Origin of the sequence: Ruminococcus sp. RTP21484sp1_RTP21277st1_D2_RTP21277_210401 (genome assembly GCF_040924225.1) — a bacterium.
Taxonomy (GTDB): Bacteria; Bacillota; Clostridia; order Lachnospirales; family Lachnospiraceae; genus Blautia_A; species Blautia_A faecis.
This window is the reverse complement of sequence record NZ_JBCOMJ010000005.1, coordinates 1-167314: the sequence shown is the minus strand read 5'-3', so window position 1 is coordinate 167314 and position 167314 is coordinate 1. Positions and strand designations below refer to the sequence as shown.

At 39.6% G+C, this 167314-nt stretch carries 168 protein-coding genes, 4 tRNA genes, 1 rRNA gene and 3 pseudogenes; 59 read left to right on the top strand and 117 right to left on the bottom strand.

The genetic code is table 11. The features are described 5' to 3' along the window. Positions 1 to 174 precede the first annotated feature (174 nt). A complete protein-coding gene (gene tnpA / locus AB5706_RS05865) occupies positions 175 to 630 on the top strand; it encodes an IS200/IS605 family transposase (RefSeq protein ID WP_117853754.1) in 456 nt (151 codons plus the stop codon). 415 nt (positions 631 to 1045) lie between these two features. Here tnpA and AB5706_RS05860 read toward each other — a convergent pair whose 3' ends face one another. From AB5706_RS05860 to AB5706_RS05750, 23 genes and pseudogenes are all read right to left on the bottom strand, one after another. Beyond that, positions 1046 to 3178, bottom strand: coding sequence for a glycoside hydrolase family 13 protein (locus AB5706_RS05860; protein ID WP_173770005.1), 2133 nt, complete (start codon positions 3176 to 3178; stop codon positions 1046 to 1048). A 342-nt stretch (positions 3179 to 3520) separates the two neighbouring features. Then, positions 3521 to 5371, bottom strand: coding sequence for an ATP-dependent zinc metalloprotease FtsH (gene ftsH / locus AB5706_RS05855; RefSeq protein ID WP_195590822.1), 1851 nt, complete (start codon positions 5369 to 5371; stop codon positions 3521 to 3523). Positions 5372 to 5387: 16 nt separating this feature from the next. Beyond that, the gene (hpt, locus tag AB5706_RS05850) at positions 5388 to 5915 is read right to left on the bottom strand and encodes a hypoxanthine phosphoribosyltransferase (protein ID WP_173770426.1); all 528 of its coding nucleotides are present in this window, start codon (positions 5913 to 5915) and stop codon (positions 5388 to 5390) included. After that, on the bottom strand, positions 5908 to 7443 hold the full coding sequence (tilS, locus tag AB5706_RS05845; protein WP_173770427.1) for a tRNA lysidine(34) synthetase TilS: 1536 nt from the start codon (positions 7441 to 7443) through the stop codon (positions 5908 to 5910). Before tilS ends, hpt begins: the two co-directional genes overlap by 8 nt. Before the next feature lie 122 nt (positions 7444 to 7565). Further along, positions 7566 to 9056, bottom strand: coding sequence for a SpoIIE family protein phosphatase (locus AB5706_RS05840; protein WP_173770428.1), 1491 nt, complete (start codon positions 9054 to 9056; stop codon positions 7566 to 7568). A gap of 15 nt (positions 9057 to 9071) precedes the next feature. Continuing rightward, positions 9072 to 9134 (bottom strand): annotated as a pseudogene (locus AB5706_RS05835) (DUF6783 domain-containing protein); the annotation flags it as partial. Between the two features lie 177 nt (positions 9135 to 9311). After that, entirely contained in the window at positions 9312 to 9626 is a 315-nt protein-coding gene (locus AB5706_RS05830) for an FtsB family cell division protein (RefSeq protein WP_226815895.1), read from the bottom strand. Next, on the bottom strand, positions 9580 to 10083 hold the full coding sequence (gene yabQ, locus AB5706_RS05825) for a spore cortex biosynthesis protein YabQ (protein WP_118581558.1): 504 nt from the start codon (positions 10081 to 10083) through the stop codon (positions 9580 to 9582). The genes AB5706_RS05830 and yabQ overlap by 47 nt, the downstream gene beginning before the upstream one ends. Before the next feature lie 3 nt (positions 10084 to 10086). Then, on the bottom strand, positions 10087 to 10368 hold the full coding sequence (gene yabP, locus AB5706_RS05820) for a sporulation protein YabP (RefSeq protein WP_118581555.1): 282 nt from the start codon (positions 10366 to 10368) through the stop codon (positions 10087 to 10089). A gap of 101 nt (positions 10369 to 10469) precedes the next feature. Beyond that, complete coding sequence (locus tag AB5706_RS05815) at positions 10470 to 10709, bottom strand: RNA-binding S4 domain-containing protein (protein WP_118581552.1); 240 nt, start codon at positions 10707 to 10709, stop codon at positions 10470 to 10472. Positions 10710 to 10781: 72 nt separating this feature from the next. Then, a complete protein-coding gene (locus AB5706_RS05810) occupies positions 10782 to 11057 on the bottom strand; it encodes an HU family DNA-binding protein (protein ID WP_117851504.1) in 276 nt (91 codons plus the stop codon). A 92-nt stretch (positions 11058 to 11149) separates the two neighbouring features. Further along, the gene (locus tag AB5706_RS05805; RefSeq protein WP_148463166.1) at positions 11150 to 12133 is read right to left on the bottom strand and encodes a CotS family spore coat protein; all 984 of its coding nucleotides are present in this window, start codon (positions 12131 to 12133) and stop codon (positions 11150 to 11152) included. Between the two features lie 78 nt (positions 12134 to 12211). Beyond that, the gene (locus AB5706_RS05800; protein ID WP_148463165.1) at positions 12212 to 13552 is read right to left on the bottom strand and encodes a CCA tRNA nucleotidyltransferase; all 1341 of its coding nucleotides are present in this window, start codon (positions 13550 to 13552) and stop codon (positions 12212 to 12214) included. Between the two features lie 134 nt (positions 13553 to 13686). Continuing rightward, positions 13687 to 15126, bottom strand: coding sequence for a proline--tRNA ligase (gene proS / locus AB5706_RS05795; RefSeq protein ID WP_148463164.1), 1440 nt, complete (start codon positions 15124 to 15126; stop codon positions 13687 to 13689). A gap of 506 nt (positions 15127 to 15632) precedes the next feature. After that, positions 15633 to 17675, bottom strand: coding sequence for an LTA synthase family protein (locus tag AB5706_RS05790; RefSeq protein WP_148463163.1), 2043 nt, complete (start codon positions 17673 to 17675; stop codon positions 15633 to 15635). A gap of 11 nt (positions 17676 to 17686) precedes the next feature. After that, positions 17687 to 19843 carry an LTA synthase family protein gene (locus tag AB5706_RS05785; RefSeq protein ID WP_148463162.1) on the bottom strand — a complete coding sequence of 719 codons (2157 nt, stop codon included), beginning with the start codon at positions 19841 to 19843 and terminating at the stop codon, positions 17687 to 17689. A gap of 16 nt (positions 19844 to 19859) precedes the next feature. Continuing rightward, entirely contained in the window at positions 19860 to 20345 is a 486-nt protein-coding gene (locus AB5706_RS05780) for a deoxycytidylate deaminase (protein ID WP_118581740.1), read from the bottom strand. Between the two features lie 82 nt (positions 20346 to 20427). Continuing rightward, a complete protein-coding gene (rpiB, locus tag AB5706_RS05775) occupies positions 20428 to 20862 on the bottom strand; it encodes a ribose 5-phosphate isomerase B (protein WP_118581537.1) in 435 nt (144 codons plus the stop codon). Further along, the gene (locus AB5706_RS05770) at positions 20859 to 21923 is read right to left on the bottom strand and encodes an L-threonylcarbamoyladenylate synthase (RefSeq protein WP_148463160.1); all 1065 of its coding nucleotides are present in this window, start codon (positions 21921 to 21923) and stop codon (positions 20859 to 20861) included. Before AB5706_RS05770 ends, rpiB begins: the two co-directional genes overlap by 4 nt. Before the next feature lie 63 nt (positions 21924 to 21986). After that, positions 21987 to 24260 carry a DUF2298 domain-containing protein gene (locus AB5706_RS05765; protein WP_148463159.1) on the bottom strand — a complete coding sequence of 758 codons (2274 nt, stop codon included), beginning with the start codon at positions 24258 to 24260 and terminating at the stop codon, positions 21987 to 21989. Further along, positions 24244 to 26226 carry a hypothetical protein gene (locus tag AB5706_RS05760; RefSeq protein WP_148463158.1) on the bottom strand — a complete coding sequence of 661 codons (1983 nt, stop codon included), beginning with the start codon at positions 26224 to 26226 and terminating at the stop codon, positions 24244 to 24246. Before AB5706_RS05760 ends, AB5706_RS05765 begins: the two co-directional genes overlap by 17 nt. A gap of 109 nt (positions 26227 to 26335) precedes the next feature. Next, entirely contained in the window at positions 26336 to 27022 is a 687-nt protein-coding gene (locus AB5706_RS05755) for an N-acetylmuramoyl-L-alanine amidase (RefSeq protein WP_226815392.1), read from the bottom strand. Positions 27023 to 27213: 191 nt separating this feature from the next. Further along, positions 27214 to 28872 carry a glycosyl hydrolase family 18 protein gene (locus tag AB5706_RS05750; RefSeq protein WP_173718844.1) on the bottom strand — a complete coding sequence of 553 codons (1659 nt, stop codon included), beginning with the start codon at positions 28870 to 28872 and terminating at the stop codon, positions 27214 to 27216. Positions 28873 to 30162: 1290 nt separating this feature from the next. Between AB5706_RS05750 and AB5706_RS05745 the strand changes: the two genes are divergently transcribed. Beyond that, positions 30163 to 30942, top strand: coding sequence for an adaptor protein MecA (locus AB5706_RS05745; protein ID WP_148463156.1), 780 nt, complete (start codon positions 30163 to 30165; stop codon positions 30940 to 30942). A 98-nt stretch (positions 30943 to 31040) separates the two neighbouring features. After that, positions 31041 to 31247: a DUF6783 domain-containing protein gene (locus AB5706_RS05735; RefSeq protein ID WP_368365937.1), complete on the top strand. Its 207-nt coding sequence runs from the start codon at positions 31041 to 31043 to the stop codon at positions 31245 to 31247. Here AB5706_RS05735 and AB5706_RS05730 read toward each other — a convergent pair. After that, positions 31209 to 31412, bottom strand: a complete 204-nt coding sequence (locus tag AB5706_RS05730; RefSeq protein ID WP_117851487.1) for a DUF1858 domain-containing protein — start codon at positions 31410 to 31412, stop codon at positions 31209 to 31211. The genes AB5706_RS05735 and AB5706_RS05730 overlap by 39 nt on opposite strands. Positions 31413 to 31709: 297 nt before the next feature. Here AB5706_RS05730 and AB5706_RS05725 point away from each other — a divergent pair, with 297 nt between their 5' ends. Then, complete coding sequence (locus tag AB5706_RS05725) at positions 31710 to 31880, top strand: DUF362 domain-containing protein (RefSeq protein WP_118583690.1); 171 nt, start codon at positions 31710 to 31712, stop codon at positions 31878 to 31880. 68 nt (positions 31881 to 31948) lie between these two features. On the opposite strand, the gene AB5706_RS05720 is transcribed toward AB5706_RS05725, so the two are convergent. The 14 genes and pseudogenes from AB5706_RS05720 to AB5706_RS05655 form a co-directional block, all read right to left on the bottom strand. Then, positions 31949 to 32503, bottom strand: coding sequence for a MerR family transcriptional regulator (locus tag AB5706_RS05720; RefSeq protein WP_368365936.1), 555 nt, complete (start codon positions 32501 to 32503; stop codon positions 31949 to 31951). Positions 32504 to 32691: 188 nt separating this feature from the next. Then, entirely contained in the window at positions 32692 to 34020 is a 1329-nt protein-coding gene (gene dnaB / locus AB5706_RS05715; protein WP_118583698.1) for a replicative DNA helicase, read from the bottom strand. A gap of 64 nt (positions 34021 to 34084) precedes the next feature. After that, the gene (rplI, locus tag AB5706_RS05710; RefSeq protein ID WP_118583688.1) at positions 34085 to 34534 is read right to left on the bottom strand and encodes a 50S ribosomal protein L9; all 450 of its coding nucleotides are present in this window, start codon (positions 34532 to 34534) and stop codon (positions 34085 to 34087) included. Then, positions 34531 to 36585, bottom strand: coding sequence for a DHH family phosphoesterase (locus AB5706_RS05705; protein ID WP_368365935.1), 2055 nt, complete (start codon positions 36583 to 36585; stop codon positions 34531 to 34533). The genes rplI and AB5706_RS05705 overlap by 4 nt, the downstream gene beginning before the upstream one ends. A gap of 156 nt (positions 36586 to 36741) precedes the next feature. Further along, positions 36742 to 37008: a 30S ribosomal protein S18 gene (gene rpsR, locus AB5706_RS05700; protein WP_118583682.1), complete on the bottom strand. Its 267-nt coding sequence runs from the start codon at positions 37006 to 37008 to the stop codon at positions 36742 to 36744. 42 nt (positions 37009 to 37050) lie between these two features. Further along, a complete protein-coding gene (locus AB5706_RS05695) occupies positions 37051 to 37503 on the bottom strand; it encodes a single-stranded DNA-binding protein (protein ID WP_118583680.1) in 453 nt (150 codons plus the stop codon). Between the two features lie 74 nt (positions 37504 to 37577). Beyond that, complete coding sequence (gene rpsF, locus AB5706_RS05690) at positions 37578 to 37865, bottom strand: 30S ribosomal protein S6 (protein ID WP_117851485.1); 288 nt, start codon at positions 37863 to 37865, stop codon at positions 37578 to 37580. Between the two features lie 109 nt (positions 37866 to 37974). Continuing rightward, the gene (locus AB5706_RS05685; RefSeq protein ID WP_173715669.1) at positions 37975 to 38169 is read right to left on the bottom strand and encodes a DUF951 domain-containing protein; all 195 of its coding nucleotides are present in this window, start codon (positions 38167 to 38169) and stop codon (positions 37975 to 37977) included. Positions 38170 to 38225: 56 nt separating this feature from the next. Then, on the bottom strand, positions 38226 to 38954 hold the full coding sequence (locus tag AB5706_RS05680; RefSeq protein ID WP_368365934.1) for an NAD-dependent protein deacylase: 729 nt from the start codon (positions 38952 to 38954) through the stop codon (positions 38226 to 38228). Positions 38955 to 39091: 137 nt separating this feature from the next. After that, a complete protein-coding gene (gene srtB / locus AB5706_RS05675; protein WP_368365933.1) occupies positions 39092 to 39958 on the bottom strand; it encodes a class B sortase in 867 nt (288 codons plus the stop codon). 207 nt (positions 39959 to 40165) lie between these two features. Then, the gene (locus tag AB5706_RS05670) at positions 40166 to 41686 is read right to left on the bottom strand and encodes an ATP-binding protein (protein ID WP_368365932.1); all 1521 of its coding nucleotides are present in this window, start codon (positions 41684 to 41686) and stop codon (positions 40166 to 40168) included. Then, positions 41683 to 42978, bottom strand: a complete 1296-nt coding sequence (locus AB5706_RS05665) for a VWA-like domain-containing protein (protein ID WP_368365931.1) — start codon at positions 42976 to 42978, stop codon at positions 41683 to 41685. Before AB5706_RS05665 ends, AB5706_RS05670 begins: the two co-directional genes overlap by 4 nt. A 100-nt stretch (positions 42979 to 43078) precedes the next feature. Beyond that, positions 43079 to 43522 carry a hypothetical protein gene (locus AB5706_RS05660; RefSeq protein ID WP_368365930.1) on the bottom strand — a complete coding sequence of 148 codons (444 nt, stop codon included), beginning with the start codon at positions 43520 to 43522 and terminating at the stop codon, positions 43079 to 43081. Continuing rightward, positions 43510 to 43617, bottom strand: a pseudogene (locus tag AB5706_RS05655) (DUF6783 domain-containing protein); the annotation flags it as partial. The gene AB5706_RS05660 and the pseudogene AB5706_RS05655, both read right to left, overlap by 13 nt. A gap of 47 nt (positions 43618 to 43664) precedes the next feature. Between AB5706_RS05655 and AB5706_RS05650 the strand changes: the two are divergent. Then, positions 43665 to 44894: a 6-phosphofructokinase gene (locus AB5706_RS05650; protein ID WP_368365929.1), complete on the top strand. Its 1230-nt coding sequence runs from the start codon at positions 43665 to 43667 to the stop codon at positions 44892 to 44894. A 281-nt stretch (positions 44895 to 45175) separates the two neighbouring features. Here AB5706_RS05650 and AB5706_RS05645 read toward each other — a convergent pair whose 3' ends face one another. The 4 genes from AB5706_RS05645 to AB5706_RS05630 form a co-directional block, all read right to left on the bottom strand. Continuing rightward, on the bottom strand, positions 45176 to 46564 hold the full coding sequence (locus AB5706_RS05645; protein ID WP_368365928.1) for a uracil-xanthine permease family protein: 1389 nt from the start codon (positions 46562 to 46564) through the stop codon (positions 45176 to 45178). Between the two features lie 145 nt (positions 46565 to 46709). Further along, positions 46710 to 47120, bottom strand: coding sequence for an ATP-binding protein (locus AB5706_RS05640; protein WP_368365927.1), 411 nt, complete (start codon positions 47118 to 47120; stop codon positions 46710 to 46712). Between the two features lie 195 nt (positions 47121 to 47315). Further along, on the bottom strand, positions 47316 to 47618 hold the full coding sequence (locus AB5706_RS05635) for an STAS domain-containing protein (RefSeq protein WP_368365926.1): 303 nt from the start codon (positions 47616 to 47618) through the stop codon (positions 47316 to 47318). 28 nt (positions 47619 to 47646) lie between these two features. Further along, entirely contained in the window at positions 47647 to 47826 is a 180-nt protein-coding gene (locus AB5706_RS05630; protein ID WP_334301196.1) for a DUF6783 domain-containing protein, read from the bottom strand. Here AB5706_RS05630 and AB5706_RS05625 point away from each other — a divergent pair. After that, positions 47743 to 47949 (top strand): annotated as a pseudogene (locus AB5706_RS05625) (DUF6783 domain-containing protein); the annotation flags it as partial. The gene AB5706_RS05630 and the pseudogene AB5706_RS05625 sit on opposite strands and share 84 nt — an antisense overlap. Here the strand turns inward: AB5706_RS05625 and AB5706_RS05620 are convergent. The 4 genes from AB5706_RS05620 to AB5706_RS05605 are packed head-to-tail and all read right to left on the bottom strand — an operon-like array spanning position 47938 to position 52109. Continuing rightward, positions 47938 to 49650, bottom strand: coding sequence for a S8 family peptidase (locus AB5706_RS05620; protein ID WP_368365925.1), 1713 nt, complete (start codon positions 49648 to 49650; stop codon positions 47938 to 47940). The pseudogene AB5706_RS05625 and the gene AB5706_RS05620 sit on opposite strands and share 12 nt — an antisense overlap. 50 nt (positions 49651 to 49700) lie before the next feature. Then, positions 49701 to 50459 (bottom strand): prolipoprotein diacylglyceryl transferase, encoded by a 759-nt coding sequence (locus AB5706_RS05615; RefSeq protein WP_368365924.1) that lies wholly within the window; start codon positions 50457 to 50459, stop codon positions 49701 to 49703. 16 nt (positions 50460 to 50475) lie between these two features. Next, positions 50476 to 51270 carry an arginase family protein gene (locus AB5706_RS05610; protein WP_368365923.1) on the bottom strand — a complete coding sequence of 265 codons (795 nt, stop codon included), beginning with the start codon at positions 51268 to 51270 and terminating at the stop codon, positions 50476 to 50478. Next, the gene (locus AB5706_RS05605; RefSeq protein ID WP_368365922.1) at positions 51258 to 52109 is read right to left on the bottom strand and encodes an HdeD family acid-resistance protein; all 852 of its coding nucleotides are present in this window, start codon (positions 52107 to 52109) and stop codon (positions 51258 to 51260) included. The genes AB5706_RS05610 and AB5706_RS05605 overlap by 13 nt, the downstream gene beginning before the upstream one ends. Before the next feature lie 231 nt (positions 52110 to 52340). Between AB5706_RS05605 and AB5706_RS05600 the strand changes: the two genes are divergently transcribed. The 10 genes from AB5706_RS05600 to AB5706_RS05555 all read left to right on the top strand — a co-directional run bounded on the left by AB5706_RS05600 (position 52341) and on the right by AB5706_RS05555 (position 62374). Next, positions 52341 to 53123, top strand: coding sequence for a GDSL-type esterase/lipase family protein (locus AB5706_RS05600; RefSeq protein ID WP_368365921.1), 783 nt, complete (start codon positions 52341 to 52343; stop codon positions 53121 to 53123). Beyond that, entirely contained in the window at positions 53120 to 53698 is a 579-nt protein-coding gene (locus AB5706_RS05595; protein WP_368365920.1) for a DUF4358 domain-containing protein, read from the top strand. Before AB5706_RS05600 ends, AB5706_RS05595 begins: the two co-directional genes overlap by 4 nt. A gap of 13 nt (positions 53699 to 53711) precedes the next feature. Beyond that, on the top strand, positions 53712 to 55100 hold the full coding sequence (locus AB5706_RS05590) for an MBOAT family protein (RefSeq protein WP_368365919.1): 1389 nt from the start codon (positions 53712 to 53714) through the stop codon (positions 55098 to 55100). 49 nt (positions 55101 to 55149) lie between these two features. Then, positions 55150 to 56394 carry a DHHW family protein gene (locus AB5706_RS05585; protein WP_368365918.1) on the top strand — a complete coding sequence of 415 codons (1245 nt, stop codon included), beginning with the start codon at positions 55150 to 55152 and terminating at the stop codon, positions 56392 to 56394. Positions 56395 to 56508: 114 nt separating this feature from the next. Next, positions 56509 to 57603 carry an ABC transporter ATP-binding protein gene (locus tag AB5706_RS05580; RefSeq protein ID WP_368365917.1) on the top strand — a complete coding sequence of 365 codons (1095 nt, stop codon included), beginning with the start codon at positions 56509 to 56511 and terminating at the stop codon, positions 57601 to 57603. A gap of 12 nt (positions 57604 to 57615) precedes the next feature. Continuing rightward, on the top strand, positions 57616 to 58509 hold the full coding sequence (locus tag AB5706_RS05575; RefSeq protein ID WP_368365916.1) for a carbohydrate ABC transporter permease: 894 nt from the start codon (positions 57616 to 57618) through the stop codon (positions 58507 to 58509). After that, a complete protein-coding gene (locus AB5706_RS05570; RefSeq protein ID WP_368357454.1) occupies positions 58493 to 58630 on the top strand; it encodes a DUF6783 domain-containing protein in 138 nt (45 codons plus the stop codon). Before AB5706_RS05575 ends, AB5706_RS05570 begins: the two co-directional genes overlap by 17 nt. 161 nt (positions 58631 to 58791) lie before the next feature. Then, the gene (locus AB5706_RS05565) at positions 58792 to 59670 is read left to right on the top strand and encodes a carbohydrate ABC transporter permease (protein WP_118583645.1); all 879 of its coding nucleotides are present in this window, start codon (positions 58792 to 58794) and stop codon (positions 59668 to 59670) included. Further along, positions 59667 to 61316 carry an ABC transporter substrate-binding protein gene (locus AB5706_RS05560; protein ID WP_148463139.1) on the top strand — a complete coding sequence of 550 codons (1650 nt, stop codon included), beginning with the start codon at positions 59667 to 59669 and terminating at the stop codon, positions 61314 to 61316. The genes AB5706_RS05565 and AB5706_RS05560 overlap by 4 nt, the downstream gene beginning before the upstream one ends. Positions 61317 to 61573: 257 nt before the next feature. Next, the gene (locus AB5706_RS05555; RefSeq protein ID WP_173717580.1) at positions 61574 to 62374 is read left to right on the top strand and encodes a hypothetical protein; all 801 of its coding nucleotides are present in this window, start codon (positions 61574 to 61576) and stop codon (positions 62372 to 62374) included. Between the two features lie 70 nt (positions 62375 to 62444). Here the strand turns inward: AB5706_RS05555 and AB5706_RS05550 are convergent, their stop codons facing one another. Beyond that, entirely contained in the window at positions 62445 to 63785 is a 1341-nt protein-coding gene (locus tag AB5706_RS05550) for an MATE family efflux transporter (protein WP_173735909.1), read from the bottom strand. 425 nt (positions 63786 to 64210) lie between these two features. Between AB5706_RS05550 and AB5706_RS05545 the strand changes: the two genes are divergently transcribed. From AB5706_RS05545 to AB5706_RS05535, 3 genes are all read left to right on the top strand, one after another. After that, positions 64211 to 65428 (top strand): MarR family transcriptional regulator, encoded by a 1218-nt coding sequence (locus tag AB5706_RS05545; RefSeq protein ID WP_092069511.1) that lies wholly within the window; start codon positions 64211 to 64213, stop codon positions 65426 to 65428. Continuing rightward, the gene (locus AB5706_RS05540; protein ID WP_015526878.1) at positions 65428 to 65961 is read left to right on the top strand and encodes a hypothetical protein; all 534 of its coding nucleotides are present in this window, start codon (positions 65428 to 65430) and stop codon (positions 65959 to 65961) included. Before AB5706_RS05545 ends, AB5706_RS05540 begins: the two co-directional genes overlap by 1 nt. A gap of 224 nt (positions 65962 to 66185) precedes the next feature. After that, the gene (locus AB5706_RS05535; RefSeq protein ID WP_139009993.1) at positions 66186 to 66695 is read left to right on the top strand and encodes a hypothetical protein; all 510 of its coding nucleotides are present in this window, start codon (positions 66186 to 66188) and stop codon (positions 66693 to 66695) included. A gap of 240 nt (positions 66696 to 66935) precedes the next feature. Here AB5706_RS05535 and AB5706_RS05530 read toward each other — a convergent pair whose 3' ends face one another. The 8 genes from AB5706_RS05530 to AB5706_RS05495 form a co-directional block, all read right to left on the bottom strand. After that, entirely contained in the window at positions 66936 to 68348 is a 1413-nt protein-coding gene (locus AB5706_RS05530; protein ID WP_110925732.1) for a B12-binding domain-containing radical SAM protein, read from the bottom strand. A gap of 3 nt (positions 68349 to 68351) precedes the next feature. Beyond that, positions 68352 to 68762 carry a DUF1648 domain-containing protein gene (locus tag AB5706_RS05525; protein ID WP_059085310.1) on the bottom strand — a complete coding sequence of 137 codons (411 nt, stop codon included), beginning with the start codon at positions 68760 to 68762 and terminating at the stop codon, positions 68352 to 68354. A 13-nt stretch (positions 68763 to 68775) separates the two neighbouring features. Beyond that, complete coding sequence (locus tag AB5706_RS05520; RefSeq protein WP_059085309.1) at positions 68776 to 69528, bottom strand: ABC transporter permease; 753 nt, start codon at positions 69526 to 69528, stop codon at positions 68776 to 68778. Positions 69529 to 69532: 4 nt separating this feature from the next. Further along, entirely contained in the window at positions 69533 to 70216 is a 684-nt protein-coding gene (locus AB5706_RS05515) for an ABC transporter ATP-binding protein (RefSeq protein ID WP_368182475.1), read from the bottom strand. Positions 70217 to 70300: 84 nt separating this feature from the next. Then, positions 70301 to 70471 (bottom strand): hypothetical protein, encoded by a 171-nt coding sequence (locus AB5706_RS05510; RefSeq protein WP_015526871.1) that lies wholly within the window; start codon positions 70469 to 70471, stop codon positions 70301 to 70303. Between the two features lie 72 nt (positions 70472 to 70543). Then, positions 70544 to 71575 carry a radical SAM/SPASM domain-containing protein gene (locus AB5706_RS05505; RefSeq protein WP_015526870.1) on the bottom strand — a complete coding sequence of 344 codons (1032 nt, stop codon included), beginning with the start codon at positions 71573 to 71575 and terminating at the stop codon, positions 70544 to 70546. A 19-nt stretch (positions 71576 to 71594) separates the two neighbouring features. After that, positions 71595 to 72464, bottom strand: coding sequence for a hypothetical protein (locus AB5706_RS05500; RefSeq protein ID WP_059085307.1), 870 nt, complete (start codon positions 72462 to 72464; stop codon positions 71595 to 71597). A gap of 43 nt (positions 72465 to 72507) precedes the next feature. After that, positions 72508 to 74127, bottom strand: coding sequence for an ATP-binding cassette domain-containing protein (locus AB5706_RS05495; RefSeq protein ID WP_059085306.1), 1620 nt, complete (start codon positions 74125 to 74127; stop codon positions 72508 to 72510). A gap of 389 nt (positions 74128 to 74516) precedes the next feature. On the opposite strand from AB5706_RS05495, the gene AB5706_RS05490 reads away from it, so the two are divergent. The 5 genes from AB5706_RS05490 (at position 74517) to AB5706_RS05470 (ending at position 79917) form a co-directional block, all read left to right on the top strand. Further along, positions 74517 to 75047 carry a DUF5697 family protein gene (locus AB5706_RS05490; RefSeq protein ID WP_015526863.1) on the top strand — a complete coding sequence of 177 codons (531 nt, stop codon included), beginning with the start codon at positions 74517 to 74519 and terminating at the stop codon, positions 75045 to 75047. A gap of 7 nt (positions 75048 to 75054) precedes the next feature. Then, the gene (locus AB5706_RS05485) at positions 75055 to 75720 is read left to right on the top strand and encodes a DUF6100 family protein (RefSeq protein WP_270515169.1); all 666 of its coding nucleotides are present in this window, start codon (positions 75055 to 75057) and stop codon (positions 75718 to 75720) included. Between the two features lie 139 nt (positions 75721 to 75859). After that, the gene (locus AB5706_RS05480; protein WP_243018817.1) at positions 75860 to 76966 is read left to right on the top strand and encodes a hypothetical protein; all 1107 of its coding nucleotides are present in this window, start codon (positions 75860 to 75862) and stop codon (positions 76964 to 76966) included. Beyond that, a complete protein-coding gene (locus tag AB5706_RS05475) occupies positions 76956 to 78962 on the top strand; it encodes a VirD4-like conjugal transfer protein, CD1115 family (protein ID WP_118309309.1) in 2007 nt (668 codons plus the stop codon). Before AB5706_RS05480 ends, AB5706_RS05475 begins: the two co-directional genes overlap by 11 nt. 25 nt (positions 78963 to 78987) lie before the next feature. Further along, positions 78988 to 79917 carry an RNA-binding protein gene (locus AB5706_RS05470; protein ID WP_118309308.1) on the top strand — a complete coding sequence of 310 codons (930 nt, stop codon included), beginning with the start codon at positions 78988 to 78990 and terminating at the stop codon, positions 79915 to 79917. Positions 79918 to 80015: 98 nt separating this feature from the next. Here AB5706_RS05470 and AB5706_RS05465 read toward each other — a convergent pair whose 3' ends face one another. The 5 genes from AB5706_RS05465 to AB5706_RS05445 form a co-directional block, all read right to left on the bottom strand. Beyond that, on the bottom strand, positions 80016 to 82376 hold the full coding sequence (locus tag AB5706_RS05465; RefSeq protein ID WP_173721417.1) for an ABC transporter permease: 2361 nt from the start codon (positions 82374 to 82376) through the stop codon (positions 80016 to 80018). 129 nt (positions 82377 to 82505) lie between these two features. Next, the gene (locus AB5706_RS05460; protein ID WP_161206391.1) at positions 82506 to 82655 is read right to left on the bottom strand and encodes a hypothetical protein; all 150 of its coding nucleotides are present in this window, start codon (positions 82653 to 82655) and stop codon (positions 82506 to 82508) included. 16 nt (positions 82656 to 82671) lie between these two features. Continuing rightward, a complete protein-coding gene (locus AB5706_RS05455) occupies positions 82672 to 82830 on the bottom strand; it encodes a hypothetical protein (protein WP_161206392.1) in 159 nt (52 codons plus the stop codon). 66 nt (positions 82831 to 82896) lie between these two features. After that, a complete protein-coding gene (locus tag AB5706_RS05450; protein WP_118309306.1) occupies positions 82897 to 83973 on the bottom strand; it encodes a radical SAM protein in 1077 nt (358 codons plus the stop codon). A gap of 28 nt (positions 83974 to 84001) precedes the next feature. Next, positions 84002 to 85150 carry a radical SAM/SPASM domain-containing protein gene (locus AB5706_RS05445; protein ID WP_161206378.1) on the bottom strand — a complete coding sequence of 383 codons (1149 nt, stop codon included), beginning with the start codon at positions 85148 to 85150 and terminating at the stop codon, positions 84002 to 84004. Between the two features lie 422 nt (positions 85151 to 85572). Between AB5706_RS05445 and AB5706_RS05440 the strand changes: the two genes are divergently transcribed. The 12 genes from AB5706_RS05440 (at position 85573) to AB5706_RS05385 (ending at position 100318) form a co-directional block, all read left to right on the top strand. Beyond that, complete coding sequence (locus tag AB5706_RS05440) at positions 85573 to 85953, top strand: hypothetical protein (RefSeq protein WP_005340361.1); 381 nt, start codon at positions 85573 to 85575, stop codon at positions 85951 to 85953. Between the two features lie 24 nt (positions 85954 to 85977). Next, a complete protein-coding gene (locus tag AB5706_RS05435; protein WP_004223652.1) occupies positions 85978 to 86688 on the top strand; it encodes a conjugal transfer protein TrbL family protein in 711 nt (236 codons plus the stop codon). A 13-nt stretch (positions 86689 to 86701) separates the two neighbouring features. Beyond that, positions 86702 to 87625, top strand: a complete 924-nt coding sequence (locus AB5706_RS05430; protein WP_015526852.1) for a hypothetical protein — start codon at positions 86702 to 86704, stop codon at positions 87623 to 87625. 2 nt (positions 87626 to 87627) lie between these two features. Further along, complete coding sequence (locus tag AB5706_RS05425; protein WP_055151491.1) at positions 87628 to 89451, top strand: lysozyme family protein; 1824 nt, start codon at positions 87628 to 87630, stop codon at positions 89449 to 89451. 11 nt (positions 89452 to 89462) lie between these two features. Continuing rightward, a complete protein-coding gene (locus tag AB5706_RS05420; protein ID WP_055151494.1) occupies positions 89463 to 90086 on the top strand; it encodes a DUF5038 domain-containing protein in 624 nt (207 codons plus the stop codon). Further along, positions 90083 to 93262 (top strand): TraG/VirB4 family ATPase, encoded by a 3180-nt coding sequence (locus AB5706_RS05415; protein WP_055151497.1) that lies wholly within the window; start codon positions 90083 to 90085, stop codon positions 93260 to 93262. Before AB5706_RS05420 ends, AB5706_RS05415 begins: the two co-directional genes overlap by 4 nt. 54 nt (positions 93263 to 93316) lie before the next feature. Then, positions 93317 to 97300 carry a VaFE repeat-containing surface-anchored protein gene (locus tag AB5706_RS05410; RefSeq protein WP_015526848.1) on the top strand — a complete coding sequence of 1328 codons (3984 nt, stop codon included), beginning with the start codon at positions 93317 to 93319 and terminating at the stop codon, positions 97298 to 97300. Positions 97301 to 97360: 60 nt separating this feature from the next. Next, on the top strand, positions 97361 to 97723 hold the full coding sequence (locus AB5706_RS05405; RefSeq protein WP_101871471.1) for a hypothetical protein: 363 nt from the start codon (positions 97361 to 97363) through the stop codon (positions 97721 to 97723). Positions 97724 to 98169: 446 nt separating this feature from the next. Next, the gene (locus AB5706_RS05400) at positions 98170 to 98580 is read left to right on the top strand and encodes a zinc-finger-containing protein (RefSeq protein ID WP_004223692.1); all 411 of its coding nucleotides are present in this window, start codon (positions 98170 to 98172) and stop codon (positions 98578 to 98580) included. A gap of 26 nt (positions 98581 to 98606) precedes the next feature. Beyond that, positions 98607 to 99164, top strand: coding sequence for a sigma-70 family RNA polymerase sigma factor (locus AB5706_RS05395; RefSeq protein WP_225084390.1), 558 nt, complete (start codon positions 98607 to 98609; stop codon positions 99162 to 99164). 13 nt (positions 99165 to 99177) lie between these two features. After that, positions 99178 to 99864 carry a hypothetical protein gene (locus AB5706_RS05390; RefSeq protein ID WP_004223695.1) on the top strand — a complete coding sequence of 229 codons (687 nt, stop codon included), beginning with the start codon at positions 99178 to 99180 and terminating at the stop codon, positions 99862 to 99864. Between the two features lie 13 nt (positions 99865 to 99877). Then, positions 99878 to 100318 (top strand): hypothetical protein, encoded by a 441-nt coding sequence (locus AB5706_RS05385; protein ID WP_025580278.1) that lies wholly within the window; start codon positions 99878 to 99880, stop codon positions 100316 to 100318. A 277-nt stretch (positions 100319 to 100595) separates the two neighbouring features. On the opposite strand, the gene AB5706_RS05380 is transcribed toward AB5706_RS05385, so the two are convergent. From AB5706_RS05380 to AB5706_RS05360, 5 genes are all read right to left on the bottom strand, one after another. Then, positions 100596 to 101477 (bottom strand): sensor histidine kinase, encoded by an 882-nt coding sequence (locus tag AB5706_RS05380; RefSeq protein ID WP_179966168.1) that lies wholly within the window; start codon positions 101475 to 101477, stop codon positions 100596 to 100598. A gap of 13 nt (positions 101478 to 101490) precedes the next feature. Next, positions 101491 to 103092, bottom strand: a complete 1602-nt coding sequence (locus AB5706_RS05375) for an ATP-binding cassette domain-containing protein (RefSeq protein ID WP_117457428.1) — start codon at positions 103090 to 103092, stop codon at positions 101491 to 101493. A gap of 19 nt (positions 103093 to 103111) precedes the next feature. Beyond that, entirely contained in the window at positions 103112 to 104362 is a 1251-nt protein-coding gene (locus tag AB5706_RS05370; RefSeq protein WP_025580532.1) for a radical SAM/SPASM domain-containing protein, read from the bottom strand. 280 nt (positions 104363 to 104642) lie between these two features. Further along, entirely contained in the window at positions 104643 to 105452 is an 810-nt protein-coding gene (locus AB5706_RS05365; protein WP_054337552.1) for an ABC transporter permease, read from the bottom strand. Next, a complete protein-coding gene (locus AB5706_RS05360) occupies positions 105439 to 106368 on the bottom strand; it encodes an ABC transporter ATP-binding protein (RefSeq protein WP_015526838.1) in 930 nt (309 codons plus the stop codon). Before AB5706_RS05360 ends, AB5706_RS05365 begins: the two co-directional genes overlap by 14 nt. Positions 106369 to 106589: 221 nt before the next feature. Here AB5706_RS05360 and AB5706_RS05355 point away from each other — a divergent pair, with 221 nt between their 5' ends. Further along, a complete protein-coding gene (locus tag AB5706_RS05355; RefSeq protein WP_225084395.1) occupies positions 106590 to 107264 on the top strand; it encodes a response regulator transcription factor in 675 nt (224 codons plus the stop codon). A 374-nt stretch (positions 107265 to 107638) separates the two neighbouring features. Here AB5706_RS05355 and AB5706_RS05350 read toward each other — a convergent pair whose 3' ends face one another. Continuing rightward, the gene (locus tag AB5706_RS05350) at positions 107639 to 107878 is read right to left on the bottom strand and encodes a hypothetical protein (RefSeq protein WP_025580526.1); all 240 of its coding nucleotides are present in this window, start codon (positions 107876 to 107878) and stop codon (positions 107639 to 107641) included. A gap of 390 nt (positions 107879 to 108268) precedes the next feature. Between AB5706_RS05350 and AB5706_RS05345 the strand changes: the two genes are divergently transcribed. The 10 genes from AB5706_RS05345 (at position 108269) to AB5706_RS05300 (ending at position 117292) form a co-directional block, all read left to right on the top strand. Beyond that, positions 108269 to 108907: a single-stranded DNA-binding protein gene (locus AB5706_RS05345; RefSeq protein ID WP_015526835.1), complete on the top strand. Its 639-nt coding sequence runs from the start codon at positions 108269 to 108271 to the stop codon at positions 108905 to 108907. 99 nt (positions 108908 to 109006) lie between these two features. After that, the gene (locus AB5706_RS05340) at positions 109007 to 109792 is read left to right on the top strand and encodes a hypothetical protein (RefSeq protein ID WP_117851423.1); all 786 of its coding nucleotides are present in this window, start codon (positions 109007 to 109009) and stop codon (positions 109790 to 109792) included. Between the two features lie 13 nt (positions 109793 to 109805). After that, on the top strand, positions 109806 to 111623 hold the full coding sequence (locus AB5706_RS05335; RefSeq protein WP_117942306.1) for an AAA family ATPase: 1818 nt from the start codon (positions 109806 to 109808) through the stop codon (positions 111621 to 111623). After that, on the top strand, positions 111511 to 111888 hold the full coding sequence (locus AB5706_RS05330; protein ID WP_227209930.1) for a helix-turn-helix domain-containing protein: 378 nt from the start codon (positions 111511 to 111513) through the stop codon (positions 111886 to 111888). The genes AB5706_RS05335 and AB5706_RS05330 overlap by 113 nt, the downstream gene beginning before the upstream one ends. A gap of 5 nt (positions 111889 to 111893) precedes the next feature. Next, positions 111894 to 114014 carry a vWA domain-containing protein gene (locus AB5706_RS05325; protein ID WP_179966208.1) on the top strand — a complete coding sequence of 707 codons (2121 nt, stop codon included), beginning with the start codon at positions 111894 to 111896 and terminating at the stop codon, positions 114012 to 114014. A 17-nt stretch (positions 114015 to 114031) separates the two neighbouring features. Further along, entirely contained in the window at positions 114032 to 114769 is a 738-nt protein-coding gene (locus tag AB5706_RS05320; RefSeq protein ID WP_025580519.1) for a hypothetical protein, read from the top strand. 62 nt (positions 114770 to 114831) lie between these two features. Further along, positions 114832 to 115380 carry an AbrB/MazE/SpoVT family DNA-binding domain-containing protein gene (locus AB5706_RS05315; RefSeq protein ID WP_059085279.1) on the top strand — a complete coding sequence of 183 codons (549 nt, stop codon included), beginning with the start codon at positions 114832 to 114834 and terminating at the stop codon, positions 115378 to 115380. A gap of 1 nt (position 115381) precedes the next feature. Next, complete coding sequence (locus AB5706_RS05310) at positions 115382 to 116437, top strand: TRM11 family methyltransferase (RefSeq protein WP_173702534.1); 1056 nt, start codon at positions 115382 to 115384, stop codon at positions 116435 to 116437. A 55-nt stretch (positions 116438 to 116492) separates the two neighbouring features. Then, positions 116493 to 116735 carry a hypothetical protein gene (locus AB5706_RS05305; protein ID WP_015526832.1) on the top strand — a complete coding sequence of 81 codons (243 nt, stop codon included), beginning with the start codon at positions 116493 to 116495 and terminating at the stop codon, positions 116733 to 116735. Further along, positions 116732 to 117292 (top strand): hypothetical protein, encoded by a 561-nt coding sequence (locus AB5706_RS05300; protein ID WP_025580515.1) that lies wholly within the window; start codon positions 116732 to 116734, stop codon positions 117290 to 117292. The genes AB5706_RS05305 and AB5706_RS05300 overlap by 4 nt, the downstream gene beginning before the upstream one ends. A gap of 50 nt (positions 117293 to 117342) precedes the next feature. On the opposite strand, the gene AB5706_RS05295 is transcribed toward AB5706_RS05300, so the two are convergent. After that, positions 117343 to 117831, bottom strand: coding sequence for an SOS response-associated peptidase (locus AB5706_RS05295; protein ID WP_226840011.1), 489 nt, complete (start codon positions 117829 to 117831; stop codon positions 117343 to 117345). Positions 117832 to 118339: 508 nt separating this feature from the next. Here AB5706_RS05295 and ligA point away from each other — a divergent pair. The 8 genes from ligA to AB5706_RS05255 all read left to right on the top strand — a co-directional run bounded on the left by ligA (position 118340) and on the right by AB5706_RS05255 (position 125528). Continuing rightward, positions 118340 to 120355: an NAD-dependent DNA ligase LigA gene (gene ligA / locus AB5706_RS05290; protein WP_368182498.1), complete on the top strand. Its 2016-nt coding sequence runs from the start codon at positions 118340 to 118342 to the stop codon at positions 120353 to 120355. A gap of 10 nt (positions 120356 to 120365) precedes the next feature. Continuing rightward, positions 120366 to 120782: a hypothetical protein gene (locus tag AB5706_RS05285; protein WP_004223763.1), complete on the top strand. Its 417-nt coding sequence runs from the start codon at positions 120366 to 120368 to the stop codon at positions 120780 to 120782. Positions 120783 to 120900: 118 nt separating this feature from the next. Then, positions 120901 to 121587, top strand: a complete 687-nt coding sequence (locus AB5706_RS05280; protein ID WP_015526830.1) for a DUF3990 domain-containing protein — start codon at positions 120901 to 120903, stop codon at positions 121585 to 121587. 3 nt (positions 121588 to 121590) lie between these two features. Beyond that, positions 121591 to 121836: a hypothetical protein gene (locus AB5706_RS05275; protein WP_004223767.1), complete on the top strand. Its 246-nt coding sequence runs from the start codon at positions 121591 to 121593 to the stop codon at positions 121834 to 121836. A gap of 76 nt (positions 121837 to 121912) precedes the next feature. Further along, entirely contained in the window at positions 121913 to 122374 is a 462-nt protein-coding gene (locus AB5706_RS05270; RefSeq protein WP_173702222.1) for an NADAR family protein, read from the top strand. Positions 122375 to 122460: 86 nt separating this feature from the next. Continuing rightward, positions 122461 to 123819: an ATP-binding protein gene (locus tag AB5706_RS05265; RefSeq protein WP_173702221.1), complete on the top strand. Its 1359-nt coding sequence runs from the start codon at positions 122461 to 122463 to the stop codon at positions 123817 to 123819. Positions 123820 to 124015: 196 nt separating this feature from the next. Further along, positions 124016 to 124762: an LPD11 domain-containing protein gene (locus tag AB5706_RS05260; RefSeq protein WP_015526828.1), complete on the top strand. Its 747-nt coding sequence runs from the start codon at positions 124016 to 124018 to the stop codon at positions 124760 to 124762. A 40-nt stretch (positions 124763 to 124802) separates the two neighbouring features. Next, complete coding sequence (locus AB5706_RS05255; RefSeq protein WP_015526827.1) at positions 124803 to 125528, top strand: YkgJ family cysteine cluster protein; 726 nt, start codon at positions 124803 to 124805, stop codon at positions 125526 to 125528. 50 nt (positions 125529 to 125578) lie between these two features. Here the strand turns inward: AB5706_RS05255 and AB5706_RS05250 are convergent, their stop codons facing one another. The 12 genes from AB5706_RS05250 to AB5706_RS05195 all read right to left on the bottom strand — a co-directional run bounded on the left by AB5706_RS05250 (position 125579) and on the right by AB5706_RS05195 (position 134413). Next, entirely contained in the window at positions 125579 to 126211 is a 633-nt protein-coding gene (locus tag AB5706_RS05250) for a metallophosphoesterase (protein ID WP_015526826.1), read from the bottom strand. Position 126212: 1 nt separating this feature from the next. Further along, entirely contained in the window at positions 126213 to 127370 is a 1158-nt protein-coding gene (locus tag AB5706_RS05245; RefSeq protein ID WP_147417360.1) for a nucleotidyl transferase AbiEii/AbiGii toxin family protein, read from the bottom strand. Positions 127371 to 127436: 66 nt separating this feature from the next. Further along, a complete protein-coding gene (locus AB5706_RS05240; RefSeq protein WP_117457421.1) occupies positions 127437 to 128207 on the bottom strand; it encodes a DUF6577 family protein in 771 nt (256 codons plus the stop codon). A gap of 244 nt (positions 128208 to 128451) precedes the next feature. Continuing rightward, positions 128452 to 129147, bottom strand: coding sequence for a hypothetical protein (locus AB5706_RS05235; protein WP_118309299.1), 696 nt, complete (start codon positions 129145 to 129147; stop codon positions 128452 to 128454). Further along, a complete protein-coding gene (locus AB5706_RS05230; RefSeq protein ID WP_004842192.1) occupies positions 129137 to 129430 on the bottom strand; it encodes a hypothetical protein in 294 nt (97 codons plus the stop codon). Before AB5706_RS05230 ends, AB5706_RS05235 begins: the two co-directional genes overlap by 11 nt. Before the next feature lie 17 nt (positions 129431 to 129447). After that, positions 129448 to 129669 carry a DUF5348 domain-containing protein gene (locus AB5706_RS05225; protein ID WP_004842190.1) on the bottom strand — a complete coding sequence of 74 codons (222 nt, stop codon included), beginning with the start codon at positions 129667 to 129669 and terminating at the stop codon, positions 129448 to 129450. Between the two features lie 48 nt (positions 129670 to 129717). Further along, positions 129718 to 130374 (bottom strand): recombinase family protein, encoded by a 657-nt coding sequence (locus AB5706_RS05220; RefSeq protein WP_004842188.1) that lies wholly within the window; start codon positions 130372 to 130374, stop codon positions 129718 to 129720. A gap of 222 nt (positions 130375 to 130596) precedes the next feature. Then, complete coding sequence (locus AB5706_RS05215) at positions 130597 to 130998, bottom strand: winged helix-turn-helix domain-containing protein (protein WP_025579072.1); 402 nt, start codon at positions 130996 to 130998, stop codon at positions 130597 to 130599. A 55-nt stretch (positions 130999 to 131053) separates the two neighbouring features. Further along, positions 131054 to 132073, bottom strand: coding sequence for an alpha/beta fold hydrolase (locus AB5706_RS05210; protein WP_015526822.1), 1020 nt, complete (start codon positions 132071 to 132073; stop codon positions 131054 to 131056). Positions 132074 to 132092: 19 nt separating this feature from the next. Beyond that, positions 132093 to 133283 carry a methionine adenosyltransferase gene (gene metK / locus AB5706_RS05205; protein ID WP_118309298.1) on the bottom strand — a complete coding sequence of 397 codons (1191 nt, stop codon included), beginning with the start codon at positions 133281 to 133283 and terminating at the stop codon, positions 132093 to 132095. A gap of 287 nt (positions 133284 to 133570) precedes the next feature. Next, the gene (locus tag AB5706_RS05200) at positions 133571 to 133984 is read right to left on the bottom strand and encodes a hypothetical protein (RefSeq protein ID WP_120092701.1); all 414 of its coding nucleotides are present in this window, start codon (positions 133982 to 133984) and stop codon (positions 133571 to 133573) included. A gap of 72 nt (positions 133985 to 134056) precedes the next feature. Continuing rightward, entirely contained in the window at positions 134057 to 134413 is a 357-nt protein-coding gene (locus tag AB5706_RS05195; RefSeq protein WP_118309296.1) for a helix-turn-helix domain-containing protein, read from the bottom strand. Positions 134414 to 134625: 212 nt separating this feature from the next. Between AB5706_RS05195 and AB5706_RS05190 the strand changes: the two genes are divergently transcribed. Then, complete coding sequence (locus AB5706_RS05190; protein ID WP_161215722.1) at positions 134626 to 135297, top strand: winged helix-turn-helix transcriptional regulator; 672 nt, start codon at positions 134626 to 134628, stop codon at positions 135295 to 135297. A 52-nt stretch (positions 135298 to 135349) separates the two neighbouring features. Here AB5706_RS05190 and AB5706_RS05185 read toward each other — a convergent pair whose 3' ends face one another. From AB5706_RS05185 to AB5706_RS05075, 23 genes are all read right to left on the bottom strand, one after another. Beyond that, the gene (locus tag AB5706_RS05185; protein WP_165852524.1) at positions 135350 to 135487 is read right to left on the bottom strand and encodes a hypothetical protein; all 138 of its coding nucleotides are present in this window, start codon (positions 135485 to 135487) and stop codon (positions 135350 to 135352) included. Positions 135488 to 135603: 116 nt separating this feature from the next. Continuing rightward, on the bottom strand, positions 135604 to 135744 hold the full coding sequence (locus AB5706_RS05180) for a hypothetical protein (RefSeq protein ID WP_161215723.1): 141 nt from the start codon (positions 135742 to 135744) through the stop codon (positions 135604 to 135606). A 39-nt stretch (positions 135745 to 135783) separates the two neighbouring features. Further along, positions 135784 to 135927, bottom strand: a complete 144-nt coding sequence (locus tag AB5706_RS05175; RefSeq protein ID WP_165852525.1) for a hypothetical protein — start codon at positions 135925 to 135927, stop codon at positions 135784 to 135786. Positions 135928 to 136038: 111 nt separating this feature from the next. Beyond that, positions 136039 to 138393, bottom strand: a complete 2355-nt coding sequence (locus AB5706_RS05170; RefSeq protein ID WP_118309294.1) for an ABC transporter permease — start codon at positions 138391 to 138393, stop codon at positions 136039 to 136041. After that, positions 138374 to 139072, bottom strand: a complete 699-nt coding sequence (locus AB5706_RS05165; protein WP_118309293.1) for an ABC transporter ATP-binding protein — start codon at positions 139070 to 139072, stop codon at positions 138374 to 138376. The genes AB5706_RS05170 and AB5706_RS05165 overlap by 20 nt, the downstream gene beginning before the upstream one ends. Positions 139073 to 139178: 106 nt before the next feature. After that, positions 139179 to 139328: a hypothetical protein gene (locus AB5706_RS05160; RefSeq protein WP_161206377.1), complete on the bottom strand. Its 150-nt coding sequence runs from the start codon at positions 139326 to 139328 to the stop codon at positions 139179 to 139181. 17 nt (positions 139329 to 139345) lie between these two features. Beyond that, positions 139346 to 139486 (bottom strand): hypothetical protein, encoded by a 141-nt coding sequence (locus AB5706_RS05155; RefSeq protein WP_165852526.1) that lies wholly within the window; start codon positions 139484 to 139486, stop codon positions 139346 to 139348. A gap of 23 nt (positions 139487 to 139509) precedes the next feature. Then, positions 139510 to 139653 carry a hypothetical protein gene (locus tag AB5706_RS05150; RefSeq protein ID WP_161206376.1) on the bottom strand — a complete coding sequence of 48 codons (144 nt, stop codon included), beginning with the start codon at positions 139651 to 139653 and terminating at the stop codon, positions 139510 to 139512. Positions 139654 to 139737: 84 nt separating this feature from the next. After that, positions 139738 to 141003 (bottom strand): radical SAM/SPASM domain-containing protein, encoded by a 1266-nt coding sequence (locus AB5706_RS05145; protein ID WP_368182514.1) that lies wholly within the window; start codon positions 141001 to 141003, stop codon positions 139738 to 139740. Continuing rightward, the gene (locus AB5706_RS05140; protein WP_117843956.1) at positions 140993 to 142099 is read right to left on the bottom strand and encodes a radical SAM/SPASM domain-containing protein; all 1107 of its coding nucleotides are present in this window, start codon (positions 142097 to 142099) and stop codon (positions 140993 to 140995) included. The genes AB5706_RS05145 and AB5706_RS05140 overlap by 11 nt, the downstream gene beginning before the upstream one ends. An 11-nt stretch (positions 142100 to 142110) precedes the next feature. Further along, on the bottom strand, positions 142111 to 143112 hold the full coding sequence (locus AB5706_RS05135) for a S8 family serine peptidase (protein WP_118309291.1): 1002 nt from the start codon (positions 143110 to 143112) through the stop codon (positions 142111 to 142113). After that, complete coding sequence (locus tag AB5706_RS05130; protein ID WP_117843954.1) at positions 143109 to 144791, bottom strand: ABC transporter ATP-binding protein; 1683 nt, start codon at positions 144789 to 144791, stop codon at positions 143109 to 143111. Before AB5706_RS05130 ends, AB5706_RS05135 begins: the two co-directional genes overlap by 4 nt. Beyond that, on the bottom strand, positions 144781 to 145944 hold the full coding sequence (locus AB5706_RS05125; protein ID WP_054350812.1) for a radical SAM/SPASM domain-containing protein: 1164 nt from the start codon (positions 145942 to 145944) through the stop codon (positions 144781 to 144783). The genes AB5706_RS05130 and AB5706_RS05125 overlap by 11 nt, the downstream gene beginning before the upstream one ends. A gap of 153 nt (positions 145945 to 146097) precedes the next feature. Continuing rightward, positions 146098 to 146940: a zinc dependent phospholipase C family protein gene (locus AB5706_RS05120; protein ID WP_226824568.1), complete on the bottom strand. Its 843-nt coding sequence runs from the start codon at positions 146938 to 146940 to the stop codon at positions 146098 to 146100. Between the two features lie 140 nt (positions 146941 to 147080). Continuing rightward, a complete protein-coding gene (locus AB5706_RS05115; protein WP_114002298.1) occupies positions 147081 to 148418 on the bottom strand; it encodes a sensor histidine kinase in 1338 nt (445 codons plus the stop codon). A gap of 1 nt (position 148419) precedes the next feature. Continuing rightward, positions 148420 to 149130: a LytR/AlgR family response regulator transcription factor gene (locus tag AB5706_RS05110; RefSeq protein WP_054337522.1), complete on the bottom strand. Its 711-nt coding sequence runs from the start codon at positions 149128 to 149130 to the stop codon at positions 148420 to 148422. Then, a complete protein-coding gene (locus AB5706_RS05105; protein WP_054337521.1) occupies positions 149108 to 149470 on the bottom strand; it encodes a helix-turn-helix domain-containing protein in 363 nt (120 codons plus the stop codon). Before AB5706_RS05105 ends, AB5706_RS05110 begins: the two co-directional genes overlap by 23 nt. A 113-nt stretch (positions 149471 to 149583) precedes the next feature. Beyond that, complete coding sequence (locus tag AB5706_RS05100; RefSeq protein WP_054337520.1) at positions 149584 to 150639, bottom strand: radical SAM protein; 1056 nt, start codon at positions 150637 to 150639, stop codon at positions 149584 to 149586. A gap of 65 nt (positions 150640 to 150704) precedes the next feature. After that, positions 150705 to 150860: a hypothetical protein gene (locus tag AB5706_RS05095; RefSeq protein WP_054337519.1), complete on the bottom strand. Its 156-nt coding sequence runs from the start codon at positions 150858 to 150860 to the stop codon at positions 150705 to 150707. Positions 150861 to 150959: 99 nt separating this feature from the next. Beyond that, positions 150960 to 151685, bottom strand: coding sequence for a LytR/AlgR family response regulator transcription factor (locus AB5706_RS05090; RefSeq protein WP_226824573.1), 726 nt, complete (start codon positions 151683 to 151685; stop codon positions 150960 to 150962). A 10-nt stretch (positions 151686 to 151695) separates the two neighbouring features. Then, positions 151696 to 151878 carry a hypothetical protein gene (locus AB5706_RS05085; protein WP_005342250.1) on the bottom strand — a complete coding sequence of 61 codons (183 nt, stop codon included), beginning with the start codon at positions 151876 to 151878 and terminating at the stop codon, positions 151696 to 151698. Between the two features lie 184 nt (positions 151879 to 152062). Continuing rightward, positions 152063 to 152251: a helix-turn-helix domain-containing protein gene (locus AB5706_RS05080; protein WP_054337518.1), complete on the bottom strand. Its 189-nt coding sequence runs from the start codon at positions 152249 to 152251 to the stop codon at positions 152063 to 152065. After that, a complete protein-coding gene (locus AB5706_RS05075; protein ID WP_117843953.1) occupies positions 152248 to 152694 on the bottom strand; it encodes a sigma-70 RNA polymerase sigma factor region 4 domain-containing protein in 447 nt (148 codons plus the stop codon). Before AB5706_RS05075 ends, AB5706_RS05080 begins: the two co-directional genes overlap by 4 nt. A 395-nt stretch (positions 152695 to 153089) precedes the next feature. Between AB5706_RS05075 and AB5706_RS05070 the strand changes: the two genes are divergently transcribed. Continuing rightward, entirely contained in the window at positions 153090 to 153440 is a 351-nt protein-coding gene (locus AB5706_RS05070) for a helix-turn-helix domain-containing protein (protein ID WP_004223831.1), read from the top strand. A 143-nt stretch (positions 153441 to 153583) separates the two neighbouring features. Here the strand turns inward: AB5706_RS05070 and AB5706_RS05065 are convergent, their stop codons facing one another. The 10 genes from AB5706_RS05065 to AB5706_RS05020 all read right to left on the bottom strand — a co-directional run bounded on the left by AB5706_RS05065 (position 153584) and on the right by AB5706_RS05020 (position 163424). Further along, the gene (locus AB5706_RS05065) at positions 153584 to 153949 is read right to left on the bottom strand and encodes a stage III sporulation protein AF (RefSeq protein ID WP_226840008.1); all 366 of its coding nucleotides are present in this window, start codon (positions 153947 to 153949) and stop codon (positions 153584 to 153586) included. 15 nt (positions 153950 to 153964) lie between these two features. Beyond that, positions 153965 to 154885 (bottom strand): ParM/StbA family protein, encoded by a 921-nt coding sequence (locus tag AB5706_RS05060; RefSeq protein ID WP_114002296.1) that lies wholly within the window; start codon positions 154883 to 154885, stop codon positions 153965 to 153967. Positions 154886 to 155075: 190 nt separating this feature from the next. Next, complete coding sequence (locus AB5706_RS05055) at positions 155076 to 155492, bottom strand: hypothetical protein (protein ID WP_368183990.1); 417 nt, start codon at positions 155490 to 155492, stop codon at positions 155076 to 155078. Between the two features lie 3 nt (positions 155493 to 155495). After that, the gene (gene srtB, locus AB5706_RS05050) at positions 155496 to 156284 is read right to left on the bottom strand and encodes a class B sortase (protein WP_227296281.1); all 789 of its coding nucleotides are present in this window, start codon (positions 156282 to 156284) and stop codon (positions 155496 to 155498) included. Positions 156285 to 156330: 46 nt separating this feature from the next. Continuing rightward, on the bottom strand, positions 156331 to 157512 hold the full coding sequence (locus AB5706_RS05045) for a CHC2 zinc finger domain-containing protein (protein WP_179960940.1): 1182 nt from the start codon (positions 157510 to 157512) through the stop codon (positions 156331 to 156333). 75 nt (positions 157513 to 157587) lie between these two features. Then, positions 157588 to 158520, bottom strand: a complete 933-nt coding sequence (locus tag AB5706_RS05040; RefSeq protein WP_173763162.1) for a hypothetical protein — start codon at positions 158518 to 158520, stop codon at positions 157588 to 157590. A gap of 89 nt (positions 158521 to 158609) precedes the next feature. After that, positions 158610 to 160853 carry an SF1B family DNA helicase RecD2 gene (gene recD2, locus AB5706_RS05035; protein WP_161209974.1) on the bottom strand — a complete coding sequence of 748 codons (2244 nt, stop codon included), beginning with the start codon at positions 160851 to 160853 and terminating at the stop codon, positions 158610 to 158612. Beyond that, on the bottom strand, positions 160831 to 161232 hold the full coding sequence (locus tag AB5706_RS05030; RefSeq protein ID WP_161209975.1) for a DUF7768 domain-containing protein: 402 nt from the start codon (positions 161230 to 161232) through the stop codon (positions 160831 to 160833). Before AB5706_RS05030 ends, recD2 begins: the two co-directional genes overlap by 23 nt. Further along, on the bottom strand, positions 161232 to 162269 hold the full coding sequence (locus AB5706_RS05025) for a YqaJ viral recombinase family protein (protein ID WP_368183995.1): 1038 nt from the start codon (positions 162267 to 162269) through the stop codon (positions 161232 to 161234). The genes AB5706_RS05030 and AB5706_RS05025 overlap by 1 nt, the downstream gene beginning before the upstream one ends. Positions 162270 to 162281: 12 nt before the next feature. After that, positions 162282 to 163424 (bottom strand): hypothetical protein, encoded by a 1143-nt coding sequence (locus AB5706_RS05020; RefSeq protein WP_059085259.1) that lies wholly within the window; start codon positions 163422 to 163424, stop codon positions 162282 to 162284. A 734-nt stretch (positions 163425 to 164158) separates the two neighbouring features. Between AB5706_RS05020 and AB5706_RS05015 the strand changes: the two genes are divergently transcribed. Further along, positions 164159 to 164359 (top strand): helix-turn-helix domain-containing protein, encoded by a 201-nt coding sequence (locus AB5706_RS05015; RefSeq protein ID WP_243148421.1) that lies wholly within the window; start codon positions 164159 to 164161, stop codon positions 164357 to 164359. A 98-nt stretch (positions 164360 to 164457) separates the two neighbouring features. Next, the gene (locus AB5706_RS05010; RefSeq protein ID WP_368183997.1) at positions 164458 to 165672 is read left to right on the top strand and encodes a tyrosine-type recombinase/integrase; all 1215 of its coding nucleotides are present in this window, start codon (positions 164458 to 164460) and stop codon (positions 165670 to 165672) included. A 344-nt stretch (positions 165673 to 166016) separates the two neighbouring features. Here the strand turns inward: AB5706_RS05010 and AB5706_RS05005 are convergent. From AB5706_RS05005 to AB5706_RS04985, 5 genes are all read right to left on the bottom strand, one after another. After that, positions 166017 to 166088: transfer RNA gene (locus AB5706_RS05005), tRNA-Cys, on the bottom strand. Positions 166089 to 166124: 36 nt separating this feature from the next. Beyond that, positions 166125 to 166197, bottom strand: a tRNA-Asn gene (locus AB5706_RS05000). Between the two features lie 98 nt (positions 166198 to 166295). Then, positions 166296 to 166367, bottom strand: a tRNA-Glu gene (locus AB5706_RS04995). A gap of 31 nt (positions 166368 to 166398) precedes the next feature. After that, a tRNA-Asn gene (locus AB5706_RS04990) sits at positions 166399 to 166471 on the bottom strand. An 87-nt stretch (positions 166472 to 166558) separates the two neighbouring features. Next, positions 166559 to 167314, bottom strand: a 23S ribosomal RNA gene (locus AB5706_RS04985); the annotation flags it as partial.

Here is a 167314-nt window from a genome sequence, read left to right as displayed (position 1 = left end):
CCTGCCTATATTTTAACACAATGAAAGGAACCTGCGAACAGATTCCTTTCCATTTTTTTCTTAAGTTTATGATGTTGTGCTTCGCGGGTGGTGACCATTGTTATACGCAAAAATCACCTTTCCGTACTATAATAGAGGTGTCCAGCCACTATTTACGAAAGGAAAGGTGATTTTATGGCAAAGAAAACGAATGATTTATCACACACAAAATGGATGTGTAAATATCACATTGTCTTCACTCCAAAGTATAGACGAAAAATAATTTACAATCAATACAAAGCTGATATTCGTGACATTATAAAACAGTTATGCTCTTATAAAGGAGTAGAAATAATCGAAGGGCATCTTATGCCCGACCATATTCATATGTTGGTCAGCATACCACCAAAATATAGCGTATCTAGTTTTATGGGATATTTAAAAGGAAAGTCAGCACTTATGATATTTGATAGACACGCAAATTTAAAGTACAAATTTGGAAACAGACATTTTTGGAGTGAAGGATTCTATGTTAGTACAGTAGGAGTAAATGACGCCACAGTACGCAAGTATATCCAAGAGCAGGAAAAATATGATATCATGCAGGATAAACTCAGCGTAAAAGAATATGAGGACCCTTTTAAGGGTTAAGGCGAAGTAGTACAAATGCCCTTTTAAGGGCGGCGACGAGTCAAGAGCAATGTGGCTGGAGCAAAGCGAAAGCCAGCGCCTTGAGACGCTGGCCTAGCATTAAAGGCTTATAGCCGTCCTACGAGCCACCCGTTTCACGGGTGGGGGCGACTCCCTCTTCTCTGTATCAGCAGCGAAGCGCCCTGATACCAAACTTTCTTTTTCCGCCTGGAATACTCAGCCGCGAGGAGGGGCCTATGGGCTGGCGGCCATTGCGAGGATTCCAGGGATTTTTCATATATGCGCAGGAGGTGGAGCACTGTCTGAGGCCACCCCGTGGCCGAGTTTGCTCCACCTCCTGCAAATAAGCGTATATGGAAAATCCCGGAACCGCAGCTCTGGCCGTCAGCCCATAGGTCCCTCCTCGCGGCGTCCCTTAATCTTCCACAAATATAGTCGGATTCTCACACTTATGATACAACACCATCGCCCCAAACGCTGGCATCGGCACCCTGATCACACCTACCTTAGCTGTATATTCATATTCCTCCGTGGTATATCCATCACGGTAAGACAGCATGATCCGCTTCAATACAGAATCCTTCAATCTGCTGATTCCCGTCTTCCAGACCTCAATCTCAACCTCCCGATCCTCATTCCGGTTATTCAGAATCACGATCATTCTTTCATCATGGGAAAATCTTCCGAAGCAAAGTCCCTGATAATCATTCCAGAGGAACACAAGGGAACCATTACTTAAGAAATCATATTCCTTATGGATCTTAATCATATCTCTGTGGAACGCAATCATCATCTGATCCTCATGTCCCCATGGATAAGTTCTTCTGTTATCCGGATCTGTAAAGCCACAGACACCTGCCTCATCACCATAATAAACAGTTGGTGCTCCCGGCCAGGTCATCTGCACCACAACACCTTCACGCATCACTGCAGGATTGATGTTCTGGGAAGCAGCTTCCGCACCGGCATAGGAAATCCTTCCCACACGGCGGTTTGTTCTGGTGAGAAATCTGGAATGATCATGATTGGACAGCTCATTCATGGACGTATAAAGTGCAGACATATGAAGTGCCCTCATATGAGTCTTCATAGCCCCAATAAAGGCATCACTGTTTCCATAAAGATCATCCCTGCACTCATCACTGTGCTTCTCCATGCCCGTCAGGAACCAGGTCAGAGGTTCCATAAAGGCATCGTAGTTCATAACCGTATCCCACTCATCCCCTTGCAGCCAGCTCTCCGGATTTCCGTAATGCTCTGCCAGAATGATCGCATTGGGATTTGCCTCCTTTACAGCTTTCCGGAAATCCTTCCAGAACTGATGGTTAAATTCGTTGCTGTGCCCAAGATCTGCCGCCACATCCAATCTCCATCCATCTACATTATAAGGCGCAGAAACCCACTTCTTACCAATCTCCAGAATCTTATCATACAGATCCCTGGAGGCTTCATAATTCAGCTTCGGCAAAGTATCATGAGTCCACCATCCATCATAGGTAGGATTGTACGGCCAGCGGTTCTCGTCATAGAAATTAAAGTAATACCTATATGGACTGTCTGCAGAAATATACGCTCCCTTTGGATATCCCTCCTGGTTCTCATAGATCCGCTCTCTGTCCATCCATTTGTTAAAAGATCCACAATGGTTAAACACTCCATCCAGGATTACTTTCATGCCTCTCTTATGGATTTCCTCCACAAGCTTTGCAAACAGTTCATTACTTGCCTCCAGATTCCGCTTATCGGTCACACGCTTAATAAATTTCCGGGCATGGGCATTCTCGCGGTCCCCCTCATTCAGAAGGCCATCATCCATATCCTCCACGATCTTGCCGTAATGGGGATCCACATACTCATAATCCTGAATATCGTACTTGTGATTACTTGGAGAAACAAAAATCGGGTTCAGATAAATAACATCCACTCCCAGATCCTGCAGATAATCCAGTTTATCCATAATTCCCTGCAGGTCACCGCCATAAAACTCCCGCACCCCCATTACTGCCGGAACTTTTCCCCAGTCTCTTACCCTGGAAGTCATATCGCCAATATAAAAATATTCACGATCCTCCACATCATTCGTCGGATCCCCATTGCAGAAGCGATCCACAAAAATCTGGTACATAACAGCACCCTTCGCCCACTGGGGTGTATCATAATCCGGATAAATCTCAAACTCCAGACGCTCCTCCGGGTTCATGGAAACACCCTGATAATTATAATAACAGGTCACCCATCCGTATGTGATCTCAAAATGGTAACGGACAATCTCCTCTCCCATAATAATAGAAGTCTCATAATAATCAAATCCATTGGATTTGGCCACACGCTCCATCTGTTGACGCTTGCCATCGTATACTAAATAAACCATATCTACGTTGTTCCGCTTGGTGCGGAAGCGGATACGGACCTTGTCTCCTGCTTTGGGATTTGACGGACAACGGTAATAATCAGAACCATCGCTGAACAATGCCTCTGTATTCAAAACCGGTCTCATATTCAATATATATTGCATTTTTTTCATTACATCTGCATTATTACGATCCATAACATCCCTCTTTCAAAAAAATTACACCCTATATTTTAACTGAAAACATTTCTTCCCACAACTGTTAAAATTCGGCTTATTCTCCAAATTTCCGCCCAGCTTACCGACGTTTTCACCAAAGAACTCCCACCACATTTCAAACACGCTCTAAAATACCTTATTCATTTAACGTAAAAAAGACAGCCGGTAAAAGCTGTCTTTTTTGGAGAAGGTATTTCTTCTTATGGGGTGTAGCAAAAACTATATAATGTATTGGGGGGTTTTTACGATGTATATAGTACCATGTGTCCACCAAAAAGTGTGCACAAACTTCACAAAAATCACTATTGTTTTTTGTGCATGTTATATACTTTCATTTGATTCACCCGATTTTTCCATTGTAAAAAGTGCTTCAAATTCATCCCGATGAACTTTTTCCTTCTCGAGAAGGAGCTTGGCACAGCCATGAAGAACCTCCATATGCTCAGAAATAATCTTCTTCGCATTGTCATGACACTCCTCAATGATACTGTGAATCTCACTGTCAATTGCCTTGGCAACATCCTCGCTGTAACCGCGGGTGTGCGCCAGATCTCGTCCAATAAATACCTCATCGTCATCATCTCCATAGGAGATCAGTCCAATCTTATCGGACATACCATACTTGGTCACCATAGCTCTTGCTTCGCTGGTAGCCCGCTTGATATCGTTGGATGCACCAGTTGTAATATCGCCGAAAATCAGCTCCTCTGCCACACGTCCTCCAAGAAGTGTGGTAATATCCTGGAGCATTTTACCCTTAGTATTAAATATTTCGTCATTCTCTGGAAGAGGCATGGTATAGCCGGCTGCTCCCATTCCGGTAGGGATAATGGAAATGGTGTAAACAGGCTCCATATCCGGCAGCACATGGAACAAGATTGCATGGCCTGCCTCATGATAAGCGGTGATCCTTTTCTCCTTCTCGGAGATCACCTTGCTCTTTTTCTCTGCACCGATGCCAACCTTGATAAAGGCATTCTTAATATCTTTCTGGCGAATAAATACATGACCTTTTCTGGCTGCAGCAATAGCCGCCTCATTCATCAGGTTCTCAAGATCTGCACCTGTAAATCCAGCTGTAGTCTGAGCGATCTGTTTCAGGTCTACATCCTCGCCAAGAGGTTTATCCTTGGCATGGACATGGAGGATCTCTTCCCTTCCTTTAATATCCGGACGACCTACGCCAACCTTGCGGTCAAAACGTCCCGGACGAAGAATTGCAGGATCCAGAATATCCACACGGTTGGTAGCGGCCATTACGATAATGCCTTCATTTACCCCGAATCCATCCATCTCTACAAGAAGCTGGTTCAGAGTCTGTTCCCTTTCATCATGACCGCCTCCCATGCCGGTTCCACGCTGTCTTGCAACAGCATCGATCTCATCAATAAAGATGATACAAGGTGCGTGACGCTTGCCCTCTTCGAAAAGATCTCTTACACGGGAAGCACCTACACCAACAAACATTTCCACAAAATCAGAACCGGAAATGGAGAAAAACGGAACTCCCGCTTCCCCGGCAACAGCCTTGGCCAGAAGCGTCTTACCAGTTCCTGGAGGTCCTACAAGGATAACTCCTTTCGGGATTCTGGCTCCCACCTTGGTATACTTCTGGGGATCCTTCAGGAAATCTACAACCTCCTTCAGCTCCTCCTTCTCTTCCTCCAGGCCCGCTACGTTCTGGAAAGTCACTTTCTTATCATCCGGCATGGACATTCTTGCCCTGCTTTTGCCGAAATTCATCATCTTGGCATTGGTTCCACCACCCCCACCTGACATCTGACGGTTCATCATCAGCATGAGGAAGATGATAAGACCACAGGTAAGAAGTACCGGGAAAACAGAGTTCATAAATACACTCTGCTTCGGCACATCCTCAACAGTAGGATCAAGCCCGCTCTCTCGAAGAAGCTGCTCTGCCTCATTTACATCTGCCACATAAATACGCTTCTGTCCCTCGCCGCTTACATTCACGATCACAGAACCTGTTGGAACCTCACTGTTCTGATGGATCGTGGCACTGGTCACCTTTCCGTCTGTCACTGCCTGCTCCAGCTGTCCATAAGTATAATCACTCTGGACAGCTACCTGATTGTTCAGATACAGGTAACCTGCGATCAAAGCTACGATCAGGACAAGATACAAGCCAATTCTGCCTGACTGCTTATTCACTTGTATAATTCTCCTTTCATTCGAACTCTACCACTCCGATGTATGGCAGATTTCTGTATTTCTGGGCATAGTCAAGACCATAGCCCACAACAAACTCATCTGGAATATTGAAGCAGCAATAATCCACATCAACCCCTTTTACCACTCTGCGGTCCGGTTTGTCCAACAAGGTGCAAAGTCTCACGCTGTTTGGATTACGTCTCTTCAGAACGTCCAGCAGATAGCTTAAGGTTCTTCCGGAATCAATAATATCCTCCACAACAAGAACTTCTTTATCTTCAAGAGGCTGATCCAGATCCTTGACGATCTTTACAACTCCGCTTGATTTGGTGTCATCTCCATAACTGGAAACAGACATGAAATCAAGAGTTACCGGCACTGTGATTCTCTTGGCAAGCTCACACATGAAAAATACTCCGCCCTTAAGGACGCAGATCATGTGGATTTCTTTTCCCTTGTACTCTTCGCTGATTCGGGCTGCTACTTCGCAGATACGCTTCTCCACAGTCTCCTCATCCAGTAAAACTCTGATTTTTTCACTCATGATTATCTTTTCCTCCTTGGTATTGTATTTCCAATATTCTCCTGGTTCTGGGAGCTATTTTATAATTCTCATTTATTCTGCCTCCCACCACCCACAAAACCTCAGAGCCGGTACATAGAAGCAAGATGCTGTCTCTTTCCTCTGATGGGATCTTCTCATCTATAAAATAACGGTTCAGCTTCTTGCTGCTCCCTTTGTCATCTACAATGAGAAAATCTCCCGGCTGTCTGGTCCGGATGGACAGTTCCTGTTTTATTTTATCATAATCCAGCCATTTCGTATACTTTTTTTCTTCAATCTTCTGGCCTTCATTAGAAAATATTTTCAGATAAAAAACATTATCTGTAAAAAGTACCTGTTCACAAGCAGTTTTCAGCTCCTTTTTACTCAACTGGACACTTTTTTGCAGTGCATTCCTCTCCTGATTTTTTTCAACTTTCACTGGATCGTACTCTTTTGAACTCAGATTTCTATCTGATATTCCCAGTAATTGTCTTTCTCCAAGCAAAATTCCTCCATAAGTTCGAAGCGCCGCCAGATCATAAGGCAGATTGATCCGTCGTCCCACCTGAAGCTTCAGAAGGCTCTCCACACTTTTTACATGAGCAGCTGTAAAATCCTTACGTTTCCCAGCCAGCTCTTCAAAAACCTGAAGCACTCCGTAAGAAGCTATGGCAGGCTCATCCCGCCAGAATGCTTCTGACAGGAAAATTCCCCGCTCCCTGTTTTCCCCATACTTTTTCACAAGGCGTTCTCCCTGACGGGACAAATACTCCTCTGCCTGACTAACAAGACTGGCCGTCTCCGCCATATGGCGGACAGCAGAAGCATTCACCTGTTCTTCCAGAATAGGCAATATCTGATGTCTGATCTTATTTCTTGTATAATCATCTGTAAGATTGGTACTGTCTGTTACATAGGGAATCTGTTCTTTTATTAAATAATTGACAATTTCCTGTTTATTTAAACACAAAATGGGCCGAATAATTTCATCCCGCACCGGCAAAATAGAAGCCAGACCTTTCAGCCCCGTTCCTCTGCAAAGATTGTGGAGCAAAGTTTCCGCCACATCATTTTCATTGTGGGCCAGAGCAATACGGATCCGTAATTTTCCTTCTCTGGCGGCAGAGACTCTTCCCCCACCCTGGAGGTCAGCCGTTTCTGATTTTCCAAAATAATCAGCTTCTGCCCTGGAAAACGCATCCTGTCTGACTTTTCTTCCTGTCTCTTCCAGTCCCATTTTCCATTTCTTTGCAAGCTCCGGTACCGGGTAATGATAGGATAAAAAAGGAATCGTCCATTTTTCGCAGGTCTCTCTTACTACTCTTTCATCCCGGTCAGCTTCCTCGCCGCGGATTCCATGATGCACATGTACCGCACACAGCGAAAAAGTTGCTTCAGCCTGATATCTTTTTAACATTTCCAGCATAGCCATGGAGTCTCCTCCTCCGGAAACTCCGGCAAGGACCACATCCCCATCCACTACCATGCCATGTTCTTTCATATATGCTTTCACTTTCTGATACATACTAGCTCTGCCTCTGATACGTTACTGATTCTTTCGTGAACCGTAACAATATTACTTCTTTCAAATATATTTCATATGCTCATATGATTCCATATCTGTTTTTTGCTCAAAAACTAATGCTTCTATTTCTTCCACATTCCAGCTACAAGAACCGTCATATCATCCCTGGCGCAGTAATCGCTGTATCCCAGCACCCGCTCCAGAATCCCCCGGCTCATCTCCTTGGGAGTCTCTTCATGGATATCCATAATGATTTCTTTCATGGTCTCCTCCTCCCGCATGGCAGGCAGCGCATCCAAGACGCCATCTGTCATCATGATCAGATAATCCCCGTGATACAGCTTCCTTGAAGATGTTTCAAAATCCACCTGCTGTATCAGCCCTGCCGCCAGACTCTCTGAAGAAATGGCCTCCACCCAGTGATCCCTTTTGATAAAAGTGGCGGAAGCCCCCGCTTTCAGGAAGTTACAGATTCCCGTATATAAATCCACTGCGCAGATGTCCACTGTTGAAAAAATCCCTTCCTGTCCCTTCATCACAAGAGCAGAGTTCACCATTTTCGCCGCCGTCTCCTGGGTAAAACCGGATTCCAGAAATTGTTCCAGAAGTTCTACCACTTCCTCGCTTTCCCGGCATGCCTCCACCCCGGAGCCCATTCCATCAGAAAGACACATTACAAAACGGCCTGCCTCTTCCTGTCTGCAAATATAATTGTCTCCGGAAACCTTCTCCATTTCCTTGGTCAGCTTTGCCACTCCGTAAAGTACCTGATAGCTTACATCCTCCATAAAATGAACCGTATGGTATTCTCCATTTACAATTCTTCTTCCCCCTCCTGCTGCCGCCATGGGAGTTCCGAACTCCTGGGACAAAAGCTGTGCCACCTCATTAACAGAAATGCACTGCCCGCTTCTGGCACGCATGGTAAGAAAAATCTCACGTCTTCCTTCCACCTTATCCATCACCCAGACCTGCTTCACCACAATGTGGCGCTTCCTGAGAATCTTCTGCAATTCCGTCATAAGCTGGGGATCCGCAATGGAAATGTCGTACAGGTCTTCTGCCACCATATCCATGATTCTGGACATCTCCTGGAGTTGCTGTGCCACGGCAAGGCGGCTTTCGATCATCCGGTTGTCCCATATCAGCTTCTGCCGCTCCCTCATATAAGAGTTACCAAGTGTCTCATAATACTGGGAAAAACGACTGCATACACTCATCCAGTCGCTTTTTGTCTCCTGTATTTTCTCCTGATTTCCCTCCTCCATGGAACGAATCATCCGCTCGCTTCCTCTGTACATTTCCTGCGACTGGGTGCCCCAGCAGATTTCCCGCTGATAACAGTGGCTGCATATCTCATCACAGGTCTCCCTTATGATTCCATCCACCTGGCCGTTGCTTAAATAGTCTTTTCGGTAGGGTAATCCATAAAAGCTGTCTGCAAGCTTCCGAAAAGAAGCAGCATACCGCTCCACCTTCTCCTTCTGGGGATTTTTCTCTTCGGCCGGCTGCTCTGCCTTAAGGAAACTTCTTCCCCTGAAAAAAACTTTTGCCATGTCCCGCAGCACCAGCAGCACACTGATCACGAGCATGGCAATTATCCATTCCTGCATATTCTCCCCTCCCCTTTACAGCCTTACAGTGCCAGAGCCTGTTTGAAAAAGCATTCCTGCAAGCTGCACGCCCCACTGTTCATGTAGTCTTTAACTGCTGCCCTTGTTTTTGCAAAGGAATGCTGCATTCACATCATCTTCGGCAGCACCTTATGCCTATTATAGGGGACAGGTATGAAAATATATGTCAAACAAAGACGACCATATTGAAAAATATATCGTCAGAAACTTCCAAACTTCGTTTTTCCCAGAACCTTACTTCTCCTCCTGAAAAATAATCTCATTCTCCTTCACAAGACCCAGCTTCTCTCTGGCGGCCTGCTCTGCGTACTCATCCGTGAGCATATACTGCTTCAGATCTTCAATCTCCTGAGTGCGCGCCTGCTCTTCCTCAATCTGCTGGCTTAATGCCTCTGCCCTGGTCTCATAGCCGGCAAGAGATTCCTTAAGGTCCCGGCTCTGTGCCATAAGCGTCAGAATCAGAATCAGAACGATCAGAGAAATACCGAACATCCCGAGATGATTATACCCTATTGTCTTTTTTCTTCGTTTTTTCCCTGATTTTCCCAAACTTCCTGCCTCTTCTCATCTGCAAACGATTTCTGGTACTATTTTTGTACTGATTTGCAGATTGCTTAACTAAAATTTTACAACGTTTACAAAAAAATAGCAACCAATTTATATATTTTTTTGAAGTTTTTTTTACGAATCTGACAGGAACCTCCAGGATTATATAACAAATTTTTTCAAATAAAGGTTTTATTGTCAGATATGTAAGAAATGCCCCTGATATAATTCCCAAAAACAGAAAACTACGCAGGATTCCCTGGTTGATCCGGTAAATTCCTGCAAATACCAGAAGTCCTGCGCACACCCAATAAAGAAGGTCCAAAATCCCTCCTGCTGCCGGACTGCAGAAAATGAGCCTTCTTATTTCCTGAAGCAGGCTGTAGCAAAGGATCAGCACCGCACCCCCTGCAAAAGCCCGGACGAAAAGCCAGATCTCATTGTAGATATATATGCTCATAGCTTAACGGAACAGCCTTGTAAATAATGGTTCTTCTTTTCGTGGGGAATCTTTAGACAAATAGACAAGAGAATCCACATGTCCGGCAAGAGCAGCTTCTCCTTTTTCCAGGTTTAGTCCTTTTACATGAAGCCCGCTGCCGCGAATCTGCAGCTTCCCGTCAGCAGTCTGAAGAAGGATTTCCTTTTCATCAAAAGAAATCACATCCTTCACACCTGTGACAGATGCTTCTTTCCTGTTATCCAGTATCAGCTTATGGGAAATGTTCACAACCTTTTCTTCCAAATCCCTCTCTCCCAAATATGTGGGTTCACAGATAATCTATGAAATTTTCTTTAAAATTAGAACCTGCTTAAGTAATACTGTTTCCTTCGTTCACAGAACTCTTAAACATACCTGTACAGATTCTCAACTTCTTCCTTCTTCACAGTCTCTTTCACATCCAGCACTTCCACCTTCACATTGCGGCTTCCAAACTGAATCTCAATAGTATCTCCTGTCTTCACCTGGGCAGAAGCCTTGGCCGGCTTATCATTTACAAGCACTCTTCCTGCATCACATGCCTCATTTGCCACAGTTCTTCTCTTAATAAGGCGGGATACTTTCAAAAATTTATCTAATCTCATAATACTCTCCTATATCAGAGCGTGTTTAAAAAAGGAGGAACTATAAAGTTCCTCCTGTAAAAGCTTACGCGATTATGCGTTTACCATATCTTTTAAAGCTTTACCAGCTTTAAATTTCGGAGCCTTGGAAGCTTCGATCTTCATGGTCTCACCAGTCTGAGGATTTCTTCCCTCTCTGGCAGCTCTCTCGCTGACTTCAAATGTACCAAAGCCAACTAACTGAACTTTCTCACCTTTTTTCAGTTCTTCTGATACAACGTCGATGAATGATTTTAAAACAGCTTCAACGTCCTTCTTGGACAGATTGGTTTCTTTCGCCATAGCTGCTACTAATTCAGTCTTATTCATGGTGTTTCCTCCTCTAAAGATTCTTCTATCTATATATATACCTTTTACCCTGTATTGTCAAGGTTTTTGCGCTAGAAAGGGGATTTTCTGCGCTAGAAAGGGGATTTTCCAAAGCAGTTTTCAGGGAAATCCCCCCATATTTTCTTCTGGGCAATTACCTTTTCCAGCTTTTCTGTATTCTTGCCGGAAATCCATGCTTTGTTGTGAGAAAAGTAGTAATTTGCCAGTTTCCAGTATTTTTCCGGATATGTGAAACGGATTTGCAGGTTTTCCCATTCTTCCGAAGAAATAGGACGTATTTTGTCATATTGCTCCAGCATCCGTCTGGCCAGAAATACATCCCAGTTATATTTTTCCAGGATTTTTCGCATAAAACAATACAAGTCGCTGATCTGCACATCAAAGCTGAAGTGACCAAAATTTGTCACAGCAGCCTGATTTTTACAAAGAAGAACATTGTGCTGGTTATATTCGCCATGACATAGAAGCCCCTCTTCGCCCGCCTTGTCCCTTAGTTTTTCATAGTCCGACTTTACAAGCATTTCCAGTGCTTTTTCCCCTTTTTCCAGAAACCACTGTACACTGCCCAGAAATTCCTTTTCAAATCTGGCACTGGCACCTTTCTGGCGGATAAATTTACGGATCTTGCGGATTTCCTGATTATGCCTTGCATACTCATCTGCAAGGGAACGCGCCATGTAGGCTTTTTCCACAGGCATATTCATAAATTTATGTACCCTTGCCAGAATCTGCACACTTCTTATAATATCTTCCCTGGACTTGGTGTCACACTCTCTGCCTTCATACCAGTTCTGAAGGGTATAGGGAATATTATCCTTATCTCTGGTAACCAAAGAGCCTTCCTGATTTTCAATAAAAGTATCAACCAGACAGCCTTCCTGGGAAAGTTTTTTTAACACTTCCTGCTGAAAAAGCAGTTTTTTTTCGGAGCCGTGAAACTCTCTGAGGAGCAGAATTCCCTGTTCTGTACGACATACCAATGCTCCCCGGGTCCTGGACGAAGATTTCACTTCAATTCCATACTGGGTCAGGGTGCTAAGACCATAATCATACAATAAAAATCCCCCCGTCACTCACATATGCCAAATGTCTTCAGATACCTTCTATCTTATGAGTGGGAGGGATATGTTATTCTAAAGAAGTTTTTTATCGGCTGCAAAAGCAAGGGAAAGAAGTGCTTCTTTCTTGTTCAGTTCCGGATTCTCCAGAACAGCATCCAAAAGCTCATGAAGCACACTTCCCATTTCTTTTCCAGGCTTCATTCCGGCTGCGATCAGGTCACTGCCAGTAATTGCAAGACCTTTCATGGAAACACATTCGCCTTTTTCCATAATTTCTTCCCAGGTCATTCGAACTCCGGCCTGACGGGCAGCTTTTTCTTCCCCACGGTAATCACTTTTCGCTTTGTTATCCGCATACTGGACTTCCATCCACATGGGAAAAAGGTCTTCCCCAACTACATTGATGGCTTTCCGCACCTCAGCCGGTGCCGGAGTCGGGCGCAGATCATGCCAGCGGATCAGACGGCTCACTCTGGAAATGGTGTCATTGTCAAACTTCAGACGGCGCAAAATTTCCTTGGACATTTTTTCTCCCACAGAAGCATGTGTTTTGAAATGATCCCTGCCATTTTCGTCTGTTTTTCGTACAACAGGTTTGGCAATGTCGTGAAGGAGCATGGTCAGCCTTAGCACCTTATCCTCCCTCACATACAAAAGGCTGTGGAGAATATGTTCTCCCACATTATAGCAGTGGTGTGGAGTGTTCTGAGGTGTCTCCATACAGCGGTCAAATTCCGGCAGAAATTCCCTGGTAACTCCCGCTTCATAGGCAATCCGCAGATAATCTGGATGAGGGGACACCAGAAGTTTTACAAGTTCCACCTGGATCCGCTCTGCGCTTACATGTTTTAAATTTGGTGCAAGCACAGAAAGAGCTTTTCGGGTCTCTTCTTCCAGGGAAAAGCCAAGCTGCGCAGAAAAACGTACAGCACGCATAATGCGAAGAGCGTCTTCTGTAAAACGTTCCAGAGGATCACCAACACAGCGGATCACCTTGTTTTCCAGGTCTTTCTGCCCTTCAAAAAGGTCCACCAGCCCTTTCCTTGGATTGTAGGCCATGGCGTTGATGGTAAAGTCCCGACGCTTCAAATCTTCCTCCAGGCAGGCCGTAAAGGTTACTTCTTTCGGGTGACGGCCATCTTCATACTCGCCATCCACCCGGTAGGTGGTAACCTCGAATCCCTCTTTTTCAAGCAGCACTGTTACGGTTCCGTGAGCGATTCCTGTATCTACGGTTCTGTGAAACAGGGCTTTGACCTGCTCCGGCTTGGCTGAGGTTGTGATATCCCAGTCATTTGGAGTTCTTCCCAGAAGGGCATCGCGGACACAGCCGCCTACTGCATAGGCCTCATAACCAGCTTTTTCCAGAATATTTATAATTATTTCAACTTTTTGTGGAATTTCAAATACCATCTTTATCACCTGCCTCTGATTTAAAACAAAACTTCTCCTCATACACTTCTCTGCCTTGAAAAACAAAGCGGGGCAAAATAATTTTGCCCCTTTTTGACTACTGATTGCAAAATAAACAGCAATCCCTTTTGTTATTAATAAGCACGTCCCCAGTATACCATTTTCTTGGCAGGTTTTCCACAGCATACACAGACATCGCTTAAATGTTCCTGCTCAAACGGCATACATCTGGATGTTGCCTGAACGTCTTCTTTGATCTTATCTTCGCACTCACGGTTGCCGCACCACATAGCTTTTACAAAACCAGGTTTTGTGTTGATGGTCTCCTTGAATTCTTCGTAATTTGTTGCTACATAGGTGTGAGCATCTCTGTGGGCTCTTGCACGCTCCAGCATTTCCTTCTGCATGGTGTCCAGAACTTCCTGAACCTTAGCAGCAAGTTCTTCGAACTTCACAATATATTTCTCTCTGGTATCTCTTCGGCAGATAACAGCCTGTCCGCTCTCGATATCCTTCGGACCGCACTCAATTCTTACCGGAATACCACGCATTTCCTGCTCTGCGAATTTGAATCCCGGGCTCTTGTCTGTAACGTCTGCTTTTACACGGATTCCAGCTGCTTTCAGAATCTGTGTCAGCTCCTCTGTTTTCTCCAGAACGCCCTCTTTTCTCTGCTGGATCGGGATTACAACAGCCTGGACCGGAGCAATTCTTGGTGGAAGAACAAGTCCGCTGTTGTCTCCATGAACCATGATCAGAGCACCGATCATACGAGTTGTCATTCCCCAGGATGTCTGGTGTACATACTGAAGCTGGTTGTTTTTATCTGTGTACTGGATGCCGAATGCTCTTGCAAATCCATCACCAAAGTTATGGCTGGTTCCAGACTGAAGTGCTTTTCCATCATGCATCAGAGACTCGATTGTGTAAGTAGCCTCTGCACCCGCAAATTTCTCTTTCTCTGTCTTCTGACCTTTAATAACCGGGATTGCAAGTACTTCCTCGCAGAAGTCTGCATACAGGTTCAGCATCTGGATGGTACGTTCTTTTGCTTCCTCAGCTGTAGCGTGGGCAGTATGTCCTTCCTGCCATAAGAACTCACGGGAACGAAGGAACGGACGGGTTGTTTTCTCCCAGCGAACTACTGAGCACCACTGATTATATACTTTCGGAAGATCTCTGTGGGACTGAATCTCTTTCTGATAGAAATCACAGAACAGAGTCTCGGATGTAGGACGTACGCAAAGGCGCTCCTGAAGAGGATCAAGTCCGCCGTGTGTTACCCATGCAACTTCCGGTGCAAATCCCTCTACGTGATCCTTCTCTTTGTCCAGAAGGGATTCCGGAATGAACATTGGCATGTATACATTCTCTACGCCTGTCTCTTTGAATCTGCGGTCAAGCTCTTTCTGGATATTCTCCCAGATTGCATATCCTGCTGGTTTGATTGCCATACATCCCTTTACACTTGTATAGCCGCAAAGTTCCGCTTTTTTTACAACATCGGTATACCACTGTGCAAAATCCACATCCATGGATGTGATAGCTTCTACCATTTTCTTTTCTTTTGCCATGATTTTTCTCCTTTTTGATTTTCTAATATTTAAACGCCAGGGAAATCTGGTAAATTCCATGTATTATTTGAAAAACACATAAAAAAAGACCTTCCATCCCTGCAAAAGGGACCGAAAGGCTTCGGCGGTACCACCCTGATTAACACTGGAAATGACTGCTCCACTGCTCACTCAATTATCCTGATAACGTAGGACAGACGCCGCACTTCAATTGTGCGGAGCTCTGAGGCCGGTTCCATGACTTGCGCACAAAATCCTCACACCATTGCCTGTCGGCCTGGATTTCTCTCTGAGATTGCTCCTCATGTACTATTCTCTTCATTGCCACTTCATTTATTTAATTTGCTCGTTAAGTCTTGTTTATTTTATGCGAAATTTTCCCATATGTCAAGTAGCGAAACAGAAAATACCCAGACAAAAAACAGCCAGAGGTTACTGTTCACTCCGTTCACAGTAACAGCCAGAGTTACCATCCACCGCATCTGTTTTGTCCGGGTACTTTTTTATTACTTCAATGTAAACAAGCTCTCTATTACATCTTTTTTCTCAAACTGGTTGTTATATTCCAGGATATTGTAATCGCTCAAAAACTGTCTGTAATTGTCCGGAAGATCCTCAGAAGCATACCAGTTACCCTCCTGATCACACACTGCACCAACACCAATGACCGGCAGCTGTTTCTTCAGTTTCATAAGGAACTGATTATAAAACGGAAGGGAAATTCCTGCCTTAAACAGCACATAACTTCCCAGATAATTGGCACTGATATCCTCTTCTGCAGTCTCGGAAGAATAATTTGTCCAGATTACATATGGAGTTGTATACGTCACCTGGCTTTCAAAAAGGTCCAGCTTCTCCCTGTCTTTTCCGAGAACTTCTGCTAAAAAGCCTTCTTCCAGCTTAGGCCAGTGATCTCCAAACATGACGATCATGGTCGGCTCGTCTACCTTTTCAAAATATTCTACAAGATTCTGAAACGCTTTATCCGACTCTCTGGCAAGTGACAGATACGTCTGTGCCTCCGGATATTCTGTTTCATAATTCAGTTTTACATCTGGTTCGTATCCCTTCAGAGTGCTCTGGGAATATCCGCCATGGTTCTGCATGGTTACGCAGAAAGTAAACAACTTTTGATTTGTTTCTTTTTCTTTATACAGGCTGATGATCTTGTCAAAAACAGACTGGTCACTTACAAAGCCTCTCAGTTTATCCTGATATTCTCCGCCCCAGTTATCCTGATTCAAAAACTCATCAAAGCCCATCTGCGGATATACCTGGTCGCGGTTCCAGTTATGTCCGTTATTGGGATGCATGGCAATTGTATAATATCCCTGAGATTTCAGAATATCTGCCATTCCATACTCCGGAGTCCGGACATACAGTTCATAAGGAACACAGCCAGAAGGAAGAAACGTAATACTGTTTCCGGTAAGTACCTCATACTCAGATCTTGCTGTTCCGCCACCGTAAGTGGGCATATGCAGACTTCCATGTGTTACATTTTTATCAATACTGTGAATATACGGCAATATTTCCACATCTGATCTGACACTCCCAATGCTCTCGAAATCCGCAAGACTTTCATTCATGATCATAATAATATTCTCAGGGATTACATCTGGCTCCTGCTGCCTTTCAGCCGGATCACCTTCAGTTTTTTCTGCAATTTTCTTTACCGCATCCACGGAATATCCCTCCGGTTCTTCTACAAAAACAAACCGGAATTCTCTTGCAAAAGTATATACCAGTCCTTTATTCTGATATTCCTTGTTTACATTCCACAATGAAACATTTTCCTGCTTCATGATCAAAGGCCGAAATCCCACTGCCATTGCCACAACAAACACAGCTAAAAAGGCTAACCGCACAATCAAATTTTTTCTGCTTTTTTTTCCTAACTCCAGTCTCTGAAATTTCAGGATAAACTGGGCAAATACCATAGAATACGTTAACGGAATGCCAAGCATAAGAGGTATTTTAAACTCATATTCTCCTGCAACATCTGCAGCAGTTCCAATTCCTGTGATATCCAACAGAAAAAAAGCTTCTCCTCTGAATTCCATTACAAAGAAATTGATCAATGCCAGCAAAATCAGAAGCCAGCAAAATACAGCTGAAGCTGTCTTTATTTTTCGAAAAAGCAGGATCAATATACCAAGAATAACATAACAGACGATCAGATTCCCTATAAGATTCATAAAAGATAGGGAAGTAACCTTTTTCAGAAGACTTCCCAGATAATTCACTGATTTATTTCTTTTTCCGGAAAGCCAGGTAATCATCTGCACTGCCCCTATCATAACAGGAGCGGACAGAATCAGTAAAATTCCATCCGCTGCTTTTGATATTCTGCAGGTATGCCAGGCATCACTTAGTCTGTCTCCCCACAAAACCAATAAAATCCATATCAGATCACCAATGGCAATCAGCAATATTTTCTTGGTATCTCCTTGAAAAGGATGGGCTGTTCCAAGCTCTGTATAGATCAGCAGCCCATCAATTACTGCCATTAACAAAAGGTTGCAAAACATTTGTGACAGTTTTTTCATAAACGCACCTCTTAATTGCCAATAGTAAACAAGCTCTCTATTACATCCTTTTTCTCAAACTGATTGTTATATTCCAGAATATTGTAATCCGTCATCAGTTTTTTGTAATCGTCCGGAAGCGCATCATTGGCATACCAGTTTCCATCTTTGTCGCAAACAGCACCAACTCCGATGATTGGAAGCTGCTCTTTCAGATTCATAAGGAACTGGTTGTAGCCTGGCATTTCAAGACCAGCCAGCTGAAGCATATAGCTTCCCAGATAATTAGCACTGAAATCTTCCTCTACTGTCTCAGATGGATAATTTGTCCAGATCACATAGGGAGTTGTATAGGACTGCTGGCTTTCAACAAGTCCCAGGCTCTGCCTGTTGCCGCCTAAAAGTTTCGCCATAAATTCTTCTTCAATCTTAGGCCAGTGATCCCCAAACATAACAATCATGGTAGGCTCATCTACTTTTTCAAAGTACTCCAGCAATTCCTTAAATGCTGAATCAGACTCTCTTGCCAACGATAAATACGTTTCAGCCAGAGGATACTCTGTATCATATCCAAGCTTTACAGTAGGTTCAAATCCAGCTCTGTCTTCTACTGTATAACCGCCATGATTCTGCATGGTTACACAGAATGTAAATAATTTTTCATCCGCATCCTTCTCTTCATAAAGGCTGATGATCTTTTCAAATGTTGCTTTGTCACTTACATAATTTCGAAGAAGCTCTCTGTGTTCCTCTCCCCAGTTCTCCAGGCTGATAAATTCATCAAATCCCATGCATGGATAAACAGAGGCCCGGTTCCAGTTATGAGCCTTGTTGGGATGCATGGCAATTGTGTAATATCCCTGGGATTTCAGGATATCTGCCAGACCATACTCCGGATCCCGCACATAAAGCTGATAAGGAACACTTCCGGATGGCAAAAAGCTCATACTGTTTCCTGTAAGAGCCTCATATTCAGAGCGTGCAGTTCCGGCTCCGAATGTAGGTACATGAAGCTGTCCATGTTTTACATTTTTGTTAAGGCTTCTTATGTATGGCAAAATTTCTACATTTGACTTTATTTCACCTACATTTTCAAAATCTGTAAGACTTTCATTCATGATCAGGATAATATTTTTCGGTGTTACTGTTTCAGAAGTATCTGCAGCTGTATTATCAACACTTTCTTCAGACTCACTCTTGTCTGTCTCTGAAACAATATTTTCCCCATCTTCAATTTCCTGTGCCAGTTCTACGGTTTTTCCAACAGAATAGCCTTCTGGCTGCTCGATATAAAAATACCTGATTTCCTTAACAAGAGAGGAAATGTAGCCCTGTTCTTTATAAATACGGTTAATCTGCCATAAAGTAACAGCGTCAAGCTTCTGGAGGATAGGTCTTATGGTAAAACATAATGTAATCACGATCACAGCCAGTACACCAAACCGGGCAGCTGTATTCTTTCTGCTCTTTTTTCCAAGCTCCAGTTTCTGGAATTTCAGTACAAACTCACCAAATACCAGGGCATAGATCAGTGGAATTCCAAGCATCAGTTTGATTTTGAAGCTATATTCTCCAACAACTTCTGCTGCCGTTCCCATTCCTACAATGTCAAGAAGCTGGAATGGTTCTCCACGAAATTCCATTACATAATAGTTTACCATTGCAAGGATTATAAAAAGGTAACACAACGCAGAAGAAGCAATATTGATTTTCCTGAATAAAATAATAAGTATTATAAAAAATATTGCATAAATAATAAGATTCAGTCTCAAATAAGGCTGCTCCATCAGTAGCGACATCTTGACCAGGCCTTTAAATGTTGACACTGCTTTATTCTTATATCCTGACACCCAGGTGACCATCTGGACAAGCATAAATACAATTCCAGGAGTTACCAGCAGCAATATGACATCTGCTATTCTCAAAAAAGTGGTATTTTTTATTGCACTGCAGATTTTCTCTCCCCAGAACAGAAGAACAAGAAACAAGATATTTCCTGTAACAATTAGTAATATTTTAATGATTGTTCCTTTATATATACGATTTTCTTCGTTAATAAAAGTATATACCAACAATCCATCTATAAGCAGAAGCAAAGCAATGTTCAGAATGATTCCCAGTATCTTTTTCCATCTGTCATTCTTCGCTCTGCCCATATTCAAATCTGTATTTTCTTTCGTATTTTTCACAACAAACCTCTTTAACTTACACCGTCAGCGAAATCTCGCGTCCGGTTCTCTTGTATTGATAATAGCGTACACCGGCGGAGTCCAGCATTCTCTTGGAAGCAAGGACTGACGGAGTGCTTGCATATTTGTCACAATCATAGACCAGAGTCTTGATTCCTGCCTGGATGATTGCCTTGGCACACTCATTGCATGGAAAAAGAGTTACATACATTTTCGCTCCCTCAAGGCTTCCTCCACGGTAATTCAAAATCGCATTGAGCTCGCTATGGGTCACATACAGATATTTGGTATCCAGAGGCTCTCCCTCTCTTGCCCAAGGAAATTCATCATCTGAACAGCCTTTTGGGAAACCATTATATCCCATGGAAAGAATTTTATTATCATCGCTGACAATACACGCTCCTACCTGTGAATTGGGATCCTTGGAGCGCATGCCGGAAAGCATGGCAACTCCCATGAAATATTCGTCCCAGGTAAGGTAACCTTCTCTTTTGTGGTTCAGATCTGATGCAGCACTTACAGGCGCGATCTGTATATTCCCGGTGTTTTTCTGATTTGTGTTCTCCATAGAAGAGCTCTCCTTCCTATTCCGTCTCGATCTGAGCAATTCGGCGGATATGTCTCTCATCTCCTGAAAATGGTGTATTCAGGAAAGTATCCACAATCTTAACTGCAAGTCCAGGTCCAACTACACGGCCTCCAAGCGCAAGGATGTTTGCGTCATTGTGAAGTCTGGTTGCTTCAGCAGTAAAGCAGTCTGTACATACTGCTGCACGAATTCCCTTAATTTTGTTTGCAGTGATAGAAATACCAATACCTGTTCCGCATACAAGGATTCCAAGCTCACACTCTCCGTCCAGAATCCCATGTGCAACTTTCTTTGCATAGATCGGATAGTCTGTGGACTCTGTGCTGTAGCAGCCGTAATCCTTATACTCAATATTCTTTTCTTCCAGATATTTGATAATCTCCTGTTTCAGTTCAAATCCGCCATGATCACTACCTAATGCTACTCTCATTGTTCTTCTCTCCTTATATTGATTATTTTGTGACCGGCTGCTTTTAGAAGCCGGTTCATAATTGCCTGTCCCATTTTTGGGGTATAAAAAGCTTCGGAATAAATTTTGCTTACCTGGCACTGATCGAATTCACGCAGCACCTCATAAAGGTTATGAGCAATGGTTTCCTCTGCCTCTCTGCTTCCAATACACTTCACAGTTCCACAGGGATATCTGGAAATAGTCTCTTCTGTGGCAATAATCCCCGCCTGAAGTCCATTTGCCTGATCTTCCTTTACAAACTGATTAATGGCATTTATTACTTCTTCTGTGGGGCCCTCCACAATTGCAAGATCTGCTTTCGGTGCATAATGCCGATATTTCATTCCCGGCGCCTTGGGATGAACTTTACTATCAGGCTTTATAAGACCTTTGTCCATTCTCACATCACCAAGAACCTCCTGGAGCATTTCCAGTGAAATATAACCGGGTCTTAAAACCACCGGCACGTCCTCGGTAAAATCTACAATCGTTGACTCCAGGCCAATTCCCACAGGACCTCCATCAATGATCATCTCAATGGCATCCCCTAAGTCCTCCTCAACATGCTGTGCTGTAGTCGGGCTTGGCCGTCCGGAAGTATTTGCACTTGGCGCTGCCACGTATCCCCCTGCCTGCAAAATAAGCTCCGCTGCAATGGGATCACTTGGAAAACGCACAGCTACACTGTTGAGACCACCAGTTGTCTCCAATGGAACCAAGTCTGATTTCTCAAAAATCATAGTCAGGGGACCAGGCCAGAATTTCTCTGCCAGTATCTTCGCCTTCTCCGGTACTTCCTTTACAATTGGAACCAGCGCATTTAAATCTGCAATATGAACGATCAACGGGTTATCCGAAGGACGTCCCTTGGCTGCATATATCTTCTTCGAAGCCATAGGATCCAGTGCATTTCCTCCAAGACCGTAAACAGTTTCTGTAGGGAATGCCACCAGTCCTCCCTGTTTCAATATCTCTCCGCCTCTGGCAAGTGCCGCATGGTCGATAGCATCTGCCGTCATAGCTACAATTTCTGCTTTCATTTTAGTCCAGCTTTCTATTAATTTTTCAGTATTCTTTAATATAACACCAGTTTAAAAACCTTGTCAATCCACCTTAACAATATAAGTGCCGGAATCTTCATCCATAAATACAATTTCTCCAAGTGACTGAAGAAGTGCATTATTCAGGCTGTCCTCATATTTCTCTCTTTCTTTAGAGCCCACAAAGATATAGGAAACACCATATTCCGTAAGAAGAGCTCTTACCTGGGTCTCATCCTGTGAAGTATAAATACTCATAATATCTGCCTGTTTCCGGTTCAGATCATCTGTATCATTCCTCCAGAGCCATTCGTGTACATACCAGCCAAGAATTGTTGGAAGACCTGTAGCTGCAGAAACACGCTCATAACCGCTGTAGCTGTCACCGTTTGCCTCCAGCACTACCGGAGCCCCTTTAATATTCTCCTTTAGCCATTGGATTGCAGACACATCCTCTGAAAAATCCGTATCCAGATAGCCCAGAGCATAAAGCCCCTGATAGCCTGACGGATTCAAAACCTTTCCAAACCAGGAATCCACACTTTTTCCAAAATATCCTACCGTCCAGATCAGGAAAAACAGACAGATTCCGGAAATGATCTTAAATACTTTCTGTCTGCTAACAGCCAGAAGTCTGTAAATTCCATATCCCATAGTCAGTGCAAACATAATATATGCCTGATAAGTAAGCTTGAACATAGTGTTTGCCCTGGCATTTCCATTTTCATAAATATCACGCACGTAAACAAATTCCGGGATTACCACCAGACCAATAGCGCAAAGTCCCATAATAATGGCAAAAAGATCTGCCGTGCGGATAGCTTTCATAAGACGGTACAGGCTCTTGTGCTCCATCCCCCGCAGCTTTTCCCAGAGAATAGAAATTACAAATGTAATGGTAAGAACTGCCGGAAGTCCCCAGAGAACCAGCAGCTGGTAGAAATAGGAATGGTACTTGGCAATTCCTATTCCATCCACCATAGTGTCAAACTGTAAGGTAAATGGCAGGATCACAAGATAGGCAAGCAGATAGATTTCTGCCATTTGTGCAAAAGTTACAACCATGATTTTCTTTATTTTTCCCTGGAAACGGATAATATTGGCAAAAAGCACCGTTCCAAGAGTTACTACATAATAAATTACAAAATCCCAGAAATTTGTCCACTGAAACATTCCGAGAAGCGCACTGATTACCAGAAGATGAGTCATAAGAAGCTGCTCTTTCCAGAATTTTCCATCTTTCATGGAAGTCTCAACCGGTACTGTTTTCTTGCGCACACCCCTTAGCCATACATAAAGAAATGCTATTACAAGAAGTACAAACATAATATTTACCACATGAGCATGAAGATCTCCCAGTACAAAAGAATAGCAGGGAAATTCATGTATCGTCCGGTCTTCCTCACGATATGGATTATATCCTATATAGCGGGTAGCATCCGGAAACCAGTAACTGCTCACTTCCTTACCTGTCAGCTTCTCAATCAGGGGAATGATCTGCGCATAAATTACGTAATGCATATTTCCTGCAATGGAAACAGCTGTACCAGCTGTAAATCCAGCTGCAAAAGGAAGTCCTTTTATTACTTTTTCGCTTTTTTGCTGTCCCTTCATACGGTCTGACATCATCTGGTAAACAAGGGAAAATGGCATTGCAAAAGCCAGTCCGGCTACAAAAGTACGCATAAGATTGTAAGTCAGTTCCACCTTTGTATGGGAAAGCTTGGTAAGAAAAACAGCAAAATACTGACCGCCATAATAATAATTAATATGTCCTTCTGAATACCACAGATCTCTTGCCGGAAGTGTGGTGCTTCTCATCATAGCTTCCATAAAACCATAATCCATGAACTTCTCGGTTCCATATGCAGCAGGGCGGAATCCTGCCAGATATGTCCACATAAGAAATGCAAGGAAAAACAATAATTCTTCCCAGTAAATCAGAGAAATCCTGTCAACTGGAAAACATTCTGTCTTTTCTTTTGATTCCTTTCGAAGAAGGAAAAAACAGATAACTGCGCATAGGATTGTTACAGCAGCACAAGTCAGGGCATTAAAAGGGATTAGTCTGATAGCTGTCAGAAACCAGGTAAGAAAACCTGTTGCAGCAATCGCCAGTACCTTAGAAAAAATCCATCCTTTGTCCTCAAAACGCCAGAACAGTCTTCCTGTAACAGGCATTGCAGCAAATCCCATCACTCCCGCCAGAAGCCACCAAGTCCAGAAAGTCCACACATCACCTTTCAGTAAAAATGCAGATAGGCCAAGCAGCACCACCGCCAGCAGAAGTTTAATTATTGTTTGTGTACTGATTTTTTTCTTATTCTTTTGTTCCATAAATTCTTATTCTCCCGTCATCTGACTGATACACCAGAGGATATGTATCCGCAATCACATCTTCGCGGCATTCTTTCTCCTCAAATTTCATACCTTCCTCAAAAAGGATATATGTAATTTGTTCTTCCTCAACTGTTTTCTTTAGTACCTGTGCGCTGGCTGTTGTATAGATTTCTACTGCCCTGGCAGCCCTGTAATAAGTGTCATAGCCTGCGGACCATGCATAATAAGGCCATCCCAGATACATCATAACCCCTGACATAGTGACTTCATTTATACTGTATTCCGGTGTCAAAATCAGATCGTCTTTTTTCAGATTTTCTGCAAGCCAGCTGGTCAGTCCACTGTTCAGGTTCACAGAAACCCGATGTCCCGAATCATTATCTTTTAGGATTACTGCAAAATCATAAATTCCTGTTATGGTCAGACTAAGTGCCAGAATCAAACTCAAAATTTTCCCAACAGCACCTTTCCAATGGAACAATCTGCTTACAGCTCCACCCCAGAAAACAGCAAGGAATGCATAAGATATTATAATATATTTATGATTCACGTTTATATCTGGTGTAAGAGACGCCACAAATGCAAAGATTGTTGGGAAAAGTATACTCACTGCAACTGCTCTTTCCATTTTTTTCAGAAAAAACAGCAGTACTAAAACGCCAAGGAAAACAATGCCGCTTATTTCAAATAAATATACAGCTATGCCTGGAAGTGATTTCTTTTCTGCCAGAAATCCAAAATATACAGAAGGTGATACAACACTTCCCCATACAAACATTTTAGATTGAATTTCCGAGAACACAACTGTCACGATTGCCAGAATCAGATAGTCAAGTTTTCCATCAGAAAAAAAGGCAAATCCCATAAGAATCAGAAGACATGCAATTACAGCAGCTCCATTCCAAAATGAACACAGACCCAATAGCATTCCGGCAAAAAGAGCTGTATCAGGTTTCTTAAACATCCATGCTTTTTTTGTAAGAAATCTGTTCTTCAGCCACAATATTCCCTTATCTTTCTCTGCACAGCTTTCTTCCACCCAGTCCAGGAAAATCCATAATACCAGCGCAGCCATCAAAAGACCAAATCCCAAGTGCCGCTGATTCAAATATACATTAAAATTCCAAAGTCCCCAGTTCTCATTGGGGGTATATCCAATAAAAGCAGTATTCCCGGCCAGAGTCTCCCACAAATCACCAGCCTGTAAATGTTCATATGCAAATCTGAAAAAAGCAGTTCCACTTCGAAATACAACAAACAAAACAGAAAGCACTCCGGCACTCATACTGCCAAAGAACCTTTTCGCCATAGAATACAGCATGATAAAGAAGCACCAGAGTGACAGACTGCTTACGGCATTGTACGCTATATCAATTCTCATTCCAAGATATTCCAGGTTTCCTGTCAGAAACTGAAACATAAAATGGTATTTTACATCTTCACCACCAAAATGAGGATACTGCGTGGGGAAATTATTTCCCAGCGAAAATGATCTCATCATCGCTGTATGAGGGGCATAATCTCCAAATACAGTAAATCCGGAATACAAATATCCGTCACTAACATGAAATACAAATACCATGATCCAGGTAATTCCCGCCAGTAAAATCAATAAGAACACGATTTCTTTCGCTGGAGGAACCTCGCCGGAAAGTCTTTTAATAAATTTCCCAAAAGAACCTTTTCTTCTATAACAGCACAAGAGCAAAAATATCCCCACAGCTGCCATCACCATCAGATTTGCTCCAAAGAGGGGGTTCTCCGCTTCAGAGTACACGCTTAGCAGCCATGCTGCTATATAGACAGCCCAGGTCATAAGCAGCACACCACTTCCAAATGACGCTGCAAAAGTCACCCACAAGGGCGTGATTCCTTTTTCTCTCATTCTTTGTTCCGGCAAAAAATTATGGGTAATTTCCCTACCCAATAATGCTGCCAGAATCAGATAAACACATCCTAACATGGTATTTTCCCTCGCTTATTTTTTCCAGTCCAGTATAGCAGAATCCACAGCTTCTGAAAAGTGTATAGTTTTTGATAAACTGAAATGTTTTTTCATTAACAGAGGATTCTCATTGTTCATTATTTTTTATGTATTCTTCCACACCGTCAGCCACTGCTGCCGCTACTTTTTCCTGATAATCATCCTGTAACAGTTTTCCGGCTTCTTCCGGGTTCGTAAGGAATCCACACTCCACAATATTCAATATCCCCGGGCTTCGTTTCAAAAGATAATAAGTAGTATTTCCTTTCGCCTGCCTTGGCCGCTCCACCTCAAGATAATCATTCAGTTTCTCCTGAATTATTTCCGCCAGTTCTTCTCCCTTAACAGAGTCCCGATAATAGAAAACCTGAGGACCCTTCACCCCAGAATCTTCGTAACTGTTCTGATGGATACTTACTGCAAGTACAGGCTTTACTTCCTGAATAAGAAAAATCCTTTTTTGCATATCCTGTACTTTCTTATTATTAGAGTCTTCATCGTATAATCCCACGTCTGTTTCCCTGGTCATAACCACCTGAAAATCTTTCTTTTCCAATGCACTTTTCACTTTCAGGCCAATGGCAAGATTTACATCCTTCTCCTTCAGACCGTCTATCCCGATCATACCTGGATCCATTCCTCCATGACCACAATCCACCACAATTACCTGCTTCTGATTCATCTCTACCGATACTGCTGCCGCCTCGCGGGAAAGATAATAAAAGCATATCAGCAAAAGACATCCCATAATCAGCTCCACTATATGCTTTTTCAATATAAAACACCCCCTGGCATATAATATATAATGTTATCGTTAAACTTTCGTCTTTTGTCGCTGTTCACGACCTTCACATTATTTATATGTCTCAGAGAGTGTTTTTATCATTCGTGTATTAGAGCATGTTTGAAAAAGGCGTAACTGTTCAGTACCCTCACAGCAATATGCTTCGCAAAATAGTACCTGTTTTAATTAGACGCAGACAGATTATCTGTGATCACCTGCCAGATACTGCTATTCTCAAATCCCAATTTCCATGCTGCCACACCGGCAAGATTATATTTCTGTACCAGCTGTACCTTCGCTGCAATAGACTGAGAATCCTCAATCCAGATCTGGTAAGTGCATCCATCCTTCTCAAAGCTTCCATAATTCTGACTTACATCGCTGTCCCAGTATACCTGGGCATTATTTGTATTTACTACTTCCTGGGCAGTATCCATGCCAATTGCCTCACTGGATAAGCTGCCAGCTTCTGTTTTCCATAATCTTGTGTAAAATGGAACTGCATTGATCACACGCTGCGCCGGAACTTCAGCGATAGTATCCTGAATTCCCTTCTCTACCCATGGAAGAGACGCTACTGAGCCCGCTTCCTCGGATCCAACGTAGTGCTCGTCATATCCCATAATAATGACATAATCTACTACCTTGCCCTGTTCAGCCCTGTCATAATGACTGGTGAAATCCTCTGGAACCGGATTGTCTACGGAAAGAACAAGATTGTTCTTATGGCATTCTATAGAAAGCTCCCGGAGGAACTCCAGGAAATGAACGCCCACGTCCTCACTAAGCTGCTCGAAATCCACATTAATTCCATCAATTCCAGCTCCAACAGCTGCATTCACCAACTGTGAAACCAGATTCTGTCTGGAACTTGTTCTGGACAATACCTCATAAGTACTGATGTCCTGCGTAAAATTGTCCACAAGTCCCCATACCTTCAGCCCTTTTTCATGGGCAAGAGATACATAATCAGCTGTAGCATTGTTGATAATATTACCATTGTTGTCAGTTACATAGAACCAGGTTGGTGAAATTACATTCACTCCGGTCATATTCTGAATAGCCTCTGAAAGTCCTGCATTGGCATCTGTGGACATTACCTGATGCCATACCAGATTCACTGGCTGGTCCATGGTAAGATAAGTATAAGATTCCCCAACTGCTTCTCTGTCCATATTCAGATTCTGAACATCACTTACACTGCTCTTCTCTATATATCCGATATAACCGTCCCATGTGGCTACCTGATCCCAGTTCTCCAGTTCTTCCATAAGGATCAGATTATCTCCTTTGTTTACCCTGGACAGTACTTCTGATTTGATTCCTCCACGGTAGCGCACATATGTATCCTTAGTTGCTGTGACAACTGATACGCCTGAAAAATCCTTCTGAATCGCTATACGGTTTGGCTGCTGGTACACATAAGTATCCAGATCTGTATATCTCTTTATAAAATCAAGGCTCAGATAAGCGGTTCCGTCCTTCAGCCATACATCACCGCCCGCCTCAGCGGAAGCAGGTGTATAAATCAGCTCCGACGGAGTAGCGTACAGAATCTGCTGACCTTCTTCATCCCAGTAATATCTCTGGTTCAGATAACTATCCACCACATCTACAGGAAGATATGGCTGTTCGCCAGACATAACTGCCTTCTGCTCCAGAATCTGGGTACCTACTATAATTACGGCTTCTGAATCGTCTGTCTGTCCATAATATTCAGTCAAATCCATCTGTTTCCTGGTAGGAATGCGGCGCATGATCAGGGTTGTAACAATTCCGATCAGGGTAACTGCTGCGATCAGCATGCATACCACTACTACAGGATTAATTCTTCTCTTCATAAAATATTTATCCTCTCAGTGAACGTCTAATTGATATCTGCTGCGGACTTTTCCACAATTGATTATCATTATAACATATTTTTTTTCAGGATTGTATTACATAATTCGACTTTTTACAATTTGTTTACATTATTGAATGTTGGTATCTAGTACATCGAAAATTAAGTATCTGCTATATTGACGTAGGATGATTTTCTCATATGCAAGGCGGAGGAAGGAGGCGTAGCGGTGGCTACGGCGACTGACGACAACGCAGCAGATGAAAAATCAGACAAGTCAATATGGCAATTACTTAATATTCGATGTACTAGAATCATTCCTGCAATCAGCAGCACCGGAAATTTCTTCCTGCCAAAGCATGAGTAGGGGGAAACTGCTGGTCTTGAAGAAATTCCGGTATGTACTGAATATTCATGGCTTACAACTGCTGATCATCGATTACAAAATCGAAATCCACACGGGCTATATGCCCATTCTCGTCCTCTGTATAATCCCGCATATATCCTCCGCCATCTGCAATCTGACAGGCTTTTGCAATGGCTCTGGCATCACTGGGCAGCCCTTCCAGATAAAGAGCAATTCCCAGTTCTTCATACTGATTCAGCTCACCCTCCAGCGATCTGCAGGATTCTTCCTTTCCTGATCGTGATATACGCTTCGTGTCCTAACCTCCTTTCCTCCTTTATGGATTCAGAAAACACCTGAATCATTTTGCAGAAAAAAGAGACGGAATGTGAGCTCATTTCATCTTCAGGGAATGCAAACACCGCCCCAGCTGATACGCTGCATGATAAATCGACGCTGTTTTTAGAAAAAATAGATGTTAATGTTAATATTTAATACGAATCTGTGTTATCTCTGTTCTCAATTGCTTGTGAGTCACAGATCCATTTCTTTTTTCTTGTTCCCCATTATACGGATTCATTTTCCATTATGCAATAGATTTTGACCAGTTTATTCTTTTTTTCCATTCTGTTTCGAAAAATTTAATAAGTTGCAACTGAAATTTGCAAACTGAAATTACCTGTTTTTTTCCTATTGCACTTTTGAAACATATATTATACAATGAGGAATCAAGATAGCTGATTGTTACTGTTCACTGGTAGTGTTCCGCAAGGTATTTTTGTGAATATAGTTCACAGAAAACCTGGGGAACCCGGCGCGAAATCATGCGAATGTATGATTTCTGTGCATCGCGAAGTGTGTTGTTATTCGCGAAGTGAGCATTAACAACTGATTATGGTAATCTTTTAATAATAAACACTATTTCCAAGAACAGGATGTGATCATATGAAAATAGAAAAAATCAGTGACAATCAAATCCGCTGTACTCTTACAAAGGAAGATCTGGACAGCCACCAGATCCGTATCAGCGAGCTTGCCTACGGCACAGATAAAGCCAAGAAGCTTTTCCGTGAAATGATGCAGCAGGCTCAGATTGAATTTGGCTTTGAAGCTGATAACATCCCGCTGATGATCGAGGCAATTCCCGTAAACGGTGAAAGTGTCATTCTGATTGTCACCAAGGTAGAGGATCCCGAAGAACTTGACACTCGTTTCTCCAAATTTTCACCATATAAAAAAACCAAGCAAGATACCCTTCATTTCGATGGTGCTGATAATATCATCGATATCTTCCAGAAATTATATGAGGAGACACAGAAAGCAGCCTCTCAGGGAGCTTCTTCCAGTAACAAGGAGGTCAAAGAATCTGGAGCTTCCAGGACTTCCAGAAGTACGGAAGCTTCTGAATCTGTTTCCAATACCCGGAAAGTTTCGGTAAACCTGATACGGCTCTATACTTTCCATACTCTGGATGATGTCATTGCTGCCGCACATGGACTGGATGGCTTCTATAAAGGCATCAATACCCTTTACAAGGATGAGAATTCCCTTTACCAGCTGATTGTACATCAATCCTCCTGCACAGCAGAAGAATTCAATAAAGTATGCAATATTCTTTCTGAATACGGCAGCGGACGCGCTTTTACTGCTGCCGGAGAGGCTCATTTAAAGGAACATGGTGAGCTTATTTCCCGCAAAGCCTTGCAGCAGCTTGCAAAAATCTGAAATAAAAAGAATCCTGCCTCCAGGATTCTCCGCCTGACAATTCCAAAATGCCTGCACGCTGCGCAGACATTTTGAACATGCTAGAGCGTGTTTGAAAAATCATTCCCGCAAATTGTGACGCACATCTTGCAGAAAGCCTTTTTCAAACACGCTCTAAAACCTTATTAAAAAGGACTGGCAAATCGCCAGTCCTTTTTATTATAAGTTCGTATATACTCTGTCGGGGTTACCTTCTCAACCGGAACAGCCCGTCAAGAAACTATATACTAACGGCCTGCAAGATAATCGTTCAGCTGCTGGATTAAAACATCAGCATCAATTCCGTGTACCATAGCAGCCTCCTCCAGAGATTCCATCTGTGCGGATGGGCATCCTACACATCCCATACCGGATGCCATAAGAATACCAGCCATATTAGGATCTAACTGAAGAAGCTGACCAATCAGCATATCTTTTGTCACCTGTGCCATGATCTGTTTCCTCCTTTTTTATATCGAGTTACTGTTCATACCTGACCAGCAACTGCTTCTCTCGTAAAAAATTCCCTGCCATTACATCAAAACCGGCAGTAACTCTCCACGTTCCACTATTATAATACCAAATACACATTTGCGCAACCGTCACAATTCTAAAATTTTGTTTATAATTTTGTACTTGATATCCTTTGACATATATATTAGAATAGACTCATATCCCAGAAAGGGTTTCTGTTCACTCTGTGAACAGTAATCATAAGGGAACTAAAGAGATTAAAGGAGGATATAACAATGGCATATGTAATTTCTGACGAGTGCGTAAGCTGTGGAACATGCGAGAGCGAGTGCCCAGCAGGTGCTATTTCTCAGGGAGATGATCATTACGTAATCGATGCAGATTCCTGCATGGACTGCGGAACTTGTGCTGATGCCTGTCCTACAGGCGCTATCAGCGAGGGTTGATTTTCCCACATAAGTGATGATAGCATGAAGGGGAGCTTCCTATGGAGCTCCCCTTTTTCAAACACATTCTACACTCCGTTTTTCTTTTTTCCCTTCTTCTCCGAAGATGCAGCTGCTTCTCTTCTTGCCATCTGCTGTCTCCTGATGGCTGCATCCAGAGTGCGCCACCTGTCTTCTCCTTCTTTTTGGGCATGAAGCTCCTGAGTAATCAGACGTTCTAATATCTCCTGAAACTCCAGAATCTTTTTATCTGGCTCCGCTTTAAAATTCTGAACATTCTCCAGCAGTTCTTCCCGAAGTGTATCTCTTGTTTCATTCTCGTCTTTTTCTATACTCTCAGATTCCAGTAAATGTATTTTATCCTTTTCTTCCGGCACGATTACTTCCATTCCTTCTTTTTTGGTAAGCTTTGGAAGAAGATCATGTATCGCCCGAAGCTGCAAGCCTCTGTTCTTTAGTTCTTTAATGTTCAAAAACAGTTGAATATCATCCTGGGTGTAGCAGCGATGCCCCAGCTCATTTCTGCGAATAGGAAGGGAAAGTTCATCCTCCCAATAACGAAGGACATATGATTTCACCCCTGTCAGCTTCACAGTCTCAGCCACGGTATAGCATTTTTCCATACTACCCCTCCTCATGAAATTGTTGCTGTCCACAAAACGAATCAGTCTGGCTGCCAGACAGCATCTGCATGAACAATAGCATAATTCACTGTTTTTATTATAACAAAAGGACTTTCAAATGCAAGAAAAAAAGGTCGACATAACATGCCGGCCTTTTCGAAGAAATACCATAATCAATCAGCATTTCCTTATTTTTTCATATTTACAAACTGTGTATACTGAGGCAGCCATACCAGCTCAACGGTACCAATAGGACCGTTTCTCTGTTTCGCTATAATGATCTCAGCAATTCCCTTTTTCTCCGTATCCTTATGATAATAATCATCACGGTAGATAAACATTACCATATCAGCATCCTGCTCAATAGCTCCCGACTCTCGCAGGTCAGAAAGCATAGGTCTGTGATCCGGGCGCTGCTCTACAGCTCGACTGAGCTGTGAAAGTGCAATGACCGGAACGCTGATCTCACGGGCAAGTGCTTTCAGTGAACGTGAAATATCGGAAATTTCCTGCTGTCTGGAATCAGAATGTCCGCTTCCACTCATCAGCTGAAGATAATCAATCATAATAATTCCAAGATTGTGCTCTAATTTGTATTTTCGGCACTTGGAACGCAGCTCGGAAATGGAAATACCGGGGGTATCATCAATAATAAGATTAGAGCGTCCGATAATATCTGCACCCTCCACCAGCTTGGTCCAATCCTCGTCTTTCAGATTACCAGTTCTCATATTCTGGGAATCCACATGAGATTCCATGGCAAGGAGACGGTTTACAAGCTGCTCCTTGGACATCTCCAGACTGAATATCGCTACCGTAACGTCCTTACGAAATGCCATATACTGGGCAATATTAAGAACGAAAGCAGTTTTTCCCATAGACGGACGGGCTGCGATCAGCACCAGGTCTGAAGCATGCATTCCGGAGGTCTTGTAATCCAGATCCACGAAACCGGTAGGAATACCAGTTACCGTTCCCTTCATCTTGGAAGCTTTCTCAATATTGTTCACCGCATTCAAAACCACCTGCTGGATAGGCACAAACTCATCACTGGAGCGTCTCTGAAGAACATTAAACAATTTCTTCTCCGCTTCCTCCAGGATCATTTGTGTGCCTTCTTTCTCCATATAGCAGGCATTTTCCACTTCCTCATTCACTTTGATCAGTCTTCGAAGGACAGCCTTTTCGCTGACAATATTGGCATAATACTTTACGTTGGCAGAAGTGGGAACTGCAGAAATCAGATCTCTTACATATTCCATACTGCTGATATCTGGTGGAAGTTCCTTCTCTTTCAGACGGTTCTGAAGAGTGATCAGATCCACCGGCTTTCCTTCATTACATAACTCCACCATGGCATCAAAAATAATACCATACTGGCTCTGGTAAAAGTCATCACTTGTAAGAATCTCTGATGCTACCAGAATGGCATCACGGTCCAGGATCATGGAACCAATAACGGACTGTTCCGCTTCAATGCTGTGAGGAAGTATCCTCTTGATCAATGCTTCTTCCATTTCGTAAAAAACATCCTCTCCTGCAGCTTTATGCATTACTGTTTACACTTCTTCACAGTAGCCCTTATGCCTCTTCCTTTACCCATACTTTCAGGCTTCCGGTTACCTTAGGATGAAGCTTAACCGGTACATTTGTTACGCCAAGATTGCGGATCGGGTTTGGAAGTACCAGTTTCTTTTTCTCTATATCGAGATTCAGCTGTTTCTTGGCAGCTTCTGAAATTTCTTTTGTGGAAACAGAGCCAAATGTTCTTCCGCCCTCTCCCACTTTAAGAGTAAGAATAACCTCTTTATCTTCAAGATTCTTGGCAAAAGCTCTGGCAGCTTCTAAATTCTCCTGGGCAACTTTCTCTTCATTTGCCTTCTGAAGCTTCAGATCATTTAAGTTCTTTGGAGTTGCCTCAAGTCCAAGCTTCTTCGGCAGGATCATGTTTCTTGCATATCCGTCACTGACGTTTACAATCTCTCCCTTTTTTCCAAGGGCTTTTACATCTTCCAGTAAAATTACTTTCATTCTTTGAATTCTCCTTCCTGGTATAACTGATCTATAATATCTTTGATCATTTTCTCTGTCTCATCTTCCGTAGCCTTCACCTGGGCTCCGGCAATGTTCAGATGACCTCCGCCGCCCATTCTCTCCATCATAACCTGCACATTGACCTCATCAATGGCACGGGCACTTACATACACCTCATTATTATATGGAGTAAGAACAAAAGAAGCCTTCACACCTGCAATATTCAGAAGCTCATTTGCGGCCTGGGCTCCTACTACTGTAGGACTTTCCAACCCCTCGCTGGGGCATCTTCCTATTGCAAAACAATTTCTGTAAATCTGGGCAGTGCGGACAACTTCCGCTCTTGCTTTATATGCATCAATGTTATCCCGAAGCATTTTGCGGACTCTTGTAATATCTGCGCCATTTCTCCGAAGATAAGCAGCTGCTTCGAAAGTACGCACGCCGGAGCGTGTAGTAAAATTATTGGTATCAATTACCATACCTGCATACAGACAATCCGCCTCCAGGCTGCGAAGACGCAGATCCTCGTCAAAATACTGAAGGATCTCGGCAACCATCTCACATGTGGAGGATGCATATGGCTCCACATAGGAAAGTACTGCGTTCTGTATCACTTCACTGCCTCTTCTGTGATGATCCAGCACCACGATCGTCCTGGTCAGATAAAGAAGATCCTGACACTCTGTATAACTTGGTTTGTTTGTGTCCACCACAACCACAACTGTATTATTATCCACAAGATCCTTTGCCTGGGCACAATCTACAAACATGGAAGGCTCATAATCCGGATTATTGATATACCCCGCCATCAACGGACGGATGGATGTGGTCGGATCATTTACTACAATATAGACTGGCTTGCCAAGGGTCTTTCCTGCGCGATAAATACCGATTGCAGCCCCAAGGGCATCTACGTCTGTGATCTTATGTCCCATAACCACAACACGATCCTTGGTGCTCATAAACTCTTTCAGAGCCTGTGCCTTCACTCGGGCCTTTACGCGGGTATTTTTCTCCACCTGCTGGGATTTTCCGCCAAAATAGGCGATAGAATCTCCATTCTTAATTACTACCTGGTCACCGCCGCGTCCAAGAGCCATCTCAATGGCAATACGGCAATATTCATAATTCTGCAGATAGTTTGCGCCGTTCAGACCAATACCGATACTTAGGGTGACTGCCATTTCATTACCAATATTGACCGTCTTAACTTCATCCAGAATATGAAAACGCTGTTCTTTCAATGCTTCCAGGGAACTCTGACGCATGATCAGGAAGTATTTATCCCGCTCCAGCTTGCGTACAAGTCCGTCAAAATTGGAAAAATACTTGGTGATTTTCCTGTCGATCAGTGCGATCAGAAGGGATCTTCTGACTTCTTCCACACCTTCCAGAGCTTCTTCATAATTGTCCAGATATGCCAGAGCAACTACCAGCTTATCATCCTCATTCTTCTGAATATATTCCTGAAGCTCTGTCTCATCATAGAAAAACATTGCCACAAGATTAATGTCTGCATCCACATTTTCCAGAATACGGGCTTCATTTACCACATCTTTCATAGTAACCAGCTGCATGGAAACACGATAGATCCTGTCACCAAAGTTGGTGCTCATCTCTGTGATCTCCTGTTTCTCAGGTACAGGAAGTTTATCCGGTGTGATCTCCGGAAAAATAGTGGTAATGTGCTTGTTATACAGCTGTTCTTTCCCGGTAAGCTCTGCAAACACCTTGTTAGACCAGATCATTCTTCCATTGGTGTCCATAATGGCATAGGGAAGAGCCAGATCATCCAGAAGACGCTTCTCAAGAGATTCATACTGATTGGCAAACGCGATCAGATCATTGAGAATCAGCGGCCTATAAAAGCGGGTAAGCAGAAGTGCTGCCACAATATATACCACAATTCCAAGTGTAGCAAGAATTCCTGCTTTCACACTTATCATAAAAATAAGAATATCCAGCCATATAAGAAGAATGGTCAGATACAGTGGCCACCTCATGAACTGCTTCATGGATCCCTTGAATTTCAGTTTTTTATTCATAAGTTTATCCTCACTTACAAATCTTCAGGTACCTTTTACATAGTGACAGGCAAAATACGCCTTTGCCAGATAGTATAACAGATTTCTAAGGATTTTTCCATAGAAGATTAGACAGAAAAACCGCCATCCTTCCGGATGGCGGTAAACACTTCCAAATTAGTCCTGGATGTATGGCATCATAGCAAGATGACGTGCTCTCTTAACAGCAACAGTCAGAGCTCTCTGATGTTTCGCGCAGTTTCCTGTGATTCTTCTAGGAAGGATTTTTCCTCTCTCGGAAACATATTTTCTTAATTTTGCTACATCCTTGTAATCGATCTCGTTATTCTCTTTACCACAGAATACGCAAACTTTTTTTCTTCTGCGGCCGCCTCTTCTCTTCATTGGAGAATCTGGTCTTTCGCTTCTATTATTGTAAGCCATGTTGGTTTTCCTCCTGTTTTATTCAGTTCTAAGAGCTAAGCTCTAGTTAAATGGCAATTCCTCGTCAATGCCATCCGGAATGTTCATAAAGCCCTCTGCAGCGGTTCCCGGGTTCGGCATAGATGCCTCCGGTGCACTTGTGCGCGGATGGGAAGCAGCATAACTGTCGCTGGAAGCCTTGCTCTCAGCAAACTCCTGATCTTCCACAACAACCTCTGTAGTGTAAACCTTCTGTCCATCACGGTTGGTATAGCTTCCGGTCTGAATACGACCTGTAACGGCAATCTTCAGTCCCTGACGGAAATACTTCTCAGCAAACTCTGCCGTACGTCCAAAAGAAACACACTGAATGAAATCAGCACTTGCTTCTCCGTCGCGACGGAATCTTCTGTCTACCGCTAATGTGTATCTGGCAATTGCCAGTGCATTCTCTCCTGCGGAATATCTTACCTCAGGATCTCTTGTTAAGCGTCCCATTAAAATTACTTTGTTCATTCTTCTTACCTCTCTTAATATACTAAGTGAACGGGCTCTTAATGGTGCTTTCTAAATCCGATTATGCAAAAAGATTATGCGTCTTTTCTGACAACTAAGTATCTTAATACGTTGTCCATGATACGTACATGTCTTTCTACTTCTGCCGGACACTGTGCGTCTGCCTCAAACTGAATAAAGTAGTAGAAGCCTTCATGCATTTTCTGAATCTCGTAAGCTAATTTCTTCTTACCCCATTCTTCAACGTCTGTGATAACGCCATTGTAACGAGTGATGTATCCTTTAGCTTTCTCAACTACTGCATCACGTACTTCGTCTTCAACTTTTGCGCTAACAACTAATGCTAACTCGTACTTGTTCATGCTTGTCTTACCTCCTTATGGTCTGTTGGCCCTTTGCCTGTCAAAGAGCAAGGATATTTTATATATCACGATTTTTGATTCTAACATACTTTTTTCAGGCTGTAAAGCATTATTTTTCCTTTTTTTGAAGATTTTTTGTGTTTTTCTCCACCATCTTCCGCGGTACCATGATCTGGTGTCCACAGCCCATACATTTCAGGCGAAAATCTGCACCTACTCTTAAGATTTCCCATTCCTTGCTGCCGCATGGATGGCCCTTCTTCAATGTAACAATATCTCCAACTTCATAAACAACTGCTGCCATATATAAACTCCTTATTTACCTGCTTCATTTCTGCTTTAGAACCTTTTTCAAGCACACTATTTTTTAACTTTTATCTGGGAAAACACCTGTCCGATAGGCTCCTTGATCAAAAGATCTGCATACCGGTCTCTTGGCGTCGGGGACTTGTTGATCACTACCAGATGTTCTCCGGAAAAGTAATCGATCAATCCTGCCGCGGGATAAACTGCCAGGGACGTCCCTCCTATAATAAGAACCTGCGCCTGGGAAATAGCACGCACAGACTCATTGATGGTGCGGTCATTCAGTCCTTCTTCATAAAGAACCACATCCGGCTTGATAATTCCACCGCAGGAACATCTTGGAACACCTTCCGCAGCTTTCATATATTTGAAGTCATAGGATTTTCCGCATTTCATACAGTAATTCCGATATACACTTCCGTGAAGCTCCAGTACATGTTTACTGCCTGCCATCTGATGCAGATTATCAATATTCTGGGTGATAACTGCTTGCAGCTTTCCGGCTTCTTCCAGCTCCGCCAGCTTCAGATGAGCAGCATTCGGCTTCGCTGTATCGCATAGCATCTTGTCCTGATAAAAACGATAAAATTCCTCCGGATGACCCATGAAAAAGGTATGGCTTAAAATAGTTTCCGGCGGATAATCATACTTCTGATTATAAAGTCCGTCCTGGCTTCGAAAATCCGGGATCCCGCTCTCCGTAGAAACTCCTGCTCCTCCGAAAAATACAATATTATCGTACTGGTCGATCAGCTCCTGAAGTCTTTCCACTTCCTTACTCATGTCCATTCCTCCAATCATTATACGGTACACATTTTACAGTAATATGCTTTCCGATACCTCTCTCAAAGTTTCTCTAACACCCTGCTGAAATCCCCCGACCTTTATGGGTCTGCATGCTTTTTCAAAAAGATCTGGTTCTAATTATCACCTGTCTGCTTCGTGCTGTCTGATTTCTTCACAACATCCAAAGTATCCACTCTTTTTCCCTGAACCACATAACGGGTAGACTCATTACCGGTACATGTGGAAAGAGTAACGATCTTGTCGTCTACGCCCAGCTCACCTGGTGTAGTCTTAACATCAGAATAGGAGACTATTTTATTCATATAATCCACAAACTCCTGTCCAGGTCCCTTAAACAGTGTATATGTATCACTGTTTACCGCTGTGGTATACGCAGAAATAATCTCATACCGGTAAGTCTTCTCCGGGGTAAAGATCCAGAAATATTTGCTCTTATTGTAAGCAGAATCATCCTTGCTGAAATTCTTCAGCTGTCCAAACATAGTTCCATTCTTCATATTGTGACCATATACCAGCGTATTGCAGTCACTGAAATCTGCCTTATTCTCATAATCAATGAAAATAGTTCCGGCAAAATTATAATTCTTCTCATAGGTCAGATGAAGATACTGGTCATTGTCAGTTCCCTTTACCACCGGATAGCTGACACCATCAAGAGCCTCCACATAGATCCAGCCGATCACATCTGTATTAATGCTTCGAAGAGAATCAAAATCAATATCCAGCGGGGCCTTCAGAGTCGGTCCGTCTGGTCCTGCTGCTTCCTCACTTTCACTGGTACTGTCCTGATCCGGATCACGCTCTGTCACCGCCATCTGAGCAATCGCATTATACTCATCTGAGCCTTTCTTATACTCTGTATAAATGTGATAAAGATTATATGCCGCATAACAGAATACACAGATTGCAGCGATCAGTACAATTGTGAGAAATATATCACCTGCTTTTTTCTTTTTTTTGGGTTTCTTATCTTCGCTCATAGCAACCTCCTTCTACCAATATTATTTACATAATCTGAAGTTTCGCATATATAAAACTTTTAAAATCTCTCTATATTATATAGGCTATAAAATTTTCCTGCAACCTCTGTCTTAGGATTGCGGCGCGAGATCATGCAAAGCATGATTTCGTGCTCAGAGTATTATACACGTCATACCTTCAGCATCAGTAATTCCTACATTCTTCACTTATTCTTCCAGCAAATCCCTACACTCTTTCCGCATCTCATTTTCTTTTTTGCTGTAAAGCAAAAGTTCACAATGTTTAAAATAAGAAGGACAGCCATACTGAGAGATGAAAATACTGCATCTGTCCTCTCCTGTCAGACCGGTTTCAAACAACAGCAATTCCTGCCCTTCCCCAAAGCATTCTTCCAGAAAAGAAAAGGCTTGTTCCAGCATCTTCTTCGTTTCCTCAAGTTTCTCGTTTCGTAATCTGCAAACATTGCCAAACCTTTCGCCGATTTGTTCTATTCCTTCTGCCACGTCAGAAATATGCAGCTCTTTCAACTGGAAAAAATACTCTTCCAGAATTCTGATCTGTTCCTCTTCCCTGGCAGCTTCTTCTGCTGTCAGAAGCTCTGAACAGATTTTCGCATCCAATGCATTTCTTCTGGAAACAATAAACTGTTCCATAGCTTCTACGCTGTTCTTTTCCTGCAAAAAAACCTTAAGCAATTTAAGATTTCCGTATAATTTTTCTGTCTTTTCGTCTGTTTTCTGAAAGGATGAAATTCTTTCTGTCACAGCTTCAAGAAGCATTTCAGTTACAGTAAAGCGTTCTTCAAAAGATGCCTTTTTCCCCATATCGCAACAAGTCTTCAGCTGCCTGGAAGTTACATTTCCATCAAGAATTTCCTGTATCTGATAATCAGATTTATACTTCTCATACAGTCTGTAATAACCGGCAAAATCTCTTGCAATTTCCTCTTTTTGAAGAAATTCTCCAATCAATTCCTCTCCAATTTCAACCTGCAGTTCCTCATAACTTTTCAGGATTTCAGAAAGATCCTCCCAACCTCTGGCGGTCACAAAAAACTTGCCATCTACTGTATTTTCTACCATATAAAAATTCTCTTTTTTAAGGGAAAGATAGGACAAAATTGCGCCATGTATGCCCTTTTCTCCCGCATATTCCAGCCATATATCTGTATCTGCCTGTATGGAAATCTTTCTTACACGATCCAGCGTAACAATGTCAAATTCCCGGACAGATTTGTTGTATGCAGGTGGATTGCCAGCTGCTACAATAATCCATCCCTGCGGTACCTTATGGGTTCCAAAGGTCTTGTTCTGCAAAAACTGCAGCATAGCCGGAGCCAGCGTCTCTGACACGCAATTGATCTCATCTATAAAAAGGATTCCCTCCTTTTTTCCCGTTTGTTCCATGTACTCATACACAGAAGCAATAATTTCACTCATGGTGTATTCTGTTATATCAATTTCCGTACCACCGTAATTCCTGGTGACAATTTTGGGAAGTCCCACTGCACTCTGACGAGTATGATGCGTGATGGTGTAAGCCACCAAGCCCACCTTACATTCGGCTGCAACCTGCTCCATAACAGCAGTTTTTCCGATTCCCGGCGGACCGATCAGAAGGATTGGACGCTGCCGTACCAGAGGATAAGTATAAACTCCATTCCCGTCCTTTTTTAAATAAGCAGCAAGGGTATGGATAATCTCATTTTTTGCGTCTTTGATATTCATATTTTTGTCCTTTCGCCAATAACCAGTTTATAAGCCCAGTCCGGCACAAGTCTCATATTTTCCGTCTTTTTCACAAATACAAAGGCCGTTTCATAATCCGGTTTCTGTCTCGGATAAATCCCATCTCCGTCAGTAAAATAGATCAAAGCCTTCAGATTCCGCAATTCCCGCTTCTCCTGTTCCTTTCTGATCAGTTCAAAAACAGGCCTGAAATCGGTTCCGCCTCGTCCTTGTATGGTTATCTTCTGCATATATTCTTTCCACTCTTCCTCTGAATGGATCACCTGGTACCACTGAATACAACAGTCACATTGGACAATATATACTTTCATTTTCTTAAAAAAATTCTCCCTGGTACTGAGGATCTGGTAAGTCTCTCCAAGAAATCTCCGGACCAGCTCCTTTGAACAGGAACCAGAAGTATCAATGGCGATCACCAATTCCTCCAGACGATTCACTTCTTTGTATTCCAACGGCTCGATCAGCGGCAGATTTCCATATTGCTCCATTCCAAAATTATAAAAAATATAATCAAAGCTATCCTCATCCAATTGGATTTCTTCCCTGGGAAAAGCAAATTTTCGGAGAAATTTCCGATAATCATATCGGCTTTTGTACAGTTCTTCCAATTCCTCTTCTTTACTTCCAGGACTTGCTCCGATCCGATGCTTCTGCCGCTCCCTTCCAAGGGTGGTATATGTAAGAATCTTTTCCCACCTGCTCCGTTTTTGTTCCCTTTTCCATGGATTTACACTCCACAGGGAATGATCATCAAAGGAAAAAAGAGATTCCAGCTCTTCAATATTAAAAGGGAGTTTTTCCTGTTTCAGAAGCTGATAAAGTACCTGTGCAGAGCAATTTCTGCCCTCTATAAATTCAAAAATCTGTCTTCTTTTTTGCAGTTCTTCTGACGGATACTGCCATAAATTTTCCGGAATATTCTGCCAGATCAGAAGCTCCACAACCAGATCACAAGCCACATTCCACAATCTTTCTTCCATCTTTTTGTCAGAAAAAGGATGCTGGTAAAGGCAGTGAAACAACATGTGCAGACAGCCTCTTTTCAGCCTTTCTGGATTCTCTGCCCACGTATAGATCAGAAATACAGGGTCTGCTATTATCCTCTCACCGTCAGTTCCAATTCCATGGTTCCAGGACTGCAAATAGCTCTCATTTCCCATGCTGCGCGGAAACATGTTTGTCTCCACGACCGCCGAAAGGGCTGCTGATGCATAAGAAAAAAATGGAAATCTTGCACAGATTTCACTCCTGCAGATATGCAGGATTTTCATTCCCATTTCCTGGTATTGCCTTTTTTTCTTTATGAAACTGCCTGTATTTTCAGACATTTTTCTTTCTTTATTATCCTGCATAGTTCCGCTTTCTTTCCTGCTAAAGGTCAAATTTTTTCTCTTTATATCCGTATTTCTGATCCTTTAACCTCATCAGCCACACCAGGCTCTCCAGCTTTCGCTCTCTTCTGGCAGTATAGATAAAATTCTCCAGTTCTTCTGCTCCAAACCAGCCAAAACTCTTCAAGAGCTCCATTTTCCCCACATTCTCTTCCCGGATCAAAGCTTCCATAGCAGGGCGGATTCTTCGCTTCAGATACTGGCCATAGGCAGTTTTTTTCTCTTCTTCGCACTCATTTGTTAAAAAAAATCCTTCCAATGCGCAGGCAAGCCGAATCCGCTCCTGTCCTGTTGTCTGGAATTTTTCATACCGCATATCACGCTCTTTTTCCATATATAATCCCAGCTTTCTTGCAGTTTCCCTGCTTCTTATTATAATCCATCCTGCCTTTTCCCACAATCGTATTTTTCTCATTTGCCACATACGCTCTCTCCTGTTATAATAAAAATACCAAAGCGTTTTTTTTGAAAAATCATTCCAGCAAGATATGCGTCACAATTTGCGGTATATTTTGCAGAAAACCTTTTTCAAACAGGCGCTAAGAACAACAGGAGGTTTCATTAAAATGGAAAAAAAGAACTTGATCGTCGGACAGTCCGGCGGACCTACTGCAGTTATCAACAGCAGCCTTTATGGTGTAGTTTCTGAGGGCATAAAACAGGAAGAAATCGAACATGTTTATGGCATGATAAACGGTATTGAAGGATTTCTGAAGGGCACCATCCTTGACTTTGAAGAAGCACTTCCCGGGGAAAAGCTGAAATATCTTACCTACACCCCAGGCGCTTACCTGGGCTCCTGCCGCTATAAGCTTCCTGAATCTCTGGAAGATCCGGTATACCCAGAGCTTTTCCGCAAATTTGAGGAGATGAATATCGGCTGGTTTTTCTACATCGGAGGCAACGATTCCATGGATACTGTGAGCAAGCTTTCCCGCTACGCAGCCATGATTGGCAGTGACATCCGCATTATCGGAGAGCCGAAGACCATTGACAATGATCTTGTGCATACTGACCACACTCCTGGCTTCGGCAGTGCTGCCAGATATGTGGCTTCCACAGTTCGTGAAATCACCCTGGATGCCAATGTTTATGAGAAAAAATCCGTGACCATCGTAGAGATCATGGGACGTCATGCCGGATGGCTTACAGCAGCCAGTGCCCTCGCCCGCAAATATACCGGCGATAACCCGCTTCTTATTTATCTTCCGGAAACAGCCTTCGATACAGAAGAATTTTTGAAAAAAACTGAAGCCTGCTTCGAAAAAAACTGCAATGTTGTTGTCTGCGTTTCCGAAGGCATTCATGATAATAAGGGAACTTTTATCTGCGAATATGACAATTCCGTAGGCACTGATACTTTTGGTCATAAAATGCTGGCCGGCTGCGGCAAATATCTGGAAAACCTGGTGCGAAGCCGACTCGGCGTGAAAGCCCGCTCCATTGAACTGAATGTAAGCCAGCGCTGCAGTGCCTCCATGCTCTCTGACACGGACCGCCAGGAGGCCATTACAGCCGGTATTTTCGGCGTTCAAGCTGCGCTGAAAGGCGAAACTGGAAAAATGGTATCTTTCATCCGTCAGGAGACCTCTGAGGGCGTTTACCAGATGAGATGTGGACTTGAGGATGTCAATGAAATCTGTAATGAGGAGAAAACCGTTCCCCTTTCCTGGATCAGCCAGGACGGTTCTGACGTGACAGAGGATTTCATCCATTATGCACGTCCACTGATTCAGGGAAATGTAGAACTGCCTATGGGCGAAGACGGACTTCCTGTCTGCGTATACAGAAAATAACGTTATTGTTCACTCCGTCCACAGTAACAAAATACCCCCGCCGTTCTGAGTTCAGATCCTGCTGAGAATCTCCCTATACGGTATCATGATTTAAACAGGGCGAAACATATTCTACATGTTTTTCTTGTGGCTCACGAAAAAAAGAAGAACTCCTTTCTCTATAAGATCAGTTAGAGCGTGTTTGAAAAAGGCTCTAGATACCTGATCTTACAGAACAAAGGAGTTCTTACTTTTTTCTTTATTTTTCACACAATCAGCAAAAATCCATGATTCCTTCTGCCTTATTTCTGATCATTTTCAAATATCTTATGATCTTCTTCCAGTTTCTCCTGAACCTGGCTGTCATAAATTTTCTCTTCTTTCTCCTCATCCCTTGACTTAGGCAGGATCAGGTTCAGACAGACTGCTATGATCGTTGCCAACACAACCGGAGATTTTCCGAAAATGGTAGTCACCCATGCAGGAAGTGTGGCAAGTGCTGCATTGGCCTGGGAAACACCCACACCAAGCGCTGCAGCCAGACCTACGATGGAAGAATTACGGTAATCCATCTCTGCAGAAGCTACCAGCTTCATACCGGTCATAGCAATAGATGCAAATACGGAAACTGTGGCACCACCCAATACGCACTGGGGAATCGTGGTCAGAAGTGCTGAAAATTTCGGCACAAATCCGGCAATTCCAAGGAAAGCAGCTGCCAGTCCCAGAACCCAGCGGTTGATAACCTTGGTCGTGGTAACAATACCAACGTTCTGGCTGTATGTTGCAGTTGGAAGTCCTCCAAACAGGGCTCCAAGAATATTGGTAATACCATAAGCTACAATACCACCCTGAAGCTCTGAATCCTTTGGCGTCCGGTTCATAGCACCGATAGTAGTTGCAGAGTAGTCACCAATTGCCTGAATTGAGTTAATTGCAAAAAGCAGTCCGATGGCTACACATGCAGAAATCTCAAAATGCACTCCGAAGTGCAACGGCTGTGGTACCTGGAACACACTTGCCTTACCCACGCTTGAAAGATCCACCATTCCGAATGGAATGGATACCACATATCCGGCCAGCATACCAATCAGAATAGAAGAAAGCTTCCAGATTCCTTTTCCAAAGTGGTTCAGGACTGTTACCACTGCAAGGGTAAAGAAAGCCACCAGCCAGTTCTGCCAGGAGCCATAATCCGGATTAGAGGTTCCACCAGCCATGTAGTTAATTGCAGTGGGATACAGGGAAAGTCCGATGGTAAATACCACTGTTCCTGTGATCAGAGGCGGAAAAAATACCCTGATCTTTTTTACCATAATTCCCATGATAACGGCAACAACACCGCCTACAATCTGGGCTCCCAAAATGGTGTCGATTCCATACCCGTCCGCAATGGCCTGCATACTTGGTACATATGCGAAGCTGACACCCATAATGATGGGAAGTCCTGAACCAATCCTGTACTTCTTCCCAATGGGAAAAAGCTGGAGTAAAGTAGACAGCGCAGCAACTACCAGAGCTGCCTGAATAAGAATGACCTGATCCTTATTCTCAAGCCCTGCTGCGCCTGCCACAATAATGGCAGGGGTGACACATCCCACGATCATTGCAACAACATGCTGCAAAGCAAGAGGAAGGGCTTCCTGTATCCGCGGGATACCATCCGTTTCAAAAATACTGCCTCTCTTCATAATATTTTCCTGCTTTCTTTTGTTTTATACAGTATACCAAATAAGGCGTACAAAAACAATTAGGTTGGCTCAAAATGTTTGGATGTAATATTCACAAAAAAGCCAGCCTTTTTTTGTAAACATTTATCTGTTTCGTTTTTTAATCTTATGCCAGTTCTTTTTTCATGGTTAAAATATTCTGTCCGTCAACGTATTCATAAGAAAGCTCATCCATGGTTTTCTTCACCAGGAAAATTCCAAGTCCGCCAATTTCTCTGTCTTCAATGTCCAGTGTAATGTCCGGATCTTTGCTTTCCAGTGGATTATAAGGGATTCCCTGGTCTATGAAGGTCAATGTGATTTTCGGCGGATTATCTTCCATTTCAATTTGTATCGTGGCATTTCCGCTGCCCTTCCCATAAGCATAATAAGCAATATTTCCAAATATCTCATCTATGGCAACATCCAGCTGCATCTGAACCTTCAACGGACAATCCTTTTCTTCCAGCACTTCATTTACAAATTCCGTGACTTTATCCACATTCTCTATCTTTGCTTCCACTGTAATACTTTTCAAATTTCACAGCTCCTTTCCCATACGCTACCAAGGCTTCTGTTTCCATCCTGCCAGACGACCATACCTTTTTTCCTGAACTATGTAAAAAAGAATCCTGCACTAAACACAGAATTCCTTTATTTACATGCGCGCTGAACCGGTTCCTCACATGGTAAGTTCTCTGCCCCCTAAAACCAGCCAGACCTGCAGCGCGTGTTACTCTATTGTTAAAACATCCGTAAACCCTGTAATCTCAAAGACTTCCTTTACCACTTCTCCCACATGGATCAGTTTCATACTTCCTTTTTTATTCATAACCTTCTGCAATTTCAAAAGCACACGCAGACCAGCAGATGAAATGTACTCCAGATCTGCAAAATCAAGCACCAGTTCCTGTGTATCTGCCAGTTCCTTCTCTGCAAAAACATCCAATTCAGGAGCTGTGGTTGTGTCCAGTCTTCCTGACAGCATTACAGTATCTTTTGTTCCTTCATTTTTCTTTTCAATCTTCAGGCTCATATTCTTCTCCTTTTAAATCAGATTATTTTCACAGCTTTTCTCTTATGTCCGTCCTAGAGCGTGTTTGAAAAAGGCTTTCTGCAAGATGTGCGTCACAATTTGTGGGAGATTTCGCTCGGATGAGGGCGCCGTAGCGGGCTACGGCAACCGAATTCGGGTGAAATATACCGCAAAGTGGGGCGTGCAGATTGCGGGAATGATTTTTCAAACACGTTCTAATCACTCTGATAAAACATTCTTCGTATATATTTCTCCATATTTTATGGATTTATTATACAAAGAATCAATATTTTGTGTCAAGTTTTATCAAGTTTTTTTATCACGCCAATAACTCAAATGTATGATAAAGATCCATTCTCCCAAATCCCCAGTCCCGATTTGGATACTGCATCCGTTCTTCACGCTCTGCCCCTCGTGTAATATAATTTTTCACACTCGAGCCGGTAAAATAGGGTTGATTCCCACGTATCACCGCCCATTCGAACAGAAGTGCAGCTGCACCGGCAGTCTGAGCGGCAGAAAGGCTGGTGCCGGAGGCATTTCCGTAAAGACCGTTTAACTGGGGTACCCGGATCTGGACGCCTGGGGCTGCTACCTGGGGAACTACATTTCCATCCGGCATAAAGCCTCTGCTTGCCTGGACATACAGGCTGTTGTCACGATACTGATAAGCAGTTACGGTAATACTCTCCAGCGAATCTCCAGGTGCCGTCACTGTATTATAAGGCGATGGTTCCAGAAAATAGGTCTCCTCCGAAATCAGCCCCTGAACCGGCAGCCACATGTGAAATCCTACATTCTGCCCATCCCTTCCTCTGACAAAAATACGCCAGATTCCAGGTGCCGGCTGGATAAATTGAAAATATACCAGCGTGTATCCGGTCTGCCGCTCAATAGAAACATAATTTACCTTCACCCTTGTTTCCACAAAGACAAAAGATAATTCCTGCGTCACCTCCCCCAGTGAAGCGCTGATATCCAGAATTTCCCCTGTAGGAGACTGCAAAGAAAGATTATAAATTTCCGGCGGTTCGCCCCAGAATTCCATGGTAAAACCAGGCTCCTTGTTTCCTACGCGAAGCTCCGCTAACGCCTGGTTTTCTCTGTCTGTAAGACGGCCTGCGTAATGATGTCTTGCCGCTCCCTCATTTCCAGCTGCAATGGAAACTGAGATCAGCGAATACTGGGAAATATAATCCACATAAAGACTCAGTGGATTTTTCCCGATATGTGCTCCCTGGCTGCTGCCAATTCCAAGGCACAGAGAAAGAGGCATTCTTCTGTCATTCGCAATGCGCACTGCAAAATCCATTCCCGTCATAATGTCATTTTCCTGGAAAAGCTCCGCTTCTGCAGGGAAAAGATAAAACTCCCGGAGATATTTTTTCGCAGGCTTCACTTTCACAATGATCAGCATAGCTTCTGGTGCGGCTCCAGAAAAATTCTCCTCAGGAAAATAATTTCCAGCCGCAATAGCAGCCATTCTGGTTCCATGGCCATCCGTATCCACAGAAGGCACAATTTCCAGAGGATTCCCGGAAGCCAGTGCCTGATCAATATCCTTTTTCCAGAAGACACGACCATAAGGCACTTCCTTCCCATCTCCCTCTAAGGTCTGATCCCAGATACAAAGGATTCTGCTGCCCATTTCGTTCTGAAAAACCGGATTCCGATAGTCAATTCCAGAATCCACAACCGCAACAGCTGTTCCGCTTCCTTTCAGCTGAAGGTAGGGCTGTTCCTGAAGCCGGGTAATTCCGGAAGCACTAAGGCTTCCAAGATCCATATGCGTATAACATTTTGGAATAAAACTGTAGGAATACGTATTGATATTCAACGTTCCAATTTCTGTCAAGGGTGCATAGACTACCCCGTAAATCCCGTTTATTTTCTGAAAACTAAAACCTGGGACATCGCCCAGGTCTTCCTGAAAATAGCCCATATATTTTACAATAAAATCCGCATACATCTCGTCCTGTGCCGGTGAAACTGACTCCTGCATACCCCAATTGCCCGCGTCTTTATTTTCCATAACTGCCCCTTAAAGCTTTTTTCATTTAAGAGTATGCTTTATTTTTCATTTCAATGACTTGAAGCGTGTTTTCTCTGTACCAACATCACAATTCCTGCCAAAAATGTAAAGACCGAAATAAACTGCGACGTAGAAAGCACTCCCACACTTCCTCTTGCCAGATCCCCGCGGAAAAACTCCAGCACAAATCTTCCTGCACTATAAAAAATCAGATATGCCGCCGCTGTCTCTCCATCTTTTTTCTGACTTCTCAAAATCAGGAGCAGCAAACCATAATGAAGAAAGTCAAGAATACTGGAATAAATCTGCGTAGGAACCAGCGCCACCCCATTTGGTGCAAAAGCAGACGTATGAAACGTAATGGAAAAAGCGTCGGACGTTTCTTTTCCGTAACAGCATCCTGCCAGCAGGCACCCAATTCTTCCAAATCCCTGTGCAAGCGCTACAGAAGGCATTAACGTATCAAAAAACTTCAGAAAATCCAGTTTTTTCACCCTGCAATATACATACGCCGTGAAAATTCCACCAACAATTCCACCAAATACCACAAAGCCATCGGTCAGAGTAGCACTCAGGAACCCCGGATTTTCCAGGATACTTTTCCATTCTGTAATCCAATACAGGATCTTGGCGCCCAGGAATCCTCCCACTACACACCATACCACCAGATAAAAAACGTGTTCATAGGGCAGTTTCCGCTTTTTTGCCCTGTATTCTCCGGTAAAATAAGCTGCCAGAATTCCAATGGCGATCATCAGTCCGTACCCATAGATCGTAAATGGACCAATCCGCAGAAGTTCATTTTTCATAAATTATTCTCTCCACTCAAAACCATTTTTTCCAGTACCTTAAAAGTTCCTTGTTTGCATGATCATTTTTAGGACTTTCCATACTCTTATCCGAATCACATTCCCCGCAGATATCCACCTGCAGGATTTTTCCATTCTCTTTTTCAAAATGAGAGCACAATGCCAGAAGTACTTTCAGCATCTCTTCTAAAGTCATATCCCCCTGGCTCCAGGTAGTGGCAGCTTCCTCCGGGCAGAGCACATCCTTATCAATAGAGACATACAGCGGTATATTTGCAGGAATTTCCAAGCTTCTGATCAATTCTTCCTCAGAACCTTTTTTCTCAGCCATATGCGACCTTGCCTCAGCCAGCCTCTCCCTAGACAAAAAATGTACCCTGCCCTTAAAGGGTTCTTCCACCTGCCCGTACGCTTCCTCATCCGGCCCGATCAGCCAGACCTCCTGAAGCTTTTCCACCTCTTCCAGTGCACTTGCGATCCACCCCCCGCAGGACAAAAGCCCTCCGAAAGCAGGAAGCTGCATGTCTGTATGATTGTCAAAAACCAGCAGGTTAAAGGGCTCTTTCACCCGCCCAGCCCCGATTCTGCTCATATAATGATAATTTCCGGAATCCATAAAATAAATTCCGGAAACCGGATATTTTTCCATTCGTTCCAGAATCTGCGCCTGGGCATCTCCATCGCAGTAACAGTTGGTTCCTGAAATATCACTCAGGTCTATCCAGGAAATCTGCTCTCCCTCATAGAACTGCTCTTCCTGGTAAATTCCAGAAAAATCCATGATCACAATGTTCCGCTTCAATCCTTCCATTCCTCCAGAATTTCCTCTTCTTCCGGCTTCTGACTTGCCTGTTCTTCCTGATCCGCCTGCTCTTCCTGATCTGTCTGCTCTTCCTGATCTGTCTGCTCTTCCTGATCCGCCTGCTCTTCCTGATCTGTCTGCTCTTCCTGAGCACCTGTATTTTCAGCACCAGATTCGGCTGTCTCAGTGTCAACCTTCTTCGCAGGTTCAAAACCTAAGTCCGGTGTTTCAGCATCTTTCACAGCCACATCAACATCTGTCACTTTGTCCTCTTTCTTTCCATCACCAGCTGATCCATCCTGAATCTCTTTTTTCAGCCCGTGTTTCAGAATCAGATAAAAAATAATATCCAGCACTCCGTTCGCTACAAAAATACATCCTGAAATCTGCACGGTCATCTTGATTTCAGAAAATGGATTTACAAGGATCAGCACTCCAAGTCCTATAAAAATCAGACTTTCAACCAGAAATGCCTTCCAAACGCCCTGCCCGCGCTTCTTCAGTTTCATACTGCCGCGCATCATCCAGATGCTGTCCACCAGAATAAAAGCTCCCAGCATAAGAGTCAGCAGTTTCACAACCACAGTTGGATTCATAAACAAAAAGATGCCGATCACCAACACGATCACACCGGAAAAAAGATCCAATATAGTAGAATTATCCTTTTCCAGAACAAAGATCAGAATGTGATAAACACCGGCTCCGATCAGAACCAGCCCAAATACCACCTTGCACAGAACGTTCACCGTTTCTACAGGCATCAATGCCAGACACAGTCCAAAAAGAATATAAAATACAGATGTTGGAATCTGTCCTCTTAAAATTTTGCTTTTCTTCTCTTCCATCATTTAACCTCCTGTTATCCTCCGGTTCTTTTTGGACAGTATAAACTATTTCGTGAAATTCGTCCACAAAAAGCCGGAAAAAGAGTATAATTTCCTATATAAAAAATCCATTTTTATACTTGAAGTTTTTCCCTGTGGTATTATAATGAATGTCGAAGGAAAATGAATTATGTCGTAACTGTTCAAACAGGGAACAGTTCCATTATATCTAATTTTTTATCGGAGAATTAAATTTTGAAAAATATTAAAAACAACAAAACCATTCTTGCCGTTATCCCAGCTGTCGTGGTGCTGGCTGCAGGGGTAGCTTTTTTTTGCTCTCGTTCAGGCAATACTGACAAACAATGTCAGGAAACAGTTGAACGTCTTCAGAAGCTTGAAACAGCTGATATCTCCAGCATAGAGGATGCGATCCGTGCACTTTCCGAGAAAGAAAAGCCCACCGGATCGGACTCAGAGGAGGGTGTTCTTGGCGATATTCTCACAGATGTACAAATTAAACAGGCATTTCAGGAAACTGTTATTGTAGGGGACTCTATTACAGAATCCATTGCAGAATATGGTTTTCTTGACACCAGTATTGTAGTTGCCAAGCTGGGACTTCGCATTGACGATGCAGATGACCAGATCAATACCGCCATCAGTCTGAATCCAAGCGTATTTTTCCTGTCCTTTGGAGCAAATGACCTGGAAATTTACAATGGTGATTCCTCTGCTTTTATTGACGCCTACCGTGTGAAAGTGAAACAGATCCAGAACGCTCTTCCGGATACTGCCATTTACATCAACAGCATTCTTCCCATCCAGCAAAGCGCCATCGACCAAAGTCCTGCTCTTGCTTATTATGACAGCTTTAATCAGGCACTCAGGGACTTTTGTGACGAAATGGGATGCACTTTTATAGACGATACATTCCTTGTAGACGAAAGCATGTATGAGCCGGATGGTGAACATATGGTTTACAACTACTACCCCAAATGGCTTACTTATATGGCAGAAAGGGCAGGTCTCGTATGAAGCTGAATACCAAACGAAATATCCTCTCAGATTTTTCCGGCAAACTGAGCGGCAATCTGAAGAAAAATAAAAATCAGGGAACCAGCATCCTTTCTGATTTCAAGCTTACCGGTTCCCTTATCATAAAATCCGTCATGGTAATTTTCCTGGTTGTCTATCTGGGACGCCTCTATGTGTCCGACTACGCAGCAGACGTGTCCATGGACAAAATATCTGCTGCCCTTGAACAGGTTTCCGGTGTTACGGACCTTAGTGAGCCAGGGGTTTCCGGTCTTCGCCGTTTTTATCAGATTGATGAGAATGACATAGACAGCTACTTTTTCCGTAAAGCAGCCTCCCCCATGTCTGTAGACGAAGTTCTGGTAGTTAAGGCTAATTCTTCTTCTGAGGCAAGCGCCTATTTAGAAGCAGCTCAGGCTCATCTTGAAAGTCAGAAGAACATTTTCGAAGGCTATGGAACTGATCAGATGGCACTTCTCGGAGAAGCTTCTGTAGAAAAGCGCGGTGCCTATGTCTGGTATTTCTGCGGTGAAAACGCCCAGGAACTTCGCCAGGCTTTATTATCCATGATATAGGAGAATTGACGTTATGGTATTTAACAGTGTAATTTTTATATTTTGTTTTCTTCCCATATTTCTGCTGATCTACTATTTCGTGCCGGCCAGGGCCCGTAATCCGGTACTATTCGCAGGAAGCCTTTTCTTTTATGCATGGGGAGATCCTACTTATCTGGTTCTTATGCTGTTTTCCAGCTTTTTCAATTATTACATGGGCAAAGAGCTTGGGAAAATAACCGATGAAGATCCATCCCGCAAGCGAAACCTTATTTTCGCAATAGTGATCAACCTTCTGATCCTAGGATTTTTCAAATACTGGGGATTTCTTCTTGATACCATCAGCGGTGTCACAGGACTGAAGCTTACCTATCCGCAGCTTGCATTGCCCATCGGACTTTCTTTCTATACCTTTAAGAATCTGTCCTACATCCTGGACATCTATATGGGAAAAACAGAACCCTGCAAAGGATTTTTCCCATATGCCGTATACAGCACTATGTTTCCGCACATGACTGCCGGACCCATTGTCCGCTACACTGACATTTCGGAATCCATCAGCCGCCGCAGTATAAACACAACACGCCTTGGTGCAGGTGCAGAGCTTTTTATCAAGGGGCTTTCCAAGAAAGTTCTCCTTGCAGACAATCTTTCCGCTCTGTACACCACCCTTCAGGCTTCCGGTACCACCTCTTTTGTGGGAACCTGGCTTGCCATTGGCGCATATACACTGGAGCTGTATTTCGATTTCAGCGGATATTCCGATATGGCCATCGGTCTTGGACAAATGCTGGGATTCAATTTCAACAAGAACTTTGATTATCCTTACATTTCCACCAGCGTCTCTGAATTCTGGCGCCGCTGGCATATTTCTCTTGGAAGCTGGTTCCGCGATTACATCTACATCCCACTGGGAGGCAACCGTGTTTCCACAGGCCGGCACATCCGCAACATCCTTGTGGTATGGGCGCTCACCGGTCTCTGGCATGGCGCCAGCTGGAACTTTGTGTTCTGGGGTGTTTACTACGGTCTTCTTCTTCTGGCAGAGAAATTCCTTCTTGGACGTTTTCTTGAGAAAGCACCTGTCTGGCTTCGCAATTTATATACCATGTTTGCCGTGATCATCGGCTGGGTATTTTTCAGCCAGACCACACCTGCAGCCATAGGAAAAATGCTGGGATCCATGTTTGGATTTGGAGCTTCCTGCTTCGCAGACCGTGCCTCCCTGTATGCACTGAAATCCGGACTGATCCTGATGATCATTTCCGTGATCAGCTGCCGTCCGGGACTTTATCAGTATTTCAAGCGCCTTGCAAGACGCAATACTTACCTTGCTGCAGTGATAAACGCAATCCTGTTTTTCCTCTGTATTGCGTATATGATCTACAGTTCCTACACACCATTTATGTATCAGCAGTTCTAGAGTAAATTTGAAAAAGCCCTGAACTGGTACCATATTAATTGGAGGACCCATGAAAAAGAAACCAAACGGATACCGCTATTTTTATCACCTGACCGGATGCCTTTTCGGAATCTTCATCCTGGCAGTACTGATAATCAATTTTTTAGTTCCGGACCGGGGCTTTTCCCAGAAGGAAAACCGTGTGCTGGCCTCCCGTCCGGCCATCAGCGTTTCACAGCTCACATCCGGCAAATTTGCTGACGGTTATGAAACCTATGTAAATGACCAGTTTTTCCTTCGTGACTGGTGGATCACACTGCGCGCCACAGCCCAACGTATCCTTGGAAATACGGAGGAAAACGGCGTTTTTCTTGGCAAAAACGGCTACCTGATGGAGGATTTTACAGCACCCTCCCAGGAGCGTCTGAACCGTACCGTAAACGCTATGACAGATTTTGCAGCAAGGCATTCTGATCTTCCCCAGTATGCGCTGATCGCGCCAAATGCCGTGAATATCCTTTCAGATAAGCTTCCTGCCCTGGCTGCTGCCACTGACCAGAATCCTTATCTGGACGCAACTGCCACTGCTCTTGAAAAGGCAGATGTCACTTTCGTGGATGTGCGTGACACCCTTTCCCAGCACAAGGATGACGGAATTTATTACCACACAGACCACCACTGGACTACTCAGGGAGCTTACTTTGCTTATATGCAGCTTGCAAAGGTACTTGGAATCGATTCTTCTTCCATCTCCTACGACAAACTCCCAGTTTCCATGAGCTTCCAGGGAACCCTTTCCGCCAAAAGCGGTTTCCGCGCTTCTGAGAAAGAGGAAATGGATGTCTTTCTTCCAAGAGATAACTCGGTTCCTTCCTCTGTTGTAAATTACGTAGACGAACAGAAAAAAACAGCCAGCTTTTACGATACCAGCAAGCTGGAAACCAGAGACAAATACGCCATGTTCTTTAACGGAAACCATGGCAAGGTTGTGATCACCACCCCTACAGAGGAAAACCGTACCTTACTTGTGATCAAAGACTCCTACGCAAACAGCCTGATACCTTTCCTGGCGCCTTACTACCGCAAGATTGTTATGGTAGACCCTCGTTATTTCTATGACGATCTGGAAGAACTGATGCAGGTAGAGGAAATTCAGGAAGTACTTTATCTGTATAATGCAAATACATTCTATGCAGATACTTCCCTGGAGCTTGCACTTATGTCTCAGGGCAGTACAGATTCCACTCCTGACAGCGTTGAGACGGATAACACAGATGCTGCTTCTGCTTCTTCTGCTGACAATCACGAATCTTAATCTTAGCCTTATTTCCTTCTGCCAGACAGGCAGGAGGATTTTTTTTCCAAATTTCATTGTACAACTCATGCAAATTCGCTATAATTACTTTATTAAGCATTTAGGAGCGAAATTATGAAAATAGTATTAGAACACCTCACAAAGCAGTTTCCGCCCCGTGGAAAAAAGGCTCAGGAGCCAGTCACAGCTGTAAGCGATTTCAATTTCGAAATTCCTGACGGTCAGCTGATCGGACTGCTCGGTCCCTCCGGCTGCGGGAAAAGTACTACCCTGAATATGATCTGCGGCCTGGAGAAACCAACCAGCGGCAGAATTCTTTTCGGCGATGATGATGTGACTTCATTTCCCCCAGAGCGTCGCGGAGTTGGTATGGTATTTCAGAATTATGCACTTTATCCCCACCTCACAGTGAGGCAGAACATCCTCTTTCCTCTTCAGAATCTGAAAGGAAAGGACAAGCTTTCCAGATCCCAGATGGATGAGCGGGCTCAGAATGCAGCCCGTCTGGTGCAGATCACAGAGCTTATGGACCGACGTCCTTCCGAGCTCTCCGGCGGTCAGCAGCAGCGCGTAGCCATTGCCCGTGCACTTGTAAAAATGCCCCGCGTACTGCTTCTCGACGAACCACTCTCCAACCTGGATGCCAGACTCCGCCTCCAGACCCGGGAAGAGATCCGCAAGATCCAGCGGGCTACAAAGATCACAACTGTCTTTGTCACCCATGACCAGGAGGAGGCCATGAGCATTTCCGACATGATCGTAGTCATGAAGGATGGTGTGGTACAACAGATCGGGAAGCCCCAGAACGTTTACGACAGCCCTGTAAATCTGTTTGTTGCCAAATTCCTTGGTACCCCTCCCATCAATGTATTTGAGGGGCAGATCCGTGGCGGAAGCCTTTACATTGGTGAAAATGCAGTTCTTCTCACACCTGGGATCTCCGACCAGCCGGTTTCTGTGGGAATCCGTCCGGAGGGATTTATCCCCGATGAGAAGGGAGCGCTCTGCTGCCAGCTTGGAGGCATGGAAGTAATGGGCCGTGACATCTCCGTTGTCTCCACCCATGCATCCTCCGTAAATCCTGTGATCCGCTCCATCATCAGCTCTGACACCCAGATCCGGCTTGATGCAAAAACCATCCGTTTTTCTATCAAGCCAAACAAGATCTTCCTGTTCCGGCATGATACCGGTGAACGCATCAACCTTTAAAGGGAGGCTCCTATGAATAAACGAAACTTCAAAAGCTGGCTGTACCTTCTGCCGGCTATGCTTTTTCTGGGAATTTTCATGGTCTACCCTCTTATTGATGTTTTTATCTATTCCTTTGAAGAGGGCTATAATTCCGCTTCCCAGACTTACTATGGGACAGGTATGTACAACTATTCCTACGTCCTTCATGACCCATATTTTCTCCAGGCGATCCGGAATACCTTTATCCTGGTTGTGATCACAGTGCCCCTTTCCACTTTGCTGGCACTTCTGATTTCCGTTTCCTTAAGCTCTGTGAAGGCTCTGAAAAAACTTTTCCAGACCATTTACTTCCTGCCATATGTAACCAACACACTGGCCGTTGGACTGGTATTCATGATCCTTTTCAAAAAAACCGCTTATTCCGACGGACTGATAAACCTGGTGCTGAATCTGTTCGGACAGGGACCTGTAGATTTTATTGACGGACCATACTGGGCGAAGATGCTGGTATTATGTATTTATACCATCTGGATCGTTATGCCATTTAAGGTACTGATCCTTACCAGTGCCCTGGCTTCTGTAAACCAGAATTATTACAATGCAGCCCGAGTAGACGGTACCTCCAGATTCCGTATTTTTATCCGGATCACCCTGCCGATGATCTCTCCCACTGTTTTCTATCTGATCATCACTGGTTTTATCGGTGCATTCAAGGCTTACAGCGATGCAGTTGCCCTTTTTGGCACAGACTTAAACGCAGCCGGCATGAACACCATCGTAGGCTATGTTTACGACATGCTTTACGGAAATGGCGGCGGCTACCCGTCCTATGCCTCAGCAGCAGCGATCCTGCTGTTTGTTATTGTTTTGACAATCACCTGCATAAACCTGCTTGTAAGCAAAAAACATGTATACTACTCGTAACGGTGAAGGTTCACCCTCTTTATCTGAAAGGTATTTTCGGGCAAAATCTCTCACAAATTGTGACGTACATTTTACAGAAAGCCTTTTTCAAACACGCTCTAGTACATCGTTTCGTAAATAACTACACCAATCGCGTAGGATGTGGATTCGAGTGTGCAGGCATAAAAACGCAGGCGTAGCGGGCTACGCCGAGACTTTTATGCCTGTGCAATCGGATTCACAGACAAGTGAGTGGTATAGTTATTTCGAAAACGATGTACTAGTCTTCATAAAGGAGAAAACATGGAAAAAGATACCACTCAGTTTACAAAATCGGAGCATACTGCCGCCAGACGGCATTCCCTGGGAAACATCCTTGTCTACCTGCTGCTTACCATCTGGGCTCTGGTCGTACTGTTTCCTTTTTACTGGATGCTTCTTACCTCTGTAAAAAGCTACAGTTCCTACAACGCAGAGCACATTCCCACCTTCTTTACACTGACGCCCACCCTGCAGAATTATGCAGATGCCTTTACAGCAGTGCCCCTGGGAAAATATCTGCTGAACACACTGATTTTCACAGTTGCCACCACTGCTATTATGATGGTTGTGATCACACTGTCCGCCTTTGCTTTCGCAAGACTTGAATTCAGAGGGAAAAACCTGGCTTTCACTTTATTCCTTTCCCTGATGATGATTCCAAACGAACTTGTGATCATTACCAATTTTGTGACCATCACCAACCTGGATATGCGGAACACCTTCCTTGGGCTGATCCTGCCATCTGTCACCTCTGTATTTTATATTTATCTTCTGAAAGAGAATTTCGAACAGGTACCGGATGAGCTTTACCGTGCAGCCAAAGTGGACGGAACCTCAGATCTGAAATACCTTTGCAAGGTGATGATTCCCATCTGCAAGCCTACCATGGTCACCATTGCTATCCTGAAGGTGATCGAATGCTGGAATTCCTACATATGGCCAAGACTGATCACCGATGACCAGAACTACTATCTGGTTTCCAACGGAATCCAGGAGATTCGCGAAAACGGTTTCGGTCGTGAAAATGTCCCTGCCATGATGGCGGCGGTAGTTGTGATTTCCCTGCCCCTGATCATTTTGTTCCTGCTTTTCAGAAACAAGATTATGTCAGGAGTTTCAAGAGGAGGTACAAAAGGATGAGACTATTCAGACAAAAACATCCTGGAGCGTTCCACAAAAAGCCTTTCCTGCTTTTTTCCCTGGCTGCCCTTTCTTCTGTGACTCTGCTTACAGGCTGTCATGGCGCGAAGGACCAAAGTGCCTTTACCATTCCCGGGGAATTTGACACCTCCAGAGATTACGAGATCACTTTCTGGGCCAAAAACGACACAAACAAAACCCAGACCGAAATCTATAAAAAGGCAATATCCGATTTTGAAGCCCTGTACCCCAATATCACCGTAGATCTTCGGCTTTACACGGACTACGGCAAAATCTACAACGATGTAATCACCAACATCGCCACAGGCACCACTCCGAACGTATGTATCACCTACCCGGACCATATTGCCACCTACCTTACGGGAAACGATACCGTTGTCCCTCTGGACGATCTGATGGCAGATTCCAGCTACGGACTTGGCGGTGATAAGCTTGAATTCGCCTCAGTGAAAAAAGATGAGATCATTCCCCGTTTTTTACAGGAGTGTTCTTTTTCCGGTCACTATTATGCACTGCCTTTCATGCGCTCCACAGAAGCCTGCTATGTAAATAAAACCTATGTGGAAAAGCTTGGATACACCCTTCCGGAAACCCTCACATGGGATTTTGTGTGGGAAGTAAGTGAAGCCGCCATGGCGCAAAATGCAGATGGAACCTACAAGGTCAACGATCAGAATGTGCTGATTCCATTTATAGACAAATCCACAGACAATATGATGATTGAAATGCTAAAGCAGAAAAATGCAGGATATTCCACTGACAGCGGAGAAATCCAGCTTTTTAACGACACCACGGCAAGTCTGCTGGATACCATCGCGGAGCATGTAAAAACCGGTGCTTTTTCCACTTTTAAAATTTCCAGTTATCCGGCTAACTTCCTGAATGCAGGGCAGTGTATCTTTGCCATAGATTCCACAGCAGGCTCCACCTGGATGGGTACAAACGCCCCTCTTGTGGACATCAGTTCTGATGCTCTGGTGGATTTTGAAACAGAGGTTATGACCATTCCACAGTTTGATCCGGATAATCCGCAGATGATTTCACAGGGACCTTCTGTATGTATCTTCAATAAGAAAGACCCTCAGGAAGTGCTGGCCTCCTGGCTCTTTACACAGTATCTGCTCACAAATGACGTACAGACCGCTTATTCTGAAACGGAAGGTTATGTGCCGGTTACCAGCAAAGCCCAGGAATCCGACCAGTATCAGGATTATCTTTCCAGGGAAGGGGAAGACAATTCCACTTACTACGATGTAAAAATAAAAGCTTCCAGGCTGCTCCTTGACAATGTAGAGCACACTTTTGTTACCCCTGTATTTAACGGCTCCGCTTCTTTACGTGATGCTGCAGGACAGCTGATTGAAAGCGTGACCAAATCTGTCCGAAGAAAACAGGAGATTGATGATGCCTATATTGATAAACTTTACAGCGATGTTACCTCCCTGTATCACCTGGATCAGATTTCTTCTGAGCAGTCCTCCGGGAAAAAAGAGCTTGGACCTCTTCCCGCAGAATCCAGAATTCTTCTTGGAAGTCTGGCAGTAGTCTGGGGTCTGATTCTTCTTTATCTTTTACTTGAACGATTAAAGAAGAAAAAAGGTTACTGTTCACTTCGTTCACAGTAACGCGCTTCGCGATGCACAGAAATCATGCATTCGCATGATTTCGCGCCGCAATTCTCGGGTTTTCTGTGAACTTTGTTCACAAAAAACGCCTCGCGGAACGTTACCAGTGAACAGTAACGAAAAAAGCGTAATATTTAAGCTTGATTTCCCCATAATTTTGTTTATAATAAAAGTGATTGTGTACAATCGTTTTTGACAGATGACTTTACACTCACCTTGTCAGACATCTGAATTTACGTACCCAGAAAGGAGATACTATGAAAAAAAGACTTGTATTACTGATGGCGCTCTCTCTTACATTTGCATTCCCGGCAGCTGTTATGGCTGAGGATACCACTGCTGCAGAGGAAACTGCTGATGACACAGAAGCAGCTGACAGCACTGCAGAAGATGCAGATGTGAAATCCGAAGGTGTTATGACCCATGACGAATACCTTGCAGCAGCTGTTGATGACGAAGTTACCATCGAGACCTATGTACAGGCAAAGCAGTCCTGGTGGGAAGATAAAGCTACCTTCTATACCCAGGACAAAGATGGTGCATACTTCATTTATAATATGCCATGCTCCGAAGAAGACTATGAGAAGCTGGTTCCGGGAACCAAGATCAAAGTAACCGGATATAAGGCAGAATGGTCTGGCGAGATTGAGGTTGCAGATGTTTCCTCTTTCGAGATTGAGGACGGCGAATACATCGCAGAGCCGCTTGATGTAACAGATCTTCTTGGTAAGGACGAGCTGATCGATCATCAGAACGAGCTGGTATCTTTCAAGGGAATGACCGTAGAAGCTGCCGGACAGGATGCTGACGGAAACGATGTAGCTTACCTTTACAATTACGATGGATCCGGTTCTGAGGGAGATGACCTTTACTTCAACGTTTCCCTTAACGGCGAAACCTATACTTTCACAGTAGAGTCTTATCTCTGCGACAAAGACAGCGATGTTTACAAAGCCGTAGAAGCTCTGAACATTGGCGATAAGATCGATATGGAAGGCTTCCTGTACTGGTATGAGGGCGTAAACCCGCACATTACCTCTGTTACAGCAGCTGAATAATTTCACATAATTCCAGACAAAAAACACCCGGGCACCGCTTCCTTTATGAAGCACATATGCCCGGGATTTTTTATCCAATTTTTGTATTCCTGTATACATGTACCCAATATATAATTTCCACCACTGCCGTAATTCCCCATGAGAAAATGTACAGCAGATATAAAGACGGAATCGTCTTAAAGTAGGCAAACACCGTATTTACCCATACCATTCGGAAAATACAGGATCCTATAATTACAATAACCGTAGGAATAACACTCTTTCCAAGAGCACGGGAAGCTGCAATGGCACTGTCCATAAATGCAGAAAATCCATAACTGAATCCCATAATCGTAAGTCGTTTCATTCCGGCATCCACAACCGCAGGATCATTGGTAAAAAGTCCCAGGAACTGTCTGCCGAATATAACCAGTGCAATACCACCTATGGTTCCAATTCCAAAGGAATAAGCCAGGCTGACCAGATAACTGTTTCGCACTCTTTTTCTTTTCCCTGCACCGTAATTCTGCCCCATAAAGCTTCCGCAGGCTGTATAAAAAGCAGCCATGGAGTCATACAAAAGAGCATCTGCATTTGCCGCAGCGGAATTACCTGCCACCATTATAGCATCAAAGGTATTGACGCCTGCCTGGATAAACAGATTTGCCACCTGAAAAATACCATTTTGCAATCCTGCCGGAAGACCGATCTGAATGAGGTATCCTGCCATTCTCTTGTCAAACCTCAGTTTGGAAAGACGAAGTGCATAATCCCCGCCCACTTTTACCAGAGCCCGGAGGATCAGAAACGCAGATAAATACTGGGAAATAATACTCGCAGCTGCAACACCTGCCACATCCATTTTACAGACAATTACAAAAAACAGATTCAATACTATATTTACAATGCCAGCTGCACCCAGATAATACAAAGGCTTCTTCGTATCTCCAAAAGCACTGCACACCGCATTACCAAAATTATAAAGAGCCATTGCCGGCATTCCCAGAAAATAGATCCTTATATACAGTACTGCACCATCCAGAAGTTCTTCCTTGGTATTCAACAGCTCCAGAATTCCTTTTGAAAAGAGCAGTCCAAAGATCAGTACGATCATCCCCGCAGCCATACTTACCAAAAGAGCCGTATGTATCGTCTTGATCGTACTCTCTTTATCCTTCGCTCCGAAAAATCTTGCCACCAGAACATTGGTACCGCCGCCCATACCGATCAGAAAGCCCGTAAAAAGAGTTACAAGCGTAGTAGTGGATCCCACTGCCCCCAATGATAAAGAGCCCGCAAACTGACCAATAACCGCGATATCCGCCATATTAAACAACACCTGCAAAAAGTTGGTCAGCACCAGAGGGATACTAAAAAACAGCATTTTCCCCCAGATAGAGCCTGTGGTCAGGTCCTGTCTGTCCTCTTTCATTTCAATTCTTCTCCTTCGTCAAATCCAAAATTTCTTCCGGCACTGCACCTCGAAACTGTTAAGAACTTTCAATGCAGCTCGCCCCCCCTTCAGATCAAGCCAAACCTATTTTGCACCGGAATTTTGTGCGCAAATAAAGCTCTTGAATAAATCAAGAGCTTTAAGAGGTGCCACCCAGATTTGAACTGGGGATAGAGGTGTTGCAGACCCCGGAAAAAAACCTCGGAACCCTCTAAAACTCTAAGGTTTTCCAAACTGTCCACCTTATATCCACCCTAATTTTCATGTTGCTTTCATGCCATATCAGGTATTTTACTGTGCCAAATCTATGCCACTTAGCACCCCTATGGGCATATTATAAACATTTTAGTATCTTTCGTCTACAATTATTTTACTACAACTACAATATTATATGGAGGTTTATCGTGAATTATCAATTAGAATTAAAACAAATTGTGGATTTTCCACGCTGCCGGATTTACCGGGAATTTATACAAACCCTTATGAAAGACAGAAGCATCCGTACCAACGGAGGTTCCTGTCTTTTTTATTTTCTCATTTTATGTTCTTATGCAAATTACAGTTCCTCTTATCGGAACATCGAACACCTTACTTACAAAGTTGTTCCTGGAGAATGGATCTGTTCTCTTAAAGAACTACAGATTCACTTCCGCCAAAAATTCCAGCACCAGGTCATATCCATACTGGATACCCTGGTAGAGCAAAACCTTCTAACCTACTCACTACACGAAAAAAATAAGATTATCCAATACAAGATCAAAGACTGGCCAAAAGATAATACTGCCCTTTCCTATAATTACCCATGCAAAAAAGACATCGGGTTTTTCTTTTTTCCAATCGCAGATGTTCATAAACTAATCGGACTAGGAAAATGTTCGGAAATGGATGCTCTTTTGGATCTTTGGATTCATGCAGTCTATAATGATCCATCTGTGCAAGGCTCTGATGCCGGTCCGGTAGTATATTTTCGCAATCAGACTGGAAATCCCTTGTTCAGTTATCAGGAACTTGCCAGACGTTGGAAACAGTCGAAATCTTCTGTGTCCCGTCTGCTTAAAAAACTTGAAGATACCGACATGATCACACTGATTTCCTATTCCGGGAAACATGGCAGCATGGTATATCTACGTAATTATCTGTCCGTTATGTTTAATATCAGTGATGTCATGATTGATAAGGAGGAAGTTGCCATGAAAATGCAACTGCCAATACATATACCCGAAGACACCTTGCCTGTTAAAAACAATTCTGAATGCGTTTCAGAATCTATTACTGACGAACAAATCATCGTTTCACAGGAAGGCTCCTGCGTTCCAGAATCACACATCAAAGCCATTGTTCGCAAAGTCGCTGAAATACTGGAAATACAAGGCATTTCTTGTTGTAGATGCCCCAAAACAAAGTATATATTATCTCCTTTATCAGCCTGCAAGGATAGTATATATCTATATTCACTACGTATTATCTGCCCCTGGGGGAAAGCCGCCTATCAGTTTGAGTTAAAACTAAAACCGGAAAATCCCGCCGTCACCAACGTCCCAGGGCATACTCCGCCTCTGCAGCATACCTTACCTGCCTTCACTGAAATCCCAGAAGTTCTGTTGAAAGGAGGGGTTGTATAATGGCAAAGAAAAATCACCACCCTGTTTCTGCTGAAGTAGAAAATAATCCGCTGTACCATGATACCTATAAACTGCTCCGTTGTTACCGGGATTCTACTTATAGCCTTATGGTTGCTGTCCGGCAGGTGGAAATTCAATTCCAACTGGAATACAACACCAGTGTAGACGAATTTCTAGATTCCATCTATGCTGCAGGAGCAGATCTGGGAGACAGCCAGATTGAAGAATGGGCAAAAAGCATTGCCCGCAGTAACAAAATGATAAAGCTGCTTCTCTCTTCTGTGGATCTGCTCCGGAAAAATCATAAACATGGGGAAGAATATTACTGGATATTATATTACGCCTTTCTGTCTCCCCATGAACTGAAAAACACAGAGGAAATCCTGGAAGAGTTGGAAAAGCACGTTCCCAGTATCTCCTACCGGACGTACTACCGAAGGAGGCAGGCTGCTATTAACGCTCTTAGCAGCATACTATGGGGATTTTCTGCAAAGGGGACACTGGAAACTTTAAATAAGTTTTTCCCAAAATAAAATCGACATTTTCCATATAGGCACTCATTCTCTATATTAAAATGAGTGCCTATAAAAATTGATTTTCCCAATTGTACCTTTTACAGTAGTTATAAGTTTCCAAATACCACATCTTGTTCTATTTATATTTATTTGCTATAATATGATAGTTGAAAACCAATAATTTCTTTACAAAATAGGGGAGATTTCTCTAATTTTACCTATTATTTCAAATGACTAACGGAGTGAAAGAATTAGATATGCCTAAGGAATTTAAAAGTGTGGCAGAACAATTAAAAGCAATGTACAATGCATTGAAAAAATGGCCATTCATGATGGGGATAACCATTCTTATGTTTGTACTTCTGATTTCGTCAGAATACTTGACAGATAATGAGTTTATACTTTTTTTACAAATAATAGGGTTTGCTATAAGTTTTGCATTCATAGTAATGATTTTAATACTTGATAAACACGGAAAACAATATTTGAAGAAAATGAGTTTTTTTGCCAGCTTATGGTTTGCATCCTGTCTGGCTCTTGCAGATTTCAATCAACCCACTCTTAAATTAATCATCCAATTATATACTGCCTTTCTTTTCATTTTTGATGCTTGTATTATTCCCGATTTTCTCTCAAGCATTGATCCTCAGAAAAACAAGAATGAGTGTGTTTCTAATGAGCTAAAAGAAAAAATTGAGAAATTAGAAAAAGAAATTGAAGAACTCAAAAAGTTCGAGAAAAAGACAGACTAATAACTTCTTGAGTGAGTTCTACTAAATAATTACAAAACTATAACATCGAGAATACTTGGAAACTTATTTCTCTCTAAATGTGCTTTAAGATGATTAACTCTTCATCTTATCATTTTTAGTAATTAAACATGTTAAAACGTTTCCCCCTCCATTGCAAGAACATAGAGTTCCTTGAATATTTCTATTCTTAAGAATTCTATGTTCTTGAATAAATAAAAGCTTAATATAAAAAATTTCACCTTATTCGCTGCATGCTGATGGTTCTATATAATCTTCCTCATTTCCTATCCTTCTTCTATATGCTACAGTTCCTCCTTGTCTTTGCATTGCCCCTATTCGCTTCTCAACCTGTATAATATCCTCCATGCTAATTAGCGGATGTGTTGTAAAGAAATAATCACTGTTGGCATACCATAATAAATTATCAAACATATCTTCTTCAATATGTATATTAAAATCTTCCTTTTCCCACCATAAATCTGAAGGCAACAATAATAACCAATTCAAATTACACACTATTTTATATTTTGTACATATTAATTCAATCGTATCTAGTGTTTTATTGATCATTTCCATTGTTTCCCATGGAAATCCTATAATAAAGGAAAGAAAACAATGCTTATCAAATTGATACTGTTTTAAAATTTCTAAAGCACTAAAAAGTTGCTCTACCGTTAACCCCTTTCTTATTTTTTTCAATCCTTCATTATACCCACATTCTACACCTATTTGCATAGATGAAACCATTTGCAGTGGTATATTCTGTAATATTTGATTCTTTAATATATCAGTAACTCTTGCTTCGATAAATACCTTTTCGGTATAACCATACAAACGATGCAACTTTTTAAAAACATTAATAGCTCTTTCTCCATTTGCCGTAAAACAATCATCTACGAATAGTAATCTAGTCCCTCTATTTATGTTATCTTTAAACTGCAGTGCATGCTTAACACGTTTAATTACATGCTCAACAGATAAACCTCTCCAGTTTCTCCTATGGGGTATGGAACAAAAAGCGCAACTAAAACGACACCCTCTAGAAGTTTCTACCGGCAACTGTGTATATGGATTGGATGAAGGTAATAATTCATATGCTGGATACGGTGTATTTTCCATTTCTTCGACTGTTAGTTCTATTTCATCTTCATTTCGTAACACATTACCATTCAGTTTATAAGTAATACCTTTAACACCCTCTAATGTCATATTATACTCAAGAGCATTGCATAAATTCACAATAATCTTTTCACCCTCACCACGCATAACTATATGGGCATCTGATGATTCTAAAACATGTTTATCAAATATTGATGGGTGCAACCCACCCAATGCTATTTTAACGTCTGGAAAATTATCCGCTATTCGTTGGATAATAACCTTTGTATTAGACCAATTAAAAGAATTGACTGAAAACGCAATCAACTGTATATCTTTACTAGAAATTTTTTTCATTATATACTGAGCGCATAATTCCTCTATATCCCCCTTGTGTTCATACTGGATAAATTCGCAAGGATCAATTATGCTTACTTCATGTTTATTTTTCATTAATATAGAAGCCAAAAGATAAATTGCCATCGGTGCTAATTCCAAAGGTTCAAATTGATTTTTACTTATCTTTTGTGGTAACGCAACTATTAAAACTTTCATAAATTATCTCCTTTTTAATATCTTTATTCCTACAGCAGCCCCAATAACTATTTCTGCAAGTATTATCGAACTAATAGTTAAACGGACTCCATAAACATACGCAATAACATACAATTCACATGTCAAAAAAACTATATTAAAATACATGTTCAAATACGAAATAAATTTCTCATTTTCTCTTTGGAAATATTTATATACAACAAACCTAAATATTTTTTTTCCTATGCTGAGGGTAAGCACAGAGATGATTGGCATAATAAAAATATATGTCTTACTAACTATATTACTGGGTTCTGCTGCACTCCACTGAATTGATATTTTATTAGGAACCAAAAAGAAAAATATTATACTAACAAGTATACAAACTATCGTTACAATAATAGATACTACTGTAAACTTATCCTTCCTTTTCATATAATTACCCCTTTCACTTCAAATCACGTCTTTTAAATATTATATACGATAAACTCAATGTAGAAATACTCCACACTACTACAATTATCAATATTTTAGCAATAAAGTTAATATCAATATCTTGTTTTACCCAAACATCTAAATAACCTATAGGTGTAACTTCTAAAATTCTCTTAATAAGATTTATTTTTTCTCCTAATGATTGTAATATAGGAAAACCAATCCCTATTACCAATACATTAAATAACAGTCCAGCTTTGGATCCCTCCATTATAAATTCCACTCCAAAACACATAAGAAATATAGTAATTTCCAATAGAATAGTAACCAATAGTTTTAAAAATATCATTCCAAATGAAAAAGTATCATTCGTCCATCCATAAAGCATGGTTGTTACACATGTTAATACCATTGGATATAAAAAAGATAAAATAACACTATAAAAAATATTAACTATCCCTTTACTGACAAAAATTATTTTTCTATTATTGCCAAAAGATGCACTTAATTGTAATGTTCTGTTTTGAAACTCGCTACCTAAATTAACATCCAAAAATATAGAACACAAGATTATTGCAACACTAATATTACTCATACCACTTTTTAGTGCATTTTCCCCTGACAACTCCTTTATCTTTCCCGCCATATACATAGAATGATTCATATAAACTGTAATTACTCCTAATACTAATGCTCCCACACAGAGTATAGTAAAAATTTTTGTGTGGCGTGTTTTATATTGCTCGCTTCTGATAGCATCTAACATATACTCATTCCTCCAATATATCTAAATATATTTCTTCTGGCATCTTATCCGGATATTTATGAACAATTTCCTCATACGTAAACTTCTTCTTAATAGTCCCTTGGGATATAAAAATATAATCTGTGGCTACCCTAAATAATTCATCTAATATGTGGCTTGAAATTAAAATTGTAATACCTTTTTCTCTTAAATCACTTAAAAGTTTTCGTATCTGAATAGTACTTTTAGGATCTAACCCATTTAATGGCTCATCTAATACCAATAATTGTGGTTTCCCAATTAAAGCAAGGATAATACCTAATTTTTGCTTCATGCCTAGTGAATAATTTTTTACTTTTTTATGATTTTCCCAAATTCCAAATTTCATTGCAAGCTCCACAATTTCTTTTTCTATCAAAGTGCTTCTCATCAAACTTATAATTTTTATATTTTCTTTTGCCGTAAGCCCCGGATAAAACGCTGGTTTTTCTATCAAAGCACCTATATTTTTGCTTTTTAACTCCATTTTTCCATTATCAGATCCAATAAGTCCCGATATAATTCTCATGAGAGTTGTTTTTCCAGCACCATTCTCTCCAATCAGTGCATAAATATGGCCTGTATATATTGATAAATTTATATTATCTAAAGCTTTTGTTTTACTATACTTTTTTTCGATTCTTTCACATTTTAAAATAATATCTTCCACTATTAGAATGCTCCTTTAAATAATTTAAGAGAGGATTTTAGTATTTAAAAATACTAAAATCCTCAATGCTACCATAGTTTAGGCTTAAATATTAATTGTAATGATAACCGTATCTCCAGCTACAGCTCCGTTAACATAGGTAACATAATATGTTTCCCATACCCATTCTGTACCATAAGTTGAAACTCCACTACTGTCATCACCATCCAAACCTTCCACTACCGGTGGCTGATATCCATTCATATCCTCGCCCATACGGTTTCCTCCTTTCATAAATATTTGTTTTATCAAAATACTCACGTATGATAAAACACTCTATCATATATCTCAATTATTGGGTAAAAGACTCAAATCATCCAAATCCTTTTCTAACATATCAATGTAAATATCATCCATGAACGTAGCAGGAAATTTTTCTGTGATTCTCCCCATGTCTCCAACTGATTTAATAAATGCTGCCATATAACAAGGAATCTTTTTCTTCCATAATTCATATAAACCACCATTCCAGTACTCTTCAATACTATGATTTCTGATGTTTCCAACAACTAATGGCAGGTAAGGGCTTGTAACAATATCTCCATTTGCACGAATACTTATATAATACATCGGTAGTTCTGTATGTTCCGGAAAACGTATTAAATGATCAACAGGATCTCCCCATACAATTTTAATACTTGGGTTACGTGCATTAATCGTATTAATTGTGTTTACCAATTTTCTATATTGAATATCTGTAGGACAAATATTCTCTAAATTTTTATTCCCACGTCCTAATGGCATAAGTGGCTGTACACGTAACTCAATTTTATTATTAAAAGACATTGACTCTAATTTTGTATGTAATTCTTCCAACTCCTCTATGTTAAATGATGTTGGTGTAAATGCAATCGACATTTCCATATCATACTTTCTAACAATATCTATGGCTCTAAACACGCTGTCATAAACGCCTGTCTTATTTCTTAATTTATCATGGCTCTCCGCTTTAGCACCATCTACGCTAAACTGTATGCTATTCAATCCCGAATGATATAAATCTCGTATAACACTTTCTGATGCCAAAATGCCATTGGTTACTATTGCTGTCCTGACTCCGCAATTACTTAACATTTTTATACATTTGCAGATAAGTTCTTTTCTCAATAATGTTTCTCCGCCACAAAAACAAAAATTCAACAATTTCATAGGCAAAATATCTTTAACAAATTTAATCACCTCATCATCAGATAATTCATGTTCCATTACTCTGTTTTCACCACTTGCATTGTAACAATGCAAACATCTTAAATTACATTTGTTTGTTATATCTAAAGCTAACTGATATGGTCCTACTGTAAAGTCTATATTTCTATTCATATATATACCTCTCTAATGCTCATACTGTCCAATCATAAATAATTAAGTCATTTCCTTTTCCATACTCATCCATTAACTGTGAAACCTTTTTAAACCCACAATTAAACAACTGCTTTTCCAACATTTCTAAATCTGAACCTATCGTTTTAATTCTCAACTTAGAAATATTAAATGGATACAAACTCTTCAATAGTTGTTCACACCCTATAAGTACTTGTTCCAATATTTCTTCTGGAACTAATAATGTTGTAATTTCTAATATATCCGTTTCTGGGTGATTATTGGATATAGATGTTATTCCCATTACATTTCCTTCTCTATCTTTTAACACAAAAAAATCCTCTTTATAATAAAACATCTTGCTCCTTAGTACAGTTTCTTTTTGGTAATCACTCAATCCTTTATTCCTATTTGCTGGGCAATTATGATATGTATATTCTGTATTATCTGCATACATTTTATATGCAGCAAATATTTCCCTAATGTCATCTTCAGTTGCCCAAATCAAATCATATTTTTCATTTAATTTTATAGTTCCGTTTACCATAAATGGTGATCCTCCCTTTCCCCATGACAAAGCCCATAATTTATCAAATGCAAACAATGTAACCACAACATCTTTAAGAAAATCAGCCGTAGGATTCATATATGAATATCTTGTTGCAAAATCTTCTTTGATTTGTTCTACTATCCTTTCTCCATTGCATAGCTTAAGTATTTCCCATGCTTCTCCATTCATAACCATTTCTTGAGTCTTTCCGTTTACAATAGCAAAACTTTTTTTATTACCTTTTTCATGTCGGAAATAAAATATTCTTTCTTCCTCAAATTTAGGAATACTCTTTAATAGTTTTTCCTTATTAGTTAAACTTATATTATCGTAAAACATATACTTACCTCCTTTGATATTAACTACTGAGTTCTCCTTTCTTTTATTTTAGATAAATAGTTTTTATATCAGAAAATCTTTCAAAAAGATTTCTTTCATGAGTTACTATAAAAATTATCCTTTCCCTTCCTAACTCCCAAAGAATCTCTGATAATATTTCCTTTGTTTTCATATCTAAATCAGATGTTGGTTCATCCAAAATCATAATATCTGTATTTTTTAATAATACTGGTAACAGTTGAATTCTTTGCATTTCCCCACCCGATAATTCATGAAATGCTCTATCTAAATAATGCAAAATATTAAATTGATTCGTCAAATATATATTTTCTAAATGATACTGTTTTATCAATATTTCAAGAGCACCTATATCAAAACGTTCTGCTAACATCTCTTTTACCGTTATATCCATTTCATTTTGATTTTGTATATATATAGATATTTTATTTTTTCTCAAGGATTCAATTTCTACTTCTGAAATAGGAATATTATTAAACTCAATGTTTCCCTTCTTTTTAGTGTGTAATAAACCACACAAAAGATATAAAAGGGTTGATTTTCCGCTACCATTCGCTCCCATGATCAGATTAATTCCTTCCATAAATTCTTCATTATAATTTGTTAAAATTTTTTTATTATCATAACTGAATTCTAATCTACTAATTTTAACTCTATTAATCTTTTGATTAACTATTTTTGTTCCGTACTGCTCCTTCTCCAAATTTTTTATTTTTGTAATCCAATCAAAAGAATTTTTTGCATCTTGGTATACTTGCCCAAAGGAAAAGAAAAATTTAATACTCTGTATCAGCATTCCAAAATATGATGAAATTATCAAAAACTCTCCTAATGTTAAGTTTCCAGAAATCATCTCAATACCACCAACTATTAATGCTGTTGATTTAAAAACAAGCGTAATGATACTCTCTAAAGAATTGTAAAAATATGAAAGCTTAGTATACTTCATGAATTCTTCTAAATATTTCCCAAACTCTCTTCTTCTTTTGTTTTCCTTATTTTTATAATCAGCCCATAACTTTATTTTTTTTATAAATTCAAATTGTTCATTAATATGCTTGTAATATGCAGACTGTTCTTCTTTATATCTAGTACTTTGCTCATACAACGGTTTTTTTAAATAATAATAACTAAGTATGTAAGCTGGAACTATGAACATTATAAGTAAAAATATTTTTTTATTTATTTTTCCAATTGCTATTATTACCCCAATTATAGTTAAACTCTGAAATACACTACTTATAATATTATCAAAAACAAAAGACCATATTTTATTTGCATCAATATTGATCTTTTGATGTAAATAAGATGGATTAAATTTACTACTTTCGCTATAGTCGGAATATTGTACACACCTTATAATTTCATTCATTGTTTTAAATACAAGTTGGGACTGAACTTTAGTTTTATAAATATTAAAACAATATGTCAACATCGTAGTTATCACCCCTAGCCCCACTATTAAACAACCAAATTTAATTATTTTTTCTTTACTTGGTGTATATATCACTATATTAAAGTAAAAACCGTTCAAATACGGAACAACTAATGCTAATACAAAAGTCAGGAAATTCCCCATAATTATAAAAATTAAAAGCCTTTTATTTTCACAAAAATTTTTATACACAAACCGTAATAGTTCCATAAATACCTCTTTATCAAAATTTCATATATCATTTCATTATAAATTTTTGTTTTTCCCACATTACCATAGTTCCTATATACTTCCCATATTTTTTGTTTAAAATGCACTTTTTTTTTTCTATTTGGCACATTTACTTCTTATATTTTACTTCAACTTGGCACACTTCTGCGATTGAAGGGTTATCTTACCCATGTTACAATTGATATTGCTTATAGTATTCCTATTTTTTACCGGCACCTTAATTGGTGCTTTTTTTGTACCCGTAAACCTTTCGCTGACAGTAGCCAATACTTACACAGTACGTACAGCGTACTTCCCCTAAAATAAAACGTATTCTGTGCGTACAGTGTAAGTAAAACTTCCTATTTATATAATGAAGGGAGATTACCATGAAAACAAGAAATGAAATCTATCAAGGGGAAGGTGCCCAACTGCTCCGGTTCATTACAACTTACCATTCGCTGCAATATGAACAGGTCTTACGGCTCTTTTCCAAAAACAGAGAGTCTATCAAATCTCTGATCACAAGTCTGGTAAAACAAAAACGCATTATCTATGATAAGGAGAACGGGCTTCTCTGCGACAGCCAGGAATCTGCAAACAATCCTGATTATGGCATGATTGCATCCTTTTGGGTGCTTTTGGACTTCAAAACAGCCATTATGTACCATACTGACGGTGAATTTCCTGTAAAACTGAACTTTTTCTCTAAAGATGAGTGGTATGAAGTCCTCTATGTCCCCCAGGAACAAGAATATCTTATCAATCATGTCATGGAAAGCCAGACAAAAAGCGATGCTAAACGGCTGGTAGTATTAGAAACGGAAGAACAGGCTGCAAAAATTCATATCACAGGCGTGATTGCCTTTTGCCTTGTAGACTCCTCTACCGGATCTGTCAGCTATTATGCAAAGAAATGAGGTATGTATGAACACCAAAACTGTTTTTGACCGTTTACAGAGCATTGATGATGAAGTCCAAAAACTTCACAACACTATTTTTGCATTGAAAACAACAGATATTCAAGCGTATGCCGACAAATACGAAGAGCTGAGTATCAGTGCTGCCCTACGTTCTGAAAGGATTGCCTGCCAGCTCAGAAATCTGGTATATACCACAACTGATACTGGAAAGAAAGACTATCTGAAACAGGCTGCGGATGTGCAGAGAATCAAAATCTCTTTTTCAAATAGTGTTCTATCCATTACCATGCCAGGGCTACTGCCCAAACGTAAATTGCGAACCAACACCGCTTTTCTACATGAGCCATTAAACCTTGCCTTGCAGACTTATGTGACAGAACATTCTATTCCGTTATATAAAAGATGTGTGGTCTGTTTCAGTCAAATTTATGACCAGAGCCTTTCTTTACAACGAATACGTGATTACGATAATTTGGAGTTCAAACAGATTTTAGATACTATCGCTTCCTATGTTCTGGTTGATGATACGGGACTCTTTTGCGACTCCTATCACACTACAGAACTGGGGAATTACGATCACACCGTTATCTTTGTAATGAAACCGGAAATCTTTCCTGGCTGGCTGAAAAATAGAAAATCGTCTATCAAAACCATATCGGAAATTTCCTGATATTTTTCTTTCTTTTTCCGATATAGGTAATTTTTCTGCAAAGAAGCCATATTCTCTGCATTTTTTATGCTTAATACCGCCCTTACTTTACCCAAGTATAGGCTGTCATAGGTAAAAATCGAACTGAGGTGATGCTTATTTGATAAAAACCGATTCTATAAAATATCAGCTTTTAGAAATGGTTGGACTATGTGGGGAATTCCCTTCCGGACAGCTTAACAGATTGATTGAGAGTGATTCCTATGCAGAGAAGGTGGTTACAGATTTAAAGCAGAGTAAGCTTATAAGAACACACTATAAAGATGGCCTACGAGGTTATCGCCTTACCAAACGGGCAAAAGAACTGCTGCTTTCGCAAAATCCCTGTCGTTTTCAAAACTATTTAACCGGAAATGCAGAAACCAACCTCATACGTAGCGAATTACCAAGACGGCTGCGACTTCATCAAAAAGCAGAAACCTATTTGACGCTTTCTCATGCCGGAATCCCATTCTTTCCAGATGAAAAGCCGCTGCTTTTTTCTGAATCCGGCGAAGCGGCTACGTTTCCTGTGCGAAGCCTTCCTCTGTTTTACTCTTCCAGGGAAATAAAAAATCTTGGAGCAGCCACTACAAAAATCAAAAATTCCCGTTGTATAGGAATCCTGATGGCTCCTCACTGTGTCTATGCTGTTTATAATACCGGAAATACACTTCTAAAATGGGAATACAAAACGGAAGTCCGACTCAATGCTTTTTTGCAGCACTATCTTCAAGGACTTCCTTACCATGGCCCACCTACCGTTTATGCCATCATGACTGGCAGTGATATGGATATGGCTTTCCGACTCCTTACCAGTACCGGGGGATACAAAAAAACACTGTTCATGCTGGATACTGCGTATGAACACTTCTATTTCCTCCCCAATAACAGCTACGGAGAATACCTGCTCCGTTTATTGGTACAACCCCAGCGTATGATGCAGCTCAATCAACTACTACTGTCCGACTGTTTTCCCCAGCGTGAGGATCTGCCAATTGAACATGATGGAATAGACAGCCAGGAAAAGCCTATTTTGCTTGCGTATGATTTTGACATGCAGCGTATCAACCGCTTCAATACTGGATTAAATATATATGGGCTATCCGGGAACCTGATTTGCTTTGACTTTCAGCTTCCCTGCCTGAAAAAATACCTGACTGCAGATATACACTTCTCCAGCATTGATTTTCAAAAGTTTAAAAGGAGGTTTTTCAATGAACCGTAAATGGTGGAAGTTCCTGTTTTTGCTTCCCATAAGCGTCTGCACTCTGTATGCCGGAGGATACGCAGCACAATTTATTAAAAACTATCAGGAATGGACTTCTGCCGGAAACTTTGCCGGCAACGGAACCTATCCGCAAGCAGCTTCTTTACACCCATTGGTCTGCTTTCATACTGCCCTTATCGATTTCCCATACAATTTGTATGGGATTTTTCTTTGCCTGGTTCTCTTGGGGCTTCTTACTTTTTTACTTATGCGTATGGGATATGACAGAAACGGGGAGATTAGTGACCATGACCGGAACTTAAATTACTCTACAAAAGGAACCTACGGTACATCCGGATTCATGACTCCAGATGAAATGATGAAAGTTTTGGAACTGACCGGAGATGTAAAGAAAAATAAAGGAACCATTTTAGGCAAATTAAATGGCAAAGCTGTATGTCTTCCATATAAGACACGAATGAATAAAAATATTGCCGTTTATGGTGCCAGTGGTTCCATGAAATCCAGGGCATTTGCCAGGAATATGATTTTCCAGTGTGTCGCCAGAGGACAGGAAGGCAACAACGCTTCCGGGGAAAGTTTAATCATTACCGATCCCAAAAGCGAACTCTATGAAAGCATGTCTGCTTATCTGGAAAACGAGGGCTATGTAGTAAAAGCATTTAATCTGGTCAATCCGGAAAACTCCGATAGTTGGAATTGTCTGGGTGAAATCAATGGACAGGAAACGATGGCTCAAGTATTTGCAGATGTCATTATCCAGAATACAGGTTCCGGAAAAGGAGATCATTTCTGGGATAATGCGGAGATGAACCTGCTAAAAGCCCTGGTTCTCTATGTGGATCAGGGCTTTCCGCCGGAAGCCAGAAATATTGGACAGGTTTATAAGCTGCTGACTATGAGTTCCGAAAAGGAGCTGAACAGTCTTTTTGATCTGCTCCCAGTGTCCCATCCAGCAAAAGTTCCTTACTGCATCTACAAACAAGCCAGTGATACCGTGCGAAGCGGAGTTATTATCGGATTGGGTGCCAGACTTCAGGTATTTCAGAATAAACTCATTCGGCAGATTACCTCTTATGATGAGATTGATCTGACACTTCCAGGGAAACAGAAATGTGCTTACTTTTGCATTACCTCAGACCAGGACAGCACCTTCGATTTTTTATCTTCCCTGTTTATGACCTTCATCTTCATCAAACTGGTCCGTTATGCAGATAAATATGGAGAAGAAGGAAAACTTCCTGTTGCTGTACATATACTGGCTGATGAGCTTGCTAACACCGGAGCTATCCTGGAATTGAATAAGAAGATCAGTGTAATCCGAAGCCGGAATCTCAGCATTTCCTGCATCTTTCAGAATTTACCCCAGATGCAGAACCGCTATCCTTATAACCAATGGCAGGAAATTATCGGCAACTGTGACACCCAGCTCTTTTTGGGCTGCACAGATGAAGTTACTGCTACCTTTATCAGTAACCGCAGCGGCGATGTAACCGTAGGGGTAAGCAGCGAAGCTAAGCAGCTCAATAGCTGGCGGGTATCTGACTATACACCGGAATACCGGCAGACAAAATCTATCGGCAAACGGAAACTCTTAACCCCAGATGAAATCTTGCGGCTCCCGCTTGATACTGCTTTGGTTATCCTACGTGGACAAAAAGTCCTAAAAGTAGAAAAGTACGATTATACCCTGCATCCAGATGCCCAAAAGCTGACACCAAGAAAAGCATCGGAACACATACCTGAATGGCGCAAAAATGGTTCCTCGGAAGAAACAGATTATCGACCACAGTCCTCATCCGGATCATCCAAAAGGAAACGCCGTCCATCTTCTGCATCAATAGCAAAACAGAAACCACATTTTACATCCGAACCCGTTTATCAGGAACCTACTCCCGATGATTTTATGGAGGATTTCCTTCAGGAAAATTTTATAGAAGATTCCCCCGACTCTGGCATGGTTCCTTTAGATAAAGATTCCATCATGTCATAACACATTTTGAAAGGAGATAACATTTATGGCAAACGAAACAATGAACCTGAACACCCCTATTTTAACCCTTGACTCCGATACTGTATTAGAAACTGCTCAATCAAAAGCGGATTTAATCTGGCATGACATCCAAAATGCCTATCGTACCCGGAAAATTCTCACTGGCATTCTAGGAGGTATTGAAAAGACCGAAGCTGGCAGCTTAATAGCAATTATTTACTATAAGGATTATCGGGCAATCATCCCTATCTCGGAAATGATGATCAATCTAATCCAGGATGAAACTCATGATTACGGAGATCTCTCTCTTAGACAGAACAAAGTCCTTAATAATATGCTTGGTTGTGAAATCGACTTTGTAATCAAAGGACTGGATACCAAATCCAGAAGCATCGTTGCCAGCCGGAAAGATGCTATGCTGAAGAAACGTCAGATTTTCTATTTTGATCAGGACTCTTCCGGGCAGACAAAAATTTATGAAGACCGTATTGTGCAGGCCAGAGTCATTGCCGTTGCTGAAAAAGTAGTCCGGGCAGAAATCTTTGGTGTAGAAACTTCCATCCTTGCAAGAGATCTGTCTTTTGACTGGCTGGGTGATGCCAGGGAACGATTCCAGGTAGGGGAACATATTCTGGTCCGGATCTTAACTATCCAGGGAGATTCCCCGGAAACGCTCTCCATCCATGCAGATGTAAAAAGCGTGGAAGGAAACACCAGCAAAGAAAATCTGAAAAATTGTCGGGTACAGGGAAAATATGCCGGAACGGTGGAAGATATCCACAAAGGAACAGTTTTCGTCCGGTTAGAACTGGGTGTCAACGCCATTGCTCACAGTTGCTACGACAGCCGCACCGTTGGAAAGAAAGATAAGGTGTCCTTTGTTGTGACACATATTGACGAAGATCGGAATGTTGCAGTGGGGATCATTACAAGGATTATTAAACAGAATATTTAAAGAGATTTCTTCATTTCCAAAGGTGAGTAGTGTTGAACTGCTCACCTTAAGTATATATATCAATTTTGGATAATTATATATTATACAAACTCATATTTTCAATCTATTTTTATTCTTTCAACCAATGACACTTTCCTTTGAAGTTTCAAAATAGCATTAACCATACATATAGTTACACATAATACTAGTAATATATATATTATAATATGTGGACATGGTAATTGATAAACAAAATATGAAAGTCCATTCTTACTTAATGCCTCCACAAGAACATATCCCAATCCATTTCCTAATATTAATGTTACTGCGATACTAAGTATTATCAAAAGAATATTTTCATACATAATCATTTTTTTTAACTGTTTCTTAGTCATTCCGATAGCTTCTAACATGGCAAACTCTCTGCGTCTGGTAGCAATAGAAGACATAGATATACAAATTAAATTTAACCAACTAAATATAATTATGAAAAATGACACCCCTAAAATTTGCATACGTGTTTTCTCTATAATATCTGCATTTTCCTTTAGTGTTTCTTTAAGTGTTTGCATTACCAAATCTGGATGATTCAATAAAATCTTTTCTAATTTTTGAGTAACAGCATCACCATTCATTTTATAATCAGAAACACTGAGAATTATTGAAGCTGTAATATCCATATCTCCCCAAAATTTTTTTATTGTTTCTGGTGTTAAATAAAATCCTTCATTAAAACTTTTTTCAGATGTTCCAGCAATTATTATATTATCCGAATGTTCCTGTCCATCAAACCATCTAAAAGTTAAATTTTCTCCTTTAATAGGACAATTATGATACACATCCTTTTGGACATCGGTTCCTAATATTATCATACCATTTTTTTCTACCAACTCTTCATATGTCCATTGATCGTCAAGACTATCCAACACTTCCGCTTTATTTTCTTCTGTTATGGGAATTATTGGTATTTCCATATCTTCTCCTGCATATTCTATTATACCCGCCGTTCTTTTTTCAATTAATATATTTTTTACATTAGGTATATCAGCTATATTTTTAATCAGCTCATCAGAAAAAGGAGTTTTTATCTGATATTCTGAAATTCCATACGGCTTTCCATTAATTAAAGTATTATGATTAATCCCTATATAAAATTCTCCTTGTTCTAAATTTCCTTGACGTGCAAATTCTTCTTCACTCCATGAATTAAGAAATGTCACTCCGACAACAAAAAGCACTCCACTAATAACTAGCGAAACTAATATCAAAAATTTCTTTTTACGTTCTCTATATATATTTTTTTTGGCAAGTGTAAATGCTGTAAGATGACTATATGATTTTGAACTAAAGCTCTTACCATCTTGAAAAGACAAAAATTTCACATTTTCTATCGGTGTTATACTACTAGCAATTCTTGAAGGAGTTAATATAGATATTCGAACAACTAAATACCCTATTATCATTATAATTGTGCATACGATACTTATATTTACAATATTCACGCCGTTAGGTTCTATAAATATGGCAAAACAAAGTCCAACTACTACACCAATAGAAATTCCTAATAGACTACATATATCCCCTTCCATACGTATAAGCGATTTCACCTGTTTCTTAGTCATTCCAATCAGTCTCAAATTTCCTATTTGAACAACTCTATTTGAAACCGATAAATAAAAAATACTATAAATAACAATTATACTAACACCAAATATAAAAAAACTATATATAAATGTCATCCCAAAACTAGACTCGTCTCCCAAAGAACCCAAAAATTTACTATTAAAATAAATCTCTTTTCTATCAATATCATACTTATCCGCCATATCATATATAGTATTTTCAAATTCAACTATATTCATTATTTCCGCATTATTAATTCTAATGAGTGCCATGTATGGAATTTCTGTAAATAGTTTTCCTTCCTCTGCATATCTTTGCGAAACATAAAAAAAGCTTCCTGTGCTACTTACATTTTCACAAATTCCAGTAATTATAAATTTTTCAAAAATACCATCATTATTTGAAACTTCTAATTCATCGCCAATCTCTTTATTCAGAAGTTGTAGGAGATTTTCATTTATTACTACTTCATTTTTATCTATTGGTGCATTACCTTTTAAAATTCTATACGTGTGTATTACCTCTGTATTATTGGGCATATAAACAGCCTGAATCTTTTTATTATCTATTAAAATTTCAAAACCACTTTTGTAAGGGACTAATTCCTCAATCAATTTATTTTTTTGTAATTCTTCTATTTTTGAGGTAGTTAAATTTGCAATAGATACTTGCTGCATTTGCGACAAAACTTTTTGTTCTGCAGTCCTATTTCCAATTTGAATCAAAAAAAGTCCTGTAATCAAACTAATTGCTATAATAATAGTTAGTACTATGGCACCAAAAGTTAATTTATTATCAAAGGTATTTTTCCTCGCAATTATTCTAAGCATTGATTTCTCTATCTTCTTATTTTTCACATTCAAATGACTTACCTCCTCTATGCTAATACAAAACCATTTAAATAATCGAGAAAATATGAATACTAAATCCATACCTTCTCGATTTTCTAGTATTTTATCACTTGATTATAATATGTGCATCATTTCTTACTTATCATGAGAAATCCATGCATTTTGTGTAATGCAATCATGATGGCAATGAATTTTCAACTGTGTGTCACATGAACAAAAAATGTTCACCTCTTCTTCTGTTAATTCTGGTAATTCCTTTGATTCTTCAATAATTTCTTTTTTCATAGTTTCGATTTCCTTTCTAAAATATTGTTGTCCAAAACGCTGAACCATCGTGGCAATCTACTGCACATGCTGTTTTTGCATGTGTATCGCACAGACCATAGACATTAATTTCATCTTCTGTAAATTCCCTTGTTTCTGTGCTTTCCTCAGATAATTTTTCAATCTCTTTATTCATGCCTTATTCCTCCTTTCTTAATTTACTCTATGTAATAAGCCTTTTATTTAGCCTATTAACCTATTTTTAAGAAGATATCCTTAAAATATCAAATTGTTTTTCAGAAAAATTCTTTCGCAATATTTCATATAACATTTTTGTTATTTCACACTCAATTAACGGAACTTTATAAAAATCTCTATGCAAATCATAATTTACCATAATACATTTACAGGCCGTACACTGCTTATATTCCCTGCATTCTAAGCAATCTTGATTTTCACTATCTTTTATTTCTAATAGTTTCCTGGCTTTTTTGATATCGATTCCTTGTTGAAAATCCCCTATCTTTACATTTTCATCTACTTCTGTACAAGGAAAAAATTCCCCATATTCATTTACAAAAAGAGAATTTATACCTGCTCTACAACGGTAAAAACAACTACTATTTGCATAAGCTCTAATACGAGCTTCTATAAAATTCCAGTAAAATTTACTTCCACTACCTTTAATATCCTTATACCAATAAAATGCTTCTTTTATTTGATTCTTTAATTGTTCAATCGACTTTTCACTCCAATCTTCATATACATTTATTGAAGTTTCAAGTACACTGAATCCCATATTTTTAATAAATCTTACTGAATCGAATAATTGGTTACATGTGTTTGGACATACTACTTGTGCTATACTGACAGATACACCAGTTTCGTATTCATACTTTTTCAACTTATTTATATTTTTATAAACTGCTTCATAGCTCCCTTTACCATTTTCATAACACCTATTTCGATTATGTACTTCTTCCATCCCATCCAAGCTTATTTTTAATGCGAATTTATTTGCGATAAAATAATCCAATATATCTTCATTAAATAATATACCATTGCTTGTAATGCTAAATTTAACTTTAACTCCACACTTTTCAGCCTTCTCTTTTGCATATTCACAATATTTTTTTATACTGTCATATTTTAGCAATGGTTCACCTCCAATAAAATATATCAATAATGTTTTATCATTGGTTTTTTTAGCTTGCCTTAGTGATATATCTATAGACTTGTATCCTACATCCAATTGCATCATATCTTCATTTTTTTGCACATAACAATATCTACACTTCAAATTGCATCTTTTTGTAATCTCTAACGTTAATGTATACATTTCACATTACTCCTAGTATTCTCCATACCTATAATAAATTCTTTATTTTTAAACCTAGTTCACCAAGTTTCTCATCCCTTTCAATAAGTTCTACTTGTTTTCCTAAAATCTTTTGTCTAATAAGTATATTCTTTTTACCTAGCTCATATAATACATCTTTCAAAATAGGATATATCAGCTTCTCTTGTCTACAAATTATTTCTGCTGGGACATTAATAAATCCACTTTTTATATAATTCATATATCCACATTTCATCGAATGACACATATTTTTTACCGTACATTCCAAGCAATCTCTAAATTCTTTCCGAAATAATTCTCTAGGAAGATTTTGTGCCAATTCTATATCAATCCCGTTTTTGATATTTCCAATTTTAAATGCTTCATCGTTGGTCACATAAGCACATGGATATATATTTCCATCCGGCATTATACAAAATGATGTCAAACCAGCTCCACACATAGTAAACCCCTTATCTGATTCTGTTAATAGGCCAAACATCTTCCCATTAATCAAATCAATTGAAAGATTAGGATTATCATCAACCGTATTCAAATAATAACTCGCAATCTTTTTCATTTGTTTTCTAAATATATCCTCTTCAGTTTTTCCGAATTGCATATTAATATCTAAAACTATACTCAACTTGTCAAATCCAAGTGTCTGAAAATATATCACATTATCGTATATTTGATCTAATGTATTGTTTGCCACAGTCATTCGTATTGTATACTTCAAACCACTTTTTTTTATAAATTTTAAGTTTTGCATAATAGTAGCATAAGCACTATTACCGTCTTTTTGTAATCTATTTTTTTTATGTGTTTCCTTATTTCCATCAATACTTATCCGCACAAAAAAGTCATTTTCTTTCATCCAAGAAATCATTTCTTCGTTAAGTAATGATCCATTAGTGGTTATATAATATAGGACCTTCTTTTTACACTTTTCTTTGATATAATTTACTGCTTGGTAAATCAATTCCTTCTTTAATAAAGGTTCTCCTCCCATAAAATTCACTGCAAAAGCATCACTATCTTTATTTGATTCAAGATCAATAATAAAATCAAGAATATCTTTTAACATTTCTTTATCAAGAATAAGACATTTTGTATATTCTTCATAACAATAGGTACATTGAAAATTACATTCTGTTGTTAAATAAATAGTATACACCTTTCCCACTCACCCCTAACTAGCATTGCCTTCTTTTAATTTTATAATTTCACATTTTCCTATAACTTTCCATATATATTGTTTCAATTGCACTTTTTTTCGTCTAATTGGAATTTCACTGTCTTAACTCTTTCATACAGATGTCCCAACTTGGCACACTTCTGCGATTTACAGGAAAATCTACCCATGTTAAAATGATACTGTCAAAATTATATGTAGCGAAACGCAGCTTTCCAGGGAATGCCTCTTCTCTGGTGCAAGCTGCGTTTTTTAGTGCATGGAAAGGAGTATCACAACTAAATATGGAATAAGCGTTCCTCCGTATTGACCGGACTGAAGCTTTTATGAGGCAGGAAAACTATAAGCCAGGGCAAAGTGAAAGATCTCACTTTGCCCTCTTTTTATGAAGGAGGTTCATTTACTTGAAAAACCATGTACACAAAGAAGCCCCACCGGGCATGAAACATCATCGGAACTATGGAAAATATCTCTATACTGCCTTCCTTGTCTTCACTCTGATTGCCTGTAATGTACAACCAGTTATGGCTGCTACCATCTGGGACAAAGCTTCAGAAATCATGAAAGACGTATATAACCAGATTATCCTGATTTCCACCATTGCGGCTGTTGTAACTGCATCGGTTGCTTTGCTTTTGATGAATTTTTCCAAATCCGGAAAAACCGTGGATGAATCCAGGGCATGGCTCAAACGAATCATCATTACATGGGCTATTCTCAATGGTCTTGGATTTATCATGGCTTACATCACTCCGTTCTTTGCCGGCGGGCAGTGGAATGGATAATGCAGATAAGGAGGTGGCTCTGTCATGGGAATACTTGACGGAATTGTAGAATGGATTGCCGAACAGGTCATGAACATTCTGGATTTGATTACTACTTCTGTTCTGGGTGCACTGGGATGTTCCATGGATACTTTTCTCCGGTATTTTCCAGCAGCGGAAACAATGTACCAGATTTTTCTGGCACTTGCTATCGGACTCATCCTATTAAACTGGGTTTGGCAGCTTTTTAAGAATTATTTTATGGGAACAGGGATTGACGCTGAAGATCCAATCAAATTATCACTGCGGACATTTATGTTCCTTTTCCTGACATTCTATGCCAAGGACATCGTGGATCTTCTATTGAATATTGCAGGAACACCGTATAGCTGGATTCTGACTGAAGATCTTCCACCACTGGAATTTGCCAAATTCAACTCTGTGATCACAGTAATCCTGGGGGTATGTGCCAACGGTGCTGTTGCCATTGTTGCCCTCATACTGGTACTGATCCTTGCCTGGAATTACATCAAGCTGCTTTTTGAAGCTGCGGAACGTTACATACTGCTTGGAGTTCTGGTCTACACCGCACCTGTTGCGTTTTCCACGGGTGCTTCCCAGGCTACCGGAAATGTTTTTAAGAGCTGGTGCCGTATGCTCGGCGGACAGTTCTTTTTGCTTTTAATGAACGCCTGGTGTTTGCGACTGTTTACTTCCATGGTCGGAACATTCCTTGCAAACCCTTTATCACTCTAGGAAGGAGGAGATTATGAAACATAAGAAAACACTGCTCTGCAGCCTGCTATTGATTTCTTGTCTGATTCTTGTAACTTCCATGCCGGTCTTTGCCGCTGAACTTACAGAAGCAGAGGTACAGCAAGCTGTAGATGCACAGGGAAAAGAAACGGTCACCGGTAATGTCTTTATCTGGTTTCTGTGTGCCATTGCTTTTTTGAAGGTTTCTCAAAAGATTGACAGCTTTATGGCAAGTCTGGGAGTCAATGTTGGAAATACTGGTGGAAATATGATGGCTGAACTTTTAATCGCCGGAAGAGGTCTTGCAAGTTCCTTTCGAGGGCATGGAGGTGGAAGCCATAGTAGTTCCCATTCTTCCTCTCCCGGAAGCGCTGCAGTACAAAGTTCTTTCCTTTCCGGAGGATTAGCCGGAGCCGTTGGAAGGCAGACAGAGCGTTCTGCGGTAAATGCAGCCACCGGATATACCGAAGGACCAAGTATCGGAAATGCACTCTATCAGTCTTCCCTTGAAAAGGGCGGAGATTTTGCCAATAACGTTATCAGCAATATTGCTCAAGGAAACTATGGTCAAGTTGGCTCGATCAAAGGTGATGGAGCTGTTTCTGCATTTCAATCTTACATGGGAATTCAAAATGAAGATAAAACAGATCATTCCTATACCAATGTTGAAATCGGCGGCGGCAGGATAACAGGAGTTGAGTCCGGTTCCAATGGAGACAGCCGGGAATTTGCTATGTACCATGCCGATCAATATACGGCTCCTACCCAGGGAACCTATGAAACTGTTCAATCTGTAGACGGAGCTACCTGGTACAAACAGTATGCTGAAAATACGGTATCCAAAATTCCTTATGATGCTGGCGATGGAAAGATAGCCTACAACGAATCCATTGTCCAAAAGCTTCCTCCTACTCCTCCAAGAAAGGATCGGATTTAGTGATGGATACAGAACGCTCTGGACTTGACGAAGCAATGGATGTAGGCTCCAGTACCATTTCTCACCTAAAGTCCTTAAAAACAGCAGCCACTTTCTCCAAAGCAGGATATGGTGCAGCCCTTGGCGGGCCTTTTTCAGCAGCGATTGGAGCAGTCATCGCCAACCGGAATCAGTTCGCTAAAATTCTCCTTGTTATTCTCGCCATACTGCTGCTTCCGGTTTTATTTATTGTGATGCTCCCTGGTCTGATCTTTGGAAGTCTGACCGAACAAAGCGATGTGCTAAACAGCAACTCTATGATCAGTGAAAACATCCGTGCTTCCCGTGATGCCATCGTTGAAGTGTTAGAAGAAAGCCATGAAGACATTCTGGCAGAAATCCATGCAGCAATTTCCCGTCTTCCACAAGGTGATACTGCATCCATCAATGATCCCTATACATACAGCATCGCCGTCAATGCCAATCTGCTGATTTCACAATTTTGTGCCAGCCAGGATGACTATAAAAACATCAACCTAAACCAATTAAAGAAACTCATCCGTGAAAACAAAGAAGGACTTTTTTCTTATGATGTAGCAACCGAAACAGTTACCATGGAAGTTACCGTTGATGGCGGTGCAGAAGGAGAAGCCGGCACAGAACAGGGACAGGCACAAACACAGACGGTTACTTTTACCAAACACACCTATACCGTTGTTTATGCTGGGGATTCCTATTTTGCAGACCATGTATTCCATCTTACAGACAAGCAGAAAGAACTTGCCAAAAACTATGCCGAAAACCTGACTGCTTTCTTTGGTACTGCTTCTTCCGGCATAGTAGCTGCTATCAATCTTAGCGATGAGGTATTGTCCTACCGCCCTGCTGTAGAAAGAGCCGCTGCGAAATATGGTATGAGTGATTATGTGGATTTAATTCTGGCAGTCATGATGCAGGAATCTGGCGGACGAGGGCTGGATGTTATGCAAGCAGCGGAAGGTGGATTTAATACCCGCTATCCCCATGTGCCAAATGGGATTACAGATCCAGAATACTCCATTGAATGCGGAGTACAGGAATTAAAATATGCCCTCGACAAAGCCGGCTGTACCGGACCTACGGACTTAGACCGGATTAAACTGGCTCTTCAGGGTTACAACTACGGTTCTGCATACATTGACTGGGCAATGGAGCGTGACGGTGGTTATACCAAAGAAAATGCGATTGCCTACTCTGATATGATGTGTGCAAGACCAAGCTGGCCTTATGACCGGTATGGTGATAAAGAATATGTGGATCATGTCCTTCGGTATTACCAAATTACTGCCAGTGGCGGCAGCTATCCCGCAAACGGCATGCAGATTCCACACTATCTCCAGACAGACTATGGAAATATCCCCTATGGCGGTGGTTCGATTGCATCCAGCGGTTGTGGACCTACCAGTTTTGCCATGATCGCCAGTTATCTTACAGGCACTACCATTACACCTATTGATGCAATATCCTGGTGCGGAAATTCCTATTACAAACCAGGAGTCGGCACTTACTGGTCTTATTTCCAGGCAGCGTCCGATCATTTTGGGTGTGGGGCTGTCACACAGACCAGTGATCCCAACCAGGTACTTCAGGCTTTATCTGAAGGTCATCCGGTCATCAGTTCCCAAAGAGCTGGGCTTTTTACCAGTGGCGGACATTTTATTGTCCTTCGTGGTGTAACGGCTGGAGGTAAAGTATTAGTCAATGATCCCAATGACAGTTCCTCCAAAAACTACATCAACCGTGAATTCGATATGATGACGGAAGTGCATGCAACCGCAAATGCCTATTGGATCTTCGCTAAAAAATAAAGGAGACACTTATGAACAGAAAAAAAGCAATTCTGGCTATCTTTATGATGGCCTTTTTAATTATCATCGGATTTGTCTTTCCCTCCATCTGGAAATCCCAAAAAGGAAGCAAAAAATCCGAGACAGAAAATACTCAACACGATAATAATGAAAATACCGAGACAGAACAAGCAGAAAATAACGAATCCATAAGCTTTCAGGATTTTGAAGCTTTGGAAGACTTTTTCTCCAAGGAACAGGTGAAACTTTTTCAGGAAGAACTGACCTCCTATCTTAAAAACGTAAAACAGATGTCTCTAACTTCCATCCGTTTCCTTGCTGATGATACTACCTATCCCAATGCTTCTGATATTAATTTTTTATTCCAGCTTCCGGATAAGTCCGTTCTTCCTGTGTACTACACTTCCTCTACTGGAAGATTCTTTTTCGGTGAGGAACGTACCCCTGATTCTGGAAAAGAAATCATCTATGAACGTCCGACAGATGACAAACTTCCTTCCATCACAACAGAGGAAGTGGAACAGTTGCAAGAAGGTGGGTATGACGATACCTCAGTGAATTTGGAAAAAGCTGCCCCTGTCACAGAAGTTCCGGAAACTCCTTCCATGGAAGAACCAAAGGAGGTGCAGCCATGAACAATACTGAAGAACAACATCCTGTCTTCATCCCTCGCAATTTTATAGAAAAAGGGACCTTTATGGGCGGAATGTTTAAAATCCGTAATGCCATCGAAGGCGGTATCCTGGCAATCCTGATCACCATTCCTGTTGTCAATCTGCCTCTGACACTCACTGTCAGGATTATTATTCTCTGTATGACTGCTCTGCCTGCAGCTATGATTTCTCTAATTGGAATCGGTGGGGAAAGCATTACTGCGTTTTTAATGAACGCTCTGCGTTTTCTGAAAAACCGCCGGGTTATTTACCGTATGGATGTACATCCGGAGCCGAAAAAAAAGTACCGGATAAAAAAGCCCCGCAACAAAGAACCAAAAACCAGAAAACGAAAACGTCATCCAAAGCAACCTGCAGAATCTTCTTCTGAAGAGAACTGCTCACAGATGTCTTCCGAAGAGGAAACAAAAGAAACCTCTGCTATTAAAAAAAAAGAACGCCGGCAGTTTGACACTTCTACAAAACGTGGAATACGCAAACAGGCTCGTGAAGACATCCGGATTCTTAAATATGAGTCCCGACAATTAAAAAAAGAACAAACCGCTGCACGTAAAAGTGCGAAAAGGCAGGCAAAACTTGAAAAACAACAGATAAAGCAGCAACTTTCGGAGGAACGAAAAAAAGAAAGAACTGCGAATAAAGCTTCCAACCAGCCTCCTGCTTCCGGGAAAAGCAAAAAGAAAAAGCGAAAAGAAATCACCTTGGAAGATTATCTTCCTATTGATAAGATTGCCAATGGTGTTATCTACACGACAGACCATCGTTATGTAAAAATCCTGGAGATTGAACCGATCAATTTCCTCTTACGCAGTGCCAGGGAACAACAGGGGATCATCTTCAGTTTCATCTCCTACCTAAAAATCAGTCCTGTGAAACTGCAGATTAAGATGATCTCCAAAAAAGCGGATATCAACAAACATCTGGAACAGTCCCGTTTGGAAATGGAACGGGAATCAGATCCTAACTGCCGGCAGTTACAAAAAGACTATATCCAATTTGTCCGGCAGTTAAGTTCCAGAGAAGCGGTTTCCAGACGTTTTTTCCTAATCTTTGAATACGAACCTTTCAATGTGAATCGGAAGGTGGAGGAAAAGGAAATCCTGGCAGCTTTGGAAACTGCTGCACAGACCGCAAAAACCTTTCTATATCAATGCGGCAACGATGTGCTGGTTCATGACAATGAAGATGAGTTTACAACCGATGTACTCTACACTTTACTGAACCGTACCAAATGTACCGAAACACCTTTGCCAAAACGGATTAACCAGGTACTTACCCGCTATATGGAATCTGGCCGTGAGCAGGAAGTGGATAACATCCATATCAATGAATTCATTGCACCAGAGTCTTTGGACTTTAAGCACAGCAACTATGTGCTGGTAAATGGCATCTACCATTCTTACCTGCTGGTGCCGTGCGATGGTTACAAAGCAAAAGTAATGCCAGGTTGGCTGTCCCTGCTTATCAATGCTGGCGAAGGAATTGACATTGACTTTTTTCTGCATAAACAGCCCAAAGATAAGATCCAGCAACGTCTTGGACAGCAAATCCGGATCAACCGTTCAAAGATCAAAGATGCCTCTGATACCAATGCGGATTTTGATGATCTGGATTCTGCCATCCGTTCCGGCTATTTCCTCAAACAGGGACTTGCTAATAATGAAGATTTCTATTACATGAATCTTTTGATTACAATTACGGCAGGTGATCTGGAAGAACTGCAATGGCGGATTCAGGAGATGAAAAAACTTCTCATCTCACAGGATATGGATCTGCGGTCTTGTTACTTCCTGCAAGAACAGGGATTTTTATCTTCCCTTCCTCTTGTAAACCTGGATAAGAAGCTCTATGAACTCTCAAAACGAAATGTCTTAACCACCGGAGCTGCCAGTTGCTATCCTTTCGTCAGCTACAGCATTTGCGATGACAACGGCATCCTATTTGGAGTAAATAAGCATAACAACTCTTTAGTGATTGCTGATATTTTTGACTCCAAACAATATAAAAACTCCAATATTGCGATTCTTGGCACTTCTGGATCCGGAAAAACCTTTACCATGCAGACTATGGCACTTCGTATGCGGCGTAAAGGAATCCAGGTATTTATCATCGCACCGTTAAAAGGTCATGAGTTTTATCGGGCTGCCAGAAATGTAGGAGGAACCTTTATCCAGATTTCTCCTGCCAGCCAAAACTGCATCAATGTCATGGAGATCCGAAAAGTAGATAACTCTGTCAATGAGCTGCTGGACGGTCCAACTTTAGACGCATCTGCCTTAGCCAGTAAGATTCAGCGTCTGCACGTTTTCTTTTCTCTGCTCATTCCAGATATGAGCCATGAGGAAAAACAGCTTTTGGACGAAGCACTGATTAAAACCTATGCAAGAAAGGGAATCACCCATAAGAATGAATCCCTCATTGATCCCAAACACCCGGAGCATTATAAAGCGATGCCAATTCTTGGAGATGTATATGATGTTTTGATGGAAACCGAAGATACCAAACGGCTGGCTCACATCCTGAACCGTCTTGTCCATGGCTCTGCTTCCTCTTTTAACCAGCAGACCAATGTAGACCTGACCAATAAATATACTGTTTTGGACATCTCAGAGCTGACCGGCTCCAGCGATCTCTTAACGGTGGGGATGTTTGTTGCTCTGGACTATGTATGGGATAAAGCCAAAGAAAACCGTACCGAAGAAAAAGCTATTTTCGTAGATGAAGTATGGCAGCTCATCGGTGCTTCCAGTAACCGCCTGGCCGCTGAATTTGTTTTGGAGATTGCCAAGATTATCCGGGCATACTCTGGTGCCGGTATTTTTGCAACCCAGGATCTTAATGACTTTTTTGCTCTGGATGACGGAAAATATGGAAAAGGCATTATCAATAACTGTAAAACCAAAATTATTCTTAACATGGAAGATGAAGAGGCACAACGTGTAAAAACCATTCTTCGTCTTTCCGAAACCGAAGTTATGAATATCACCCATTTCCAACGTGGAAACGGACTGATTTCAACAAACAACAATAATATCACTGTGGAATTTAAAGCTTCCAACCTGGAAAAAGAATTAATTACCACAGACCGACAGGAACTCCTGGAAATCTTGAAACGCCAGGATAAAAAAGTCGGTTAATGTTACCTGCAGCCCGAATGTGGCTGCTTTTCTTTTTAACAAAGGAGGAGATTTATGTTAAAACCAGCAAAACAACCTCATATCCGGCTAACCGCCCTTTTTCTTTGTGTCACGATGTTTCTTAGCACACTCTTTTTCAATGCCCATACCGCTTATGCTGCAGATGGAACCATTGATTATAAGGCAGGAGCCAAAATTCCATACGGGGACTATTATACTTCCCGCATGAGCTTTGATGGCAATAACACGGCTTATTGCGTTGAACCATTAAAGAAAACACCGGCTTCCGGAAAGTATCCTTATAACCTTTTGGGAAAAAATTCCCCACTCAGAAAAGCTCTTTACTACTTAAACGGTGGATATGGTTATGAAAAGGTAATAAAAGATCAATATTTCCAAGGATGGTCCGATGACAATTCTTATGTCATTGGTCATCTGGTCGTTTCCTATATCCATGCAGGAAATAATGGGGACACCGGTGCTTTTCATGGTGCACCTCAAAATTATATTGACAAAGCATTGGAAGTTGCCAACGCCATTGAAGGGCTTCCTGCCCCACCAGAATCCTTCCGTGCTTTTATCGTTCCTGGCAATGCTTCCCAAACTTTTGCAGGAAGCTGGTATCAGGTTCCAAACGGCTTTATCGAACTGCAGAAATCCTCTGCCAATACCGATATTTCCGATAAAAATGGCAATTACTCTTTAGAAGGAGCCAAATACGGAATCTACAAAGGGGAAGAACTGGTAGAAACTCTTGTTACCGATAAAAAAGGATATGCAAAATCCAAAGAACTGGCAGAAGGAAGTTACACCGTTAAAGAAATCAGTGCCCCAGAAGGATTTGCTATAGATCCTTCCGCCCATAATGTTACGGTAAAAGCAGAAGGAACATCTACCGTAAAAGTAAAGGATATTCCTCAAAATAATCCCGTAAAACTGCTCCTTAAAAAGCTGGATGCTGACACACAGCAAAATTCTGCACAGGGAACCGGCTCTCTCGCCAATGCCGAATTTACAATAAAATTCTATACAGAGCAGTCAGCTACCGATCCCGGAGCAAATGGTAAGAAACCGGTTCGCACCTGGATATTGAAAACAGATGCCTCTGGAGAAATCCATTTTACAAAAGATTATTTGGTATCCGGGGATGAATTTTTCTATGCCAGTGATGGAAAGACCGTCTGCTTCCCACTGGGTACAGTAACCGTACAGGAAACCAAAGCACCTGCCGGCTATCTTCCAAACGAATCTGTTTTCGTGCAGCAAATCACCAGTACCGGTACGGAAGAAACTATCTCTATTTATAACGCTTCTTCTGTCGAAGAACAGGTCTTCCGAGGCGGCGTCAAAATTCAGAAGCGGGATCTGGAAACTCAGGGAACACAAGCACAAGGAACCGCATCGCTTGCAGATGCCGAATTTACCATTACCACTTTGAACAAACAGCCGGTATGGGTAGGTGGAAAGCTCTATGAAAATGGTCAGGCAGTACTTACAATTAAATCGGATGCACATGGTATTGCTGCAAGTGCCGCTGATGCCCTGCCCCTTGGACATTACCGGATTGAAGAAACCAAAGCGCCTTCCGGATACCTAACCGATGGTGCAAAGGCTCTTGAATTTGACATCACCCAAAATGGAGAAATCGTAGATTTAACAACAGAAGAGACTTCTGTTTCTAACCAGATTATCCGTGGCGGTGTCAAAATCCAAAAACGGGATCTGGAAACGGGAGAAGCCAAACCACAGGGAAATGCTTCTTTAAAGGATGCAGAATTTACAATCACCAATCTTGGTCCAAATCCTGTTCTTGTGGATGGAACCCTTTACGAAAAAGATCAAGTAGTTCTCACTTTGAAGACAGATGAAAAAGGGCTTGCTTCCACAAAAAAAGATACTCTCCCTTATGGACATTACCGGGGTGATGAGACAAAAGCACCGGAAGGTTATTTGAACGAGGGAAAACTCTCTCAGGAGTTTCATATCACAGAAAATGGGAAAATTTTGGATTTAACTGCAAAAGAAACAGCGATTTCCAATCAGGTAATCCGTGGCGATTTAGAATTCGTAAAGGTATCTGACGGAGATTTAAACCGGCTGGCAAATGTCCCATTTTCCATTACCTCCAAAACTACAGGAGAAAGTCATACCATTGTAACAGACAAAAATGGCTATGCCAGTACCTCCTCAGAATGGAATAAGCACACTACAAATACCAATCGTGGGGAAACTTCTGAAGACGGAATCTGGTTTGGCTCTTCTAAACCTGATGATACCAAAGGAGCCCTGATTTATGATACCTATATTTTGGAAGAACAACGCTGCGATTCCAATGAAGGTATGAACCTCTTAAAAATTGAGGTCTCTGTATATAAAAATCACGTAGTCGTGGATATGGGAACTTTAACGGATGATCAGATTACCATTGGAACTACTGCCCTTGACAAAGACAGCAACTCCCACTTTGCCAAACCAGAAGAAAAAATCACTCTGGTTGATACCGTAGAATACGAAGGCTTAAAGAAGGGACAGTCTTATAAGCTCATCGGCACACTGATGGATCAGGAATCCGGAAAGCCAATTGAAATAGATGGAAAACCTGTCACAGCAGAAACCACCTTCAAACCAAAAAAATCTTCTGGTTCTGCAAAAGTGACCTTTACGTTCAATGCCTCTTCTCTGAAGGGCAAAACAATCGTAGTATTTGAAGAACTGTACCAGGAGGATTTAAAACTGGCTGTTCATGCGGACATTACAGATCAGGATCAGACTATCTATTTCCCAGAAATCGGGACCACTGCAAAAGATAAGGAAACAGATATGAATCTTTCCCAGGCAGATAAAGAAGTTACCCTTGTAGATACGGTAGCTTACAAAAATCTTCTGCCCGGCGAAGAATATGTTATGACTGGAACCCTTATGGATAAAGAAACCGGAAAACCTGTCGAAATAGATAAGAAAGAGGTTACTGCCGAAACCACATTTACTCCTAAAGAATCCTCTGGAACGGTAGATGTGATTTTTTCTTTTGATGGGACTTCCCTTGCCGGAAAAACCGTAGTTGTTTTTGAATCTGCTACTTATGACGGCAAAGAATTTGCAACACACGCTGATCTTGAAGATAATGGGCAGACCATCTACTTCCCGGAAATTGCTACCACTGCAAAAGACAAAGCAGACGGAGATCATTTTGCCAAAACCGATAAAGAGATTACTATTGTTGATACGGTTAAATATAGTAACCTAATTCCAGGAAAAGAGTATGCACTTACCGGTACCTTGATGGACAAAGAGACAAAAGAACCTCTTCAGGCAGATGGTAAACCGATTACTGCCACTACGACCTTTACTCCTGAAGATGCCTCTGGCAGTATTGAACTTACCTTTACATTTGATGGCAGCATCCTGTCCGGCAAAACAATTGTTGTCTTTGAGTCTTTAACGTATCAGGAAAAAGAGATTGCTGTTCACGCCGATATAGAAGACCATGAACAGTCTATCTACTTCCCGGGAATTGGAACTACTGCGAAGGACAAAGCGGATGGGGATCAGGAAGCCGTTGCTACGAAAGAAGTAACCATCATTGACACCGTATCCTACCAAAATCTGATTCCGGATACTCCATACAAACTGGTCGGCACACTGATGGACAAAACAACCCAAAAGGAAGTTATGATTGATGGAAAACCTGTCACGGCAGAAACAGAATTTACACCAAAGGATTCCAATGGTTCTGTCGAAGTCATCTTCACTTTTGATGGAAGCACATTGGCTGGACATGATGTAGTCGTTTTTGAAAAACTTTTTTCCCTTGAAGGAGAAACAGCACTTGAAATTGCTTCCCATGAGGATCTGGACGATAAAGGACAAACGATAAAACTTACGGAAGCTCCAAAAGACACACCTGAACCTTCCAAACCAGTCAAGACCGGAGATGAAACAACCGTTCTTCCTTATCTTTTACTGGCAGGTGCCGCACTCCTCTTTGCTGCAGGATTTGGTATCTTATATATCCGTAAGCGGAAAAAAGATAAGTAACTATCAATAGATATGCTCACAGGCAGCTTATTACGGCTGCCTGCTATAAAGGTGATGAATATGGAACAATCTCGTTGTAATGCCGATGCCAAACACATCCGGCATTTTTTAGATATTTGTGATGGAAATTGGCATTCCTGTATTTATGTTCGCTGTGTTTCCTGTAAAACCCCAGGTTATTGTAATGGCCCACACTTCTTATATCATCCAGATGAAAACGGCAGTCCATGTGTCCTGCCCATGGCAGATGCCCGTATGCTCTTCTCCCGCATACCGGAACCAACGGAATGTCTATCCGCCATAACACTGGAACAATTTCAGTCTTTATATGGACTCTACTTTGCAAAAGAAGCATTGACCGATAAGCCATGTCCTTGTTTTGCTTTACTGCGGCACCAGGAAGCATCTCATTATCACTGGTAAAAGGTTGCACTTTTGGCACTTTCTGCGTACAGGATAAGAAAGGAGGCGATTTTATGTTGAATTTCACTGCTATGATTCAAGGAATCGATACAATATTTACGAACTTTATTTTTATTCCTGCACTTTTAATCCTGTACCTGAAGTTTCGTCCGAGAAAGCCCTGGAACAAACGCACCAGAAATCTGTATCGGCTATGTATAGCTCTGATTTCTGTTTATGTCATCCGGATTTTCTGTGCAGGGTTCATCTTTACACCAGTAAATTACTCACGTTTTGCAGACAGCGGTTTCTTTCCGCTTATCAAGGCACTGTTCTATTCTTAGATTTTCTGCCATTTTGTGCCATTTAGTCCGAATCTGGGAGTAGTTTCTATGCCCATCCTATGGGAATTCATCACCTGCTTTCTTACAATATACGTATAAAACACGTAAGCGAGGTGAATCTTTATGAAACAGAAACAAATCCGCTGCCCATACTGCGGCAGCATCGCAATTTTAAGGGATGCGTCCTATGTATATGGAAATAAAGCGAAAGATGGAAAACTCTATGTGTGCAGTCACTTCCCACAGTGTAATTCTTATGTAGGAGTTCATCCTGGCACTACCAATGCCAAAGGAAAACTGGCAAACAAAGAGCTTCGGCAAAAAAGGATCCAAGCACACCGGGTATTTGACCAGATATGGCTAAACCACATCTTTACGAAATCGGAGGCTTACCGCTGGATTGCTGATAAATTCTGTCTGACTGCCAAGGAAGCACACATCGGAGAATTTAGCACTTATATGTGTGATCAACTAATTCTGGAATCCATGAAGATTCTGGAGAATAACCATATCCCTCTCAGGGCCATTGGTTGAAAGGGGGGATATGTATGATCATCCCGATGACAGATGATGAACGCCGATTGACAGAGGAGTACTTATATTTGGTACCTGAAATGGTAAAAAAATTGACTTCCCGTTGTGCTTATGTCTCATACGATGAGCAGCAAGACCTTCTGCAAGCCGGAAACTTAGCTTTATGCAAAGCCGCCATGAACTATGACAACACCCGTCCCTTTGCAGTTTACGCCAAAGTTGCCATACGAAATGCCATTTACAGTTATTGGAGAAAACTGCAAAAAGAACGAAAATACACCTGTTCCATGTATGCATCTTCCGAATTTGACATGGAACCCCTGCTTGTAGACCAAAAAACCGAACTATGGCAGGAACAATGTATGAACCAGGAACCCATTTATAAGCACCTGCAGTCCTTAGAAGCGAGAAGCTGCAATACACTAAGAAAAGGAATACATGCCCTGCTCCTGCAGCAAAAAGGATATACCAACCAAGAAATTTCCAAACATTATGGTGTCCCAATGAATCATGTCCGGGCATGGCAAAGCAAAGCCCGGAAATACTTACAGCAGGATACCAAATTATATACTCTTTTATCTTGAAGGGAGAACGATTATGCTGACACTTTATACTGCAGTCGGAATCCTACGATTCCAGGATTCCATAAAGGAACATAAAACACCGACTGTTATCAATAACCGGCAGGAATACGGACTGACAGAAGAAGAATTCTTTCTGTGGAGCAGCCTCGCATTTCAAATCCGACAGATCCATGAATTGCAGTCTGCTTTTTCCGAACGCTTGAAAAAACATCACCGTTCGGAAAATATCCCCATTGAACCTTACCTGAATCGGCTGCTGCTTCGAGGACTGGTTGTAAAAGGGGATGGTTTAACTGGTGTGGATGCCCTGTACCGCCTCTTAGGAGAACTTTATATCAGCCCATTGCAGGACAGTTTTTCAGTACGGCTTTTTACCTGCATCTATCTCTGCATGAAGAAAAAACTGCACACAAAGGAACTGATCCATTATCTAAAAAAGCCGGCACGGACTGCTATAGAGGACACGGTACTCCAAATAGCAAAAAAAGTACAGATTTCTACGGCAGAGCTTGTAACCTGTGTAGAACAGGGCATCCATCCACAAAATACAGAGCAACTTTTGACGCAGCTCTATGAAACCTCGGATGCAACATTCCGTACCCTGGCACAGGATATCCAATTCACCCATGCCGGTTATCCTGTACTGGAAGCCATCAGTAATTTGTACCTCAATAAACAGATTGCATTTGAAAAATTATAGGAAGGAGCAAATTATGCCAAAACCATTTCTTAATAAGCTGATTGTCCATGGGGCAATCGGCTTTTTCTGTGTCCTATTTGGATGTATTTACGGATTTATAACAGACGACCAGATATTTCTCCTTATGAGTCTTTGCATCGGTGTTGGAACTGCCATACGAATTGTGAGTCTGCTACATACCATCAAGATGCATGACTATACCGAATTAACTGGAACCTGTACAAAACGTGAAGTCAGCCCACTTACCAAGAAACAGAAAATTATTTTCCGTTCCACTGACCAGAAAGAATATCACTTTACATTCGATAAAAATATCCGCCTTTTATCTGGACATTATTATCGCCTATATTTCCGGAATGTAGCAAACCTTTCGGGTGAAGAAAAGGTTACTCCGGATTTACTTGCGTATGAGGAATTATCCCTAAATGAAGATGTTTCCCCGAAGAACTCTTAGATTTCTTCTCTAAATACAATAGAAGTGGATATGCCACTTTCACATACCCACTTCTATTATGCTTTATAAGTTTTCCTTCTGCCGTCCCAGTGAAATGACAAAAACCACTCCGAACTACCACGTATTCTGTCTCAAGGATGACAGCATAACAGCAATCGCAGGGAATAATAATCTATTGTATTCCAGAAGACTCTTCAAAAAATGGACAGTGCTTTCACTTTCAGGGTTTCAAAATGCAGTAACAATATCTTTTATTTTTCTACTGTGACCAATTTTTTCATATTAAGGGCAACTTTATACTGACAGTGAAAATTCCCGCTTCATAATTCACTTGAATATCACCACTTATTTGTATTACTAGCTTTCTAGTAGCATACAATCCGATACCACTGCTTTTTATCCTTGCTTCATCTTTTGTGTAAAACAAATCAAATATAGATTTTAATTCTTCATCACTAATATAATCAGAAGGATTGCTTATTTGTATATGACAATACTCGGATTCTCCCCACATGTAAAACATTATATCACCAGTACTATACTTTAAAGCATTATCTATTAAATTACATAAAATTCTAATTAATATTTTCTCTTGAGCAAGTATCCAAATGTTTCCATGTGGCAGTCTAATATCTAATTGTTCTGAGGCACGTTTTGAATTTTGAATATATTCCTTTAACAAAGAAGTGACTACCTCTGTAATATTGACTGATTTCATATCAACTTCGCTCTCTATTGCTTCACTCCAAAACAATAAATATAAATCGTCTACTAATTTTTTTAAATAATCCGCCTTTTTTTCAATATGTTCTATATAGCTATTAACAGGTTCATTCACATTTTTTTCTAATCTAATTAACTGCAAGTAACCAATAATAACAGTTAATGGAGTACGTAAATCGTGTGATAAATTTGCTACCATCTTTTTAAAATTTTTATCCTGTTTTTTTAGCTGATGTTCTTTTCGTTCATCTTCTTTAATTCGCTTGTTGATACTAAGTGCAAGGTTCTCAATATCTTTATCCAATACATTGACCGAGTAGATATGCTCATTATGTTCTATCCATTCTATAATTCTTCTAATTTCCCTCTTCAGATGAAAAATGTATAATATGCCTAATAATATAAACACTCCTGTTATTAAAAAGACAACTAGCAAACTTCATATCTCCTTATAATATTAGAATCTCATCACATGTATTCAAGATTGCATTATCATGTGAAACAATAATAATTATTTTATGATTTTTAATTTGATCGATCAACTGTAAAAATTGTTTTTTTCCACTCTCATCCATAGCTGAGGTAGGCTCATCAAAAATCATTACCTGACCGTCTTGCACTACTTGGCGAATAATTGCAATTTTTTGCTTTTCTCCACCGGAAATATTACTTGACTTTTCATTAATTTGCAAATCCCAATTATCTCTTTTCAAAATACTATCACCAAAGCAATCAACGGCTCTCTGTATACATTTTACATCAAGCTTTCGATATAAAGCAATATTATTATATATTGTATCTGCTATTAAAGTCGGCTCCTGTTCTGTTACACTGATTACATGTTCTCTTATATAATCCATATCTAAATTTCTCATTTCTGTATCGTTCCATATTATATTCCCTTGATATTCATCTACATACATACCCATTAAAATTTTAATAAGTGTACTTTTCCCACATCCGTTTTCTCCTTTCAATCCATAAACTTTCCCCTTTTTTAAGTTTGTAGAAAAACTTTTTATGGTTTCTTTCTGGTCATATGCAAAATTCAAATCCTGAATTCTAATTTGTTTGATTTCATTAAGTCTTATACACCCCTTAGACTGCTCCTTAATTTCTAAAATAGATTTTATACGTTCAAAGGATACATAAGCCTCTTGGTATTCTTGACCGTATGCCACTATTTCTTTTCCATATTCCAAAATCATATTAAAATATACTGAAATCATATAGAAATATCCTATTTGCATATCTCCAGTAAGTATCTTTTTTCCTCCAATCCAAAGTAAAATGCATACAGATATTGCCCCTACAATCCCTTCAAGATTTGCAAATGCCTGGATAGTCGCTTGTTGTTTAAATATAGATCGATATAATTTTTGATATGATGCTACTAACCTATTTGAAAAAAATGAATCCATACTATGTATTTTTATAAACTCTATTTTTTCTAATTGTTCCTGCAGTCTGGAGAAGAAATTGGATTTCTCCTCTTTCATTCCATAACTGCAATTATAAATACGCTTTTTGAAGCCAATATATATAAAAAAATAAAGTGCTAATAAAAACATTGTAACTATAAAAGCAATCGAATCCATTTTCCAAATCATAAATAAGATTATACCCGCTGAAAAAACTGAAAATATCAATTCAGTCAAGGAGCTGATGAAAAAAATAAGTACATCATTCGCATCATTGTTTATCCTTTGAGATAAGTACGATAAATCAGTTCTGCCAATTACGAGTGGCGAAACTTTTTTTAAATGATTTACAATTTCGAAATTTAATGAAAATGCTGCATTAGTCTGTATCCTTATATAAAGTATTTTATTGACATAGCAGACAATTTCCTTACCAACATACAATAACAGTAATAAAAATATGAATTTTAACATTGCTGAATATGTTGTTTCCACATTAAACATATTAATAAATTGTCCCATAGCAGCCGGTATAAATGTATTTAACCCGCACAGTATAATACCCAACAAAAAATATATCCCATATTCTATTTTATATTGAAAAACATATTTACTGCAAAATTTTATCATTCCAATTCTCCCTGCTATTTCATTGAGCCATTTCTTTCATCAGCTCCAACATCTCTTCTGCATTCCATTTTACTGAAGAACAAATCTTATTTTTATAAGCAGCACACCCACCATAACATACTGGAAAAAATGAACAATCTTTACATTCTTGATCCTTTACAACATCATAGGAAAGCCATTCTACAAATTTATTTGTAAGTTTGATTCCTTTTTCCAAATTACCGATACTTCGTTCACTATATCCAATATCATTCCAACATTTATACAACGCTCCATCTGGACCTATCACAAATGAATTTAAGCTAATTGCTCCACATACACCATAATTGCTCGGCTTAACACCTTGGTACATAAAGCCTCTCTTAATCCCTTCTTTATAAAACGCAATCTCTTCTTTTGCGTACTGTGGTCGTTCCATACATATATGATTATTACATACTCCATTAATATCATCTACTGGTGCTAAATAATAACCAACTCTACCTTTTAAACCATATCTTTCTAGCCAATCAAATATTTCTGTTGCTTCGTTTATATTTGTCTTGTCAACATTAATTCTTATCGAAATATTCAAAATATCCGCACATTCTCTTATATTGTCCAATATATGTTCGAAGGTAGGCTGATGATTATGGAGAATCCTTCTACTATCATGGGCTTGTTTTGAACCATCTAAAGTAACTTGAATATAGTGGATGTCCATGTCTTTTAATTTTTCAGCTACTCTTCTAGTCAATTTATAACCATTTGTGACCATATCCGCATTATATTTGCAACCAAGTGGCAAAACAGACTTTATCTTTTTGGTTAATTTTTCAATAGTTTCAATTGCCAATAATGGCTCCCCTCCATACCAAGATACCGTTAATTCATGTATATGCTGATATTTTTCTTTGAGCTGCGATGTTAATTGATCCTGAACAGTCTCAGACATAGTAATATATTCTCTCCCTTTTTCATAGCAATAGGGACAACAAAAATTACATGCCATAGTTGGGGCAATAGTTAATGTAAGATTTGAATCCGCAAACCTTTCTATTTTATTTCTTATAAGCAATTCTGCAAATTCATCTTTATCATCTTCAACTAGCATACCACCCTCTAATAATGCTGACTCTAAATCAGGCTTTGAACATTTTTTCCCTTCTTTCATTTCATAATATGATTTTTCATAATCAGTATCTAATTCCAGTATTGCAGATGTGACCGTATTGTAAATCAAACAACTTTTATCTTCTTTTTTCTCTATATTGTATCTTGATAATTTCATTATTATATCCTCTTTTCTTAATCTCTTGTTTTCACAGTGTTCTTTGCAATAATGAAAATGTGCCCAGCATATTGCTGAGCACATTTTCCTTTACTGACTACAAATATCTTTAGTAACGAATTACACATGTAGCCTTTTTAGATCCACAACCTTTATCATTGTAAACCCAGCAGATTCTTGTACTTTTGTCCTCTGATGCTTTGTTAATCCACTTCATTGCAATATCCTCCTGTAAAATATTTATTTATTTCAAAGTAGTAAGAGCTACTTGAAACACAAATTAAAGTTCTTGACGTTTCAATGCAAAATGCATTAAAACTATCCCCACCAGGCACGCACCCATACCATACATAATAGTTCCAACAACAATCCCATTTGTCATCCGATATCCACAAATATTATACATATAAGTGGTCGGGTTCATAACACAAAATGCTTTAAGAAGCACTGATTGATTTTGAAAATTCTCATATACCATAGGATAAGTAATCGCACCTGCAAAGAAATATACACATGATAAAGCTGCCACAATTCCTGTATTCTTTACTAAAACCGTAATCAAAACCGCCACAGCTTCCATTCCAATCATAGCTATCATATTTAAGGTAACCATTCCGATAAAAATCAAAAATTCCTCACCTTTATAATGAAAACCATACTTCCATGCTAATCCTAAGCCTAATGCAGTTTCCACAATATAATAGAGAATAAAAAAGTGAACATTTATCACCAGTAATTTACTTAAAAATAATTTGGTTCGATTTATCCCATATACGACAGAAGCTCTTATTGTTCCTTGATGAAATTCTGCAGATACCATTGTCGTAATATAGACAATTAATCCAATCCAAGAAAAAAAATTAATTGATAATGCAAATCTTGCGATTTCTGCAGCTTTTACATTATTCATGTCGTCTATGTAGCAAATCCAACCAATGCTATCTATATTTCTATAATCACCAAAAGTCATAAACAATGTATCATTTCCCACAACGAACGGTATAAAAAAAATAAATGCCATAAATACTAAAACCCACTTCGAGGCTCGCGAATATTTCATTTTATAGTACTCTGCTTTAAGCTGTCTCATTCGATTTCACCTCCGATAATAGATTTGTGTAATACTCTTCTAAGTCTTCTCCTTCATATCCTATTTTTTCTACACCAACTCCTCCATATACTAATTCTTTTGTTATATCAGAAATATTTTTATTATAACCAAATACCTTAATCACATTTCTTAAATAAACTTTTATTTGACTTTCTGGATACCTCTCATCTAAAATACAACTAGCCTTTTCCACATTGTCTACTTCGATATGAACATGACGACGACATTTCTCATCTAATTCTTTATCTGTAATCTGTTGTAACATTTTTCCATGATGTATAAATCCATATACAGTTGCAAGTTGATGTAACTCTGGCAAAATATGACTGGATATAAGTATCGTTGTACCATCTTCTTCATTCATATTCTTTAAGACTTCTCGCACATATTTAATTTTGGTTGGATCTAAGCCATTTATTGGTTCATCTAAAATTAGCAACTGTGGGCGACCAAGCAATGCAATTGCAATTCCTAATCGCTGTTTCATCCCTAAAGAAAAAGCCTTCACTCTTTTATTTCCAGCGTCCTTTAAATCCATTATTTCCAGAACTTCATCAATACTACTTTTTCCTGGAATTCCTCGTTGAGTACGCTGGATTTCCAAATTTTGGCGTGCTGTCATGTCCATATACAAAGCTGGATTTTCAATTAAACATCCTATCTTATTTCTTTCATCTTCAAGATTTTTTTTACCAAATAAACTTATCTCACCTGAAGTCGGCTTTGTTAGTCCTGTAATAACTTTCATCAGGCTACTTTTTCCTGCACCATTTTCTCCAACCAGTCCATATATCTCGCCCGCTTTTATCGTAAGATTTACCTGATTAAGTACCATATTTTTTCCGTATGCTTTACAAATATCTTTTGCTTCCAATATTTTTTCGGGTTCTTTCATTCTAATCACTTCCCTCGTTTCTTAAATCCTATAATGATAATGATAATGTCTAATTCTAACATTTCTCTTAAATCAGTTCTTAAATTTCCATAAAATTATAAATTTATCTTTATATTTTCCCACTCGCCTATGAAACCTTCAAATTATTTAAAACAGTAACTTGTATGAAATTACAAATCATGTTAGTATTTTTACCATACCTATTACCAAAGGAGTTTATTATGATTGATATATTATTAGTAGAAGATGATAAAGAAATTTGCTTTATTTTTACAGAATTATTAAAAAGAAACCATTACAATGTTTCAGCATATCACAATGGGATAGAAGCAATTGAAGCTCTTTCCTCTAAAAAATATGATTTAATGTTATTAGATTTGATGCTTCCCGATTTGCCTGGTGAAAAAATACTATTTCACCTAAAAAAACACAACAATTCTATTCCAGTTATTGTTATATCTGCCAAAAATCAGCCTGAGATTCGTATAAACCTTCTCCGATCCGGTGCAGATGATTATATAACTAAACCTTTTTATCATGAAGAAGTTCTCGCACGAATAGAAAGTGTTTTGCGCCGTTGCAGCGAAAGTCCCCAAACGGAATATTCCTTTAAAGATATTCGCATAAATGTGGATGATCACAAAGTACTTGTAAATAACACAGAGCTTACTCTGACTACTACCGAATATAACCTCTTACAGCTACTAATCAAACATCCAAAACAGACTTTTACAAAGGAATCTTTATATCAACTTATTTGGGGAAAAGATTATATTTCAGATGATAATACTCTCAATGTCCATATAAGCAAACTAAGAAAAAAACTAGAGCATATAGGAAACCAAGCCCCTTATATCGATACTGTATGGGGAATAGGTTATAAATTACACCGTTAGAATAAATTCACGCAAAAAATACCATTACAAAGATTAATCTGTAACGGTATTTTTTACCCTATTCACTTTTTTCATACTTTCAAACAACTAGGTATACCCTCAACAATTTTTTCAGGCACAAACACTTCATTAACTATCACATACGTCCAAGCACCATCTGAGTTATCCGTAGTTTTAGACACTACAATGGCTTAACTTCCACGCAGTATATATTAAATCTACGAATTACAAATGCAAAGACACAACTTCGAACCACTACATATTCCTTTCCAAGGTAACGGTGATTGTGGTCTATGAAAATCATTTGTATTTCAGCTGACCATAAAAAACACCGTTGCAGATTCACTCCCCCACAACGGCATCTTTCATTTTTTTTATTCGATTTTATCTTCTCCTGTTGCCTTTATAAATCTCATAACCTCATCAATGGTTTTCCCAGATGCTACCAAAGCCTTAAACAGCTCATCTTTCTGCTTCTCTTCTATCTCTTTTTGAATCTCTTTTGCTTTATGACGCAGTTCCTTTAAATCGGACTCTTTTGTACGAATCTCCTGTTCCACATACTCCAGTTGCTCTTCCAAAGATGTGTTTTCCAGTTTTTTTCGTCTTGCCATAATGCATCCTCCTAATAATTTTTCCTCATTCTACCACATTTTATCTACTCTGAAAAGGTAGTAGTGTTTTATGAAAATTTTATATCTATTTGGGATTATCCTCATAAAATACTACACTTCCAAGCATTTTGACACAAAAATTATTATTTCGAATCGCAAAATACTATATATGGCATTTTATCATTGACCTTCGCTATATCTTGTGTTACTATGATATTGTATTTAAGTTTTGTGTTATCCCTTTATAGGGTGTCTGGATACTATCTCCAGTACACATGCAGTTTAAGTTGGAAAATCGTGTCATTATAATGCCGTTTTATACGGTGCTATAATGGCACTTTTTTTATTTATCACTATTTTATCGCCCAAAGGGCAGAAAGGAGAATTTTTATGTCATCTATTATCATTGTAACAGGAAGGGTAACTGCCGATCCGGTTATGCAACAAGCAAAGAATTCCGGAACTGAATACATCAGTCTGGGGCTTGCTACCAACCAGAGAGGTCAAAGCGGAAAGGAAGAACCCATCTTCTATCAGTGTTACTGCAACAAGTTTCTTGCAGATCGACTGATAAAAGCCGGTGTCAAAAAATCAACGTGTCTCATGGTCTACGGAGATTTAGAACTCCATCCGTATATTCACCAGAAAGGCAATAATGCAGGTCAAGCAGCTATCACGCCGCAAATTATGGTAAAGGACTGGCAGTTCTTACCTGCGAATCGTAATGATACCAATGCAGCAACACCTGTACCGGGGAATCCAATGGTCGGAAATCCAAATGTTCCACCAGTACCAGCAAACGGTGCTACTTATAATGGAAACCCGGGAATGAATCCTTCCGGTACCGTGCCTACTGGCGCAATGCCAGTCAATAACAATATGATGCCACAGGCCGCACAACAGATGTCTTATGCTCCGGCAGGGGGATCGGCTTATGCACCACAGGGATTTACGGCTGGCAATGTATCTGGTGATGGATTTACCAATATTCCGGAAAATACACCACCACAGCAGCTTCCATTCCCGTAAATTATCAAAGATCCCTAAAATGAAGGAATTGCGACTTTCCAGTATCTACTGGTCTGCTGCAATTCCTTTTTCTATTGAAACAAACATGGAGGAAATGAAGTGAATACACAAAAGAAATTTCTTAAAGTTCTAAGTATGCTCACAATAATTTTGTTAATTGCAACTATATTCATACCAGGAAATGGAAATCGTAATGCAGTCGCAAGTATCGGAATCCTTGGCATCCTGCTGCTATTTCTTTCCACACTTCTTCCCAAAATCCATAAACTGACTCTAAACCTACTCAAGAACCAGGGCAAAACAAGCCCTTGGTCTTCTTTGAAATCATCTGAACCAGTTTCCGAAACAGAAGAATTGCTTTGGAGACAAATCAGCTATCAGATTACCGACAAACTACAGGCTGCATTTCCAAATGCAACATGGGAATTCCAGAAGCCGCCATCCATGAAGCAGCTCCTTTGCGGAAATCCCATACGTCTGAGAACCTTTCATACGGAGGACTACAACTTTGCGGAAGCACGTATGAACCAATACGGATATCTGGAACTTCAAATGCTGACCATTGCCAGCCTCAAAAAGACTGTCACAGTTACCGATGAGGACGATGTTCCTTTTGCTGATCCGGAATCCTGGTATTCCTTAATTGGCAAGAAAAAACTGGAGAACCTTATCGGACAGCTCCATGCGAAAGGACACCATAAACTCTATATTAATGAAAACGGGCAAATTTACATCCAAAATGGTGATACAGCGGAAATCAAGGATTGTTTTGATTATTTCCCGCCACGAAACTATTGGGATATTCTCATTTCCATCTTCCAAAAAGATGAATTGACCGCAAAAGAAAAGGACCAGGCACTAGAATTATCCTGGATAAAAGAATAAAGGAGGAAATACTATGCCAAATACAAACTTTGTCCCTAACTGGACTTTTGAAAGAACGCTACCATCTCCATTTGACAGCTATTCCGGGAAAAGTGCAGTGATGAAAGACATCGCTTCCAAATACTGTAATCAGCCTAAAAAACGGGCTACTCTCCATTCTGCTACTTTGCAGGCAGTTTTTTCTTATATGGATTTGGAAAATCCACCTGCTGGAAAAGCAGAGGAAGAACTCGGAGCCATTGGAAGCCAAGCAAACAATTTTACAATCGCAGAATATCCAAGCCGTACCGGGTTGCTGCATGTAGTGGTCTACAACCGTATGACTGGGAAATTTATAGCCGGAAAGTATGAAAAACCTTTGGATCTGGCCAGTAAACCAGAGCCATATCAGTTTAAAAAAGATGAAGATTCCGGAAGTGCTCTTTATTTTGCTTTAATGCCTACGTTTCTTTCTGATGACGAATTCAATGAAAAATATCAGGAATTAAAGCAACACCGTGATGACGGTTTCCCTGACCTGCCCAAAGCTGCAGAAACGGCTGCGGTTCTTTGTGATAACGTGTACCGCAGGATCCGTTATGGTGATTCCCTTCCTATCGGGAACATCAAAGTTGACACTCCTGCAAATGGCGTGCTCCAAAGACTTACACCACTGAATATCCAAAAAGGTGTTTATGCACCAACGGAAATTATCCAGGGTACCTTTCAGGTATTAAAAGGTGGACATCACTATACTGCTTCCGCCGTTTCAATTCCCAAAGAAGATTTTGTCGATAAATACATCCTGTCCAATTCTCGGACATTAACTTCCCAAGAAGAATCAACCGTTCCTATTCTCGAAGATTGGTATGTAATCCCAAAAGAAATCCAAAGAATATGCGAACATGCCAAATTAACAACTGACAGCAAGCAGCCTATGCGGAATTTTATGCTCCGTGGGCCTGCTGGAACGGGAAAGACCGAAGGTGCCAAAGCCATTGCTGCAGGACTTCACCTGCCTTACCGATGCATCACCTGCTCGGCAAATACAGAAATTTTTGACCTTCTTGGACAGATTTTACCTGATGTAGATGAAAAACAGCTTTCTTTGGTAGGGGAACTGCCCTCTTTTCAAGACATTACCCTAGATCCGGCTACTGCCTATGAAAAATTAACGGGTACTTATGATGAAAAAGTATCAGAAAATACAGTTTATGAAGAATTGATCCATCATATATCTGAGGAAATGAAACAGAAACAAGCTGCTACCTCCAACAGCCAACAGTTCCGCTATGTGGATACACCACTGGTTGAAGCCATCCGAAACGGCTATCTGGTAGAAATACAGGAGCCTACGGTGATTGCCAATCCTGGTGTACTGGTAGGGCTTAATTCCCTGTTGGACCGTTGTAACAGTGTATTTCTGCCAAACGGGGAAGTCATCCATCGGCATCCGGATACTACCATTGTAGTCACAACTAATCATGACTATGCCGGCTGTCGTCCCATGAACCAGTCTGTCATTTCAAGGATGAATATGGTCATAGATATGGATGAACCGGATGAAGAGACCATGGTAGAGCGTGTTCTTGCTATTACCGGATGTTCCGATAAAAAATCAGTACGTACCATGACACAGATTGTACGTTCCATCGCACAGTATTGTCAGGATAACCTGATAACAGATGGCTGCTGTGGAGTCCGGGAATTAATTGCCTGGGTTCAGTCTTTTATGGTATGTGGCGATATACAGGAAGCTGCTCATTATACCATTTTATCTTCCGTCACTGCCGATTCTGAAAGCCGTATCGAAATTGAAGGTTCTTGCTTGGATACAGTTCTTGCATCATAACACACTATTGAAGAACACCTTTTATACCGAAGCCGAACTACGCAAAACTCTGGCAGAAAATCTCGTTTATTTAAGAAAATCCAAGCAGACGAAACTCTCTCAGAAAGCCGTAGCAAGACTTCTGCATCTACCGGAAAAAACAATTATGAACTATGAAAATGGGCATACGCTTCCATCTGCTTACGCCGTCTTTCGGTTAGCCCAGTATTACGGCTGTACAATGGAAGATCTCCTAACCCAAAATATGAAAAAGAAAGAAAGGTGAAAAAATTGAATAACACTCAAAAAGCTTTAAAAAGAATGATTCGGGATACGGAGTCAAAAATCACTGATGAAGAACTCTTTCTTTCATCGGCTTTCCAAAAATACCAAACATCTCTGGCGAAAACGGCTACTGGCCGTTCTCGCTATGGACTTCAGGTGCTTATGGAATGGGACAGTTCTGAAAATGCAGACATCGCTTATACAGATAATTATAGAATTCACTGTAACGCCGCAAACTCGATAACCCAAAGCTTTCCTTCCCGATTTCTGCGGTCACAAAGCCTGACTGGTCTAACTGGACATGAAATCGGACATCTGCGTTACTCTGATTTTGCATCACTACAGCTTTATCTGACCAATATGGAAAATGGTTCCTTCTATCCAGAAGCACCAGACAATCTGCCTTCTGGATACAAGGCAAATCTGCAGGACATCTTAGATGCCATGGAAGAAAAAGATAACGCAACGTGTCTGACGCTATCCCGCTGTGCTGCACAGTTTAATAATATACTGGAGGACATCTACATTGAAGCCCGGATGTGTGAAGAATATCCCGGAACTTTTAAGCAGGGAATACAGATCAATAATCTGCGGATGTCTGAATTGATTCCTTCTATACAGGAACAAATTGACTGTGGCTATCAGCCGTTTTCCATTATGAGCAATTTAATTTTGTCTTATTGCCGGACTGGTAATATAAATAACCGCACGAATTATTCTGGAGAATACACAGACACCCTTTCAGACTGCATGGATTATATTGACGATGCTTTAATTGCCACACAGGGGAAAGAACGCTTACGTGCTTCCAACTATCTTTTAGTACTTTGCTGGAACTATATTCAGCCTATGGTAGAGTTAACCAGAGAGTCTTTAAAAAAGCAGGATAGTACCCAAGTTTGCGATGCTCTGGAGGATCTGCTGCGGAAAGAATCAGGTAGCGGATCTCCTCTTCCAACTGGTAAAAACGGAGGAATCCCTAAAAACATTCCAGGTCCTACAGTAAAATCAAAAACTCCTATAACCTGTGACTTATCTGGTCTTGATCCAAATTACAGACAAGATGCAATCAACCAGGCAGAAAAAGTACTGCAGGAAGAAGGAGGAAGAATTGAACTTGCTAAAACTACAGCAGTATTAGATGGAAATAATCCAGGAATCACATACGCATCACAGTATGCCGGTTCCGGTTATGAAAATGCAGCGAATGATCTTGCACGCATCCTAAATGATGTTGCTACGGAAAAAGCCCAAAATGATTATGAACAGGAATTAACAGAAGACTTGCAAAAATCGGCGGATGAAATACATTACGGAAATGCCCATGCAGGCATCCATGTAACAATCCACCGCATCAATCCCGTTTCCGACTTTTTTATCAAATCTTATCAAACAGTTGCTTCCCCTCTTTTGCGGACCTCCAAAAGGCTGCAAAGTTCCATTCTTCCTTTATTAAAAGAAGAGGCAGAAGGCGGGAAACAAAAAAACCTGTTATTTGGTAAAAGGCTGGATATGCGGGCTTTACACCGAAAGGACGGCGGTATCTTTACCAGAACCAGGCTTCCGGATGAAGAACAAAAACTTTCCGTGGGACTTTTGGTTGATGAAAGTGGTTCTATGGGCTGGGGAGATCGTATTACCCATGCCCGGAAAACTGCAATCGTGCTGTATGATTTCTGTATGAGCCTGGGAATTCCTATTACCATTTATGGGCATTCTACAGATTCTAAGGGTGTTGCTTTGTATTCCTATGCTGAATTTGATTCTCTGGATGCCTCTGACCGTTACCGGCTGATAGATATGTCTGCCCGTAATGGCAACCGGGATGGAGCTGCACTTCGTTATGTTGCGGAACACCTGGCAAAGCGTCCGGAATCACAAAAACTCCTCATCATAATCTCTGACGGACAGCCCGCAGATTGTGGGTACAGTGGTACGGAAGCAGAAGCAGATCTTCGTGGTATCAAGAATGAATATCGTAAACGTGGCATTGTGATCTTTGCTGCAGCAATTGGTGATGACAAAGAAAACATCCGCAGAATCTATCAGGATGGTTTTTTAGATATTACCAAATTAGAAGATTTGCCCAAAAATATGACACAGCTTGTAAAACAATATTTGAAATAGAAAGAAGGAAAACATACATGAGTGAAAATTATCAAAACTCAATTACAGATCAGATATGCAAAGTACAGACCAGTAAAAAATTAATTGCACTGTATGACCGCCTCCGCTACACAAGTTATAACAGCTATGCACAGCTTCATGCAAAAGGAGAATTTGAAGAAAATGGTCATAAAGTTCACTCCCTTATTGGAATCTCCATACAGGATTACTCTAGTGGTACCGGTGATAAAAATATTATCACCCGTTTTCATCTGGCACCCGAACAAATTCAATTTCTGCTGTCCAGAGTTGCCGCTGGCTTTCCTGAATTTGAATGGTCACAAAGTAAAATATTTGGTGTGCCGGATGGCAATGGCTATTCTACTGCACAACAGTTTTTTATTTCCCGCCACGTATATAACAACCAGCAGGAAATACTGACCAGCCCGTGGAGAATTCAAATTAATAACGGAAAAGGTATCAAGAAAAAGAATCATAACGGCGGCACTTATATGCAGGCTCAAAGTTTTATCTCTGAAAAAAGTGCTTTTATCCAATTGACAGATATGGATTTTTATATGCTGTTAAAACGTGCTGATTCTTATATCGTAAATTGGGAAAACTACGTTGCATCCTTCCTGATTCAAAACGGCAAACAACAATTTAAAAAGCAACAGGAAGCACGAATGGCACAAAACATACAGCCACATGAAATGTCTTCCTATATGCAGGAACAACCACAAGAGCAATATCTGAATGGTATGTATGTCGCTTAAAGAATTTCAACAAAGAAGCAGCCGAAAAGACTGCTTCTTTTTATAAAGGAAAGGAGATTTCTATGGATTATGCCACAACACTAAATATTGACCAACAAGGGCGGATCATTATTCCTGCCAAAGTAAGAAAAGCCCTACAACTTCATACAGGCGATGTATTGATGCTGGAAGCTGACACACGCAACATCTGTCTTCGTAAATGCGACTCCCATATCCCTATGGATATCCGGTTAGACAGTTTTCTGGATATTTTACATAGTAATGTCCCTTGCCGGATCCTGTTATGTAATCATTCCAAAATCATTGCTTCCAAGAATTATCATACAGCACTTAATATGCCTGTAACAGAAAGTATTCAAAGGCTTCTGCAACAGGGAAAGATGAAATTATTCTCTGAAAAGGAACGCATATACCCTACTATGACAGGAAAATATCCCATATCAGCCTTTTTCCCTATTTCTAAAAAAAACGAATTGGGTGAAACGTTGGGACTTTTACTGTGTACAAAAAATCAACAGCCTTTCAGCGAAATGGATTTAGGCTGTGCCAAAATGACTGCGGCGGCGATTTCCCGCTACATTCAACAAAATTATGAAAGGACGGTGATATAAAATGAATGACTTAATGCTGCATCGGGCAGCACAATTATTAGAAGCTGAATTTGGTCCCCAATGGCGTACTGTCGCTGACATGCTTGGAACGGAAGGATTGCGAAAACGTGTGGGAAAGGAACTGACTTCTTTCATGGCATACCCAGAACGGGGCGAAGGCGGTAACAGCCAGTGGCGTGGTAACTGCTCTCCCGAAGTGATTGCAGCACTTCTACGCTATTGCCTGGACGATAAGCGATATTACGGAAAAGATATCAGCACCTTTACCCTCTTAGATCCTATGAGTGGCTCTGGGACTTCAAAGGCGGCGGCTGACCGTTATCAGGTACGTTCCCTGCTCTATGATCTAAATCCGGCACCTGCTTATGGAAAAGGTAACTGGAATGCCCTAAAAGATGAAGTGGAGGATTCCGCTGATCTCATCTTTTTCCATCCACCTTACCATAATATGATCCAGTATTCCGGAAATATCTGGGGAAACCCTCACCCGGACGACCTATCCCGCTGTGAAAACTATTCGGATTTTTTAGAAAAACTAAATCACTGTATCCGGAAATTTTTCCTGGCACTTCGGAAAGGTGGCAGGCTTGCCATACTGGTAGGCGACATGCGGCTCCATGGTAAGTTCTATAGTATGCAGCATGATTTAATGCGGATGGGTGATTTTGAATCTTTTCTGGTAAAGGGCCAGTTTAATTGTGTTTCCGACAATCGGACGTACAAAAAGCCTTTCATTCCCATTGTGACAGAATATGCTCTGTTGCTGAAAAAAACGGATTCTTTCATTATCCCCTTCAGCATCCGGCAAGAAGGTGTGTTTTCTGTACAAAATACAGATATTCTTGCACTGACTTGGCATCATCTAATCCGGATGACAATGGAGAGTATTGGAGGAAGAGGGGCTTTAAAAGACCTGTACGCTTTATTAAAAGAACACCCAAAAGCGAAAAAGAATCCGCATTATCAGGAACGTATCCGTGCCACCTTATATGAACACCCAGACGAATATATACCTGTATCGAAAGGATATTTTCGTTTGAGTTACTCGGTTACATAAAAACGAGCCATGAAAAACAGATTTTCTATGACGCTACAAAAGGAGTGTGAACACTATGACAAATCGAAAGCACCATGTGAAAGATAAACAAATAACGACACTCTCAGGATGGTTTCATTCTCCGCTACGGGTTGGGGAACGTGCTATTATTTCTGGGGTCAATGGTTTCTCTATTCTGACATCTCCTATCCTAACGATTTTGGAAGTATCAAATGACAGTATCGTTTTCGAAACAGAAAATACCATTTACCATTTGGTTCATACACCAGAGACCGTATCGGAAGTGATGTGTGCTTGAATAACATATATGAATTGGGAAGCAAGCTTTGTGAATTACTTTCAACTTTAAAGAAAAACCGGGAATACGTTCCACTTGAAATTTTACAGACACAGTATCGGGTTCCTTATGAAACCCTAAAAAAGCAAATTGGTGATACAGCGACAGCTTTTGTAAAAGAAATTACATTATCAAAGCTTATGATAAATCCAGATGTGTCTCTGGAAGAGCAGATTTCTGTTATCCAACAAACCATTACAACATCCGGGATACTCAAAGAAATGGGCTATACCTTATCAAAACTGTATGATGTGGAACTACTGCACAGGCAGGCATTAAAATTAAGGACATATATTGAGGATGCTCTATATCCATATATTGCCCTTCAGGATTGCCTTGTAGTTGATATGGAACGTATAGAGGATACGCCAATTATCTACAATACAATTACCCAAAAGGTTTATGAGAATGGGCAATGGAGTAAACAGGATTTGGATCTGCATGGGAAACTATTAATCTATGTAAAATCCAGTCCTCCTATGCCTGCAGCAACAGAACAAATAAACAATGGATTCTAAATTCAAGAATTTTTTATGTCAAGAAGGGAAACTTTTATGGGTTTCCCTTCTTATGAAAATAATTTCAGTTGTTCATATTCTGCTGTCCGATTCAACAGTATGGGCTTCTTAGCAAGAATAAATTCTACCGCTGCATCCTCCATAATCCAATCTTCCAGTTCTTGTCGTTCCAAAAGCAATGGCATCCGTTCATGCACCGGTGCTACAGAAGCATTTGCCTGCGTAGTCAGAATTACAAAACGATTTTGACCATTATAGATTTGATAACACCCTGCCATAAATAATGTGGCATCCTGCTTTGGACTTTGAAAAGTATATTTTTCTTTGTTTTTACACCATTCGTAAAAGTGATGGGCAGGAATCACACATCTTCGATGCAGCACACTGTCCCGAAAGGTCTTCTTGTCCAGTATAGCCTCTACCCTTGCATTGATAAGCAATCCCTTTCCCTGGAACCTCGGAAATCCCCACTGCATCTGCCTTGCAGCCACTTCCCTACACTCCTTTGTAAGTACAATTGCAGATTCAGACGGATGGATGTCCTGCCCATGCTCTATGATGCAGCCGATATACCGCTTCCCAGGACAAGAAGGCAGAATTTACATCTATATGAAAAATCACTTTTTCCAAACTCACGTTCTCCTCCTTTATATCCCATTATATAGAACATATGTTCTGAAATCAAGAGATAATATTTTCCATATCCATGCTTTCTCTATATATAGTAATTTTCTTCTCAGATTAAACAATATATAGTGCTTTTATATTGACACATACTATATACAGTGTTACACTTACTATGTAATTATTATTTGTGTCATCCGGAAAGGATATACGCACGCAGTTTAGGTTTGTAAAAGTGTCAGAAGTATACCACGCTACCAGCAGGGACTTCTGGCTTTTTTTATTTTGCAGGAAACTGCACGCATTAAAGAATGAACATCCATGTCATTCTCTTTTTTTATGCCTGAACGCAAAGAAAGGAGGAATGAAAGCCGGAACAAATAAGAATTACAACTATACCATAGAAAAGGAGACAAGAATAAAATGAACCACTCTAATGAATTATCAAACGTGGAAAAAATCAAACAACTGGTGGACTATCTGAATTTACAGCGTAACGCTTATTATAATGAGAACAGTCCGAATATCAGTGATGCGGAATATGACCGAATCTTCGATGAATTAGTGGAATTAGAAAAGCAGACAGGCTTTGTCTTATCCAATTCACCGACACAAACCGTAGGCTATACTCCCATCAGTGAACTTCCCAAAGTAAAGCATCCGGTCCCTTTGCTCTCTTTAGATAAGACAAAGCAGGTACAGGACTTGATAAGTTTTGCCGGTAAGCAGCCAGTTCTGTTTATGCTGAAGTTGGACGGATTAACGACTAAATTGGTCTACGAAAATGGAACACTTGTAGAGGCTTCCACGCGTGGCGACGGAGAAATTGGGGAACTTATCACCCATAACATCCCTGCATACGTTGATGTCCCTCTCTCAATTCCATATAAAGGCCGGCTGGTGATTGTTGGAGAATCCTTCATCCCAACCAATGACTTTGAGCGTTTAAAAGAAACCCTCCGAGATGGAAAAGGAGAACCTTACAAAAATGGGCGAAATCTGGCTTCTGGCTCTGTGCGAAGTCTTGATCCGGCAAATTGTGCAGGGCGCTGTCTGCACTTTATGCCTTTTAATGTTCTGGAAGGTCTGGACTCTCCATTTCTCTTTCCAGACAGCAGAGCTATGAAAATTTCCAGCCTGCTTGACTATGGTTTTCAGCCTTGTCCTTATATTGCTGCAAACCAGCCTTTAACCTCGGAACTTGTAAACCAGTATATTGAAAAACTGACTGATCTGGCAGGCAAAAAGCATCTGCCTATTGACGGAATCGTAATGATTTTCGACAGTCTGGACTATTCCCAAAAATGCGGGCGTACCGGACATCATTATAAAGATGGACTGGCTTTTAAGTTTGAAGATGAAACTTACGAAACCACTCTTCGCAATATAGAATGGACACCCACCCGTTTCGGAGAAATTGCACCAGTGGGAATTTTTGACCCTGTGGAAATTGACGGATGCTTTGTTTCCAGAGCAACCCTGCACAATCTGACCTTTATCAAAGAATTAGAATTGGTGCCAGGTTGTAGAATTTCTGTATCAAAACGCAATATGATCATTCCTCATATTGAGGAAAACCTGGAACGTGGTCATTATGTAAATGCAGTTCCTCCTGCATGTCCATGCTGTGGTTCTCAGACTCGTATCTATCAAAGAAAAGGAAATGATGGGCGTCTCATTGAAACAGTGCATTGTGACAATCCCAACTGTGATAGCCAGATCCGAAAACGCTTTACACATTTCGTTGGAAAAAAAGCAATGAACATCGAGGGACTCTCCGAAACTACCTTGGAAAAATTCCTGACTTTGGGTTATCTCCAGACATTTCCGGATATTTACCATCTAAATGAACATCAGGAAGAAATCTTACAGTTGGAAGGTTTCGGTAAAAAATCCTTTGAAAGATTATGGAATTCCATTACTTCCAGCCGGAATACTACCTTTGTCCGATTCCTGGTTTCCATGGATATTCCTATGGTCGGACGAACCAAAAGTAGGATTTTGGATACAGTATTCCACGGCAGTCTGCAGGAATTTTTTGACGCTGCCTCTGGTGACTATGATTTCACCCAGTTAGATGACTTTGGTGATACTCTGAATCAGAATATCCATGACTGGTTCTCTGATGAAAACAATCTAATTCTCTGGCACGAACTCCAAAAAGAACTTATATTTGAAGAAAGAAAGGAAATGAACACTATGATGAAAGAAAATGTATTTACAGGATGTACTATCGTTGCAACAGGAAAACTTGCTCATTTTACAAGGGATGAAATCAACTCCAAGATCATTGAGCTTGGAGCAAAAGCCGGCAGTTCTGTCACAAAAAAGACAGATTATCTAATTTGTGGGGAAAAAGCCGGCAGTAAATTAGCAAAAGCCCAGTCTCTCGGCATTAAGATTTTATCTGAAGATGAGTTTCTTGAAATGATTGCGTAAGGAGAAATCTATGAGTATCATTACATCCGTTTTTCATATCTATGGATTTCTTATTACAGAAGAGGCTGCTAATCTTATCCTTCGATATACAGAGGAAGTTTTTCCTGATTTATACAAAGAGTTCTCTGATCCAGAATCACTCTTAGCCTTTCAGGAATATCTTTGTGAGAAACTTGATGGCTGTCGTTATGGCACTGCTGAGTCTATGACGGTATGGAGGATCAAAGATCAGGAAGAACTGGACTTAAATCCAGGAGAAGAATTTTATATCATTGAACTTAAAAATTCTTCCCACTTATTTTCACAGGCGTATTCTTCTTATACGGAAGTTATCCAAGAAATTCAAGAAACGTTTGGTGAATTACTTCCTCCCGATTTTCCATTAGATGATTTTCTTGTGGAAATCATGGGCGAAGTTTGGGGATAGTGAAATGGGGTGACGCCCCATTTCAAACATCTTTTGCAACTTTACATTTATAGTTATTTTACCGTTGGAAAGCACCTTCTTTTTTGATATAATGAAAGCAAATGGAGGGATAACGTATATGAGTATTCAATCAGATATAGAGATGCTATCAATTGAAGCACTGGAATATTATGCTAAAAAGCACCAAATATCAGAAGACGATGCCTTTAATATTTTCTACAAACATCAAGTATTTGAAAAAATACTGGTACAACACGAAACGTTGCACCAATTAGATATTCATGATACTTTTCAATACGTAGAAGATATTATAGAAGAAGATACGCCCACGCTTGTTCTTTTCCATGGCTCCAATATTGCATTTGATAAAATCGATTTGAACAAATCACATAACCGTCGTGATTTTGGTCGTGGATTTTATTGCACAGTTCTCGAACAGCAGGCAAATGAATGGGCGAACCGCCTGTACTTGCGTACTCATACTGGCGGCAAATATGTGTATCGGTATATCTTCCAGCAATCCGAGGAACTAAAAATCAAACATTTTGCCACCTTGGACAAGGAATGGTTGGAGTTTGTCAAACTCAACCGTACTGTCGGCGATATCCAGCATCACTATGATGTTGTAATTGGGCCTGTTGCGGATGATAATACCATGGAAACTGTACAACTTTATTTGTCCGGTATCTTGAGCGTGGATGAAGCGGTTACAAGGCTTCGGTATAATAAGGTTAATAATCAGGTTTCCTTTCACACCCCACTTGCTCTTGAACATCTGGTATTGGAATCTCGAAAGGATGTGTAAAACATGGAAGGTAAATATTTTTTTAACGGAAAAGATATTTCAATGAATCTGTATATTCAGATCCGGGATGTTATCGATATTATTATGGAAAAGAGTAATCTTTCCTTTCCGGATGCCATGGGCAAATTTTATCATTCAAAAACTTACAAGGCCCTACAAAATACAGAAAATACTCTTTGGGCGGAATCTGCCGGCTATATTGCAGACCGCTATTACGAAGAACAAGAAGAAGCACAAATAAACAAATAACAAACAAAAAAATATGTTTAAGAAGGAACTGCTTACCATAAGCGGTTCCTTTTTTGTATAAGAAAGAAGGGATTACATGTATATTAATACCTATTCGAATCATTACCAGCAAACAATTGACCACTTTCATGGAGCATACGCTTTTCTTAGTAACTTCTATCCTTCCCGGATATATTACCGGGGCTACTGGTATGCAAATAATGAGGCTGCTTTCCAGGCACAAAAGACACTTTCCCCTAAAGAACAGCTTCAATTTACCAAATTAAGGAATCCAAAAGATGCAAAAAAACTGGGAAGAGAAGTGCAGCTCCGTTCAGACTGGGAAAGAGTAAAGCTTATGTACATGTATGAAATTTGTATGTGCAAATTCATGCAGAATCCTACCCTATGTAAAGCATTACTTGCTACTGGGAATTGTCACCTTGTTGAAGGAAACAACTGGGGAGATTACTTTTGGGGTTCTGTAAATGGTCATGGCGAAAATCATCTGGGCAAAATTCTTATGGATATACGTGCAAAGCTTCAATTTGAATGTTAAAACATAATTTATCCAATTTTGCACTGTATGAACTGCAAATATTTTGCTATAATGAAAGATAGATTTTAAAGAAAGGATTTGTGCTTATGTATCTGAAGCGTTTTGTCTATGACCGTCTTCTGGATTGGAAAAATGAAGGAGGTCATAGTACCCTGGAAGTCGGTGGAGCTCGTCAGGTTGGAAAAACCTACCTGATACAGAAATTCGCTGACGAAAACTACAAACACAAAATTTATATTAACCTGTTTGAATTAAGCGGCAAACAGTTTATGGAATGTTATAAACAGGCAACCGACTGGACACCTAGAACAAAACGGCGGGAGCATCCTCTCCATGATGCCTTCCAGTTATATGAGCCGGACTTTATTGATTCCGATGATACCGTCATCATTATTGATGAAATTCAGGAATCATCGGAAATTTATAACCGCATCCGGGAGTTCACCCGACAGTTTAAAGCCCATTTCATCGTTACAGGTAGTTATCTTGGAAGAATTTATGATCCGGAGTTTCGCTATTCCAGCGGCGATGTCACCAAACTCACCATCTATACGCTTTCTTTTGAGGAGTTTTTGATGGCCTATGATCAGAATCTGTATGGCGATTACAAAAAAATATCTCTTGTTTCCTCTGAAGCAGAAGTCTATAATCGCTTAAAGGAAACCTATGAGCTGTACTGCCAGATTGGTGGCTATCCCAAAGTGGTCGAAAACTATCTGGAAAACCGGAACATCGTAAAAGCTCAAGGCGAACTCGTAAAAATCATTGATACCTTTACCAATGAATCCATTCGCTATTTTACGGATATTTTGTATACCAAAGTGTTTACCCATATTTTCTTTTCCATCTGCCGTATTTTAAATCGTGAAAAGAAAGGATTTTCAGAAGACAGCATCAGTGAAGAATTGCAAAAACTGGTAACCAACGACTACTCCAGCAATATTTCAAAGGCTACCTGCAACCGTGCCATTAGCTGGCTGTACTTTTCTGGAATCATTGGATTCTGTGCAAAAATAACAGAAATGGACATTCTGGATTTTAAGTCTGCAAGCCGCTGCTACTTCATGGATATGGGGCTGGCAAATTATTATCTGACACGTACCGGTACCGATTCCCGTGTACTTGCAGGCACATTAAATGAAAATTATGTCTATATCAACCTGAAGAAACGCCAGGATTTTCCACCGGAAATTTCCTTTGAAACCCCAGCTTTTGCTACTTACCGAGGCGGAGAAATTGATTTTTTGGCACAAAGCCTATCTTCTTCCACCCGATATTTAATAGAAGTAAAAGCCGGAAAAGGGACTGCTTCCACTGCCCAGAAAGCTCTGGCTCAGGGAAAAGCAGATAAGCTTCTTTATTTAAAAGGGGCAACCAAAGGAGGAATAGACGGAAAAACAGAAACACTGCCTATTTATTTATTGGAACAATACAAGTTTAATTAAATTTATGTTTACGAAGAGACTACTTGCGAGTGGTCTCTTTTTATTTAGAAGGATCACGAAAAACACAGCACTGAATTAGTGAAAATTTATGAATTTATGAGAATTGGCATAGATGTGATGTTACGGAAAAGGGGTATGGATTTATTCTATTCCCTCTTTTGTCAATGCCAATTCCCATCAAGAAAGGAAGAATTACATGAACAATACAACAACTGAATTACAATGGGGAGATGTCATCTTCAAACCTGGACAACGTGTGCGGACAACCGATGCCAGCGATTATGCAGGATTGGATGGTGTTATTTTGGAAATTCATACCGGCGAAGATAAAGAAACCGACAATCTGACTCCTGATATTCACTGTTGCTTTGATTTTCCTGAGTCTGAAGCAGACATTCGGAAACTAGAGGAACGCTTTTCTTCTCTTTACAATATGCCAAAAAAACTGGATGATCTTGCTTTGGATGAAGTGATTATGTCCCCGGATGAACTGATTTCTATTCCAGAAGAACCCTCTCGTCTTCTTCATTATATTGGTACAGACGAATGGGCTCGCCCGGTATACCAGGATCAATATGGGAAGTTGTGGAAAGATGTAGAACTTGGTGACTTTGAAATTCCTCATCTGCACTCTGCAGTCGGAAATGAATTTGATGGAGAACCGGATATGCCTATCCGGAAACCATTTAGAATTTTAACAGATAAACCGAAAAATCCTTATGAATTTCAGTACATGATGCTTAGTCGTTTACAAAGCGACTGTGAGTATTACTTGAATTACGGAAACCGTTGTACTGGACATCTGTACTATCACAATGAAAGCAAACAAATTGCCGCCATGAAAAAACTCTGGAATGAATTTCCGGATGATGGGAAACCAGAATGGTTGACATGGAAACAAATCCTAGAATACGAAAAAGCAATGTGTTCAGACACAAAATAATAGAACCGCCATAAAAATATTTTTTTTAAGGAGAATGATTATGAATTCAATAAAAGAACTAAAAGAACAATTAGGATATGAAGAAATCGGTCTCGATGATACATTTACATTTCACTGTACCCAATGCGGAAAGTGCTGCATTCACCGGGAGGATATTCTCTTATCCCCGAAAGATCTGTTTAACATAGCAAAAAAATTTCAAATTACACCAGCGGAAGCCTTGGAACAATATTGTGAAACTTATATTGGATGTAACTCCCGTTTCCCGATAGTCCGCCTGAGACCACAAGGAAGTGTCAAACGCTGCCCTTTATTAAAGGATCAGAAATGTTTGGTTCATGATGTAAAACCGACTGTCTGTGCCATGTTTCCGATTGGTCGGTATCTTACCCTTTCTGCGGATGATAGTTTTCCGAAAAATCCAGAAGAACTGTCTGTTGGATATATCTTTAATAATCCTGAGTGCGGAGACGGAATCGAAACACATACCGTCCGGGAATGGTTTCGTAGTTTTAACATTCCACTAAAAGATGACTATTTCTTTACATGGACAAGAACACAGGCAACACTCTGCAAACATCTACAATTTCTGGAAGAACACATATCAGAAAAGACCATGATTTCAATATGGAATGCTACTTTGATAACTCTGTATCTGAACTATGATATTACAGAAGATTTTCAAACGCAATTTCAGCAAAATTCAGATGCAATCCTATCCTTAATTGAAACACTAGGAACTGTTGACATTCCTAAGAAATCATAAACAACTATAAATACTTTGAGCCGACCAGTTTTGGACGGCTCTTTTTCATATCACTTTACATTCTGGCAGCTCTTTTGTTTCCTGTTCTTATCACACGCAATCCATTCATCCAAAGTAAGCGGCTGATAATTTGAATACATACAAAAACAGTTAATCATATTACATGGAATATGCTGTGTTTCCCCCTGTGTATTCAGAAATGTTGTTTCAGATGTGATTCCTTGAAATCTTTCCAGCAATCTCTGATCCTGCGTATCGTGTACATGTCCATACAACATATAGGTTTTTGGGTTTCCTTCTGCATTCAATTTATACTGTCCGTTATAACACATAATAGGATAATGACAAAGTATCACTTTTCTCTTATTATCGCTAAGTTCCTCATACATTTTAATCCACTCAAAGCGTGAACTGTCGAAGTTTGGATCCTTGACATAGTGGTCATGGTTTCCCTGTATCAGATATAGACGTCCGTTCAATTTCTGAAGCAACTGGTTTGTTTCTTCAGATTTCCCCCATGATAAATCCCCTAAGATAACAACTTCATCCCTATTACGCACTTTACTATTCCACTGTTTCAGCATATAATCATTCATTGCATTTACATTTGCAAATCCACGTTTATCCATTTTTGTATTCAAATTTTCATGAAAGAAATGTAAATCTGCAATATAATATCTCATTTTATATCATTCCCTCAATCTTGTTTAAATTATCAATATTTACAACTGCCCAGAACACTCTTTTTAAATCTTTCCCTTTCAAAGTTGATGCCGGGATTACCGAATCTTTACCAAATTCCTGAATAAACTGATTTCTGAGTTTACGAATTTTTTGTCCTTTTTCTGGTCCCGATAAATGCTCCATACCTAATTTTTTTTCAATCTCTAATGCCTGTTTTACCTTATCCCAACCCATGCCTGAAATCATCAGTTCATACATCAAGCGAACCAGGGATGCTCCGCAGGCAACCGTTTTGGGATCATACTGCACTTTCCTGTTTAAATATAACGAATGAAAATCATTAATAAACTTTTTCAATTCTGCATCTTCACCGCTATCGGCTTGTTGATAACGCAAAAGCTGTTTCTCAACATCTTTTACGATATATTTAGGTTCATAATCTCTTCCCTCCAGCGTGCTCCCCAGTGTAATCTTCCTTGTATTCCATTCTTGTTCTGCCCGTTTTAAATACTTTTCTTTCACAACAGAGCATTGCATCTCGGATATACAGTTTCTGGACAACATCATAATATCATAGAACTGCTTCACCTGTTCATCCAGCCTTTCATTTTGTACGCCAATCGTATTACAACCTAATGTGGTGAGCTTATCCGCAAATAAATAATTCAATGGAAGGATCTGATAGTTCCATGAACTGTTTACCGCAAATATGTTTTCTCCCGTTCTTCTTTCATATTCCCATTTTTCTGGCTGGAGAATAAATTCTATTTTTAATTCCTGATAGGGAATACTCTCTCTCTCCATATTACGTTCTGCATTGGATAGTACAGAAGGAACTTTCGTGTAATATGTATGTAATGGAAGATTTGTTTTCGGATTCTTAGGGCTATGTTTATGAAAGTAAAACAATTCGTCTTCTGTCCCCAAATATTCTTCGATTTTCCTCAATGTTTTCTTTATTTCCTCTTCTGTTCCAAAAAATAACATATCAATGTCTACACTTGTTCTTTGAGCATCCCTTGGCAGATAAAACTGCGTGGCTGCACCACCTTTCAATATTATTTTATCTCCTAGTATTTTCTGAATATGCAAGAATAATTCAAGATCCCATAAAAACAGTTCCATTCTCGCCATATTTTTAAACCCAAATTCTTCCATTCTCTTCTGAAAGGTTTCTCTCTGAAATGCTTCCTCTTTATGAAATAACTTTTTGTAATCCAAATTTTATTCTTCCCTTCTAAGTATTTTTCCAAACTCTATTGCCGAATCTGTAATAAACCGATTTTCAACGATAAAGCGAATATCATATTGTATATTCCTTCTTGATGCTACTGTTATCAGCTTCTTTTTATCTATATTTCCCAATCTGCTGAGATTCTGATAAATTCTTACCAATTCTTGCAATGATAGTGGATATCCGTTTCTCGTTATTGCAAAATAAAGATCTGCAAAAGCCTTCTCTATACTTGCCAGACCTTCACTACTGTACTGAAAATCCTCCGTTGTGTATAAAATCACCTGCATATTATGGCTACCTGAAAACATAGCATCTTCATACATTTTTTTCGTGTATTGTGGTTCTATCACCTCAAATCCTTCTGCTAATAAATTGTTATATATTTCCTCTTTTGCTGCTTTTTCAATAAATGCAATGACAGGATATTGTTCTGGTATGTGTAACATATATTTTGCCAAAATATCCAAACCGGATATATAATAATAAAATCCCAGCTCATCCATGTAATTTTTCAATTTTTGGGCTGTTTCACATAAAATAATTCCCTGTCTGCCTTTCAAATCATTGAAGGAAAATACACCGTTTCGCACTCTCTTAATGTAACCCGCCTCTACTAATTTAGAAAGATTCCAATATAAAGTAGACTTTTTTAACTCCGGGAAAAGGGGAATTACTTCATCTGTATAAAAGGTAGTTTGATTCCCAAGATTTTGTTTGATTATCTCGTATTTTTTTTCTAATGCTGTTTTGCTATTCATACTACACCTACTTTCTTTTCGTAGTATATCACATAGCACCTATAAAAACAATAAAATAAACGCAAAGTTTATATTTGCGTTTATTTTATTGTTTTTATTTATAATTCAATCTATTTGCAAATATATTTGTAATTTCAATAAAAAATACGCAAATACTATATTTGCGTATTTTTATTGAAACTCACTAGAACTGCAACAGCAGCTCATATAGCATCCTATAACGTTTTCCAATCCAGCCTATTCTTTATAATGGAATGATCCTTGGAACTTGTACTCCTGCTGTAATTCCCATTTCTATCTTTCTCCTATAATCCCGAAAACTATGGATACGAAACCCAGGCATTCCCCAAGCACAAGAAATTTTGCGAACATAGTACTCGTTTGATTTTGTGAATATTTTCCCTTGCTTCCTGTGCAATAACTTCATAATCCGTAACGACTGAGTTGAAATCTTAGGAAACGTTCCATTAACTTTTTTATACAAATCTCCTCTTTTGGTTTCTTCCAAAATAATAGTTTTTCCATGCATACAGGACCATTCTATACATGGAATATCTGCACTTCTTATCCCTGTTTCCATTGCAATTCTCAAAAATAAGGAAGTTTCAAAATCCTTTTTATATAGGAATTGATCTGCTATCATCTTGTAATGATCAACAAAAAAAATTTCTCCTATCTTTCTTTGTAGTTCTGCCAAAGATATGCTATTCAGCCATTCCAGTTTTCCTCTGTATTTTTCAACAAATATCATCCACTGCTCAGCTTCAAAAGATTGCCTCAAATCACGGATAGCCTCTGGCCAACATTTTCTTTGTCCAGGTAACAATAAACATACCATTTTCTGTAAAAATTTTTCTTCACTATTCGGATTCCACTGTATTAAACGCTTTAGTTCTTCATAGGCTTGATTTACTTTATATTCCATTGTACTATTTCTCATCTTCAGATTCTCCCTCGTATGGCTCTAAAATCTTTGAAGCCCTCTCCACAAACATCCTGTCTGCCCCTGAAATCTCATATTCTTTCCAAAGTGTCTTATGTATCTGTTCCTCTGTTAAATCCCTACACTTTTCTTGCAGCATACGGACAAATGGATATATCATAGTCGCATGAATATTTTTCCCGGACCGTACCATATCTCCTTCCATTTGATATGCTTCCTGTAAGCATTCCAGTATAATGCGAACATCCGTAACACTTTCTCTCATTGCGCTTCCCCTCATCAGGCTTATCCTCCTATTTACATACGTACTCTCAGTCCATCTAATCTCGACACGTTCAGTCCAACCAGATACCAGTCATCTCCCATTTCAATTCGGACCGGAACCCAAACATCTTTCACCTTTACATCGAAACATTCCCCGCAATGTAGTCCTCCATAAAAAGATTCCAAATCAAAACGTATATCATACCTCCCTGTTTCAGTATCATAAAACAATGTTCCTTCTCTGTGTTCACTCATAACATCTGCCTCCTTAAATTTTTCTTTTACTTAGTAATTACCTCATACCTATACAGATTGAAGAAATTCCGGAAAATTTTCATAAAAGTTTTTCCGATACCGATAATAGGTAGAAGAAGTTAACCCCAACTCCCGCTGCAGTTGTGTCGGTGTTACCTTCTTTTGTACCACCCTCATAAATTCCTGGTTAAACTTTTCCTGTTCTATAGCCCGTGGTCTTCCTACTTCATCCCATTCACCCCGAAGCCTTTTTGCCTCCATACCTTCCTTTTGTCGCTTCTCCTTTTTCTCCATCTCTGCCTGTGCCATGGATGCATAGAGTTCAATCATCATATTATTGATTGTTTCTATCATCATCTTTGCCAGATTATTTTCCATCTGAGACAGGTCAAACAACGTGGTAGGAAGTTCCAATACCATTACCCGAACCCCTTTTTCTTCTAAAAAACGTAGCTGCTTTAAAATCTCCTGCTTGTTCCTGCCAAGTCTGTCCAGCTCTGTAATAATCAGGGTATCCCCTACCCGTAAAACATCTTCCACAAGAACGGTATAACGTGGTCTGTCAAAATTTTTACCGGTTATCTTATCTGTAAAAATACTTTCCAGTTTAATTTTCTGATTTTCACAGAACCTCTTTATTTCTATAATACCTCGGTCCAAGTGTTGTTCCTTAGTACTGATTCTGTGATACCCATAATATGCCATACGTATCCCCCTTTATACATTCCCAAAAAGTCTTAAAATATTTTGGCATATCTCAAAACTTTCTTATATACTTTTTGGAAATAAAAAAATAGCCTATTACATCTCCCATCAAAAAGCATACTTTTTGGGAGGTGACTTTCACTACTTCTGTACGCAAGATGGCATAAAAAAGCAACAAAAAAAGACAGAGGTTTTTAAAAATTTCCTCTGTCTTCAGATCAACTATTCTGGAAAGATGTCCATCTTTTTTCCTTCAAACTTATATCCTACACCTCTCACTGTTTTAATATAGCGGCACTGCTTTAGCTCCGGTTCAATTTTCTTTCTCATACTGGATACCAGACAGTACACAATATTATCAATGCTTTCCGGCAATTCCTCGTTATAAAGAATCTCAAAAATTTTTTCTTTGGTAAATATCACACCTGGTCTCCCTGACAAAAGCATAAACAATTCATACTCTGCTTTCGTTAAGACGATCTCCGTCTGTCCTCTATAAATCTTATGATAATCCGGATAAATCCTAAAATCGGAATTTTCTTCATCCTCTCCCCGGATGTTTTTTATATTTTCCACTACATATTCTTTGTATCCCAATACAGTTGAAATAGTTACTTTCCCCAAGCTACACTTCCCTTCTGTTTTCTCTTATTTAGAAATCTCATCACACAGATTCCTTTTAAAAATGATTCTCTATTCTCCATTCATCGATAAGCTGGACAACCTGCGTTAAATTGGTATACCAGATATAATGTCCTCCATTTACAATATATAACTGGTGATTACCAGATTCTAAATCCAATTGATTTCTATGAGCAGTCTCCCATGCCGGAACATTTTGTACATTCTCTGAAGAAATCATGGTTAATACAGGAAGTGCCGATGGGAATTTTTTATTCTTTATAGAGAGTAATGATTGATCCATCCCGTTCACTTCATTTCTAATCGTATCGTTGCTGCTTAAAGAATATGCCTGAATGTATTCCTCCCTATCACTCTCCGTATAAGTGTACCCGGAAACCTGTGGTAATGCTGCCCCATATTTATCTGGATCTGTTTTCAGTGCCATCTGGAATTCTTCCAAAGAAGAAAAAGAATTCTTGATTTTCTGAAATTCATCAATTCCCTGCAGCATATATTTCTTTTCCATTTCCATAGCCTCTGCCAGTTCTTCATCATATACCGTATTATCAACAGCAATGAAACCTTTTACTTTTTCGGGATAATTCTGTACAAAGTTGAGTCCATATACTCCAGAAATCGAATGTACCAGCAATACACACTGCTTAATTCCCATGGTGTCCAGTGCAGCATTCAATTCACTATTGATATTATCTACAGTTCGATCCGTTGCTGCAACATCACTAAGCCCATATCCAAACGGCTCTACAATCACTATGTTAAAACTCTCATCTAAAGATTGTGCCAGAGGTTTGAAGTAGATATGCGGTGATGGAACTCCCAGAGCCGGCATCATCACCAATGTGGTTTTTCCTTCATCTGCAAATGTTTCTCCACTTGCATCCAATTTTCCATACAAAGCAAGATGCATATTATTCCCTTTCACCGTGATATATTTACTCGCATATCCAACTTGTGTTGCTCCCATAGCATATACCATATTAGAATTCCCTACCAAAAATGCAAACAGCATCGCAACCGTCACAATTCTTGAGATTTGCTTTTTGTATCTTCTCATACGCTCCCTCCTAAGTAAATTATTTCAAATATTTTTTCAGTTCTTCTACCTTGTCTAATCTTTCCCATGGAAGGTTGAGATCATTTCTTCCAAAATGTCCATAGGCTGCCGTCTGTTTATAGATTGGACGGCGGAGATTCAACGTCTGAATGATTCCTGCTGGTCGCAGATCAAATTCTTTTCTTATCATATCTACCAGACTCTCATCTGAAATTTTCCCGGTTCCAAAGGTGTCTACCATAATAGAGGTCGGATGAGCCACCCCAATTGCGTAAGACAACTGAATTTCACATTTTTTTGCTAGACCTGCAGCCACAATATTCTTCGCAACATAACGAGCAGCATAAGATGCAGAACGATCTACTTTCGTACAGTCTTTTCCAGAAAAAGCTCCGCCGCCATGCCGTGCCATACCACCATAGGTATCTACAATAATCTTGCGTCCTGTTACACCACTATCTCCGTGAGGACCACCGATGACAAAACGCCCTGTTGGATTGATGAAAAATTTTGTATTCTCATCTACCAGTTCTGTTGGAATAATCGGTTCCAATACATATTTTTTTATATCATCGTGAATCTGCTCCTGTGTCACATCTGGATCATGCTGTGTTGACAGAACCACTGCATCCAGCCGGTGCGGAATACCTGCTTCGTCATATTCTACAGTAACCTGACTCTTACCGTCCGGTCTTAAATAATTCAACAAACCATCTTTACGAACCTGAGTAAGCTGCCGAGTCAATTTGTGTGCCAGTGAAATTGGATATGGCATAAATTCATTCGTTTCGTCACATGCGTAACCAAACATCATACCCTGATCCCCAGCACCAATTGCATCAAGCTCTTCTTCTGACATTTTGTGTTCTTTTGCTTCCAATGCCTTATTCACACCCAAAGCAATATCTGCTGACTGCTCATCAATTGCCGTTAAGACGGCACAGGTATGTGCATCAAATCCATAATCTCCGTTGTCATAACCAATTTCTTTAATCGTTTCTCTTACCACCTGCTGCATATCTATATACGCATTGGTCGTGATTTCTCCCATCACTAATACCATACCCGTTGTAATTGCAGTCTCACAGGCCACTCTGCTCATCGGATCCTTCTCCATAAGAGCATCCAATATGGCGTCTGATATGGCATCACAAATTTTGTCCGGATGTCCTTCTGTTACCGATTCTGAGGTAAATAATCTTTTCTCCATAGTAAATTCTCCTTTGTATCAATATTTCATATTTGTCAATAACATAAAATATCTTTACTATGATTACTATATTTTTTGTCTACATTGTACTTTTTTCTGTCCGGTTGGTTTTATCTTTAAACCAAATGACTTTGCTATTCTTCTATGAAATAACATATCCATCTAATTAAATCAAAATATTAGCAAGACTGGTTATTTAATCGCTTACACCTTCATGGCAGTATTGATACTACTATCATTCTCCACATAAAAAAAACAGTGTAAATCCACTGCTTTTTCTCCATCACTTAATCTGTAATTTCCACAAATGAGTATCTTTCTTCATTCTTTTGTACTATTGCAGAACCCGTTTGTTCCTTTATTGTTTTTAATAACTCTTCCACATATATTTGAGCTTCATACACTTCAATGTTCGTAGCGTATGCAATTTCTTTAATCGAAAAACTCAACTCTGAATCACTCATCAAAAGTTCTAAAATATCCCATTGCAGATCAGTAATTATAATTTCCGTTCCATCATAAATCATCCTTTTCTTTTTAAATTCAATATCCCATTTTCCGAAATGAACTCTTTCTTCTTCTATTGTATTTTGCATATCTAATCGCATGACTACAAAGGACGCTTCCGGCCAATATTTCTTTAACAATTCCTCTGCTTTTTTTCTTTCCTCACAATTCTTAAAGTATAATAATTCTCCCATTCTCTGCCTCCTCATATCATTTATCGTTATACTTTAAGTATACAGCCGAATTATTGCAGAAATCTTATTAAATTATTCCTTTAGCCTTTTTTCTATGATACTATCTTCATTGTATTTGTGTAACTGACCGCCCAATAAACGCTTTCCTATAATAATCCAGGTATCTCTATTGTACTGGTCCATATCTCTATACAACTCCATAATTTCTCTTTTATTATCCTGTTCTCTCTGCTGTTCTTCTTCATCTTTTCTCAATATATAATCAACTGGGACTTTAAAGAATTTGGATAATGCAAGCAACATATCACCAGAAATATTCTCGTCTACCTTTTCATACTTACTAATTGTCTGCTGACTGACTCCTATTTCTTCCCCTAACCTTGTCTGAGTCAGGCCTAATTTTTTTCTTAATTCAGATATTCGATTCACAAGCGTACACCTCCCGATACACTCATTTTACACTTAAATACACCTGTATTTTACTTCATTTAAGAGTATTACTACTATGTATCGTGGTATATCGTAGTATTACTATCATCATTTCTATACATCTATACCGAAAAAAAGTCAATCTATACAAACAATATTACAACTTCTTTTCTTTTAAATATACTAGTGCTTATAGGGGAGGAGAAATGCTTATGAAAAAACTATTATTGATTGGCAACCCGTCCGTCTTGGGGAAAAATCTGGAGAATATCTTAAAGCAAAATTATCATACCGATTTTATTTCCGCTGTACCAAAGCAAATTAGTAGCATATCCTTTAACTCTTATAATGCTTTAATCCTGGATTTCACACTGTTACATAAATACAGCCTTACCATAAGTAAAGCTGCAAAAAAATGCTCCCCAAACATCATTGTTCTGTTTTTATGTCCTACTAATATTCCAGAACAAATAATTTTGGATTTCTACGAAGCCGGTGCTAATGATCATTTATATTCGACTCTCTCATCACCAGCACTTTTAATGAAAAAATTGGATATCTTATTTACCAACTATCATCTAACCACACAGTACGAAGACAGCCATATAACTTTAAATTTTGACTCCTTAACCGCAGTGATTGACGGGATTTCTACTTCCTTTACTCCACTGGAATTTAAGCTGCTCAAACTACTCTCTCTAAATCCAAACACTGTTTTAACCAGACAACATCTTTTATATTCACTATGGGATCGAAATGGGAATCATGTAGAAGAAACCTCTCTGAATAGTATGATCTGCCGTATACGCCAAAGAATTGATACTGAAAATCATCATTATATTAAGACAATATATGGGATTGGATATATATGGATTACATATTAAATGAGCAGCATAATCCATTACAGATAACGCTGCTCATTTAATATCGCACCATCTATTCTGCACAAGTAATTAAACAAGTCGTCATAAAACAATCCGTTATACACGCTTTTCTTGTTACTCCACAGTCTGAAGTGTATATATTGACCTCTTCTTCCTGTAATTCAACATTCTCTAATTTTACATCGTTCATAAAAATCCTCCTTGTTTCATTCCGTACTTTTGATTATGCACATATCTAAACGCTACCACCAATATTGGTATTTTGTTAATCCACAATCGTCTCTATAAAAGCTCTCTTACTTTATGTTAGTTCATAGGGGTTATAAGAGCACCTCCACCGATACAATCTGTTACACAATCTTTTCTTGTTGTGCCACAATCATCTGTATATACATTCACTTCTTCTATCTCTATTTCATTATTTTTTACTTTTCTCTCGTTTTCCATGTCTTATTTTCCTTTCTGTATAAACTTATTCAATTGTTATTAGTATTCAATATTGAGCCAAGCGCCTCCACCCAAGCAATCATTTAAACAATGAAATTGAATCTCTCCACAATCATCCGTATAAATGCTTACTTCTGCATTAAAGAGTTCTCTTGGCTCTTGCTCATCTCTTTGCTCCCTCATCCGCCTTCCCTCCTTCCCATTAATATTTTTTGATAACATCAGTATACTATTTTAAAATTTCATTTCCATATTTTATGTGCAGATTGCATTTTTTTCTTTCTGTTTGGATAACTATTCCATTCTTAGCTGATCAATGATGGATTTTTTCTTCTGTTCTCTTATTTGGTAAATAGATAATATAACCTGTATTAACAGAAGTACCAATACGTATATACCCATATAAAAAAACGGAAATGAATATTCTACCACTTTCCCATAACAGCTTATACTCATTTGACGACAAATTAACATTGCAATAGGAGTTCCAATTAGCAAAGTCATACAAATGCTTAAGATAGAATAGCACATACCTTCACCGATAATAACTTTATAAAGCTGCTTTTCTGTCAATCCTATAGACCGTAAAACACTATATTCACGTCTTCTGAATAATTGATTGGACAGTGTCGTGTTGATCAAATTTATCACACCAAAAAGGAAAATTAGGCTGGAAATCATCTGCAAAATGAGATATATTGTATTATTTTTCTCATATCTATTCACTCTTTCGCTAAAGCTTTCGATTGCAATATCTTCGTTTTGTGAAATCGTATTACGAAGATTTTCATCAACACTGCTCTCCTCCCTCGGATCAATGTTTATTACCCATGTAAAATCAAAATTATTTATTCCAGGCAATAATTCTTTAAAAGCGTCTTCCGTCATACACATCATCGCAGCATTAAATCCTAACTGCCCACTTCCTTTTGTAGATGCAACTTTAGTTGATTGGAAAATTCCTGATACTGTTACTGGTATTTTTTCTCTTCCTAACGAAATCTCAAACTGCATTCCTACTTTTACTTCTTCCCCAAAATCTTCATAACCAGACTTTACTAATATTTCACGGGAATTTTCAGGCATTCGCCCTGCAATTAATGCATCTTCGATTTCTTTCTTATTTTGCTTGGTAATCATATCACACATTCCTCTTCCTCCATATCCCTGATATTCAAAGGTAAAGGTTGCTGATTTTCTTAATGTTTGTATCTCTTTGATACCTGGAATGCTACCGATTTCTTCTTTCAGCTTATCATTAAGAGGATTCCCGGAATATAATTGTTCTGTCGGCTCTTTATCTGAATTTATATATATTTTATAATCAGCATCACCAAAATAATGTTGTGCCATCCTTTCGGGTGATTGTAAAAGTAAAGCTGAAGATACCGTTAGCAGAATGATTCCTCCAAGGCTTAATGATATAACAATGCTCCATACTTTTTTGGGTTCTCTCTTAAAATTCATTATTCCCAAAGATATTGGCGTAAGCTTTCTATTTTTTTCTTGTTTCGATATTTTTATATTACTAATTGCTGTCATCCTCACAGATTCCATCGGAGATGCCTTCATTGCTATTTTAATTGGTTTATTTATAGATATACTGACAATAATGCCGCAGATAGCTACGGTTATCATTGCACATACAATATAATTCCCAATATTAATTCCTTTTGCTAGTATTATTGCTGAACAAAGTATTGCTAATGAAATACCTGTCAGTATTCCTCTAACACCTAAATATCTTCCTTCCTTTTTTACAATCTTTTTTATCTGCTTTTGTGTCGTTCCTATCGTTCTAAGTTGTCCGTAATTTTGTATTTTATTAATTATGGAAATTTGGAAAATGCTTTTTATAACAGTATAGCTTCCTATCAAAACAAGTCCAATTAATATTCCTAAGATACCTAATTGATCTGCAGAAATCACTTGATTAACGTACCTGAAATATGGATTATTAAATGCCACAGGTAAATTATTTTTTTCACCAATTTCTCTGCAATATTTCTTTATATCTTCAACATTCTTTTCCTTCACATGCACATAAACCATATTGGAATCTTCATTGTAGTTTTCATAATTTTCCAGTTTTTCCCAAGATATTAAAAACGGAAATGTTTCTCCACTAGTCGTCATATCAAGAATCCCTGAAATCGTATATTCTCCTGATAGTTGATCCGTGTTTAAATTGATCTTATCTCCTACCTTTTTATCTTTTCCATACTTTTCCAACCATTTTTTACATACAGCAATCTGTTTTTCTTCCTCTGGAACTTTTCCACTGGATAAACTCATTTGATTTCTCATCATATAGAGCATTGGCTGATCCATGTAAAAAAAAGTTGCTGTATATTTTTTGTCAGACGGTATATCCCCAACAATATAGTATTGTCCTACTCTTTCAAATCCCGTTTCTTCTCTTAGCTTTAACAGTTTTTCTTCTGAAACATTCATATATACTGCTTCGTATGTATCCTGAATCTGTTTTTTCTTCACTTCCAGCAGTGAAGTCGCAATAAGTCCTGAAAAACATATCAAAAATGATGCTAGTGCTATAGAAATCATTAACATAACATTTCTTCGCTTTTCAGACTGAAGATTTCTCTGTACAATATTTTTTATTGCTTTTTTATTCCCTGATTTTCTCATTTTCACCAACTCCAGTTTTCAAAAATTTTCCATCTTCAATCCTCACTATTCGTTGTGCTAAATCTGCAATGTGCTCATTATGAGTAATCATCACAACACTTTGCTCAAATTTTCTACTCGTACTTTGAATCAATTCCAGTACATCCCGACTCGTCTTGCTGTCAAGATTTCCTGTAGGTTCATCCGCAAGTATAATTGCCGGCTTCGTAATCAAGGCTCTTGCAATCGCAACACGCTGCTGCTGTCCGCCAGATAACATATTCGGCATACTTTTCAGTTTCTCCTTTAAACCGAGCATATTAATAATTTCGTTCAAAAATATCTGATCAACTTCCTGCCCATCTAATTCAATTGGCAAAACTATATTCTCATAAACATTTAACATGGGGAGTAAGTTATAGTTTTGAAAAATAAAGCCTATATTCCTTCTTCGAAAGATTGTGAGCTGCTCATCATTTAAGTCTGACAATTTTTTTCCTTGGATTTTAATTTCCCCATAGGTAGGTACATCCAATCCTCCCAACATATTTAATAAGGTAGATTTACCACTTCCTGATGTACCAACAATAGCTACAAATTCTCCCTTTTCAACACTAAAATCTACTCCATCCAATGCCTTTGTTATATTAGGTTCCTTTCCATAATATTTTTTTATATTTCTTGCTTCCAATACTTTCATAATTATTTCTCCTTTTAAATCTTTCTTTAATTCATATCTATCTATATATCAATGAAAGGCTACTCGATTTTGTTTTCTCGAATAGCCTTCCATATTTTTGTATGTATTACTTAGTTGTATTTAAAAAAGCGCCGCCACCGATACAATCATTTTCACATTTCTTACGAACGATATCGCAGTCTGGCCATTCATAAATGTCAACTTCTTCTTTTAATAACTCTTCATTTTCAGTTACTTCGATTCTCTTTTCTTCCATGACAACCATCCTCCTATTTAATAATCCGGATTCAGAAAAGATCCGCCACCAAAGCAGTCATTTTTACAATGATTCTGGATTTCTCCACAGCCTGCTGCATAAACATTGATTTCTTCTTTTGATAATTCCTGAGCTTCTTTTTCTTTTAATTCGTTCATAGTCTACTGTCTCCTTTCCGAAATTACTCCTCTTCTGTAATTAAAGCTAATACCCCAAAACAATCTGTTACGCAATTATACCTTGTCACACCACAGTCATTCGTATAAATACTTACTTCCTCTTTGCTAAGTTCTGAGGATTTTCTTTCTGCATTGAATTCTTCCATAGAACTCACCTCCTTATGCCTATATTTATACGCTTGCACACACCTTTTATCTATATTTCTTGTTTAAATTGCTCTTTTTTCTTCCTAGTTGGCTTCTCCCTCCCATTTTCTCTTTACCTTCTCCATATACTCAATATAGATTTCTAAATTTTTCTTTCTGTTTTCTTTAGCATCATAGTAAAACAGCACATAATTTAATACTGCTTTTAAGAAAATGCACCGGTAATCATAAGGTTCTTCTGATGCCATACAACGTCCACCACATATATAGCGGTAATCACATTCTTTACATATTTCTTTATTTTCAGCACAGAACAATCTCTTAATTTCATCTTTTTCCAATAAATTTTCTAATTTCTGTAAAATTTTCTGTGGCTCATCGGCCAGTATATTTCCCATTCGAACCTGGTTCTGCTCCATACACTGACACATATAAATATCGCCTTCTGGGAAAATTGCCATAACTTTTCCATAACCCCCACAAGAATTTCTTACCTGAATTCTTTGATAAAAGGCTCCCCCTATTTTTTTATTCTCGTATCCCTGTTTCAATATATATTTTGCTATCTTCAGGTTCATATCAAGATGTTCCATATCTGTTAAAATTTCAGAGTTTTCTTTCGCCCTACCCACAGATGAAACAATATTAAAAAGAACATCAATGTCATATTTAGCAGCTATATCAATCAATCGATATAAATCCACTTCATTGGTTTTCTCATAAATAAAACTAAGGACCACCTTTATTCCAGCTTGCTGACACATCTCGATATGATTAATTAGCTGCTGCTCCTTTTCAGGCGTTCCAAACATGTGCATGGTACTGAAATCAATTTCGTCTATATATCCTTTGAGTTGTTCTGTTAATTCTTTGGTGATCACAAGACCATTGCTCTGCAGTGTTATGGGGCAAGTCAAACCATTTCTTAATGCTTTTGCAATTTCCACAATTTGATCTTTAATCAGTGGCTCTCCACCTGTAAGAATCATTTTATGTGGCTTATTTTTCTGAAAGAACGGGATCACCTTATTCTGTATATCCTCCAGCTTAAATTCTTTTTCTGGACGAAGTTTGTCGTTTGCACCGATCGCACAAAAATCACAATTCATATTACATTTCCTGGTTACCATCAAATATACCGTATTGATTTTCTCATGATTCTTCTCTATTTCTTTTACAAATTCAGTTTGCTGCTCCCATACAGGGAATAACTTTTCCTGAAACTCTGGTTTATCTAAATTGTCTGCAAATCTTTTACTTACCCCCAGGCAGACTTTTCCTACCGGATCAATTAAAGCCACTTTTTCTCCCTCAGTTATCTTAATAAACTCATTCATCTTACTTTCCATGACGTAAATATCTCCTTTCATATTCTTGTTTCAGCTTTTCAAGCTGTTTTTCAGTTAAGTTTGTTTGAATCAGATGGTACATCCACTTCGTCACTTCACAATTCACTTTTATAGGTTGATATACATTTTGGTGAATTTCATAATTTGCCACCTGACAGCCTCTTGTTTTACAATGTCTAATGTATTGACATTTTTTACACATTGTATCCTCTTGATCCTCTAGGTAAATAATCTCTCGAATCCTCGGAACATCCAACCCGGCTTCTACAGAACCGATTTTAAATTCTGGAAGTTCCGCACAAGTATAAATCCCACCATCCGTTGTTACATAGCAAGTTGTCAAACCTGCCTTACATGCGTAAAATGGACATGGAATCAGGAAAGATTTCAGATATTGTTCCCAAAGATTCCAAAAGATTACTTCTTGATTTTTTTGTATATGTGCTTTATATAAACCAAATACCTTCTCTATCTGTTCTCGTAATCCCTGTATCTGCTCATCACTCCAGGAGCAATAATAATCAATTCCCGACTCTAATTTTTTAATTCCTAAATCAAGCAAAAACTGGAAACTTTCTGCATAATATTGATAGTTATTACTTGTCACAACACTGGCTACCGAAATCTGATTTCCTGTTTCCTGCTCATATTTTCTCAATAACGGAAGGTTCTTCATAATTTTTTCAAAGCTTCCGGTTCCTGCATAATCTCTCCTGTTCAAATTCTGAACATACTCAGGACCATCTAAACTCACCTTCACCTCAAATGTATTTTCCACAAAAAAATCAATTACTTCATCTGTAACTAACGTTCCATTTATCGTAGTACTGAACTTGCATATTAAGTTTGTTTCCTGGCATTTTTTCTTCGCATAATCTACCACATCTTTCATCAGATTAAATGCCATAAGGGGTTCCCCTCCAATAAAGTAAACCATAAGTGTCCGATCATGCTGTTTATTTGCTTCATGCACAGCAATATCGATTGCCTTTTGAGCCGTTTCTAAACTCATGTATGTATTTTTCTTCTCGCCCAGATAGCAGTAAGTACAATTCAAATTGCACTTATTTATGATCTCTAATGACAATGTATACATTTTCCTGCCTCCTAAACTGTAAATTGGTTCAAATTTCTATTTGTTTTCTTCTGGAAATCCAATCTTTCCACCATATTAAATAAGGGATATCGCAAAATAATTTCTGTCTTCGGATTTTCCATGGCATATACCCTGATTCTCTCTTTATACTCACATATTTCCTGATAATTGTTGTGATCAATAAATAGCACCGGATACTGTTCTGCTGTTTTTATATTTCTCAATTTTTCCATTCCACTTTCAAAAGTATCACATCTCTCTGTTCTCGTTACTTCCCGTATGAAACGCTGCTCTAAAGGTTCTTCTATACGGTTCGTTAGAAAATAACACTGTTTCTGCTTCAATGTTTGATATGGATAATAGTGATTCAAAGTGTTGAGAGTAAACTGTAAAATTGCCTGTTCATATTCATCCTCATAATTGCTTAAATACCCTGTTATTACAGCACACCCAAAGCTATTGCCCTGATAAAACTTAGGAATGCCTAAATGATAAAGAGAAAAAAATTTAGAGGAAAAAATCACATCCTTTCCTATCCCATCATATTGGAAAACCTGTAAAGGATTCTCTATGTCCAGGCATCTTATTCCCATTACAAAAGGGAAGGAAGCCGGATAGGTTGCTTCTACTTGCTGATTAGAGTATGCTGCCACAATCAAAATCCCCTTTTCTGTAGCTGCTCTACATACCTCCTCTATTTCTTTGTGATATTTGTACTCATCTCCCATACTCATATTAATTATGTCTACCTGTTCCTCTATCAGTAATTCAATACCTTCTATCATATCCAGAACCGTACTCTTTTTGTTCTTCCTCACAATGGGTACCAGAACAATTTCAGCTTCTGGGTTTTCCTTTAAAATAAAAGAACAGACATATTCCGCATGGGTAAATCCAAAGGCATCTTTACTGTATTCCTGACCTTTCCACTTGCAGTCTATTTTTACAATTTTCTTATCCTGAAAAAAAGGATTATCAAAAGATCCATTGGAATCCAACACACCTATCCTCACTTTTCACTCACCTGCCTTATATGTAGCTTCTCCAAATCCACAATAATATCTGCTTCTCGCAATTCTTCCAGATTGTGCGTAGAAAAAATAATAATTTTCTCCCTTGATAACGCATGCAATAATTGATAAAAACGCCCTCTTCGTTTTTCATCAATATTTGCTGTCGCTTCATCAAAAATCAGAATTTGTGAATTTTTCAAAATATTCCTCATAATATCTAAACGCCGCATTTGTCCTTCTGAGAAATTGCATGGATCTATCTTTATCTCGGTATCCCATACCATTTCTAAAGTATGGATTTCATCATACAAATCCAAGCACTTTGCCACTGTATCCATTTCTTCTTCCGAAACAATATGTAGTAATCCCATATTCCGTCTTACCGTATCATTGAAGAACTGTGTACGCTGCATAACATATCCTGTATTTTCCCAATAGCTGTTAATATCTAATTCCTGCAAATCTGTGTTATTCACAACTACTTTTCCTTCTGTCGGTTGATACACACCTGTTATAATTTTGAACAGAGTGCTTTTGCCTTGTCCACTTTTTCCATGAACTCCGTAAAGAGTGCCTTTTTCGAACTTCAAATTGAGCCGGTCAAATACCTTCTTATTCGACTCTGTATAAGAAAAGCTCATCTCTTCTAAGGAAATGTTGTTAACTGTTGTTACTTTCTCTCCATCTCCTTGTTTCTGATCCGGATACTGAAGCAAACCATTGATATCCTTTAAGGAAACTACGGCTGTATGATACTCGTTAGCAAACTGTGCGATTCCAATAATAGGATTCATAATAATTGTCTGGTAATTCATCAAGGCCATAATGGTACCTATGGTCATATTTCCTTTAAATACTTCTTGTGCACCGACTACCCAAATTATGACTGTTCCTATAAACTGAATCACGAGTATCGTAGATGTATTCAATATGTACAACAAATTCTGGCGATTCGTCTCTTTTTTGTATTTCTGATTTTTCTCAAAGTACATATCATGCACATATTGCCCACATTGAAAGAGTCTTGTAATAAACCAATTATCATAGGTGTTTGTCAGAACATTGGTTATGCTGTTATATCCTTCCAAAACTTGACCACTGGTTTCCTGTATCAATTTCCCCAGGATTCTACTAATAAAAGGAACACTGACAAGTAAGATAATATTGGATACGGCAATCCCCTTATGGATAGAAAACATATATGGAGGAACAACCACCAGGATAACAATATTGGAAACCAATGTGATAATACTTGTGATTCCACATTGTTTCACTGCTGAAACATCTTTATCTACTTTCAGCAAAATGTCACTTAGCTTTATCTTCTCAAAAAAATTCACGCTTACTGTTGATAATTTATCTTCTACCTTTTGTCGCATATCTGCTGCTATCTCTTCCGAAATAACAGCCACGATATAACGCTGTACATAATTCATAAGGTAGTTCAGCAGTAACATGCCCAGGAACACCACCAGAAGGAGCATAAACGCAGATAAACTGGTACTATGTGGATTCCCCAAATCATCTATCACTTTTCCCTGCAGCTCCGGACGCACCAAAGAAACTCCCGCCGTTAACACAATCGTTGCTATTGTTAAAATATAGGAAGGTAGTAACTTTTTCTTAAAAGCATACTCTTTTAAAAATCCAAGATATGGACGGCTTTCTTTACTTTTCATCGCTTAACCTCTTGGCAATCTTCTCTCCGAACTCACTGAATTTTAAATCTTCCTCCTGGATATAGTCTATATACACTCCTAATTTTTCTCTAACTATTTCAATCGGCTGCTGTAAATAATATTCAAGAATCTGCACCATTGCCTTATAAAAGATATGTTCAAAAATACACTCTGCATCCGATGGTACATTAATCTTCCCTGTATTGATAAAATTCATATATCCGCATTTCATACCATGACAAAAATCTCGGATTGTGCATCCCTTGCACTTCGGATCGGTTTTATCAAAGTTCGACATTGCTATTAATTTTGCCTTTCTTATATCAACGCCTTCCTTGATATTACCTATACAATATTTTTCATTACTTGTAAGAAATCCACATGGATATATCTGACCATTCGGAAAGATCTTGAAATTTCCAATTCCGGCATCGCACATGCCAAAGCAGTTCCCAAAATCACACAACATATTAAACATTTTTCCATCAAATTGATCTATAGTAAAAACTCTGCCCGCTGCTGCCTCAGCCAAATAGTACCGCAAAATTTGTCCCACCTGCTTTTCAAATTCTGCCTTCAGCTCATCACATATTTTTAAATATACATCCATAATCATACAGATGTTATCCAATCCATGCTCATGCAGGTAACAGATATTTTCGAACATATACGGAATGGTATTTTCTGTGACCGTCATTCTTACAGAAAAATTCAATCCACTATCCTTTACCTTCATGATATTCTCAAAAATTTTTTCATAGCAAGAAACTCCATCTTTCGCAACTCTGTTCAAATCATGGGTTTCCTTATTCCCATCAAAACTAAGGCGTACTGTAAAATGATTTTCTTTCATAAATGCAATGAACCGATCATCCATCATGGAACAGTTGGTAGTAATATAATACTTTACTTCCCTTTCCGGATAATTATCTTTGATATAGGCTACTGCCTTGTAAATTAAATCTTTCTTCAGCAAAGGCTCACCGCCCAAAAAATCAATCAAGACTTTCCCTCTATCCCCATAATTCATCATAAACTCCAAAGAGTCCACAAGTGTTTTTTCATTCAACTGATAATGGTTATGGTAGTCTTCATAACAATACTGACATTTAAAATTACAATCTGTTGTCATATATAATGTGAAATTATACATATCTGTCTACTCCTTTCTTGAATATACTAAAAACAATTTTAATCAAATTCTCCTATCTCGCCATATATTTTGATTATTTTGCGTATTTTAGTGTCTAAATGGCATAAAAAACAGGCCTCGATATTCTTAATACCAAGACCTGAAAAACTCTTATTAATAGATTCCAACTTCTTTTCCAAATTTATACATATATTGAGTTACCGTCTGTATAGCATGCTGCACAGATTGTCTGCCTGCACTATCATAGGAACTTTCCTTTTGAGCATCCGCCGCAAGCCCTTTCGCATGTTTTGCTGCGGAATACATCAAATCTCCTGTTGATGTATTTAATGCGGTTGTATATACGGATGAGCCAAACGAATTTCCTGCTATTGTGTAAGATTTACGGTTTTTATCAACATATTTTTCAAAAGCGGAATGATTGCTGTTTACTGCTGTCAAGTTCGATGCATGATGCGGTTCATTTAAGTCTGATACATAATGGGTGCCTTTTCCTAAGTTTGACATAGCCAATTGTACATCTCCTGCACGATACGCATTTACTGCTGCCTGAAAATATGACTCTGCTCTTGTCCTAGCTGTCGGAGATTTTTGACCAAGCCAGTTTTTTCCAGTATCAGGATCATAAAAGTGTCCTGCAAAAGTTCCTGCATCTGTTTCATTTCCAAGTTTATCCGGCCAGTCGGTTGCCTCCATAAGAATAGATGAGTTCAGCTCACCATTGAATGCACTATTTCCTTTATCATTGCTCAGAATTTTAAGTGCGTTTGCAACAATATACTGATGTGTATGATCTACCCCACCAGACGAAAATCTTTCATCTGGATTTGTGCCATGCTCAATCGGAACTCCTTCCCCGTAAAGTTCATCAGAACCATTCGCAATATCCTGCACTTTCGTTGGAAGTTCTGGTTGTTCCGCTGCCATAACTGGCATCGTTCCCAATAAAGCCCCCACTGATACCATGGCAATAAATAGTTTCATTTTTTTTCGCATACCCATGCCTCCTCTTCTTTTTTCTTTATTTTACATCCTGCTTCAAGAAAAAACATATAATTTGTTTAGTTTGCATTTTTTATGCCCTGCCTGGACCAATAAAAATGGCACTTATTTTCCATAAGCACCATCTTGTCACACTATATTTCTATCGGAATAATCACAGAAACAGAAAACATATCATCTAAAACACTAAATGATACTTCTCCTCCATAATCTTTCACCACACTTTTAATATTTTTGACACCAAACCCATGATTTTTCTTATCTTCCTTTGATGTTTCCAGTGTTGCATTTTCTCGCAGATAACGTACTTGTGAATCTCTTAGGCTATTTTCACATAAAATTGACAAGAACCCCTTTACTTTTTTAGCCTTTAACTGTACTAAACACTCTACCATAGGATTTTCTTCTTTCATTAACCGGCATTCTCTTAATGCGTTATCTATTGTATTCGAAATTATGACACATAAATCCTCATTTCTTATCTGTCGAAACTCTGTAAAATCGGCAAACACCTTAAATTCAATTCCCTTTTCGATAGCCTCCAATCGTTTCGTATGAAGCAAATTATCAATAAAAGTATTCCCTGATTTATAGTAACTTTGATACTTATTTAATTTACGTTCAATACCATTAATATACTCTATTTTTTGTTCTGGCTCTATATTTTCTTTCAATGCCTCCAAATGATTTTTTATATCATGGGAAAGCCTGCGGATATTTTCCATATCTTTCGATTGTTTCATATAATAATCATACTGCAAGCTCATCTCACTTATTTGAAGCTTTTTTTCATTTTCGATTTTTTTTACATTTAAGTAGTTCTCCAAAATCACTATGTTACAGACAGTTCCTAAAAACATAACAATAGGAACTATTGATATTGTAATAACTGACCATATGTTTCCAATAATTACCTTTTTATCATTATATAGGTTATCGGTACATACTGCCATAACTATAATATTAAGCAATAACGGGATGAAAATTGTCATCACATTAATGCTTGATAAATGCGGTGGAATTCTTTCTATAATTTTCTTTAATGTCAAACATCCGGCAATAATAACACTTTCTGCAATTACCATCATCACCACTTGGTATATTCCTGGTAATTCAGCTAATACTCTATTTCCACTATATGGATATAGGAAAATACTGCTTAGTAATTGCCCTAATAACGAAATAGATAAGAAAATACTGCCTATCAAAATACAATATTTCATATTCCGTTGAAATAAAAAATGTCCTATAAACATGACAATAATCACAATCGTAATATAATTATAAACGATATGTATGGATACCCCATTCTCCATTACCCGCACCAGAAAAATACTTCCAATGCACAAAACATAGGAATACCAATTTTTCTTTCGATACTCTTGATTGTTTTTTCTATCAATCAACAAATATGTAATCAGAAAAATATTAATTATTGAAAAAAGATTCTTTATAATACTCTGTGCATACACACTATACACTTCCTCCCCGTTCTGCCATTTTTTTCATTAGGTTTTGTTTTCTAGACCGTGTAATATAAATTTTAGCTCCGGAATAAAGTGTAGTGGTAAGATCATGTAATGATTCAATACAATCGACATTTACAATAATACCATTATGACAACGTACAAAATAGTATTTTTCCAAGCGTTCTTCTAAATCTCTCATTTTAAAATATCCATCTTCCTGATTTCCATTTCGTAGATGAAATAAAACCTTTCGTTTCACGGTTTCAATGTATTCTATATCGGAAAGAAATAGTTTAAAGTATCCTTTCTCATTCTTTACTGCTATGTATTTTTGCTCATATGACTCTAGTTTTCTTAATGCTCTATTCATTTCACAATTAATCTGTACTTGTGTAATTGGTTTTGTAATAAAATTTTGGACATCATACTTATATCCAACCCCTAAAAATTCATTATGAGATGATACATAAAGAATAATTGATTTTTCATCATGTCTGCGGATAATATCCACCAACTCCATGCCATCCATCGCAGGCATCTCTATATCCAAAAAGAAAATTTGGAATTCTTCTTTTAAAGATTCCATTAACTGCAACGGCTTTGTATATTTTTTTATACAAAAGTCCTTACCATTTTTCTCTGCATAAATTTTTAGCATTTTTTCAACTGTATCTACAAAATATTTTTCATCATCACATATCGCTATTTTTATCACTCATATCACCTATCTGCTTCTTCAGCATATTTTCCATCTGTGCTTCATTTAGCCTTCTTCCCATCAACAATAACGTAGCTTTATTTATCTCATCTAACTTTTGAAAAACATCCCATAATTCTTCAATTTGACTTTTACACAAATCACTATTATCTCCATATACCAAAACATCTATTGGTATGTCAAATATATTTGCCAGTTTCACCAATAAGCTACAGGGAATATTTTCAATATCTGCCTTTTCAATCCTGCTGATTGTCTGTTGACTCGTACCTAACTTTTCGCTTAATTCTTTTTGAGAAATCCCCAATTCCTTTCTCTTTCGCCTAATTATATTCATTTTCACCACCACATCAATATAATAAAACACTTACTACCAGTCACTTCATAAGTTGGTATTTATAATAAAAATAGCGTATTTTTACCCATATTTCAAGTTTTATTTTCAAAAAATTATAATTGAGGAGCATATATCTCCCATAGATTCCTCTTTTTCCTTTCAAAATAACACATATCAGGATTATGTTCACCTACTGTTCCACTATATGCCAAACTGTTCATGATGCAATTTTTGCTTTGGCACTTCACAGCAAAGCTGCATTTTGAACACATATTACCTTCTTTTCCTATTTTCCTCAATCTTTTGATACATTCCTTAGACAATCCATTTTCAACATCTCCAATGCACCCACTATCTTCTAAATTTGCCGCACAACCAAAGATTCTCCCATCCACCTTTATATATATTTGAATAAGACCTACACCACAAAATCCTGATTCTCCATTATTTTCTCCGTATTTCTTCAAATCTAAAATTGGTCCCCAAAGAAATGCTTTTCCTGCTTTTTTCCTTTTTAAATAGTAACGTAATACTTTTTCCCATTCATCAGCCAAACCATCCAACTGATCGGTTGTCCATCTATTCATAACATCAATAGAAGAATCCACTATGCTAAAATTTAGATTTTCAACTAAATGGCAAACAGATTCAAATGTTTCCCCATAATTATTCTGTGTAACAACATGTGCTGCCTGAATATATTGCTTGGTTCTCTTCTCGTATTCTTTGAAATACATACAGTTTTCAATAATATTAGAATAACTTCCAACACCATCAATCCTCTTTCTGTTTTTATTATGGGTTTCCTCATCTCCATCAATACTTACTTTTAAATGAATTCTATATTTAATCAGCCATGCTAAAATCTCATCATTTAAAATAGTTCCATTTGTCGTGATAGAATATGTCACTAAAATATTTCTTTTTAATGCCTGCCCCTCTATATAATCCACCAAATGCTTTAAAAATGAAAGACTTAAGAGTGCCTCTCCACCTACAAAATCCACCCATAATCTTCGATCTCTATGATTTTCCGCATTTAAAAATGCAATTTCCAATCCTTTGTATGCTATCTGTTCGGACATCTTTTGGTTTGTCTTTCTTCCAAGATAACAATATGTACAACGTAAATTACATATTTGGTTTACTTCTAAAGTAATTGTATACATATACTTTCCTCCAAAAAAGAAACCGCACAGACTATCATATCCGATAGGCTACACGGTTCTTTGTTTTAACTAGCTTCATTAATGTATGCCCCTGGAAATGGCCATGGGCAATCAGTTAAACATCTCTGCGTTCTTTCAGAACATCCGGTATAACTTTCTATTTCTTCCTCTGTTAAATCCAGTTCTTTTACGAACTCTTCTGTTGTTTCAGTATTAACCATGTTTTTTCTCCTTTCTGTTTAGTATATGAGGACTATAATCCATTTTTTTCCATACAACAATATTCTTTGTATAAATCAACATATTTTTGACATAGATTTTCAGTTTTCCCATTTTCCCACATATCTAGCTAATGCTCTCATGAACTCTTCTTTCTTATATTTACTTATTGGAATAGTCTTTAACTTCTGAACTTTATCTTTGATTAACACACTATCTTTCTTAACCCCTTCAACATAATCAAAATTGACCATATAACTATTATGACAGCGAAAAAATTGCTTTTTGCTTAAACGCTTCTCCAGTTCACTCATTCTTTGGCTACTTTGCACATCTCCATGAATTGTATGTAAGATCAACAGCTTGTTTTCTGTTTGTATATAGATTATATCGGAAAGTTGCAGCGTAATCAATCCATCGTGACATTTCAAAAATAATTTTTCCTCTGCATTCAACAATTTCTTTTTATATATTTTGTTTAAGATATTCTCAACTTTTCTATACAGTAAAGGTTTTGATAAAAAATCTTCTGCCGCAACTTCAAAGCCTTTCCCTGCATTAGTGATTGTATAATAAGAAGTACAAAAAACGATTGAAACATCAGTATCACTCTTCCGAATCTCCTCTGCTGTTTCAAATCCATCCATTTCAGGCATAGACACATCCAAAAATATAACATCAAACTTTCGTTTCTGATAATTCAATAATAACTGACTGCCACTTCCATACGAAGTAATTTTGACTTCTACATGATTTTCATTTCCATATTTTTCGATATAACTCTCCATTTTTTTATTATAGTCAATAATATCATCACATAATGCCACTTTAATCAACTTATTCCCTGCCTTTCTCGTGTGCTAATAATCGCTGGATCAAAATGTTGATGGTTAATTTATTTTCTTCACACAAATTTCTATATTGTTTTAATAATTTCCATTCTTCCTCTGTTACTTTTTCTATTTGCTCCGTACCATTTTCTTTGCACACTATTCCACATTCTTTTTGGTTCATCTCCATCGAAATTTCCTCCTACTATTTTTTACTATATTAGGGGATTTTAGTTTATCCCGTCTAGTATTCTTGTTTCAATTGCGTTTTTTATTGCCTAATTGGCAATTATAATTATGTAATCCATTTACTAAAAATGGCAGAATATGCTCTAGGGAGGTGTATGGATTATACCGCTACACCTCCTATAATTCTATTCTACATCCCTAAAATACCGTATGCACTTCAACAATTCTGCTGTCAATTCCTGGTACAGATCTTCATCAAAGATTCCATCTACCAAGGCATTTTTAATCAAGAGTGGTCGGTACATTTCAAATATTTCCAGAATAGCATCTTCATCCCCTTGTCTTGCCCGATATAACAATTCTTTAAAATTCATGATTTCTTTCCTCCCATTCTCTTTCGTATTTTGCGGATAGCCCAATAATACGCACCTTTACAGCGTTCTTCCGTCATCTGATTTAAGATGCTCATCTCCTTAAAAGTACGCTCCTCAAAGACATGCTGATAAATAAGCTTCCGTTCTTCTTCCTGCAAAGAAAACATGGCTTCTATAAGGCTTATATCCGTCATTTCGTTCCACTCTGGATATATCCCCTGTGCTTCTTCCATAAGCAGTTGTTCTTTCTGTTCCAATTCCAGCCTTTCCTCTGGAGAAATATCCGCATCTGTATATTCTTTATCTTCCAGATTTTCCTCTGCAAATAATATTTTCTGCTGCTTTTCCAGATACCGAAGTCTTTTTCCCCTTATAGATGCCAGCAAGTAAGCAGTGAAATAATTTCTTGTTTTAGATCCATTATATTTTTGTTCTTCTTTCATTTTCTACCTCCGAAATTTGAAATCAATAAGTTTCCAAATTTCAGAGGTGGAGATCTGCATCTGTGAAGGATATTTTTATTTTGGTAAAAGAAAACGCCGAACCACATTTCTTCTGGCTCGACATCTTTCTTATCCCATGCATCATCCTGCACGGTGACTTCATATATTAACGCATATACTGCATATAAATAACCCTTTTGGCACCCCTGCAAAAGCAAGATTTTTTTGACGAATCATTACACAAGTGCCTTGTCTTTCCTTGCAACATAGATGCTCCTCCCTTGTAGGTTCTCCTGCCCCGCAATTCACATTATATTGCGTATCTTCATGCACTATAATGCGTTTCTCTTACTATCAATCTACGATAAAATAAAACAATAAGTGAGGTGATGCGGATGCTGATGGATACCGTCAAGAAAAAATTAGGCTATATGGTAAGAAGTGAAAGAGAAAGGCGTGGTCTGTCACAATCAAGACTTGCAGAACAAGCCGGTGTGTCCACCCGGACCATTTCTGATATTGAAACCTGTAATGGCAATCCGGAACTTGCAACTTTAATCCCAATCGCTCAATTTCTGAATATTTCAATTGATGCAGCTGTTCAGGATGAACGAAAGGAACCGGACACTACTACTTATCAGATTATGAAAGAACTGCAAAACTGCTCTGAAGACGAGCGGCAAATTGCCCTACGCACCTTGCGTGGGCTTCTTTCTGCATTGAAAGAAAAGGATCCACTCAATTAAGCCTTTTTCTGACAATATCTGACTTTTGATTATACGGATGAAATCTGTGAGAAACCTGTGCGAAATCTGTGGGGTTCCTGTGAATTGGCATAAATGTGCAACAAAAAAGAAGCACTCAAAATCCGATGCTTCTTTTTTCTTTTCTATCTATTTCTAAATGCACTCATTGCATCTCTAACGCTTTTGGCAACTTCAGGTGCAAGGACAAATTCAGATACCTTCTGTTTCTCTATTTCTTCTTCCACTTGAACATTCTCCTGTTTTGAAGAATAGTTCTGCATTGCTTTTTCCACTTCTTGCTTTACCAATTCCAACATCATAATCTGCAAAGCTTCTTGGTTCAATACAGCCCCTTTTTCTGTACTGCCGCCATCTATATGAGCAACCACTGCTGATGCAATTAAGTCGGCTTTATCCCTTACGGAATTTAAAATCTCTGCCGCACGTACATGTGTCGGCTTTGTTTTATCAAATCCAAGTGTGAATTTATAGGGATTCTTTTTCTCCACATTTATCACACTCCTCTACATAATCTGAAACAGTCTGTCATATCCTTTGGCATTGGCAGAAATATCCTCAATAAAGGTATATTTCCCTAGACGGTCTGATTGTTCCAAGAAATGGCTCAATAGCTTTGCCCCGCCTCCAATAAATACCGTATATGCTGCTTTGGTATCTATGCCTCTTTCTCGAATACTGTTTAGCAGATCCTTTACAAAATCCTGCACCATACTTTCTGTCATACGGACTACAGCCTCTTCATAAAACTCTGTGTTTCCCTGAAGGATACTATCAATATCACTTTCCTCTAACAAAATATCATATTCACTGTTAATCCCGGAAATAATCTTGTTATACATGGTAATCACGCCTTTTTCCATGGAATCACAGGCTTCCATATCCGGATTACCTTTCCGCATCAGAAGATAGTCTGTAGTAAATCCTCCTATATCAATTCCTACTACTTTGGGAATCTGCTGCAGCTTTTCAATCATAGTCATCATAGCCGCATAGTCCTGTGGAAATGCCATTACCTCTCCAATGGTGATATGATATGTACTACCACAGTAATTGATATCATGGATTTTCCCTTGCCTTTTAAAATATGATTCATACCGTTCACAAAGTTCTGCATAATGCTTGGGTGGCAGCCCAATCGGAAGATCCACCTGAATGACATCCTCCGGCTGAATTAGAGGGTTTTCCTCCAGCTCTTTTACGATTGCAAATAGAGTAAGGATAAAAAACCGATCATCCTGCGTTTTATCTCTTTGATAAGGAATCCTATTTTCACTCAGCACATAATACTTTCCCTCATAGAACAGGAACTTTTCCCCTCTGGCAGGCTTTTTATCCTGAATGGTAAGCCCTGTCGTAAATACCTGGGAACAGGTTTTCATATTTCTATTACCATGGTCTACCGCAATCCGAACTTTTTTTATCATAAAATCATCTCTCCTTTTTTTCTTTATACTTCTCTTGTACGCAGAACTTCCGTACAAAGCAACTTTTTTTCAAAAAAATTCTGTCTGCGGAATTTTGCCACAGACAGATGCTTTCTTCCTATACAATGATTTTTAACATTCATCTTTACCTACTATACATTTCCAGTCCTCATTTGAATTATTTCTCTTTTTAAAAATTAATCTGTTCTGCCTTTTGAGGCAAAATCTTTTTAAACAGTTCCATATAACGTTCATATCCGGCTGTAATCAATGGACCACGAAGCGATGTTTCTGACCAAAGTAGCAGTTCTTCTTCCTCTGAATAATACGGAATATTACTAACTGTAAATTTCCCGCCAAAATAATGGGGTGTACTGACTTTCAAAAAATCCTGCATATCCTGCTTTGTCGATACCAGTGGCAAACCTTTCATTTTTCGCACAAAAAAAGCCTCTACCACATCGGGTAAGAAGCCTTTCTTTAAATAAGCATTTGCTCTGCCAAATATTTGGGTTGAACACTCCAGCCGTACTTCTCTTTCTTTTTCGCTGCAAGTTGTATCCAGCACAACCTCTGCCAATGCCTTTGCATATTCAAAATCTAACATCTGTTATTCCTCCATTTTTATTTTCTGTTTCAGTTTTCCATGTACTAAATAGCGATAATCCTTTCGGGTATTTACACAAGTTGATAAGGTCACTACCTGATCCTCCTCGGTAACTGTCATCCCTGTGTTATACTCAGCACTTCTTTGTAGTGTTTCCAGAAAAACTTCATAGTCCTCAGAAGTAGGAAAATCATAAGTATATGCTGGATGATCCGTCGGTGCTGCATAACAGGAAAAAATCTGATACTCATAAATATATCCTGGCACATACATATAAAAACAGGGATAGTTTCGATAAAGTGCCTGTGACTGATACTGATCCAGGGTTCCAAACATGCTCCCATCCTTCATATTATGCCCATAGATAATGGAATTTCTGTCTGATAAATTCTCCTGGTTGTGAAAGTCCATAAAAATACTGCCACTTTTATGATTTTCTCCCGTAATCAGGTGATGCAGATAATAGTCATTATCCCTCCCCTGGACTACCGGATAACTAATTTCCAAACCAGGAATCTCAATCCATGCAATGACATCTGGATTGATTTCTTCCAGCTTGTTAAAATCCACCTGTAGGAATCCCTGTTCTACGACCTCCCCTGTTGTTTCCCCTGGAACCGCTTCTGGTGACAGGTCTTGATCCTCTATCTTTTGTGTAAACCCTTCCATCTGCTTATAGACTTTTTGACTTTCCTGATAATTCAAATAAATTTGCAATATCCTTCCTCCTGCAAATAAAAAAACAGCAATGGCTACAAGCATAAATATACCGTAAATTTTCTTTCGTTTCATCGAATCCTCCTCTTCCATAAGACCGGACAACTTGCCCGGTCCATATTTACCCCGTATTTTTCAATACATAGTAATAATCATCAATTCCTTTGATCTGCCCATTCCACTCACCATAAGAATCCATGTCCCAAACCATACGGCTCATGGAAATAGACAATCCACTACAGATTTCATACACCTTTCTACAAGCGTTCTGTAGAATCTGCCGTTTCTGCATCTTATGCGGACAATAAAAAGTGGCTGGTTTACGTTGACAGGCATCACATTTCTCAGAATCCCCATCACAATATACCTTCATTTTTTTATCCATATCATAAGCTTCATATAGGTGCTGCAGATGCCTGCTTTTCAGTGTTTCCAAAACTGGCTTTAAATTTCTGTACTGATTGACACCTGCAACGCAAATGAACGTATCTCCAGATAAATAGTGGGCTATCGTACCTTTTAATGCACCTTCTGTTAAATAGATCTGTTCTGCGTCCAGACTTCCTATGACATGTACCGGACTCCCTGATGATACTCCATTTTGGAATTTCACACTGGAAAGCCAGATATACTTCCGTCCCTCCATTACCTGATCCAACCGTATCTGAAATCCTTGTATTTTTCCTTCCATGGATCGAATCGGTATCAAAATCCCAGAATTTTTAGAAGTAAAATTAATTGTCCATTTCCCATCTTGATCTTCATAAAATCCTGGCACACCTTTTACTGTCTGTCCGGATTCCAACAGTTTTTGTACCATGTTTTTAATTCCAAACAACGGTACACTACGATACCTCTGTATCTCGATCTGTTCTTTCGTCAGCCCTCTTTTTTTAAGATCTTCCTGATGTTTATCATTTAAGGTCAATAACGACAACATTTCTTGATATGTTCGGTCAATGACATCTGCATCCGCTAACTCGGCATTGAAAATTTCTACAGGCTCTTCTTTATGAACTACCTGATAATCCGTCCGGTATTCCCCCTTTCCCAGAGCTTCCCGGATTTGTCGGTTTGCCTCTGCACTGGAAACACCATGCAGTCTTCCGTATAATTCTAGCATTCCACCGGAAGCATCACACCGATTACAACGGAACACATTTTTCTGAAGATTAACATTCATTTTCCCTTTTGTTTCTCCACAAAATGGACAATTCACATCCATTGACGAAGAATTTTTATGCCGTACTCTAAGCTGCAGTAAATGCACGACATCTGTGATATCGTAGCTAAAGCCTGACATATCATACACTCTATGGTTCCTCCTTTCTTCCACAGCCTTTATTGGCTGTGGAAAGAATGTTAAGCCGGCTATTTGCTATGCCTTTGCAAGAATTACTCTGGCTGCCGCCGGTATGAAATGGTTCTGTCCATGATACTGTTCTGCGAACCATTGCAAGCTGGAAGGACTTTCTATTGCAACCTGTCCCATGGTTTTTCCACTAAATTTTCCCTGTCCTGTTACGGCTACTTGTATTGCCTGCTCATAACTCATCCATTTCACCAGTTCTTCCACTGGCATATTGGGATCCAGAAATTGCGGCTTAGAAGGCATCTGCTGCATAACTGGTACAGATCCAGTTGCCGGACTCATTACCGGATTTGTCATCTGTCCTGTACCCGTTACCCCGCCAATCGTATTTCCATTGGCTTGTGCTTCTTGATAAAACTGTTCCATCATCTGCTGCCCCGGAGTTGCTTGAGGCGGAAATGATGGCATGGTTCCTGCTGACTGATTGGGAGTCTGCTGCATTCCTGGTGCAGGGGTTTGTGCTGGCATCGCAGTCTGCATCTGTGTTCCCTGATTTACAGGAATTCCTGCATCTACCTGCATTGGATCATTTCCTTCCCCTACATCAGCAAATTGCAGGCCATACCCAGCATCTGCCAAAGCTCGCCCAATTGCCGCTGTTTCTGCCATTTCAAGAAATTTATCCCCAAACTGTATATCTGCTGTACGAAACTTCTGTGAAAAGGAATTTGCAATATAATTATCTTCCTGATCACACTTATCCAGATAAATTCTGGCTTCTACGACTGCCATATTTTCGGTAAAGTGAACAATCCGGCTGATAATCTTGCCTGTAGGATTTACCAGACGGAACCACAGCTTCCGATATTTCACATCCAGATACCGTTGTTCCTCCTGCCCTTCATTAGAAATAACTCTGGCAAGTTCCAGAGGATAAAATCCTTCCACTTTATTCAGTTCTTCTACTGCTTTTGACTTGTTATATAATAATTCGCTCATTGCCTGCTCCTTTCTTTGGAACCGGCAGGACATCCCTTCATAAAGTAATAACCTGCCAATTCTCAACATTGAACTATTTTGCTATTTTTTTACACAGCCCGGTTGCAAATTGTTGCAGGGATCCGTCTGTTTTCCTGTCTCTGATACCGTTCACAATACTGTTGTATTTTTACTGCCAGCATCGTCTTTCTGGTTCCCGTATCATCTGTGTGGATTGCCTGACAAACGGCTTTCCATTCCCCAACAATATAAACACGCTGTTTTGCCCTGGTGATTCCCGTATAAAAGATGTTCCGCTTCAGCATGGGATAAAAAGCTTTTAACCACGGAATGATGACCACCTGGCACTCGCTTCCTTGGCTTTTGTGTATGGTTATGGCGTTTGCATGTTCAATCATTTCCACCTGCTCTGCCTCATACTTCACCCTGCGGCCATCTGTAAATACGATTTGAACCAGAGGGTTATTGTCCTCATCTTCAGCAATCTGTACCAATGTACCCAAATCTCCGTTACTGGCAAATTCTGTATTCTTGTTTTGAAGGATTCTGTCACCTTCCCGAAATATCTCACCGCCAAGATGAAGCTCCCTTTTTCCGGATACAGGGGGATTTACCTCGTCCTGCAGACTGCGGTTCAGTTCCAAGACACCGGCTGCACTTCTCACTTTATATGGAGAGAGTATCTGTACTTGCTCCATACCATACATCTGAATTTCCTTGAGATAGATATTTTTAACAATTTGTGCCGCCGCATCTGCTCCTGAACATTCGACCATCTGGAAATCATCCCCCCATTGCAGGTTTGTCTTTCCTTCATTGATAAGTTGAGCATTTATGGGGATGTTGCTGTCCTTCCCCTGGCGATATACCAGATTTAAAACAGTAACCGGTATTTTCCCGCACAAGATAAGCTGCCGGAACACATCTCCTGCTCCTACAGAAGGAAGCTGGTGGACATCTCCTACCAAAAGCACTCTGGCTCCTGCTTTTACCTTGTAAAAAAATTCATAGGCAAGGTGCATATCTACCATAGATACCTCATCCACATTAATAAAATCTGCGGACAATTCATCTATAAGTGCTTCATAATCACCATCACCAAAAAGCCCCAATGCCATGTGCATCGTAGTTGCATCTCCACTTCCAGTACTCTCTGCCATTCGCCTTGCGGCACGTCCAGTCGGTGCCATCAGTTTTACTTCATTCCCGCATTTTTTCTGATAGATATACAAGATGATCTTCAAAACCGTTGTTTTTCCGGTTCCAGGTCCTCCAGTAATAATGCTGATCGGGTTTGCAAAAACCATACGTACTGCTTCTTTCTGCTGTTCGGATAATGTTATGTTTAAATCCTCCTGTGCTTCCTCCAGTTCCTTTTCAATCGTAAGAACTGGAATTCGCTCATGCAATTTTCTTGCAATCATAGAGGCTGTATCCTCTTCTTCCTGATGCTGTTGGGTAATGTAAACCCTATTCTCTTCTACCACGATACTGTCCTGCATGACCAGACGATATAACACTTTTAAAATCTCTGTTTCCGTCACCGGCTGAAGATTCAGTTCTTTATTCAGAACCTTCAATGCATCTTTTACCAAAATTTCCTGCTCCAGATATAAATGTCCGTTCTGCTTCATGGCTTCCCGCAGCACATAGCTGACGCATCCGGAAATACGCATAGGATCATTTGTTGCAGCACAGCACTGCCTTGCAATGGCATCCACAGTGAGAAAACCAAACCCTTTGACTGAGCAAAGTATATAAGGCTGCTTCCGAATGATTTCTACGGATTGATCCCGAAACTTCTGAAGAATCATATTTGCTTTTTTAGGCGTAACATGAAACGGTGATAAAAAAGTCATCAATTCCCGGAATACTTTGTTTTTTCCAAAAGAATCCACAATACGGTCCAGTTTTTTCTGAGATATCCCCTGAATCTTTAATAATTCCTGTGGATACTTTTCCATTACCTCCAAGGTATCCAGACCAAAACGATTGACAATCCGTTCTGCCGTTTTGGGACCAATTCCTTTTAAAGAACCACAAGAAAGGTATCCTAAGATACCTTCCCTTGTTCTAGGTACAACTTCCAAAAAAGTTTCTACCTTGTATTGTGTTCCATGGGAATTTGTCTCCCACTCGCCTTCCATCTCTATTTCGATTTCATCCGTAAGAGGCAGGTCATATCCTTTTGCAGTAAACGCAATGATTTTTTTGTCTGCCCAAAATTTATCTCTGGCAGAAAGAGGAACCTCATGATCCAGCGTGGAAAATAACGCAACCGTATATCCGTTTTCCTCATTTTGAAAAATCTTACGTATATATTTGCACCTCATCGTCTATGCTCCTCCAGTTCTCTACTTTCATCAATTCGCCTGATTTCATCTTGGAATCATACCAATAAACGTCTTTTCCTTTTTCAAATGCTGTCTGAATCTCTCTTCTCATTCCCTCACTGATGCAGGAACCACAAATTATTAATACTTCACATAAATCCAGCATCAAAGCTCCAATCTGCATTGCAGTCTCACGCTCTTCTGGGATACGGTCATCCAACATTAACGGAAGATGTGCATGTGAAGCAAAAGTACGGCAATGATACAGCCTTTTCATCTGCATGAAATAGTATTTTGCCAGTTCCATATTATGCTGCATTCCCTCTGGATTCGGGGCAGACAGCGGAGAACAAATATATGCCTTTTTTCCTTGTAACATTATGCAACCTCCTTTTTAATCCGGAAAATCCTGCTTTCTGTAGTGCTTGTGTATTCTTCGTAGATATCCGGATGCTGATTTTTCAGTTTCTCCATATTTTCTTTTCCAATCTGGGTGCGTATCGTAGGATTATAAGTAATCCGGTAACGGAAACTCCCATCCTCGATCACTGCCTTACACCCTTGTCCAAGAAGCTCGACAAACGGTACGCTCAATGCACGTTGTTCCGCTTCAATCTTCTTTTTTCTCTTTTCCAATTGGGATTTTTCTTCAGATAATTTGAGATATTTTTCAAGACTGCGTGATTCCAAGCTAGATATGCTGATTTCAGGAATTGATTTGTCTGCGTAACCATTATATTTCCGAATACTAGCCAAAATGAGATCTGGCTTTCCGGAATACGGTGGTTCTATTTTCTTCTCCACATATTCTTCCCAGAAGTATTTCTCCTGGTCAATGAGTTCTTCTTCCTCCATTCTATCCCGTTCCAGACACCGATAAACAAATTCATTTTCATTGTTTCCATAAAGGCAAGCAATATATGCCTTATTCATATTCATGACTGCAAGATAATGACGTACCTGCAAAACATAGTTTTCAGGAATCCCATCATCTGCCCATTTGTCTTTTGCATTGTAATTACAGGTTTTACATTCCAAAATCCCAATGCTGCCATCTGGAAAACGGATAAAGTAATCCACATCCGCTAACATAAACGGATATAGCGGATGCCGGAACATTTTTCGTACAGGGAAAACTTCAAGTCCAGTCTTCTTGGCAAAAATCATGGCAACCAAATCTTCCAGGCGGTGTCCCACTTCTTTCGCTACCCAGTTTTCTTCCTCTTCTTCGATTACTGGCGTAACACCAATTTTATCGAAATACAAATCCCTGATTGTCGCAAATGGGGATAAGCCCATGATTGCCGCTGCATCGCTTCCTCCAATACCAAGACGCCGGTAATTCAACCAATCTTCCCGGCTCAAATCTGCTGTATCTACAAGAACTTCCGGCTGATAATTTAATGCTGTATTCATCTCATTTCCTCCTTATAATTTAATCGTTCCATATACATCAAACCCTTTCCAGTCAAAGGCCAGTGTTTTTGCAATATCTTCTTCCAATTTTAAAATCCGTGGTGCAGAAAATCCTTCACAAGCAGCAAAGAATGCAGCTTCGTGCATGGCAAAATAAAGATCATGAGCTGTGCATGGTTCTTCCCCATATTGTCCCACAAAAAGCTCTACTACTTCGTTTCGGATTTTCTGATTGATTTTGAGTTCCTTCATAATCAGATGCAGACAGTTTACAGGGTTTTGGATATCTATATCCATCAAACCAACAATTCCTTTAACTGCTTCCTGATAACGGGAAAAAATTTTGTCCAGATTATTCCGGAAATCTTGTAAGGTCGCCCCTCTATCATGTGACAGTTTGATAGGACTGCCCAGGTTAATGACACGGTTACTGGTTTGTGAGAGCATCATGGGATACAGATTCACACCACTTACTGCTACATCAGAAGTAGTCAAGCGCAGTGCAGGAGCAAGGCTCTTATCCTCAATTCCATGATCCTCCAAAGCCTGGTGATAAGTATCCAAAAGTTCCTGATTTCCTCCTAAAGTCCACATAGCGGACACAATGGAATGGTCAAAACTTCCAGATCCCTCCAGATACGTACTTCCCTTAAAATGTGCTTTCAAATAATCACTTGTCATATTGAAGATTGTCTGCATATCCAGTACACAGTAATCATGATCATCACCGCCATGTACTGCAGATACTTTTCCATCTGCCACCTTGATTAAGGCATCTCCTTTCGCTACCTGAAGACAGTAGTTTACTACCTTTGCATAAGTAGCTTTCTCCAGTTTCTTTAATCCTGTTCCATTAATGCCGGCTCTTTTCAGAATTGTATGGATAGCACAGTCACGAACCGGATAAAAATCCTTGTTCACTTTTAATACCAACTGGGTATTCTTTTCTGTATCCTCTACTATTCCTTCCAGTTCTTTTTCACAGGCTTCTTCAATGGTTTCTGCCTCCTTTTCCAATGGAACCAGTTTTAGCATCCTGGTAGGCTTACGAATCCACTTGGACTGCTTTGCCCTCTCAGCCAGAAATTCCAGCATCTCCGTTGTACTTGCAAATGTAGTGCAAAACTCATCTGCATAAATCTTTGTTTCTTTCATGTGTGTACCACCTTTCTTAAATTTATTTATCCATAAACAGCCAAAGCTGATTGTGGCAATCCTGCCTTTCATTAGGGCATAAAAAAAGAATGAAAAGAGAAGTATTCCTTCGCTATCCATTCTCATATCCCTGATAATATTACCGAAAAAACAAAAGTGCCGCTATTGCCCCATAAGGACAGATAGTGACACTTTATACAATCATAAACAACTTATGCGGAATAAGCAGCCTTACTGCTCTCCTTGAGTCTTAGGATTTATACAAATCCAAAACTCCCCCTATGGGTGCGCATAAAATTAACTATAGCAGTATAGTAGCACACGATATAGTATATGTCAATCTTCATACGCAATATATTGTATGTTCTTAAATACTCTGCTTTGCATATATGACTTCAATTAAAATATTGAAATATCACGTATCCCACCTCTCTTTTTTCAAGTTTATAGAAAAATTTTTAATAAAAAGTACATAATCTGTTCAATCTGAAAAAATCTCAGTTAATTACTTAATGAAATTGTTAAGACAAAACCAAGTCTTACGCTATTGTACCTTGATAATTTTATACCTTATCAGGAAATGTATATAGGTGCTGCAGATAGTGTCGCATAAATGCACGCCTGCAGCTTGATGATTACATAGTAACACCTCATACGTGCATGAAACATGGCATAGGAAACGGTTTCCTGATATGTCTACTCTTTCATTAATCTAATTTATAGAGGTGATTATATTGAGTGAAACAGACAATCTCTTTAAAGCATACTCCGTTCAGGAGATAGCATCCATGCTCGGCATTGGAAAAACAAAAACCAGGGAACTTCTTGACAGTGGAATTCTTCCCGTTACAAAAGTTGGGCGGCAATATTTTACTTCACCAGCTTCTATTCAGGAGTTTCTCAAGAAAAACATAGGAAAGCAAATATTCTTTTAGGCCCTTTAGAAAGTTATTGTCAATCAGGCTTGGCTATATTAAAATAGACCTTATACCTGATTTGGCATGAATATCTCATTAAAGAAAGGGAACTATTCATGGCGAGAACAACGAAAGGTACACAACAAAAAAGAAGATCCAAAGGGGATGGATCACTATTTCCAAATAAGAGAGGAGGATGGACTGCCCGATATAGAAAAAAAGGGCTACCGGACAAGGAGTTTAATGCTCCTACCAAAGGAGAAGCGAAAGCATTATTAGATGACTGGAAGATAAAAGTCGCAATACAAGACGCAATTACTTCAAACATCAAAGTACAGGACTATGCGAACAAATACTTATTCCGCAAAAGTCTCATGGTTGAAGCTGGCAAATTCAAACAAACCAGCCTGGATCGATTAGAAAAAACATACGAAAATCATTTAAAAGATACGGATGCTTTTAGCAAAACATTTTCTAATCTGACTGCTGATGATATTACAGCAACGATTAATGCCAAAAAGGAAATCCTGAGTTATTCATCATTAAAGAAAATTTACTTATTTTGGTCTGCAATGATTAAAACAGCAATTTCTCTCGGCGAACTGCCAAAAAACTTTTCTGATATTTTAAATCGGGTGATAATGCCGGAAGAATCCGTTCTTCCTGTAGAAACAAAGGAAATCTCAATCATCCCACCAGAACATGAGCAGATCATAAAAGAAATTGCAATGGAACCCAGTCCAAATAAAAACGAACGCTATTTGTATAGATATGGTCCTGCCATTGTATTCCTTTTAAACACAGGTTTACGTGGTGGTGAATTGCTTGCATTAGGTCAATCTTCTATCGTGCCCTTTTTAGGACGGCGTGGCATTAAAATCACACATACGCTTAGCAGGGTCAAAAACCGAGAAGCCGGCTCAAAAAAACGGACTAAAATTATTTTGACTCCTCCAAAATACCCAAATAGTTTACGGACTATTCCATTAAACAAGGAAGCTGAATTTTCACTATCATGTATGATGGAGCTATACGATAAAAATCGGGTTTTTCCAGATTTGATATTATCTACGCAAAATGGTGTCAGCCCTACAATCCAAAATTTAGCCAATACGCTAAAGAAAATTTGTAAACGTGCTGAGATTCCAGAATATAATCTTCATGCACTACGGCACACTTTTGCAACAAATCTGATCCGGCAGACTCACAATATGGGAGAAATAAAGGAAGCTGCTGAAATCATTGGCGATAACTATGAGGTGATCATGCGTACTTATGTTCATACAGACAGTGAACGTAAGGTAAGTTTAATTGATGCTATGATTGCATAAATCTTCCGCTTAACAGATGAAATGGTTGTCTACAGTATGATGGCACAGGCTGTTACAACCAAAATTCTGCCACCTTATTGTCCACCTTACGAAACGATTTTACTTGATTTTATAAGGTTTTTAACGGTTTTTGGCGGACATATCTATAAATATTAAAGCATGAAAACTTATATTTTAAAATTAATTATTTAAAAAATGGAATTGGATTATGGAAAAATGGACTTGTAGAAAAAATTGTGAACTTTTTCTTTCCTATAATTTTGCCACCTTATTTTTTAGACAGAATTATAGGATTTTGAAAAAAGAAAAAGCCTCGAAAACCTTGATTTTCTGGGCTTTTTAAGAGGCGCAGACCGGATTTGAACCGGTGAATACTGGTGTTGCAGACCATTGCCTTACCACTTGGCTACTGCGCCATATTTAGTTATTTTGCACAATTATTGGGTTTGTAGCTCCCCCTGTTGGACTCGAACCAACGACACTGCGGTTAACAGCCGCATGCTCTACCGACTGAGCTAAGGAGGAATAAATATATTATTTGACTCCCTAGTTTGTGGTGTTGCAGACCTTTGCCTTACCACTTGGCTATGGCACCATATTATTTAGTTCTTCGCAGAAGCGAATGACTCCAAGGGGATTTGAACCCCTGTTACCGCCGTGAAAGGGCGGTGTCTTAACCGCTTGACCATGGAGCCTTATCAAATCGGGCTTCATGCTCCGATTAAACTCCCCCTGTTGGACTCGAACCAACGACACTTCGGTTAACAGCCGAATGCTCTACCGACTGAGCTAAGGAGGAATATAAAGGTTTGCACCTTCAAAACTACATACATGTTACATCCTTGTGGAATATTTGTCAAGAATCTTTTTCAAAACCTTGCGATTGTTGGTCAAGCCCTCACCCTATTAGTAACAGTCAGCTCCGTGCATTACTGCACTTCCACCCCTGCCCTATCTACCTCGTCGTCTTCAAGGGGGTTTACTTCTTTCGAATGGGACATCTCATCTTGAGGGGGGCTTCACGCTTAGATGCCTTCAGCGTTTATCCCTTCCGGACTTGGCTACCCGGCCGTAGACTTGGCAGTCTAACCGGTACACCAGCGGTCCGTCCATCCCGGTCCTCTCGTACTAAGGACAGCTCCTCTCAGATATCCTACGCCCACGCCGGATAGGGACCGAACTGTCTCACGACGTTCTGAACCCAGCTCGCGTACCGCTTTAATGGGCGAACAGCCCAACCCTTGGGACCTACTACAGCCCCAGGATGCGATGAGCCGACATCGAGGTGCCAAACCACTCCGTCGATGTGAACTCTTGGGAGTGATAAGCCTGTTATCCCCAGGGTAGCTTTTATCCGTTGAGCGATGGCATTCCCACTTAATACCACCGGATCACTAAGCCCTACTTTCGTACCTGCTCCACCCGTCGGTGTCGCAGTCAAGCTCCCTTCTGCCTTTGCACTCTTCGAATGGTTTCCGTCCATTCTGAGGGAACCTTTGGGCGCCTCCGATACCCTTTCGGAGGCGACCGCCCCAGTCAAACTCCCCGTCTGGCATTGTCCCACCGCCGGTTCACGGCGGCTGGTTAGAAGCCCAGTACTGCAAGGGTGGTATCCCAACAGCGGCTCCGCAGCAACTGGCGT

Excerpts from the sequence above, each read along its gene's own strand:
- tnpA (WP_117853754.1), top strand. The coding sequence starts at position 175 with ATGGCAAAGAAAACGAATGATTTATCACACACAAAATGGATGTGTAAA.
- AB5706_RS05860 (WP_173770005.1), bottom strand. The coding sequence starts at position 3,178 with ATGGATCGTAATAATGCAGATGTAATGAAAAAAATGCAATATATATTG.
- hpt (WP_173770426.1), bottom strand. The coding sequence starts at position 5,915 with ATGAGTGAAAAAATCAGAGTTTTACTGGATGAGGAGACTGTGGAGAAG.
- tilS (WP_173770427.1), bottom strand. The coding sequence starts at position 7,443 with ATGTATCAGAAAGTGAAAGCATATATGAAAGAACATGGCATGGTAGTG.
- AB5706_RS05840 (WP_173770428.1), bottom strand. The coding sequence starts at position 9,056 with ATGCAGGAATGGATAATTGCCATGCTCGTGATCAGTGTGCTGCTGGTG.
- yabQ (WP_118581558.1), bottom strand. The coding sequence starts at position 10,083 with ATGAGCATATATATCTACAATGAGATCTGGCTTTTCGTCCGGGCTTTT.
- AB5706_RS05815 (WP_118581552.1), bottom strand. The coding sequence starts at position 10,709 with ATGAGATTAGATAAATTTTTGAAAGTATCCCGCCTTATTAAGAGAAGA.
- AB5706_RS05810 (WP_117851504.1), bottom strand. The coding sequence starts at position 11,057 with ATGAATAAGACTGAATTAGTAGCAGCTATGGCGAAAGAAACCAATCTG.
- AB5706_RS05800 (WP_148463165.1), bottom strand. The coding sequence starts at position 13,552 with ATGGTATTTGAAATTCCACAAAAAGTTGAAATAATTATAAATATTCTG.
- proS (WP_148463164.1), bottom strand. The coding sequence starts at position 15,126 with ATGGCAAAAGAAAAGAAAATGGTAGAAGCTATCACATCCATGGATGTG.
- AB5706_RS05790 (WP_148463163.1), bottom strand. The coding sequence starts at position 17,675 with ATGAAAAAACTGTCACAAATGTTTTGCAACCTTTTGTTAATGGCAGTA.
- rpiB (WP_118581537.1), bottom strand. The coding sequence starts at position 20,862 with ATGAGAGTAGCATTAGGTAGTGATCATGGCGGATTTGAACTGAAACAG.
- AB5706_RS05770 (WP_148463160.1), bottom strand. The coding sequence starts at position 21,923 with ATGAAAGCAGAAATTGTAGCTATGACGGCAGATGCTATCGACCATGCG.
- AB5706_RS05765 (WP_148463159.1), bottom strand. The coding sequence starts at position 24,260 with ATGGAACAAAAGAATAAGAAAAAAATCAGTACACAAACAATAATTAAA.
- AB5706_RS05760 (WP_148463158.1), bottom strand. The coding sequence starts at position 26,226 with ATGTTAGGATGTGTTTATCTGATTCTGGCAGCATTATTGGGTAGGGAA.
- AB5706_RS05750 (WP_173718844.1), bottom strand. The coding sequence starts at position 28,872 with ATGAAGAGAAGAATTAATCCTGTAGTAGTGGTATGCATGCTGATCGCA.
- AB5706_RS05745 (WP_148463156.1), top strand. The coding sequence starts at position 30,163 with ATGAAAATAGAAAAAATCAGTGACAATCAAATCCGCTGTACTCTTACA.
- AB5706_RS05730 (WP_117851487.1), bottom strand. The coding sequence starts at position 31,412 with ATGGCACAGGTGACAAAAGATATGCTGATTGGTCAGCTTCTTCAGTTA.
- AB5706_RS05725 (WP_118583690.1), top strand. The coding sequence starts at position 31,710 with ATGGCATATGTAATTTCTGACGAGTGCGTAAGCTGTGGAACATGCGAG.
- AB5706_RS05720 (WP_368365936.1), bottom strand. The coding sequence starts at position 32,503 with ATGGAAAAATGCTATACCGTGGCTGAGACTGTGAAGCTGACAGGGGTG.
- dnaB (WP_118583698.1), bottom strand. The coding sequence starts at position 34,020 with ATGGAAGAAGCATTGATCAAGAGGATACTTCCTCACAGCATTGAAGCG.
- rplI (WP_118583688.1), bottom strand. The coding sequence starts at position 34,534 with ATGAAAGTAATTTTACTGGAAGATGTAAAAGCCCTTGGAAAAAAGGGA.
- AB5706_RS05705 (WP_368365935.1), bottom strand. The coding sequence starts at position 36,585 with ATGAATAAAAAACTGAAATTCAAGGGATCCATGAAGCAGTTCATGAGG.
- rpsR (WP_118583682.1), bottom strand. The coding sequence starts at position 37,008 with ATGGCTTACAATAATAGAAGCGAAAGACCAGATTCTCCAATGAAGAGA.
- AB5706_RS05695 (WP_118583680.1), bottom strand. The coding sequence starts at position 37,503 with ATGAACAAAGTAATTTTAATGGGACGCTTAACAAGAGATCCTGAGGTA.
- rpsF (WP_117851485.1), bottom strand. The coding sequence starts at position 37,865 with ATGAACAAGTACGAGTTAGCATTAGTTGTTAGCGCAAAAGTTGAAGAC.
- AB5706_RS05685 (WP_173715669.1), bottom strand. The coding sequence starts at position 38,169 with ATGGCAGCAGTTGTTTATGAAGTTGGAGATATTGTTACATTGAAGAAG.
- AB5706_RS05680 (WP_368365934.1), bottom strand. The coding sequence starts at position 38,954 with ATGAGTAAGGAAGTGGAAAGACTTCAGGAGCTGATCGACCAGTACGAT.
- srtB (WP_368365933.1), bottom strand. The coding sequence starts at position 39,958 with ATGAGCGAAGATAAGAAACCCAAAAAAAAGAAAAAAGCAGGTGATATA.
- AB5706_RS05670 (WP_368365932.1), bottom strand. The coding sequence starts at position 41,686 with ATGAATATCAAAGACGCAAAAAATGAGATTATCCATACCCTTGCTGCT.
- AB5706_RS05665 (WP_368365931.1), bottom strand. The coding sequence starts at position 42,978 with ATGAAAATCCTGCATATCTGCAGGAGTGAAATCTGTGCAAGATTTCCA.
- AB5706_RS05660 (WP_368365930.1), bottom strand. The coding sequence starts at position 43,522 with ATGTGGCAAATGAGAAAAATACGATTGTGGGAAAAGGCAGGATGGATT.
- AB5706_RS05650 (WP_368365929.1), top strand. The coding sequence starts at position 43,665 with ATGGAAAAAAAGAACTTGATCGTCGGACAGTCCGGCGGACCTACTGCA.
- AB5706_RS05645 (WP_368365928.1), bottom strand. The coding sequence starts at position 46,564 with ATGAAGAGAGGCAGTATTTTTGAAACGGATGGTATCCCGCGGATACAG.
- AB5706_RS05635 (WP_368365926.1), bottom strand. The coding sequence starts at position 47,618 with ATGAGCCTGAAGATTGAAAAGAAAAATGAAGGAACAAAAGATACTGTA.
- AB5706_RS05620 (WP_368365925.1), bottom strand. The coding sequence starts at position 49,650 with ATGGAAAATAAAGACGCGGGCAATTGGGGTATGCAGGAGTCAGTTTCA.
- AB5706_RS05615 (WP_368365924.1), bottom strand. The coding sequence starts at position 50,459 with ATGAAAAATGAACTTCTGCGGATTGGTCCATTTACGATCTATGGGTAC.
- AB5706_RS05610 (WP_368365923.1), bottom strand. The coding sequence starts at position 51,270 with ATGGAAGGATTGAAGCGGAACATTGTGATCATGGATTTTTCTGGAATT.
- AB5706_RS05605 (WP_368365922.1), bottom strand. The coding sequence starts at position 52,109 with ATGATGGAAGAGAAGAAAAGCAAAATTTTAAGAGGACAGATTCCAACA.
- AB5706_RS05595 (WP_368365920.1), top strand. The coding sequence starts at position 53,120 with ATGAAGCTGAATACCAAACGAAATATCCTCTCAGATTTTTCCGGCAAA.
- AB5706_RS05590 (WP_368365919.1), top strand. The coding sequence starts at position 53,712 with ATGGTATTTAACAGTGTAATTTTTATATTTTGTTTTCTTCCCATATTT.
- AB5706_RS05585 (WP_368365918.1), top strand. The coding sequence starts at position 55,150 with ATGAAAAAGAAACCAAACGGATACCGCTATTTTTATCACCTGACCGGA.
- AB5706_RS05580 (WP_368365917.1), top strand. The coding sequence starts at position 56,509 with ATGAAAATAGTATTAGAACACCTCACAAAGCAGTTTCCGCCCCGTGGA.
- AB5706_RS05575 (WP_368365916.1), top strand. The coding sequence starts at position 57,616 with ATGAATAAACGAAACTTCAAAAGCTGGCTGTACCTTCTGCCGGCTATG.
- AB5706_RS05570 (WP_368357454.1), top strand. The coding sequence starts at position 58,493 with ATGTATACTACTCGTAACGGTGAAGGTTCACCCTCTTTATCTGAAAGG.
- AB5706_RS05565 (WP_118583645.1), top strand. The coding sequence starts at position 58,792 with ATGGAAAAAGATACCACTCAGTTTACAAAATCGGAGCATACTGCCGCC.
- AB5706_RS05560 (WP_148463139.1), top strand. The coding sequence starts at position 59,667 with ATGAGACTATTCAGACAAAAACATCCTGGAGCGTTCCACAAAAAGCCT.
- AB5706_RS05555 (WP_173717580.1), top strand. The coding sequence starts at position 61,574 with ATGAAAAAAAGACTTGTATTACTGATGGCGCTCTCTCTTACATTTGCA.
- AB5706_RS05550 (WP_173735909.1), bottom strand. The coding sequence starts at position 63,785 with ATGAAAGAGGACAGACAGGACCTGACCACAGGCTCTATCTGGGGGAAA.
- AB5706_RS05540 (WP_015526878.1), top strand. The coding sequence starts at position 65,428 with ATGGCAAAGAAAAATCACCACCCTGTTTCTGCTGAAGTAGAAAATAAT.
- AB5706_RS05530 (WP_110925732.1), bottom strand. The coding sequence starts at position 68,348 with ATGAAAGTTTTAATAGTTGCGTTACCACAAAAGATAAGTAAAAATCAA.
- AB5706_RS05525 (WP_059085310.1), bottom strand. The coding sequence starts at position 68,762 with ATGAAAAGGAAGGATAAGTTTACAGTAGTATCTATTATTGTAACGATA.
- AB5706_RS05520 (WP_059085309.1), bottom strand. The coding sequence starts at position 69,528 with ATGTTAGATGCTATCAGAAGCGAGCAATATAAAACACGCCACACAAAA.
- AB5706_RS05510 (WP_015526871.1), bottom strand. The coding sequence starts at position 70,471 with ATGGGCGAGGATATGAATGGATATCAGCCACCGGTAGTGGAAGGTTTG.
- AB5706_RS05505 (WP_015526870.1), bottom strand. The coding sequence starts at position 71,575 with ATGAATAGAAATATAGACTTTACAGTAGGACCATATCAGTTAGCTTTA.
- AB5706_RS05500 (WP_059085307.1), bottom strand. The coding sequence starts at position 72,464 with ATGTTTTACGATAATATAAGTTTAACTAATAAGGAAAAACTATTAAAG.
- AB5706_RS05495 (WP_059085306.1), bottom strand. The coding sequence starts at position 74,127 with ATGGAACTATTACGGTTTGTGTATAAAAATTTTTGTGAAAATAAAAGG.
- AB5706_RS05490 (WP_015526863.1), top strand. The coding sequence starts at position 74,517 with ATGAAAACAAGAAATGAAATCTATCAAGGGGAAGGTGCCCAACTGCTC.
- AB5706_RS05485 (WP_270515169.1), top strand. The coding sequence starts at position 75,055 with ATGAACACCAAAACTGTTTTTGACCGTTTACAGAGCATTGATGATGAA.
- AB5706_RS05475 (WP_118309309.1), top strand. The coding sequence starts at position 76,956 with ATGAACCGTAAATGGTGGAAGTTCCTGTTTTTGCTTCCCATAAGCGTC.
- AB5706_RS05470 (WP_118309308.1), top strand. The coding sequence starts at position 78,988 with ATGGCAAACGAAACAATGAACCTGAACACCCCTATTTTAACCCTTGAC.
- AB5706_RS05460 (WP_161206391.1), bottom strand. The coding sequence starts at position 82,655 with ATGAAAAAAGAAATTATTGAAGAATCAAAGGAATTACCAGAATTAACA.
- AB5706_RS05455 (WP_161206392.1), bottom strand. The coding sequence starts at position 82,830 with ATGAATAAAGAGATTGAAAAATTATCTGAGGAAAGCACAGAAACAAGG.
- AB5706_RS05450 (WP_118309306.1), bottom strand. The coding sequence starts at position 83,973 with ATGTATACATTAACGTTAGAGATTACAAAAAGATGCAATTTGAAGTGT.
- AB5706_RS05435 (WP_004223652.1), top strand. The coding sequence starts at position 85,978 with ATGGGAATACTTGACGGAATTGTAGAATGGATTGCCGAACAGGTCATG.
- AB5706_RS05430 (WP_015526852.1), top strand. The coding sequence starts at position 86,702 with ATGAAACATAAGAAAACACTGCTCTGCAGCCTGCTATTGATTTCTTGT.
- AB5706_RS05425 (WP_055151491.1), top strand. The coding sequence starts at position 87,628 with ATGGATACAGAACGCTCTGGACTTGACGAAGCAATGGATGTAGGCTCC.
- AB5706_RS05420 (WP_055151494.1), top strand. The coding sequence starts at position 89,463 with ATGAACAGAAAAAAAGCAATTCTGGCTATCTTTATGATGGCCTTTTTA.
- AB5706_RS05415 (WP_055151497.1), top strand. The coding sequence starts at position 90,083 with ATGAACAATACTGAAGAACAACATCCTGTCTTCATCCCTCGCAATTTT.
- AB5706_RS05410 (WP_015526848.1), top strand. The coding sequence starts at position 93,317 with ATGTTAAAACCAGCAAAACAACCTCATATCCGGCTAACCGCCCTTTTT.
- AB5706_RS05405 (WP_101871471.1), top strand. The coding sequence starts at position 97,361 with ATGGAACAATCTCGTTGTAATGCCGATGCCAAACACATCCGGCATTTT.
- AB5706_RS05400 (WP_004223692.1), top strand. The coding sequence starts at position 98,170 with ATGAAACAGAAACAAATCCGCTGCCCATACTGCGGCAGCATCGCAATT.
- AB5706_RS05395 (WP_225084390.1), top strand. The coding sequence starts at position 98,607 with ATGACAGATGATGAACGCCGATTGACAGAGGAGTACTTATATTTGGTA.
- AB5706_RS05390 (WP_004223695.1), top strand. The coding sequence starts at position 99,178 with ATGCTGACACTTTATACTGCAGTCGGAATCCTACGATTCCAGGATTCC.
- AB5706_RS05385 (WP_025580278.1), top strand. The coding sequence starts at position 99,878 with ATGCCAAAACCATTTCTTAATAAGCTGATTGTCCATGGGGCAATCGGC.
- AB5706_RS05375 (WP_117457428.1), bottom strand. The coding sequence starts at position 103,092 with ATGATAAAATTTTGCAGTAAATATGTTTTTCAATATAAAATAGAATAT.
- AB5706_RS05370 (WP_025580532.1), bottom strand. The coding sequence starts at position 104,362 with ATGAAATTATCAAGATACAATATAGAGAAAAAAGAAGATAAAAGTTGT.
- AB5706_RS05365 (WP_054337552.1), bottom strand. The coding sequence starts at position 105,452 with ATGAGACAGCTTAAAGCAGAGTACTATAAAATGAAATATTCGCGAGCC.
- AB5706_RS05360 (WP_015526838.1), bottom strand. The coding sequence starts at position 106,368 with ATGAAAGAACCCGAAAAAATATTGGAAGCAAAAGATATTTGTAAAGCA.
- AB5706_RS05355 (WP_225084395.1), top strand. The coding sequence starts at position 106,590 with ATGATTGATATATTATTAGTAGAAGATGATAAAGAAATTTGCTTTATT.
- AB5706_RS05350 (WP_025580526.1), bottom strand. The coding sequence starts at position 107,878 with ATGGCAAGACGAAAAAAACTGGAAAACACATCTTTGGAAGAGCAACTG.
- AB5706_RS05345 (WP_015526835.1), top strand. The coding sequence starts at position 108,269 with ATGTCATCTATTATCATTGTAACAGGAAGGGTAACTGCCGATCCGGTT.
- AB5706_RS05335 (WP_117942306.1), top strand. The coding sequence starts at position 109,806 with ATGCCAAATACAAACTTTGTCCCTAACTGGACTTTTGAAAGAACGCTA.
- AB5706_RS05320 (WP_025580519.1), top strand. The coding sequence starts at position 114,032 with ATGAGTGAAAATTATCAAAACTCAATTACAGATCAGATATGCAAAGTA.
- AB5706_RS05315 (WP_059085279.1), top strand. The coding sequence starts at position 114,832 with ATGGATTATGCCACAACACTAAATATTGACCAACAAGGGCGGATCATT.
- AB5706_RS05310 (WP_173702534.1), top strand. The coding sequence starts at position 115,382 with ATGAATGACTTAATGCTGCATCGGGCAGCACAATTATTAGAAGCTGAA.
- AB5706_RS05305 (WP_015526832.1), top strand. The coding sequence starts at position 116,493 with ATGACAAATCGAAAGCACCATGTGAAAGATAAACAAATAACGACACTC.
- ligA (WP_368182498.1), top strand. The coding sequence starts at position 118,340 with ATGAACCACTCTAATGAATTATCAAACGTGGAAAAAATCAAACAACTG.
- AB5706_RS05285 (WP_004223763.1), top strand. The coding sequence starts at position 120,366 with ATGAGTATCATTACATCCGTTTTTCATATCTATGGATTTCTTATTACA.
- AB5706_RS05280 (WP_015526830.1), top strand. The coding sequence starts at position 120,901 with ATGAGTATTCAATCAGATATAGAGATGCTATCAATTGAAGCACTGGAA.
- AB5706_RS05275 (WP_004223767.1), top strand. The coding sequence starts at position 121,591 with ATGGAAGGTAAATATTTTTTTAACGGAAAAGATATTTCAATGAATCTG.
- AB5706_RS05270 (WP_173702222.1), top strand. The coding sequence starts at position 121,913 with ATGTATATTAATACCTATTCGAATCATTACCAGCAAACAATTGACCAC.
- AB5706_RS05265 (WP_173702221.1), top strand. The coding sequence starts at position 122,461 with ATGTATCTGAAGCGTTTTGTCTATGACCGTCTTCTGGATTGGAAAAAT.
- AB5706_RS05260 (WP_015526828.1), top strand. The coding sequence starts at position 124,016 with ATGAACAATACAACAACTGAATTACAATGGGGAGATGTCATCTTCAAA.
- AB5706_RS05255 (WP_015526827.1), top strand. The coding sequence starts at position 124,803 with ATGAATTCAATAAAAGAACTAAAAGAACAATTAGGATATGAAGAAATC.
- AB5706_RS05250 (WP_015526826.1), bottom strand. The coding sequence starts at position 126,211 with ATGAGATATTATATTGCAGATTTACATTTCTTTCATGAAAATTTGAAT.
- AB5706_RS05245 (WP_147417360.1), bottom strand. The coding sequence starts at position 127,370 with ATGGAAGAATTTGGGTTTAAAAATATGGCGAGAATGGAACTGTTTTTA.
- AB5706_RS05240 (WP_117457421.1), bottom strand. The coding sequence starts at position 128,207 with ATGAATAGCAAAACAGCATTAGAAAAAAAATACGAGATAATCAAACAA.
- AB5706_RS05235 (WP_118309299.1), bottom strand. The coding sequence starts at position 129,147 with ATGAGAAATAGTACAATGGAATATAAAGTAAATCAAGCCTATGAAGAA.
- AB5706_RS05230 (WP_004842192.1), bottom strand. The coding sequence starts at position 129,430 with ATGAGGGGAAGCGCAATGAGAGAAAGTGTTACGGATGTTCGCATTATA.
- AB5706_RS05225 (WP_004842190.1), bottom strand. The coding sequence starts at position 129,669 with ATGAGTGAACACAGAGAAGGAACATTGTTTTATGATACTGAAACAGGG.
- AB5706_RS05220 (WP_004842188.1), bottom strand. The coding sequence starts at position 130,374 with ATGGCATATTATGGGTATCACAGAATCAGTACTAAGGAACAACACTTG.
- AB5706_RS05210 (WP_015526822.1), bottom strand. The coding sequence starts at position 132,073 with ATGAGAAGATACAAAAAGCAAATCTCAAGAATTGTGACGGTTGCGATG.
- metK (WP_118309298.1), bottom strand. The coding sequence starts at position 133,283 with ATGGAGAAAAGATTATTTACCTCAGAATCGGTAACAGAAGGACATCCG.
- AB5706_RS05200 (WP_120092701.1), bottom strand. The coding sequence starts at position 133,984 with ATGGGAGAATTATTATACTTTAAGAATTGTGAGGAAAGAAAAAAAGCA.
- AB5706_RS05190 (WP_161215722.1), top strand. The coding sequence starts at position 134,626 with ATGAAAAAACTATTATTGATTGGCAACCCGTCCGTCTTGGGGAAAAAT.
- AB5706_RS05185 (WP_165852524.1), bottom strand. The coding sequence starts at position 135,487 with ATGAACGATGTAAAATTAGAGAATGTTGAATTACAGGAAGAAGAGGTC.
- AB5706_RS05180 (WP_161215723.1), bottom strand. The coding sequence starts at position 135,744 with ATGGAAAACGAGAGAAAAGTAAAAAATAATGAAATAGAGATAGAAGAA.
- AB5706_RS05175 (WP_165852525.1), bottom strand. The coding sequence starts at position 135,927 with ATGAGGGAGCAAAGAGATGAGCAAGAGCCAAGAGAACTCTTTAATGCA.
- AB5706_RS05170 (WP_118309294.1), bottom strand. The coding sequence starts at position 138,393 with ATGAGAAAATCAGGGAATAAAAAAGCAATAAAAAATATTGTACAGAGA.
- AB5706_RS05165 (WP_118309293.1), bottom strand. The coding sequence starts at position 139,072 with ATGAAAGTATTGGAAGCAAGAAATATAAAAAAATATTATGGAAAGGAA.
- AB5706_RS05160 (WP_161206377.1), bottom strand. The coding sequence starts at position 139,328 with ATGGAAGAAAAGAGAATCGAAGTAACTGAAAATGAAGAGTTATTAAAA.
- AB5706_RS05155 (WP_165852526.1), bottom strand. The coding sequence starts at position 139,486 with ATGAACGAATTAAAAGAAAAAGAAGCTCAGGAATTATCAAAAGAAGAA.
- AB5706_RS05150 (WP_161206376.1), bottom strand. The coding sequence starts at position 139,653 with ATGGAAGAATTCAATGCAGAAAGAAAATCCTCAGAACTTAGCAAAGAG.
- AB5706_RS05145 (WP_368182514.1), bottom strand. The coding sequence starts at position 141,003 with ATGGAAAGTAAGATGAATGAGTTTATTAAGATAACTGAGGGAGAAAAA.
- AB5706_RS05140 (WP_117843956.1), bottom strand. The coding sequence starts at position 142,099 with ATGTATACATTGTCATTAGAGATCATAAATAAGTGCAATTTGAATTGT.
- AB5706_RS05130 (WP_117843954.1), bottom strand. The coding sequence starts at position 144,791 with ATGAAAAGTAAAGAAAGCCGTCCATATCTTGGATTTTTAAAAGAGTAT.
- AB5706_RS05125 (WP_054350812.1), bottom strand. The coding sequence starts at position 145,944 with ATGTATAATTTCACATTATATATGACAACAGATTGTAATTTTAAATGT.
- AB5706_RS05120 (WP_226824568.1), bottom strand. The coding sequence starts at position 146,940 with ATGCGAAAAAAAATGAAACTATTTATTGCCATGGTATCAGTGGGGGCT.
- AB5706_RS05105 (WP_054337521.1), bottom strand. The coding sequence starts at position 149,470 with ATGAATATAATTAGGCGAAAGAGAAAGGAATTGGGGATTTCTCAAAAA.
- AB5706_RS05100 (WP_054337520.1), bottom strand. The coding sequence starts at position 150,639 with ATGTATACAATTACTTTAGAAGTAAACCAAATATGTAATTTACGTTGT.
- AB5706_RS05095 (WP_054337519.1), bottom strand. The coding sequence starts at position 150,860 with ATGGTTAATACTGAAACAACAGAAGAGTTCGTAAAAGAACTGGATTTA.
- AB5706_RS05085 (WP_005342250.1), bottom strand. The coding sequence starts at position 151,878 with ATGGAGATGAACCAAAAAGAATGTGGAATAGTGTGCAAAGAAAATGGT.
- AB5706_RS05080 (WP_054337518.1), bottom strand. The coding sequence starts at position 152,251 with ATGAATTTTAAAGAATTGTTATATCGGGCAAGACAAGGGGATGAAGAT.
- AB5706_RS05075 (WP_117843953.1), bottom strand. The coding sequence starts at position 152,694 with ATGAAAGAAGAACAAAAATATAATGGATCTAAAACAAGAAATTATTTC.
- AB5706_RS05070 (WP_004223831.1), top strand. The coding sequence starts at position 153,090 with ATGCTGATGGATACCGTCAAGAAAAAATTAGGCTATATGGTAAGAAGT.
- AB5706_RS05060 (WP_114002296.1), bottom strand. The coding sequence starts at position 154,885 with ATGATAAAAAAAGTTCGGATTGCGGTAGACCATGGTAATAGAAATATG.
- AB5706_RS05055 (WP_368183990.1), bottom strand. The coding sequence starts at position 155,492 with ATGTTAGATTTTGAATATGCAAAGGCATTGGCAGAGGTTGTGCTGGAT.
- srtB (WP_227296281.1), bottom strand. The coding sequence starts at position 156,284 with ATGAAACGAAAGAAAATTTACGGTATATTTATGCTTGTAGCCATTGCT.
- AB5706_RS05045 (WP_179960940.1), bottom strand. The coding sequence starts at position 157,512 with ATGTCAGGCTTTAGCTACGATATCACAGATGTCGTGCATTTACTGCAG.
- AB5706_RS05040 (WP_173763162.1), bottom strand. The coding sequence starts at position 158,520 with ATGAGCGAATTATTATATAACAAGTCAAAAGCAGTAGAAGAACTGAAT.
- recD2 (WP_161209974.1), bottom strand. The coding sequence starts at position 160,853 with ATGAGGTGCAAATATATACGTAAGATTTTTCAAAATGAGGAAAACGGA.
- AB5706_RS05030 (WP_161209975.1), bottom strand. The coding sequence starts at position 161,232 with ATGTTACAAGGAAAAAAGGCATATATTTGTTCTCCGCTGTCTGCCCCG.
- AB5706_RS05025 (WP_368183995.1), bottom strand. The coding sequence starts at position 162,269 with ATGAATACAGCATTAAATTATCAGCCGGAAGTTCTTGTAGATACAGCA.
- AB5706_RS05020 (WP_059085259.1), bottom strand. The coding sequence starts at position 163,424 with ATGAAAGAAACAAAGATTTATGCAGATGAGTTTTGCACTACATTTGCA.
- AB5706_RS05010 (WP_368183997.1), top strand. The coding sequence starts at position 164,458 with ATGGCGAGAACAACGAAAGGTACACAACAAAAAAGAAGATCCAAAGGG.